At 41.3% G+C, this 182,396-nt stretch carries 184 protein-coding genes, 6 tRNA genes, 5 pseudogenes and 3 riboswitches; of the genes and pseudogenes, 51 read left to right on the plus strand and 144 right to left on the minus strand.

The window, feature by feature from the left end; all coding sequences use genetic code 11:
- Positions 1 to 16: 16 nt before the first annotated feature.
- Positions 17 to 109: an IS3 family transposase gene (locus tag KJS58_RS14230; RefSeq protein ID WP_374705819.1), complete on the plus strand. Its 93-nt coding sequence runs from the start codon at positions 17 to 19 to the stop codon at positions 107 to 109.
- A 1-nt stretch (position 110) separates the two neighbouring features.
- Here the strand turns inward: KJS58_RS14230 and KJS58_RS14235 are convergent, their stop codons facing one another.
- The 17 genes from KJS58_RS14235 to KJS58_RS14315 form a co-directional block, all read right to left on the minus strand.
- Complete coding sequence (locus tag KJS58_RS14235) at positions 111 to 356, minus strand: RidA family protein (protein WP_213533241.1); 246 nt, start codon at positions 354 to 356, stop codon at positions 111 to 113.
- Positions 340 to 1,026, minus strand: coding sequence for a zinc dependent phospholipase C family protein (locus KJS58_RS14240; RefSeq protein WP_213533242.1), 687 nt, complete (start codon positions 1,024 to 1,026; stop codon positions 340 to 342). Before KJS58_RS14240 ends, KJS58_RS14235 begins: the two co-directional genes overlap by 17 nt.
- A gap of 32 nt (positions 1,027 to 1,058) precedes the next feature.
- A complete protein-coding gene (locus KJS58_RS14245; protein ID WP_213533244.1) occupies positions 1,059 to 1,697 on the minus strand; it encodes a hypothetical protein in 639 nt (212 codons plus the stop codon).
- Between the two features lie 173 nt (positions 1,698 to 1,870).
- Positions 1,871 to 2,344: a DUF1572 family protein gene (locus KJS58_RS14250; protein ID WP_213533246.1), complete on the minus strand. Its 474-nt coding sequence runs from the start codon at positions 2,342 to 2,344 to the stop codon at positions 1,871 to 1,873.
- Positions 2,345 to 2,390: 46 nt separating this feature from the next.
- Entirely contained in the window at positions 2,391 to 3,176 is a 786-nt protein-coding gene (locus KJS58_RS14255) for an alpha/beta hydrolase (RefSeq protein WP_213533248.1), read from the minus strand.
- Positions 3,157 to 3,600 (minus strand): hypothetical protein, encoded by a 444-nt coding sequence (locus KJS58_RS14260; protein WP_213533250.1) that lies wholly within the window; start codon positions 3,598 to 3,600, stop codon positions 3,157 to 3,159. Before KJS58_RS14260 ends, KJS58_RS14255 begins: the two co-directional genes overlap by 20 nt.
- A 456-nt stretch (positions 3,601 to 4,056) precedes the next feature.
- Positions 4,057 to 4,416: a DUF3139 domain-containing protein gene (locus KJS58_RS14265; protein ID WP_213533252.1), complete on the minus strand. Its 360-nt coding sequence runs from the start codon at positions 4,414 to 4,416 to the stop codon at positions 4,057 to 4,059.
- A 51-nt stretch (positions 4,417 to 4,467) separates the two neighbouring features.
- A complete protein-coding gene (locus tag KJS58_RS14270; RefSeq protein ID WP_213533254.1) occupies positions 4,468 to 5,082 on the minus strand; it encodes a M24 family metallopeptidase in 615 nt (204 codons plus the stop codon).
- A 24-nt stretch (positions 5,083 to 5,106) separates the two neighbouring features.
- Positions 5,107 to 5,628 carry a hypothetical protein gene (locus KJS58_RS14275; protein WP_306433090.1) on the minus strand — a complete coding sequence of 174 codons (522 nt, stop codon included), beginning with the start codon at positions 5,626 to 5,628 and terminating at the stop codon, positions 5,107 to 5,109.
- A 32-nt stretch (positions 5,629 to 5,660) separates the two neighbouring features.
- Positions 5,661 to 6,692, minus strand: a complete 1,032-nt coding sequence (locus KJS58_RS14280) for a serine hydrolase domain-containing protein (protein WP_213533258.1) — start codon at positions 6,690 to 6,692, stop codon at positions 5,661 to 5,663.
- Positions 6,693 to 6,701: 9 nt separating this feature from the next.
- Complete coding sequence (locus KJS58_RS14285; protein ID WP_213533260.1) at positions 6,702 to 7,220, minus strand: DNA topology modulation protein; 519 nt, start codon at positions 7,218 to 7,220, stop codon at positions 6,702 to 6,704.
- Between the two features lie 35 nt (positions 7,221 to 7,255).
- Positions 7,256 to 7,891 carry a histidine phosphatase family protein gene (locus KJS58_RS14290; RefSeq protein ID WP_213533262.1) on the minus strand — a complete coding sequence of 212 codons (636 nt, stop codon included), beginning with the start codon at positions 7,889 to 7,891 and terminating at the stop codon, positions 7,256 to 7,258.
- A gap of 105 nt (positions 7,892 to 7,996) precedes the next feature.
- A complete protein-coding gene (locus KJS58_RS14295; protein ID WP_213533263.1) occupies positions 7,997 to 8,908 on the minus strand; it encodes a PhzF family phenazine biosynthesis isomerase in 912 nt (303 codons plus the stop codon).
- Between the two features lie 44 nt (positions 8,909 to 8,952).
- Positions 8,953 to 9,441, minus strand: a complete 489-nt coding sequence (locus tag KJS58_RS14300) for an NUDIX domain-containing protein (RefSeq protein WP_213533265.1) — start codon at positions 9,439 to 9,441, stop codon at positions 8,953 to 8,955.
- Positions 9,431 to 10,039, minus strand: a complete 609-nt coding sequence (locus KJS58_RS14305) for an HAD family hydrolase (RefSeq protein ID WP_213533267.1) — start codon at positions 10,037 to 10,039, stop codon at positions 9,431 to 9,433. Before KJS58_RS14305 ends, KJS58_RS14300 begins: the two co-directional genes overlap by 11 nt.
- Before the next feature lie 6 nt (positions 10,040 to 10,045).
- Positions 10,046 to 10,465, minus strand: coding sequence for a cytidine deaminase (locus KJS58_RS14310; RefSeq protein WP_213533269.1), 420 nt, complete (start codon positions 10,463 to 10,465; stop codon positions 10,046 to 10,048).
- Positions 10,466 to 10,657: 192 nt separating this feature from the next.
- Complete coding sequence (locus KJS58_RS14315) at positions 10,658 to 11,071, minus strand: YhfM domain-containing protein (RefSeq protein ID WP_213533271.1); 414 nt, start codon at positions 11,069 to 11,071, stop codon at positions 10,658 to 10,660.
- A 224-nt stretch (positions 11,072 to 11,295) separates the two neighbouring features.
- Here KJS58_RS14315 and KJS58_RS14320 point away from each other — a divergent pair, with 224 nt between their 5' ends.
- A complete protein-coding gene (locus tag KJS58_RS14320; protein ID WP_213533273.1) occupies positions 11,296 to 11,586 on the plus strand; it encodes a hypothetical protein in 291 nt (96 codons plus the stop codon).
- A 16-nt stretch (positions 11,587 to 11,602) separates the two neighbouring features.
- Here the strand turns inward: KJS58_RS14320 and KJS58_RS14325 are convergent, their stop codons facing one another.
- From KJS58_RS14325 to KJS58_RS14335, 3 genes are all read right to left on the minus strand, one after another.
- A complete protein-coding gene (locus KJS58_RS14325; protein ID WP_213533275.1) occupies positions 11,603 to 12,199 on the minus strand; it encodes a DJ-1/PfpI family protein in 597 nt (198 codons plus the stop codon).
- Positions 12,200 to 12,308: 109 nt separating this feature from the next.
- Positions 12,309 to 12,845 (minus strand): shikimate kinase, encoded by a 537-nt coding sequence (locus tag KJS58_RS14330; protein WP_213533277.1) that lies wholly within the window; start codon positions 12,843 to 12,845, stop codon positions 12,309 to 12,311.
- 35 nt (positions 12,846 to 12,880) lie between these two features.
- On the minus strand, positions 12,881 to 13,426 hold the full coding sequence (locus tag KJS58_RS14335) for a GNAT family N-acetyltransferase (protein WP_213533279.1): 546 nt from the start codon (positions 13,424 to 13,426) through the stop codon (positions 12,881 to 12,883).
- A gap of 375 nt (positions 13,427 to 13,801) precedes the next feature.
- Here KJS58_RS14335 and nirB point away from each other — a divergent pair, with 375 nt between their 5' ends.
- The 3 genes from nirB to KJS58_RS14350 all read left to right on the plus strand — a co-directional run bounded on the left by nirB (position 13,802) and on the right by KJS58_RS14350 (position 17,439).
- On the plus strand, positions 13,802 to 16,231 hold the full coding sequence (gene nirB, locus KJS58_RS14340; RefSeq protein ID WP_213533281.1) for a nitrite reductase large subunit NirB: 2,430 nt from the start codon (positions 13,802 to 13,804) through the stop codon (positions 16,229 to 16,231).
- A 29-nt stretch (positions 16,232 to 16,260) separates the two neighbouring features.
- The gene (gene nirD, locus KJS58_RS14345) at positions 16,261 to 16,587 is read left to right on the plus strand and encodes a nitrite reductase small subunit NirD (RefSeq protein ID WP_213533283.1); all 327 of its coding nucleotides are present in this window, start codon (positions 16,261 to 16,263) and stop codon (positions 16,585 to 16,587) included.
- A gap of 66 nt (positions 16,588 to 16,653) precedes the next feature.
- Positions 16,654 to 17,439 (plus strand): formate/nitrite transporter family protein, encoded by a 786-nt coding sequence (locus KJS58_RS14350; protein WP_213533285.1) that lies wholly within the window; start codon positions 16,654 to 16,656, stop codon positions 17,437 to 17,439.
- A 74-nt stretch (positions 17,440 to 17,513) separates the two neighbouring features.
- Here KJS58_RS14350 and KJS58_RS14355 read toward each other — a convergent pair whose 3' ends face one another.
- The 7 genes from KJS58_RS14355 to KJS58_RS14385 all read right to left on the minus strand — a co-directional run bounded on the left by KJS58_RS14355 (position 17,514) and on the right by KJS58_RS14385 (position 21,128).
- Positions 17,514 to 17,819 carry a hypothetical protein gene (locus KJS58_RS14355; RefSeq protein ID WP_213533287.1) on the minus strand — a complete coding sequence of 102 codons (306 nt, stop codon included), beginning with the start codon at positions 17,817 to 17,819 and terminating at the stop codon, positions 17,514 to 17,516.
- Positions 17,820 to 18,000: 181 nt separating this feature from the next.
- Positions 18,001 to 19,089, minus strand: a complete 1,089-nt coding sequence (tnpB, locus tag KJS58_RS14360) for an IS200/IS605 family element RNA-guided endonuclease TnpB (RefSeq protein WP_213533535.1) — start codon at positions 19,087 to 19,089, stop codon at positions 18,001 to 18,003.
- Positions 19,073 to 19,450: an IS200/IS605 family transposase gene (gene tnpA / locus KJS58_RS14365; protein WP_249717327.1), complete on the minus strand. Its 378-nt coding sequence runs from the start codon at positions 19,448 to 19,450 to the stop codon at positions 19,073 to 19,075. Before tnpA ends, tnpB begins: the two co-directional genes overlap by 17 nt.
- A gap of 258 nt (positions 19,451 to 19,708) precedes the next feature.
- Positions 19,709 to 19,966, minus strand: coding sequence for a hypothetical protein (locus KJS58_RS14370; protein WP_213533289.1), 258 nt, complete (start codon positions 19,964 to 19,966; stop codon positions 19,709 to 19,711).
- An 81-nt stretch (positions 19,967 to 20,047) separates the two neighbouring features.
- Positions 20,048 to 20,398: a hypothetical protein gene (locus KJS58_RS14375; protein ID WP_213533291.1), complete on the minus strand. Its 351-nt coding sequence runs from the start codon at positions 20,396 to 20,398 to the stop codon at positions 20,048 to 20,050.
- A 152-nt stretch (positions 20,399 to 20,550) separates the two neighbouring features.
- Complete coding sequence (locus tag KJS58_RS14380; protein WP_213533293.1) at positions 20,551 to 20,877, minus strand: hypothetical protein; 327 nt, start codon at positions 20,875 to 20,877, stop codon at positions 20,551 to 20,553.
- Positions 20,878 to 20,903: 26 nt separating this feature from the next.
- A complete protein-coding gene (locus KJS58_RS14385) occupies positions 20,904 to 21,128 on the minus strand; it encodes a hypothetical protein (protein ID WP_213533295.1) in 225 nt (74 codons plus the stop codon).
- A 411-nt stretch (positions 21,129 to 21,539) separates the two neighbouring features.
- Between KJS58_RS14385 and KJS58_RS14390 the strand changes: the two genes are divergently transcribed.
- Together KJS58_RS14390 and KJS58_RS14395 are read left to right on the plus strand one after the other, a co-directional pair.
- Positions 21,540 to 22,859, plus strand: coding sequence for an effector binding domain-containing protein (locus KJS58_RS14390; RefSeq protein WP_283771288.1), 1,320 nt, complete (start codon positions 21,540 to 21,542; stop codon positions 22,857 to 22,859).
- A gap of 296 nt (positions 22,860 to 23,155) precedes the next feature.
- Positions 23,156 to 23,731 (plus strand): GNAT family N-acetyltransferase, encoded by a 576-nt coding sequence (locus KJS58_RS14395; protein WP_213533299.1) that lies wholly within the window; start codon positions 23,156 to 23,158, stop codon positions 23,729 to 23,731.
- Positions 23,732 to 23,844: 113 nt separating this feature from the next.
- Here KJS58_RS14395 and KJS58_RS14400 read toward each other — a convergent pair whose 3' ends face one another.
- From KJS58_RS14400 to KJS58_RS14410, 3 genes are all read right to left on the minus strand, one after another.
- Positions 23,845 to 25,203 carry a serine hydrolase domain-containing protein gene (locus KJS58_RS14400; protein WP_213533301.1) on the minus strand — a complete coding sequence of 453 codons (1,359 nt, stop codon included), beginning with the start codon at positions 25,201 to 25,203 and terminating at the stop codon, positions 23,845 to 23,847.
- The gene (locus KJS58_RS14405; RefSeq protein WP_213533303.1) at positions 25,196 to 25,681 is read right to left on the minus strand and encodes a MarR family winged helix-turn-helix transcriptional regulator; all 486 of its coding nucleotides are present in this window, start codon (positions 25,679 to 25,681) and stop codon (positions 25,196 to 25,198) included. The genes KJS58_RS14400 and KJS58_RS14405 overlap by 8 nt, the downstream gene beginning before the upstream one ends.
- Positions 25,682 to 27,128: 1,447 nt before the next feature.
- The gene (locus KJS58_RS14410; RefSeq protein WP_213533305.1) at positions 27,129 to 27,500 is read right to left on the minus strand and encodes a DUF3139 domain-containing protein; all 372 of its coding nucleotides are present in this window, start codon (positions 27,498 to 27,500) and stop codon (positions 27,129 to 27,131) included.
- Between the two features lie 404 nt (positions 27,501 to 27,904).
- Between KJS58_RS14410 and KJS58_RS14415 the strand changes: the two genes are divergently transcribed.
- Complete coding sequence (locus KJS58_RS14415; protein ID WP_213533307.1) at positions 27,905 to 28,390, plus strand: hypothetical protein; 486 nt, start codon at positions 27,905 to 27,907, stop codon at positions 28,388 to 28,390.
- 206 nt (positions 28,391 to 28,596) lie between these two features.
- Here the strand turns inward: KJS58_RS14415 and KJS58_RS14420 are convergent, their stop codons facing one another.
- The 22 genes from KJS58_RS14420 to KJS58_RS14525 form a co-directional block, all read right to left on the minus strand.
- Entirely contained in the window at positions 28,597 to 29,325 is a 729-nt protein-coding gene (locus KJS58_RS14420) for a YwiC-like family protein (RefSeq protein ID WP_213533309.1), read from the minus strand.
- Between the two features lie 28 nt (positions 29,326 to 29,353).
- Entirely contained in the window at positions 29,354 to 30,022 is a 669-nt protein-coding gene (gene modB / locus KJS58_RS14425; protein ID WP_213533311.1) for a molybdate ABC transporter permease subunit, read from the minus strand.
- Positions 30,023 to 30,024: 2 nt separating this feature from the next.
- Positions 30,025 to 30,834, minus strand: a complete 810-nt coding sequence (gene modA / locus KJS58_RS14430) for a molybdate ABC transporter substrate-binding protein (protein WP_213533313.1) — start codon at positions 30,832 to 30,834, stop codon at positions 30,025 to 30,027.
- 11 nt (positions 30,835 to 30,845) lie between these two features.
- Positions 30,846 to 31,856 carry a GTP 3',8-cyclase MoaA gene (gene moaA / locus KJS58_RS14435; RefSeq protein ID WP_213533315.1) on the minus strand — a complete coding sequence of 337 codons (1,011 nt, stop codon included), beginning with the start codon at positions 31,854 to 31,856 and terminating at the stop codon, positions 30,846 to 30,848.
- Between the two features lie 51 nt (positions 31,857 to 31,907).
- A complete protein-coding gene (locus KJS58_RS14440) occupies positions 31,908 to 32,399 on the minus strand; it encodes a molybdenum cofactor biosynthesis protein MoaE (protein ID WP_213533317.1) in 492 nt (163 codons plus the stop codon).
- Positions 32,400 to 32,426: 27 nt separating this feature from the next.
- On the minus strand, positions 32,427 to 32,912 hold the full coding sequence (gene moaC / locus KJS58_RS14445; RefSeq protein WP_213533319.1) for a cyclic pyranopterin monophosphate synthase MoaC: 486 nt from the start codon (positions 32,910 to 32,912) through the stop codon (positions 32,427 to 32,429).
- A gap of 11 nt (positions 32,913 to 32,923) precedes the next feature.
- Complete coding sequence (gene moaD / locus KJS58_RS14450; RefSeq protein ID WP_191797455.1) at positions 32,924 to 33,154, minus strand: molybdopterin converting factor subunit 1; 231 nt, start codon at positions 33,152 to 33,154, stop codon at positions 32,924 to 32,926.
- Positions 33,155 to 33,180: 26 nt separating this feature from the next.
- On the minus strand, positions 33,181 to 34,212 hold the full coding sequence (locus tag KJS58_RS14455) for a ThiF family adenylyltransferase (protein ID WP_213533320.1): 1,032 nt from the start codon (positions 34,210 to 34,212) through the stop codon (positions 33,181 to 33,183).
- A 124-nt stretch (positions 34,213 to 34,336) separates the two neighbouring features.
- A complete protein-coding gene (narI, locus tag KJS58_RS14460; protein WP_213533322.1) occupies positions 34,337 to 35,017 on the minus strand; it encodes a respiratory nitrate reductase subunit gamma in 681 nt (226 codons plus the stop codon).
- Positions 35,014 to 35,676: a nitrate reductase molybdenum cofactor assembly chaperone gene (narJ, locus tag KJS58_RS14465; RefSeq protein ID WP_213533324.1), complete on the minus strand. Its 663-nt coding sequence runs from the start codon at positions 35,674 to 35,676 to the stop codon at positions 35,014 to 35,016. The genes narI and narJ overlap by 4 nt, the downstream gene beginning before the upstream one ends.
- 39 nt (positions 35,677 to 35,715) lie before the next feature.
- Positions 35,716 to 37,188 carry a nitrate reductase subunit beta gene (gene narH / locus KJS58_RS14470; protein WP_160032174.1) on the minus strand — a complete coding sequence of 491 codons (1,473 nt, stop codon included), beginning with the start codon at positions 37,186 to 37,188 and terminating at the stop codon, positions 35,716 to 35,718.
- Positions 37,178 to 40,858, minus strand: a complete 3,681-nt coding sequence (locus tag KJS58_RS14475) for a nitrate reductase subunit alpha (RefSeq protein ID WP_213533326.1) — start codon at positions 40,856 to 40,858, stop codon at positions 37,178 to 37,180. The genes narH and KJS58_RS14475 overlap by 11 nt, the downstream gene beginning before the upstream one ends.
- 128 nt (positions 40,859 to 40,986) lie before the next feature.
- Entirely contained in the window at positions 40,987 to 41,571 is a 585-nt protein-coding gene (mobB, locus tag KJS58_RS14480; protein WP_213533328.1) for a molybdopterin-guanine dinucleotide biosynthesis protein B, read from the minus strand.
- 264 nt (positions 41,572 to 41,835) lie between these two features.
- Positions 41,836 to 43,377 (minus strand): nitrate/nitrite transporter, encoded by a 1,542-nt coding sequence (locus KJS58_RS14485; RefSeq protein WP_213533330.1) that lies wholly within the window; start codon positions 43,375 to 43,377, stop codon positions 41,836 to 41,838.
- A gap of 130 nt (positions 43,378 to 43,507) precedes the next feature.
- Positions 43,508 to 44,404 (minus strand): GAF domain-containing protein, encoded by an 897-nt coding sequence (locus KJS58_RS14490; RefSeq protein ID WP_213533332.1) that lies wholly within the window; start codon positions 44,402 to 44,404, stop codon positions 43,508 to 43,510.
- Positions 44,397 to 45,050 carry a response regulator gene (locus tag KJS58_RS14495; RefSeq protein ID WP_160032179.1) on the minus strand — a complete coding sequence of 218 codons (654 nt, stop codon included), beginning with the start codon at positions 45,048 to 45,050 and terminating at the stop codon, positions 44,397 to 44,399. The genes KJS58_RS14490 and KJS58_RS14495 overlap by 8 nt, the downstream gene beginning before the upstream one ends.
- Before the next feature lie 23 nt (positions 45,051 to 45,073).
- The gene (locus KJS58_RS14500) at positions 45,074 to 46,324 is read right to left on the minus strand and encodes a sensor histidine kinase (RefSeq protein WP_249717367.1); all 1,251 of its coding nucleotides are present in this window, start codon (positions 46,322 to 46,324) and stop codon (positions 45,074 to 45,076) included.
- A gap of 213 nt (positions 46,325 to 46,537) precedes the next feature.
- Positions 46,538 to 46,924: a hypothetical protein gene (locus tag KJS58_RS14505; RefSeq protein WP_213533336.1), complete on the minus strand. Its 387-nt coding sequence runs from the start codon at positions 46,922 to 46,924 to the stop codon at positions 46,538 to 46,540.
- Between the two features lie 249 nt (positions 46,925 to 47,173).
- Positions 47,174 to 47,572, minus strand: coding sequence for a YhfM domain-containing protein (locus tag KJS58_RS14510; protein ID WP_213533338.1), 399 nt, complete (start codon positions 47,570 to 47,572; stop codon positions 47,174 to 47,176).
- A gap of 34 nt (positions 47,573 to 47,606) precedes the next feature.
- Positions 47,607 to 47,879 carry a histidine phosphatase family protein gene (locus tag KJS58_RS14515; protein WP_213533537.1) on the minus strand — a complete coding sequence of 91 codons (273 nt, stop codon included), beginning with the start codon at positions 47,877 to 47,879 and terminating at the stop codon, positions 47,607 to 47,609.
- A gap of 6 nt (positions 47,880 to 47,885) precedes the next feature.
- On the minus strand, positions 47,886 to 48,458 hold the full coding sequence (locus KJS58_RS14520; protein WP_160032183.1) for a DUF6241 domain-containing protein: 573 nt from the start codon (positions 48,456 to 48,458) through the stop codon (positions 47,886 to 47,888).
- Positions 48,459 to 49,044: 586 nt separating this feature from the next.
- Entirely contained in the window at positions 49,045 to 49,335 is a 291-nt protein-coding gene (locus KJS58_RS14525) for a hypothetical protein (RefSeq protein ID WP_213533340.1), read from the minus strand.
- Between the two features lie 306 nt (positions 49,336 to 49,641).
- Here KJS58_RS14525 and KJS58_RS14530 point away from each other — a divergent pair, with 306 nt between their 5' ends.
- Together KJS58_RS14530 and KJS58_RS14535 are read left to right on the plus strand one after the other, a co-directional pair.
- On the plus strand, positions 49,642 to 50,256 hold the full coding sequence (locus KJS58_RS14530) for an acetate uptake transporter (RefSeq protein WP_213533342.1): 615 nt from the start codon (positions 49,642 to 49,644) through the stop codon (positions 50,254 to 50,256).
- A 283-nt stretch (positions 50,257 to 50,539) separates the two neighbouring features.
- Positions 50,540 to 50,986, plus strand: a complete 447-nt coding sequence (locus KJS58_RS14535; protein ID WP_213533344.1) for a GNAT family N-acetyltransferase — start codon at positions 50,540 to 50,542, stop codon at positions 50,984 to 50,986.
- Positions 50,987 to 51,114: 128 nt separating this feature from the next.
- On the opposite strand, the gene KJS58_RS25490 is transcribed toward KJS58_RS14535, so the two are convergent.
- From KJS58_RS25490 to KJS58_RS14545, 3 genes are all read right to left on the minus strand, one after another.
- On the minus strand, positions 51,115 to 51,708 hold the full coding sequence (locus KJS58_RS25490; RefSeq protein WP_249717350.1) for a hypothetical protein: 594 nt from the start codon (positions 51,706 to 51,708) through the stop codon (positions 51,115 to 51,117).
- Between the two features lie 89 nt (positions 51,709 to 51,797).
- On the minus strand, positions 51,798 to 51,929 hold the full coding sequence (locus KJS58_RS25660; protein WP_283771284.1) for a hypothetical protein: 132 nt from the start codon (positions 51,927 to 51,929) through the stop codon (positions 51,798 to 51,800).
- Entirely contained in the window at positions 51,929 to 52,303 is a 375-nt protein-coding gene (locus KJS58_RS14545; RefSeq protein WP_213533346.1) for a DUF6508 domain-containing protein, read from the minus strand. The genes KJS58_RS25660 and KJS58_RS14545 overlap by 1 nt, the downstream gene beginning before the upstream one ends.
- A 191-nt stretch (positions 52,304 to 52,494) precedes the next feature.
- Here KJS58_RS14545 and KJS58_RS14550 point away from each other — a divergent pair, with 191 nt between their 5' ends.
- A complete protein-coding gene (locus tag KJS58_RS14550; RefSeq protein ID WP_213533348.1) occupies positions 52,495 to 52,887 on the plus strand; it encodes a hypothetical protein in 393 nt (130 codons plus the stop codon).
- A 545-nt stretch (positions 52,888 to 53,432) separates the two neighbouring features.
- Here the strand turns inward: KJS58_RS14550 and KJS58_RS14555 are convergent.
- Positions 53,433 to 53,669 (minus strand): annotated as a pseudogene (locus KJS58_RS14555) (ATP-binding protein); the annotation flags it as partial.
- Between the two features lie 281 nt (positions 53,670 to 53,950).
- On the opposite strand from KJS58_RS14555, the gene KJS58_RS14560 reads away from it, so the two are divergent.
- A complete protein-coding gene (locus KJS58_RS14560) occupies positions 53,951 to 55,429 on the plus strand; it encodes a methyl-accepting chemotaxis protein (RefSeq protein WP_213533350.1) in 1,479 nt (492 codons plus the stop codon).
- A gap of 132 nt (positions 55,430 to 55,561) precedes the next feature.
- Here the strand turns inward: KJS58_RS14560 and KJS58_RS14565 are convergent.
- The 4 genes and pseudogenes from KJS58_RS14565 to KJS58_RS14580 all read right to left on the minus strand — a co-directional run.
- Positions 55,562 to 55,700, minus strand: a pseudogene (locus KJS58_RS14565) (IS3 family transposase); the annotation flags it as partial.
- Positions 55,701 to 55,716: 16 nt separating this feature from the next.
- Entirely contained in the window at positions 55,717 to 56,448 is a 732-nt protein-coding gene (locus KJS58_RS14570) for a DUF695 domain-containing protein (RefSeq protein WP_213533352.1), read from the minus strand.
- 196 nt (positions 56,449 to 56,644) lie between these two features.
- The gene (locus KJS58_RS14575) at positions 56,645 to 56,974 is read right to left on the minus strand and encodes a DUF3024 domain-containing protein (RefSeq protein ID WP_213533354.1); all 330 of its coding nucleotides are present in this window, start codon (positions 56,972 to 56,974) and stop codon (positions 56,645 to 56,647) included.
- A gap of 238 nt (positions 56,975 to 57,212) precedes the next feature.
- Positions 57,213 to 59,423, minus strand: a complete 2,211-nt coding sequence (locus KJS58_RS14580; protein WP_213533356.1) for an S-layer homology domain-containing protein — start codon at positions 59,421 to 59,423, stop codon at positions 57,213 to 57,215.
- Between the two features lie 314 nt (positions 59,424 to 59,737).
- Here KJS58_RS14580 and KJS58_RS14585 point away from each other — a divergent pair, with 314 nt between their 5' ends.
- Positions 59,738 to 60,349 carry a hypothetical protein gene (locus KJS58_RS14585; RefSeq protein ID WP_213533358.1) on the plus strand — a complete coding sequence of 204 codons (612 nt, stop codon included), beginning with the start codon at positions 59,738 to 59,740 and terminating at the stop codon, positions 60,347 to 60,349.
- A gap of 183 nt (positions 60,350 to 60,532) precedes the next feature.
- On the opposite strand, the gene KJS58_RS14590 is transcribed toward KJS58_RS14585, so the two are convergent.
- From KJS58_RS14590 to KJS58_RS14620, 7 genes are all read right to left on the minus strand, one after another.
- A complete protein-coding gene (locus KJS58_RS14590) occupies positions 60,533 to 61,588 on the minus strand; it encodes a serine/threonine protein kinase (RefSeq protein WP_213533360.1) in 1,056 nt (351 codons plus the stop codon).
- The gene (locus KJS58_RS14595) at positions 61,585 to 62,022 is read right to left on the minus strand and encodes a hypothetical protein (protein ID WP_213533362.1); all 438 of its coding nucleotides are present in this window, start codon (positions 62,020 to 62,022) and stop codon (positions 61,585 to 61,587) included. The genes KJS58_RS14590 and KJS58_RS14595 overlap by 4 nt, the downstream gene beginning before the upstream one ends.
- Positions 62,023 to 62,389: 367 nt before the next feature.
- On the minus strand, positions 62,390 to 63,151 hold the full coding sequence (locus KJS58_RS14600; protein ID WP_213533364.1) for a hypothetical protein: 762 nt from the start codon (positions 63,149 to 63,151) through the stop codon (positions 62,390 to 62,392).
- Between the two features lie 167 nt (positions 63,152 to 63,318).
- Positions 63,319 to 64,029, minus strand: a complete 711-nt coding sequence (locus KJS58_RS14605; RefSeq protein ID WP_213533366.1) for a hypothetical protein — start codon at positions 64,027 to 64,029, stop codon at positions 63,319 to 63,321.
- 223 nt (positions 64,030 to 64,252) lie between these two features.
- A complete protein-coding gene (locus KJS58_RS14610) occupies positions 64,253 to 64,663 on the minus strand; it encodes a hypothetical protein (protein ID WP_213533368.1) in 411 nt (136 codons plus the stop codon).
- Between the two features lie 828 nt (positions 64,664 to 65,491).
- Positions 65,492 to 65,932, minus strand: coding sequence for a hypothetical protein (locus KJS58_RS14615; RefSeq protein ID WP_213533370.1), 441 nt, complete (start codon positions 65,930 to 65,932; stop codon positions 65,492 to 65,494).
- A 258-nt stretch (positions 65,933 to 66,190) separates the two neighbouring features.
- Positions 66,191 to 66,934, minus strand: a complete 744-nt coding sequence (locus KJS58_RS14620) for a tyrosine-type recombinase/integrase (RefSeq protein ID WP_213533372.1) — start codon at positions 66,932 to 66,934, stop codon at positions 66,191 to 66,193.
- Between the two features lie 158 nt (positions 66,935 to 67,092).
- Between KJS58_RS14620 and msrA the strand changes: the two genes are divergently transcribed.
- Positions 67,093 to 67,611, plus strand: coding sequence for a peptide-methionine (S)-S-oxide reductase MsrA (gene msrA / locus KJS58_RS14625; RefSeq protein ID WP_213533374.1), 519 nt, complete (start codon positions 67,093 to 67,095; stop codon positions 67,609 to 67,611).
- Between the two features lie 467 nt (positions 67,612 to 68,078).
- Positions 68,079 to 68,261, plus strand: a complete 183-nt coding sequence (locus KJS58_RS14630) for a hypothetical protein (RefSeq protein WP_213533376.1) — start codon at positions 68,079 to 68,081, stop codon at positions 68,259 to 68,261.
- 183 nt (positions 68,262 to 68,444) lie between these two features.
- Here KJS58_RS14630 and KJS58_RS14635 read toward each other — a convergent pair whose 3' ends face one another.
- Positions 68,445 to 69,014, minus strand: a complete 570-nt coding sequence (locus KJS58_RS14635) for an NUDIX hydrolase (protein WP_213533378.1) — start codon at positions 69,012 to 69,014, stop codon at positions 68,445 to 68,447.
- Positions 69,015 to 69,212: 198 nt separating this feature from the next.
- Here KJS58_RS14635 and KJS58_RS14640 point away from each other — a divergent pair, with 198 nt between their 5' ends.
- Complete coding sequence (locus tag KJS58_RS14640) at positions 69,213 to 70,970, plus strand: SWIM zinc finger family protein (protein WP_213533380.1); 1,758 nt, start codon at positions 69,213 to 69,215, stop codon at positions 70,968 to 70,970.
- Complete coding sequence (locus KJS58_RS14645; protein ID WP_213533382.1) at positions 70,967 to 73,945, plus strand: DEAD/DEAH box helicase; 2,979 nt, start codon at positions 70,967 to 70,969, stop codon at positions 73,943 to 73,945. The genes KJS58_RS14640 and KJS58_RS14645 overlap by 4 nt, the downstream gene beginning before the upstream one ends.
- 401 nt (positions 73,946 to 74,346) lie before the next feature.
- Here KJS58_RS14645 and KJS58_RS14650 read toward each other — a convergent pair whose 3' ends face one another.
- From KJS58_RS14650 to recQ, 3 genes are all read right to left on the minus strand, one after another.
- Positions 74,347 to 74,625, minus strand: coding sequence for a hypothetical protein (locus tag KJS58_RS14650; RefSeq protein WP_213533384.1), 279 nt, complete (start codon positions 74,623 to 74,625; stop codon positions 74,347 to 74,349).
- Between the two features lie 252 nt (positions 74,626 to 74,877).
- Positions 74,878 to 76,647 carry a B12-binding domain-containing radical SAM protein gene (locus KJS58_RS14655; protein WP_213533541.1) on the minus strand — a complete coding sequence of 590 codons (1,770 nt, stop codon included), beginning with the start codon at positions 76,645 to 76,647 and terminating at the stop codon, positions 74,878 to 74,880.
- An 85-nt stretch (positions 76,648 to 76,732) separates the two neighbouring features.
- Entirely contained in the window at positions 76,733 to 78,610 is a 1,878-nt protein-coding gene (recQ, locus tag KJS58_RS14660; protein ID WP_213533386.1) for a DNA helicase RecQ, read from the minus strand.
- A 339-nt stretch (positions 78,611 to 78,949) separates the two neighbouring features.
- Between recQ and KJS58_RS14665 the strand changes: the two genes are divergently transcribed.
- Complete coding sequence (locus tag KJS58_RS14665; RefSeq protein WP_213533388.1) at positions 78,950 to 80,320, plus strand: alkaline phosphatase; 1,371 nt, start codon at positions 78,950 to 78,952, stop codon at positions 80,318 to 80,320.
- 181 nt (positions 80,321 to 80,501) lie between these two features.
- On the opposite strand, the gene KJS58_RS14670 is transcribed toward KJS58_RS14665, so the two are convergent.
- On the minus strand, positions 80,502 to 81,341 hold the full coding sequence (locus tag KJS58_RS14670) for a MetQ/NlpA family ABC transporter substrate-binding protein (RefSeq protein WP_213533390.1): 840 nt from the start codon (positions 81,339 to 81,341) through the stop codon (positions 80,502 to 80,504).
- A 186-nt stretch (positions 81,342 to 81,527) separates the two neighbouring features.
- On the opposite strand from KJS58_RS14670, the gene KJS58_RS14675 reads away from it, so the two are divergent.
- Positions 81,528 to 82,559: an RluA family pseudouridine synthase gene (locus KJS58_RS14675; protein WP_213533392.1), complete on the plus strand. Its 1,032-nt coding sequence runs from the start codon at positions 81,528 to 81,530 to the stop codon at positions 82,557 to 82,559.
- A 136-nt stretch (positions 82,560 to 82,695) separates the two neighbouring features.
- Here KJS58_RS14675 and KJS58_RS14680 read toward each other — a convergent pair whose 3' ends face one another.
- Both KJS58_RS14680 and KJS58_RS14685 read right to left on the minus strand, forming a co-directional pair.
- The gene (locus tag KJS58_RS14680) at positions 82,696 to 83,427 is read right to left on the minus strand and encodes a hypothetical protein (protein ID WP_213533394.1); all 732 of its coding nucleotides are present in this window, start codon (positions 83,425 to 83,427) and stop codon (positions 82,696 to 82,698) included.
- 51 nt (positions 83,428 to 83,478) lie between these two features.
- Positions 83,479 to 84,267: a class I SAM-dependent DNA methyltransferase gene (locus KJS58_RS14685; RefSeq protein WP_213533395.1), complete on the minus strand. Its 789-nt coding sequence runs from the start codon at positions 84,265 to 84,267 to the stop codon at positions 83,479 to 83,481.
- A 223-nt stretch (positions 84,268 to 84,490) separates the two neighbouring features.
- Between KJS58_RS14685 and speD the strand changes: the two genes are divergently transcribed.
- Positions 84,491 to 85,360 (plus strand): adenosylmethionine decarboxylase, encoded by an 870-nt coding sequence (gene speD, locus KJS58_RS14690; RefSeq protein ID WP_213533397.1) that lies wholly within the window; start codon positions 84,491 to 84,493, stop codon positions 85,358 to 85,360.
- 74 nt (positions 85,361 to 85,434) lie between these two features.
- Here the strand turns inward: speD and KJS58_RS14695 are convergent, their stop codons facing one another.
- On the minus strand, positions 85,435 to 85,761 hold the full coding sequence (locus KJS58_RS14695; protein ID WP_213533399.1) for a hypothetical protein: 327 nt from the start codon (positions 85,759 to 85,761) through the stop codon (positions 85,435 to 85,437).
- Between the two features lie 164 nt (positions 85,762 to 85,925).
- Here KJS58_RS14695 and KJS58_RS14700 point away from each other — a divergent pair, with 164 nt between their 5' ends.
- A complete protein-coding gene (locus KJS58_RS14700) occupies positions 85,926 to 86,483 on the plus strand; it encodes a GNAT family N-acetyltransferase (protein ID WP_213533401.1) in 558 nt (185 codons plus the stop codon).
- A 107-nt stretch (positions 86,484 to 86,590) separates the two neighbouring features.
- Here the strand turns inward: KJS58_RS14700 and KJS58_RS14705 are convergent, their stop codons facing one another.
- From KJS58_RS14705 to KJS58_RS14715, 3 genes and pseudogenes are all read right to left on the minus strand, one after another.
- Positions 86,591 to 86,884: a GNAT family N-acetyltransferase gene (locus KJS58_RS14705; protein ID WP_213533403.1), complete on the minus strand. Its 294-nt coding sequence runs from the start codon at positions 86,882 to 86,884 to the stop codon at positions 86,591 to 86,593.
- Positions 86,885 to 87,019: 135 nt separating this feature from the next.
- Positions 87,020 to 87,783 (minus strand): annotated as a pseudogene (locus tag KJS58_RS14710) (class I SAM-dependent methyltransferase).
- Positions 87,784 to 87,951: 168 nt separating this feature from the next.
- Positions 87,952 to 88,992: an NAD(P)-dependent alcohol dehydrogenase gene (locus KJS58_RS14715; RefSeq protein ID WP_213533543.1), complete on the minus strand. Its 1,041-nt coding sequence runs from the start codon at positions 88,990 to 88,992 to the stop codon at positions 87,952 to 87,954.
- 243 nt (positions 88,993 to 89,235) lie between these two features.
- Between KJS58_RS14715 and uxuA the strand changes: the two genes are divergently transcribed.
- Both uxuA and KJS58_RS14725 read left to right on the plus strand, forming a co-directional pair.
- The gene (gene uxuA, locus KJS58_RS14720) at positions 89,236 to 90,333 is read left to right on the plus strand and encodes a mannonate dehydratase (RefSeq protein ID WP_213533405.1); all 1,098 of its coding nucleotides are present in this window, start codon (positions 89,236 to 89,238) and stop codon (positions 90,331 to 90,333) included.
- Positions 90,334 to 90,338: 5 nt separating this feature from the next.
- The gene (locus KJS58_RS14725; RefSeq protein ID WP_213533545.1) at positions 90,339 to 91,193 is read left to right on the plus strand and encodes an SDR family oxidoreductase; all 855 of its coding nucleotides are present in this window, start codon (positions 90,339 to 90,341) and stop codon (positions 91,191 to 91,193) included.
- A gap of 88 nt (positions 91,194 to 91,281) precedes the next feature.
- Here KJS58_RS14725 and KJS58_RS14730 read toward each other — a convergent pair whose 3' ends face one another.
- Together KJS58_RS14730 and KJS58_RS14735 are read right to left on the minus strand one after the other, a co-directional pair.
- Entirely contained in the window at positions 91,282 to 91,671 is a 390-nt protein-coding gene (locus KJS58_RS14730) for a hypothetical protein (RefSeq protein ID WP_213533407.1), read from the minus strand.
- Between the two features lie 29 nt (positions 91,672 to 91,700).
- The gene (locus tag KJS58_RS14735) at positions 91,701 to 92,258 is read right to left on the minus strand and encodes a TetR/AcrR family transcriptional regulator (RefSeq protein WP_306433094.1); all 558 of its coding nucleotides are present in this window, start codon (positions 92,256 to 92,258) and stop codon (positions 91,701 to 91,703) included.
- 215 nt (positions 92,259 to 92,473) lie between these two features.
- On the opposite strand from KJS58_RS14735, the gene qac reads away from it, so the two are divergent.
- Positions 92,474 to 94,024, plus strand: coding sequence for a QacA/B family quaternary ammonium compound efflux MFS transporter (qac, locus tag KJS58_RS14740; protein ID WP_213533411.1), 1,551 nt, complete (start codon positions 92,474 to 92,476; stop codon positions 94,022 to 94,024).
- Positions 94,025 to 94,323: 299 nt separating this feature from the next.
- Positions 94,324 to 95,175, plus strand: a complete 852-nt coding sequence (locus KJS58_RS14745; protein ID WP_213533413.1) for an FG-GAP repeat domain-containing protein — start codon at positions 94,324 to 94,326, stop codon at positions 95,173 to 95,175.
- An 84-nt stretch (positions 95,176 to 95,259) separates the two neighbouring features.
- Here KJS58_RS14745 and KJS58_RS14750 read toward each other — a convergent pair whose 3' ends face one another.
- On the minus strand, positions 95,260 to 96,267 hold the full coding sequence (locus KJS58_RS14750) for a glycoside hydrolase family 43 protein (RefSeq protein WP_213533415.1): 1,008 nt from the start codon (positions 96,265 to 96,267) through the stop codon (positions 95,260 to 95,262).
- Between the two features lie 330 nt (positions 96,268 to 96,597).
- Positions 96,598 to 97,548: an arabinan endo-1,5-alpha-L-arabinosidase AbnA gene (gene abnA / locus KJS58_RS14755; protein ID WP_213533417.1), complete on the minus strand. Its 951-nt coding sequence runs from the start codon at positions 97,546 to 97,548 to the stop codon at positions 96,598 to 96,600.
- Between the two features lie 364 nt (positions 97,549 to 97,912).
- Here abnA and KJS58_RS14760 point away from each other — a divergent pair, with 364 nt between their 5' ends.
- The 3 genes from KJS58_RS14760 (at position 97,913) to KJS58_RS14770 (ending at position 100,313) form a co-directional block, all read left to right on the plus strand.
- Positions 97,913 to 98,830, plus strand: a complete 918-nt coding sequence (locus tag KJS58_RS14760) for an ArsR/SmtB family transcription factor (RefSeq protein ID WP_191797318.1) — start codon at positions 97,913 to 97,915, stop codon at positions 98,828 to 98,830.
- Positions 98,831 to 99,059: 229 nt separating this feature from the next.
- Complete coding sequence (locus KJS58_RS14765; protein ID WP_213533547.1) at positions 99,060 to 99,806, plus strand: threonine/serine exporter family protein; 747 nt, start codon at positions 99,060 to 99,062, stop codon at positions 99,804 to 99,806.
- An 81-nt stretch (positions 99,807 to 99,887) separates the two neighbouring features.
- The gene (locus KJS58_RS14770; RefSeq protein ID WP_213533549.1) at positions 99,888 to 100,313 is read left to right on the plus strand and encodes a threonine/serine exporter family protein; all 426 of its coding nucleotides are present in this window, start codon (positions 99,888 to 99,890) and stop codon (positions 100,311 to 100,313) included.
- A 44-nt stretch (positions 100,314 to 100,357) separates the two neighbouring features.
- Here KJS58_RS14770 and KJS58_RS14775 read toward each other — a convergent pair whose 3' ends face one another.
- Together KJS58_RS14775 and KJS58_RS14780 are read right to left on the minus strand one after the other, a co-directional pair.
- The gene (locus KJS58_RS14775) at positions 100,358 to 100,855 is read right to left on the minus strand and encodes a GNAT family N-acetyltransferase (protein WP_213533551.1); all 498 of its coding nucleotides are present in this window, start codon (positions 100,853 to 100,855) and stop codon (positions 100,358 to 100,360) included.
- A gap of 154 nt (positions 100,856 to 101,009) precedes the next feature.
- Positions 101,010 to 101,870, minus strand: coding sequence for an SDR family oxidoreductase (locus KJS58_RS14780; RefSeq protein WP_213533419.1), 861 nt, complete (start codon positions 101,868 to 101,870; stop codon positions 101,010 to 101,012).
- A 219-nt stretch (positions 101,871 to 102,089) separates the two neighbouring features.
- Between KJS58_RS14780 and KJS58_RS14785 the strand changes: the two genes are divergently transcribed.
- Positions 102,090 to 103,181, plus strand: a complete 1,092-nt coding sequence (locus KJS58_RS14785; protein ID WP_213533421.1) for a M24 family metallopeptidase — start codon at positions 102,090 to 102,092, stop codon at positions 103,179 to 103,181.
- Positions 103,182 to 103,300: 119 nt separating this feature from the next.
- Here the strand turns inward: KJS58_RS14785 and KJS58_RS14790 are convergent, their stop codons facing one another.
- The 12 genes from KJS58_RS14790 to cobD form a co-directional block, all read right to left on the minus strand.
- Positions 103,301 to 104,695, minus strand: coding sequence for an L-cystine transporter (locus tag KJS58_RS14790; RefSeq protein ID WP_213533423.1), 1,395 nt, complete (start codon positions 104,693 to 104,695; stop codon positions 103,301 to 103,303).
- Positions 104,696 to 105,179: 484 nt separating this feature from the next.
- A complete protein-coding gene (locus KJS58_RS14795; RefSeq protein ID WP_213533552.1) occupies positions 105,180 to 106,775 on the minus strand; it encodes a cobyric acid synthase in 1,596 nt (531 codons plus the stop codon).
- 144 nt (positions 106,776 to 106,919) lie between these two features.
- Positions 106,920 to 107,753, minus strand: coding sequence for an adenosylcobinamide-GDP ribazoletransferase (cobS, locus tag KJS58_RS14800; RefSeq protein ID WP_213533425.1), 834 nt, complete (start codon positions 107,751 to 107,753; stop codon positions 106,920 to 106,922).
- A complete protein-coding gene (gene cobU / locus KJS58_RS14805; protein WP_213533427.1) occupies positions 107,750 to 108,304 on the minus strand; it encodes a bifunctional adenosylcobinamide kinase/adenosylcobinamide-phosphate guanylyltransferase in 555 nt (184 codons plus the stop codon). Before cobU ends, cobS begins: the two co-directional genes overlap by 4 nt.
- Complete coding sequence (gene cobT / locus KJS58_RS14810) at positions 108,301 to 109,383, minus strand: nicotinate-nucleotide--dimethylbenzimidazole phosphoribosyltransferase (RefSeq protein ID WP_213533429.1); 1,083 nt, start codon at positions 109,381 to 109,383, stop codon at positions 108,301 to 108,303. Before cobT ends, cobU begins: the two co-directional genes overlap by 4 nt.
- 204 nt (positions 109,384 to 109,587) lie before the next feature.
- Complete coding sequence (locus KJS58_RS14815; protein WP_213533431.1) at positions 109,588 to 110,415, minus strand: ABC transporter ATP-binding protein; 828 nt, start codon at positions 110,413 to 110,415, stop codon at positions 109,588 to 109,590.
- Positions 110,412 to 111,458 carry a FecCD family ABC transporter permease gene (locus tag KJS58_RS14820; protein WP_213533433.1) on the minus strand — a complete coding sequence of 349 codons (1,047 nt, stop codon included), beginning with the start codon at positions 111,456 to 111,458 and terminating at the stop codon, positions 110,412 to 110,414. Before KJS58_RS14820 ends, KJS58_RS14815 begins: the two co-directional genes overlap by 4 nt.
- Positions 111,455 to 112,453 (minus strand): ABC transporter substrate-binding protein, encoded by a 999-nt coding sequence (locus tag KJS58_RS14825; RefSeq protein ID WP_374705816.1) that lies wholly within the window; start codon positions 112,451 to 112,453, stop codon positions 111,455 to 111,457. Before KJS58_RS14825 ends, KJS58_RS14820 begins: the two co-directional genes overlap by 4 nt.
- A gap of 162 nt (positions 112,454 to 112,615) precedes the next feature.
- Positions 112,616 to 112,828: riboswitch (cobalamin riboswitch) on the minus strand.
- Between the two features lie 257 nt (positions 112,829 to 113,085).
- Positions 113,086 to 113,748, minus strand: coding sequence for a histidine phosphatase family protein (locus tag KJS58_RS14830; RefSeq protein WP_213533435.1), 663 nt, complete (start codon positions 113,746 to 113,748; stop codon positions 113,086 to 113,088).
- The gene (gene cbiB / locus KJS58_RS14835) at positions 113,742 to 114,719 is read right to left on the minus strand and encodes an adenosylcobinamide-phosphate synthase CbiB (RefSeq protein WP_213533437.1); all 978 of its coding nucleotides are present in this window, start codon (positions 114,717 to 114,719) and stop codon (positions 113,742 to 113,744) included. Before cbiB ends, KJS58_RS14830 begins: the two co-directional genes overlap by 7 nt.
- Before the next feature lie 2 nt (positions 114,720 to 114,721).
- Positions 114,722 to 115,486, minus strand: coding sequence for an adenosylcobinamide amidohydrolase (locus tag KJS58_RS14840; RefSeq protein WP_213533439.1), 765 nt, complete (start codon positions 115,484 to 115,486; stop codon positions 114,722 to 114,724).
- Positions 115,486 to 116,577, minus strand: coding sequence for a threonine-phosphate decarboxylase CobD (cobD, locus tag KJS58_RS14845; protein ID WP_213533556.1), 1,092 nt, complete (start codon positions 116,575 to 116,577; stop codon positions 115,486 to 115,488). The genes KJS58_RS14840 and cobD overlap by 1 nt, the downstream gene beginning before the upstream one ends.
- 214 nt (positions 116,578 to 116,791) lie before the next feature.
- Between cobD and lplA the strand changes: the two genes are divergently transcribed.
- Together lplA and KJS58_RS14855 are read left to right on the plus strand one after the other, a co-directional pair.
- Positions 116,792 to 117,793: a lipoate--protein ligase gene (gene lplA, locus KJS58_RS14850; RefSeq protein WP_213533441.1), complete on the plus strand. Its 1,002-nt coding sequence runs from the start codon at positions 116,792 to 116,794 to the stop codon at positions 117,791 to 117,793.
- Between the two features lie 59 nt (positions 117,794 to 117,852).
- Entirely contained in the window at positions 117,853 to 118,653 is an 801-nt protein-coding gene (locus KJS58_RS14855) for a Cof-type HAD-IIB family hydrolase (RefSeq protein WP_213533443.1), read from the plus strand.
- 377 nt (positions 118,654 to 119,030) lie between these two features.
- On the opposite strand, the gene KJS58_RS14860 is transcribed toward KJS58_RS14855, so the two are convergent.
- Positions 119,031 to 119,660: a hypothetical protein gene (locus KJS58_RS14860; protein ID WP_213533445.1), complete on the minus strand. Its 630-nt coding sequence runs from the start codon at positions 119,658 to 119,660 to the stop codon at positions 119,031 to 119,033.
- 209 nt (positions 119,661 to 119,869) lie between these two features.
- Between KJS58_RS14860 and KJS58_RS14865 the strand changes: the two genes are divergently transcribed.
- Together KJS58_RS14865 and KJS58_RS25495 are read left to right on the plus strand one after the other, a co-directional pair.
- A complete protein-coding gene (locus KJS58_RS14865; protein WP_213533446.1) occupies positions 119,870 to 120,478 on the plus strand; it encodes a hypothetical protein in 609 nt (202 codons plus the stop codon).
- Between the two features lie 118 nt (positions 120,479 to 120,596).
- Positions 120,597 to 121,100, plus strand: a pseudogene (locus tag KJS58_RS25495) (general stress protein); the annotation flags it as partial.
- A gap of 74 nt (positions 121,101 to 121,174) precedes the next feature.
- On the opposite strand, the gene KJS58_RS14870 reads toward KJS58_RS25495, so the two are convergent.
- From KJS58_RS14870 to KJS58_RS14880, 3 genes are read right to left on the minus strand one after another with little or no spacing between them, the layout of a single operon-like run.
- Positions 121,175 to 121,996, minus strand: coding sequence for an ABC transporter ATP-binding protein (locus KJS58_RS14870; RefSeq protein ID WP_213533448.1), 822 nt, complete (start codon positions 121,994 to 121,996; stop codon positions 121,175 to 121,177).
- A 37-nt stretch (positions 121,997 to 122,033) separates the two neighbouring features.
- Positions 122,034 to 123,077 (minus strand): FecCD family ABC transporter permease, encoded by a 1,044-nt coding sequence (locus KJS58_RS14875; protein ID WP_213533450.1) that lies wholly within the window; start codon positions 123,075 to 123,077, stop codon positions 122,034 to 122,036.
- On the minus strand, positions 123,074 to 124,060 hold the full coding sequence (locus KJS58_RS14880; RefSeq protein WP_213533558.1) for a FecCD family ABC transporter permease: 987 nt from the start codon (positions 124,058 to 124,060) through the stop codon (positions 123,074 to 123,076). The genes KJS58_RS14875 and KJS58_RS14880 overlap by 4 nt, the downstream gene beginning before the upstream one ends.
- 213 nt (positions 124,061 to 124,273) lie before the next feature.
- Between KJS58_RS14880 and KJS58_RS14885 the strand changes: the two genes are divergently transcribed.
- Both KJS58_RS14885 and KJS58_RS14890 read left to right on the plus strand, forming a co-directional pair.
- Positions 124,274 to 125,299, plus strand: coding sequence for an ABC transporter substrate-binding protein (locus tag KJS58_RS14885; RefSeq protein ID WP_213533452.1), 1,026 nt, complete (start codon positions 124,274 to 124,276; stop codon positions 125,297 to 125,299).
- A gap of 190 nt (positions 125,300 to 125,489) precedes the next feature.
- Complete coding sequence (locus KJS58_RS14890; RefSeq protein WP_249717354.1) at positions 125,490 to 125,999, plus strand: hypothetical protein; 510 nt, start codon at positions 125,490 to 125,492, stop codon at positions 125,997 to 125,999.
- A gap of 199 nt (positions 126,000 to 126,198) precedes the next feature.
- Here KJS58_RS14890 and KJS58_RS14895 read toward each other — a convergent pair whose 3' ends face one another.
- The 7 genes from KJS58_RS14895 to KJS58_RS14925 all read right to left on the minus strand — a co-directional run bounded on the left by KJS58_RS14895 (position 126,199) and on the right by KJS58_RS14925 (position 133,446).
- Complete coding sequence (locus KJS58_RS14895) at positions 126,199 to 126,984, minus strand: MBL fold metallo-hydrolase (protein ID WP_213533454.1); 786 nt, start codon at positions 126,982 to 126,984, stop codon at positions 126,199 to 126,201.
- A 32-nt stretch (positions 126,985 to 127,016) separates the two neighbouring features.
- Positions 127,017 to 127,463: a hypothetical protein gene (locus KJS58_RS14900; RefSeq protein ID WP_213533456.1), complete on the minus strand. Its 447-nt coding sequence runs from the start codon at positions 127,461 to 127,463 to the stop codon at positions 127,017 to 127,019.
- A 160-nt stretch (positions 127,464 to 127,623) separates the two neighbouring features.
- Positions 127,624 to 129,231, minus strand: a complete 1,608-nt coding sequence (locus KJS58_RS14905; RefSeq protein ID WP_213533459.1) for an ABC transporter substrate-binding protein — start codon at positions 129,229 to 129,231, stop codon at positions 127,624 to 127,626.
- A 157-nt stretch (positions 129,232 to 129,388) separates the two neighbouring features.
- On the minus strand, positions 129,389 to 130,456 hold the full coding sequence (locus tag KJS58_RS14910; RefSeq protein WP_213533461.1) for a sulfate/molybdate ABC transporter ATP-binding protein: 1,068 nt from the start codon (positions 130,454 to 130,456) through the stop codon (positions 129,389 to 129,391).
- Positions 130,457 to 130,671: 215 nt separating this feature from the next.
- Complete coding sequence (locus KJS58_RS14915; protein ID WP_191797266.1) at positions 130,672 to 131,253, minus strand: TetR/AcrR family transcriptional regulator; 582 nt, start codon at positions 131,251 to 131,253, stop codon at positions 130,672 to 130,674.
- A 3-nt stretch (positions 131,254 to 131,256) separates the two neighbouring features.
- A complete protein-coding gene (locus tag KJS58_RS14920; RefSeq protein ID WP_160032244.1) occupies positions 131,257 to 131,889 on the minus strand; it encodes a YigZ family protein in 633 nt (210 codons plus the stop codon).
- A gap of 201 nt (positions 131,890 to 132,090) precedes the next feature.
- On the minus strand, positions 132,091 to 133,446 hold the full coding sequence (locus KJS58_RS14925; protein WP_160032245.1) for a glucose-6-phosphate isomerase: 1,356 nt from the start codon (positions 133,444 to 133,446) through the stop codon (positions 132,091 to 132,093).
- Positions 133,447 to 133,727: 281 nt separating this feature from the next.
- Between KJS58_RS14925 and KJS58_RS14930 the strand changes: the two genes are divergently transcribed.
- Positions 133,728 to 134,627: an NAD(P)-dependent oxidoreductase gene (locus KJS58_RS14930; RefSeq protein ID WP_213533462.1), complete on the plus strand. Its 900-nt coding sequence runs from the start codon at positions 133,728 to 133,730 to the stop codon at positions 134,625 to 134,627.
- Positions 134,628 to 134,706: 79 nt separating this feature from the next.
- Here KJS58_RS14930 and tkt read toward each other — a convergent pair whose 3' ends face one another.
- The 3 genes from tkt to KJS58_RS14945 all read right to left on the minus strand — a co-directional run bounded on the left by tkt (position 134,707) and on the right by KJS58_RS14945 (position 139,297).
- Positions 134,707 to 136,758, minus strand: coding sequence for a transketolase (gene tkt, locus KJS58_RS14935; RefSeq protein ID WP_213533464.1), 2,052 nt, complete (start codon positions 136,756 to 136,758; stop codon positions 134,707 to 134,709).
- A 481-nt stretch (positions 136,759 to 137,239) separates the two neighbouring features.
- Positions 137,240 to 138,133, minus strand: a complete 894-nt coding sequence (gene purU, locus KJS58_RS14940; RefSeq protein ID WP_213533466.1) for a formyltetrahydrofolate deformylase — start codon at positions 138,131 to 138,133, stop codon at positions 137,240 to 137,242.
- A 36-nt stretch (positions 138,134 to 138,169) separates the two neighbouring features.
- Positions 138,170 to 139,297, minus strand: a complete 1,128-nt coding sequence (locus KJS58_RS14945) for a deoxyribonuclease IV (protein WP_213533468.1) — start codon at positions 139,295 to 139,297, stop codon at positions 138,170 to 138,172.
- Between the two features lie 498 nt (positions 139,298 to 139,795).
- Here KJS58_RS14945 and KJS58_RS14950 point away from each other — a divergent pair, with 498 nt between their 5' ends.
- Entirely contained in the window at positions 139,796 to 140,251 is a 456-nt protein-coding gene (locus KJS58_RS14950) for a DUF2621 domain-containing protein (protein WP_283771287.1), read from the plus strand.
- A gap of 238 nt (positions 140,252 to 140,489) precedes the next feature.
- On the opposite strand, the gene KJS58_RS14955 is transcribed toward KJS58_RS14950, so the two are convergent.
- Both KJS58_RS14955 and KJS58_RS14960 read right to left on the minus strand, forming a co-directional pair.
- Positions 140,490 to 141,728, minus strand: a complete 1,239-nt coding sequence (locus KJS58_RS14955; protein ID WP_213533470.1) for an MFS transporter — start codon at positions 141,726 to 141,728, stop codon at positions 140,490 to 140,492.
- A 21-nt stretch (positions 141,729 to 141,749) separates the two neighbouring features.
- Positions 141,750 to 143,408, minus strand: a complete 1,659-nt coding sequence (locus tag KJS58_RS14960; RefSeq protein WP_213533471.1) for a glycoside hydrolase family 43 protein — start codon at positions 143,406 to 143,408, stop codon at positions 141,750 to 141,752.
- Between the two features lie 313 nt (positions 143,409 to 143,721).
- Here KJS58_RS14960 and KJS58_RS14965 point away from each other — a divergent pair, with 313 nt between their 5' ends.
- Both KJS58_RS14965 and KJS58_RS14970 read left to right on the plus strand, forming a co-directional pair.
- The gene (locus tag KJS58_RS14965) at positions 143,722 to 144,618 is read left to right on the plus strand and encodes an AraC family transcriptional regulator (protein ID WP_213533473.1); all 897 of its coding nucleotides are present in this window, start codon (positions 143,722 to 143,724) and stop codon (positions 144,616 to 144,618) included.
- A 199-nt stretch (positions 144,619 to 144,817) separates the two neighbouring features.
- Complete coding sequence (locus tag KJS58_RS14970; protein ID WP_213533475.1) at positions 144,818 to 145,711, plus strand: TIGR01777 family oxidoreductase; 894 nt, start codon at positions 144,818 to 144,820, stop codon at positions 145,709 to 145,711.
- Here the strand turns inward: KJS58_RS14970 and KJS58_RS14975 are convergent.
- The 10 genes from KJS58_RS14975 to KJS58_RS15020 are packed head-to-tail and all read right to left on the minus strand — an operon-like array spanning position 145,708 to position 156,426.
- Entirely contained in the window at positions 145,708 to 147,588 is a 1,881-nt protein-coding gene (locus tag KJS58_RS14975) for a DUF6382 and FHA domain-containing protein (protein WP_213533477.1), read from the minus strand. The genes KJS58_RS14970 and KJS58_RS14975 overlap by 4 nt on opposite strands.
- Positions 147,589 to 147,646: 58 nt before the next feature.
- On the minus strand, positions 147,647 to 148,189 hold the full coding sequence (locus tag KJS58_RS14980) for an A24 family peptidase (RefSeq protein WP_249717357.1): 543 nt from the start codon (positions 148,187 to 148,189) through the stop codon (positions 147,647 to 147,649).
- The gene (locus KJS58_RS14985; RefSeq protein ID WP_213533479.1) at positions 148,186 to 149,187 is read right to left on the minus strand and encodes a TadE/TadG family type IV pilus assembly protein; all 1,002 of its coding nucleotides are present in this window, start codon (positions 149,185 to 149,187) and stop codon (positions 148,186 to 148,188) included. Before KJS58_RS14985 ends, KJS58_RS14980 begins: the two co-directional genes overlap by 4 nt.
- A 36-nt stretch (positions 149,188 to 149,223) precedes the next feature.
- Positions 149,224 to 151,428, minus strand: coding sequence for a hypothetical protein (locus KJS58_RS14990; protein ID WP_213533481.1), 2,205 nt, complete (start codon positions 151,426 to 151,428; stop codon positions 149,224 to 149,226).
- Between the two features lie 25 nt (positions 151,429 to 151,453).
- Positions 151,454 to 152,128 (minus strand): TadE family protein, encoded by a 675-nt coding sequence (locus KJS58_RS14995; protein WP_213533483.1) that lies wholly within the window; start codon positions 152,126 to 152,128, stop codon positions 151,454 to 151,456.
- Positions 152,109 to 152,297 (minus strand): Flp1 family type IVb pilin, encoded by a 189-nt coding sequence (locus tag KJS58_RS15000; protein WP_213533485.1) that lies wholly within the window; start codon positions 152,295 to 152,297, stop codon positions 152,109 to 152,111. Before KJS58_RS15000 ends, KJS58_RS14995 begins: the two co-directional genes overlap by 20 nt.
- A gap of 12 nt (positions 152,298 to 152,309) precedes the next feature.
- Positions 152,310 to 153,182, minus strand: coding sequence for a type II secretion system F family protein (locus tag KJS58_RS15005; RefSeq protein WP_374705817.1), 873 nt, complete (start codon positions 153,180 to 153,182; stop codon positions 152,310 to 152,312).
- Positions 153,183 to 153,195: 13 nt separating this feature from the next.
- A complete protein-coding gene (locus KJS58_RS15010) occupies positions 153,196 to 154,005 on the minus strand; it encodes a type II secretion system F family protein (protein ID WP_249717359.1) in 810 nt (269 codons plus the stop codon).
- A gap of 7 nt (positions 154,006 to 154,012) precedes the next feature.
- The gene (locus KJS58_RS15015; protein WP_213533487.1) at positions 154,013 to 155,248 is read right to left on the minus strand and encodes a TadA family conjugal transfer-associated ATPase; all 1,236 of its coding nucleotides are present in this window, start codon (positions 155,246 to 155,248) and stop codon (positions 154,013 to 154,015) included.
- On the minus strand, positions 155,245 to 156,426 hold the full coding sequence (locus KJS58_RS15020; RefSeq protein WP_249717370.1) for a nucleotide-binding protein: 1,182 nt from the start codon (positions 156,424 to 156,426) through the stop codon (positions 155,245 to 155,247). Before KJS58_RS15020 ends, KJS58_RS15015 begins: the two co-directional genes overlap by 4 nt.
- A 291-nt stretch (positions 156,427 to 156,717) precedes the next feature.
- Between KJS58_RS15020 and KJS58_RS15025 the strand changes: the two genes are divergently transcribed.
- The gene (locus KJS58_RS15025; protein ID WP_249717362.1) at positions 156,718 to 157,596 is read left to right on the plus strand and encodes a thermonuclease family protein; all 879 of its coding nucleotides are present in this window, start codon (positions 156,718 to 156,720) and stop codon (positions 157,594 to 157,596) included.
- A 103-nt stretch (positions 157,597 to 157,699) separates the two neighbouring features.
- Here KJS58_RS15025 and KJS58_RS15030 read toward each other — a convergent pair whose 3' ends face one another.
- The 3 genes from KJS58_RS15030 to KJS58_RS15040 form a co-directional block, all read right to left on the minus strand.
- Complete coding sequence (locus KJS58_RS15030) at positions 157,700 to 158,113, minus strand: thiol-disulfide oxidoreductase DCC family protein (protein WP_249717365.1); 414 nt, start codon at positions 158,111 to 158,113, stop codon at positions 157,700 to 157,702.
- A gap of 120 nt (positions 158,114 to 158,233) precedes the next feature.
- The gene (locus KJS58_RS15035; RefSeq protein ID WP_201450687.1) at positions 158,234 to 158,509 is read right to left on the minus strand and encodes a hypothetical protein; all 276 of its coding nucleotides are present in this window, start codon (positions 158,507 to 158,509) and stop codon (positions 158,234 to 158,236) included.
- A 227-nt stretch (positions 158,510 to 158,736) separates the two neighbouring features.
- A complete protein-coding gene (locus tag KJS58_RS15040) occupies positions 158,737 to 159,156 on the minus strand; it encodes an organic hydroperoxide resistance protein (protein ID WP_213533492.1) in 420 nt (139 codons plus the stop codon).
- A gap of 457 nt (positions 159,157 to 159,613) precedes the next feature.
- Here KJS58_RS15040 and KJS58_RS15045 point away from each other — a divergent pair, with 457 nt between their 5' ends.
- A complete protein-coding gene (locus KJS58_RS15045; RefSeq protein ID WP_213533494.1) occupies positions 159,614 to 160,528 on the plus strand; it encodes a serine hydrolase domain-containing protein in 915 nt (304 codons plus the stop codon).
- A 368-nt stretch (positions 160,529 to 160,896) separates the two neighbouring features.
- Positions 160,897 to 162,204 (plus strand): Nramp family divalent metal transporter, encoded by a 1,308-nt coding sequence (locus tag KJS58_RS15050; RefSeq protein ID WP_213533578.1) that lies wholly within the window; start codon positions 160,897 to 160,899, stop codon positions 162,202 to 162,204.
- A gap of 72 nt (positions 162,205 to 162,276) precedes the next feature.
- On the opposite strand, the gene KJS58_RS15055 is transcribed toward KJS58_RS15050, so the two are convergent.
- A complete protein-coding gene (locus KJS58_RS15055) occupies positions 162,277 to 162,948 on the minus strand; it encodes an HAD family hydrolase (RefSeq protein ID WP_213533496.1) in 672 nt (223 codons plus the stop codon).
- Between the two features lie 202 nt (positions 162,949 to 163,150).
- On the minus strand, positions 163,151 to 163,564 hold the full coding sequence (locus KJS58_RS15060) for a hypothetical protein (protein ID WP_213533498.1): 414 nt from the start codon (positions 163,562 to 163,564) through the stop codon (positions 163,151 to 163,153).
- Positions 163,565 to 163,709: 145 nt separating this feature from the next.
- Positions 163,710 to 163,880: riboswitch (cyclic di-AMP (ydaO/yuaA leader) on the minus strand.
- Between the two features lie 92 nt (positions 163,881 to 163,972).
- A riboswitch (cyclic di-AMP (ydaO/yuaA leader) is annotated at positions 163,973 to 164,192 on the minus strand.
- Between the two features lie 365 nt (positions 164,193 to 164,557).
- On the opposite strand from KJS58_RS15060, the gene KJS58_RS15065 reads away from it, so the two are divergent.
- Positions 164,558 to 165,040, plus strand: a complete 483-nt coding sequence (locus tag KJS58_RS15065; RefSeq protein WP_213533500.1) for a glutathione peroxidase — start codon at positions 164,558 to 164,560, stop codon at positions 165,038 to 165,040.
- A gap of 62 nt (positions 165,041 to 165,102) precedes the next feature.
- Here KJS58_RS15065 and KJS58_RS15070 read toward each other — a convergent pair.
- Positions 165,103 to 165,185, minus strand: a tRNA-Leu gene (locus tag KJS58_RS15070).
- A gap of 342 nt (positions 165,186 to 165,527) precedes the next feature.
- Here KJS58_RS15070 and KJS58_RS15075 point away from each other — a divergent pair.
- The gene (locus KJS58_RS15075; protein ID WP_213533502.1) at positions 165,528 to 166,247 is read left to right on the plus strand and encodes an urease accessory protein UreF; all 720 of its coding nucleotides are present in this window, start codon (positions 165,528 to 165,530) and stop codon (positions 166,245 to 166,247) included.
- A 226-nt stretch (positions 166,248 to 166,473) separates the two neighbouring features.
- Complete coding sequence (locus KJS58_RS15080) at positions 166,474 to 167,097, plus strand: hypothetical protein (protein WP_213533504.1); 624 nt, start codon at positions 166,474 to 166,476, stop codon at positions 167,095 to 167,097.
- 84 nt (positions 167,098 to 167,181) lie between these two features.
- Here the strand turns inward: KJS58_RS15080 and urtE are convergent, their stop codons facing one another.
- The 5 genes from urtE to urtA are packed head-to-tail and all read right to left on the minus strand — an operon-like array spanning position 167,182 to position 171,953.
- Positions 167,182 to 167,877, minus strand: a complete 696-nt coding sequence (gene urtE, locus KJS58_RS15085) for an urea ABC transporter ATP-binding subunit UrtE (RefSeq protein ID WP_213533506.1) — start codon at positions 167,875 to 167,877, stop codon at positions 167,182 to 167,184.
- The gene (gene urtD, locus KJS58_RS15090; protein ID WP_213533508.1) at positions 167,855 to 168,673 is read right to left on the minus strand and encodes an urea ABC transporter ATP-binding protein UrtD; all 819 of its coding nucleotides are present in this window, start codon (positions 168,671 to 168,673) and stop codon (positions 167,855 to 167,857) included. Before urtD ends, urtE begins: the two co-directional genes overlap by 23 nt.
- Positions 168,627 to 169,727 carry an urea ABC transporter permease subunit UrtC gene (urtC, locus tag KJS58_RS15095; RefSeq protein WP_213533510.1) on the minus strand — a complete coding sequence of 367 codons (1,101 nt, stop codon included), beginning with the start codon at positions 169,725 to 169,727 and terminating at the stop codon, positions 168,627 to 168,629. The genes urtD and urtC overlap by 47 nt, the downstream gene beginning before the upstream one ends.
- Before the next feature lie 13 nt (positions 169,728 to 169,740).
- The gene (urtB, locus tag KJS58_RS15100; RefSeq protein WP_213533512.1) at positions 169,741 to 170,646 is read right to left on the minus strand and encodes an urea ABC transporter permease subunit UrtB; all 906 of its coding nucleotides are present in this window, start codon (positions 170,644 to 170,646) and stop codon (positions 169,741 to 169,743) included.
- A gap of 44 nt (positions 170,647 to 170,690) precedes the next feature.
- Positions 170,691 to 171,953 carry an urea ABC transporter substrate-binding protein gene (gene urtA / locus KJS58_RS15105; protein ID WP_374705818.1) on the minus strand — a complete coding sequence of 421 codons (1,263 nt, stop codon included), beginning with the start codon at positions 171,951 to 171,953 and terminating at the stop codon, positions 170,691 to 170,693.
- A 248-nt stretch (positions 171,954 to 172,201) separates the two neighbouring features.
- Between urtA and KJS58_RS15110 the strand changes: the two genes are divergently transcribed.
- Positions 172,202 to 172,339 (plus strand): hypothetical protein, encoded by a 138-nt coding sequence (locus KJS58_RS15110; RefSeq protein ID WP_213533514.1) that lies wholly within the window; start codon positions 172,202 to 172,204, stop codon positions 172,337 to 172,339.
- A gap of 88 nt (positions 172,340 to 172,427) precedes the next feature.
- On the opposite strand, the gene KJS58_RS15115 is transcribed toward KJS58_RS15110, so the two are convergent.
- Positions 172,428 to 172,817, minus strand: coding sequence for a helix-turn-helix domain-containing protein (locus KJS58_RS15115; protein ID WP_213533515.1), 390 nt, complete (start codon positions 172,815 to 172,817; stop codon positions 172,428 to 172,430).
- 231 nt (positions 172,818 to 173,048) lie between these two features.
- Here KJS58_RS15115 and KJS58_RS15120 point away from each other — a divergent pair, with 231 nt between their 5' ends.
- Positions 173,049 to 173,891, plus strand: coding sequence for a DegV family protein (locus KJS58_RS15120; RefSeq protein ID WP_213533517.1), 843 nt, complete (start codon positions 173,049 to 173,051; stop codon positions 173,889 to 173,891).
- Between the two features lie 236 nt (positions 173,892 to 174,127).
- Here the strand turns inward: KJS58_RS15120 and KJS58_RS15125 are convergent.
- The 3 genes from KJS58_RS15125 to KJS58_RS15135 all read right to left on the minus strand — a co-directional run bounded on the left by KJS58_RS15125 (position 174,128) and on the right by KJS58_RS15135 (position 174,445).
- Positions 174,128 to 174,210, minus strand: a tRNA-Leu gene (locus tag KJS58_RS15125).
- 15 nt (positions 174,211 to 174,225) lie between these two features.
- Positions 174,226 to 174,301: transfer RNA gene (locus KJS58_RS15130), tRNA-Lys, on the minus strand.
- Between the two features lie 72 nt (positions 174,302 to 174,373).
- Positions 174,374 to 174,445 (minus strand) — tRNA-Glu (locus KJS58_RS15135).
- Positions 174,446 to 174,674: 229 nt separating this feature from the next.
- Between KJS58_RS15135 and KJS58_RS15140 the strand changes: the two genes are divergently transcribed.
- A complete protein-coding gene (locus tag KJS58_RS15140) occupies positions 174,675 to 175,457 on the plus strand; it encodes a DeoR/GlpR family DNA-binding transcription regulator (protein WP_213533519.1) in 783 nt (260 codons plus the stop codon).
- Positions 175,457 to 176,329, plus strand: a complete 873-nt coding sequence (locus KJS58_RS15145; RefSeq protein ID WP_213533582.1) for a Cof-type HAD-IIB family hydrolase — start codon at positions 175,457 to 175,459, stop codon at positions 176,327 to 176,329. Before KJS58_RS15140 ends, KJS58_RS15145 begins: the two co-directional genes overlap by 1 nt.
- 236 nt (positions 176,330 to 176,565) lie before the next feature.
- On the opposite strand, the gene KJS58_RS15150 is transcribed toward KJS58_RS15145, so the two are convergent.
- The 5 genes from KJS58_RS15150 to KJS58_RS15170 all read right to left on the minus strand — a co-directional run bounded on the left by KJS58_RS15150 (position 176,566) and on the right by KJS58_RS15170 (position 178,774).
- A tRNA-Ser gene (locus KJS58_RS15150) sits at positions 176,566 to 176,654 on the minus strand.
- A 6-nt stretch (positions 176,655 to 176,660) separates the two neighbouring features.
- Positions 176,661 to 176,736: transfer RNA gene (locus KJS58_RS15155), tRNA-Asn, on the minus strand.
- Positions 176,737 to 176,783: 47 nt separating this feature from the next.
- Positions 176,784 to 177,533, minus strand: a complete 750-nt coding sequence (locus tag KJS58_RS15160; protein ID WP_213533521.1) for an ABC transporter permease — start codon at positions 177,531 to 177,533, stop codon at positions 176,784 to 176,786.
- Positions 177,521 to 178,249 carry an ABC transporter ATP-binding protein gene (locus tag KJS58_RS15165; RefSeq protein WP_213533523.1) on the minus strand — a complete coding sequence of 243 codons (729 nt, stop codon included), beginning with the start codon at positions 178,247 to 178,249 and terminating at the stop codon, positions 177,521 to 177,523. Before KJS58_RS15165 ends, KJS58_RS15160 begins: the two co-directional genes overlap by 13 nt.
- Positions 178,250 to 178,303: 54 nt before the next feature.
- Positions 178,304 to 178,774 carry a SprT family protein gene (locus KJS58_RS15170; RefSeq protein WP_213533525.1) on the minus strand — a complete coding sequence of 157 codons (471 nt, stop codon included), beginning with the start codon at positions 178,772 to 178,774 and terminating at the stop codon, positions 178,304 to 178,306.
- A 114-nt stretch (positions 178,775 to 178,888) separates the two neighbouring features.
- Between KJS58_RS15170 and KJS58_RS15175 the strand changes: the two genes are divergently transcribed.
- Positions 178,889 to 179,257 carry a hydrolase/acyltransferase gene (locus tag KJS58_RS15175; protein ID WP_213533527.1) on the plus strand — a complete coding sequence of 123 codons (369 nt, stop codon included), beginning with the start codon at positions 178,889 to 178,891 and terminating at the stop codon, positions 179,255 to 179,257.
- Positions 179,258 to 179,384: 127 nt separating this feature from the next.
- Positions 179,385 to 179,528 (plus strand): cortex morphogenetic protein CmpA, encoded by a 144-nt coding sequence (gene cmpA / locus KJS58_RS15180; protein ID WP_213533529.1) that lies wholly within the window; start codon positions 179,385 to 179,387, stop codon positions 179,526 to 179,528.
- A gap of 66 nt (positions 179,529 to 179,594) precedes the next feature.
- Here cmpA and KJS58_RS15185 read toward each other — a convergent pair whose 3' ends face one another.
- Both KJS58_RS15185 and KJS58_RS15190 read right to left on the minus strand, forming a co-directional pair.
- Positions 179,595 to 181,808 carry a Tex family protein gene (locus KJS58_RS15185; protein WP_213533531.1) on the minus strand — a complete coding sequence of 738 codons (2,214 nt, stop codon included), beginning with the start codon at positions 181,806 to 181,808 and terminating at the stop codon, positions 179,595 to 179,597.
- 471 nt (positions 181,809 to 182,279) lie between these two features.
- Positions 182,280 to 182,396: pseudogene (locus KJS58_RS15190) on the minus strand (IS30 family transposase); the annotation flags it as partial.

The following is a 182,396-nucleotide window of genomic DNA, read 5'->3' on the forward strand; positions in this document are numbered from 1 at the left end:
GGAACTATATGATTATGTGAATTGGTTCAACAAGCATCGCATTCATGGCACTTTAGGATACATGACCCCAATTCAGTACAAAGCTGCATCCCTTAAAAAAGTTGTCTGATTTAATGTTGACAGTCCACTTTTAGTACAGCTAAAATCTCAATTCCTGTTGTTCTAGCGAACTCATATCCTTCCCCAGTTGTGTATGTAGAGCCGAGTTTACCTCTTGGCTGACCAGATGGTCCTTTACCAGAGACAAACATGATTCCATTAACAATAACATAATTTGTATACTGAGCAGCAGGGTTACTTGAAGATGGCAAAGTTATATTCATTTCTTTTAATTTCGTTTCAATGGATTGTATCATATTCATCTCTCCTCAGATTTGTGCCTATACGCCCTTCTAGGATCTCCATGATCCTCGATACCGTATGTTCCACAAATTGATCAACTTCACTTAACGTCAGATATACAAATTCATGATCGTTTGCTAATGTATTTTCTAAATAAAACGCTGTAATCCTCCTGATCTGCTCACCCACTTGTCCATTAGGGAAAATATCTAAATAATCCGGAAAATCGATAATATTTTGAAATGTAGTCCAAAAGATATGATCTTTGTTGTTTTTCAAATACTGAAAGTCAATGCCATACCAATCCCCTTTAACTAAACTCCAGTATTCAGGTGTTCTCATTATATTTTGATATAAAGGTTCACTCTTTTTAGCCTGATAATGTTTGCTCCACTCCTGATCGGTCACTAAATGAAGATAATAGCCCAGATAAAAAGATAGCTTTTTCGTATGAATATCTTTCTCGTGATGAAGAAGGTACTGGCTATAAAAGAGATCTGCATTTATTTGCCGCCCATCCATCTTATAATGAGTTACTGTCTTCGGTGGAATAAGCCCTTCTCCTTCATGATAAAGGCCACAATCTGGACCAATATTCCCTACTAGAAATTCTTCTTTACTTACAGGTACCCCCAAGTCTATTAATCTCTCAGCAATCCTAAAATGAGTAACCCAAGTCGCCATGTTTATGCCTCCGTCATCTATTTGGTCCCCGCTTATTTCCGAATCGGATAAATAAATTCAATAGGGTCCTTCTTTAATTCTTCTTCAAAAAAGTAGTTATGATCTGCTCCTACCGTACATAAAATTCTTTTGTTCGGATATTTCTCGTAGGTATTTCTCACTCTCTCAACCATAATCTGATTACGAATATTCCACCTGAGTTGATATGATCTTTCATTAAGATCCTCTAGCCATGCATATTTCTGTTTCGTTATCACATCAAATTCTTTGGAGTTAAATGGAATCTCTCCATACTGGGACGTTTGTAACTGCTCTGTAAGCCAATCTTTCTCCATTAATTCATATACATTCTTTTGATCTTCGGGGAAATCTACAAAAGGGCTAAAATTATTCCACACATCTAGTTCAAACCAATCAATCGGAACAAATTCGATTTGTTTTTCTTCACATAAAGGAAAGATCAGATCCCAGTATTCACTTGCCGGCTCTCCCCAATATCCCTTATCCGTGTTATCTTCTAGGTATCTCTTCCAACTAATCGGATGGACTTCTCCGCAGATCAAATCCGGAGCAAATTCTAATATTGCCTCTTTGTAAAGCGGTAATGTAGAATGATATTTCTGTCTCAACTCTTCATCATGAATCATTCCAAGTAATCCTACAATAGCCATCCGTTTTAGTCCCCTCTCCCTTTTAAAATCCCTTATTTTGCATTTTAAACCATATGAAAGAATTTATCTTTACCTAATTTGCTTCCTATTGTAGAAATAAAAAAGCAGCTCCGCGAAAATCAAGTTCTCGCTTCCCTGCTTACGATATTGATATTAAATTGTGCTTTCTCTAGTTATATCGAAGTTGATTTATAGCTTTCATTTAGGCAAAGCTTCGCAATGTAGAAGATCTGTCCCATATGCTCCGAATAATGAGCTGCGCACTGATGCAAAATGTCTATATTTGTTCGTTCCTTATTCCTGACTAATTGCGTTTGCTCTAATTCCCTATCTGTCAGTTTACTCACAATATCAATTAAAAAGTCGAAATTTTCTTTTACTATGGCAGTTAACTCGGCTTTTGAAATAAATACAGCTGAGAATTCAGCTTCCCGATCTCGGACTATATTCTGGTGCAATATTCCCTTGGCAATTCTTTCTTTTATATTCCCTTCGATATGAAGTACTAGATTAGCAATACGATGACTCTGCTCATTCGGCTTCCAATTCAATTGTTCCTCGCTGAGCTGGTCCATGACAAGGAGAATCCTTCTCTGTATCTCCTGAAATTTCTTAACAAGCCATTCTCGATTGAACTGATAGTTCATATAACACCTTCTTTTCTTTATTAGATATTATGTAGAGGGAATGCCTTTAATCTTCCATTATATAATGCATTTCTTTTAGGTAGTTCTCCATATCTTTTGTTGTTTTTTCAAAATACAGATTCTCATGCCTTCCATAATTGAAAAATCCATGCTCCATACCCTCATAGGTCAAAAACCGTATATCATTTCCGGCTTCCTTCATCTGGTGAATGAATTCTTTATTCTCTTCATATAGAACGTCGCCAGTCCCACACATCCACAGGGTCCGCGGTAAACAACGATTGATATGATGCTTAGGCGAGATCGTTTGCGACATAGGCACCAAGTCAGGAAAGAGCCGAGTTGTAATATCAACGGCATCCATACCCGCCGCAAAAATAATAAGCTCGCTCACGTTATAATCGGTTGTATTATTCATTTCATCATCGATCTCTGGGAACATGAAAGCCGAAACAGTAATATATCCGCCCGCCGATGCACCGCACACAATAATGCGATTCGGATCTATTCCTAACTCTAGGTGATGATCCTTGACCCACCGAATGCTGGACTTCACATCACAAATTGCTTGTACAGGGGTGAAATTATCATCTGATCCATTCCGATAATCAACGCAAATACTTACAATCCCTTTACTTGAAAAATGTTTAGCTTGATGCTGAAATTGATCTGGAGTTATTGGATTTTTCTTAAAACTCCCACCATTAAAAAATAATAAAGCCGGTCTATTTTCTCCTTCTGATTCCGGTTTGCTAATGTACAAATGTAGGTCCCGATGTGCCTTTTTATAGACTCTTTTCTCTACAGGAATATCAAAAGTAAAATGTTTCATTAGTCCACTGATATACTTCAAGTTCTTCTCTCATCACTAACGGATCTAGACTTAGTTGATCTGGACTGAATATACTGATTAATGAAGAATGGGGACCTTCAAATTCATTACCGTCATGGAACTTCTTCTCGTTAATAAAATCAGGAACATAGAATCCAACGGGAAGAAAATCATGCTTGATAAACTTGGTCATGTATTTTTCTCCCGATATTTCAATCTCTTTTTCAGCAATACCATCGTATTTGCTTACATCCGCAAACAAATTTATTTTGGCATCATCTAATTCAGTTGTAGGAGGATTAGTTGGGCCCTGATTGTTGGTAGAGGAAGGAATCTCCTCTTCCTTTGAGGGTGGTTCTTGATCCGTACACCCGGATAACACAAATAACAAGACGATGGCTGTAATCGATATGATGGTTTTCATATTCGCACATCCTTTTTAACTTGAAATTCGTACTCCCTTGTTATACGAAGCCCAATGAACATATACCCATTCTAAAAAGGGAGTTTACAACTATTTTATTTGATAAAGATTTATGTTCTGATTGTGTGTTTATTACACGAACTTGTTGTAATTTCCTTCTTTTTGCTTTATTTATTCATCATAGTTATAAAGGTTGAAGTTCTAATATTACTGATATCTGAGATAAAGTTATTAAATTATGTAAAAAAAAAGATAACCCGTCATAATTAAACTGAACCCCGAATGATAGACACTTAAAAAAAGTGACTCCATCGGGGTTCAGTTCAGACAGGCTTGCGGCTTCTCTTTTATTTTCCCGAAATTTATAATGATTCTGAAATAACTTATATAGAGTACAAATCTTCCCCATAAAATCATCTTATGTATCAAACATCGTCGTGTAATTCATTCGTCACTCTAATTGAAGGGTACATAATGTTTCAGCTTCGATTTCGTAACTCCTTTTTCCTCACCCTCTTCAGTCAATCGATAGTCAAATTGCATAATTTCATTATGAGCAAAGTACACATATTCCACATAGGGTTCGTCCTTAAAGATCACGAGAGTATAAAAAGAAGGTAACTTCTTTCCCCAAACCCCTTTTACAGATTCTATTTCTTCTCTGCTGTATTTCTCTTCTTCCAATAGATAATTAGTTACTCTATCCGCATATTTATATTTGTTTACCTGCACGTATATGACAGGCGTTATGACAACTGTAATGATGAAAATCGCCATGAAAATAAGCAACACTCGTCTTTTTATAATCTCAACCATATCCTTTATTTTATATTGTCTAAAGTTTCTAGCTGCTATGATTATGATTAATCAAAGGTTTATTACGTTTTCAAACTTTGCCCCATAGTTTCCTTTGCCTATATGAGGTTCAATGGCCCATCTTTTTCCTTTTAGTAACGTACTGCTGTTGTCAGGACTTATGAAAATCCGGTTTGCCTGGTTGTCCTCGTCTTCAATGGAATGTCCAATATTCCCATTTGGGTCTAGTAATTGGTAACCCATTGACTTTATTAAATTGTCACAGAAGGCAAATAACTCTCCAATGGTTTTACATCTTTTTGCGTAATCAAAGGTCTGTTCAAAAATAACCTTTGCATCTGCTGCAAGACGGGAATATGCTTCATTTTCACCAATCACGATGGTTTCTGAATAATCCCCCCAATAACCATTTACCTTCGGACTAAAATCGATCAATACAATGTCATCCTTCAGTAAATAAACATCATCAGAGGGTAAGTGGTTTGCCCTGGTGCAATATCTTGAATTCGTATTGAAATTGACAAGCATGGGATACCATACATCTTCTGCTCCTAATGAATACATTACTTTTTCGCAAATATTCGCAAATTGCTTCTCAGAAATACCTGGCTTTAGATATTCTTTAGAAATTTTACACGCTTGTATTGCTAATTCTTGTGCATTCATAGGATACTCCTTCGTAATGTAATATTATTGATATCTCTTTATCACATCATCATCCCAGATCTGAACTTCAATATATCTTTCCGGCCCTTTATCTCCTTGTTCATTCCAATCCTGCGGCATTCCATACTTGTCTATTACTCTTATTATCTCCTGCTTTGTATAGACTTGTCTGCGATAAGATTTATCATCTTTAACTCGCATGGTTGGGAAAAGATCACCGTATGTAAAACTAATAGATGACTCTGTGAATTCATCCCAATGTAGTACAATCCAATCCGGATTGGTGTACCATGTTTTAAGCCAATCACACGCTCCTAATGTCATGTAATGAGGGAATGAGTTTTTTGGTTTACCGCCTTTAGCAATAAATTGTTCTCTTGCAAGCATTTCAAGATCTCTTCTAATCTCGATATAATCAAGAGACCTTTGACTCGCATATGTTTTTCCTTCTTTATTAATTTGTTTAGAGATATCTATTGCTTTTTGGAGAGGTAAACTTGAAAGATTTCTAAATGGTCCTATTTTTCTATCAAAATAATGATACAACGAGTAGTTCATATATGTTTTCCTTTGCGTTTTTATTTCACTTTTCCAATTAACTCTCCTGAATTCATATCTAACGCCTCAATCACTTTATTTCCAAACTCTCTTATATCCTCCAAATAGTTATAACCACTCTTGTTGTGTACTTGATTATACATCCGTACTGCTACCGCTTGATATTTAGGAATGACCAGACAAGCACACCCGGTTATGCCAAGAATTTGATATGCCTCATCAGGTACATTACTGCCTATTTGATTTAAGGGTGAATTGCTTCTTTGCAGCCACCAAATGAAGCCTTGTCTTGGTAAATGAGATGGCAATGTCTCTGGTGTTTGAGTATTTGTAATTCTATCAAAAATAGATTCCGGGAAGACCTGTTCACCCTGGATTTTTCCTTTGTTGAGATGCAGATTCCCCCACAATGCTAATTCCCTGGCACTGACAAATAAATTACTCTGCTCCCCTGCAGGACTGTCATTCGGTCCAACACAATTATCCTTGTGATGATAGTAATTATAGATTAATCGTTCTTCATACTCAGTTCGCCAGCCCGTCTCAACTAGTCCCGCTGGTTCTAATAATTCATGTTGAATATAGTCGGCTAGTGATGTACCTGTTACACATTGAACTAACTCGATTAGAAGGTTAATACCAGTATTCGTATAAGCCCAGTCTGTACCAGGAAAAAAAGAGCTCACTACCTTCCCTTCACTACTATCCAGACCATGCGTATGAGTTAAACAATGCCGTATCGTTATTCCCTTTATCAGATCTGGAACTTCATTTATGTAATGTTCAATTGCATCATCTATGCTGTGAATCATTCCAGATTCGATAAGCAAGCTGATCGCAAATCCGAGGTAGGTCTTTCTAACAGAAGCCACATTAAATTGGGACTCTGCATCAACCATTCTAGATGAAGCAAATGAGTCATGCCGTCCTGAATACCACTCATTAACTACTATGTCGTTTTGAATAATATATGTCGCAGCAGCTGTAGCATTAATCTGCCGCTGGATCTCAGATACATATTGATTTAGTGTACTAAATTGTATGGAAATCACCTCTCATCATTAGTCTAATACTCCATCTGTCCTGATCTTATTTAATAACCTTCGGGCTTCGCTAGGGCTATTGATAATAATGATTTTTTTATCTGCATGTTTCTCTAGCTTTTTTAATATATTCGGCCTCTTATCTTTCCTGAAATTCCAACCATACTTAATAAACGGCCAGTCAATCGACTCCGGACAACCTTCATTTAAATCAGGCCTTGTCTTTCCATGATATTGTACTCTGCGTTTGATTACTCGGTATGTCGTGATCACAGGTGATATATCGAAAAATATAATAACGTCCGCTGCTTGTAACCGTATATCCAGTGTTCTTCCATAGTGTCCATCTATAATCCACTGATCTTTCGCAACTAATTGCCGGTTAAAATCATCCCATTCAGCCCTCGGAGTTTCGATCCAACCTGGCTTCCAGTAGTAGAGATCTAAATGATACACAGGCAAAGTCAATATTTCCCCAAGTTCTCGTGAAAATGTTGACTTACCCGAACCGCTTGAACCAATGACCATAATTTTCATTGTTTTATTTTCCTTCTTTATCTATTAGATATTCTTCAAGAGGTTGATTCCTCTGGTTCATTCATTTCATTCATTAAATGTTCTATTGAGGCAAAACGATCAATCGTATAATTCTGACCATCAAAAGTAAGTGTAGTAATCGAACATTCAGATACTAAACTGCTTTGTTCCGCGATGAACTGGGGATGAAAATGATAGAGTACATCCTCAGAAAATGTATTCACAATATAATCAGTAATGAGTCCCCCATGGGTAACAATGATAATATTACTTCCAGAAGGATATTCTTCTACAAGACTCGTTAATAAGGAGGACATTCTTTTACAAGCGGACTTCACAGAATCACCTATAGGAGGAATATAGTCTGGTTCCCGAGTGCATTTATCCCACATCTGAATAAATTCCTCAAATGTCTGTTCCGGTAGATCTCCCCAGTTCGCACGCTCCCGTAAACGATCATCTACGATGATCTCTACGTTTGTTTTAGCAGCAATACACTCCGCCGTTTCTATAGCTCTTCGAAGCGGACTAGAGATGATTGCATGGATCGGTATCCTACTAACATGAGCAGCAGTAGATTGTGCTTGTATGATACCTTGTGGAGTGATTGGAACATCACCTATGGCTTTTTCCTTTATTCCATGCCTTACTAGAAAAAATGTAGTTCCCATCTACCTCACCTCATGTCATTATTAAATGTTTACCTATTAAGCCAAGTTTCTAAGGACGGAATTAGATCTTTGTAGGCTCAAACTGAATATGATAGGATTCATTCACTATACATTCTCCTCTGCTAAGGCATACGACACTTCGAATTCCCTGACATAGACGCCTGTCCCTGACACATATACGTCCATATTCGTCTTATCACGGTTAACGGTTACCCATACACTTCCCTCTCGCCCTACTTCTTGTCCTTGCTCAACAAGAAAATTCACTTCAGAAATATCTTGGTTTAGATAAGTTAGATAATAAGCGCCCATAACTCCAGAAGCTGTTCCCGTTATAGCATCTTCAATCGTTCCTGAATAGGGAGAGGAAAAATGTCTTGCATGCATAAATGCATGCTCATTTACCGTTTCCAAGCTGAACGGATGAATGGATGCTTTTGAATTTTGGGTAAGAATATCAGGGAACATGGAATTATTGGGCTTCATTTTAGAGAAACTATGTACATTTTTGATAGGTAGTAACAGGGTCCATGTTCCCGTACTTCCATACAAAATCGGCATTGTGGCATCAATTTCTTCTTCGGTGATCCCGATACTTTCAGCAAGCTTTGATACAGACCCTTGGAATCCTGTAAACTGAGGTTGATCTTGCTTCATTGTAATAAAGAGCTCACCACTTCTTGTTTCAAAAAAGATAGGCAATACTCCAACATTCGTTTCAATTTCAATCTCATTTAGATCCGCGTGAAGAACCCCTAAAGTCTTTAAACAATACATAGCAGCAATAGTTGCATGTCCACATAAATTGATCTCGTGACCTGGGGTGAAATATCTCAATTTTACATCAGCCTTCTCTGATCTCAGCACAAATACCGTCTCATTAAAACCTACGGATTGTGCTATGAATTGCATTGATTCCTCATCTAAATCATCTGCACTCAGTACAACCCCTGCTGGATTACCTTTATTAGGTTTAGAGGAAAACGCATCATAATGCAGCACTTTTCTGTATCTCATGCAACGTACCTCCTAATTTTGAAAGGATTCACTAAGTTTCCCCCTTACAAAAGGTTTGGTAAGTAATAATTATATGATCTATACATATTGTTAGTTTTAATCTTACTTCCTTCAACTAATCCATTTTTTGTTTGCCAAGCATTTAGTATGATTGCTTTGCTTAGTTCAATAATCTCTTTAGATTTCTCTATTTCACTTATGTCCCAGTATTTAATATCAGCGATTTCATTTTCATCTTTTTTTAGGGTTCCTGATACAAGCATGAGTTCAAATACTACATATACATTTGTTTGCATCCCTTCATTTTGGTGCTGCGTTCCAGAACGAAGACAAACTACTCTTGCAGTTTTCGTATTTAATCCTGTTTCTTCTTTAAACTCTCTAATTGCTGCTTCTTCAATGGATTCACCGGATTCAAGGAAGCCACCTGGTAACATCCACATACCTTGATTAGCACCATATTTGATTTTCACCAATAAGACTGAATCATCTTTAAACAATACGCCTCCACATGAAATACTGCTATTGTTCATACGAATCCTCCCCGAGTCCTAATAGTCCATTTATATGTACAATCCATTTTCCGTTCTGATCTGCAATATAGGTGTTCCATAACCTTTCTTGTGCGGGTTTTAGGTTTTTTTCTTGATCATCTATATACCATACTTGTCCATTCAGATTCAGTTTCTTATGAACAAGCTCGTATATTTTAGGGTCAGGTTTACACAGTCCAACTTCACTTGAGATGGTGAGACTCTTTATATAGGGTAACATGGGTCTAAATAACGGTTCGATCCATTCTGCCCGGTGATTGCTAAGGATATGAATGTCAGTGAGCTTACTCCATGTTGGAATATAATTAAAAGCGGGTAAATACCCGAGATGCTTGAATAGTATCCGTTTTGCTTCTTCGATTTCTATCGAAGGACACTGTATCTTAAGCCATTGCCAAAAATCATCTTCGCTTATCTTCCCAGACCATAAAGATTCACGAATTTCCTGTTTATACTGGGCTCGTAAATGTTCATGCGGGATATCTGCTTTTTCCGCAATCTCATACCAAAATGTCGGAGAAAGATTGGTGATAAGTACTCCGGCTGCATCAAGAATCAGTTGATATGGGTGGCTCATCCTATTCTATTCCCCTCTTTTATATTTCTCCGGAAGCAATTCACTAACTTTTACTTTTATGTACTGATTTTCTTTCTTTAAAATTACATTTATCTCCGGTCCATAATCACTTATTAATTCTCTACAGATCCCGCAAGGAGAAACGACTTCTATTTCTTGTACTTCTTCAGTTAGATCCGGATGCCTTACTGCTACAATCGTATCAAAATCGCATTCCCCCTCTGAAATTGCTTTTCCTAATACAACAGCTTCAGCACATACGGACACTCTTCCGATATAGGCCTCTAAATGAACGGCTGAATAAGTCTTACCGGTTTTCGTTCTTATTGCTGCTCCCACATGGTGTTTTCCCTCTTTATATAATTCTTTTATCGTTTTTTTCGCAGCATCAATCAGCTGTATGTCTTCATTCGTTAATGAACTCATAGATTACACTCCTATTCTAAATACCGCATTCCATTATTTTTCCAGCAAAAAGCAATTCTTATATAATTCAAGTACTCCTCTGGGGTTGAACATCAAATTCGTTTAATATAAACCGCGGAACGTCGAATACAGGGTCACCGCTGACCCCTTTAGTGCCTGTTCATGATAAATCTACCTCCGCTCCATTCGAGTTCATCGCTCTTCTTTCTCGTTTAAAATCTCCATCATCGTCGCTTTGGCTTTCTCATCTAATATATAATGTCCGGTATCCTCATGATCAGTAAGTAGATTTGATCCATCAGATATCCACATAGACAATTCCCTTTTTTCCCCGTTCTTTAATGTTAGTTCTGCCGCATAGTCCGCTGGACGTATATCAAGCTGTCCTTTATCAAATATCCCGCTGCTTATTGCATTCAGATAACGAACCATTTCTTCTTGTGGTAGGGTTATGACAGTGCCGTCTCCCATCTGTAGATCAACTCCGCTAACGTCTTCTATGCTGATCGAGTGTTTATTTCCCCAAGTCATATTTGCAACATCTTGATTCTGACAACCTGTCAGCAATATTGCGAGAAAAATAAAAACCATGAATATTTTTTTCATAGTCAGCTCTACTTTCTAACACTTTCGTGCTTTATAGGATCGAGATAATTGCATCCTTAATTTAATTCACCCACCTCATAAAATAGGTCCTTTTGCTAAATAAGAGAATTTGTGTTCGATGTGTTACTATATTAAAGAAACATTCGATTTCGAATGAACCTCTTAGAACCAATTCAAGTCGCCAGAAAAAATACAAATATATTGATGAAATGAAGGGATCTTATATGCTATTAGCTCTATTGATCTTCTGTATTCTGTTCTCCATCTTATTTATTGTGAAAAGTGAAGATGGACGTTACTTATCAAAACTCTCTTTACTTGTTTTCGCTCTGTCCATAGTAATCAATATCTTACTTATCAATGATGCTGTATTTATTGGAACACAAAATGATACTGAGTTTTTATATCTTTTTGAGATCCACCTGAATGACGTATTTACGTATGTTAGAGCGATTACTTATGTTTCTATTATTTCTTTAGTATGTTACTTTGGATTTCATGCGGCGAATAAGTAAATTCACAATAACTTGACTACAGAATTTCCCGATTCCATCCATACTCTAATCTTGAAGCAGTTTCTACAGCTCGCTCTTCACCTAATAATTTGGAGACAACATGCAAAGAAGCATCCATTCCAGCCGTAACACCTGCAGACATCACGATCTTGCCATTGTCTACGTATCTAACATCTCTCAAGATTTCACAATCCTTAGGTGCCACTTGTGCTAACAAGTCCATAGCCCGCTGATTCGTTGTTACTTTAAGTCCGCTTAATAAATTCGCCTTTGCTAGCAATAGGGCACCTGTACATATGGATAATACAATTTCTGAGTTTTCCGAAGTACGCCTAATCCACGATGTTAGTTCTGAGTTGTTCATTTCCGTCCTTGCCCCAATACCTCCAGGGACTACTAAAATATCAGGCTTCGGACAATCACTAAAGTTATATTTAGGAGCAACGGTAAAAGAACTTATCGTATTTATTAACTCCGACTTCTCGCTGACTGTATACGTATAAAAGTCTTTTCCCCAATCGCTTGCGGTGGCAAATACATCAAATGCTCCGCAAAAATCTAAGCCATCGACATGTTCATACAGCAGTACGGCTACATTCCTTTTTCTTATCACCAAGATCAGCTCCTAAATATATAATTATCAAATCATGAACCAGGCTTGATCGCTCTCCAAATGAATTTATGTTCTCTAACGCCAATTCTTCCGTTAATGATATTTTCATTTAATTTCTTCTCAATGTATAACTCATAATTTCTCTCATCGTTTCTTCAGGAGTATGATTTTTCGTATAAATAATATGTTTCGCTAACTTCTCATTGGAGTAATGCTCAACAAAATGTCGATTAAAATCAAGTTCAGAGCGTTCACATAGAATCTGTGCAGACTCTTCTCTATTTCTCGAAGGGATTAATAGAAAAACAAAAGGTTCGTTATGCAGCGCTCGATCTACTTTCTGAAATAAAGCTTCCTCTTCATAAACAGAATGCCCTGCACCAAAATCAATAATATGATCTGTATATTCTTCAAAAACCCGAACAACCAAGTGAGCTTCAAACGGCTTCCAATATTTATACTTCTCCCAAAAACCATACTTTTCTTGCAATTCTAAAGCATGATTGTGATCATAATTTAATTCTTCGTAATATTTGTATCTTATGTCATCAAGCGAACATCTCGGCATTCCTGTCTTTTGAGATAACAACTCAGCAACCGTTGATTTCCCCGCACAAATTGGTCCAATTAAAATAATATTCGCCATTCGTTTTTCTCCCATGCAAATTACTATTTTCCCTCTTAAAATATATATTCGTCCCTTAACAATCCGTAGCACGCGAGGTCTTCATACTCGCCCCACTTTTTAACATGCTGTCTTAATAATCCTTCATATTTCATACCAATCTTTTGCATAACTTTACCTGATGCAGGATTTCTCGCTAAATGACGAGCATAGATTCGGTTCAGTTTCATTTCTTCAAATGCATAATGCACGATCCCTTTTGCAGCTTCTGTACAATATCCATTACTCTTATACTTTCTTCCAATCCAATAGGCGAGTTCTCCATGATCAAAATTCTTATTGCATCCAATCGTTATCGCGCCAATCAAATAAGATTCCTCTTTATGTACAATAGCTAAAGTAAGTGATCTTTCTTCATTAAAATGTTCAGTATGTGTATCGATCCAAGCCTTTGCCATCCCATCCTCATAAGGATGCGGGATATATAGTGTCGTCTCAGCAATATACTTATCGCCTGCTAATTCTTGGACCTGCTCGGCATCCTCTTGACGAAATGGTCGCAAGGAAAGTCTTTTTAATGGAATCGTCGGTAATTCTTTCATAGAACATCCTCCTTCATACCTGAATGGAAAACACCACTTTGTTATTCCATAAATATACATATATTCACATCACGATTCTACCCTCTACAGTTAAAATATAAAATAAATGGATAAATGGTCTTTATGACTACTTCCACTTTTTTCATTCACAAAAAATACATAATTCATGTGATTTTACTCACTCTATGTAATTTAAAAGTCTATATTATTAAATATATAAAGAAGTCAATTATTAACAAGCTACACGCAATTGGAAATGAAAATGCTCTCTTTTTTTTAATATTTATGTGAAAAAAGTCACATACTTAATTTACCTCGCTTACTATAAAAATAACTTTGCAGGATATCAGTGGAATCGATGAGGAGGAACTAACTATGACACAAAAACAAAAGCTTGTTGTTGTTGGTAACGGAATGGCTGGCATGAACACAATTGAACAGCTTCTTAAACTTACAGATCAATACAGCATTACAGTAATTGGTGCTGAGCCCCACCCTAACTATAATCGTATCATGCTTTCTTATGTATTAGAGGGAAGCAAGACGATTGATGATATTGTAATTAATGATCGTGCATGGTATGAATCGGCCGGGATTCACCTGGTTACAGGTAAACGCGGTACGAAAATTAATACAGAACAAAAAACAGTTCAAATGGATGATGGATCGGCAGTTGACTATGATCGCCTGATTATCGCGACAGGTTCGAATCCATTTATTCTCCCTATTCCGGGTTCTGATCTCGAAGGTGTCATTGGCTTCCGCGATATTGAAGACTGTGAGACGATGATTGCAGCAGCATCGAAGTATAAAAAAGCTGCTGTCATCGGCGGTGGATTGTTAGGCCTGGAAGCAGCGAAAGGACTTGTTCAGCTAGGCATGGATGTAACTGTTGTTCATCTGCCTGATTATCTCATGGAACGTCAACTTGATGTAACTGCAGCTAAAATGCTGGAAAAAGAACTGGAAAGCCAAGGTATTAAATTCGCATTAGGTAAACAGACCTCTGCTTTAAAAGGGGATACTCGCGTTACCGGCCTTACTTTTACAGATGGTACTGAGCTCGAAGCGGAGTTAGTCGTTATGTCTGTTGGTATTCGTCCAAATACGGAACTTGCAAACAATAGTGGAATCGAAGTAAATCGCGGTATTGTTGTTGATGATTACATGCAGACTTCTGTACCTGATGTATTCGCAGTTGGTGAATGTACGGAACACCGCGGCACATGCTACGGTCTCGTAGCACCATTATTTGAGCAAGGTGCGGTACTTGCGAAGTCCCTTGCGGGCGTGGAAACAAAGCCATACGAAGGATCGATCTGCTCCACGAAGCTTAAAATTTCGGGCGTTGATGTATTCTCAACCGGTACTTTTATGGAAGAAAAACAACATACAACCATTACAATGCATGACGGATGGAAAGGTACGTATAAAAAGATTGTAATGCAGGACAACGTAATCGTTGGTGCTGTACTATTTGGGGACATTGATGACTCTTCCCGACTTGAGCGGTTCGTTAAAAAAGGCGAACTTATGACGGAAGAATTGTATGCAGAATTAACAGGAACAGGCGGATGCTGCGGCGGTGGTGCCAAAGCGAACGTAGCAGCTGAACTAACTGATGAAGATATCGTCTGCGGCTGTAATGGTGTAACGAAAAAAATGATTGTCGATGCCGTTACTATTGACGGTCTAACTACTCTTGATCAAGTGAAAATGAAAACAGGCGCATCCCGCTCTTGCGGCGGATGTAAACCGCTGGTAGAACAAGTAATGCAGCTTGTCCTAGGAAATGGATTTGATGCAGAAGTTAAAGAAGGTATTTGCGGTTGCACAACGATGTCGAGAGATGAAATTGTTGAGGCAATTAAACAGCAAAATCTTCATACCGTGGCAGAAGTAACGAAAGCTCTGGAATGGAGTCAACCAGAAGGATGCTCGAAGTGCCGCCCTGCTCTGAACTACTATCTCGGTATGCTGTGGCCAACCACTTATCAAGATGAACCTGCTTCTCGCTTTGTTAATGAGCGTATGAACGCGAATATTCAGAAAGACGGAACTTATACCGTTGTTCCTCGGATGTATGGCGGTATGACAACACCACAGGATTTGAAAAAGATTGCCGATATATCGATTAAATATAATCTGCCTCTTGTGAAAATGACAGGCGGTCAACGGATCGGCATGATGGGTGTGAAAAAAGAAGATCTGCCTAAAGTGTGGGAAGAGCTGAATATGCCATCTGGTTATGCTTATGCGAAATCCCTGCGTACCGTTAAGACTTGTGTCGGCTCTGCTTACTGCCGTTTTGGTACACAGGATTCCCTCCATATCGGTGAACTGATTGAACGTAAATTTGAACGTATCGACTTCCCTGCCAAAGTCAAATTTGCAGTGAACGGTTGTCCACGTAACTGTGCAGAATCTTGTACAAAAGATATTGGTATCGTCGGTAATGACGGCGGCTGGGAAATTTATGTAGGCGGTAACGGCGGTATTAAAGCAAGACTTGCTGATCTGCTATGCAAAGTAAAAACAGATGAAGAACTAATCGAAATCAGTGCTGCTGTACTTCAGTTCTACAGAGAAACAGCTAAATATTTAGAGCGTACTTCGGATTGGGTAGAACGTGTGGGACTTGATCTCATTCAACGTAACACGGTAACAGACGTAGAACAACGGAAACAGCTTGCTGAGCGAATGGATATTGCACTAAGCCGTACGGAAGATCCATGGCAAAAAGTATTGAAAGATCAAAAACTGAAAGAAACCTTATTTGAAAAAGTAGTCGTTGCGAAATCTTAAGTATACAATGCATAAAGGAGTGTTCATAGATGTCTAATACGATCACCGAAAAGTCAGTTTATATCGGGACGACAGATGAATTTTTAGAACGTGTAGGAAGAACGGTTGTGATTGAGGACCTCAAACTCGCTATATTTAAAACTGCTGAACAGATCTATGCACTGGAGGATCGCAATCCTCATCCCAAAGGCGGGCCTTTGAACGAAGGGATTGTCTCTGGACCCTATGTGTATGACCCTTTGTATGATTGGAAAATTGATATGCGGGATGGATGCGTTCAAGCACCGGACGAAGGTCAAGTTCGCACGTTCCCCGTTTTTGTAGAAGAAAATAAAATATATGTTACAATAAGTTAAAATCTGGTGATATAAACACTATTAACTAATCGTTATTCGTAACCATTCATAAGGCAGGGGAAGACGATGTTCCAATCAACGATCGAACTGGTTAATCAGTCAGTAGAAGCGAAAAAGAAGCTTATGCAAACAAGTTTGTTACGTTACTTCATTGCTGCCATGCTTGCAGGGGCTTATATTGGAATTGGTATTATGCTTATTTTCACAGTAGGCGGTTCATTCAAAGCCGCAGGCTCTCCAGCCGTTCAGCTCGTCATGGGGATGTCTTTCGGCATTGCACTCACACTTGTCATCTTTGCAGGTTCTGAATTATTTACCGGTAACAATATGCTCTTCACAGTAAGCAGTTTATCGAAGCAAACCTCTTGGGCTTTTACATTTAAGAATTGGGCAATCGTCTTCTTCGGCAACTTGCTTGGCGCTGTCGTACTTTGCCTTCTGATCTATGGATCTGGTGTGTTCGGAAAAATCCCGCCAGATCACCTGCTCTTTACAGCCGCTGCAGGAAAAATGACCATGCCTATTGACCAATTGTTTTTCCGTGGCATTTTATGTAACTGGCTCGTATGTTTGGCTATATGGACATCGATGAGAACGAAAGAAGACACAGCTAAACTTATTCTCATCTGGTGGATGCTGTACGCATTTATTGCGGCAGGATTCGAGCATAGTGTAGCCAATATGTCACTCATGACCATTGCTCTTATGCTGCCTGGGCATCCAGAAACGATTACATTTGCAGGATGGCTGCATAATATAATTCCTGTTACTCTTGGGAATATCGTTGGCGGCTCCGTTTTTGTAGGTATGGCCTACTGGTTTATGAGTTCGGCAAAATCGAAAAAACAATAAAAAAGATAACCCCTTTGTGATTCACTTCGGCACGGTCCATCCGGCCTGAAGTGCAGCGCACAAAGGGGCTTTTTTTATAACAAAGATTCAGCAATAGATATGACCCAATCCCGGTCACTACCTTCCGTTCCTATCTCATATTGCAGCGCCTTACCACGTGAGTCCATTTCAATCCAGATCAATTGTTGTTTCTCATCATCTCCAATGTACACAGCCTCATTCCCTCGTATCTGTACATTTTCATATGTATAGTCCTCTAGATCGGATAATTGAATTCGGCTTTTTGTAGTTCCAAATATTCGGAACTCAAAATCCCGCCCCCCCTTGTTATAAGTGACACTTAAACCGACTAATGTATGATTTGGCCTCAGATCTCGCAACACTACGTGCTTGCCCGTTCTTCTGCTTTCCTCTTATCAAATCTATTTCTTGGTTCGGTGAACTACCCACCACTTACGCTACGCTTAGAAGTGGGGGCTTCTTGGGAAGTAGAACCTTTTGATAGCATTCTATATGAACCAAGCTAACAAGGTCGTTCCGACCTCTAAAATATAGACCATCTTACATAGCTAATTTGACCAAATTGAGAGAAGCGTTATAATCTCGGTCATGTTGTGTGTGACAAGAAGGACATGTCCATTCGCGCAAGTTGAGATTTTTCACGTCTGCATGTTTGTACCCACAACTTGAACATAATTGGCTGCTTGCATAGTTTTTGGGAGCGATGATGACATCTCGACCTTTCCACATTGCTTTGTACTCAATCATGGTTCTGAATTGCGACCAGGATACTTCACTAATGGCTTTCGCCAATTTGCGATTTTTTTGCATATTCTTCACTTTTAGGTCTTCCATCACAATGACTTGGTTTTCGTTCGTAATGACATGACTAATACAGTGAAGATAATGGGCACGTTGATTGGCGATTTTCTCATGAAGTCTCCCTACTTTCAATCGCATTTTTTGGCGATTGAAAGACCCTTTCTTTTTGCGAGAAAGGGAACGTTGCAAAAAAGCCAATCGTTTTTCCGCTTTACGAAACCATTTTGGATTTTCGTATCGTTGCCCGTTTGATAAGATGGCGAACTCTTTCAACCCCACATCAATGCCCACTTGTGTGTCCAGTTTCGGAAATAATTGCTCGTTTTCTTCCACCAAAACGGATACGAAATACTTATTTGTTGGGGTTTTCGAAACGGTAGCCGATTTAATAGTACCAAAAAATGGACGGTGTTGCTTGATTTTGATAAGTGATTTGAGTCTCGGTAATTTCAACTTCCCATTTTCAATTGAGATGGTACCTTTTTGGTTATTGGTTGTGTAGCTGTGATAGTTTTCTTTTTTACTTTTGAATTTTGGGAATCCGACGGATTTATCCCGAAAGAAATGAGCATATGCCTTGTTTAGATTCATTTGGGCGTTAGCTAAAGCTAAACTATCCACTTCTTTTAACCATTCAAATTCTTTCTTATATTGAGCGGGTGTGGGATATTTAATCGTTTTATCTTCTTTTTCATGCAATTCTTTATATGAAGATATTCTGTCCGCTAACATTTTGTTGTAGACAAAACGAACGCAACCGAATGTTTTCGCAAAGAATAGACGCTGTTCGCTGTTTGGATAGATACGATACTTATACGCTTTTAGCACGCCCTGCACCTCGCTTTTCTCCTTGATTTTCAATATATTTTTTGATGACATCCAGTGTTGCACCGCCCGTGGTCAGCAGACAAAAACTTCTCGACCAGAACATTTCTTTCCATAGCTTCTTTTTTACTTGTGGGAAGTCCCGTTTTATCAGTCGAGAACTTGCACTTTTGTACGCATTAATGAATTTGGTTAATTCTGTATTCGGATGCGCCTTGAATAAAACGTGTACATGGTCACTATCATGATTCCATTCCATCAATGTTACGTTGTAGTTTTCAGAAAGACGTAAAAATATGTCTTTTGCGTATGTTGAAAGTGCATCAGCAAACACCATTTTTCTATATTTAACCACTAAAACCAAATAGCACTACAATAAGAAGACTGAATGGTTATTACTATCTAATTTCATTTATACACCAGCCTTTCACACTTATAAGACTGATTCTATCATTACATCATTACATACCGAAATCAAAAACAAACCCCTTTTGGCTTTGCCAAACCGAATTCCATCTCCCACCTAGACATGGGGCTATTCGCCCTTTCACATGTTTTGAGGAAGGAGAATTCTTTCGAAAAGAATGTTAAATTATCAAATCCATAGTACACCTGAATATTCTCAAGTTCCGCATCCATAGGAAATGAGAGTTCCCACGGAGAGGCTTTTTCTCTTAAAGCAAGTAAGACCTGCATTCCATTCTACTGCTTTATAATTCTTTTGTTGGCTAATCTTTTTTTCACCAGCATCTGCGATATAAATTCCCTTACCCATACCAGGCTTTAGTTCCTTAATAATGGCCTCCATCACGTTGTTCCTGTTAAGCGAGTCGATGTCTAGTATTCCTAGTACATTTCCTTTCTCATCTTTCATTTCCACGGAAGACCCTCCCTCTCCACAGCATATTTGATGTATAAATTTGTTGTTAGATGAAGTTATTTTGAGTATAAGGTAATATTGTTATTTATTCTTGAATTCTGCTTTTGACAAAATCCTTTTGTCGCCTAGGAAAGCAACAATAACATTGAAGATGAAGAGCAAATAAGACATAACTGCGAGATTAATTCCTACGAAATAAAGTACCCCGACGGTAACCATACACAGTAAATAACATACCGTGGGAACGAGCTTTTGCTTAAGAAGTGCCATGCGTTCCATACTTTGATCAGTCGGGTTCTTGTAGGCTTGCTTTATTCTAGCTCTTGCTTGTCCCAATAGATATGCGTAGTATACAACAACTATAGATATTAATGTAACTAAGACTATTCGAACGTAAGTTTCTACCATGATCTCGTTTGAATTATCAATCATACCCTCCCTTCTGCCCCTTAGTACAGCGTATTATTAATAAGAATTAAGTATCTGAACTAAGGAACCCATGTCACATGATATATAAGTAATGATACCTTATTAAGTTATACTAGCAGGATATTTCCAATAAGCTTCATTAACTCCCCATAGGTTTACAATAAGCAATTTATAGCTCTGCTCAAAGCAGTGTTCCAAGGTTTTGATTCAATTAGTTTAATTTCATTTCTCTTACAGGTATCTGCTATCCAGTTTCCATATGAAATACTTACTTCGGCTCTGTCATGTTGTAATTCGCCACCTTCTCTTGCTAAATAGTTCTGCACGATTTGATTTTTATCTGATTCATGTATAAATATTGATTTCACCTGCGAGTTATCGAAAGATAATGTAAATTCGGGAAGGATAAAATCGCCTTCAATAATGATAGGTAATTTATCCTCAATATGCCTGTTTGCAAGCTCTCTTAATACTGGAACCATCTCTTTGCTGACATCAATCAGCCAGTCTACCGTCCCGTCAACTCCAACATATTTCCCATCTTTAACAGAATCCCAATAATAACTACAGGAAAATGCTCCTTTGTTGTAACTGTTTTTACAGATAGATGAACATCATCTACTTCCAAGACATTCACCCCGTAAAATCTAGCAATCTCATAAGCAATACTTGATTTACCACTTCCCGATGCTCCACCAATAAATAAAACTGTCCAATTTCTATCCTTATTCATTTCTAACCTCATTTATATGTTCATCAGTAATGTTAATGGTTATGTAGTTGTTCCATATTATTTTACCTATCTCCTTCTTTTCTCATATCAAATTTCAAAACGGCATACAGAGAGAGCATGAATCAAAGGTGAAGTACTTTATGAGACCAAAGCTGATAAAGCTTAGAAGGTTGATTAAAGCAAACGGGAAACGATAGCACCATGACAACAGGTTGCCGGAGCTTCGGCAGCCTGTTCGACTACCGGGCAGGATTACGTACTAACCGTGTTTCTCCGCCAATATGAGAAAAAACATCGAGAAACCAATTGTTCTCCATGCTACAATGAACGCCATGGAGGTGCACATCCATAGACTATAAGCAAAGAATTCAATCCGCACTTAATTATATCGAATCGCATGTACAGGAAGACATTCCGTGTGAGTCACTTGTAGCGTTAGCCGGCTTCTCTAAGTCACATTTTTTGCGTGTGTTTGAGGCGTACACCGGCTTCACCGTCATGTCATATGTACGCGGTCGCAAATTAGATCTTGCTGCCGAACGATTAAGGAATAGCAATGATAAAATAACGGAGATCGCATATGACTACGGCTTCGAATCCCATGATGTATTCGGAAGAGCTTTCAAACGCGTGTATGGAATAACACCAGAAAACTATCGGAGGGGACGGTTTCTTTTGCCTACATTCCACGCTGTTAATCTCGCACTGCAGCAACAGGGAGCTGAAGCCTTGATAAAAACCAAGCCACATACGATGATCGTAACAAAACCAGCGATGAAACTAATTGGGATAGAATGCCGATTTGAAGATGGTGTATCTTCGCCCGATCTGTGGAAACAATATTTCGAAGAATGGCAACAAACTTTCGGCAATATTGCACATTTGCGGGTTGAGTCAGAAAAAGAAATTGATTATGCACTGACTGTAGATCGAGACGAAAGCGGGTACACCTATTTTATCGGGATCGAAGTGACAAGCGTAGACCATGTACCGTCAGGGACCATAGCACGTCTCATCCCTAAAACGAAATATGCCATATTCACAGCGATTGGACCCGTTGAGGAGTCGATAGGACGAACGTATGACCATATTTTCAAGGAATGGTTTCCAAGCTCGTCCTTTCAAACAGCTCCCGGTCCGATCATGGAACACTATGATATGCGTTGTGCTACCCATCTCGGCATACCACCTGAAAAGCATGAAATGGATATTTACATCCCAATCGAACCCGTCAAAACAGAAACAAAAGAAATTATTGAACTTCAACCTTACCGAGCAGCATATTACAAGGCTGTGGGCACGAAGGGAAGGAAGTGGCACCAAATAAAGAAAGAAGCATTTGACGTCATGATCGCTTGGACATTATCGCAAGGTATTGATCAATCTAATCTGCGAATTCGAGCGCATAACAACGGAGGTGCTCCGGAGGAGGATTTCTATTACGAGGTTTATATGGACGTTACAGGGATAGATATCTCAATAACAGAGGATTCACTTATCAGCCTGATAGATTTTGAAGGCGGATTGTATGTCGTCACTCCCACACTTCATCGTATGTTGGAGCCGACAGGAGAAGCATTTTGCAAATGGTTTGACCAGCAGGAGAAATATAAAATGACGGGTGAATGGTTCGAGGAATTCTTTATTCATGGCGGAAAAGTTACTTTGGACACACTCATCAGAATACATTTTGAAGCGAAGAGATTGTTGGTTACTGAGGGGAAACTGTAGCTCAATAAAAACAAGAAGGAGCCGATCATATTGATCGGCTCGTGAGCAGCAGCTAGTGTCGGGTGACAAAAACATAGTAACAATAGAAGCCGCTGATTAAGCGGCTTTTTAAATTTATGTTATCAAGTTCTTGTTTAAAACCCAATGACAATAACTTGATAACATTCCCGACAGATGACAAGAACATTGTTACATTCCCGATATGTTTCATTGAGGGCGTCTAATAAAGATAATTAGACGCCCTTTCATTACTCTATTCCTGCTTTGTATTCCTTCTATATATTAGGAGGATATCAATGAGTAACTTACAAAATATGAGTAAAAACATCTTTACTATAGAATGCAAAGATATATTTTTGAGGGAGTATATGATTGAAGATCTAAATGAATTACAGAACATTACCTGGCAACCCCATTTCAATGAATTTTTGATTGATTGGAACGTATCCAGAGAACAGCGGGAAGAATGGATAACGAATTATGAAATACCAGATAACAAACGGTTTCTAAATGCTGTATCAAAAGATGGAGATATAGGGCAACTCCGTTTACGAATGGGTATAATATCCAAAGGGACTGGTAAGTTTATCGGCGTGTGCGGTACAGGAATATTGGATAGAGTGCCATCACCCAATAGAGAGATCTTTTTTGGGATTTCAAAAGACCATACAAACAAGGGTTACACGACCCAAGCCGCAAAAGGATTAATTAAGTATTTCTTTGAAAATACCAATGTCCAGGATGTCATTGCTATAGCTCAGATACGTAACGTTCCATCGAATAAAGTGATACAAAAATGTGGTTTTGAATTTCAAAACAATATTGAGATTGAGAATAGGAAGTACAATTATTACCAACTTAGAAAGAGATAGTTGCGCTAACGGTAAAACGTTAGTTCAAGAAAAATAAAGAGGCAGCCGGTCATAAAGACCGACTGTTCTTCATTCAATTAACGGGTTGTATAGAGAGAGTATAAAAGCTGTAGTTAATTGATGCGCTCTGCTGTTTGCACTTCGGTACCATCATAAATTTTTACTAATTCCTTGCCGTCTTCCGTTGTAAAATCAACATTTACTGATAATCCTCTTAAGAAGAAGTTTTCCTCTGTTTTAGCGTGTAATTCGAGTTTCATTGAACCAGGCATCTTGATAAAAAGTCTATTGTTTTCTAATAAAACATGAATGATTAAATCAGGATGTTCTGTTAGTACATAATCGCCGACAAGACGTTTTAAAACATCTTCTGGGAGAAGTTGGGCACGTTCTAAAGGAGGTTTTTCCTCAGCAAGTTTATAAGGCTCATTGAAAGTAGCTTGCTCAATTGCATGTAAGACTTGTTGTTCAAAGTCGAAATCTTGTTCTTTATTTCTTAGTGCGATAATGACAATATCATGATCGATGAAGCGTCTAAGGCTTGTCGCATAACCTGGCCAACCGCCACTATGCCAAATTATTTGACCTTTTTCCTCATCATCCTCCAAAATCCAACCAAAACCATATTTAAATGGTGACTCAGTTTTTGTCATTGCTGGTTTATAAGCTTCTTTTAGTAAATCATCATTGATTAAATTACCTGCGCTTAGAGCACGCTCATAAAGATATAGATCCCTAACAGTTGATTGAATACCACCGTCACCAAGCATTCCATCTAAATAGGTAACCATTTTTGACTCCTCAAAATCATCTGCCAAAATATGCTCACCTGCATATACATCGTAGACATAACCGTATGCATAATCATCAATTTCGATATTCTCTTTTCTAACGCCAATGGCTTGAGTACGAGCCATATTAAGTGGTTTAAAAATGTTCGCTTGTAAAAAATCAGCAAAATCCATGTCAGTTACGCATTCGATGATTAATGCAAGTAAAATATAACCAGTATTGCTATATTCAACACGCTCATTTGGTGCAAATAGACGCTCAGGTTTGTATTTGATTAAATACTTGATTAAGTCATCATTATCAGCGATTTTCTTTTTATCCCAGTTCAACTCAAATAGATCTAAATAATCAGGAAGTCCGCTCGTGTGATTAAGTAAGTGTCTAATTGTAATTCCTTCATAAGGAAGATTAGGTATCCATTTCTCCACAGAATCATCAAGACTTAGCTTACCTTCCTGGATGAGTAGTAAAATTGCGGTTGCTGTAATTGGCTTTGAAACAGATGCAAGGTTGAAAACAGATCGTGATGTTAATGGACGATTTGTTGACAGTTCAGCATCACCGAAAGCTCCTTCATATAAAATCTCGCCTTTTTTAGCGACAAGAACCGTCCCATTTAATAATTCTCTTTCCTTAATATCATTGAATAAACTTTCTAAGTTAGCCTTTGTGTTAGACATGATTAGTTTCCTTCCAATCTTGTTTTTCACATTTATTTTCTACAATCTTACTTAGCTTTGTGAGAATTCTTTTGAGTTCTTCCATTTCACTCAATTCCATTTGCGAGTAAAAACGATTAATAATTTCTCGATTTATTTTTTCTTCCTTTTCAAAATATTTGGTTCCTTTATCTGCTAGTTGCACAAGTATTTCGCGTCTATTTTTTGGATTAATTGTCCGCACTAAATAATTTTCATCTTCGAGCTTATTAACAATCTGTCCAACAGCACTCGATGTTATTTTCATTAGTCGAGCAATTTCTCCAATAGAAATTTTTTCGTGATCTTTAACAATATTCATTAGAATTGTTTGATTATTAGAAAGATCATCATCGAGTAAAGATTGATACTCTTTTATGATTATTTTATTCATTGTATAATGCATCTCGTTTATTTCGGTAACGAGTTCAAATAATTTATCTCCCTTACTTTTTTTCATATATTAAATCCCCTTCACTATCAATATAACTTAAATATAAAGTATACTTTAATATAAATCAATTTTAACTTATATAAGTTAATCCATTTTCCTTGTTCCAGATCTAAAGTCAATGACTATAACAGTTATTTACTGTTTCGGGTTCCCTTTACTACAGGTACATATTTACGTTTGTGTGTTAAACTAACAGAAAAACGTTAGTAGAAAACAGCAGGGAGCAGCTTGCCATTTGGCAACTGCTCCCTTTTATTAGGACAGCCTATGTGTTTCTTGTATTTCAACTAAATTCTAGATGTAAATTTCTGCATTGTGATTGGAGGTTATTATCCTATATAGTTAATGCTTCAAACCTGCCTAACGAAACCAAAAATCACAACATTCAGGATTGTCGGACACATACGAACGTTTAAGTTTCTCAAAATCCTTGGTATATTTCTTATGCCTAATTAGCTATATGAGGAGGTGGAATTTATGAGAGAAAAACTAAATTTTTGGTCTTTCTTCCTTTCAATAATTTGTTTAGTTTCGTATTTGACAATGCCATATTGGATCGAAATCTATAGACTTATCCATAAAATATCCGTCCCAGACGCCTTTAATATTGTTTACATCCTTTCATTAACTACTTTAATCCTTGGAATAATAGGACTAACAGGTGAAAAAAATTTAAAGTCTGTTTCAAGAGGAATAGTAACTATCTTAATCACATTCAGCATAACAGGATTTCTGAGCTTCTTGATGTGGATACAACAATCTTTCTTATTTTAATGAAGTAATTACTTCTTAAAGGCATTATACTGAAAAATCACATAAAATTGGAGGCAACTGTTTGAAGATTAACCTTAGCGTAATTAGTTATGTAGCTTATCTATTAGTTATATCGACCACATCTTTCTTATTTTACTGGGTATTCAAGATATGGATAGAAATGGGAAGATTCACAGCAGCAGATGCCCCACCAGGTGACATTGGTGCAACAGAAAAAGTATTTTATAGTTTCGTTATACCGATTGGGTACTTTGTTATCATGACCTTACTTTCATTTGTTTTTCGTCGCTACTTAATAAAATATTCAGTTAATCTGAAAACAATATTTATACTCGCAATAAATGTACTCATTACTGTCTACTTAATAACACAATTCACAATCTTTTCTTTTAGTTAATTTCTATAGGAGCCGAATGATTGTTTTATTAGGATAACTCATTAAGCTAATGAAAAACGATAGTTGAACACAGCACGGAGCAACTTGCCAGTTAGCAACTGCTCCCTTTTATTATGCAAACCGGCAATTATACATACCCACTTGGAAGCCACATTCATTGTATCTATGATTACGTTATACTCACTTTTATCAAGCATTATCCGTTTTTATAAGTAATAGATAATGATAAATTAATTCAATTCACTAATATTATAAGGATGATGCCATGACTGGTAGCATCTTTTATTTAATAGTCCTATGTTTAATAGCTTTTCCAGTACTGTATCCAAATTGTCTGATTTCATCTTCGTCATTTATCTCATAAAGATAAGTACTATCCGGTTCATTTGAGAATACCACTGAAATTCGATATCCAGTTGCTGCTTTATCTTTATTCTTTGGTTCACGTTTTGAAGTAACATGTAAGATATCACTCTCTGAATATCCTTTTTCTTCAACTAAGTAATCTTTAACCTTTTCCTCAGTATAAGCAACAATCTCTGGATCATTCTTCGGTGGAGTTTGAATATAAATTATGAAACCAATTACAAGAATTACAAGCCCTAGAACAACTCCACCACCAATCAACATTATTTTCTTTAAAATTTTCTTCAAAAAAATTCTCCTCCATCTAAAATCAATTAATATATATTAACAAAGCATTTCTAATAAAAGTAGAATAAAACTAGCAATAAATAGAATATTATTACATAAAAAAGATAGAAAGTTATTTATATCAGAAGGATAGCCCGTTAACTGTGTTTTTTGCGAATTATTACAAAATAATATTGTGCTAATATGAATTTACAGAAGTTGACTATAATGGACTAAACAATAATCTTATCTTCGTTCAACTTACGGAGAAAACGATAGTTTAAGAAGAACAAGTAAGCAACCGATCAACAGCCCAGTTGCTTTTTTTAAGCTATTGTACAGTTTTGCATAATATCATAAACCATTCTCTTGGAACATTCCTCCATTTACAAACGTCAATAACTGTTGAAAAGGGAGGGATTATTATGAAAAAAATTATAATTTCACTGATAGCAATGAGTTTTATTTTAGCAGGATGCTTTTCTATTCAAACGGAAAAACCACCAGTGATTGAGAAAGATAAAGAGAAGTTTGTGACCGAGAACGAAAATAATCTTACTTTGGATAAAGTGACAACCGCTCTAAAATCTGAGGGAATTGAAATGTTTATAAAGGAGCAAAAAGATGATTGGGTTTTGAATAACGTTAAGTCCAATAGGTTTTTTGTGGTTCGACCAAATGTAAAAGAAGTTTATAAAGAATACATTTCAATTTACGTTTATAATTCAGAGACTGCTCGAGAAGAAGGACTAAACGATTTCAATACTCAGAAGGAAAAATATGATATGAAAATACCAAACATTTTCGAATACAAAAATGTTCTTATCCTGTATTGGCATCATGAAAACGTAGACAATGCGAAGGATGCGAAATTTAATAAACATATTGAAATGGCAATTCAAAAGATTTAAATTTAGGATTTCGACTTGAACTAACGTAGAGACGTTACAAAAATAGCATGCGGCAGTTGCTCCATTTTCCAACAATAGAATCCCATGATCCCGTTATTATGGTATAAAAAATAGACCGCCATCACTCGGGGAACGGTCTATTTCTCGTCTAATTCTCGCGATTATTACACTTATACTCTTTTTCTCGATGATAATTAATGTCCTCTTCAATACACTAACCACGAGATGATAATAAATTGTAATGCCCCAATCACCTCCAGAATTCCTGCTTTCATTGGCTTCATTGATTTTCCTGAGAACAGATAAGCACGCACGAGTGGGAAAATAAACGGTAACATCATCCAAGGTTGGCCTAATATAAATGGAATGATGAGAATCAATATATGATAGATTTTCGCTGCTTTTTCCCAAGCTGAATTGCCTCTTTCCCGGAATATCGTTTTCACGAAGAGCGCTGTTCCCATGAAGTAAATTAAGTTATAGATCACAATAGTCAGCATCTCTGCATCCCAAGTGCCGCCGCCATACAAGTAAGATGCAGCTCCTCCTAAGGAAAAGATCACAATGGCACAGAAATCATTCAAAATAGCTCTTTCCGCTTTCTCCTTGACATGCCATATGTTCACACTTAATAAGATCAGGAATGGGATTCCAAAATAAAACAATTGAGGTTTGTCAATAAGAGGATATAGGAGTGCTGCTATAGCAATTACACCATAAATGACGGCGTATTTTAATAAATGCGTCCGCTGTTTTTTTCTTTTTATCGCCTGTAATAAAGGATACGAAGCTAAGTATAAGAACAACCACGCTATAAATAAAAGTATGTGACTAAAGCGGGGTGTCCCTGCCATCACGCCAAATAAGAACGGAACACTAATCATGGCCCATCCCCCATGTTCATGAGGAATGACAATTTTATTTTGCTTCTTCATCGGTATGATTCTCCCCCTCTCTGTTTATTTAATCTGTTTTTTTCATTCTCGTCAGGAGCAGAAGTAAAAACGAAATAAGAATGATAGAGATCGTCCAGAGCCAGGCCATCGTCATATTACCAGATTCCACTGCTACAAAAATGGCCGTTGGAACCGTTTGTGTCTTGCCCGGGATATTTCCCGCAATCATAAGGGTTGCACCGAACTCCCCAAGACTGCGTGCGAAACTAAGAATATAAGCGGTCATTACCGAAGGAAGAGTTATAGGTAAGGTAACATAACGGAATAACTGCCATTCATTCGCACCACTAGACCGCGCTGCATCCATAAGATTCGTATCAATGGCCTGAATCCCGGTCTTCATCGTCTGGTACACCAGCGGAAAAGATACGACTACGGAAGCAATGACTGCAGCTCCCCAGGAAAAAATAATCGAAGTAGAAAATATACTTTCTATAACCTGTCCAATCCAGCTGTTTCTACCGAGAAATACAAGCAGCAAAAAACCGATCACGGTCGGAGGTAATACCAGTGGGAGCATGAATAACGTCTCGACGATCACTTTCCCTGGGAATCTTGAAATAGACATACGCCAAGCAAAAAAAACACCAAAACATGTACTAAGGACACTGGAGATCGCAGCGACCTGCAGGGAGAGGCGTATTGGACTCCATAGCTGCATAAAGTCTATATCCATGTTTACTCACCAGGAGCCGAGAAACCATACTTTTTAAAAATAGACATTGCTTCCTCCGATTGCAAATAGGTGTAGAATTCCATAACCTCTTGTTTATTTGCTGAAGAATGAATTACGCCTACTGGGTATTCAATGGGAGTATAGAATGAGGGATCCACCGTAAAGGCAATTCTTACTTTATCTGAAGAGAGAGCATCTGTCTTGTATACAAAACCTGCCTCTACATTTTTCGTCTCCACATATTGCAGAACCTGACGCACATCTTTCGCTTGAATAATTTTGGACTCTACATCTTCCCATACGTTTCCATGCTGAAGTGCTTCTTTTGCATACTTACCTGCTGGCACGGTTTCAGGAATCCCAATGGCTACATTGCTAACTTCCGTTCTCAGCAAATCGTTCACATCTTGAATCGTTGTCTTGTCATCCGCTGCGGTAATCACAGTAAGTTCATTCGTGAGCAGGGTAGTCTGCTCGTCCTCTGCAATTATTCCTTGCTGAGCAAGAGCTTCTATATAGGATTTGGATGCAGAAATAAACAGATCAACTGGTGCCCCTCGCTCAATCTGCTGCTGCAATGCTCCAGATCCACCAAAGTTAAAATAGATCGTAACATTGGAGTTTTCTGCTCTATAGTTATCTTTAATTTCTTGCAGAGCATCGGTTAGACTCGCTGCGGCAGAAACCGTAATCTCTATTTCTTTACCATCTGTCTGCTTCTCAGCCTGTTGATTCCCACATCCCAATAATAGCAGAAAAATTGTAAAAAAAAGAACAACATATTTCATATTTTTCTTAGAAAAAACCCCCATACTTACCCCTCCTAACCACCAATTTGTGACATTCTACGGTGAGTTGGCGTATGAGTTGTTTCTTGTCCACCCTGTAGGAACTTGTACATTTCATGATGTTCGGGCTTCGTACCAATCGCCTCCAGAAACATTTGCCGCAGTGCTTCGTCATCCCCGATTACATTTCGGACTTGGAATTGTTCAGTCCATGCTAGACAAGGCTTGATATACCCATCAGCGGTAAGACGCAGACGGTTGCAAGACTGACAGAAATGTTCACTAACCGGATGAATCAAACCAAAACTGCCGACGGCATCTTTCAGTCGATAATTCTGTGCGGGTCCATTTCCCTTTACATTGTCTACACTTTCATAATCCCATTCCTGCTGGGTGCATACTTCTTTCACTGTGCTGAGTGGCAAGTAAAGGTTTTTCCACTGTTCATCACTGTGTCCTATTGGCATATATTCGATGAAACGCACATGAATATCCCGATCTTTCGTCAGGGAAATAAAATCAGCGATTTCATCATCATTAATCCCTTTCATGAGTAGTACATTCAGCTTGATCGGAGTCAGTCCCACTTTGAGACAGGTATCAATGCTGTTCAGCACCTTTTGAACGTTGCCTCCGCGTGTAATCATTTTAAACCGATCTGGGCGTAAGGAGTCCAAACTTATATTCACACGTGTCAGGCCTGCTTCTTTTAACTTCGCTGCACGAGGTCCTAGAAAAATCCCATTCGTTGTAAGAGCAATATCTTCAATCCCGGGAATATGGGAGATCATATCCACTAGTTTCTCCAGTTCTTTTCGGACAAGGGGTTCTCCTCCTGTCAGTCTGATTTTGGATATTCCCATTCCTGCAACAACCCGCACGACGTCAGCAATTTCATCATAAGTAAGTATCTTATCGGAAGGTTCAAATTCCATTCCTTCTTCCGGCATACAGTAAACACAGCGCAAATTACAGCGATCTGTCACTGATATTCGTAAGTATTCATGTTTTCGGCCAAACGAATCTACGAGACGAGGTACTGTCATCCGCTCATCAACTCCTTTCTTATAAAATAGGGTGGTTTGTTACCATATTACTTATGCATTGTCCGTTTCTTCTTTGGATAGATCATGAAGTAAAGGACGGCCTTCTGGATAGGCAACTTGGTTTAATTGATCTCCAATCCACTCTGAACCATCTTCGCCGTATTCTTTTTTCCAGATCGGTACAATCTGTTTAATCCGTTCAATGATATATTCATTCGCTTCATAAGCCGCTTTTCGGTGGGGAGAAGAGACCGCAATCGCAACGGCAACATCAGAAATTTCGAGCCTGCCTATACGATGGGTGATAGCTACACATGTATCTGCCCAGCGTTCGCGTACTTCCTCACCAATACGTTCTAATTGTTTAACTGCCATAGAGGGATAAGCTTCATATTCCAGAAATAAGGTACGTTTACCAAAGGTAAGTTCCCGTACTGTACCTAAAAACAGGGTAATTGCTCCTGCTTCCCTGCGTTTTACTTTGCTTATCACTTCATCTGCTTCAATAGGTTGATCGGTGATCACGAATAATGAACTGTCCACTTTCGGCCTCCTTTCTTTCCGTAAATCTCATGGATTTTGACGATGGTAGTCACCGCTTTTTCCGCCTTGCTTGCGCGCTAGATAAGTAGGTCCGAGAATCATCCCTTTATCTATTGCTTTACACATATCATATATCGTTAATCCTACGGTTTGTGCTGCTGTTAAAGCTTCCATCTCCACACCTGTTACGCCGGTTGTCTTCACTGTCACTTCAAAAGATAGGATCTCATCGCTCACGAATTCAAAGGTAATATCAATACCTGTTAGCGGAATCGGATGACACATCGGAATAATATCGGATGTTTTTTTTGCAGCCATGATTCCGGCAATTTGGGCTACAGCAAGGACATCGCCTTTTTCCATAGAACCTTCTTTAATTCTTTTTAATGTTTCGGGCTGCATTTGGATTTGGCTTCTCACCACAGCAATCCGTTTGGTTTCTGTTTTATCCGTAACATCAACCATATGAGCCCGGCCTTGTTCATTAAAATGGGTTAGTTTATCATTACTCATCGTCATACTCCTTAGCCGCCGCTAACGGGTGGAAGCAAAGCTACCGTATCGTTAGGACCAATCTGATCTTGGTCATCTGCGAATTGTTCATTTACTGCGATCATCACGTGATCGAGTAATAGCTCAGGGTAACGTCTTTTCATCTCTAATCGAAAGTCAGCAACTGTGGTCGAACCCAGATCTAAGTCTAATTCATGAGTTCCTAATTGCTCACTTAAATGCGCAAAACATAATATTTTCATAAAGGACCACCTTCTTTAACATAAAGTCACATCACATATCGCTGATACAGTTTCTTAGCTTCTACAGGATCCGAAGTACCATGAATTAGTGCCCGTCCATCTTGAAAAATAACAAGCCTGAAATTCCCTTCTTCGATCTGAATAAGATGAGGAGTCACTCTTACGCCAGTATCTTTCCCCATTGCACGCTTAGCAACACCTTCTAAATCAAGTAATTCTTCTCTCGGATAACGGACCCATACAGAGGTTCGGCCACATAATACCTCCGTTTTTATCTCTGTATCATACCCCAGGTAAGGATAAGTCGGCTCGGCTCCACAGGTTTGACAGGTGTGATGCCCTGCATCATCATGAATCCGGATCGCCTGTGACATATTCGTCCACAGATCAAATACCATAAAACGATCAGACATCAACCTTTTGTTCCCGGTCAGCCATTTGAGCGCTTCGGCAGATTGCGTAGAAACCACCCTTTGTACGGCAGGTGCAATAATCCCCTCGATGTCACAAGAAGCAGAACCAAAAGGCATGCGCTTCAGTAAGCAATGAAGACAAGGTGTTTTTCCAGGGATAAAGTTATACACCGCACCAAAACTACCGGAGCATGCTCCATAAATCCAAGGAATTTGATAGCGATAGGATATATCATTAATCATATAGCGGATAGGAAAATGGTCCGTCGCATCCAGAATTAAATCGATGTTGTGATTCTCCAGAATGTTCTGAAGGTCCCGTGCCGAACAATCCATTACATACGGGTTTACACGAATATCTGAGTTAATCTGCTGTAATCGATTTGCTGCTGCAATCGCTTTAGGAAGCTGCTCGCTTACATCTTGTTCCGCATATAAAGATTGACGCTGCAGATTGCTCCATTCCACCACATCACGATCAATGATCGAAATCATACCTACTCCTGAACGAGCAAGTATTTCCGCATTCCCTGAACCAAGCGCACCTGCACCGATGATGAGTACATGCGCATCAGAGAGAAGCTGCTGCCCCTGTATACCAATCGGCTGAAAATTCTCCTGTCTGCTATAGCGACCCTGATTCACACGATCTCCTCCTTCCTCTATCCCCTGTTTAGAAAAAAGCGGCATGGATTCCGCTAAGCGGACCATGCCCTTTTCAATACATCCGAATCATATGATATCTATATATAATATTTAGAAAACCCTATTAACCCCGTTTGCGATACACTACATAGCTGCGACTCAAATATTTGATAGGCATGCTGAGCATATGCACAAGTCTTGTGAAAGGGAATACCGCAAATAACGATAGTCCCAGAACTACATGAATTTGGAAAATGAGAGGCACCTCGCTCATGAGTGCAGCATCCGGTCTAAAGATGAGCACCCCTCTAAGCCATGGACCAATGGTCTCCCGGTAATCAAACTCCCCGCTGCCCGCCATATTAAAGAGAGTAGCACTCATGCCAACAACGACAATGAGGGTAAGGAGAATGATGGATAACATATCTCCAAAGCTGCTGGTTCTCCGAATACGAACGTCAGATAGACGGCGAACAACAAGAATAATACAACCAATCAGCGTCATGATTCCGGCAATGGTCCCAATCGAAAGTGCCATTAAATGATAAACATGATCTGAAACTCCGAGTGATGAAAGCCAAGATTTAGGGATAAGAATACCACCTACATGACCAAAGAAGACAAGGATAATTCCAATGTGGAACAAATTACTTCCAAGACGCAGCTTCTTCTTCTCTAAGAGTTCACTAGATTTCGCTGTCCAGCCAAACTGATCTGTTTGATAGCGATAATAAAGACCCACCAAAAATAAGATGAGTATGATATAGGGATAAATCACCCAGAAAAATTGACTCCCCCAAGTCATGAGGTTCCCTCCTTAACTTGTCCATATCCGGCAGCAGCCCACATCGGACCGCAGCCTTGTGCAGAAGGCATGCTTCCGCATGCAGCCGGAGCTGATATTTCGATTAACCCTTCCGTGATACCGGAATGATCCAGTATCCACAGTATGGCTTCCATAACATATCGATAAGGACTATTTTGCTTATCTAGTGCTGATTGCAGCTGTTCGAGTGCTTTACGGAAAGAGACTAAAAGCCCTATGCCTCTGTCCATCTCTGCAACAGCCACATATTCAAGCACCAGCGGCAGAAAATCAGGTAATTCATCCGTATCCATGATCATGTCCTCTTCTTCATAAAGCTGCTTCAAACGCAGCAAGGCAGGACCACGTTCCCGATCTTCACCCAGTTGTCCATAAGTTAGATACAAATTTGATTTCTTATTAAAATCAAAAGTCTTAACATAGGCGGATGTAATTGCCTCTGCATCCATACCAGCAAAGGAGGCAATACATTCACCAGCTAAGGTTTGCAGAGTATCTCTCACTTCTTCGTTCTCTTCCTGGATCAAATGGCACCAGTCAACATACATGTCATCTGACGTTTCTTGCCATGTTGCATCCGGGTATTGCAATAGCTGTGAGAAGAGCATCCAGCTTGAACGCAGCGTTATCTCTTTCATATCCGATCACTCCTTTTCGATTTGATGGAAACGTAAGATTCATCCGCCACAAGGCCCAGGTCCGCCTGCCATATTCGTGAACCCGCAGCCTCCTTGTTCGGAGTAGAGATCTGCGAATTCCTCTCGGTGTGCGGAAGGAATGACAAATCGATCTTCGTATTTCGCAATTGCAAGTAAACGGTACATTTCTTCTGTATCTTTTTCCGTCATACCGAATTGTTTCAGTATGTCAAGATCAGGTGTTTTGTTTAAGTTACGAGAACGCATATGTGAACGCATAACAGCCATCTTTTTCAGCACATTCGTAACCACATCGGTATCTCCAGCAGTCAGTAAGTTTGCCAGATACTGAACAGGAATACGCATGTCATCAATTGCCGGGAACATATCTTCCGGTGTTGCGGATGCGCCTTTCCCTTCCACCATGTTCGTAATTGGGCTGAGCGGCGGTACATACCATACCATTGGCAATGTCCGGTATTCCGGATGAAGCGGAAGTGCAATTTTCCAGTCGACTACCATCTTGTAGATCGGTGAACGCTGTGCATGCTCAATCCAGTCTTCTGGAATATTCGCAGCTCTCGCTGCTGCAATCACTTCAGGATCGTTCGGGTCCAGGAATACATTAAGCTGTGATTCATAGAGATCTTTCTCGTTTGTAACGGATGCAGCTGCTTCCACTTTGTCCGCATCGTAGAGCATAACGCCCAGGTAACGAATTCTTCCTACGCAAGTCTCGGAGCAAATCGTAGGCAATCCTTGCTCAAGCCGCGGGAAGCAAAGTGTACATTTCTCTGCTTTGTTTGTTTGCCAGTTGAAGTACACTTTTTTATATGGACAGCTTGATACACAGAATCTCCAAGAACGGCAAGCATTCTGATCAACCAGAACGATTCCGTCTTCATCCCGTTTGTACATTGCTCCAGAAGGACAGCTCGATACACAGGCTGGGTTAATGCAGTGCTCACAAATACGCGGCAAGTACATCATAAATACCTGTTCAAACTCCATACGAACGGATTCTTGGATCCCCTTCATATTCGGATCTTCGTAGCCAGACTCATGTACGCCGGCTAGGTCATCCTCCCAGTTTGGTCCCCACTCAAGGTTCATATATTCACCAGTAATCTGCGATTTCGGACGTGCAACTGGCTGGTGTTTAAGCTCAGGACTCTGCTGAAGTTTCTCATAATCATAGTCCCATGGCTCGTAGTAATCATCGATTGTTGGTTGATCCGGGTTGTGGAAAATATTTTTCAGGCGATTCGCACGGCTGCCTGAACGAAGTTCAAGCTTGCCGTCTTTTTTCAGTTCCCAACCGCCTTTATATTTATCTTGGTTCTCCCATTGTTTTGGATATCCAATACCTGGCTTTGTCTCTACATTGTTGAACCACATGTACTCGGCACCTTTACGGTTTGTCCATGTGTTCTTACAAGTGACCGAGCAGGTATGACATCCAATACATTTATCTAAGTTCATGACCATTCCGATTTGCGCTTTAATCTTCAAGCCAGTTCACCTCCTCAAGTTTGCGGATCACAACATACAGATCCCGTTGGTTTCCTGTAGGGCCATAGTAGTTAAATCCGTAGCTCAGTTGGGCATAGCCGCCAATCATGTGCGTTGGTTTCACGTGAATCCGTGTCGGACTGTTGTGTGTACCACCGCGTGTTGTCGTCACATCGGTTGCAGGCACGTTAATTGTGCGGTCCTGCGCATGGTGCATGTAAGCCATTCCGCGAGGCATACGGTGCGTGACAACGGCACGAGCAACGACCGCACCATTTTGGTTGAAGCACTCAATCCAGTCATTATCTTTAATATCTGCGTCTGCTGCATCGTCCTTATTGACCCAAATCGTTGGTCCTCCGCGGAACAAGGTGAGCATTGGCAGAGAATCAAAATACATACTGTGAATCGACCACTTACTATGCGGTGTCATGAAGTTCAGTACAATTTCTTTCCCTTTCGTCGCTGGACGTTTTTTATTGGTATGGAAAGGTGCATGTTTCATTGTCGGTTTATAAATCGCCATGTTTTCACCGAACTCTGTCAACATTTCATGATCAAGGAAGTAATGCTGACGACCTGTAAGCGTACGATAAGGAATTAGGCGCTCTACATTTGTTGTAAATGGTGAATAACGACGACCATGTTGTTCAGAACCACTGAAAGCAGGTGAAGTGATTACGGTTTTTGGCTGTGTTGTAATCTCGTTGAAAGTAAATCGTTCTTCCATCCGGTCTTCCGCCAGATCTTTCAGTTTAAGTGCTGTTTTTTGCTCTAGGGATTCCCAAGCTCTAACCGCCATCTTACCGTTACTTGTCGTGGACAAGGACAGGATGGCTTCCGCCATATGACGGTCTGTTACGAGTTTCGGACATCCTTCGCTAATACCAGGTTCGTCCACTACGCCATTCACTTTTTTCATCAGTTCATATTCTTCTGCTGCAGACCAGTTAATGCCCTTGATACCATAAGGTTTATCTTTGATGTTAGGTCCAAGTGCTGTCATTTTCTTATACACAGAAGCATAATCACGTTCTACAACTACAAACTTCGGCATGGTTTTGCCTGGAATTGCGTCAATCTCACCTTTGCTCCAATCCAAAATTCGGCCGAAAGGCTGAGACAATTCATCTGGTGTATCATGCTGAAGCGGAACTGCTACAAGATCACGCTGAGGTTCTGTGAACTGGCTTTCTGCCATTTCAGAGAATGTCTTCGCAATCGTCTTAAATGTCTCCCAGTCCGACTTCGATTCCCATAGCGGCGCTACTGCCGGATTAAATGGGTGGATGAACGGATGCATATCTGTAGAAGAAAGGTCGCTCTTCTCATACCAAGTCGCTGCAGGAAGCACGATATCGGAATAAACCGCTGTTCCGGACATGCGGAAATCGATGTCTACCATTAAGTCAAGTTTGCCTTCCGCTGCGTTGTCATGCCATTTGATTTCCTTCGGACGAATCGTTTCGGAATCATCATTCAGCAGTCCGTTGTGTGCTCCAAGTAAATATTTCAGGAAGTACTCATGACCTTTACCAGAACTTGAGATCAAGTTCGCACGCCATACAAACATGACTTTTGGATGGTTTACTTCCGCATCTGGATCTTCAATTGCAAACTGCATTTTACGATCTTTCAGCTGCTCAGCAACATAATTTGCTACACCTTCCGGTGTATTGTGACCTTTCTCGGAAGCTTCTTTCGCAACTTCAATCGAGTTTCTATTAAATTGCGGATACGAAGGCAGCCATCCTAGACGAGCAGCCATGACGTTGTAATCCGCATAGTGAGAATAACGTGCTCCATCTACCAAGGCAGATGTATGTCCATCTACTGGATTCGATTCAAATCTCCACTGATTCGTAGCAAAATAGAAGAAAGATGTACCATTTTGCTGACGTGGCGGCATCGTCCAGTCACGTGCAAACGCAACGTTAGCCCAGCCTTCTGCAGGACGAAGTTTTTCTTGTCCAACATAGTGCGCCCAGCCTCCGCCATTCACACCTTGGCAGCCTGTCATTAATACAAGGTTCAGTACACTGCGGTAGATGGTATCGGAGTTGTACCAGTGGTTAATACCGGCACCCACGATAATCATGGAACGACCTTTACTATCCACTGCATTCTGAGCAAATTCACGCGCAATTTGAATCACAGATTCACGATCTACGCCTGTAATCTGTTCTTGCCATGCAGGTGAATATACCGTGTTCGCATCATCGTAATTACTTCCGTTTACGGCATCAACACCGTAGTGGGCAAGCATCAGATCAAATACGCTAGTTACTCGGTACGTTTCCCCATTTGGAGTCGTAATCGTACGGTATGGAATATTACGAGTAACAACAGTATTTCCTTCGTCGTCAAAATAAGGGAACTTAATAGTTAGTTCACCGTCAGCTGTTGTACCAAGCCCAAGCTGTGGAGAAATTTCTTCCCCAGTAAGGGTATCCACCATTTCGAGGTTCCATTTTCCTTCTTCTCCCCAGCGTGAACCGATGGTTCCGTTCGGGATGCGAAGCTCGCCTGAATTCTCATCGATCAGTACGGTTTTCCACTCTGCATTATTGGTATCCACACCAAGATCTTTTGCAGTCAGGAAGCGATTTGCCGTAAAGGCGCCGTCTTTCTCATCCAACATAACGAGGAATGGGAAATCCGTATATTTTTTAGAATATTCATTGAAATAAGGTGTGCTTTGTTTCACATAGAACTCATTTAAAATAACGTGGCCCATTGCCATCGCCAGTGCTCCGTCCGTTCCTTGTTTTGCTGGGAGCCACTTATCTGCGAATCTTACAAATTCCGCGTAGTCCGGACTAATGGATACCACTTTCGTTCCACGGTACCGTGCTTCTGTCATGAAGTGAGCATCCGGTGTTCTCGTCATCGGTAGGTTTGAACCCCATACTAGCAAGTAGCTGGAATTGTACCAGTCACTACTTTCTGGAACATCGGTTTGATCCCCCCAAATTTGCGGTGATGCCGGAGGCAAATCTGCATACCAGTCATAGAAACTAAGCAGCGGAGATCCCACAAGAGAAAGGAAACGAGATCCTGCTGCATAACTTACCATGGACATCGCAGGGATTGGAGAGAATCCAATGATGCGGTCTGGTCCGTTCTGCTTAATTGTGTGCAGCATGGAAGCAGAGATGATCTCGGATACTTCATCCCAGGATGCGCGGACCATTCCACCTTTACCCCGTGCTGATTTATATGTTAATTTTTTGTTCTTATCTGCAACAATCGAATCCCATGCTTTCACAGGATCCTCATGCTCACGTTTCGCTTCTCTCCATAGTTCAAGCAATTTACCGCGAATGTATGGATATTTCACACGCAGCGGACTATAGAGATACCAAGAAAAACTTGCTCCACGCGGACAACCGCGAGGTTCAAATTCCGGCATATCCGGCCCAGTTGTAGGATAATCAGTTTGCTGTGTTTCCCAAGTAACAATGCCGTCTTTAACAAAAATTTTCCAGCTGCAAGAACCTGTACAGTTGACACCATGTGTTGAACGTACCACTTTGTCATGTTGCCAACGATTCCGATACATTTCTTCAGAAGAACGGTCGGCAAGAGTAACTTCACTCCATCCTTCCGAGTTCTTTTCGCGCTTACGGAAAAATTTTAATCTTTGTAGTAGAGGATTGGTTTTATTCATCTTCCCAGCTCCTTGCGCATTTTGATACTTCTATTGTATACGCAAGGTTAGGGTGATTAAGAGGGGGGAACTCCCCCATTCCAAGGTAGGGATTCCCCGATGTTCATGTACTGAATGCGAGGGTGAACTTATTTCTCGGATAGAAGAGATAATGCGAGGGAAATAGAGTGCTGAAGGACTGTCGTTTCGTTATTCATGAAAATGATCGGAATCTCTGCATAGCCGTTATCTCGCTGCCACTGAATTCCTTCTAAGACGAGAGATTCCTGCCAGCTAAGGAATAGCTTGATATTAGACGCTTGCCTCAGCAAACTTTCCATATCATTGTGATCACGAAGCAGTGCTATTTTGGGATAAGGAGCTTTTTTGAAGCCTTCCGCAAGCAAAAGGTCTACTCTTTCCTTCATGTGCTCCGCAATTTGATCCAGAGAAGTCTCCGATTCTCGCATCATACGAGTCGCTGTCTGCGATGTAAGTACGGTTTCTACTGCGCCGCTGGCCAGATGTTTGGAACTATCTGTACCCGCAGCGTCCAGCTCAAATGTATGTGCATCATGCTTAGCTGAACCAACACGAACTCCTTTTGCTGTTAATACGGAAATTAACTTGCAACATAAGGTAGTTTTGCCGCTATTCTTATAGCCAATCACCTGCAGTACAGGCAGACTGCCTAGGCTTGACGCCCCTTCCTCTTGATTCGTTCCTGATAACATAGCAGCACCCCCTATTCTTTAATTCCATTTTACATCATCATATCATCATGTTCAGGCAGTCGCCCTTTCGGTTAGATCATAAGATCATATTCCGCACAGCCACACAGAACATAGGGAACTCCCCCATACCCGACGGCTATAATGCGGAAATGGCTGTGAAGCGCCTAAGCTCCACAGCCAATGTCCTATAGGATACTTTGCATGAACGTCACCTGTACATCTATAGGTATCCACTCATTCTCCGGTGATTCATGCTTGTATCCTTTATTTTTGTTTTGTATTTCCGTCTAACTTAAGTGAAGCATTCTGAACTTCTTTTGGATCCACTTCACTAAATACACCAACATAATAATTAGTTTCACCAACATCATTTTGAATGGCATTAATCGTCAGATACTGCAGATATAGATTTCCGTTCTTTTTCTTGTTCCAAATGTTGCCTGACCAGGAATGCTTCTCTTTAAGCTGCTTCCACATCACATCATAAAATGGTGTCTCATGTTTACCTGATTTCAAAAACCCAGGTGTTTTTCCGATGGATTCTTCAACAGTGTAACCGGTAATCTCAGTAAAGGCCGGATTAATTGTCTGAATGATTCCTTTAGAGTTCGTCACAAGTACAGCTTGCGACGTCGTGTTTACGATTTGTTCAGCAAGTTTCATACGATCTTGCCAGTACATATAAATTACGAGAAGGATACTGCACAAGGAAACCATCGACAAAGCCATGAATCCGATCGCGTAGTGACCTGTAATTGCAAACAGGGAGGAGAGCATTAGCGGCGGGAAGAAACCACCGAGTCCCCCTAGGGCTGAAATGAGACCATTTGCAATCCCTGATTGTTTTGCAAAATAAAGCGGAACTAGTTTGAAAATCGTACCGTTACCAATCCCTGCACATAGTCCAATGAGCAAGCATCCTACAGTAAAGATGGTAATTCCTGGAGAGAACGCAAGAATAACACCGCCAGTGGTTAAACCAGTGAACACGAACAGCAAGATTTTGAATGGGTTGAATTTATCTCCAAGCCATCCTCCTGTTGTACGCATAAATGTTGCAAGCGTTATGAATCCAGCTGCGCGCAGTCCTGCATCTACTTTACTGATTCCAAAGTTGTTCACGAGATGATTCGGCAAGAACACCGTGAAGGCAACGAAAGCACCAAAGGTAATAAAGTAGAAGAAGCATAATAACCACAGCTTTTCATTTTTATATACACCTTTAATTTGGTCTTTTAATGATGTATCCAGTTTTGATTCTTTACGATCACCAAGGAAGAAGTTAGCAAGGATAAAGACAGCAAGTACAATCATATAAATTTGCACCGTAGTACGCCATCCAAACTGCTCAGCAAGTACCGGTGCGAAGAACGTACTAAGTGCTGACCCTAAGTTACCAAGTCCATAAATACCATTAACGAGACCATGTTTTTCTTTTGGATAGTATTTAGGCAGTGAAGTAACACCGACAGAGAATGTTGCACCTGAGATCCCCAGGAACAAACCTCCAATAATTAAATCAATGAAACTATCTGCTCGGCTGATGTAAAATACCGGGATCAGCAGTACAAGGAAGCTGACCAAAAACATATTGCGAGCTCCATATTTATTGGTCCAAAAACCAAATGGGATTCGCAAGATCGAACCAAGTACGACAGGTACTGCGGTAACAAGAGACAGTTGTCCTGGCGTTAATGGAATTCCGTCCTTAATAAATACGATTAATGATGATAAAATACCCCAAACCGCAAAACCTAAGACCAAACTTAGGGTTTGTAAGGGAAGTATTGCTTTAGGTGGTTTCATGACCTATCCTCCTCATAAGACTCTAACTGCTATGATTTCATTATCCTTATAGGGAGGGCGAAAAAGAATTGGGGAATTCCCTCAATTGTTCTCTAGGAATTCCCCCTTCATACACCTATTTTATATTAGTCTATACTTCCCAGTGAATCTCATCCAAAAGTTGGCGGGTAGGAATGGCAAATCGTACGGACTGACGATTCTGTGCTACGGATACTTCAAGATCTGACTTCAGTGATTTTAAAAGTTCTCGCAGCGTATGGAAAGTCTCATGAGTATGAGAGTACGTTCCCTCTCCTTCATACACGACGAGTGTATACCCTATAGCGTCCTGCTCCATCGTAATCTTGGCACTAGACAGTCCGCTGAAATAATCATGTACCAAAACATCTAAGACAGCTGCAATTTCTTGCTGACGATGACTTGAAAGACGTGTAAGTCTCTGATCCAGCAGTTCACACTGAACCCCTTCATTATGCAAACTCCGTAGTTTCTGTAGCAATGGACCTGTCAGATCTGCTTGTTCTGCTTCTTCTGGCTCTACTAAGGAGACAAACGAAGTGGTATGGTCATAGAGAGCAGCGAGCGCTACAGCACTTTGTTCTACTCGTTCGACTTCTTGCGGGCTGAATATCCGTTCTTCCCGCTGTCCGACAAGTAATACACCATAGGATAACTTTTGTTCGGGTCTTGATGAGTCAACCGATACCCCCATACCCGAACGGATGGACTCAATGAGGAATATCGGATATTCCAGCATTTCATCTTGTACTTCCTCTGGAAAATAGTTGACGATAAAAGGGGCTTTTGTCTTCAGCACTCTTCCAGCCATCCCTTTTCCCATACGAACCATAATTTTTTTATAACGTTCTGTGTTCGCCCCGAGTGCCATTTTCCAATGAATATCTCGATAATTCTCATCAGCAAGTGCTACAGCAATAAAGTCTAGTTTTAATTCCGATTTAAGCTGCTCTAGTTCCGTTTGTATTTGTTTTTGGATCGTTAGATGGTGGGTAGAAGGTTCAGTCAAATTCGAGCAACCCCCTCTTAAAGGCGAATTCCATCAGCTCACGGCGATTACTCAGTTTCAGTTTTTCCATGATATTTCCTTTATGGTTCTCCACCGTTTTCACACTGATTGTAAGGAGTTCCGCGACTTCTTTATTGGTATAACCTTTAGCGACTAGCGTAAATATTTCTTTTTCCCGCTCTGTTAACGTTTCAAATCGGTCTACAGCATCCTCTGCATTTCCATGCAGATAAGCTTGTATCACTTTTTTCGTATCCGCTGGCTGTAAATAGACCATTCCTTGCTGCACCTGCTTGATCGCAGTTACGAGTTCTGTAATGGGAGCTGACTTTAATACATATCCGGATGCTCCTGACTTCAGTGCCCTGAACAAATACTGTTCATCGCTATGCATGGTTAAGATAATTACCTTTACCTCTGGCATGGATTGCAAAAGCTCACTAGTCGTATATAGTCCATCTCGTCCATTCGGCATACTCAGATCCATGAGCACAATATCAGGTTTTAGCTCAAGCGCTTTTTTTATACACGATCTTCCATCTGACGCTTCACCTACCACCGTTATTCCCGGCTTAGTATCCAGCACAGCCCGAATCCCGCTGCGAACCACCGCATGGTCATCCACTATTAGTACTTTTATATCCATATATTTTCTATAATCCTCTCTTCTTAAAAGGTACTTGATTCGTCAATGGGCACTTTCACTTCAATCACAGTTCCTTCATTTGGACTCGATTTGATATCAAATTCACCTTGGAGAATATTCACTCGCTCTTCCATACTGTAAAGACCAACTCCTTGACGAAGTTCAGAGGTCACCGTAAATCCTACGCCGTAATCGCGAATCAGAAGCTCCGCTAGTCTCGGTTCAACTTTCAGTTTTACTTCAACTACTTCTGTACGTGAATATTTAGCCGCATTTGTAAGAGCTTCTTGTATAATCCGGTAAAATGCAATTTCATGAGCGGACGGTAACAACTCACTATCCCCTTCAATGGTGAGCAACACTTGAATACCAAATTTCTGACCATACAGCCGGACATAGTTACGGAGTGCAGCCACAAGTCCCATATCATCAAGTGCAGAAGGTCTAAGCTCGACGGATAAATCGCGGATATCTTCAATCGTGTCTCGAATCGACTCCTGCAGCGCATCTAATGGTTTATCGATCACAGACTCCTTTTCCTCTTCTAATAAAGACTTCATCACTTCTGTCTGAATGAGAATGCTATACAGGGACTGTCCAATCCCATCATGCAGCTCACGAGAGATTCGTTTGCGCTCATTTTCTTGTGCTGACAGGATAGAGTGAGTAATCATCTTCGCAATTTTGTTTTGTTCTTCCTGCCTTGCTTTTTCCACTTCCTGAAACCGAATGATATTCAGTGGTCCATACATCGGATCTTTATAATGCGATACACTCGCATTCATGGATCTTGTTATCCCTTTTGTAGTCGTCAATTGAACTTCTATATATTGTGTTCCCGGTTCAGTGATAAAGCATTTATGATAGGAACACAGCTTATTTAGTCCCGCATAATTGGAACAATGATTACAAAAATTAACCGTAACAGGATCCTGATCCATTTTAAGAAGTTCCTTTGCTGTCGGATTCATGCGGATGATATTCAATTCACTATCCGTTACCAAAATTCCATCAGGACTATGCTGAAATACATTCGTAAACAATTCCTGTTCAGAACGAAGCTTATGGCTTTGCCAATTGATCATGAAGAAGAATAACGTCGTAATAAAAAGTACAAATAAAAAAATAGGCAGATCTTCTATCCACCTTCGATCCACTTCCTGCTCAATGGCACGAATGGCAAGGACTATAATTAACGTCATACTCACCGTGAGAATGCCGTTTTTCACCATGAATTTCATAAAAGCTCTCGTCTTCTGAGCCGGTGTAGACATCAAAGACAATCACCCCTTCTAAGTTCTTTGTTGCTTACTTCAAATTCTAACACTCATAATCCCATCATAATTGTGATTAATATCACAACGCGTAGGGGTATACATGTAACAATCGCGTTCAATTCCATAAGGGTATCCTGATTTAGAATAGAAAAGGAACCTCATCTATAATAGATAAGATTCCTTTTGTGCCCTTATTTTATTTTTAAATAGTTAATGTAAAATGTAACCGTCCAGATAATCTTTCATTAGATGATTCGATATACGGAGTGCCTCCGCTCGATCTGAAGCAGGAACGGAGATCATAAGTCCATCGTCTCCGCTCCAATTCCCCCCTTGGTTACCTTCTGCTGAATATCGATCCATCACCGTAATTGTTACCTCACGAAAGGAACGATTCACAAAGATGGTTCCATACAAAAAATGGCTAATCCCTTCATCTTCATTATATTGATATAGCATAATCCCACTAAGGTCTTTTCCCAAATTAATCTCTAGTTGTCTTTGATTCTCCGGAACAGGTATTTCTTCGCCTTCAATTGTGATCGTTCCAACGAATCTTTTATTTCCTGTAAGGCTTGTATATACGGTGCCTTTCATATCTATGGCTATAGACTTTTCCTCTCCAATATGTTCCTCACCTAGTCTATACTTTATTCCTTGGGCATGTAAGTGGGTGGTCTGAGGGTATATGGATATCAGGGTGAAGGCGAGGAAGGCTATACTAATAATAAGGATCGATAAGCCTATTTTTTTCTTCAATACCATTCTCCTTAATCCTCTTATTCCGGCCGCATCATAAAGCGGAGTCAATATGGTTCCTCATGAACGTGCTGGCAGGATCATTATTTAATGTTTAGACACTAAATCCCTTAATTTGTTGGCATGGTCCACTGATATTTCATATCCCTGACTTGTATTCTCCTGATTCACCAGTAATCCCTTTACCGTTCGACGTGATCCTAAAGATAGATGATAATTTGTAGTTACATCGTTTGAGTAGAAAATGGTCATATTATATTCTGCACTGTAATCCAGTTCTCCCAGATTCTCTACTGCCGTATTTATTGCTTCTTCAAATAGCTTAATTGATTCCTCATCATTAAAGGATTGATTCTCACACTTCACTTCTGATATTGGAGTGTTGCATTCTAGCTCTATAGAGGTAATGGAGGTAATGGAGGTAATGGAGGTAATGGAGGTAATGGCATCCTTCGGCTCGGTCTTCGTACAGCCTGTAATAAACATGAGAACTATTGCGATAGCTACCACGCATCTTATATTAATTAGACTCACACCTTTCCGTATCCAGATGAGTAATACAATTATATAACTTACAATCCCAGCTTAACTCTACTTTATTTAACATCGTTACCGATGTGTTGTGTAAATGTTCTGATGTATCAAAGTGCGGAATTAATTTTTTTAATGATAAACCAATCAGCGCTCCGTGGCTTACAATCAATACTTTTTTGTCAGGATGCCTTTCTGAAAGATCCATAAAACATCCGACACCTCTTGAAATAATGTCATCATTCGATTCAATACCCGCTATACTTTTTTATTTGGTATCCGTTCCCCATATTTTTTCTACAAAAGCAGCTTCCTCTTCTGGCGTCATGATCCCTTTTGCTTTACCAATATTCCCATTCTCTAGTTTCCAGAAATAATTATGATCTTTATCGATCTCCGAAAAATCTCCAGCCTGCCATTTCATCGCGATCTTGAGCATGTTTTCGTATAAATCCCAATCGGTTCCTTTGGTTTCGATGACTTTAATAATCTGTTCGATCCGTTCAGGAGTCATTTGAATCGAGTTCCATTTATCCGAAGCAACCACTTTCTGATGTGTCATATCATGCATCACTCGAACAACACTTGACTTCATAACATATACATCATCTTTTAAGGCAAGAGCCATTGCTAAATCAATTTCTTCATCCGTATCGGTCGTTTTAATTTCTCCGATCACGCTTAATGACTCGCCGGGTTTTAATGTCTTTTTGACCGCTCCGACATCTTCTTTTATGGATTGAGTTGTATTGTAATTAACAATATAATAAACAGCTAGGGTGGCTGTTATGACTATAAATACAGATAATATGGAAATGGTAATCTTTTTCTTAGTAGACATCTATAATTCCCTCCATTGCTCGCTTTTGTCCAAATCAAAGTCTATGTCTCACCTGCAGTAGCTATGGATCGTTAAAATAAATTAATGGCTAAATTCTTATTTTTTAATTCCTCCTATATTTTAAATAATTTTCTAGCTACATTAATACAGACGTTTTCAACTAAGGAATGTTTCATGGGAACAAAAAAAGCCCCAGTTTCCCAGGGAATCTAGAGCCTATGAAGGCGATCAACCATCTATTGAAAAATTATTTTTTAGATCTGATATACGATCTCTTTCGAAAATCAAACTAATTCGCTTTTTGATGGTTCAAACAATCTAAAAACAGCTGAAATTTCGGTTTTAATGATTTTGATGATTTAAGTAGCGCTAACTGCACTATATCTATTGATCAAGAACTTAAGCCCGATGGAGATTATCTTGTTGGCGAGGGTGGCACTGGTGAACTCCTTATTAAAGGAACAAAATCAACCCAACCCTCACTGGCTAAAGTAAAGGACATCGAAAAAGTCATGAAACTCAGCCAGTGTAGGATGATTGCCTGATTCGTCTCCTACAAATCCTTCTTATTCAAAGTTAACCTAACTTACTTTCTTTTTTTACGACGGAAAAGCGAAATTCCTCCGAAACCACTGATAACAGCGATGTAAAAACCAAAATCATACCACCATCCTGTGTTATAGACTTCATATAATCTGATGTTATCGCTGAATAAACCGAGTATTAATGAGATCGGAGCGATCCATCCATGCCATACTCCACTAAAAAATCCCGCAAGATCCTGAGCATTCTTTGCTCCATCCCCAGGCACACACCCCGTCAAAAGAGCTATGATGCTGAATAACATCGCCATAAAGAGAAAATGTCTTGTTTTCATATTCATCACCTTCTTCCTGATTATTATATTCTACCCTCAATCTATGTAAATGTTATATAGTCTATGATGTTTTGGTACTGAATATTATTCCATAATTATACATATTATATCCTTGTGACGATAGCCATTTGAGCAAACAAGACGTTAGATTATAGTAATCTCATACACTACTATTTACTAATGAATTGTATATCAAAAATTTCTACTTACACTTTTTCAATGACTGTGATATGATTTCCAAGGCTAATCAGAATGGTGACCCCACTGATTGGCCTATTTCACATGTATATTTTACTGGAGGCAACTATGACATCACAAGAAAAACAATCAGTACAAATCGTTACAGCAGATCCAAGCGGAATCGGCCTATTTGGCTTAGCAATCGTAACGCTTGTCGCATCTTCGCAGAAGCTTGGTCTCACAACAGGACTTAGTTACGTGATTCCTTGGGCTATTTTCCTTGGTGCAATCGCCCAGATCTTCGCTGCTGTTCAAGACGCAAAGCATAATAATACATTTGGAATGACGGCATTCGGTGCCTATGGCTTCTTCTGGCTCGGAGTAGCGAGCAGCTGGTTAATGAAGATGGGCGCATTTGGTCCGATTTTGGCCGCTGACATAGATGGGAAACAGCTCGGCTTCGCCTTTCTAGGTTATTTGATATTCACACTGTTCATGACGATCGGTGCTATGGAAACCAATAAAGTACTGTTCATTATATTTGTGTTAATTGATTTTCTTTTCTTAGGATTAACACTCGACGCATTTGGAGTTGCACCTCATGTATTCCATACCATGGCAGCCTATGCGGAAATGAGTATTTCTATCGTGTCCCTATATGGTTGCGGCGCATCTGTTCTTAACGCACATTTCGGACGCCGTTTCCTTCCGATTGGCGCGCCATTCGGCATTTTTAAATAAATTGCTGTCTAGGTAACTAGATAATACAAAAAGCTCTGATAGATCAATCTATTGATCATATCAGGGCTTTTTTTCACCGATTCAAAAACTATTTATTGTATAACCGTTTTGTACCAACGAGAGATAATAAGTTACAAGTATAATAATGAATATATTTTCCATTATCGAAAGGAGTGATGTGATATGAAGAAGATTATCCTTACTATGGTGGTTGTTACGGAGAAAACACATTTATAGTCACAGAGGAATTCCTCTGTGATATCAAAACTACGGAGGAATTTATGTGAGTATTGAGCTAAAACCAGTATCAATTGACAACTGGTACGACTGTACCAAGTTACATGTAAAGCAAGAACAAATTAGCATTTTTCCTGCCCCTATTGTTTACTGGATTGCAGAATCTAAATATGTTGATGATTTTGAGCTGCGAGGGGTATATTCCGGGGCATTACTAGTCGGATTTATTGTTTTTTGTAAAAGCCCTGATGAGGATGGTAACCACTGGATACCTGCACTTATGATTGATCAGAATCATCAAGGCAATGGTTATGCCAAAGCAGCAATGAAAAAGTTGATTCATCTTATGAAGCAAAATGGCTGTAAGAAATTAATGATCGGACACAGACCCGATAACTTTATTGCTGGGAACCTTTATGAATCTTTAGGGTTTCATAGGGTTAGCGAAGAAATAAGCGACGGTGAGATCATTCGTTTTCTACAACTTAATTAAACGGTACCTATAGTAAATAATACTGGGTGTCAGTAAAAGAAACCTATTGTTGCGCTAACGAGGAACGATAACAAAAGACAGGAGCCGGATTTCGGCTCCTGTCTTCAACTAATGTGCTCTAAAACTGACTATTCATTTTCGCTAACGATACGCTTGATTTCTTCTTTAAATGAAATTAAATCTTGTCCAGCTACCATTGCGTTGGTCTTCTCTTGTTGATTTACAGAGAATACTTGATCGCCTTGAATTTCATATTTCCCCTGATACTCGCCAGCAACATAATAGAGAGGTCCGACCTCAGCCTTCTGTCCTGCCTTTAAAAATAATATGTATTTTTCATCTGGCTTCATAAGTGGGTTATCTCGCTGAATAGTAAGATCACCCGTTTTTTCCCTTGCCTCTTCCACACCAACTTGTTTTAGAATAATTTCCTTCTCTTCACCGTTGCCTTTTAACAGGTCTATAATTGTAGCATTATACAACGTAGAATCTTTTTCCACATCTTCGCTATGGATATCTTTTATCTTAACTTCAGCAATTACATCTGAGGCTGCTTCGAGTTCTTCTAAGCTTTCATATGAATATGCCAAGCTGCCTGAAGAACCTCCAAAAACAGCCTGAGAATTAGGATCGCTTCTTGTTATGGATATTTGTTCAGTTGCCGAAACATTTTTTTCTCGAGGAGCGAAAGAACATCCTGCAAGAAATACAACCGTTGCCATCGAACCAACTATTACTTTTACGCATTTCAATTTTATCTCCTCACTTTCATAATTCTAATTGATTCATCCTTGTAAAAGGTTGTCATATTTCAATAATCAACAACCTCAAGCCTCTCAGCAAACAGAAACTCGGCAATTACTAAATCTTCTTGAACTTGACCAATTAATCTCACGGATTTAGCCTCCATAAACTTAGATTGTACAGCATTTATTCTCTGCATTACTCACTAATCAGTTCTCGAAGTCTTAATAAGATATTAGTAACATGTCCTTTTAGTATCACATCAATAAAAAGACCCTCATTAAACCGATCTCCTCGAATATAACTAGTCATTAATTTCCTAAGGGTTTCTAAATCTGCATCCCTAATTTTATCTTGTACATTATTATTCACATTTTTAAATTCATCATTTTCAGAAATCCACTGAACCCAATCAAAAACGAGTAGAAATTCGGTATCATATAGTTCTTTTCTAAATTGACTTACTTCTGGGCTTTCTATCCTCCAACCCTTGCTCTCACTAAAAAAGACACTACGGTCATTCTGAAAGAACTCAAGATAGTTTGTTAATCTCTTTATTTGTAATACATCCATTTTCGAACTACCTGCTCCATTCTATAAATAAAATTTGATTTACTAATGAGGGCGTACATCACAGCATTAAACAGCATTAAACAACGAAAACAATGGAGATTTTAAACATGATTGCTTATCTAAGCATTATTGTTTAAACTTAACACCGAATAGATAATTTAACACTATTTGGAAAGGATTAAGAGTGGTTTATGGAAAAATCCAAGAAAGAATTTATCCTTAATACTTTTATCATATCGATGGTTCTGTCTTTGATTTCGGGCTGGATTGGAGCAAAAATAGTTGTAAACCATTCGGAATTAAGCAATAGAGGGGATTGGGCTGTGCCCTTTTTTGTTCTTTTCCTTATCTTATATGCCTTTAATCTTGTGATGAGTATCGTTAACTATGTAATTGCGATAATGGTTAACAACTTCATTTTACGTTTGCTCATATTTAATATTTTAGGTTTAATCATCGCTGTCATCGCATGGGTTTCCAAAGGTGGGAGTGTTTATTTAGCAACTTTCATTTATTCAACTTTTATTGTGTTTTCTATTGTGGCTTTAGTGATCAACCAGTCAAATGGTAACCCGCAAAAGTAACAAGCAGCATATAAAAGGAGTTCTAGAGAATTTCTAGAACTCCTTTTTGTGAATTGCTTATTTACTTATCATGATTTTACGTATCTGTATCTATCCACTTGTTCGAAAAATAATGCTGTACGATCTCATGTAAATACGAGTTAAGTTTGCTCGGCACCTTTATTTTTTGCTCTTCTTTGATGCAATCCAGAAGACGAGTATCACAATGGGGATAAAGATAAACCATGGAATGTTGATTGTGCTTTGTGTGATTAACGCGAGAAGCATCAATCCGATGACACCAATTATAAGCCAGAGACACCCTCTACCCAGCGTTTCCACGCGTGTAATTCCTCCCTTCATTAATGGGATTGCAATTTCTAGATCAACTACAATAACTGTATGTCATTAGTGAGGTTCACATACCAAGAATACAGGGACCTTTATGGACTTGGCCGACTTGGTTATGATCAATATTCTCCACGCTTCACACTTTTAAATCCTTTCTCATGAAAATATTTGAGTAGGTTTGCTCTCCCCGATTTATTCAAATTGGAGTTACTTTAGATGATGTGGAGATCGCTTTGCTCTATAGCATAGTTCACAATGGTATTAGTTACAGAGAATTTCAAAGTGTTTGGACCCTCTGTAGGACGAAGTTTCTTATAATGCGTATTAATAAATTCAGCATGATTATCCTGATCAATGACAATAGATTGTTGTAATACAGATTCCAACTCTTTGGCAAAGGTGGTTTTGCCGCTATGCGTTTTTCCAACCGTCATAACCACCAAGCGATCCATAAGCCTCTCTCCTATTTCTTTTATGGTTTTTTATCGTCTTTGAAGCATAAATAAATCTTCCTCAAAATAGAAAAACGTCATAAATCTCATTAAGAAATTCATGACGTTCAATTATGTAAGTCTCCTAGATTGATGTAACACCGTCAATACCTCTACTCCATCATTGAAACAAAATCTTATTTTACAGGTAACCTTACTGAATCCTTGTTCATTTTTAATGATAAATGACGATATGTATAGTAGAGCTTACTATTAGAATGTTAGAAGGGGTTGTCAACAGCATGGCAGAGTCAGCACAGGATCAATTCATGTATCAAGATTTACGTAGAAGGAACTTATTAATTTGTATTGCGGCTACTGTAATTTTTGTATTGATGATTGCATTGGTCACCACAGCTAATTATTCTGGCTTTGTCCTATGGATCACTGTAATTCCTAGTCTTTTACTCACAGGGGGGTTATGGGTAGCTTACATCAAAAAAATGAATAATTTAATTCCAATCCTTGCAGTGGTGGGAATGTTCATTATTTTACTCATTCAAATTATGCGAGGTAGTGGCAGTATTACTACGGTTGTGTCTGCATTTTTTATCATGAGTATCGGAATACTTTATGCCAACTTCCCCAAAATTGTTGCGCTTGGATTCACAGAAGCGGTCATCCTTATCGTCTACAGCATGGCAACCATGAAAGAAATCACAGCGAATCAAAGGACAATTTACTACATTCTGTTCTACTTTATTTTGTCTGCTATTATTCTTATTATTCAATCGTATTTGACTAGAAAACTTAATGTTCATGTACGTAGCTTAAATGCGCAGTCTTCTGAGATGCTTGAGAAACAGCTGGAAAGAGAGAAGAAGATTGCCGATACCACTCAATCTATCTATGGTAATATTAGTGAGATAAGAGTGAACAGTCAGGAAAATCATAATATTTTTAAAGAAATGAATACTGCATTTCAAGAGTTGGCCTCTGGATCGGCTACACAGAATGAAACGATTGGGGAGATATCGGAGCATATCATCACTTCTAATCAGAAAGTAAATCAAATGATTGATTCAATCACCAGTCTTGTGACTCAGATTGTATCAGCCAAAACAGCCTCTAACGACGGAGGGGAAGTGATCCTCCAGCTGACAACTACGATTGATCATTTCCATCAGAATATGAATGAGATGAAGACGGAGATGGGGTCGCTCATTACTAACATTTATGATATTAAAGAGCTGACGAATACGATAGAGGAAATCGCTAACCAGACAAGTTTGTTATCACTGAACGCGAGCATTGAAGCTGCGCGTGCAGGTGAATTCGGAAGAGGCTTTGAGGTGGTTGCACATGAGATTCGCAAACTAGCTGAATTAACGAATAGCTCAGCAAAGCGCATTACTGAGAATATTGCCGAAGTCACTCGCCAAGCAGATTTATCCAATATCCGTCTGGAAGAGAATACAGATTACATGAATAATAGTTTAGAGCTAGTTAAACAGACGAAGGGGTCGTTTGACACCATTGATCTGAATGTATTGGAATTAGCAAAGAATACTGAAGATTTCTCAAGTTATGCAAGTTCTGTAAAAGAAGCAACTGAAGAAGTAGAGAGTACTGTAAATCATTTTGTAGCAATAATTGAAGAATCCTCGGCAACATTAGAAGAGATGTTAGCGACTGTAGATACTCTGACAGATCAGAATGAAAAAATAGTTCATCGAATCGAAGGGACAGACCAAGCTCTTAAAGATCTAGTTATAATGTAGTTATACATAAAGAGATCTCTGAGTGTTAATTGTGCTGAGTGAGGCTTATAGACCTCATAACATAACCAAAAGTAACCCCCTGACTCCTTATGAGCCTGAAGTGACCCCTAAAAGTTAGACACGGTTATTTCATTAGGCAGCTTGGGTAAAACGAGTTCGGTACTGCACCGGACTCATTTTTAATTTTGCCTTCAATCGTTTTGTGTTGTAATAGTTTATATATTTTTACTAGTTTTAGTTCAAAATGTTGTACACTCTCAAATTCCTTTAAATCCTCTACTTATAATCTACTTAATAACTATGGATTCCCATCCATCGTAATCACCATTACATACTTCTGCTAAATCAATAAGGCTGTCCGTAACTTCATTTATTGAATGGAAGTCGACATCATCATGACGATATATCTGAGAATAAATTTCTTCGTCATTAGAAGGATTGGAACTGATATTGAAACTGAGAAGTTTAACCTTAGCTTCAAAGCGATCTTTATCTTCAGTGGATTGAAAATAGATCCAGTGATCTACCCTTCTCCGTTCTTCTAATTTATCCCCTGACTCTTGCAACTGTTCGATAACATTCCTATTCCCCATATGTTGTATTTGATATTTGTTGGGGTAAAGGAAATCAAAATAAAAATCCCAATGATTCTTTTCTTCAATATTATGAACCTCAATCTCATAACCATGTTCAAGGAAATACTTTTCTGCTACTTTTTCTAGCTCGTACTGTTTAGAAAAATAATAAACTACATCTCGTAAACCATCGGTAGTTATCCTGCCAACATTAAACCCAACATCTATAATCTCATTATTGATTCTTTCTTCTAGATCATTGATTAAAACAGCCTCATCATTAGTAGGAATGCTACTTTCTCCTGGGTTCTTGATTGGTATTCTTAAAACCTTTGGATACGGATACTCAGATTTATCAATCTCCTTCCAGATATCCATATCCAACACAATTGATGAAAATTTATCTTCAATCTCACAAAAATAGATGTCCCAATGATCAGACATATAGAACTATACCTCCTTAGGGAATTCCGCCTAACATTCTTATATTCACATTGCCCCAATCCTAACTTCCGACTAGCGATAGTTAGGATTGGAATGTGCGTGCTAAACCCCTCACTAAATTCATCTAACATACTAAAACTTCGCAAGAAACCGATGTTTGAATATTATATAATGAGAACTCATTAACCTTTTCAAGTTACCCCCAAAACAATCCGTTATGCCCTTCATCCACGATCGCTAACTGTGTTTCAAAATCTTCATTTGGTTCTATGTCATCTATAAAATGCCATTTCCCTTTACTGTCTTGCCAGTATACTTTCCATTCCTTTTCATCTAATCTAAACTGAGATATAGGCATCTGCACCCATTGATCACTTTTGTAGCCTTGTCTTTCTTCAATTAATGTCACATGTTTTCCTCTGATCTTATAACTGATTTTAATCTGGTTTTTCACATGTTCTGGTACTGCATTTTCAGTGTACTTGTCCATGATCTTCTGAATCCGTTTCTTTGTAAAATCATCCATGTATTCTGTCTCTCCTGCCTTAATCCATTTTGTTTGATTATATCACGATGATATCTCCTAACGTTCTAGTTTTTACAAGCTCAAAAGAGTTAAGGCAACAAAGTTCCCGGGTTGACAAACCTAGCAATTGGAATGTGACGCCTCTCCGAAAAATCTTGCCATCATGCATTCTCAAAAAAGAAAAAGCGAGGAAAGCAAATCGCTCCCTCGCCCTTGATAATTTTATTTTAACTATCTATCAGTTTGCTGTGTTACGGCTTAAAATAGCCGCTGTCTGTGCCCGTGTGATATTCGTATCTGGCTTGAAAGTACCGTCCGGATAACCGTTCACAATCCCTTGCTTAACAGCCCAAGCTGTAGCAGCAGCATAGTATTTCGTGCTTGTTACATCTGGGAAGCCAGAATCCGCCGTGATATCCGGTGAACCGGCCATGCGGTAAAGAACAGTAACCATCATTTCGCGGGTCATATTGTCATTAGGTCTGAATGTACCGTCTTTGTATCCTTCCACAATTCCCTGTTTAGCAGCCCAAGCAACAGCTTTAGCATAGTACTTATCACTAGATACGTCGGAGAATGCAGCATCTCCTGTAACATCCGGAGAACCCGCCATACGATACAAGATCGTAGCCATCATTCCGCGAGTCAGGTTCATATTAGGACCAAACGTAGTACTCGACATCCCGTTCATCAAGCCCTTATTTACTACATTAGTGATATCGTCAGCATACCATGCATCCGCAGCCACATCAGTAAACATAGAACTAGCTTTAAAATCAGCAACACCAGAGAAAGCATTCACTTTATCCGTCATGTAAAATACAGTCGATGCCTGACCTGTGGAACTCTCGCCGTTTGCTCCTGGCATTTCGCCATCAGGCGGCAGTGCAGGTCTTTGACTATCATCAGGTAGTTCAGGTCTTTCACCACCTGGCATTTCACCATTACCAGGCGTTACGCCATCAGGTAGTTCAGGTCTTTGACCATCCTCAGGCAGCGCAGGTCTTTGACTATCGTCCGGAATTTCAGGTTGTTCACCACCTGGACCTCCCATACCCACATCAGTACCTGTGTACTGCTGCTTTGTCGCCTCTTTAGAAAAGCCCGTTACCGTGGAAACATCATACAGACCGTCTACTTCTTTACCGTTTACATCGCCGCCAACATAAATGTTATACGACTGACCTACCTGAAACTCAGGACTACTAATAACAGCACCCTGATATCCTCGGTAGTTTTCACCTGAGGACTCGTCCTTTTCCGGATCATAAGCAAATACGACTTTCCCTTCTAAATCAGTAACAATAATCGCTTCCTCAGCATTCTGAGAAGAAGCAAACTGAAGGTTCATTGTCACTTGCTTAGAGTCACTTTCAGCCCAATCCATAGTTGAACCAGTCGCAACTACATAACCGCCATTAATATAGCTACCTTTGTCGGCATCTAGGCCAGAGTCTGATTGAGGTTTAGCTAGAGAAATCACTGTTCCGCCGTTAATGACTAGATATCCATTAGAATCGATACCATCACCTTCAGATCCCAAACCTGCCACTACATGCAGACTACCACCGTTGATCGTAGTAACAGAGACACCATCTTCGTTTGTATTGATACCATCGTCCTGAGACTGAATGTTGATCTTACCTCCATTGATGGTTAGATGCATTTCTGTATCCATACCCTCGTTGTCAGCAGTTAAGTTCAACACGCCTGTGCCCAGCTTCTCACCATTCACATTCATTGACTGGACGGAGTAGAATGCACCGTCATACTTATATTTTTTCTTCTTCTGATCATTGTCTTTGTAAATACGAGCTACATGAGAACCGCTAATGTTGTTAACAGAGCCGTCAGCCAGAATTACATTCGCACCCGCATCCGTTGTATCCTGAGTGGCAGATGCTGTGTATTCTTCAGTTTCTCCGTTATCGTAAGCAACCCATGCCTGATCACTCTCATATACATTGTAGAAAATGACAGCCGGAGCAATCGTACAGTTGATATCTGCACCGTCGAGAATCAAGTTTACAACTGCAGTAGGGTCTGTACGGCGATCTTCACCGAGGTCAACCACAATCTGTCCATATGACAGTTTACCGGAAATTCGGTAAGTACCCTCTTTTGTAAACGTTACAGCTGTGTGTAGTGCAGCTTCCTCTTCGGAATGCTTTTCATCTTCTGTTCCTTCGCCGTAGGGATTTCCACTTTCATACGTATCTTGGTCATGGTAATAAATAATTTCTCCACCGACGTAAACGGGTGATTTCGAATCTTTCGATGCAGCCTCACCGTCTACAGTGATACGATCGTCGCTGAGGACAATATCTACCACATCCGTTTTATCTACCGTTGTTTCTGCAGCCATCGCTGGACTCACCCATAGGACCGCCAGCATAACCATTGCCAGTGTTAGCGACAACATTCGTCGCAGGTGAAAACGATTCCTCATAGCAAAGTCTCCTTTTTCTCCGCAGCCAGTAAAAACCGGCCACCTATTATGTATACTTTTTGGCGAGAATAAAAGTCTGCCGTAAGTAACATAAGTTAGTTTAGTAGATAAACATTAGATAGTTCTTAATAAAAACTTAATAAAAAGTAAGATGTTTTTGTTATTCATAACACTCTATCCGGCTTCGAAAGCTTATGTATTGTACAGAATAAATAGGAGAAACATTTGTCCATTTACCAAAATTAGTATATTTTTAAACTAATTCCTTTTTGCTGAACAAAAGGATGATCTCCTAACTAAAGGCGGGGTTATTTTTGAAGAAAAGATTTAAATATATTGTGATAGCTTTATTATCAGTAACGCTTATTGCAACGACGGCTATTGTCTATTCTAATAATCAAGAAAGTGCTGCTGATCCTTACAAACAGATTACGTACTTATCTGCTAATTCTCTCAAATTGCAAGATGTTGATAAGTTAGACGAGTATGTCGAGCTGATCGTAGTAGGTTATGCGACGGAAGACTTTTCGGATAGAGAACATAACGTAGAGGTTTATGCAGACAATTACCTGCAGGATTTCTCCACGAGAACAACTATTAAAATCGATAAAATAATAAAAAAGCCAACTGACTTTCCAGAAGACCAGAAAGAATTGACTATCATTGAACCTGTTAGTCTTCATGAAGGAGAAAAGTTTACAGTGGGAAATTATATAGAGCTCAAGAAAGATGAGCCAAGTGTGATTTTTTTGATGAAAAATAGTTTCGGTGATTACTCTTTAGTCAATGATAACTTAGGTAAAATCATGTTGACTGATGAGGAACCGAAAGCCCCTTTGCAAGCTTTAACAACATCGGAACTTTCAGAATACAACACATTCCGTAACTCTGTATTAGAGAAATATGGTTTAAATGCACAACAGTAAATAAAAGAATACCTTATTCACTCTCTTATGTTTAAACTTCATAAAAAAACACATACAAATTTCTACTGAAAAATACCCAAAAGGATAATTTAATCTTTCAGATATTTCCTATAACGTTACTGTATCCACAACTTCCCTCCGACTAAAAACCCATCTTACGTAATGTAAAATGGGCTTTCGAAATTATATGTTCTGAAAAAACTTATTAAGTTCTAAAGAAGTATTAACTTGAACAAGCTCTCTTGTTTTAATTAATGCCTGACTGAAAATTCTATATCCCTCTTCATCCTTTACCACCTTATATTTTTTTCTTCTCCATTCTTTACATAAATATTCACTGTCAGATTGGACTATCCAGTCAGGCACTTCACTCTTGGTTTTAGCTAAATCTTTATAAAATGAATCTAAAGTTTTATATCTTAGTTTTATTGCATTATTTATTACTCTATTTATTTTTGTGCAATATATAGGCAATTGAGGAATCACATTTATTAACTGATCTTTTTTAACAAGTTTAATTATTTGATTTTTTCCCTCTTGATAGGTATTATCAGGATCTAACTTTAACTTGCTTAACTTAGCATAAAATTCTACGTCTGTTGGTAGTGTTCCATTAACTAATTGAAATAGAATCAAACCTATTTGATATATATCTGATTGAATTGAATAAATGCCTTTAGAAAATACTTCAGATGATCTATACAGAAAAGGTATAGGATCTTCAATCAATACTTTTGCACCGATAGACTTGACAGAGCCTAAATCAACAATTATAGGCTTTGTACCATCATATATGATGTTCTCGAGTTTCAAGTCACGATGTACTAACCCAAGATTATGTACATCACTGACACCCACTATTAAATTCATGATAATATCAATTGCTTGTTTTAACGATATTTGTGATAGTCCACAAAATTTATCAAGAGTATATCCCTCAAGATATTCCGTTACAATGACCAATTGAGAGCCTGTATGTGAGTCAATAAACGAATCGAATACATTTACAATATTTTGTTTATCTCTAAGATTAATCAGTGTTTCAACTTCATGTTCAATGTTTTGGCCTTCATCCCAAGGAAGTGGAATAAATTTAACGAATACCTTTTTTTTAAAAGTTTCATGATAACCTTGGAAAGCTACACTTGAACCTTCAAAGATCTCTTTTTCTAATTTGATGTTTCTTTCCTTTAAGAAGAAATCTTGATACATTGATAGATTAGAAGTGCCAATGTTCATATTAATTCCTCTAATAACAAATAAGCGATCACTTGCTGAGCTTTGGTTGAATATCTAACTTTGTTAAAAATCACCCATACTGGGTTTGTCGGAAGTTCCTTAAATTTCTTTTTGGTCTTTTGTGTTTTTATCTTAGTTAATTGTTCTGCATATCCAAAATCAGATATTGCCAAATCTATAATTCCTTCAGCCTTTACTCGCTCAATTGAAGGACTTCTTTGTCCATTTGAAGCGACCTCTAAAATTAATCTTTCGATTTCCGTGAATCTCTTCATTATCATTTGAATATAATTGTAAAGTTCTCTAAGGGACTCTCCAGAGTCGTTAGACAATACAAACTTTTCAATTGCCAAAGATCGTTCATTCTTATTGAAAGTAGATACGTATATTTCATTTGAACTAATTGAGAAACCCAAAATATTGATTTTTGACATCCCCTTTAATGATGAAACAATATATATGAAAATTCTACCACAAAATATAGTCTTTAAGTATTTTTGTCTTTATTTCTGAGAGTAATGTTATTTCAATATCAGGGTTATTTACACTTTCATTTTCGAAATAATTCAAAATAAGGTTTTCCATTTATGTTTCTCCTATTTTATAGATTCTTTCAGATAACGTTGCGTAATTCTGACGTCCAAATGGCTTAAGGACCGAAGGTCTGGGTGGCTTAGCCACTTAGCCGATTGGATGTGTCGCCTGATTCCACTTCTCAGAAAGTCCCTCTTGACGACCAAGGAGCGTCAGCGACGATGCTGAAAAACATTGTTATCGGAAGGTTACTCCCCCTGAAAACATTCATTGTTCGTGCTTTTCTAAAAACTCTTTATATTTCGCTTTATTCTCTCTGAAATGGTGTTCATATATTGAGTGAGTATCTTCATTACTTGAAGATAGCATGATTTTCATTTCATTTGGGTTTATGACTTGCGAACTCGTTAGTTTACAAATTTCATTAATTAATTGGGGTTGTCTTTCTCCATTAAATAATAATAAATAAAAATAGAATGAGTTGATTGATACTAACCGATACTGTACATTCTCATGCTTCAAATTCGGTAATTCGAATCGTCCTGATCTAACTCCTGATGGATATAAATTTCTTATAAAGCCCTTCTCAAGCACTTTACTAGGTTTTACTATCTGAACAAGTAATGAGAAATTCTCAGGTCGTATTCTCTCGCTACCAAGTATATATGGGATAAGTGAATTAAAATACTCTATTGGCTGTCTTGAAGCTCTTGCTGTATTAAAAGATAGTTTTAAGAGTACTCTTGCTAACAGATCATAATCATATTCAAAGTTAACAATTTCGTGTTCACGCACAAAATCTTTGAAAAAAGCATCGAATAGTTTACATAAATAATCATCCAAACCTGACAGAATTCCATTATTACATGTCTGACAAACATCCTTAATTACAAGTTCCCCTGCTTGCACTTTATTAGCACGTTCAGAATATCTTCCAATGTAAGTAGGAACTCTATTAATAATTCCCTTAGGCCAAATATGTTCTTTAGTTAGTGGCTTGGACAAGCCACAGTATGCACATAATTTCATGTTTTGTTCTCCCTATTTTTATAATATTAGTAATTTTCTGATAACGTTCCCGTATTCACGACCCAGCGTATGCTGGGTGTCCGGCTCCTGCCGGACCCTGGGCGCATGCCCGCAGCGTGAATATTATGTTAGGTGATATCCTCTTCTTCGAAGTCATACAATCAAAATTATTTATTCATCTTTTCAATTATTTTTTTTGTATCTGAAAAAGCGCGTTCAGGCATCTCATCCCAAAATTTTTGAACTGCAATAATATAATTATATAAATCACTTTCATGAGCTTTTATAGTGTATCCATCTAAAAGTACCGCCCCGTTTAATTTAAGTAAATCAACTGGGTCATCAAAATACTCACTAGTAAAGAAATCTGGTCTAATCTTTCTTAGCTTATCGGCTGACTCTCCATCCCCATGCTTGATAGTGTTAGCAAGAAATTTCAATTCCCTTATTTCACTCCAGGCCTCTGTTTTTGTTATATCCACTTTATGCAATTTAAAAATGGTTTGAACACCTTTAAAATCTAAAACTCTCTTTGTGAAATCAAAATAATTACTCATTTCACTTAATGTAAACTTTATTAATTGTTGTTCCCAAGTATGATACAATAACGAAATTGTCATTAATAAATGATTTGATTGCATCCTTAATAAATTTTCGTACATTTCAGCACTTTCTTCATTTGCCGCCTCTGCTACTGCCGAAAAATCCGTGTCTTCATCTGCAGGGTATTCTCTAAAAAGCTTGTCTCCATATTCAGTTGCCTGTTTATCAATATCATGAAAGAAAGTTTTTGTTTTATTGAAGTAATCTTCAACCATGGCTAATTCTTTCTTGTGTCTTTGCATTAAAGGCTTCCAAAAATATAATTGAGTTTCCATTGATTATACCTTCTTTGGTTTAATTTTTTTGAGGGTTTCACCTAACGTTCCTGTATTCACGACCCAGCGTATGCTGGGTGTCGGGTTGCCTCTGCTTCATTGAGATCCTTCCATGCTGGACCTAGAGCATATGCCCGATGTGTGAATATAATGTTATGTTATATGATGTCAGCGACTTCTTTGAAAGCACATTCAAAATCTTAAGATATATGGATCCTTAAAATCAATCGATTTCACAATCTAACCCCCTAAAGTCATTATTGAATATATATTTAATAATTATCTTTCTTACTGAATGTGCAAAGGGAAAAATTAAGTCATGACTGAAATCATTTTCATTATCTGATCCATGTGCTGCGGTATTATTTCTAATCCTAATAATTCCCCCAATTTCATTAACAATAGGATCAGATTCCAAACTTAAATGTCGGAGAGTAAATAAAATTTTTCTTCTTAATGAAACAAGTTTGTTCAAATCATTAATAATACTTTTATGAATCGTTTGATCTTGTCTGTTTTTTTGAAAATCTTCCTTGAAAATATCTTTAAGAAGATTCGGTACTATATTTTCTATTTGAGTAGTAAAGTTATTTTTACAGTGTTCCTTGTAAATGTGATTTGAAACTATCTCCATTGATTTAAATAAGCTTAAAAAGGCTTCCTCATTTAATTCATTGTCCCATAGAACTAAGTACCTAGAATAATATTTTATTGCAGCCAGTCCAAGTCTTTAAAGATTATAATTTTCATTATATAGTTGTGATAACCTATCCTTAAATTTTAGTATTTCTCTAACATTAACTTTATTCCCAAAAAGTTCAAGATTTTGTTCTGGCATTTTATCAATTTGACCCGTCATCATAGAAGCGCCATCGAAGCAATGTGTTAAATTTAAATCATACATAAAATTCAAAATCTTTAGTGATTGTTCTACCTCTTTAAAAGCAGAATTTAGATGATTCTAATATATTCCTTTAAAATCTAAATTTGTATTCAATCTCAATATAGATATAAAGGTCAATTGTGTTAGAATCATCATCAATCTCATGATTCATAACATATACTGATGTTTCTGGAATTATAAAAGATAAATTTTCTGGTAATTTAAGATTGAAACTCTCATTATGCACTGTTTCTAAAAAAAAGCTTAAAACGATAAGGAATAAACGGCACTATTCTCACCTGTCCTTTCATCTAAAGAATAATATTTTTGACTTTCAAAGATTTCAAATTAATTTTCGCTGATTTCCTATAACGTTTGGCATTCCTGACGTTCAAGCAGCTAAGTGACCGCAGGGGGCGTCAGATTTAGCTGGTTGAATGTATCGCTTTAATACTCTCCTTGGAAATCCTTCTAAGCCATCAAAGGCGAATACCCGCAGTAGGATGTTTTGTTATGTGATGTCATGCCTTCCGCGATTATACTTAAGATTATTTAATCCGTTTTATCATATAATTAATGTCAATGTAAACGCTTGGATTTAATTATATTACCTTTCTTAACCTCAAGAATCCTCAATATATCGTCTATGTTACTTTCATATAACTTATCAGCGAATGAATTCGCATCTCGTTCTGATGGATGATTATAATATTTTTTGATGTTTCCTGATTTTAAATCTATATTTTCTTCAGTAAATAGTTGTTTTGAATGTTGCCATGCATGACGAATTTCATGAAATACATTCCATATAATTTTACACTTAACAATATCATTATCAGAATCGTCTAAATTAAATGGGAATATCTTAATCATTTTAATATCATCAAGGCAAACACCAATTGGAAGACCAACTTCATTTCCTAAAATAATAGTGTACGTGTCATCTGACATAGTAGGGTTTTCATCTCTTTCAATTTCAAGTTCTTGACGATCTTTATATAGGTATATGTAGTATGGCAAACTAATATAATCTTCCTCTAATATGCTATACAGCTACGTGATTGCTTTCGATTAATAATTAAAGGACATCTGCTTGTAATGTTCATATGTCTACATTCCACCCTTGATAGATTTTACTATAACTTCTTTATCTCTGTATGTCGCAAATATCTTCTTTTAACCTATATCTCTGAACTACGTGTATCATCACATTCATCATGTATTCACGAACCTCAATATCTATTAAATTATAACTCATATTCAATATATTGTAATTGATTATTCTCCAAAATCCTCCTTCATTCGATCCAGCGGACTTTGGATCTTCTTTAGATTCTTCCTGCTTACATGCGTATATCTTTCTGTTGTGGAGGAATGGGTATGTCCAAGTAATTCTTGAATGTACCTAAGATCCGTACCTCCCTCTATTAAATGTGTAGCGAAGGAGTGTCTTAGAACATGAATGCCAACTTCCTTACGTATCCCAGATTCTACTAAAGCCTGTGCAAATACTTTCTGCAGGGATCTCTCTGTAAGGTGCCTCCCTTCGATCTGTCCGGGAAACAACCAGTTTCCTGGACTCTCATTCTTTACATAGTTCTGTACAAGTTCCCATGCAGCAGATGAGAGAAGTGTATATCTGTCTTTCTTTCCTTTGCCTTGCCTAATTAAAATCGTTCCTCTGTCTATATCAAAATCAGTCAGTCTTAACCTTACCACCTCACTAACCCGAAGTCCTGAAGCGTACGCTAAATATAACATCGTCCGATGCTTCAAGTTAGGTAAAGCTTTAAGAATCCGAAGAACTTCTTGCTCAGATAATACATAAGGAAGTTTCTTCTCCGGTTTTGGTCTTAGATAACGTGCACTCTCGGGTGACTGATGTAAGACAAATTTCGTCAAAAATCGTATAGAGCTAATTGCTTGGTTTACATAAGCATGTGAATGTCCCTGCTCTAGTAAGAAGACTGTATATGCTTCTACATCGGTTCGTTCTATTCTAAAATATCTTCTCCTAGTCATCGATTATCTTTGTATTCCAAGCGTAAAGCAGAAAATAAGAACTACTCAGGACTTAACTATCGACTGTTTACACTTTGTACCAACTCGCGTTTTTGGTATACTGAACTCTATTATCTTTACTTTAAGCCAACTACGACATATCGAAAGAGGTAGAACCTATGGAAAAAGCTACTTTTGCAGGAGGATGCTTCTGGTGTATGGTCACTCCCTTTGAGGAGCTGCCCGGCATTCATGGCATTGTATCAGGATACATGGGAGGATCGGTAACGAATCCGACCTATGAAGAAGTGAAAAAAGGAAACACCGGACACTACGAGGTTGTACAGATCACGTTTGATCCAGATGTTTTCCCTTATGAAAAACTACTCGAACTCTACTGGCCGCAGATCGATCCAACTGATCCAGACGGTCAATTCCATGACCGGGGCAGTCAGTACAGAACCGCCATTTTCTATCATAACGAGCGGCAGCAGGAGCTTGCCCTGCAATCGAAAAAGGAAGTAGCAGACAGCGGCCGATTTGATAAGCTGATTGTAACGGAGATTTTGCCAGCCGAAACGTTCTATCCTGCTGAGGATTATCATCAAGACTATCATAAGAAGAATCAGAAGCACTATAAGGAAGACCGCGAGAAATCAGGTCGAGACGAATATATCTCAGAGCATTGGGAGAATTAAGATTCATAATAAAATTCTCATATTAGATGGTTAGAGTACACTTGTAATATATAATGCAAAAGAGCCTTTTTCACACTCCATTCGGAGGGAACTGCTTCCTGTTTTTGAAACAGGGAACAGCCCGAGAAATAAGGCTCTTTTGTTATGCGTACTTTCTCTTTAGTTTTGAGTACATTATCTCTATTATGGATGCTTTCTCTTCTTGTAAGATATGTCCTCACAATCCGAATAAATATGATAAATATGAAACGGATCCAGCTGGCTTGCAAGCAGTATTTTGGGGTTTACTTGGAATCAGGTACTTTTCATGTTTCTAAATTCGTTCATATTAGAATCAAGCGATAAATCCTTTGTTTATAAATGAGATTAAATGGTTAATAATCCATCTAATGTATGATACCTTTGGTTCATTACACGGATAAGAAATTTGATGAAACGATACTATATACGAGTAAGGAGTGAGTCTTATGCCTTTTCCTAATCACCATTTAACTCCGAATGACGAAGAGGTAGCCAAGAGAAAAGCAGAAGAAAAAGACCAGGAAATTTCCAAGCATTACTCGGTAGGAAGCAATCTGCTAATGTCATTCATGGTTGCTGGCATTGTTCTTGCCGTGATCGTTGGGATCTACTACTGGCGTATGCATTAACGACAGATACCTGCTTTTGGTCGCTTTCAAATTGATTCCTTCTAATCGGTGATCGCATCTCTCCCTGCCTAATCATTGAACTCCCACGTTCCCTCTAAAAAGCCAGGCAGATGACTCACTCTCTATCTATCTCTATCTCTATCTATCTCTCTCTATGTATCTCTATGCATCCGTTCCATTCACTTATTCCCCCATACTCTCATAGCTCATTCTAACCCGATGTGCCAGCTGGTACATCTCTGCAATATCATATCTACCTATCTCCTCAAACCTGCGTACGGCCTCATTAATATCAACGAGTTCTACCAAAGATACTTGTTCCCCATCTTCTGGATTCAGAGGTTTGCTTACTAACTTCACCTCTCCATATCCGAGCAGTCTTACAAAATGCGGATGCGGAATATGTGCGCGATAAGGGGCCTCCAACGTTGATGTACACTGAAAATGACCAAATGGATGGTAGCTGATGAGTTCCGCTCCAATCTCCTCCATTAATTCTCTTCGCAGTCCATCCATGTATGCCTCTTTCGGTTCGAGTGTTCCGCCAATCAGTTCCCACCTGCCATCTTCCAGCTGCATGACTACATACTGATCTCCCACAACGGGAATGATGCTGATGTTACTGATTAGCTCTTCATTCGGAACTCCACCTAGACAAAATCTCGCCGTAACGGTTCCCCAACATATCAAGCCCGATAGTGTGGCAAGCTGCTGTAGCTCATCTTGGTACTGTGAATGGTTATGTGTGTGCATCCTTTAATGTCCTCCTAGTCCTATGATCTCTTCCCTATTATATGTCATTATCTAACTCCACCTTCTGCTGTCAAAGTTGCCCTTCCGAACTCATACCGTTATCCTAAATATCAGCCCCATTTTTCATTAGAGGAAATTTCTCAAATATACGAATTTGATTATAATAGATAAACACTACACTCCCATAGGAGATTAATAATGAACTTAAAATATATGCTTGATGAAACAGAGTGGCAAATGCTCATTCAAAGGATTCGGGAAAACTTCAATGATATTACGATAAAACGTGGATTTGAACAGTATAAACAAGAGCTTGCCCATCTTATGAAAATATCCAATCCCGAACATATAGAAGGCTTTGTTGAAGGCAAGGATGAGGAGCGGTACCAAGTTACACTCAATCTAGATACTTTATCCGAGAGTCATTGTACCTGTTCCGTTCCATCCTATTGTAAACATATGGTTGCCGTACTTCTTGCTTACGTGAATCAATATGGACGATCTGTTCATGCGATTGTAAATAGCCATTCAGCAGCGACGCTTACCCAGCAAGATAGATCTACTCATCTTACGAGTCCTGCTAAAAAATCTAACCAACAACCTTCAGGTGCAGGACCAACTACAGAACAAAATGCAGAACTAGATGTAGAAGAACTAGATATAGAAATAGGTGTAGAACCAAAGAATAGTGTTCGCAAAATAAACACCCCTGCACAGTTACAATTGCAGGAGCTAGCAAATAAGTTACCGTCCATGCCCATCCAAGATTGGCATGCTTTTTTCAAGCTGTGCACCTCCTCCGTAGGAACTGACAGCCCTAACGTTCAATATGCACAGGAAGCTCTAGCTTCCATCCATAACCAGCAACCTGAGCTTTCGCCTGTCTTGGACCAGCTGTATAAGCTCCATGCGCAAGTGTTTGTGCTTGATAAACTGGTAAGACCCCTGCAGAATTCAAAAATGCATCGAAATGTATTCATGGGCTTTCACACACAGGTTGCCGCGGATGATGTACAAAAAGAAATAACACGGATATTGACTGAGCCGTTTAGGATCGGGGACGAACCGGAGCATTGGTCTCGTGTGTCAGAAACTTCTGACTACTTACGGAGCCGTATGCTGGTGGAATCAAATAACCTCCGTTATTTTTCCGCGACTTATGATCTGCTCTGGTTGCACTGGATTCATCCTAACCTGAAGGACCAGTTAATGTACGAAGAGGAACTAGAACAGTTAAGATTGGCGGAAAATGAGCTTAAAACCTCGCTTGCCAAGCTGCCTTGGTTGTTAGCTCAAAGCCAAATCCACTTCTTTTTAGATCAGGATGAACCTGCTTTGGACATGCTTCGGCAAGCTAATGACAAAGGAGTTATTCCTCCTAAGCGCTTCTTACTCTTTCTGCAGATTCTATCTGAAAAAGAGCAGTGGTCACGGCTGCAAAACTGGCTTCTCGCCATTGGTCCGATGATGCTAAGTAGACCTCGAGAGCAGCATATTCAGGCATATGTGAACCTGTGGGAACAGGTTATTCAGCATTCCTCAAGTCCGGATTCTAAGCAGCATTTGTGGAACAGCCTGATCAGCATGCTTCCTTATTCAAGGAGGATATATGAAGAAACCTTGCTCGCTCATAGTAAATGGCAGCAGTGGATGGATTTTCAGCTAAGCAGCGGCACAGAGCCTCTGGATTTCCGTGTCACCGTCCTAAAACCGATAGAGAAAAATGCACCCGAACTGCTATTGCCCTTCTATCATCAGGCGGTTGAAAGATATATTCTGCTTAAAAATAGAGATGGCTATAAAGCAGCCGTGAAACTATTAAAACGATTATCCAAACTGTATCTAAAAATGAAACAAGAATCGCGCTGGGAAGAGTTCATCACTGCTTTTGCTAACCGTCATAGTCGTCTGCGTGCGCTGCAAGAGGAGCTTCGAAAGGGGAAACTGATACCATGAGTCAATTCACAGAAACGATCACCGTCCATATCAGTCTCAGCACCTATGGAGATGCTCTGATTTACGGTTTGACCGCAGCAAACAGATACGTATCCGGAATGGATTTGAAACATCGTCTATTTGCTTGGCACGAGGCATCAATGTATGGTACGGAACTGGAAATTAAACAGATTGAAGAGGTTGAACTTATTATTCTCCCTGCAGAGCATGTTCTCCCCTTCTTGGCCGAACGCAGGCTTTTACATCATATCGAATGGCTGTGGGATGAAGAAGCTGCGCAGTGGATTGAGTTTGCCTCCATTTTGAATGTATGTATTGAAGAAAGACAATATATTCCTAGCTTTACTGCCTTCCGGCAAGGAAAACTCGCCTGGACCTGGGACACAAAAACATTAACTACAGCAGCCACCGCTGCATTGAAGCAATTAAAAGACGATCATCCAAGCGATTATGCCGGATTAAACGCCGCTTTCTCGTCTGCCGTGTTTTATCGCTATTATGGAACCGAAGTTACTGCTTCCGATCTACGCACGGAGTATCCATTACTCTTCACCAAAGATCGTGCAGCGGCTGGTATAAATGAACAAGCATGGCTCGTTTCGATTGGCTGGAGAGCAGATGCTGCTCCTTTCCGTCTCTTACTACAGTTACTGGAACCAGACGATGATGATCCGTCATGGCGACTTAAGCTTGTATTACAAGATAAAATCGATCCCGTGATTCTTATTCCTGTGCGCCTTGCTGAAGATGGACATGTATCTGGCGGGTGGCCGGATTCTTGGTCAAGTCACATTATTGAACGCTCATCTGGATGGCTGGAGCATTTACGTGCAAGTCTGCCTAAGGAACAATGGGCCGAACATAGCGGAGATGTCCTTAGTAAACCGCTGTCTGATGAGGCTGCTTGGAAATTCCTAACGGTAGACAGCCGTCGTTTACTCGAAGCAGGCTGGCAGGTACTCCTTCCTGCTTGGTGGGAAGCAGCTAGTCGCAGACGTCCTAAGCTTCGGGCCAAGGTTCGAGCAGATGAAGGGGATAGCGAAGGACAAGCAGGCAAAGGGAAGTCATTTTTCGGACTAAATTCCATCATTCAATTTGATTGGCGTATTGCCATTGGAGATGCTCAGTTCACCGAAGCGGAGTTTGCTGAACTTGTGGCTCGCAATGAGCGATTAGTGCAGTTTCGAGGACAATGGATTCCGCTTGACCCGGCTCTCTTAGCACAGATTTCCCAAGCAATGGCAGGAGTTGACAGCTCACAGGGGTTATCTTTTCAAGATATATTGCATCTGCATCTACTCGAGAACAGCCAAGTTTCCTATAGGGGCCGTGCCAAGGAAAAAGCAGATCAAGAGGATGATGAGGACAATGAGCACATTCAGATTGGTGTCGAGCTGAATGAACATCTGACAAGGCTTATTAATCAATTAGGGCGACAATCCGAGTGGCCGAAGCTCAGCGTTCCAAATAATCTTCAAGCAGAACTTCGAACGTATCAATATGATGGTTTTTCGTGGCTTGTCTTCTTGCGTAATTATGGTCTAGGAGCTTGCCTGGCAGATGACATGGGTCTTGGTAAAACGCTGCAGTTTATCACCTATTTATTGCATTTAAAAGAGACCAACGCAGCTGCAGATCCCGTAAATCCTTCCCTTTTAATATGTCCAACATCGGTACTTGGCAACTGGCAGAAAGAAATAAGCCGTTTCGCTCCGTCCCTTCGGGTGAGGCTTCATTATGGAAGCAATCGTGCAAGCGGGGATGATTTTCAAGCGCTTATCGGGCAAGCGGACGTCATTATCACCTCCTTTGCCACAGCAACGCTTGATCAAGAATTACTGAGTACAGTTACGTGGGAATCGCTCTGTTTAGACGAAGCTCAGAATATCAAAAATGCACAAACGAAACAGTCCACTGCTGTCCGCAGCTTCCAAGCGAAACATCGGATCGCGCTTACGGGAACGCCTATAGAAAATCGGCTCTCAGAGCTATGGTCTCTCTATGATTTTATAAACCCAGGTTATTTGGGAACAGCGCGAGCATTTAGTGCTCGGTTCATTCAGCCGATTGAGAAAGACCAAGATGAGCAAAAGACAATCCAACTGCAAAAGCTGGTCAAGCCATTTATGCTCCGCCGGAAGAAGAAGGATCCTGCCATTCAGCTCGATCTACCGGATAAGAATGAGATGAAAACCTATATTAAGCTTACTGCCGAGCAGAGCGCTCTCTATGACCAGGCCGTTAACGACTTAATGAACAAAATGAAAGAGCTGGAGGGGATCGAAAGAAAAGGGGCGATACTTTCAACCCTTACCCATTTGAAGCGGCTCTGCGATCATCCGGTATTGTTAACAAAAGAGTCTATCCCTGATATTCAGGACGATCCTGACAGTCCGTTTAACACGGACATGTTAATCAGCCGTTCGTCCAAACTTGAGCGCTTGCTTGAGATGGTTAGAGAGCTTCGTGAAGAAGGCGAACGTTGCCTTATTTTCACTCAGTATATCGGCATGGGAGAAATTCTGAAGCAGACGCTCCAACAGGAATTGCAGGAGCCTGTACTTTATCTAAATGGAAGTACTTCCAAAATGGCTCGCGATCGGATGATTGAACAGTTTCAATCCCAGTCCCTGCCGCCTGCTGAACAACCAAATGTATTTATTCTTTCCATTAAAGCCGGAGGCGTAGGGCTTAACCTGACAGCAGCCAATCATGTGTTCCACTTTGACCGCTGGTGGAATCCAGCCGTAGAGAATCAAGCAACCGACCGTGCTTACCGTATGGGTCAGACCAAGGACGTACAGGTACACAAGTTCATCGCGTTGGGTACGCTTGAGGAGCACATTGATGAGATGCTGGAGAGCAAACAGCAACTCAGCGACAATGTCATATCCAGTACGGAGAGCTGGATTACCGAGCTGTCGACCGAGGCGCTTAAAGATCTGTTCACGTTAAGGCGTGATATCACCGGTTAACTTCAGCCCTTATTCAGCCCTTATAAAGCAGCTTCAAATAGCTTTCATTGTATACCAAAGTACACCCGTACCTAGTAGAGTCAACCATCACGCATTTGAACATCAAAGAAGAGGTCCCTGTTTAGAAGTACAGGCGGCCTCTTCTTTGTTTGCTCTTGTTTGTTTGCTCTTGTTTGTTTGCTCTTGTTTGTTTGCTCTTTCTTAGCTTTTCTTTTTAACGTTATGCTTGGAGAACGGACAAACTGTACCTCCTTAGGTGGTTAGATCCAGCCCAATAAGAGGTAATACGGCACCGGCTTCTAACAAGAAAACAAGGTCATTAACACGTGCGTAACAACAAAAAACCACTATCCTAATAAAAAAGGTAGTGGTCCCAAGTTTGAAAATTAAAACAGGGCATATTATCGCTCATTCAACTCTTTTACTTCATCGATGCTAGGAAGATCATTTTGATCAAAATTCCGCTCAGCCGCTTCTCTTTGTGCGAGCAAGTTCTTTTGTTCCGGGGTATCTTTCTTCCGATTTAATTTCCGCAGGATTACCTTTTGATTATCGTACATAAGCACAAGAAGGGTCATGATGAAAGCTAAGTCGATCAGTAATAAACCGCCAAAATTTACAAACAGAAATAAAACACCATTAATAATTATAAGTCCAATAAAAACTAGAAACCCTTTCAAAAATACACCTCTCTGACTGAATTGGCGGCAAATAAACAATTAATTGTTTTTTCATTTAAATACTTTATTCATCTAAATGCTTCATATCTTTTTATTTTCTTAAGCAGGACACCACTAAAAAATCCCTAACCATACAAACGACAACAACATTCATTCTATGGTTAGGGATTTTTCACATTTAATCAATTTATCCTTAATGGTATCAAAATTCAATATCGATATTAATATCTATTTCCTACAGCTATGACACCATTACATCATTTTCGCTTCCGCTCCCAGCGGCAAGGTAAAATAAACCGGCTTCTGATCTTCATTCTGCTGATAGATCGTAACGAGAAGCGTCTGCCCTTTTGCATCTTCTGGCGTTACTCCCTCAAGTACACGTTCCAAATGGAACGGCAGCACTTCCAGAACCGCATGTTTCTGAAGATCTCGTTCACTCAGTGAAAGCTTAGCAAATTCAGGCGACACGTCTTCCGGATGCTCCGCGAGATGTTTAATATACGACGCCCAGTCCCTTTTCTCCATCGTGAAATCCCACCAGATTTTACGCGGCTTATACTTGTGACCAAGGAAATAATCAAGCTTCATCAGACCCAGGATGAGATCCATTTGTTTCGTCCCCCGCTGCTCCAGGAACGAACGAAGACGAGTAAATAGATCCTCTAGCTGATGACCGATCTTCTGCCATCCTTGCCCTTCCCAGTAGTCGCCGAAGGCTTGGAAGAAGTCAAACGGAGACGGGAATTCCTGCTCCATTAGGTATTTCAGCGTATGGTCCATGCGGTGTGCATTCCAGTACTTCTCAAGCACATCCTCAAGACGTTTAAGCCTTACAATATCGCTAAAAGGAAGCACATCGCTGCCCAAAATTTCATACGGTGCTTGATCCATGTACGTGTAGTTGTATTTGTCTGCGTCAAGACGAAGACCCGTTCCGCGCAGCATTTTAAGGAAACCAAGCTGAAGCTCTTCTGGTCCGAGTGCAAATACATCGTTAAACGTTTTACGGAATGTATCGTAATCTTCGAGCGGCAGACCGGCAATGAGGTCCAAATGCTGATCAATTTTTCCGCTGGCTTTAATCTTGCTTACCGTCCGGCTAAGCTTCGTAAAGTTCTGACGGCGTTTTACAAGTTCATTCGTTGGGTCATTCGTGGACTGAACCCCGATCTCAAAACGAAACACCCCAGGAGGTGCATTCTCCGCCAGATAGTCGAGCACTTCTGGACGCATGATATCTGCTGTAATTTCGAACTGGAACACGCAGCCCCCGTGATTTTGAATTAGGAACTCGAACATCTCTAGTGCATAATCCCGCTTAATATTAAACGTCCGATCCACGAATTTGATGAGTTTCGCACCATTTTCGATCAGATACAGAATATCTGCTTTTGTTCGTTCAATATCGAAGTACCTTACTCCAACTTCAATACTCGATAGACAGAACTGACAGTTAAACGGACAACCGCGGCTTGTCTCAAAATAAACCACTCGTTTCCCAAGATCCGGAATATCCTCTGGGAAACGATACGGAGAAGGCAGTTCGTTCAGGTCGGCTTTCGGCCGGCCTGGCATCACGATCACCTCTTCCCCTTTACGGTAAGCGATCCCATATACAAAGTGGTATTTCTGCTTCCCTTCGATCTCCTGCAAAAGCTGATGGAATGTCTCTTCTCCTTCACCGACCACGATGAAATCAACGTTTGGAAGACGATTCATCCAGTGCTCTACATCATAAGATACCTCAGGTCCACCAAGGATGATTTTCACCTCAGGCATGACCCTTTTTAGAATATTAATCACTTTGATCGTCTCTTCAATGTTCCAGATATAACAAGAGAATCCAATCACATCGGCTCCGCGCTGATACAGATCTGACACAATGTTCATCACCGGGTCTTTGATCGTATATTCCGCAAGCTCAATATCAAAATCTTTTTCGCTATAAGCCTTCAGGCAGCGAATCGCAAGAGAAGTATGAATATACTTCGCATTCAGCGTCGACAAAATCACTTTCATATGCGCACAACCTTTACCGTAGTGGAACTGCTCATTGCAGTGCCCTGTATTTAATTCTGTATTTATTAACAACTAATCTGCTGCTTTAGAATTCAAAAGGATCATAAGCTGGTGCTTCTACTTCACTACTTCCTTGGTTCAAGAAGAAATCGAGAAAAGGTTGTCCGTATTTCCGGTACTTCACTTCTCCGACCCCTTTAATCTTCAGCATGTCACGTTCGCTCTGCGGACATACCACACTCATCTCTCGAAGCGTTGCATCATTAAAAATAATATAGGACGGTACATGCTCGCGTTCTGCCATTTCACGTCGAATCAGTCTCAGCTGTTCGAATATCGTCTCATTCACCGCAGATGGAGACATATCCCGTTTACTTGTTCTAGAAGATCTGCTGCTTCTTGAAGAAGCCGCACTTACTCTCGCCACTCGCTGCATCACTTCGCGCTGTCCTTTCAGTACTTCGACCGCAAGCGGCTGAAGTCTCAGCACGGGGTACTGTCCTTCCGACAAAGCAAGATATCCTTCGGAGGCGAGAACGTTAATAATTTCGGAGATTTCTTTTTCCGAGCGATTCGACATCACTCCATACGTAGGCAGACTGTCAAAACCATATTCCAGCACTTTTTTGTTTCTCGAACCTTTGAGTACCATCGACACAAGCGACACGCCAAAACGCTCTCTCATCCGGTGAATACAGGAGAAGATTTTCTGGGCATCAACGGTCATATCAATGAGTTCCCGGTCATCCGTACAAGAACTGCAAATCCCGCAGCCCGTATCGTCATGTTCCTCTCCAAAATAGTCCAGCTGCGCACTGCGCAGACACTTCGTCGTATAACAATAGTCAATCATCTGCTGAAGCTTACGATAATCGTTACGCTTGCGCTCAGGATCTGCATCCCCCTGCTCCAGCAGGAACTTCTGAGTCATGATATCTTGCGCGCTGAACAGCAGGATACACTGACTCGGTTCGCCGTCCCGACCTGCACGTCCTGCCTCCTGAACGTAGGCTTCCATATTTTTCGGCATATTATAATGGATTACATATCTCACGTTACTTTTATCGATACCCATCCCAAATGCATTCGTTGCCACAATCACTCTAAGATCATCGAACAAGAAAGCTTCCTGACTTGCTGCGCGCTCTTCATCTGTCATTCCAGCATGATAACGTCCGGCAGCCACTCCGGCCTCTTGCAAACGACTGTACAGATCATCTACATCCTTACGGGTCGCAGCATAGATAATCCCCGCTTCGTCCGCATGTTCACGGGCATAGTCCATTACATATTCTTTTTTGTTCTCCCCGCGCAGTACCTGCATGGCGAGATTATCTCGTCCAAGTCCTGTGACAAACGTCTCCGGATTACGTAAACGCAGCAGTCTTAGAATATCTTCCATTACTGCCGGAGTTGCTGTTGCGGTAAAAGCGGCTACAATTGGGCGCTCTGGCAAGTATTCTACAAAAGGAGCTACTGATAGATAACTCGTCCGAAAATCATGACCCCACTGCGATACACAGTGAGCCTCATCCACTGCTACACAAGAAATCTCAAGCTCTGCCATCTCATCACGGAACCAGTCCAGCTCAAGCCGCTCCGGTGCAACGTAGAGCATTTTCAGTTCCCCGCTGCGGGCAGCTCTGATTCGGTCATTCACTTCACGTCCGCTCAGCGTACTATTGATATAAGCAGCAGGAATGCCCATGGCGAGCAGTGCATCGACCTGATCCTTCATTAGCGAGATCAGCGGTGACACGACCAAAGTCAGACCCGAATACAGCAAGGCCGGGATCTGGTAACAGATCGACTTCCCGCCGCCCGTCGGCATAATGCCAAGCGTGTCATTATGTTGAAGCAGGCTTTCTACAATCTTTTTCTGACCCTCCCGAAAATCAGGATATCCAAAATAAGTTTGCAGCATTTCCTGCGCTTCTGTCATTGTTTTTGTCTGAATACTCATCTTTCAAAAACTCCTCACCTTCTCCTGTATTTTCAGGAAAAGAAAACTTCATCTTATCCATTCGTACTTTTTCCGTTCATTCTATTAAGTGTACCGAATAATACATACTAACATCAAGGGATTGTATAGAGAATAAACAATGGATTTCACAAGATAATGCACTGCAAAAGCACAGATCCTGGAAGTTTCTCAGATTTCATCGCGGTTTTACAAAATTACAAATATTAATATTCCGCTGATCAAGATGAAGTTTTGTTTTTACATTCCAGTGTTATTCTTCAATTAATCAATACATAATTACAATCTTTTCCTAACTGATGAAGAGGAGGAAATATAAACATGCTACATAAGAAAACGAAAAAAATGGTGCCCGCCATTCTCGGGATCACGCTTGCGGCCTCGACGATTCTTTCTGCAGGCCAAGCACATGCTGTAGACACGGTGAATGCGGTCAGTGTAGAGACGAAGAAAATTAAGAACATTATTTTTCTGATTGGTGACGGGATGGGGACTCCTTACACAACAGCTTACCGCTATATGAAAGATAACCCTTCTACTCCCCTCATGGAGAAAACCGAGTTCGATCCATACCTCATTGGCGCACAAATGACGTATCCTGAAGATGAGCACCAGAATGTAACGGACTCTGCATCCGCGGCAACGGCGATGTCAGCTGGAGTCAAAACGTATAACGCAGCCATTGCGGTAGATAACGATCATACCGAAGTAAAAACCGTGCTCGAACAAGCCAAAGAAAACGGAAAAGCAACAGGTCTTGTCGCTACTTCCGAGATTACACATGCGACCCCTGCTGCCTTCGGTGCGCATGATATTAGCCGTAAAAACATGGATGCCATCGCAGATGACTACTTCGATCAGCTTGTGAATGGAAAACATAAAGTGGATGTCTTGCTTGGCGGCGGGAAATCAAATTTCGTGAGAGAAGATCGTGATTTGACTAAAGAATTTCAAAGTGCGGGATTCAGCTATGTTACGGATCGCAGTGCCTTACTGAAAGATAACAACAACCAAATCCTAGGTTTGTTCGCAGATGGTGGCCTCGATAAAACGATCGACCGTACCAGTGCGACTCCTTCTCTGGCAGAGATGACAGATACAGCGATTGATCGCCTGAGCACGAACGAGAACGGATTTTTCCTCATGATCGAGGGCAGCCAGATTGACTGGGCAGGTCATGATAATGATATCGTAGGTTCCATGAGTGAGATGGAAGACTTCGCGAAGGCTTTTAAGGCGGCGATTGATTTTGCAAAAGAAGATGGTGAAACGCTTGTCGTAGCTACAGCAGATCACTCTACTGGTGGACTTACGCTTGGAAAAGACGGCGAATACAATTTTCTCGCAGCCCCGATCAAAGCAGCCAAACGCACGCCTGACTTTATGGCAGCAGAGATCGCAGCAGGAAGTTCTGTGGAAGATACGCTTAAGATATATATTGATCTTGAACTGACTGCAGAAGAGATCAAGTCTGTACAAGACGCAGCGACAGAGAAAAAGGTAACCGATATTGATAATGCCATTGAAGCAATCTTTGATAACCGTTCTTTTACCGGCTGGACAACGGGCGGTCATACAGGAGATGATGTTCCTGTGTACGCATATGGACCAGGCAAAGATCGGTTTGCAGGACTGATCGATAACACAGACAACGCCCGCATTATTTTCGATATCTTAAGTAAGCATAAGTAATAGGAAGAAATGAAATGTAATAAAATTAAAAAAAGACTGCAGATAGACTAGTGTAAGCTAGTTTTCCTGCAGTCTGGGTACTTCTTTTTGCGTTCACGTACGAACGATAAGGGAGTACCTTTTTATTTTAATTGTAATAAGAGATTGATCTAGTTGATTATGGGTTCATTCGAACTGTTGTTTAATCCATCCACTCTGGCTCTTCGTATTCTGGGAAGTTCTGATCAAGCAGCTTCTTGTATTCTGCAGATTGAACGACTTCTTTAAGCGTACGGGCAAAGGTAGCATTCTGATCTGCTGCACGTACAACGAGTCGATTGCTTAGATTCTCAGGAATATCCTCCGTATCGAGCTCATCTTTATCCGTAAATCCAGCTTCTGCTGCCATCATAACAGGCATCAACACGAGTTCTGTACTCTCATCTGTTACTGCTTGTCCCAATTCGCTTACTGGCATGGTTTTTAGTGTAATGTTCTTTGGATTCTCCTCTACCGCCGTATCGATTGACATGTCCGTGTAAGAAGCGCCGGTACGAATCCCAATCACACCTTCATCTTCCAGCATTAATAATGCGCGAGTCAGCAAAATCGGCTCTTCTGGAAGGAAGATTGTACTGTTCTTCGCAATAGCATCTTCGTCAGTAACCGATTTGGAATAAAGCGCAAGCGGCTCTGTCGGCACGGCAATAATGGACGTTACAGCATTATCACTGTTATTGGTAAATGTATTTAGAAAAGCATCAATCGAACCATTCGTCAGTTCCGTTAAGGATTCATCCGGGTCACTGATCTCTACTACTTCCAATTTGGAACCTTGTTTTTCAACGAGATCTTTCATCGTCTTTTCTACCATTTCCTTACTGGAACCGGCAGGTACCCCGACTTTTATTACTTGAGGTTCATCTTGGTCTTTCAAACCTTCTCCATTATTGTCTACCGTTGTTGTACTGCATCCTGCGAGTAATACGCTGACTAAAGTCATTCCTGCCATCCATTTAAACCACATTTTTTTCGTCTTCATGTTGTGTATTCTCCCTCTATAGATGTTTTTCTATTCTATATACAAGTAGCTTACCATGGAAGATCTAACGAATGCGAATTGCTAACGGGCTGTGTTCGTGCATTTCCACCCTCTACGTGGTATATTAACCAAGACAATCGGAATTAAACCGGACAATCTTTTTACCCAATCAGGAGGCCATAAGGCATGCGAAAAAAACAAGCACCGCATCTTAGCACAGAGGATGGTTACAGTACTCGTCCCCAGGCGCAAAGTCATGCGAAATCACATAAAAAATCGAAAGGGAGCACCTTCTCTGCTCCTCGCCCAAATAGCAAAAAAACAGGATCTTCCGTAGATTCACCTAAAGCTTATGTTGTAGAAGAAAGCAGTGAGCTACTTGCTTACTTGCTTACTCATCTCTCTAAGAGTCGTAATGCGATCAAATCCATGCTGGCGAGAGGACAAATTCTCGTAAATGGCAAAGTGGTAACAGCATACAATTACGCGCTTAAACCTGGAATGAGGATTTCCATTATCAGCGAGAAAAAAGAAGAAGCTCCTCCCCTTCTGGGACTTGCTATTCTGTACGAAGATAACGACATTATTGTCGTTCATAAAGATTCCGGACTATTGTCCGTTGCCTCCGATAAGGAGCAAGAAGTAACGGCTTATCGTCAGTTAATGACGCATGTACGCGTAGAACATCCAAGCAATCGTATTTTCATCGTTCACCGTCTCGACCGGGATACATCAGGCGTGATGCTGTTTGCGAAGCGTGAAGAGATTCAAAAAGCACTCCAAGATACTTGGCGTGATACTGTAGAAGAACGTACTTACATTGCCCTTGTTGAAGGAAAAGTAAAGCAAAGCCAAGGTACTATCACATCCTACTTAAAAGAGAGTAAAACGCTCAAAATGTACTCTTCGCCTTACCCTAATAACGGCCAAAAAGCCATCACTCATTTCAAAACGCTGGAAGCGGAAAGTGAGTACTCCTTACTGGAAGTTCAGCTCGAAACCGGACGCAAGAATCAGATTCGTGTTCATATGGAGGAATTGGGACATCCGGTGGCCGGAGATAAGAAATATGGTGCGCGCAGCCGCGGCATCGGCAGACTTGGGCTACATGCGAAAGTGCTCGCTTTCACTCATCCGGGAACAGGCGAACTGATGCGTTTTGAGAGTCCTGTACCAAAAGGATTCCTTAGACCTTTCCAGAAGAATCAGCCAAAATAAACGTTAAAAACTCGGGCTTCGCTTCATGCGAAATCCCGAGTTTTTATTTTTTCTAAGAAACTTCATCTAAATATGAGGCCTATCAAAATTCTTGGTATCCTATTCTTATTTCTGATTTGGGATCTTTCTTTTCATATCATAGCTGCTTCGCAAGCTTCTGAGCGGTTGCAAGCATCTCGGCAATTACCGTTTCGTTTGGGACCCTTTCTGGATCGTTATATCTTGAAGGAGTGAGATAGCCAATCTCGACCATAAACCCATTTTTGTAAAACATAATTTCATCCGCCGCCGTTGTCAATACAATGACGTCACCCATCTCATTCTCTACATAAGAACTGTACGCATACGAGCTGTCTGTCGTCTGAATGAAGTGGTAAAACGTTGTTCCTGCTTCGTCTGTACTCACATCCACCCGGTTCAGCAAATAATCCTGATCTCCGTCATGGTGTGGAATATATGATTGAAAAGGATCTTCCTTTACTTCCATCATGTTAATCTTATAAAACAAATCTCCGTAATGGCCATAGTCATCTGCTTGTCCATAATAGTTCAGTTGAACCTGATAACTAGGGGATTCTTTACTGCCATACTGCACAAGAAATGCTTCTTCTTTCTCCACCTCAAAAGGCATGTCCTTGCTGCTGAACTGAATTTGGCGCCCTGGGCGCAGTATAGCATACTTCTCCAGCAGGAGATCTGGGCTGACAGGTTTATAGAATATCGCATGTTCTGTATCACCTAGCTCATAGTGGTGGAACCTAGTACTGTGATTGATGGTGTCCCTATGTATTTTCGACTTCGTTAGCCCAGGAATTGGTTCCTCACAACCACTTAGAAGCAAACTCATAGACAACAGAAGCAAGAACATCCAATGATGGCTAGGCCGCCTTTTTACCATCGTCTTCGTATATCGCATGCCTTACCTCGATTCAGATGAATTTTTCGTAAGCTCCATAAATAAAAATAAAGGAATCCGAAGTCTGCGTTCATAGGTCTCTTCATGGATAAATCGTTCCCGTACCGGCTTAGACTCTCGAAGATTAGACACCTTAAACCCTGCCCTGCAAGCTGTCTGAAAATAATCTTCTACCGTACGATGATATTTCATTACCGGTCCGCCCATCCATTCCTGCGTACGATAACCAGGCACAAAATATTGATCCACGATCCAGTTTGTGCGAATGCCCGATGGTTGAAGTGTAGAGGTGATAACCGGGTGCTCGATAGAAAAAATAAATCTTCCTCCCGGCTTAAGAATCTCATAGATCTTGGTGAACAGAGGAGCTAGATCCTCAAGATAATGAAGAACTAGACGGGATATGACCAGATCATAGGAACCTGCATCTTTTTCGGCTATAGCTGCGTCCGCTTCTGCCCTGTTTTCTGCTGCAACCCAGTCCTCAATCGTGGTGAATATCGCATTCCCCCGATCCGCTACCTCTTGTAATGATTGAACAGCAAGACCATACATATTCTGCGATCCTTCCATTCCGGTATACTTCCCAGCTCCTGCATCTAGCAGCTTCCGTCCAAACTGGGCATCACCGCATCCAATATCCAGTACCGAGAAGCCTTTCACTTCGCCCGCCATCTCCCAAATGATTGGTTCCTCCAGCGTATCGTTCGCATTCTCCGGCATGCCTCTCCGGGCTGTATAATTTGCAAACTGTTCCTTACGGTCATAAAACTGCGAACCACGATATTCCATCGATACTTCCGCCTCTCTTAATAGATCTTCTTATTCCGCCGGACTCCTTTCAATTCACTTTACTTTCAATAGACTTTACTTCCAATACACTTTACCATATAAACCCAATTCAGATAACTTCAATATAAATCGTCAAAAAACGCTTTAAGCTACCCACGATATGGTTAAAGTACATAAAGGTACCTACAGATACCAAGTCACCCTAGGGACAGGAGGCATCATTATGACACTCACTCCAGAACAAAGAATCGAGCTGCACGGTTTCAACAACTTGACGAAATCACTCAGCTTTAATATGTATGATGTGTGTTATACCCGGACCAAAGAAGAACGCGAAGCCTATATTGAATATATTGATGAACAGTATAACGCGGATCGATTAACTCAAATCTTAACAAATGTAGCTCATATTATTGGAGCCCATGTACTGAATGTGGCCAAGCAGGACTATATTCCCCAAGGAGCCAGCGTAACACTGCTGGTATCGGAAGGACCTGTGGATGGTGCAGGAGAGGAATCTTTTGAGGAATCACCAGGGCCGCTTCCTGATCATGTGGTCATGCATTTAGATAAAAGCCATATCACCGTGCATACGTATCCGGAATTCCATCCTCATGAGGGGATCAGTACGTTCCGGGCCGATATTGACGTATCTACTTGCGGGGAGATTTCACCGCTGAAGGCACTGAACTATTTAATCCATTCTTTTGATACGGATATTATGACGATCGATTACCGGGTCCGAGGCTTTACACGGGATATTAACGGCAAGAAGTTATTTATTGACCATGATATTAGTTCCATTCAGAACTATATTCCTGAGAGTGTGCAGCAACAATTTGATATGATTGATATCAATGTATATCAGCATCATATTTTCCATACCAAATGTAAATTGAAAGAATTTGACCTGAATAACTATCTGTTTGGATATACAAAGGATACACTCAGCGAAGAAGAACAGAAGGACATCTCGGAGCAACTCAAACTTGAGATGGATGAGATCTATTACGGAATGAATATGGATGCAGGATCCATTGACGAAGATGCGGAAGAGGATTTTGTATATCAGCGGGCTCCGGAATCAAACTAACTTATCGATCATCATTAATCATCAAAAAAGGGATTACGTTTATATAAACGCGATCCCTTTCTTTACGTATTCAGCTATTTCTGACGTAGAAACTTCACCGTGAATCGCGCTGCTTCCAGCACTTCACTCACAAAATCCTTATTTTCCTTTTCCCATTCATTCGGGTCATCCAGAGCAATCTCTTCAATAAACTCTTCCATAAGTTCAGAAAGTTCCCTGCGGGAAGGTCCTTTCCCCTGACTTTTACCTCGCAGGCAACTTACGGAAGATCGAATCATTTTACAACTGTCTTTGATGTAGCTGTATTCGTCCTTGTCCCATGCCTTCGGATTATCCATATCGAGAAAAACAATCCATTTCTCAAGTAAACTTGCTGCCTGATTTGTGTTCATGCTTGTCATTTTATATCTCCATTCATTTCTTAATCATCGGTACTTCACTTGAATCTAGTATAACGATAACGGCTTAGACTTAAACTGACAAGCTTTATATGGAAGATATTTATATGAATACCCGCTATAATGTACATAGACGAACTTGATATTAAAGGAGTGTACCATCCCCCTTGGAAAAAACGACTAATCCCAACTGGTTTCATGGCAGCAAGGTTCGCCTCGCAGCCGCGATCCAGCAAGATGCTCAGACCTTAGCCGCTTATACAGAAGATTACGATTATATGCGTAACCTAGATACCGATTATGCCGTACCGCAAACCGTAGCAGAAGCGGGCCCAAAAAGTGCAAAGATGGAGAACGGCGTAGAATTCATGCTGCGTACCATTGATGAAGATCGCCTGATCGGATTCGTGGCCCTGCACAGCATTGAATGGAATAACCAGGCTGCGAAACTTGCCATCGGCATCGGTAAAGCGAAAGATCGGGGAAAAGGTTACGGCAGCGATGCACTGCAGATTATCTTGCGCTACGCTTTCCACGAACTTAACTTAAACCGCGTTGGTCTTGAAGTGATCTCTTATAACGAAGTAGCTTATCATGCATATAAAAAGGCAGGTTTTATAGAGGAAGGCAGAAAGCGCGCTGCCGTGCTACGCGGAGGTAAAGCCTATGACCTTATTCTGATGAGCATGCTGCGTGATGAATGGAAATCTAAGATACAAGCATAAAACTCAAACAAAAAGACCTGGAATCTTCCCTTTGCAAGTATACCTTACACGTATACGTACAATGGAAATCAACCCAGGTCTTTTTCATATCCATCTATAATTAGCGACTATTGTTTCGCTAGAACATCTTGATACTCAGGATGTTTGCTGATTGTACTTTCTGCAAAAGGACAAGTAGGTACGATGCGCAGATTATTTTCTCTTGCATGTTCTACGATTCTCTTCACCAAGGCTGCGCCAACTCCTTTTCCTTGCAGCTCATCAGATACAGAGGTATGATCTACGTCGATCACTTCATAACCTTCCGAATCCTTACCGCGAGGGATAAAGCCAATGCTGGCTGCCTTTTCTCCATTTTGATCCACATAGAATTCGTTTTCTCCAGGTAAAATATCATACATAGTCTAAGCTCCTCTCTATGGGACAATATCCCGTTACTCTTTTATACACTTTCCGCCGCTTCTTGAAGCATGATTCAAAGATTCATCACGGAACTTTGTGTAAAGGTAGCTTGTCATTATTCATCCTGGATTATTTTATATTTTGATTGCTCTTATACGAAGACGTTTGTAATCGATGTTCCAAGTTCCCTCATGATATAGAGCCGCTTTTGTTCGCTCAGCGATCTCATCATAAGCTTTGTTTAAGAACTCAGGTGATACATCAGTGAAGAAGGGGCTTGCAAATCCATTCAGCCAGTGCCTGAGTCTTGCATCGGGGTAGGTCTATCGAAATGCAGTGCATACGTGACCCGAAAGCCGTGTCTTTCAAGAAGAACGCTGTACTCTCCGATACTCGGAAAATACCAAGGGCTCCGTGTTCCCGCATCGATCCCCTGCTCCATTAGCACTTCGCTGATAGCCTGAACCACGGTCCCTACATTATGTTGTCCTCCGAACTCAGCCACAAATCTGCCTCCAGGGCGCAGTGCATCATGAACACACTGGACCACGTCTTCTGCATTCTTCATCCAGTGCAGGGCAGCGTTGGAGAATACCGCATCCAAAGGCTCTTGTACCGTAAAACACTCTGCATTTCCTTCTACAAAATTTAGATTAGGATATTTAATCCGCGCTTTCTCCAGCATTGAAGGGGAGAGATCCATCCCCGTTACCATCGCTTTGCTTGCAGCAATCTCCTGTGTTAGATCCCCCGTTCCACAACCAAGATCGAGAATACGTTCCCCCTCTACGGGTTCAAGCAAGTCGATCAATCCTCTGCCCATCTCTGATACAAAAGAAAGTTTCTCATCGTAATGTTCAGATGCCCATGACTGTCCCTTATTTGTTCGCTGTACCATCCTGACCTCATCTCCTTCATATAGAAGAACCTACAGCCATTATGGCACAGCAGATTACATGAAATTAAATACCTGTTTCCTATGAAATTAATAGTTAACAACTATATCTCCTTCATAAGCGGCAGCGGCACCTTAAAAATCATAACCCTCCATTTACGAATCTACATTCTACATTCCGTTAGGATAGACAACTACTTTCAAACTGCCGCTCTTGTTATGAATGGCCCTTTCCAAGGCTTCTTGGGTCTGCTCAAGTGGATATCGGTCGGTTATGAGCGTACTTGCAGGAATCTCTCCTTTTGCAAGAAAACGAATGCCGTCCGGGTACGTGTTGGCATAACGAAATACCCCGTAAATATCAATCTCGTTATCTGCAATAAACGGTACGTTCAGCGGAATTTCATCTTGTGCAGGCAGTCCTACAATCACGAGCTTTCCGCCGCGCCGTAGAGAAAGAAGTGCTGATTGCAATGCCCGGGGGCTGCCCGCGGTCTCCCAAGCTGCATCTACGCCTATACCCTCTGTAATCTCGCGAATTCTAGCATCCGTATCCTCCTTTGCTGCATGGATCGCTTCCGTTGCTCCCATTCTTATCGCAGCATCCAAACGAATCTGTTCCAGATCAGAGACGATAATTCGGCTTGCTCCATATGATTTGGCAGCAGCCACTGCCATTAGCCCGACCGGGCCCATTCCCATAATGGCAACGGTGGAACCGGGGCTGAGTTTACAGCGTGAGGCAGCATGGATACCGACCGAGAATGGCTCCACAAGTGAAGCTTCTTCATAAGAAAGCTCATCTGGGATTTGGAACACAAAGTCTTCACGAATAGCGAGATATTGTACAAAAGCGCCATCGACCGGAGGCGTCGCTAGAAACTGAACCTCAGGACACAAGTTGTATCTGCCTTCCTTGCAGTAACGGCAGCGGCCACACGTCACACCAGGTTCAATGGCTACACGGTCCCCAGGTTGTACACGGGTCACGTTCTCCCCTGTTCTCGCGATGATTCCCGCACATTCATGACCAAGAATGATTGGTTTTTCTACAACATAACGCCCAATTCTCCCATGTTCATAGTAGTGGAGATCCGAGCCGCATACGCCAACCGCCATGATTTTAACCAACACTTCATCTGGACCAAGCTCAGGAACAGGAAGTTCCCTAATCTCTATATTTCCGGGCGTATTCATAACAGCTGCTTTCATAACTGATCCTATATCCTGCTCTACGCTTCGGTTTATTTCTATTTCCTTACTTATTCGAGATAATTGCATACTTCATCGCTCCTCTGTCTATTTTTTCTGCCTGCAATTAGATAAATGGATATAAATTGGAATTGCTTCTTTCATACTACCATACAAGTATGGTAGTATGATGAAGAAATGAGAAGTTTTTACTTGATACATATGTATTTTATCATGCACTTGAAGAAAGGTGGCTGCTTCGGAATGAAAATGGTATTCCGTTATTTTGGTCTCGGCAATGATACCGTATCGCTTGAGCAAATCAGACAAATCCCTGGTGTAGAAGGTATTGTATGGGCCCTGCATGACATCCCCGTTGGTGAAGAATGGCCTATGGAACGGATCGAGGAAATCAAATCTCAGGCTGATGAGTTCGGTCTTCATTTAGAGGTTGTTGAAAGCGTAAACATCCATGAGGATATTAAACTTGGACTTCCTTCTCGTGACCTTTACATTGAGAATTACAAGAAAACGATCGTACAGCTCGCTCAAGTTGGTGTGAAAGTTATATGTTATAACTTCATGCCCGTTTTTGACTGGTTGCGAACTGATTTGTTCAAAGCAGGACCTGACGGTTCCACTGCTCTATTCTATGAAAAAGCAAGAATTGAAGGACTAGATCCCTTTGATCTTGTAGGACAGATTACGCAAGATACGACGCTCACCATGCCTGGATGGGAACCGGAACGGCTTGCCCATTTAACAGACCTGTTCGAAGCTTACCGGAACGTAACGGAAGAAGATTTATGGAATCACCTTTCCTATTTTCTTGAGGAGATTATACCGGTAGCAGAGGCCCATGGGATTCGAATGGCAATTCATCCAGATGATCCGCCTTGGCCTATCTTTGGTTTGCCGCGCCTCATTACGAGCCAGTCTAATATAAGACGTTTTCTCTCCCTTTATGACAGCCCCGCCAACAGTATTACGCTGTGCAGCGGTTCACTTGGAGCGAATCCCGCGAATGACATTGTGTCTATGATTTACGAGTTTAAAGAGCGCATCGCTTTTGCTCATATTCGGAATATCAGAGTATTTGATAATGGTGACTTTATCGAAACTTCTCACCGTACAATAGACGGTACAGTAGATATTACGGGCATTGTCCAGGCCTATCACGACATCGGTTTTACCGGATACGCTCGTCCAGACCATGGAAGACAAATCTGGAAGGAACAATGCCGGCCCGGATATGGACTTTACGATCGTGCGCTCGGTATTATGTACTTATGGGGTCTATGGGACGCCTACAACCGAGTACAAGAGAACCAATCTTCCAAAAAAGAGGTGAGCAAGGTATGAGTACGATGCATCCGCAACCCCATCACACTGCCCTCCAAGATAAAGTTGTTGTCATTACCGGAGGTTCAGGTGTATTATGCCGTGTCATGGCTGAGGAATTAGCAAGACAAGGAGCAAAAATAGCAATTCTGAACCGGACTGCCGAAAAAGGAGTAGAAGTCGCTCAGTCTATTACGGAATCCGGCGGGACAGCAATCTCCATCGCTTGTGATGTAACGAATGAAGCGAGTGTAGTAGAAGCCGCAGAACAAGTGGCTTCACAGCTCGGTCTTTGCGACATTCTCATTAATGGTGCCGGTGGAAACCGCCCTACAGCCATTACTACGAATGAGATTTTCAAGCAGGAAGACGTAAACCAGCAAGATACGGTTTCTTTTTTTGATATGAAAGTAGAAGGATTTCGAGGTGTGTTTGATCTCAATATCGTTGGTACGCTGATCCCTAGCCAAGTTTTCACCAAACAAATGCTAGGCAAAGAAGGAACAAGTATTATTAATATCTCTTCCATGAGTGCCTACTCCCCTATGACAAAAGTTCCTGCGTACAGTGCTGCCAAAGCGGCAATCAGCAATTTCACGGAATGGCTCGCCGTTCATCTTGCCGAAGCAGGCATTCGTGTGAATGCTATCGCGCCCGGATTCTATCTTACTGAACAGAACGAAAAACTGTTACTTAACGAAGACGGAAGCCTTACTGAACGCTCCAACAAAATCATCTCCCATACGCCGATGCGAAGATTTGGTAAACCCGAAGATTTACTCGGTACTCTGCTCTGGCTTGCCGATCCGAATGCAGCTGGCTTTGTGACAGGAACCGTGATTCCGGTAGACGGTGGTTTTAATGCATATTCAGGTGTGTAATCATTCCTTTAAACTTTCATAAAACAAAAAGAGAGACCCGGGAAAATTTCCAATTCCGAGATCTCTCTTTTTCTATTTTATATGCCGCTTATTTTCCTATTGACTCATTTTCGTAATACGGAACAAGCTCATCCGGATCATTCGTTCTCAGCTTAATTTCATCATTCTCAAAGAGTAAGATTTGGGGATCTGTTTTTAATTCAAATAACGTTTTGTAGTCATATCGCTCATCTTGTTCAACATTTATAAACGAAACATGTAAAATGGGCTCATCCTTTTTAAGATTATTATTGATGTAATCTATATTTTTTTGTAATGATTCTCTATAAGAGTCTTCCCACGGTTTGCTTGTGAAAACGATAACGGAAACACCATTTTCTTGATCTTTTAAAATATGATTTGCTGCCTCTTCTGGATTAACTTTCGTGCATCCTGTCACAAAGATCATCATTATGCATAAAAGCAGAATTTTCTTCATGAGCTTAGCTCCTATAATTTAGATTCGTTTCATTCAACGCCTTTTAAAAATATGTGAGAAAAGCGCTTCATAAGCTCCATCCTCTTGTTCTTATCGATCTTTGGATTATAAGTAATAATTCCACTGACTGTGGCAGCTGCAATCTGAGCAGCATATTCAACATCTTGAATATGCCATTCATTTTCTCTATTTCCAGCACTAAAAATATCTAAGTATATCTCCACATATCGCTGTTCAAATTCTTTTATTTTTTCCTCAATATGTTTTGATTCATGTTCTCTAGATTGAAATTCCGTAATAGCTGTTTGCAAAGGATAGTAGGCATCCGTTGTAATCGATAATTCATTAAATAGATAAAACTTTTCTCTATTGCTCTGACACTTTTTCTCTTCCTCGTGCCATTCTGCAAACCACTTTTCATCTTCCATATTTATAATTTCCAAAAAGAGATTTTCTTTTGTTTTAAAATGATAATATAAATTTCCTTTACTGCTGCCAGCATATTTCACAATATCCCCAGTTGTAGTAGCATTATAACCATTTTTAATAAATAGCTCTTTTGCCACCTGTAGTATCTTTTCTCTCAAATTTTCCACTCCTACTGTGAAGAGATTAACATTGTTATTCATTATAGCACAAACAAAAACAATTCGTTTCTAGGGCTTATCCTACTGTTTATCCGTTTAAATTTAAAATAAACCACGCAAATTTCCACTTGAATAAACTACTTTTATTAGATATACTCCTTTCATAGACCGTACGGTCGGTTTGTAAAAATGATGATGAAAAGGAGAGCAATCAGATGGCTTCATTTTTTTCAAAAACGTCAGATATGATGACAACAAAGCAGAGGTGGACTGCTTTAATCGTTCTTGCAGCTAGCTTATTCGTTGTTATGATGGATATGACGATTCTTATTATGGCTTTACCTGACCTTGTGAGAGATTTAAATCCCACTTCTACTCAGCAGTTATGGATTGTTGATATCTATTCACTCATTTTAGCGGGTTTTATTATTCCTATGACGGCTCTAGCCGATAAATGGGGACGTAAAAAAGCTTTAATAACTGGTTTTGCTCTATTCGGCTTAGTATCTTTACTCATATTTTTTGCCGAAAGTGCATCATATGTAATCGCTATTCGATTTCTTCTCGGAATTGCTGGGGCTCTAATCATGCCAACGACACTTTCTATGATTCGTGTAATCTTTGAAAATCCTAAAGAAAGAGCAACAGCACTGGCTGTATGGTCGATTGTTTCTTCTGTGGGTGCTGTATTTGGCCCAATTATCGGAGGAGCTTTACTTGAAAAGTTTTCATGGCATTCAGCCTTTTTAATTAATGTTCCATTCGCTTTAATGGCTATCGTAGCTGGTCTATTCTTATTACCTGAATCACGCGTATCAAAATCACAAGCTCATCGCTGGGATATACCGTCTACTTTTTTATCCGTCGGAGGTATCATTGCACTTGTTTGGAGTATTAAAGAATTTTCAAAACAAGGGATTTCTGAATTCATACCATGGATTATTATTGTAGTTGCCATCGTTATGCTCATATTGTTTGTGAGACGTAATTTAACAAGTACGGATCCAATGCTTGATGTAAGGCTATTTAATAGTCGTCCTTTCGCAGCTGGAACGATTGCGGCACTAATGACTATGTTTGCAATGGCTTCTGTCCTCTTTTTAGTTGCCCAATGGTTACAAGTGGTTGAAGGACTTTCACCATTTAAAGCAGGATTCTATCTGTTACCAATGGCAGCAGGAGCCATGGTTTTCGCTCCAATCGCTCCGGGATTAGCCGCACGTCTAGGTGCAAAAATTGTACTACCCATTGGAATTGCGATTGCAGCTATTGGTATGTTCATTATGTATTTCTTCGGACATCCGTTAACATATCCAACCTTAGCTGTAGCACTAATATTAGTCGGAGCTGGTACTGCTTCGTTAGCGGTTGCTTCTGCTCTCATCATGTTAGAAACGCCAACAGAAAAAGCAGGAAATGCTGCTGCAATTGAAGAATCCATGTATGATCTTGGCAACGTATTTGGTGTAGCTGTTCTTGGGAGTCTTGCATCACAGTTTTATCGCTCCTATTTAGATATTGAAGCATTTTCATCTCATGGAATTGTTGATGAATTAGCTCATATCGCTAACGAATCCGTAGTAGGTGCTGTTGAAGTCGCTAAGATAACGGGCTTTACTAAGCTTGCTACGGAAGCTACTGCTGCGTTTAACGACTCTTTTGTAATAACAGCCCTATTAGGTGGAATTATAATGATGATCGTAGCAGTCATTCTCTTCATTCTAATTCCCAAATCACTTGATATTACGAAGAAAGATCATCATTAACAGATATCTCTTATGCAAAATTAGATATTTCACTGTCAAATACTTGTCTGCGATATCCAGTCCAAAATGATCATGTATCAAGAACACCCAATGGTTATTACTTGCAACTTGTAAACTATAAAGTTGTTTAATGATGTTATAAAAATATAAGAGCCTTGCTACAATTTTGTGTGTAGTAAGGCTCTTTAAAGTTGTTTAAATTTCTATATATGACGGTAAAAACATTTGAATCACCAGGGCACTCACCCATCATGAAGTTCGAACATAGGCTGTTGTAAAAAAGATGGAGGATCCTCTATATGATGATACATCCTAATCCATACTTCTACGCACCCACACAATGCTATCGCGCAGGTCTTCAGCCCTGCAGTCAAGCCGTATTTTCTCCGTATGCCACCTATACTTACGTTCTTCAAAACGCTCGTAACAAGCGTGCTCCATATGAGCATGAATCTCCGATCGTTACAGGTGACTTTACCGGGGATGGTACCGTAGATACAGCAAAGCTTGCTTGGAATAAAAGTGCACCTGACAGCGAATATGTAACGGATATTACTCTCGTGATTCGTAATGGCAGTACGGGAGCAGAAGCTTCTTTTCCTCTCCCGGAAAAGTCCGGTTACAGCCCTACTCTCTTTGCTGGAGATTTTACAGGGGATGGAATACCGGATCTATTTATCTCCATTCAATCCGGAGGTTCGGGGGCGATGACATATAACTTCCTCTATACTTATAAAGAGGCAGTGCTCCGTACTCTTTTTGATACCAATCCATATAACGAAGAGCAGAAATATACCGTAGAGTATCTTGATTATTACCGGGTGCGAGTAACGAGCTTAAATAACCGGCAATCGTATCTTATTGATATCTCCTCCCGCGGAAGTGACTACTTATCGGATATTTATAACGAGAATGGCAAGCTGAAGCAGCCTCTGCAAGGCGACGTCTTGCCCGTAAGCGGGGTATATCCAGTGGATTTTAATCAGAATGGAGTTTACGAACTTCTTATCTTCCAAGGAATTATGGGGCAGTATAATGCAGATCGGTTCGGATATGTTCAGAATGTTCTTACTTATAAAGATGGCGGGTGGAATGTTATGAACCAGTGGGTGGCTGTATATGGCACAGATCTCGTGGTACCTAAGCTATAAACGTCTCTTTAGAATATAATGAAGAGGACTCTCGTCCGATGTGCTCGGATAAGAGTCCTCTTTTTATCATGTGTATCTTCTGTGTTACCCTTTAACAAGCTCTTTTTGTTGTAGAGAAATAGGACCATCTGCAACAGGTGTACCAAAATTAGGCGTACCGTCTTCGTTCCAAGTGATAATTTGTGCTCTTGCATGACGATTTCCATCATACAGCGGGTCACCAATCGTCTCTTTGTAAGTTCTTGAATGGTAGATCACAATATCCGTCTCTCCATCTGGAGACGTAGTGAAGCTATTGTGGCCAGGGCCATATTGTCCATTCGCCTCACTCGTTTCAAAGACAGGTTCCTTATTCTTGATCCAAGAAGCTGGATCGAGCAGGTCTGCATCTTCAGAAGCAGTGAGAAGACCCATCTTGTAGTTATGATCTGTAGCGCTGGCTGAATAGCTGATAAATATTTTACCATTCTTCTTCAGTACAGCTGCGCCCTCATTCACTAGAAACCCAATGACTTCCCAGTCGTATTCCGGTGTAGTAATCATGGTTTGCTTGCCTTTAAGCGTCCATGGATTTTCCATTTCAGATATGTAGAGGTTAGAATTCCCTTTAATATTAGGATCTTGTTGTGCCCATACGTAGTATAGTTTACCTCGATGTTCGAAAGTCGTAGCATCCAGTGCGAAGCTATCCCACTCGGTCATAACCTGCCCCTTCTCTACCCATGTTCCTTCAAGTGGATTTGGAGATTCGTTCTCAAGAACGTACATCCGGTGACGGAAAGAGTGATCCACTTCTCCTTCTCTCGCTTGACCTGCTGCAAAATAGATATACCATTTTCCATCAATATAATGGATTTCGGGTGCCCAAATATTTTTGCTCATCGGTCCTGCTTCATATTTTCTCCATGCGACAACAGGTTCTGCTCCTGCTAGCTCCGCTAGTGTTCTTGCACGTCGTACTTCAATTCGGTCATAGGAAGGAACGGAACCTGTAAAATAGTAATAACCATCCTCGTGCAAGTATACCCAAGGATCTGCACGCTGGGCCACGACTGGGTTGTTCCACTGCATAGGATTCTGTTGTAAACTCATAGTTTATATCTCTCCTCGTAAATATTGTGTATACCATCTTATAAGGTTATTTCTTGAGATATAAGGAAGCGGACACGAATCACAGAGTTCTCTTCCCCATATCTTAAAAAAGCCTTCTCCCTTAACTGCTGTAAACGTATACATTGGTCTCGTGGAGAAGGCACCTTACAAGCGCTCAGGTAGGCCTAGCACTACTAGTTCCTATAAAAATATAACAATGTATAAATCACTTTGTTTGTTTTTATAATGTAACAAATATTAGAAGACTGTTCAACGTTTTTTTAAATCATTTTAAATAAATATAAACACAAGCATAAAAAACAGTGAATTTTAGTATTTCGGCCATCCATTCGAGTCCCAGTTCAGATCACTAATCAGCAGTTTAGGATTCCCATTGTCTTCTGCATCGTAAGCATGCCTTGCGATGATGTTCGTGCCGTAAATGTCTTGTCCGCCTGGACCTTTCCATTTATCGTTTCCCGTATCAAGGATCGTTCCACCGCCATTCAGCATATCGACACCATTCTTATCAACAAATGGACCGGTAATATTCTTGGAACGACCGTATACAATCTTGTACGTACTATTCACACCCTGGCAACAGCTGTCGATGGAAGCAAAAAGATAATAATATCCGTTTCGGTATACCATACTCGGTCCCTCAATCGCTCCGGAGTTCGAAGGTCTTGCTGCAATGGATGTGATGCTGCCTGTTGGCTTCATCGTATTCTTGTCAATCTTCGTCAGCTTAATTCCACTCCAGTAAGAACCGAACACCAGCCAAGGGTCACCGGAAGCATCGATAACCAAGTTCGGATCAATTGCGTTATAATTGTTAGAGGTTGTTGTTCTAAGGACAAGTCCATCATCTCTCCACTGCCCTGCACCTATGCTTGATGCAGAAGCTAGTCCGATTGCTGACTGATTAGAACCAAAGGAAGAAATGGAATAGTAGAGCCATACTCTGCCGTTGTACTCCTGAATATCTGGAGCCCATACGTCATTCGTAGTCTGTTTCGGGACATAGGTTTTCCACCACGAAGGCGGAGTTAAGAAAATCTGCGGAACCCGGTACCACTGAGTTCCATTATCCGATTTCAACACTTGAATCCCTTGACCTGTAGAAAAAGTATACCAACTGTTTCCTTCCTTGATGATACTAGGATCATGAACACCCGTATCTCCTGTTACATTCCAGAATGCAGCAAAACCCGTTGAGCTCAGACCAAATAGCGAACCTGCGAGTAGACCTGCAACTAACCATTTCTTGCCTTTTTTCATAATTACACCACCTTCATATGATTGGACTAACCTATTTTACTTTCCATTTATATAAAATAGTTTAGGCTTCCCAGATTATAAAAGCGTTTTCATTTTTTGACAAGGGCATTTTTTCCTTATTTTTATTTTTAAAATAATGGTTGTTCCCAGCTTTTTCATCGATTAGAATATGGTGAAGTAAGCCGCTTTGTAACGATCTATCCCTTTGGGGATAACGCTCTTCCGTTATTTCTTTTATGTAGCAAACTATTGTATGATTACTACTATATTGATTTTCGTCTCTTTAAAGTTATTTCAACTAAACTCGCAATGAAATGTGTGACCGCAGATGCCGTCTTTTTCATTGCCGGGAAAGGATTTTATCATGATCTATATAAAAGATTTAATGTCTGGAGTCCCCATCTTCAAAGCGCTTAGTTCGGAAGTTCGAATTCAAATTATAGAAATGTTGTCTCATCATCAAAGCCTCAACCTTAACGATATCGCGAATCGGCTTCAGCTTACGAATGGAGCAGTGACGATGCATATCAAAAAGCTTGAGGAGAGCGGCCTTATTAATATCAACACGGCCGTAGGTAAACACGGAATTCAAAAGATCTGTTATTTGAATGAAGATAAGCTAATGGTGGACCTTCGAAGTCAAGAAGTTCATAACCGCTATGAGGTAGAGGTTAAAGTTGGACATTTCAGCAATTACTATGCTGTTCCTACCTGCGGCCTAGCTACAAAAGACAGCATTGTTGGTGATTTCGATGAACCTCGTTATTTCGCTGATCCGATGCGAATTGATGCTGAACTCATCTGGCTGTCAGAAGGATTTTTGGAATACCGGATTCCCAACTACTTGAAATCAAATGAAACCTTCAGCGAAATTCAATTCTCCATGGAGCTGAGCTCCGAGGCACCGGGTTTTAATAATAACTATCCTTCTGATATTTACTTCTATGTGAATGGTATCGAGATCGGCTGCTGGACAAGTCCTGGCGATTTTGGTGATACAAAGGGTACATTTAACCCAGATTGGTGGCCGCCGCATCTGAACCAATATGGCATGCTGAAGCTGATTCGAATTAATGAAGAAGGAAGTTTTATAGATGGCTGCCGCATATCTGATGTTACACTCAGTCATATTGGTCTTCATTACAAGAGCGATATTCTTCTTCGAATTGCCGTAACAGAAGGAAACACGAACAAACGAGGACTCACTCTCTATGGTAAAAATTTTGGGAACTATAGTCAGGATATTCTCGCTCGTGTACTGTATAATATTGATCATTCATAACTCATAAATTATTGATCATTTATCATTCGTAAATTCCATGAATGCACGTATATAGCGCCTGCTTTCTTCACGATACCCCACCATCGGTATTGCAAAGAATACAGGCGTTTTGGCAGTTTTCGGTTTCTTATGGAAAATGAAAAAATTATGATACAATGTGTAATTAAACCTACATAAAGAAAGCGAGAGAACGATTTTGGACAAAGTGGAACCATCGATAACGACAGACATGAACGATATAACGACTAAAATTATCGAGGTGTGTTTGCTTTCCGGAAAAATTATGCTTCAAAGTGGGGCTGAAACCTACCGAGTCGAGGATACGATGATGCGAATTGCTTCCGCATACGGAATGCCACATTCAAATAGTTATGTAACTCCGACAGGAATTCTTTTCTCTACGGATTCACTCAGTCCTGCCAAAATCATTCGAATTTCAGAACGCACGACCGATCTTCACAAGGTGTCAGCTGTCAACAACGTTTCCAGAATGATTGGAAATCAAGAGCTAAATCCTTCCGAAGCTTATCATAAATTAAAAGATATCGAATGTTCTTCTGTTCAATTTAGTGTCCCGATGCGAACGGCTGCTGCTGCACTAGCAAGTGGCTGCTTCACGATTATGTTTCAAGGACAATGGGTTGATTTTTTACCTGCCATTTTGTGCGGAGGAGCAGGATATGCTGCCGTAAGTTTATTTCAGCGGCTTGTACAAGTTCGCTTTTTTGCAGAGTTCGTTGCCTCCTTTATTATTGGACTGTTATCCCTGTTTCTCGTCTATATCGGAGCGGGTAAAGAGCTAGACAAGATCATTATTGGCTCTGTCATGCCGCTTGTTCCGGGTCTTGCTATTACCAATGCAATTCGGGATCTGATGGCAGGCCATCTCGTATCGGGATTGTCCAAAGGGGCAGATGCCTTTTTAACCGCCTTTGCTATTGGGGCAGGGGTTGCGGTGGTATTTACCTTAATGTAAACCAAGGCGTTATTGTTCATATTATTTTATTAATCTGTGATGAAAAGAAAGCTGAGGTATTCAGGTGTTATGCTAATTCCGATCATCGAACAGGGGCTTACCAGTTTTATTGCCTCTCTCCTATTCGGCCTGATTTTTAACGCGCCCAGAAATATGCTCATTCCATGCGGAACGGTTGGCATGCTGAGCTGGCTTATTTATTTTGTAATCGAGCCGGGATACCAAGCCGTTTCCGCTACACTTGCCGCAACGGTAGTCATTGGTGTTATGAGCCAGTTTTTTGCTCGAAAATACAAACAACCTGTCATTATCTTTAGCGTAGCGGGTATTATTCCTCTCGTCCCCGGCGGTCTTTCTTATAATGCCATGCGTTATTTTGTACAGAATGATTATTCTACAGCAGTAGAACACGCAGCAAAAGCCCTGATTCTTGCAGGAACCATTGCTGTTGGACTGGTTTTGTCTGAAGTGCTTAACCAAGCCTTCCGAAGAAAAGTAAAGTCATAACAAAAAAACTCGCCTTTCTCAATTGAAAGAGCGAGTTTTCTTATTTAAGCATCCAATTTCTTGCCAAGGATGGCAAGATCGCGTTTTTTTCCATCAAGCACAGCGACTTCGGGATAGTATCCCCATTGTTCAAACCCAAACTTTTGCAATAACCGCAGGCTGGGTTCATTATGTCCGAATACAAATCCGAGCAAGGTCGTCACCTGAAGACGTGAACAATCTTGAATGATTTTTTCCATGAGCCTGCTTCCTGCACCGGTTCCCCGGTAAGCTTCACTCACATAAACACTGACTTCCACTGTACCATCATAGGCTGGTCTTCCATAGAAGGAACTCAGACTTACCCAACCTGCAATCTGGCCGTCCACCCTCATGACCCATAGGGGGCGCTTATCGGGCGTATGTTCTTCAAACCACGGAATGCGGCTCTCTACCGTAACGGGTTCCAAATCTGCTGTCACCATACGCCCCGCAATCGTAGAGTTATAAATCGCAACAATATCAGGTAGATCATCCCGCTGTGCATAACTAAATTCAATCATTGGTTCCTTCAAGTGTTGTCTCCCCCAGGTCTAGTATCTTACACCTTATCATCTCATCCTTTGGATAATAATTCCTAGATTATCAGAATCACCTGTGAGTGATCCATACGAAAATCGGCTTGATTCCATTAGGTACCAACCCTAGTTAATCGCTTCACTCTATCTCAATAGGTAGTCCCGTCTGCCTTGCACTCCAGTTCCATAAAAAAGCGGCTGTATCTTTATCCAGAGCATTCGGTTTTAGTTCCTGAATTTCTTGTTCATAAAAATATTCTCCTGTGATCCCTTTTACTTCAGGATGAACCGCCAGATAAATCGCTGTTCTTGCCCCCTCCTCTGGTGTAAGGAATGAAGGGATTTTTCGCACCATCGCCATAATGGCTGTTCCAAATCCAGTTGTACGATTAATTCCTATATTCGTTCCAACCGCTCCAGGATGCAATGCATTTACGGTTATATTCGTCCCTTGAAGGCGCTCAGCAAGCTCTCTCGTAAACAATATGTTTGCGAGCTTCGATTGTGAATAACTTTTAATCACATGATAACGCTTCTTCAAATTGGGGTCCTCCCGGTGAATCTTCCCTGCCTTATAAGCGCCTGAAGAAACGTTAATAATCCGGGCTTCTGCGGCTGCCTTAAGAGAAGGAATCAATAGTCGGGTTAATAAATAATGTCCTAGATGATTCACGCCGAGTGTCATTTCAAATCCATCCGAAGTCTCTTCTCTTCTTAAACAGATAACACCTGCATTATTAATAAGAACATCGAGTTTTGGGTGGGTGGCTGTAAACTCCGAGACAAAACTTCTTATACTATGTAAAGATCCTAGATCCAGCTTCATGAGTTCGATCTGTTTTGACCCTGTGGCCGTGATCGCTTCTTTTAGAGCTATACGTCCTCTTTCCTCATTTCTGCAGGCCATCACAACATGGTATCCCTGTAACGCGAGTTCCATAGAAGTGGCTAGTCCCATTCCTGAATTCGCACCGGTGACTATTGCTATTTTTGTATTCATTCCATTCATCCTTTCGGGTGGAAACAGACATGCCTTACTATTATCATACAAGAAACGAACCACAAAAGAAAACAAGTGATCAAGCAATACAATTCATGTAACAAGAGGTCTATGATAGAATTACAAGGAATCGATTTATTTATTTTTCTCTCTTTTGGGATTTTTGTAGAGAAGCTTTATAATAGATATTGATACTGAAAGAAAAGGCGGTAACGAATAATGACAAAACAACCTATCTCATTACTGAATCAAGCGATAACCACTCATGCACTAGACGGCGTTCTCATTACCGATCCAAAACATGTATACTACCTGACTGGATTTGCAAGCGACCCTCATGAACGTTTCCTTGGTCTTGTTCTGGTACAAGGGGAAGAGCCCACTTTAATTGTACCGAGCCTTGATGAAGAAGCAGCTTCAGCGGCTTCTACTGTAAAGAATATCGTCACTCATCAAGATACAGATAACCCTTATCATATCTTAAAAAAACACCTTCCTCGTACGATGAACAGTTTTGGAATTGAGAAAGATCATCTATCTTTGTCCAGATATGAAGAACTTGTTCAATATGCGGAAGCCAAAAATTTTGTGGATATCGGTCCTCTTCTTCGTGAACTGCGTGTTCGTAAAGCACCTCACGAAGTAGAAAGAATGAAAGTTGCAGCGAATATGATTGAAGAAGTGCTTCGCAGAGGACTCACTCACGTGAAAGAAGGCGTGACCGAGGTTGAACTTGTTGCTGAAATGGAATATCAAATGAAGAAACTCGGCGCTTCCGGTCCTTCTTTTGATACGATGGTTCTCAGCGGACCAAACACTGCACTCCCTCATGGTGTACCCGGCACTCGTAAACTTGCTTACGGTGACCTGCTGATGTTTGATATGGGCGTATATGTCAATGGTTATGCTTCTGATATTACCCGTACCTTTGCTTTTGGAGAATTATCTCCTGAACTTACTAAGGTATATAACACGGTACTAGGAGCTAATCTAAAAGGAATTGAAAGTGTAAAACCAGGTGCAACTTTAGCTTCGGTAGATTTGGCTGCTAGACAAGTAACGATTGATGCCGGTTACGGGGATCGATTCCTCCACCGTCTTGGACATGGTCTTGGTATTGATGTACATGAATATCCTTCTGTCCATGGTGCGAATCAGGAATTGTTAACCGAAGGAATGGCTTTTACGATCGAACCCGGTATTTATATCCCAGGTCTCGGTGGTGTCCGGATTGAGGATGAGGTTATTGTGACTGCAGATGGTGTAGAACTGTTAACGAGCTTCCCGAAAGAACTGCAGATTCTCGGCTAACCTGTAAATATACACTAAGCTAGACTCAGCTGTCATATATAGAAAAAGAAAAAGGTGCCCCTTTTTACGAGTATCATGCTCATAAAAAGAGGCACCTTTTTTATTTTACTAGAAACAGCTTACCCTTCGTGTGCTGAATCCAAATCAAAGTTTGCTTTATCGAAAATTTCTTGATCGTTTTCTTTCAGCATTTTACTGGATATAAGACCCGCTGTCATCGAACCGTTGACATTAAGGGCCGTACGTCCCATATCAATCAGTGGCTCTACCGAAATCAAGAGACCAGCAAGACCGACAGGAAGGTTCATGGTGGAAAGCACGATAAGAGAAGCAAAGGTAGCTCCGCCGCCCACACCGGCAACACCGAAGGAACTAATCATAACGACCAGTACTAGTGTAATGTAGAACTGCCAATCCATTGTTACTCCAACGGTAGGAGCAATCATTACAGCCAGCATGGCGGGATAAATCCCTGCGCATCCATTCTGACCAATGGTTGCACCAAACGAAGCTGACAAGTTAGCGATCCCTTGGGAAACTCCAAGCTTCTTCGTTTGTGTTTCAATATTGAGTGGAATGGATGCTGCACTCGAACGAGAAGTAAAGGCAAAAACTAAAGTCGAAATCACTTTTTTAGCATAAGCAATCGGATTAAAACCGAATACAGTAACGAGAATCAAATGAACAATAAACATTAGAGCAAGTGCTACATAGGATGCGATTACGAATTCCCCGAGCTTTAGAATCTCCTGGGCATCCGTTGTTGCCGTGACCTTGGTTATCAGCGCCAAGATTCCGTATGGTGTCAGTCTTAATACCAACGTAACAATTCGCATAACAACCGCGTATAACGAATTAACAAGTTTACGGAATGTATCTGCTTGTTCTGGTTTCTTACGATCCAGTCCAAGAACTGCTGCACCTACAAAAGCGGAGAAAATAACGACCGCAATGGTTGACGTACGGCGTTCACCCGTCATATCAGCAAAAGGATTAGTCGGAATGAATTCCAGTACCTGCTGAGGAATGGTCAAATCTTGAACATCACCAAGCTGCTGTTCCAGACGATCTGCTCTCGCTTGTTCTGCTTCACCACTTTCGATTTGAATAGCCTCAAGACCAAACATCTGAGTAACTCCAATACCGATCGTTGCTGCGATTGCTGTCGTGATCAGGAGTGTTCCGATGATAGAACCGCTCATTTTCCCGATATTTTGATTGCCCTTTAGATTCATGATCGCCGAAATGATGGATACCATAATCAGCGGAGTAACAATCATCTGCAAGAGCCCTACATAACCAGACCCTATAATACTAAACCAGTCAACACTCGTTTTCACTACACCTGTTGTAGCCCCATATATAACTTGAAGCAGAATTCCGAATACCAGACCTAGTCCGAGACCGGTGAATACTCGCTTCGTAAAAGAAACATGTTTCTTCTGCATGCGATACAGGATGCCGACAAGAACCAACATCACTGCCACGTTGATAATAATCTGCAACGTTTCCATGATAACTATTTCCCTCCACATCATCTAATGAACTCTAACGTTCAGACTCGGTTATTGCTTCTGTCATATATCACCTATATATACCCCATTAATCCAATAGGGAAAACAAATAAAAGAATGGCATCTGCATAATCTAGGTCTTTGCGTCTAGGTTGACTTTTAATAATAATCCATACTATATCATAAAACCAATTAAACAGGTAGACTTTTATTAAAATAGAACATAAACGGCTCAACAACAGCGCAATTTCACGTTTTTTCTCGAATCATTCCTATTAATTCTAGGTTAATCAGGCGGCATAAAATCCAGGATATACCATATTATTAATTTTACAAAACCATCTATTCCTTGACTATTTCACCCGAATCTAGGGCTTAAGGATGGTCAACGATAAAAAAGCCGCGCTTCCCAGAGAGATATACTTCTGGATCATCGCCGCTCTTTTCATCGTTCTCTCCAAACTTTAGTCTTTGCTTCAGAAACTCATGTTATGTCATGTGTTTTTTTGGGCAATCCTGCTATTTCATATATTTGATCCAGATCAAGGTGGTTACGGACAATCTCCGCTACCCGGTCAAACTCTTGTGTCTTGTATACAGCCGCTTGAAAAGTTTCACTAATGGGTGGAAGTCCTTTCTGTAAGCGGAGTCCATCAAGCCATGTACGCCTGAATTCATCATTATCAAAGAGACCATGCAGATAGGTTCCCCACACTTTTCCATCTGCGGCTCCGCACCCTTCCAAGTGTACCTTCTTTATTCCTTCTGCAGAAGGATCTGCCTCTGCTTCTTTTGTTTCTGTATTCAGAACAAATAACGGTCTGTAGTCTTCACTTCGTAACCTAGCTGACTCATCAATTTCTGTGATTCCCATATGGATTTCATATGCGTCTACCGTAAGTCCTGTTTCCTTGTTCTTATCCACTCGGAGTGGACACTCCTTCGCAGCCGTACCTTTCACTCGAACCGTTCTTTTCTCCTTAGCGAAGGTAGTGATAAGCGGCAGTAGTCCGAGTCCTTCTGCATGCTTTGTTTCACTCTCAACAGCATTAGGATCAAACAATCTCTCCCCCAGCATCTGGTATCCGCCGCAAATCCCCACAAGCTGAACCTCTCGTTCGTGCCATTTCCCTTTAATCGCACGGTCTAATCCTCTTTCTCTAAGAAAGGTCAGATCGCTGATGGTATCCTTTGTACCCGGCAGTATAATAACATCAGGCTGACCAAGGTCATCGGCATTACTGACATAGCGCACAACCACATCAGGCTCCCAGCCCAGTGCATCAAAATCAGTAAAATTAGAAATTCGGGGATACCGAATGACGACGATATCCATTTCTTTCTCTTTTTGTCTGCGATACTGCAGTTCATCGAGCACAACCGAATCCTCAGCTTCAATACGCAGTTCTGGAATATACGGCAGCACCCCGAGCACAGGAATTCCGGTCCGCTTCGTAAGCCAATCCAGCCCTGGTTGCAACAGCGCAAGATCTCCGCGGAACTTGTTAACAATAAAGCCTTTTACCCTTGCCCGCTCGTGCGGTTCAAGCAACTCCAGTGTCCCTACTAGCGAAGCAAATACACCGCCGCGGTCAATATCCGATATCAACAGAACAGGTGCATCTGCCCAGCCTGCCAAATTCATATTCACAATATCTCTGTCTTTCAGGTTTATCTCCGCAGGACTTCCTGCCCCCTCCATCAGCACAATATCATATTGTTCCCGCAGACGATCAAGGGCATCAAGCACAATGGTTTTCGCTTGCGGTAAAAAGTGATTTCTATAGTCCATCGCGCTCATCTGCATCTTCGGTACCCCATGGACGACAATCTGAGAATGCATATCTTTAATCGGCTTAATCAAGATCGGATTCATATCGGTTGTCGCTGGCAAACCGCAAGCTTCTGCTTGTACTCCTTGCGCTCTTCCAATTTCTTTCCCATCCAGGGTCACATAAGAATTAAGCGCCATATTTTGCGATTTATAAGGAGCTGGTTGATATCCATCTTGTAAAAAAAGGCGGCATAGCGCCGTTGTCACAATGCTCTTTCCGACATCCGATGCGGTCCCTTGAAGCATTAGAACAGCGGCTCTATTCTGTGTTTTCTTTTTATCCTGTTCCTTATCAGTGTTCCCGGGATATGTACTTTTATTTTCCATGAGCGTGTCCCCTTTCTCTTATCACCAGTCACCAATATTAAGGCTTAGGGCGCCATCCTCACCTTAGTTCACGACTGTGGATAGAATAACCAGGATAAGCAGCCCTACTGCTTCAAGTCCCTCATTAAGCGCTCCATAAATATCTCCTGTTAGTCCCTCGAGGCGATTGCTTATACGATCCGCAGCCCATTTCCCGCAAGCCCATATACATAGAGGAATGACAAAAAAGGCAGACAGCACAACACCCATATTCAGACTCCATGTAAGCTGCGGCCCATCTAGAGCATACGCAGCAAGTAAAAATACACCGCAAGAGATCGTAGAGAGAAGTAAAGTTACCCCTCCCACTTTATAAAGCAGTTCATTCTGAACCCCTGCAAACATTCCTGCCAGACCTTCTCCTGCCCTAGCCCGTTTATATTTCACCATGGCATACACCATAAAGGAACGGCTCCATAGGAAAGGCAAGACCGCTGCCCCTATAAGAAAAGGTTGTCCCATTAAGCTGTATAGAAGCGTTGCTTTCAGCATCAGCAGCAGAACACAGGCAATTACACCCATAGCTCCCACCCTGCTGTCCTTCATAATCTCAAGCATTCGTTCTCTGCTTCGGTAACTGAGAAGGGCATCAGCAGAGTCCATCCAGCCATCTAAGTGAAGCCCGCCTGTGAGCCAAACCCAGATCGTGAGAACAAGCACTGCCGACGGAGCCGGAGGCAATAAGAATCCACTGAGCCAAGCTGCCATAAAGACACAAGCCCCAATACATAAGCCAACAACCGGATAGAACAGAGTGCTTCTTGTCATTAATTCTGGAGTGAATTCAAGCTGAGTTTTCACTGGAAATCGCGATAAAAACTGAAAAGCGGCCGCAGCCGCTTTTGTATTTTCTCTCATACTTTATACTCCTTGCTCTTCAGTTCAATGGCAATACCAGCCGTTACAAGGAATACTTCCTTGCTGATTGCTGCCATACGCTGATTCAGAATTCCGGCATAATCCCGGTAGATCCGGCCCAATCGATATTCAGGAACAATCCCGTCTCCGACTTCATTGGTTACTAGAATCATAAGACCTGGATAAGCAGCAACACTGCGGACAAGACGGTCGATCTCCTCCATTATTGCGTCAGGTCCTTCCTGTTCCTTGGCAATGAGCACGTTAGAGAGCCATAAGGTAAGACAGTCGAGTAATATCGTGGGTACAGGCAGCGTTGCTTCCATTAACCCGTTCAGCGTTTCAGCTACCTCTAGCGGTTCTTCAATCGTATGCCATAGATATGCCCCATCTTCCCGCTGACTGCGATGTGCAGCAATTCGGTCGGTCATCTCTTGATCATAAGCTTGTGCAGTCGCCATGTAGATCGCTTCTGAAGACCGGCTCATGCACAGTTTCTCGGCAAATGTACTTTTGCCGCTGCGTGCACCGCCCGTTACGAGAATGATCATAATTCGGCCTCTGCCTTCTCATTACCTCCAGAAATACCCGCACTGCTAAATGTAGCCATCTCAGCCATAATTCTTCCTGCCGCTTCAATCAGATGAAGGCATAGAACGCCGCCCGTTCCCTCACCGAGTCTCATTCCAACCTGAAGCATCGGAGAGAGGTCTAAAGTTTGCAGGAGTGCTGCATGTCCTCTTTCTTCCGAAGTATGAGAAGCAATCATATAATTTCGGCATGCCGGTGCAATACGGCTCGCTACCAACGCGGCAGCGGTAGAAATATACCCATCAATGACAACCGGACACTTCAAAGCAGCGGAGCCAATAATCACACCTGCGAGGCCCGCAATATCTAGTCCACCCACTTTAGCAAGCACGTCGATTGGATCATTCGGATCCGGCTGGTTAAGCTGTATTGCCCGGGCAATCACATTTGCTTTATGCTGAACACCTGCTTGATCAAGACCCGTCCCTTTGCCTGTCGCCTCCTGCACGCTGACTCCCGTAAGCACACTGGTAACTGCTGCACTTGGTGTTGTATTGCCAATTCCCATCTCTCCGGTAACGAATAACTGCGTTCCTTTTCTTACGGATTCTTGAACAACGTGGATCCCTGTAAGAATCGCTTGAAGTGCCTCTTCTCTGCTCATGGCAGGACCCTTCGCCATATTTGCCGTTCCTTTGCGAACAGAACGAGATACAAGTTCGGGGTGAGCAGGCTCACCATTCACACCAATATCCACACATATCACTTCAGCACCTGCATGACGAGCGAGCACATTTACGGCTGCCCCACCAGCAAGAAAATTGTGAACCATTTGCTGCGTTACCTCAGCTGGGAAACTGCTGACTCCCTCTTCCACGACCCCATGGTCTGATGCCATAACAATAACTGCCTTTTTAGAAAAACTAGGCTGTTTCTTTCCTGTAATCCCTGCTAAACGGATCGTGAGCTCTTCTAACTTACCTAGACTCCCCGGGGGTTTCGTTAAGTCATCCAAATGATTCGCTGCCGCCTTCTGTGCTGCCTCATCTAATGCGGTAATCTGCTGAACCCATGCTTTCAGTTGCTGTTCTCTCTCCATGATATCTCCATCCTTATCCGCTGCTGTTGTACAGCTTGTATATATCGATTATAACGAAAAGTGAGTAAATACTTCAAAAGAAATCATGCAATTTTCATATTGAATTAAAAAATAAGACAAGTTGTTCTCTTTGGCTGAAAAAAAGAGGACCTGATTTATGGATATCAGGTCCTCTTCTATGTTGTTCTGATATTTAAAATCATCTCACTCTTGCTGTTTACGCAGTAAAAACTGAGGAATGTGATGATCTGGATGTTGAACCATCACAGGTTGGATATCAAACAGTCCTCTGATGTTCTCCTCCGTAAGCACTTCAGCCGGAGAGCCCTGAAGGAAAAGCTTCCCCTCTTTTAGTGCACATAAGTAATTACAATAAAGAGAAGCTAAATTCAAATCATGCAATACGGCAATAATCGTAATCCCTGTACTTTGCTGCCATTCTGCCAGCAGATCCATGAACTGCAGCTGATAACGAACATCAAGAAAAGTGGTCGGTTCGTCCAGCAGCAGGATTTCAGGTTCTTGCACCATCACTTTGGCAAGGGCTACCCGCTGTCTTTGTCCTCCGCTAAGTTCATAAAGTCTGCGGTCTGCAAGAGAAGTAAGATCCAGCTTCTTCAGGACTTGCTCTATCTTTTCTTCTCCAGATCCCTGATCTCTTCCCAGCCAGTCTTGATAGGGATATCTCCCCATGGCCACAACGTCCCTGACGGAGTAACCAATCTCAGGTAATCCGTCTTGCTGAAGAACAGCAATAATTCGCGAGAGCTCTTTACGGCTGTAATCTTGAACTGGTTTACCTTTTATATGGATCGTGCCTTGGTTTGGTGACAGGATACCGGATAGTAAATGAAGCAAAGTAGACTTTCCGCTCCCGTTCGGCCCTACAATCCCCCACCAGTCACCTTCCTCAGCGGTGAAATGAATGTGATCCAGTGCAATGAACTGACTGTACTCTTTTCGGAGTGCCCTAGCTTCCACCACAGGAACTGTAGACGAGATTTCAGACTGATGATCGAAATTTTCTGTCATCCGCTGATGCCTCCTCGCCGTTTTTTATTCCGATGTAATAAGTAAGCAAAGAACGGAGCTCCTACAAAAGCAGTCAGTACACCAAGCGGAATCTCCGTAGGAGCGAGTAATGTCCGCGCACCCATATCCGCCCAGGCCAGAAAGATACCTCCGCCTACAGCAGATAGAGGAATAATGAGACGGTAATCCGGTCCGACAAGGAGCCTGATGATATGAGGGACAACAAGCCCCACAAAACCAATCACACCCGCAACAGATACGGCCGCAGCCGTTAACAGCGTAGATACCAAGAGTACAGATACTTTGAGTAAGTCCACTCTGACCCCAAGGTGTGCTGCTTGTCTTTCTCCTAGGGCCAACAAATTAAGTGATCTGCCTCTGCTCCATAGATAGATTAACCCAAGCCCTACATAAGGGAAAAGGATGGCCGTGTAAGACCATCCCCGCAAACTAAGGCTTCCCATCGTCCAGAACAAAATTTGATTCACCGTATCCTTTGACATGGCGGTCAGAAAAGAAACAACGGCTCCTAAAAAAGCATTCATCACAACACCGGACAAAATCAAATTGTTTGTCGGTATTTTTCCGCCTTCTCTAGCCAGCATCAAAACACCCCATAGTGTAATGACACCTGTTGTAAAAGCAACGAGCGGCAGCATCCATTCGCCAAGCCAAGCATACTCTAGACCCAAATAAATGATGAGTGCTGCTCCAACAGAAGCACCCGCCGATACCCCAAGCGTATAAGGATCTGCCAGTGGGTTACGAAGTACACCCTGAAATCCTGCGCCAGCAACAGCCAGCGCTGCACCAACCAGGATACCAAGCAGCACTCGCGGTAAACGTACCTTCATAATGATCTGTTCAGACGATGTATTCCATACGGGTTCAATGAACCCATCCATCCCCGGAATATGATTCATAAGAATCCCTGCGATATGACGAATCGGAAGATGTACTGACCCGATCGCAAGACATAGCAGCAGGGTCAGTACAAGCAGGATGATTCCTATCAATCCATATCCTGCTAGTTTCTTTTTCATTGGAACAGATCCGGGTAGACTGCTTTCGCTACTTCTTTCAATCCTTCCGTTACACGTGGACCTGGGCGGCTAAGCAGATTAGCATTAATCGAGATCACTTGTTCATTCTTAATTGCCGTAATCTCATTCCAGCCATCCCTAGCTTTAATGATCTCATCGAGTGTTTTGTCATTGTCTACCACATCGCTTGCGTACAGAATGACATCTGGGTTTACAGCAATGATATTTTCCTCACTGATTTCATACCAGCCTTCTGCATCTCCAGCCACATTCACTCCGCCTGCAAGGGTAATGACTTCATCCATAAATTCACCTTTACCTACAGTCCAGCCTGGAGAAAATTCGACATATACTTGTTTTTTCTGATCATCCGAAAGGGATGCTACTTTATCTTGTACTTCTTTCACATCTGCTTTCATTTTTGCGATGACCTCTTGCGCTTGTTCTTGATGATTTGTAATTTGTCCGTATACTTCAATATTTTTCATAACATCTTCGATTGTTTTGGGATCTGTTTTGAAAATAACGATACCGAGATCACGCAGTTTCTGCACTGCTGCCTCATCCATCGAAATACCTGTGAAGACAATATCCGGCTCAGCAGCGATGATTGCTTCTGCATTAGGTGTATACAGGCTGCCCATCTTCGGCTTGTCCTTTACCTGCTCTGGATAATCGTCATAGTCGGATACCCCAACGATTTGCTCGTCCAGTCCGATCGCATAAAGCGATTCTGTCTCTGCTGGAGATACAGACACGATCTTTTCAGGTGCCTTTTCAAAAGTAAACGACTCTCCCGTGGCATCCGTGATTGTCAGAGGATATACCGTCTCGAGACTAGCCTCTTCTTGGTTATCTGTTGCTGCGGTACCTTGATCTGTTGTCTGACCTGCTCCTTGTCCTTCTGTTGCTGTCCCGTTACCACATGCCGCCAGCATAATTGCAAGCATGAGTGACATTAAAATTGATAAAAAACGTCCATTCATTTTTTTCATTCTTCTCTCCCTCTCTTTATAAGTGAAGCCAACGATCTTATCAGGTATGAACACCAAACAACCCTGCTCCTATCATAAGAACAAGGTTACGTCTCGCAGCTGCTCCCTCTAATAGAAAGGCACAACAAATATGCAAAACGTATCCTTTCCTCGAAGGATTACACGTTTACCAAAGGCAAGGCAGGTCTCCTGACTATCCAAGTTTAAAGTAACAGCTTGCTCCCTTCCCATTTTCGCTATAGACGAAAACAGTGGATTAATAGCAGCTGTCCCTGGTATACAGTGGCGGGACCGTGCCGGATTTGCACCGGCTTCCCTTTTAACCAAAAGAATGTAGTGCCTTTATTCTTCTGGACCTTGCTCAGTATGATCGACTTTTCATATGTATTCACATGAAGTCTTTATGTACTTAGATGTTCATTTCAATTCGTATCAGGTCTTCACATCTTTTGCCATTATAGGGGAAAGCGGAATTTTCGACAACCAATCTTTCCCTTTATATTCCAAAAAAATCTATTTTAAGTGTAAGAGAATCAATTTCATAATACCTTTAGTAGCTTCAATCAGGACGATAGATAGATCAAAACGCTTCTATTTGTCTATATATCGTTTTAATGAGTTATGAAATTGATTCAAAAATCCAGTTTCTGTGCCGAAAGTTCTCCGCCTGACAAAGTAAATCGAAGCACGAGACATTCCCCTGGGCGAGGCATAAACGTATTAAATTCTGTTTCAGCAAGCCATGTGGCAGCCCATTGCCTGATCACTCCGCCATGAGTTACCACAAGCATCTTAGGTACTTCGTTATGATCTCCCCTATCCTGATGGGTACTCCGTCTAGTCTCATATAAATAAGGTCTGATTCGTTCTTCCACAAACTCCACTATTCTTTCGGAAAAGTGGGAAAACGTCTCTGCTCCCGGCGGAGTCACACCGAGAGGATCATCAATCCACTGACGATAATTCGGATCATACTGCAGCATCTCATACGTCTGTCCTTCATATTCTCCAAAGTGATACTCCCTGAGCCTTGCGTCCAGCACGGCTGTATGAGCCCGTTCGGGGACAATCATATCCAGTGTCTCTATGCATCGGACAAGATCACTTCCATAGATTTGATCAAACTGAATTTGTCCAAGGGATGCGCGGAGTCCCGCAAGATCCTCCTTCGCTTCAGGAAGCAGCGGAATATCGGTGTGTCCCAAATATCTTTTTTGCTGATTCCAAAGTGTTCGTCCATGCCGGACTAAATAAACATCGACAGAAGACATATTTTCATGAGACGTATTCACCACAGCCAACCGACTCCTGTAATCGACATCAGCCATAATAAAACCACCAGGATGACTACGAATAGACTTGATGATATATACATCATCGCAATCGTTGTCCGAATATGGCTCGCTTCCATCTCATGGTATGGAACCCCCATATAAGCACGGAACGAACGAACACCATGGTAGACGTTATATCCTCCAAGCCGGATCCCAAGTGCACCGGCAACTGCGGATTCCGGATACCCGCCGTTTGGACTTGGGTGCTTGCGGGCATCCCGCTTCACTGTGCGCACACTATTTTTCACATGAAGACCTAATACCCCAGCGGAAGCAAATAGCAGAAGAGCTGTGATCCGCGCTGGGATGAAGTTTGCAATATCATCCAGTCTGGCAGAGGCCATACCCAGCGATTTATATTTTTCGTTTTTATAGCCGACCATGGAGTCAAGTGTGTTTACCGCGCGATAAGCCATCGCAAGAGGTGCTCCGCCTAGGAAAGCGAAAAACAGCGGTGATATAATCGCATCTACAATATTTTCGGCTACCGTTTCAACGGTTCCCCTTACTACTTCAGAGGATTCTAACTGTTTTGTGTCTCGGCCTACAATCATACCGAGTGCAACTCTTGCTTCCGGCAATTTGCCGGCCCTAAGATGTTTATATACTTCTATACCTGCATCTCGTAGTCCCTTCGTCGCGATCGTTGTCGCAATCAGCAGAATTTCACCCGCTATAGCAAGCGCAGGATGGATAAAGAATAGGAACTTTAACAGCGCCCAAGTCAGAACAAACGCACCAGTAACAATCAATATGGGAAAAAGAAACCCTGCATAACGCAGTCCTCGCTGCGTTGTCACTTTTTTGCGAATCATTTTCTCAAGGCCGCTAATTGCCTTCCCCATAGCAATAACCGGATGAGGAATCCACCGCGGGTCACCGATGATGAGGTCAAGCGTATAAGCAGCTAGAATAATCCAAGCTCCCATCATGATCATTGCCTCCTCTCTGCTGTATAACCTGAAGCACATAAACTCTCGGTAACGGACTGATAGACGATCCGTCCAATACGATCGCCGAGTCTAGTTGCCGTACCCGCATAAGCATGCGTTAGACTCGCCTCTGTTCCATCCGCAGCAAGTCCGCTGGCTCCAATAACGATGGCGTCGGTTGTGGTTCCCGTAGCAGATCGTCCATTCTCTGCATCTCTTACACCTAAATCCTGGAGAGCGGCAACTTTGGCTTCAACTGCCGTTTGCACTGCGTTCACAAGCGCATATGGTGTTAATTTACCGGCAATGAACAGCATGATATTAATCGTGCCCGGCGTATAGCCAGCATTAAATACCGTCCGCGGAGAACCTGCTCTTGCTCCATTCGATACTCCTGCGGTGGTACAGCATAATAAAACCGCTCCATCGGTCTCGTCTTCCAGAATAGAAGCATGTTCTAATTTCACTGCGGTTAACAAACCTGCCGTCTGATGAGCTGGATGCCCCCATTTTTCAAGCAGTTCTTGAATGTCTCTCACAGGGTCACTTGAATCATAATGACGATCCACGTATATATTTACAGCACGGTCGAGACGAGTCATCCCCCCTCCATGAATGCTGCTGGAGATCGTATCCAGCATATGAGGAGACTCTAGAAGCAGATGCCGTTCATATCGGGAAATGGTTAACCCTGGCCATTGCCTGGATGAATACACGATCGGTAAATCTTTTGATTCAGAATCTGTATGTAAGAATGGCGTCGCCATTACTTTGCTCCCTCCATGACTTGCCCAAATGTTTCTAAAAACTGTGTATTTTGCTCCGTACCCTTAACCGCAATACGAAAAGCGTGCTCAGTTAGCCCTGAGTACATCGCACAGCTGCGAATCAGAATCCCTTGTCGTCCCATTGCTTCCTGCAGGGAACCCGCAGTCCATGGGGCTCTTGCCTCAGCCAGCAGATAATTCGCTTCTCCTGGATACACAGTAAACCCATATTTTCTAAGACCCTCTGCAAGCCTTTTTCTCTCTGCTGTAATCAGCGATATCGTATTCTGTTCGTAGGAAGAGCCTGCCTGAAGACAAGCTTCCCCTGCAAGCAGGGCAAGACCATTCACGCTCCAGGTTACTTGCTTCTGCGTCATAGAACGAATAAGGTCAGGACTTGCGAGCGCATAACCAAGCCGCAGTCCAGGAATAGCATAAAATTTCGTCATTGAACGAATGATGATGACTTCTGGATATTTTTCTAAGGAAGGTGCGATTGAATTACGCTCTTCCTCCGGAATAAAGTCAATAAAGGCTTCATCGATAACCAGCTTTGTTTTGGTTAGTTGCGCCTTATTCGCCAGCGTCACAAGGTCCGACAGCGAATACTGAACCCCATTTGGATTATTTGGCTGACCAATAAATAGAACCTGCACCCTCTCCATCAGTGCTGCAATGTCGTTTACATCTGCTCGGTATCCATTCTCCTGCAGGCCATACACAGAATCGACTTTGGCACCAAACTGCAGAGCAAGTGAGCGATATTCAGAGAAACCCGGCTCAATCGTTCCAACTGTCTTCGGTGACAATGCCATAAGTAAAAGAGCCATACATTCCGCCGCGCCATTTCCAATAAGAATGTACTCTTCTTCAAGCTTTACTTGTGCAGATAATCTCCGTTTCAGCGCCCGGTGTCCCGGATCGGGGTAACGAACTATTGCTTTCCAGCCCTGTTTCAATGCTTCTATTACTTCCTCCGGTGGTCCAAGGGGATTAATATTTGCACTATAATCAAGAAAATCAGCAGCCTTCTTTCCGTACTTAAGCGCTGCCGTTTCTACGTCCCCGCCATGTCCATAGATTTCAATCAAAGGCATGTCCTTCCTTTCTTTGCTGCATCATAGCATCACGTACCCATTATGATGGCAGAATTTAGACAGCGTCAATGGGATTTCCCTTTTGTATCGTTTGCGTTATTGGTTTACAATAAGAGGTGAGTCTCTTTGTTTTCATCAGAATTGTTCGGGGCATGCCCCGCTTATGATTCTTGCTTACATATTTTATAAGGTATCGGAGGAAATCACCATGTTGTTTATTGACAATCAAGGCATTACAGATCCCCGGATTAACCTCGCTATCGAGGAATATGCCCTTAAACACTTGTCTTTGGACGAGAGTTACTTGCTGTTTTATATCAACGCTCCCTCTATTATCATTGGGAAACATCAGAACACTATTGAAGAAATTAACCAGGAGTATGTACAGCAGAATGGAATCACTGTTGTGCGCAGACTTTCTGGCGGCGGTGCCGTATACCATGATTTAGGCAATCTTAACTTCAGCTTTATTACAAAAGATGACGGTAATTCATTCCACAACTTCCGTAAGTTCACCCAGCCTGTTGTTGAAGCACTCCACCAACTGGGAGTAAACGCAGAACTTACGGGACGTAATGATCTTCAAGTCGGTGAACAAAAAATTTCAGGTAATGCCCAGTTTGCAACTCGCGGCCGGATGTTCAGCCATGGTACGCTCATGTTCGATCTGAACCTCGAGGATGTACAAGCTTCATTAAAAGTGAATCCCGAGAAGTTCAAATCGAAGAGCACCAAATCCGTACGCAGCCGTGTAACGAATATTCGCTCTTTAATGGATAAAGACATGACTATTGTGGAATTCCGCGAAGAACTTCTTCGTCATATCTTTGGCATGGAAGCCAGTGAAGTTCCTCAGTATCATCTGACAGAAGAAGATTGGAAGAAGATCCATGAAATTTCCAAAGAACGTTATCAGAACTGGGATTGGAACTATGGACAGTCACCGGAAAGTAACGTAAAACACTCGAAGAAATTCCCGGTCGGTATTATCGATCTTCGTATGAATATCAAAGAAGGCCGAATCGAAGATATTAAAATCTATGGTGATTTCTTTGGTGTAGGAGATGTCGCTGATATTGAGAACTTGCTTCGCGGCAAACGTTATGAGGATGCGGAAGTTAGAGAAGCACTCAAAGACGTTGATGTGAAACATTATTTTGGCAATCTTGAGATCGAAGACTTTATCGGTCTTGTCTTTCTTGAAGAGTAGCATTACCCTTTAAAGTTATAACGCACTAATCATAGAACAAGATATAGAGGAGAGAAACCATGACTTACAAACTAATCGCGATTGATATTGATGACACTTTGATTAACGACGACAAAGAAGTAACCCCTGCAACACAAAGTGCACTCGAAGCAGCTGTAGCCAAAGATGTAGTCGTAACCCTTGCAACCGGACGTGCTTATGCTTCTGCTCAAGCGATTGCTAGACAAACTGGACTCAACGTTCCCATCATTACGTATCAAGGTGCACTCATCAAGAACCTGATGGATGAAGAAGTTCTTTATGAACGTTATGTTCCCCAAGATGCAGCTCGCAAGCTTTACGAGTTCTGCCTTGAACGGAATCTGCACCTCCAGACTTATATTGACGACAAGCTGTACTCCCGTGAAGAGAATGAGAAACTGATCGACTACTGCAAGCTGAACAAGACTCCTTATTATATTGAACCTGATTTCATGAAAATGATTGAGCAGCCTGCACCGAAACTGCTCATTATCGATACACCGGAACTGTTGGACGAAATCGCACCACAGCTTCGTGAGCTGCTCGGCAGTGAGGTCCATATTACCAAATCCAAACCGCATTTCCTTGAAATCATGCATCATGAAGGTACCAAAGGCCATGCGCTGACTTTCCTTTCGAACCATTTCGGAGTGGATCTTAAAGATACCATTGCCGTGGGTGATTCCTGGAATGACCATGAAATGCTCGAAGCTGCCGGTCTAGGTGTAGCTATGGGTAATGCCATTCCTGCACTGAAGGAAATTGCAGACTATGTTACATTCAGTAACAATGAAGACGGAATCAAGCATGTCATTGAGAAATTTGTTCTGAACGCGTAAGATCTCCTAACCTAAATTAACCCTGGAACCGATTTTGGTTCCGGGGTTATTTGTGGTATGAACAGATATAGAGCGCCCCTCCACTTGTAAAAATATACCTTTCAAGTATAGTAAAGGAATACGTTGTTTACCAGTTAATACGCAAAGTCAGGGGGCTATCTACTTGGAATCAGGACTGCTTATTGGACTTGTTATCGTCGTGTCTGCGCTTTTGATGTACTCCTTCTTCTATACGATCAAGAAAGGTTATTCAAAAAAGTGGGATGAAGAAGACTCCTAATTCATACCACCATACATACTTACATACATTCGTTCATACCAAAAAAGGGCATAAGATAAGGATTAAAGTTTCATCCTCCATTCTTAAGCCCTTCCTTTTATTTTTCCGTTAATTTTTCTTTAATCCGATGAAACTCCGACTTAATCCGTTCTTTCATTTCCTCTGCCTTTTCTTGTATGTCTTCAACTCGCTCTTTTCTTTTACGTTCTTCCTCCTCCTGAGCTAATTGCTGCTCCATCTCCCTTGCTTTATTCATTTCATGTTCCATCATCGATACTTCTTTTCGGTACACAAATGTAGGATCATACTGCTGAAGAAAGTAATTAAAAGCGACCTCATTGTTTTCTTTTATATTGGCAACAAAAGCAGTTTCCCCGTTATATAATTCAGCCACTGTTCGCTCAATCAGGCTAAATCCTTCCTTGTGACGGTTTACGACTTTGCTCGCCCCAATCATCGAACCAATACTTCCGCCAAGCAGAATACCGATCGGGCCGCCCAAAATTCCAATCATGGAACCAATCAGGCTGCTTTTTAACGCCGAAGTGTCTGCTTCACTTGGTGAGCTAAACCCATCTTTGAAAACAATTTTCCCATTTTCCTTCTGAATGACGGCTGCATCCAATATTTTATATTGCTCATGACTTTTTGATTTGGATTCAGATAGAACTTGGTAAGCCTTGCTGTCATCATTGAACACGGCAACGACAATATTATTTTCTTCCACTAGATGTAACCCTCTCTTCTATGTATTTCTTCGCTTACTGTAAATTAACTCAAATCCTCTAATTTTATTCGTGATGCAAAAAAACAGCGGATTCGATCAGCTGCCTATTTATGGAGTTGGTTTTATCAGCTTTCTCTATTTAGTAGCTTATTGTTAATCTTTTCTATACTATTTTCATAAAGGTAATTTAGATATTAGGAGAGATTTAAATGGATATCGGTTATGCCGCCAATGAGCATATCAAAATAAATCATATAGTGAATGATTTCGAATTTGGAATAGATGAGGAGATTCAATATGTAATCACTCTTTCCAGTCCTGGAGCAGGAAGATTTAGAATCAAACCATTAGCAGAATGGATCAACAACTTAGAAGAGTTTCCTGTCTATTATTGTTTAATCTCAGATAAGGGATTTCATCATATGTTTTTAGAAATGTGCACACTGCCTTATGAAGTTACAGAAATCGAAAATTCTAGACGCAAACAATTGTACTACGTTGTAAAGGCAAATAATAAGGAAGAATTATGTTCAATTGCAGAATTGATTGAGTTATTTTCTATGTCTGTGGATGATTTAAGTATTTTGAGCACAAAAATAAATCCTTGCCGGGTTGGACAAGTTGGGGATAAGGGCGAGTTTGATATTATTATTCTTGGTGATATACAAGATGCCAGCGTTTTTCACATTGGCCATGATGGAGATTCAATCTATCTCCTATCGAACGATAAAAAATTCTCAACACTTGAAGAAGCTATATCAAAAATGCCTGAAGCTATGCTAAATAAGATTGAAGTAATTGAGTATGGTGGGGATTAAATCTGAAGCATAGGATTTGATAACTTTTTGATTTCCCGATCGTTTCAAGAAGGCTTGAGTGTCCTCTTTTCTGATACCAATTTAATCCATATAATGTATAGCAAGAGGTGTTGTACATTTGAGAAAAACATTAGAAAAAAGGTTGGCTTATTTATATAAAGGGGAATTGTTTTCTATAATCACTTTTGTACCTGTTAGTTATCTAGTAAATTACGCATTCCCCAACCTACAATTGTATTCCCTATATTCATTTTGGATATCTTTTATACTCTTAGAAATTCTTTTATTACAAGGAACATTTTATTGGTATGTAAAATGTAAAAGACTAAGAAATGAGAATAATGCTATAACTCCGACTAAAGTTGTTCGACTGTTACATTATTTAAAAATGCTCAATATAGTTATGATGATGACCGCAATTGTTGTATTTTTCTTTGATTTCATTAAATGGTATCCATCTTTACCTCTAGACGGATTAACAATCGCCTTCTTCATATATATTTTTGCCATTTTAGAGTTTATAAACTACTTTTACATTCAACTCTCCTATGATAATATCTCTGACATTAAAAGTTTGATAAGAGTCAGAAAACTGAAGTATTCCTGTATGAATAAGGAATTCTCACTAAACATACTAACTAAAAATAAGGAACCACGATCCGCGTGGTTCCTTTCCTCTATAGTGAGATCATTTGGTTATTTTATGCTCGCTGTCTCCTTAAGAAGCTTATGAAGTCCGCCTTTACCATGCGGGATGCACATCGGAGTACCAAATAAAGGATCAGGAATAATATGACACTTCAGATCAAAAACCTTTTCCATAAGTTCTGAATCGATCACGGCTGCTGGATGCCCTCCCGCTTCTATGCCTCCGTTCTTGATCGCTACGATATGATCTGCATAACGACAAGCAAGATTAATATCATGAAGCACCATTACGATCGTCCGCTGCTCTGATCGATTCAAATCATACAGCAGATCCAGCACTTCAATCTGGTGGGTCAGATCCAAATAGGTCGTTGGCTCATCTAGCAGAATGACCGGCGTTTCTTGAGCCAGCGTCATTGCAATCCACGCCCGCTGTCTTTGACCACCAGACAGAGAGTCTACGGTGCGATCCTTGAGTTCCTTCATTCTCGTAGAGATCAGAGCTTTATCTACTGCCTGTTCATCTTCCGGTGACCACTGCTTTAGCCAGTTCTGGTAAGGATATCTCCCTTGCTTCACCAGTTGAAGCACCGAAAGACCTTCCGGGGCAACAGGTCCTTGGGGCAATATAGCGAGCTTGCGGGCAATGTCCTTTGTCTTCATCCCTGCGATTTGTTCACCATCAAGAATGACGGCCCCTTGCTGTGGCTTTATCAGTCTAGCAAGAGAACGCAGCAACGTCGATTTCCCGCAACCGTTACTCCCGATGAACACAGTTATTTTTCCTTTTGGAATGGATAAATCCATATTTTCAAAAATGTAAGCATCGCCGTACGAAAGCCCCAGCTTCTCGGCGCGCAAGATATCCATCGGCATTCATTCCTTTTCAGATTACTAGTATATAGAGTCAATGATTGCGACTTTTATATAGCTGATACATAAAGAACGGAGCACCAATGGCTGCTGTAAATACGCCTGCCGGAACATCTGCAGGGAGAAATGCAGTTCGCGCCACTAGATCCGCTATTAATAAAATCAAGGCTCCGAGAAGTGCACTTACTGGCACGACACTTCCAAAGGAAGGTCCCACTAGCTTCCTCGCCATATGCGGTGCCATCAGCCCAATAAATGCAATGGCACCGCCAATTGCTATTGCCGATCCTGCTAGTGCCACACTGAGCACGATGAGCAACAGCCGATGTTTTTGCACATGCGCCCCTGCACTTACCGCTACTTCGTCTCCGAGTGCTTGAATGTTAACCTTTCTCGCTTGAAACCAGGTTAATGGTAGAAGGATAACGACCCAAGGAAGCAGGATAAACACATCCGAATCCCATGAGGCTCCATAAATACTCCCCGTCATGAAAGTTATGGACCGCTCCGCCAGCTGCATCGGACCTGCAATGATAAACATGTAAGAGATTGATTTAAGCGCAGCTGCAAGGCCTGTACCGACAAGTACAAGACGCAAAGGCGTTACTCCGCCTCTCCAAGCCAAAACATATAACAGTCCGGTTACTAGAATAGCGCCCAGGATCGCGGCAAGCGGCATATATTTTATCGAAATCGTACCTGATGTGAAAAATATGAAAAGTACAGCTCCTAATGAGGCGCCGTCCGTGATTCCCGTTACGTCTGGCGATGCGAGCGGATTCCGGATCACTCCTTGCAGTACAGCTCCTGCAACTGCAAGAGAAGATCCAACCAGTACAGCAGTAAGAATACGCGGCAGTCTCAATTTTTCTACAATGATTTCTACGGTTGGATCTGCCTGACCAAATAGAGAACTGATCACTTGCGACGGAGAAATGTACTTGCTTCCAATTCCCGTTGAGATCACCATGAATGCAGCACAGAGGATGAACAGAACGAGCGTAACCCATAAGGCCCTTTTTTCAATTAGAAATGAAAGTTTTCCGTTAGACGTTTGAAATGACTTATATTTGCTCATGCTCCTTGCCGCCCTCCCTTTCTTGCAATATAGACAAAGAACGGCACGCCGATGATCGCCGTCATAACGCCAACCGGCACCTCTTTGGGCATCGCAATGTAGCGGGACAGCACATCTGCGGAAACAAGGAGTACAGCACCCCATACGAAACTATATGGTAAGATCCAGCGATAATCATTTGGAAGAAAAAACTTCATAATATGCGGAATAATTATGCCTATAAATGCGATAGGACCCGCAGCAGCGACCGATGCACCTGCTAGTAAAATAATAGAGGCGGCAGAGAGAATTTTAATCATAGCCGTCTTTTGTCCCAGTCCTGCCGCAATATCATCTCCCATGGACAATACGTTAAGATGCCTTGACAGCAGGAGTGCAATCAATAGTCCAATTCCCATGTAAGGGACGACAGCCGTGAGCTGATCAAGTTCCCTGCCAGCAACGGATCCGACAAGCCATATCAGTACCTGATCAAACATCTTACCGTCTGACAACATCAAACCTTGAGTCAGAGAATGGAAAAATGCAGTCATGGAAGCACCGGCTAATGTGATTTTCACAGGTGTCATTCCGTCCCGGCCCATACTTCCAAGAAAAAACACAACCCCGCCGCTAACTGCTGCTCCCAAAAGAGCAATCCAAGTTGTTTGCTGAAGACCAGATACACCTAACCAGCCTGTAGCCACAACAACGAAAAAAGCGGCACCTGCATTCACACCTAAGGTACTCGGAGAAGCGATTGGATTACGAGTGAGAACCTGCATGACAGCTCCGGCAACAGCTAGACTCCCGCCAACTGCTGCAGCGATCAGCACACGAGGAATCCTTGCTGTCTGGATAATTAAGTGTTCGGTACTTCCATTTGGTTCCGTCACCGCCTGCCAAATAACGGACAGAGGAATGCGGGTAACACCAAAAATAACACTACTCATCATGGCAAGAATAAGTAGTCCAATAGATAAGGCTAGCCCCAAGATGCGCATCATTAATCCCCTACTCATTTTGTATATATCATTTTATTCATAAAATTCCATCTAATAGTTCACTCCGCAATTTTAGTAGAAGAAAGAAAGAACTGTCAATCTTTTTGATTATCATTCTCATTTAATGCTTGACAATGGTAGAAACTGGTTATATATTCATGGTTGTTAACTGATAATCATTATCAATATATTATTTCAGGGGGAACTGGTTACATGGGGGCTTTAAACGTACATACAAAGAAACATCGCTTACGCTTATTCGGGGCGGCAATGCTTATGCTAATTCTCGTTCTAGCTGGTTGTGGAAGCCAGACGACAGAAGGTGGATCAGGTAATGAACCTACACAGCCTGCATCTAGCAATACAACAAGCGAAGGAACAACAAATACGGTTACATACACGGTAAAACATGCAATGGATGAAACAGAAATTAAAGGAACACCGCAAAAAGTCGTTATTCTAACCAACGAAGGAACAGAGGCATTGCTTGCTCTAGGAGTTACACCCGTTGGGGCGGTTAAATCATGGACAGGAGATCCTTGGTACGCACATATTAAAGATCAGATGGAAGGTGTAACGGTAGTCGGAGATGAGAGTCAACCGAACCTTGAACTCATTGCAGGTTTGCAGCCTGACCTGATTATCGGTAATAAAATGCGCCAAGAGAAAGTCTATGATCAGTTAAAAGCGATTGCCCCAACTGTTATGGCTGAGGATCTTCGCGGGGACTGGGAGATCAACTTCAAACTTTATGCAGAGGCACTGAATAAAACCGAAGAAGGCGCAGCAAAAATCACCGAATTCAATGATCGCATTGCGGATTTCAAATCTAAAGCAGGCGATAAAGTAAATGAAACGGTATCTGTGGTTCGTTTTATGGCTGGCAAAACCAGAATTTATCATACCGATACTTTCACAGGTAACATCTTTGCAAAAATAGGACTAGCGCGGACAGAGCTTACCCAAAATGCAACTGAATTCGTAGATGAAATTACGAAGGAACGTTTACCGGAAGCGGATGCAGATCGTCTTTTCTACTTCACCTATGACACAGGCGACGGCAAAGGGAATGATACCGAAACGGAGATGATACAAGACCCGCTTTGGCAGAACCTAAGTGCCGTCAAGAATGGCCGTGCGTATAAAGTAGACGATGCCGTATGGAATACAGCCGGAGGTATTCTAGCCGCAAACTTACTCCTTGATGAACTCTACGGATTTTATGAGATTGCAGAATAACAGAATACGGAGCTCATGGGTACAGTTCGAAGAACTGTGCTCTTTTTTATGAATGAACCATGTCCATTATTTGTAAAAAACTGGACTTTAGTCTAGTGTACTTCACTTTCTCTAGACCGGTTACATCCACTCCTCTTTTTGCTATGATACCTGTAGTTGTAGTTGAAATTTATAGAAAGGAGTGATCCATTTGAGATTAAGGAAACAAAATCTGGTCGCCCCGTTGCTCATTTTGATCGGTATTTTTCTGCTTATGAACTCCGGTAAGGATATCGGAACCGGCTCTATTTTTGCCTACTTCTGGCCGACCTTCTTCCTTATTCCGCTAGGGGTATTTTTCCACTGGATGTACTTCTCATTGATCGGCCGCGGCATCGGGCTTCTCGTTCCAGGAGGTATCCTTCTCACCGCTGGACTGACTTGTCAGATCGCCATTGTTACAGACAGCTGGATTACCATGTGGCCTGGATTTATCCTGGCGCCAGCCGTAGGATTATTCGAACTTTACTGGTTCGGTACCAGAAACAAATACCTACTGATTCCCATCAATATTTTGGCTGTCCTATCCTTTATTTTCTTCATTGCGTTCTCTATTGGTTCCATGCTTAGTCAGTTCTCCATCATCCAACCCATCCTTGCTCTTCTGCTTATCGTTGCTGGAGCTTACGTTCTCTTCCGGCCAAAAAAACATACTTACTAATGAAATAATGTACACATAATGCGATACTACATAATTTAACTACGTAAATTAACTACATAATTTGGATCAATATAAACCTCTCTCCTTTCTTATGAGAAGAGGTTTTGTTGTGTGTATGAAAAAAAGACAGAGGGTTTCCTCTGTCTTACTTGATTTATTTTGCAACCATCTTATCTACAAGCCCATAAAGAGAGAAACCTTATTGTAACGAATGCGTTAGCCCGGTATGAGCAAGCGTAATACCTGGGCTTAACGTATAATCTTTACGAAGATCAACGTCATGAGACATATGAGTAAAAATCGTTTGTTTTGGCCGCACCTTGGCAATGAGTTCTTGTGCCTCCACCATGTCGTATACCGACCGAGTTTCAAAGGCAGCTTCCTCATGATAAAAACTTGTACCCAGCACAAGCAGATCAAGACCATACAGCCGTTTTTGTTCTTCTTCGCTCAGATCAATAGAATCAGAACAATACACCCATATGTATCCATCTTTCTCAAGACGATATGCATAGGAGTAACCGTTTTTCCCATGATTTACTTTCCAGGCCCGAATGTGGAATCCCGCAAGCACAAGACCATTCTCCAGATCAACCGGTTTCATCTCCATGTGGTTTTGAAGCCAAGGAAACTGTGCCTGAATCGCATTCAGCACTTCTTGCGGTGCGTACAGCTCACCCTTCTCTCCAAGCCACCGGCAGGCATCAGCCCACTCAGGAAGTCCGCCAATATGATCAAAATGAGGATGTGTCACTAGCATCGTGTGCAGTTTACGTTTCTTCAGTATTTCCATCTGGTGCCGAAAATCTGGCCCTCCATCGATGAGAAACTCCCCCTGATCACTCTCTACAAACACCGAAGAGCGATACCGGCGATTCACCCCGGTTGTTCTTGCTTCCTCACACACTTTACAATCACAATATACCCTCGGCACACCCATAGCATCACCCGTACCAAGAAAGGTCAGCTTATTATATTGTGTCATGGATCATTCTCCTTTCTTGCGTCCCGCGTTCATTATTGCCCGCGAATGCCCAGCGTAAGCTGTTTGCGCCCGTCTGCTGTTTGCCGAATCTCTTTTATCTCCCAATTAAATGCAAGAGTGTGCTCTAGTTTTTCTACTTGTGGCTCGGACAAGACCAGACCTTCGATCCGTCCTTCTCCTAAGGTGAAATCTTTGTCTGGATCAAGCTGAAATGTCGCCACAATCCAGTTTTTGAGACCATTATTCGTATTAAATGTAATGCGGTACCCTTCCTTTATTGCTTTCTCTATATCTTCGCCATGTTCTTTCGCATAAGAGAAAAAAGACTCATATGTATAATGCGGGCGCTCGGCGGCTTTTAACAGTTCCGTATTCTCCGCTTGTACTGCTTCTACGATCTCCTCATTCGTGAGCCCGCTTCTTCTTGCATTCTCTAGTAATATAGCGGTGTACTGCGACAGTTTCACTTCCTGGTTCATGTGGTAACACTCCTCTTCGCATGGTAATGTAATACTCCTGATTAAAGCATCTAAAGGTATTATGAAATTGTTTCTATTGTAGACCTTTTTTCATACCTTGTTCAAGATCAACAGATGTCTGCAAAAGAAAAAACGACCTCCACCGGTCGTTTTATCTACTTTATTTAATAAAATAAATTTTGGATAAATCACGGAAGAGAACAATCGGCTGGGCGATCGCATCCTCTAATCCACCATAGCCTTTACTTACGGCGATGACACTTTTCGTATAAGCAAGCGGCAAAACCTGAAGTTCTTTTGCAATCTTCTGTTGAATCTGTACATATAACTTCTGGCGAGCAGCTGAATCCACTTCTACTGAAGCGCGTTCCCAAAGTGTATCCAGATCTTCGTTCTCAGCGTGTGATTCATTATATACCCCACTACTCTTATAGAGAGACTCATAACTAACAGGATCTGGACCCAAGATATACCCGGCAAGCGAAAGTTCAAAATCAGTATTGTTTTGATCCAATTTCCGTTTTTCATACACGGATGCTTCCATCGGTTTTAGCTCGACCTTGATTCCAACCTTTTTTAGTTTCTGCTGGATGTAAAGAGCCTGATTCATTTGCGTTTTGCTGGATTTCACATAAGCAAGGCGGATTTCTAAATTTGAAACATCTGCTTGTTCCAGTAATTCCTTAGATTTTTCAGGATCATAATCATAGGTCCTTACTTCAGAAGTATGATACAACGTATCAGGTGTAAATATAGAAGAAGCGGGATCTGCGAACCTGCTCGACAGATGCGAGATTCGAATCATTTCTTCTTTGTCCAAAGCATAGGCGATCGCTTCCCGGACTTCTTTCTTTTTCATCTCCGGTGTATTCATATTAAATACCATGTACTCCAGGCGTCCATCTGCATAAGTTACAAGGTTATATTCCCCTGATTCACTCAGCGCCTCATATTCCTCGTTATTAATCAGCGACATCTGCACAGCACCCTCGCGGAGTGCCTGATCCGCTGTATCCGGGTCCATGATTTGATACGAAATCGTATCCAAGTAGGCTGCTCCGTCATAATAGTCTTCAAAACGCTCCAATGTTAGATGCTCACCTGGTGCATACTCCTTATACTTAAAAGGGCCCGACCCAATAGGGTGATCGTTTTTAGAACTATGGGCGATATCTTTCTCCCCTTGATAGATGTGCTTCGGGATCGGATAAAGATACAGTAATGCGCCTTCGAATGAAGGAGTTGCTTTTGGAAGTACAAATTTGACAGTTAGCTCATCGATCTTTACTACCTTCGCAGGTTGTCCATCATAAACATACTGGCTTCGGAAGGGACTATTCTGAGTTTCATCTATGATTTGATTGACTGTAAACACAATATCATCGGCAGTAATGGCTTTTCCATCATGCCATGTAAGTCCTTCTCTCAGCTTGATAAAATAAGTTTTATAATCTTTTGAAGCATATGCACGCTCTGCTAAGGCGTAAACTTTCTTTCCATTTTCCATATAAAATAGCGGTGCATAGAGCGACTGGTTCACGGTAAGTGTAATCCGATCTGTCGCATATAAGGGATTCATTACCTTCGGATCATCTTGTACGGCGATGTTGATACTACCACCCCGTACAGGTGAGCTTACCTCGCCTGTTATTTCATTGCCAGCATCCCCAACTTTAGTCTGATCTTCTTGCGTGTCACATGCAGTCAGCAGTAACCCTAAGATGAGAAGAAGCGGCAACATATTTCGAAACCAATTTGAATATTTCATTCTCGTTGTTATCCTCCTGATGCATAAATAGCATTTAGGTATCCTCGCTAATAATATGAATGTAGTATAAACAAGGTTCATCTAAAAAGCAAAACTAATAAAACGCATAATAAAAACCCTGCACGTCAGTTAACGTTCAGGGTAAAAGTAAATTTCCCTATATAGATACTGGCATCGGATCACTCTTCAGGTGATTCTCAACCATCCAGTTCTCATGATCATTAAAAAGATAGGCCCTGTGAACAAGGACTCGCACCTCTTGACCTACAGTTAGCGTCTCTTTCTCTAATGAACGATACGTAATTAACTTGTTATTCCCGACCATGACTTCAACAAGCCATTCGCTGCCGCGGAAGTGCAAGGCACGAACCTTCCCCTTCTCGGTAGCCGAGAGCAAAGTAAACTCATGTTCTGAGCCTACCTCAATATATTCAGGGCGAATCAGAGCCTTCGCTTCAACAGCAGAACCTGTTAACTTGTCAAATCCCTTCAGTTCCCGTGCATGCTCAACAATCGTCGATTCACCAATAAAAGAGGCTACAAACGGGGTTTCCGGCTGTTTATATATATCCCATGGGGTGCCTTTTTGTTCGAGCGCTCCCCCATTTATAATCATGATTTCATCAGCGACTTCAATCGCTTCATCCTGATCATGGGTAACGAAGATTGAAGTAATACCTACTCGCTCTATGAGTTCCCGCAGCCATGATCTCAGCTCATGCCGAATCTTGGCATCAATCGCAGCAAAAGGTTCATCTAGCAGCAGAAGCTGAGGTTCAGGAGCCAGTGCCCTTGCAAATGCAACCCGCTGTCTTTGTCCTCCAGATAACTGGTGAGGGTATCTTTTCTCAAAGCCGCTGAGGCCTGTCAGTTCAACAAGTTCCATGGCCCGATTTTGTATCTGCGTTTTGGACTGCTTCTTCACCTTAAGTCCAAACGCGATATTATCAAATACGGTCATATGTTTAAATAACGCATAGTTTTGAAAGACGAATCCGATTCCCCGTTCTTGGGGCGGAAGATGGTTAACTAGCTGTCCATGCAAGCGAATCTCACCCGCATCGGGATTTTCAAGCCCTGCCAAGATACGTAGTATGGAAGTTTTGCCTCCTCCACTTGGACCGAGTAAACCAATGAGGTGACCTTTTTTTATATCAAAAGAAACATCTTTAACTGCATGAAAACTGCCAAAATGTTTGTTTAGACCACGGACTTCCACATGCATGACGCCATCCCCCATCACATATTTCCTATTATTTAGGTAGGAATTACTTTATTTGATACTTTACCAAATATAGGGGGATTTCGTCAATCATTTCTCGTCCGATGATCAGATCACACTTTCGCAGATCACCGTTATGATATTGTAACGTTATGATAGTTTACCGCTTTGAAGTATGTAAGCATGACGTGGTGTTGACGTGTACCAAATGAAGGGGGTTACAGACGACTGCACATGATGTTTACATGCGAAGCTGCTTCAGCCCTGACTTCTTCAAATGGCAAGCGGTCTTGGATGTAATAAGAGATGAATCCGTGAATGGATAAAAATAAACTGTGGGGTAGTTGGATCCGTTCTTCGTTTGTGTAGTTTTTGTGGTTCATATGATGACGGATAATGGTGGCGAATAATTCATAACAACGATTCTGTTCTGCCCGGCAATAAGCAAGCAGCTCTTCGTCTCGAATCATAAACATAATTTCATATTGATAGGGATTTTGCAGACCAAAGCGTATAAATTCCATCATGACATGCTCTGGTTTCGTAAGTCCATCTTTAGAACTTCTAGCCATGGCCTGCAGGAGCAGCTGCCCCAAATGGTTAAAATCTTCGACTACAATGGCATAAAACAATTCTGCTTTTTCCTTGAAATGATAATATAAAGAGCCGTGACTGTATCCTAGATGCTGTCCAATACTACGCATTGAAATAGATCGATATCCTTTTGTAACGAATAAATGCCTGGCCGCTTCCAGAATCCGTTCTCTCGACAATTCCTGCTCCACTGCTCTTCTAGCCATATCTTATTCTCCTTCAATAAAATAAAGCTGCTGTCCCTCCGTGATCACAGATTGACCTTGTGTTAGATCTGTCATAAACTCGATGAATCGCTCTGCTTCTCGATCTACCGGCAGACATGTCAGCTTGACTTTGTCAGTAAATGTAGTCTCTCCCATGCGAACCTGCCTGTTTCTCAGCTCATTTTCCACTTTTCCTAGCCAAGTGTAATCCAGTTCTACGAAAACTTCGCGGTGAAGCACTTTCGTTATCGCTTCTCCGGCCTCAATCGCAGCGACTGCTCCATCCGTATAAGCACGAATCAGTCCTCCGGCACCCAGCATAATACCGCCAAAATATCTCGTTACCACGATAGCGACATTTTTTAGTCCCTGATTTTTGATCACCTCCAAAATAGGTTTCCCTGCGGTCCCGCTTGGCTCTCCATCATCAGATTGCTTCTGAATCTCATCCCGTTCACCAATCATATATGCTGAACAATTATGCGTGGCGTTCCAATGTTTTTTCTTAATATCTTCAATAAATTGGATCGCTTCTTCTTCATTTTGTACAGGCATAACGTAACCAATAAATCGAGATTTCTTAATTACAATTTCCTTGTTCCCCGCTGCTCGAACGGTTCTGTACTGCTCAATCATTGCTCTCTTACCTTTCTATATGTGAAGAAAACACCTGTAGGTGTTCTATTCTTAGATGTAATAGGGTTTATATTTGTAAGAAAGCAGTCCATCCAAATGCGGGTGAACTGCTTCTTATGATCAAACAACCTGTGGCAGCTTGATTGTATTACTATATTTATGAAACAGATAACTTCTGATCTTTAATAGATCATTCCATTATTATTCAGTAAGTCTTGCTTCAAGTTTTGCTTTTTCTTCTTCATAACCTGGTTTGCCAAGAAGAGCAAACATGTTCTTTTTGTAAGCTTCTACACCCGGTTGGTCAAACGGATTTACTCCCATCAGGTATCCGCTGATTCCGCATGCTTTTTCAAAGAAGTATACCAGATATCCGAAAGAATATGGAGACATATCTGGAACATTTACAATAAGATTTGGTACTTGACCGTCTGTATGTGCCAGCAGTGTACCTTGGAATGCTTTTTTGTTAACGAAATCCATTGTTTTTCCTTCAAGGAAGTTCAGACCATCTAGGTCGTCTGGATCTGCTTCAATGGAGATGTGGCTTGGTACTTCTTCCACTTGGATAACCGTTTCGAAAATGTTACGGCTACCTTCTTGAATGAATTGTCCCATGGAGTGAAGGTCTGTGGAGAAATCAACGGAAGCAGGATAGATTCCTTTGAAGTCTTTTCCTTCGCTTTCGCCAAACAATTGTTTCCACCATTCAGATACAAAGTGCAAGGATGGCTCGTAGTTTACAAGGATTTCGGTTCCTTTGCCTTTGCGATACAGCGCGTTACGTACTGCAGCGTACTGATAACTTTGGTTTTCTGCAACGTTCGGGTTAGCAAATTCTTTGGAAGCATCAGCCGCACCTTGCATCATTTCTTCAATGTTAATACCTGCTGTAGCGATTGGCAGAAGTCCTACTGCTGTCAGTACGGAATAACGACCACCTACGTCATCAGGAATAATGAAGGACTCATAACCTTCTTCAGTTGCGAGTTTTTTCAGTGCACCACGTGCTTTGTCTGTTGTTGCGTAAATACGTTTACGTGCTTCTTCTTTACCATATTTTTTCTCCAGTGCAGCACGGAAGATACGGAAAGCAATCGCTGGTTCTGTTGTTGTACCGGATTTGGAGATTACATTGACAGAGAAGTCTTTACCTTCAACCAGCTCAAGCAAATGATTTACATATGTAGAGCTAATGTTATTACCTGCAAAATAGATTTCTGGAGTTTTACGTTTTTCTTTTGGCAGCTCATTGTAGAAAGAATGAGTCAACATTTCAATCGCTGCACGCGCGCCAAGATAAGAACCGCCGATCCCGATTACGATCAATACTTCGGAGTCGCTTTGGATTTTTGCTGCTGCTTTTTGAATGCGGGAGAACTCTTCTTTATCATAGTTCGTTGGAAGGTCGATCCAACCCAGGTAGTCGGAACCTGCGCCTGTACCATTATGAAGCTGCTCGTGAGCAAGACGAATTGGCTCTGCCAAATAGTCCACTTCATGTTGACCTACAAATTCAAGAGCTTTACTGTAATCAAAAGTTACTTTTTTAGCCATGATTATAAAACCTCCACTATTTTTAAATTAGCGAGAATTAGTTCTCACTTGAAAGCTTGTCTTATGGCTGTCCGGTTTATACGTTATTGTTAACTACCGCGCCTTCACTTATGAAATAGAATACTTTAATTTCGATAACGTGACAAGCTTGGTGAATTGCTGACCGAATCATTTTACACTTTATTCTCTTCAAGTTTAAGCCTTTTGGCTTGCCTCTGTCTCCATGATATGATGAAGACCTAATGAACGTTTGATTAAACAATGAAAGGTGAGAATGATTCATGAAAAAGATTGCTGTACTTGGACTTGGCACAATGGGTGGACCCATGGCTTCTAACCTTCTAAAAAAAGGATATGAAGTCACCGTATATAACCGAACTGCTGAAAAATGCAGCCCGTTCGTAGCCGAAGGTGCTGTAGCAGCCAAAACGCCGAAAGAAGCAGCACACGGTCAGTCTCTCGTAATAACTATGGTAAGTAATGATGCATCCATCAATGATATTTATTATGGCGAGAATGGTATTTTTGCAGGTGTCATCGATGGGACTACGATTATGGACTGCAGTACCATTTCCCCTGACCTTGCAAAAAAACTCGCAGCTGATGCTACGGCTCTTGATTGTTCTTTTCTGGATGCACCTGTTACAGGCAGCAAACCAGCAGCCATTGATGGTTCATTAGTATTTATGGTCGGCGGTGATGCCGTAACCATCGAAAGTCAGATGGATGTATTCGAAACGCTCGGAAAAAAAGTAATTCCTATGGGCGAAAACGGAAATGGTGCCGTAGCGAAACTTGCCCATAATACGATCGTTGGAATTAACAATGTAGCACTAGCGGAAGGATTTGCGATTGCCTCAAAATCGGGCATCCCGGCTGATGCATTCCTGGATCTCGTCCAGTTAGGTTCTGCCGGCAGTAAAGCAGCTGAACTGAAAGGCCGCAAAATCATTGACCATGACTTTACGAATCAGTTCTCCCTCGCTCTTATGCTCAAAGATTTAAAACTTGCGTCATCTCTAACAGACAATACTGGCGTGCCTGCCCCTATGCTGAATCTGGCAAAAAGCATGTTCCAGTCTGGTGCCGCTAAAGGATACGGTGAGGAAGACTTATCAGCTGTCGTAAAAATCTACGAAGCCTATATAGAACAGCAAATTAACGGCAAACCGCTTGCATAGATATCAAGATAGGATGAAAAAGGGTAAAGCGCCATTTGGCTGCTTCACCCTTTTTTGTTTTCATATGGATACAATAGAACTACAGAAGCGCTTTAACGCGGCTTACTACGTTTTCTACTGTGAAGCCATATTCTTTAATTACAGTGTCGCCAGGCGCAGATGCACCGAACGTAGAAATGCCGAGAATATCACCAGCATCACCCACATATTTTTCCCAGCCCATTGGATGAGCCATTTCTACTGCAAGACGAGCTTTAACGTCTGGAAGGAGTACGGAATCTTTGTATGCTTTATCTTGTTTTTCGAACAGATCCCAGCTTGGCATACTGATAACACGTACGTGAATACCTTCTTCAGCAAGAGCCTCTTGTGCTTTTACTGCCAGTTGAACTTCAGAACCTGTTGCGATAATTTGAGCGGTTGCTTTACCATTCTTCGCATCAGATACTACATAAGCACCACGTTTGATTCCTTCACGAGCGCCTTCTACTGTACCCGGAAGAATCGGCAAGTTTTGACGAGTAAGCACAAGTGCTACCGGATTCGAAGTGTTCTCTACTGCATAAGCCCATGCTGCAGAAGTTTCATTTGCATCCGCTGGACGAATAACAGTAAGACCTGGAATGATACGCAAGGAAGCGAGTTGTTCAATCGGTTCATGCGTAGGACCATCTTCACCTACTGCAATACTGTCATGAGTCAGTACATAAGTTACTGGCAGTTTCATGATAGCGGACAGACGAACTGCTGGACGCAGGTAATCGGTAAATACGAAGAATGTACCGCCGAATACTTTCACACCGCTGTGCAGCGCCATACCGTTCATTGCAGCAGCCATACCGAATTCACGAACACCAAAGTAGATGTTACGGCCGGAATAATCCGCTGGAGTGAACTGAGCAAGATCGTTCAAGTGAGTCATTGTTGAACTTTCAAGGTCAGCAGATCCACCAGTGAGGTTAGGTACATTGTGAGCAAGACCGTTCAGTGCATTACCAGAAGCTACGCGAGTAGATACTGCTTTGTCTTCCACACTGTACTTCGGCAAGTCGCGATCCCAACCTTCAGGAAGTCCGCCGCTGATTGCTGTTTCGAACTGAGCAGCAAGTTCAGGGTATGCTTTTTTGTATTCTGCAAATTTAGCTTCCCAAGCTTTGTTTGCTTCTACACCACGTTCTTTCACTTTTGCAAAATGAGCACGTACTTCGTCTGGAACGAAGAAATCTTCTTCATATACCCATTTGTAATATTCTTTAGTGAGTTTTGTTTCGTCAGGACCTAGTGGGGAACCGTGAGTACCGCCATGGCCGCCTTTACCTTGTTTGTTCGGGCTGCCGTAACCGATCACTGTTTTCACTTCGATCAGGGTTGGACGATCTGATACTGCTTGTGCTTCTTTGATCGCTTTTTCGATTGCAGGAAGATCATTACCATCTTCTACGCGAAGCACTTGCCATCCGTATCCTTCAAAACGTTTTTGAACACTTTCGGAGAAAGAAAGGTTCAGTTTACCATCAAGGGAAATATCGTTGGAATCATAAAGAACCACGAGTTTACCCAGTTTCAAGTGAGATGCCAGGGATGCTGCTTCGTGAGAAACACCTTCCATAAGGTCACCGTCACCGCAAATTGCGTAAGTATAGTGGTCTACCACATCGAAATTATCTTTATTGTAAGTAGCTCCGAGCTGAGCTTCAGCCATTGCCATACCTACTGCCATTGCAATCCCTTGTCCAAGTGGACCTGTCGTTGCATCCACACCAGCAGTGTGACCGAACTCAGGGTGTCCTGGAGTCAGGCTTCCCCATTGACGGAATTGTTTAATCTCTTCCATTGGAAGATCATATCCACTCAGGTGTAGTAAGCTGTAAAGCAGCATAGATCCATGCCCTGCGGACAATACGAAACGGTCACGGTTAATCCAAGTTGGATTTTCCGGATTATGGTTCATCGTTTTGGCAAACAATTGATAGCCCATTGGTGCAGAGCCCATCGGCATACCCGGGTGTCCGGATTTTGCTTTCTCAATTGCATCGATTGCCAAGGTACGAACAGTAGTAATAGACAAATTATCGATTGTTGAATTTTCATCTTTGTTAATGCTTTGGTCTTTAGTTTGTTGATCAGTCATGTTTCATCCTCCTCATAATCTCTAAAAAAAGATGTCAGGATAAGCAAACGGACTTACGCTCAGGGATTGGTACCCGCTAAAAGAAAAAAACTTTTTTATGCAAGTTAATCCGCTTGAATGTTTCAATTTGACTTATTCAATAGTATTGTAACACCTCATACATCATTTTTCCATAGCCTTCTTGTTCGTTACATAAAAATTCATATAAGGCATCCACCCAAGTATCTCCTTGGCAAGGAAAAGCATACCTAATCAAAAAGCGGAATACTTGTACAAAAAAAGCGATGATTACACGCAAAAAGCCATCCCTATTATATACTCTTAGACTGGTCTGGGCCCTTTAAAACATCAAAAATTTTCCAGTGGGATTGTTTTAGTTTGGTTTATTGTACCGATTTAAATAAAAAAACTGTCCCCTAATAAGTTAGGGAACAGTTTTTTTGCATGTCAAAATATAAGAAATTATCGTTTATTATTCCTATTAGTTAAAGACTACGGTCTTGTTCTCGTGAACAAGAATTCGGTCTTCCACATGCCATTTTACAGCACGTGCAAGTACAACACGTTCGATTGTACGTCCAATTCTCTTCAGCTCAGGAACATCATCCCGATGACTTACACGCTCCACGTCCTGCTCAATAATCGGACCGCCGTCCAGTTCTTCCGTCACATAGTGAGCAGTTGCTCCTATTAGTTTTACGCCGCGGCCATAAGCTTGAGCATAAGGCTTACCGCCCACAAAGGCCGGCAAGAAGGAGTGATGGATATTAATAATACGATTCCGGTAATGTTCGATAAACGTTGGCGATATAATCTGCATATAGCGAGCCAGGATAATCACATCAATGTCTTCACCAATCACTTCAAGCTGGCGCTGCTCAGCCTCTTTCTTCGTATCTGGTGTAACAGGAATATGATGATACGGAATACCAAAGGATTCAACATATTCTCTCATATCCGGATGGTTACTTACGACAAGGCCGATCTCTGCATCGAGGTCTCCCGCTTGCCACTGCCACAAAAGCTCAACAAGACAGTGATCTTCTTTGGATACAAAAATAGCAAGTTTCTTACGTCTTGAGACATCGGAGATATACCACTCCATCTGAAATTGTTCCGCTATAGCACCAAAGTCCGCTTCCAGCTGAGGTAAGCGACTAGACAGCTGTGGAAGATCAAACTCCACCCGCATGAAGAACATGCCTCCATCTGGATTCATGGAGTACTGATCGGATTGAATGATATTTGCCCCGTGCTCGAAAAGAAACTTAGAAACTGCCGCAACAATACCCGGACCGTCTGGACAAGAAATCAGCATGCGGGCACGATCGATATGTGCAGGTCTACCTTGTGTGTGTTTTGTGTGAATATCCATTGGTCAATTTTCTCCCCCTTGATTTAGATCAATAACCTAAGCTTTCACCAATGCTTCTTTGCCAGCAAGCCATCCAATCAAGCGATGATTCAATTGCTCCTCTGTAAGTTCAGGGAACAACGCTGCATTTACAACCATATCATACAAGCGCTCGAGCGGTTCGCGAGGATCCGCCTTTTTTGCTTTTGCATCATTTTTGAGGAGTGTCCATGTGTCCAGCACAAAACGGCGGGATTCAATATCTTCCCCTGTAAAGAAATGATGGAGTCTCTCCACATCTTCAAGGAAACCTTCTCCAAAACGTCCTGCCACATCTCCGCGCAACAAAGCAATCTCTGCCTCGTACATAGGACGTTGTTTTTTGGCATCTTTCCCGATCCATGGGGTCTCAAGTATAAACGGGCGACCTTTGAGCAGTTCATGATGGACAACGCGGTTAATGGTATCAAAACCAATCCAACCTGCACCAATCGGCGTATGTCTATCTTTTTTTGCTCCTGATGGATTTTTACTATCATTAATATGCACGACTCCGATTCGGTCAAGGCCCACCGTGCGATCAAACTGTTCTAGAACACCGTCCAGATCGCCTACGATATCATAACCAGCATCATGAATATGGCAAGTATCCATACAAATGGTCAGACGTTCATTACGTTCAACCTTATCAATAATACGAGCCAGTTCTTCAAAAGAACGACCTACCTCTGTTCCTTTGCCTGCCATTGTTTCCAGTGCGATATTCACATCTGTTTCTTGGACTCCATTTAATACTTCATTAAGTCCCTCTGCAATACGCTGAATACCATAGTCGGCATCTTTATCCGTAAAAGCACCGGGATGAAGCACAATATTCTTCACGCCGATCGCATGCGTACGGCGAATTTCTTCCTGTAGAAAACTTACTGCCAGTTCATAAGTGTGGTCTTTGTAAGAACCTAGATTGATGATATAAGGTGCATGCACCACAATCTCTTCAAATCCACCTTCTTGCATTGCTTTTTTACCTTCTTCAAGGTACATAGATTCCATTGGTTTACGGCGCGTATTTTGCGGAGCACCTGTATATATCATAAACGAAGAAGAACCGTACGATGCCGCTTCTTCTGTTGCTGTCAGTAGACCCTTGCCCGAAAAGGATACGTGGGAACCGATTTTAAGCATCTTTTATCCCCCTAATTTTAAGAATGTAAAGTTTATTGTAACTTGATTATGAAAGCCAAGCAATACGATCCTCGTATGTAACATATATCTCTCATCATACCTTCATCTTTGTCTGTGCATTCCATAGGAAACATCAGAATAGGAGTGAGAATCTTATTCGTTAACTATCGAAATATATTCATATCTGCGTTATAATTCAATAAAAGGACAAATTTAGAAAATTGATTCACTCCTCAGATAAGTACATAACCATTGAATGACATGATACATTGGGTAACGATCCATAGCTAAATTGAACCTTCTTAAATTTATCGTCCTGATGAAAGCAGCGAAAGATATGATGAAAATGATTCTTCTAACAATTCATTTACAGCATCGTTTCATTTTAAACGCGTGATGTCCACATTTGAATTATAAGTTCTTTATAAGTTCTTTTCATGTAGACACATAATTCTATTTAACTCTATCCTTGAGGTGATTGAAATGGATGTAATCCTGATGAATAGTAAGCTTAGTGCGGCTATGCCTAGCAACTGGTTTATGAACTCTATTGCGTTTTGGACCTTTCTTCTATTAGGAAGTATGGTAATCGGCGGTTTTTTTATGTTTCGTAAATTCTTAAAAACACTTCCTAAAGCCGATGGTAAATCCAAACTGGATTGGCAGAATCACTGGGTGGAAGCAAGCCGTCATCTCTGGACAGACGAAGCAAAAAGTTTTTTAGATGAGCTGGTTCAGCCTGTACCTGGCCCTTTTCGAGATATTGCCAAGCATTCCATCGCTGCCGAGATTGGTAAAATCGCTCTTCAGAACCAGGCGAAAGAAGTAACGAGAGATCACTGTATTAAAGGATATATTGTGGCTACACCAAAAAGAGACAACCGCTTCCTCGTTACCTTCCTAGACAAGAAGCAGATTGACTATAAGCCTTATAAACATCTAATGAACAAATAGACAAACTCGCTCTTGAGTCGATAATATCTAAATTCCATTTCATACCCGTTCCTCAGATCAGATTCAAGACGACTATTACATTGCGAGAGATCACCCACGCCCACATAAAAATGATTATGCCGCAAAGTATCGTTTCTTTATCGATACATTAAAACAAAAAAAAGCCGCAAAACGCGGCTTCGAAACTTCAGGCAAACTAGCTTAAACTAGTTTGCCTGCCGTCTTTTTTTTAGAGAATCTATCTTGCTACAGATTTGATAGAGAGAATAGAGATCCCTCCGATGATCGAGAGTGAAAATGACATAATAAAGATGGATGAAAAACCGATTTGGGAAATCATGAATGCAGCAATCACTGGGGCTATCGCTTGTGTCACGGTATTTCCCAAATTGTAAATTCCTAAGAACAGACCTACTCGATCCTTATCCGGAATTACTCTTAAGTTTAGAAGATTGTCCAAAGAGTTCCATATGCCCATTCCCAAACCAGCCATAAAACCATAAATCATAATACCTAGATCATTTTGTAAAAAGAAAATGCTGAGTGCTCCAATTCCCAAGAAAATCGTAGATAAGCCAACTGGTAATTTTAATATTTTTAACTTATCTGAAATTGGTCCAGCAATAAATCCCATAGCGATACCAAATACCAGCATGATAATATTAATTAGTTGGATAGACTGTTGTGTATCAGAGGTACCTTTGTGTAAAAAATCGGTCATTATAAATAACAAGTAACCTGTAATTGCAAAGTTCCCAATCCCTTGACATATTTTACCAATTAAAGCTAGATAGTAATCACGACCAACCGACCACGTTGGAAACACGGACAGGAATTCCTTGATTGAAAACGCTTGCTTGTTTGGTGACTTGGAGACATCTACTGTCTCATCCAAGTTAGACGATTCACGCACAATAAATGCAGCGATTAAAGTACCAATGAACGTAATAATACCAAAAATAACAAAACCTAAACGATATTGCCCTAAAAAGACTGCACCTAAAATGGTAAATCCATTGTTACCTAGTGCCATACCAAGTCCGCCATAAGCAGATGATGCTGTTCCCTTGCCTTCTTCCGGTGCTAAATCTAACCAAGCAACCATGGGTGCTACAATAAAGTTGAGTGCAACTTGTCCCAGCATCCAGCTTAGTAATAATAACGGAATGGTAGTGGTCATTGAGGCGAGAATCATTGCGAGCATAAATACGAATGATCCTCCGATCAGCCAAGGTGTACGTCTTCCAAACCGAGACCTTGTACGGTCAGACAAGTATCCAGCTACCATGTTAGAAATGGCCGCGACAACCATCCCTAATGCTGAGAATAAAGCTACAATGTTAATTTTATTTTCGGGATCTAGTTGCTGAATCATTGCAGGTAAAAATAAACTTGCTGTTACAATATAAGGTCCTAGCCACGTAGCTGGTCCGATAATTAATCCTGGTACTAAACGTTTAAGCGGTATCGTTCTCATGTGAAATTTCCTCTCTGATGTCTAGTAATTCTTGACCATGTAATAATCAAAATCTGCAAATGAATCGTGCTGGTGAGAATCAACTGAACCAATAAAATTAAATAGCCCTGTAAATCCGCCGATCTCTCCTGGTTCCCCGTTCACACCTTCATCAGATAAATAAGAAACATCAATTTGATCTTCAAATACTTGCCATTCCCTATCCTCATTCAAGCGATAGAAGATACCCGCTATTCCTGAATTGTATATAAGCTTCAACTCAGCCGTATTTTGAGGTACTAGGGTTTTATGATGAACAAACTCGATGCGCTTTCCTAACTTTGCTTGAAGTAAACTTAATACTGTCCCGCCTAATGTTTCTGAATACGTTAAGTGAGCATAAATCCAGTTGTTAGAATCATAGTAAAGCCCCATACCCGCAGTTTCTGAATAATGATCCGGCCTAAATTCAAGTTTTGTCTTAAATTCATAATGAAATGATGTGGCACGGGTTGCCATAATGGCTGGATTCATTTGTGAAAATAACGAGTTCTCGCCGTGAATCCGCAAATACCCTGGACGTTCCACCGTATTCACCCAATGCACTTCCTGATTGCGATAAGGAGTCATAAAATGGTTGTTATATTTTTCACTAGTAAAATCATCAAATACATCATGAGTTACCCTGTTTCCTGGACTAACTCCCTTCATCCCCATAACTTCCATCTTGGCTACATTAGTTCCATCACACATTTCCAACCAGCCATCTTCAGTCCAGTTCATTTTTTGTAAAGAAGTTTCACGTCCTAATGGATTTAAAAGCGTTCCTTCAATTGGGCGGGACATGAGATGAGCAATATACCACTCACCCGTATGGGTTTGAACTAAAGAACCATGGCCTGCTTTTTGCATAATGGAATGTGGATTATACATTTCAAAATGTCCGGCATCCGGATCACCGAGTGAAAATAGATGCTGCGGTGAAGATGTGATAATCGGCTCTTTTGATGGATGGGGCTCATACGGACCAAATATATTTTTTGAGCGCCCTATCTCAACACCGTGTGCGTATCCTGTTCCTCCAGCAGCAATTAGAAGATAGTAATATTCCTTATGCTTATATATTTGTGGTGCTTCAGCACAACCTCGGCTAGTAAACCCTTGTGTAACTCGATGCCATTTGCCTTTGATCTGACCTTTATCTAGGTCAAACTCTGCAATCACAATATGCCCGGGTGCTTGGTAACCTTGTCGTGTTTCCCACTCCAAAATGGATACATAATGTTTTCCATCCTCATCATGAAAAAGAGCTGGATCAAAACCTATGGATGTTATGTAGATAGGTTCTGACCAAGGACCATTGATATCTTCTGCCCACATAGCATATGAATCCGCATTAAATTCACGGCCAGCCATGTTTACCATGTGAGAAAATGCTAACCAGAATTTTTTAGTAGACGAATCATAGGATAAGTGCGGCGCCCAAATGCCGGCAGGTGTATTCGTACCGCGTAAATTGACTTCACCATTTCGTAGTACGAAACTTGTGAGTTCCCAATTGGATAAATCTTTTGACTGGAAAATTTGTACCCCTGGGTTCCAGTGAAATGTTGAAGTAGCTATATAATAGACTTCCCCAACCCGAATAATGGAGGGATCTGGTGCCATTCCAGGAATAACGGGATTTTGAATCATTGTCATATATCTTTTGCTCCTTTCGTCACTTAATTATGGTTATGATCGATTGCCTTTCTTATAAAGCACTTACCTTTTGTGACTAATACATTTACCCTTTTTCTAGAAAGTAAAATTATTATGAAACAGCTCATTGATACCGCTTTCTTTTTTGACTATAATAAACTTGCATTTGCTAATTATCGATAATTTAACTGTATACCACGTCAACAACGAAAGCGTTTCCTGTTGCTTGTCTACATTATAATAACAATGAATATATAAATACGATTGCATAATTAAAGAAGAATTTACCCATATCAAAGGCAGGTTTAATACAATGACAAACTGCAATAATTGTTTATTAGGCAGCAAAACACAAATACTTCCCCGTATTGATTGGAATATTCGTTTTTTTGGCGCTCATAAACAGACGGTTTATTCAAACTGGTCAATGACTAAGGAATACCACCATGCTTTTGAAATATTAATTGTTTTAGATGGCACGCAAGAAACGCTTTTTGAGAATGAACAATATTTAATAGAAAAAGAGGATATCCTCCTTATTCCGCCTGGATTTGAACATATTAATAAATGTCATACTTCCGAGTCTATGACCTATTTTTGTGCTCATTTTGATATTGACGAACCTTCTTTACGCATGAAATTGATGAAAAACTGTGATTGGGTTTATAATTCTTCCCATCCCTATCACAGCAGATTAAAAAAATGTCTTCACAAATGGATTGATATTTTAGAAGATCCTAATATTTCTTTTGCTAAAGCAAAATTAAGAGCACAAGTTATTCTTTTTGAATTATTGGAAGTGTTAGTAGATATTCAGCCCTTAAACGACAACCGAACAACCCAGACCATGACTACAGCGAAATATGCCAAAGAAATTGCAGAAGCTATAAAGTGGAATTTTAAGAAAAAAGCCGGGGAGAAAAGCGAACATACCGATTTCAGTATCCACATTCAACCCATTATTGCTTCTTTGGGAATCAGCCCAAACTATGGGTTAGAAGTCTTCCAAAAAGTTTATCGTATGTCTCCAAGAAAGTATTTATCTGATCTGAAATTACAAGAAGCAAAAATCTTATTACAACAACCCGAGTTATCATTGAAGGAGATTGCTCATCGTTTAGGTTATAACAACCTCTCTCACTTTAGCAGGCAATTTAAACGATGGACCGGAATCAACCCTTCAGAATATCGAAAGAAAACGAACATCTAAAGAAATCAAAGTACCTAAGCCGATGCATAAAAACATGAGTCTATTTATTCTAATTGTATGGCAAAGTGGAATTTATACGGACGGAATGTAGTGCAAAGAAGAGTGTGAATGATTTACAATTGTGTAATAAGCAAATAGGAATATGAAATAGGACGATACATTTCATAGGATGGTCAAAAGAGAGGGGCGAGTTTATTACATGAAGCTTGCGATTTGCGGAGGCACGGGATTTATCGGGAGTCATCTTTCTGAGTATTGGATAAAGCAGGGACATGAGATTACCATTATTACAAGAAAAGCAAGAGCCAACCAGCCAGATGGCATGAAACTTGTGACTTGGGATGAACTAAGTAGCAATCCCCATCTGCTTGAATCACTGGATGCTGTCGTTAATCTATCTGGTGAATCGCTCAATCAGCGGTGGACAAAGGATACAAAGTCAAAAATAAAGCAATCTCGCCTGGATTCGGTTCACCGATTAGGAGATATTCTGGATCAGCTCACGAACAAACCGCAAGCAGTCATTCAATCCTCAGCTGTAGGAATCTATGGTACCTCTCGAAAGAATACCTTCAATGAATATTCTGAGGTAGAAAGCATCGATTTTCTATCTGACGTCTGCGTACAGTGGGAAGATGCAGCCCGGCAAAGGTTTAATAATACCAGGCTAGTCCTTGTGAGAACAGGCGTAGTTCTGGGCAGTAAAGGAGCCTACCCTCTCATGCAGTTACCTTATAAATTTGGGGTAGGCGGGCCTATTGGGGATGGAGAACAGTGGGTTTCATGGATACATATAAATGACATGGTGAAGCTGATCGATTACGCTGTGCGAAATCCTGATATGAGCGGCCCTGTGAATGCGACTTCTCCATACCCTGTTACAAATAGAGATTTTGGAAAGACCATTGGAAAAGTTCTGCATCGTCCTCACTGGTTTCCAGCGCCTTCTTTTATGCTCAAAGCACTGCTTGGCGAAATGTCCATTCTCGTTCTTGAAGGTCAGAAAGCAGTGCCTGACAAAGCTCAGGAATGCGGCTTCCAATTTGATTACCCCCGTCTGGATGAAGCCATCCGTCAGTTAACAAACAACTAGACATAACGAAAAGTATATTTTGATTCTGCAATGATAAAATAATCCCCTTCTTCCAGGGGATATTCTTTATAAGGAATCATCGGCTGATCAAGAAATAGTGTACCGTTCATGGAATTTAAATCTTTAATATAATATCGATCTTTAGACTTACTGATTTCTACATGTGCCCGGGATGTCCCCTTCCCTTCCTCTACGTATTGAGACACTTCCTGTGAGCGGCCAATAATAAAACTTGCTGTACCTAACTCCATTTGTTCAGGTGCAGCTTGGGGAGCTTGCCTTTCTAATATTCCTTTTTTTATAGTCACCACAGCTGACTGACTAGCGAAACTTGAAACTGGCTCTAAATCAGTAAGAAGTACTGTAGCCTGGACATGAGATGAATTTAGCATTTGCGTGCTATGACGCAAAGAATCATAGTAACGATCCGTCGTCTCATGCTCCTCATTGTCTAGTGTCTTAGGTACAGTAAAAGAGAAGTTAGAATCTGACGTTGAGGTTATTTGTTTAAAAGGATTGTTAATTTCACTATCAGATTCCTCTAGCTTAGATGGTGAGTTCCAACGCCACGGTTCCGCATCTTCTTTGTTTTTATTTCCACCACCGAAAATCCCCCTCTTCCCAGGAAAATCAGTCTCATCTTTCTGCTGAAATAAGGAGAAGGAAGAAGGTTTCTCATCATTTGAGAATTCGTTGTTGGAGTAATCATTTTCTTGTTTTTTCGCACTGTTTAAAGAGATTTTACCTAGCCCAACGGACTTTCCTGTAGATAGAACATAAGCAGCTGCAGCTAGTATTATGGTAATAACCAAACACATCAAAAGCCGAATAGTCGTTGGTTCATCCATATAAAGAAATCTCCATAACACAGAGGCGAGAAGCGTCCCACCCAGCCAGTAATAAATAGGCTTTTCAGGTTTTTTAGTCTCTTTCTCTTCTCCTTCTTCAGAGTAATGTCCACTCGATTCAAAGGTATCTTTCAAAGAAAAAATAGGGTGCGGAATAGAACCCAGAGTAAGTTCGGGTCTATTCTCACTCGCCAATTCAGATGAGGAACGGCGGAGTGGGTTAAGTGGAACAGACGAACTTAAGCTCTCGCTTGAGTGATTGGACAACACTGGTATCTGTTTGGGTATGGGTGGAGGTGTAGGTCTAGAAAGTCTCTGTAAATCAGATATAACACCACCTGGTTCGTTTATGAGGGACCGTGATTCCCCTTGAAAATGATCGTCCCTAGGAAACGAAGAAGATACACCAGGTGCACTATTTGTCGTTGCTGAAGACTTACTTCCTACACCTGTCTCAGACATAAGTAGTTCATTCAACAATCCCTGCAAACCGTCAAGCTGAAAATCTCCGTCATTACATAACTGCAAAACTCTTTGAATCCCCGTTCCTTCGAGCGCTTTGACATAAGGCATCATTCTGCTCACCATCTGACTTATTTGAAAAGGTATGGATTCTACTTCCTTTTCTAGTGAAGAAGGTATATAACATAAATACACTTTTGCTTCCTCAAGAGTGTCGGTTGTAAATATATAATCCTCATGTAATACATACCTTTGTTCATCAAGCATATACTGCGGACAAGTAAGTAATGTCTGAGTGATCTGCAGCAGTAATTGAAATAGACCTGTTAAAGACAATTTCTCATGTCGTGCTGTCTGGGAAAGCATTTTTTTGCCTGTTATATCATAGTGAAACGTAATTTCTTGATTGATCTCTTTCATAGACATTGGTAGATGACCCGAAATAACATTGGACATCACCATTTGCAGCTGCACCTCACTCAGTTCACTGCGAACAAATCCGCCGGTTTTATCAATCGTCATCATTGCTTTACCGTTATGTATAAAATCTCGTTTCAAGCTAATCATAACGTCTCTCCTTTAGACACATCACTGTTTTATTCTCCATGTATAATAAGACCATATTTTATAATAAATAAATCCCGCATGCGCTTATAAACCCCGGCAACACAGCAATCATAAACGGAAACCGAAGTCCTTCCTTCAGAGGGCTGTAACTATGCACTGAACTGATTAATCCGATACCTGGAATTACCCGGCCAAAAATATATAGAATGAGCTTACCCAATCGTTGAACCAGTTGTTTTTTCCATAATAAAATAATCAAACCAATAACGCCTGCAATGAGAATGGAGTACACCATTGCTTGAACCGTAAACAAGACCCCGGTCCAAGCCCCAATTCCGCCAAAGATTTTCACATCACCCGCCCCTACAGCTCCAGCAAGATAAAGCACAAACATAATTCCAAATCCAGTACCAAATCCGCTGATACTCGCAAGCAAACCTTGAAAACCACCTATACATAAATGCACGATCAGCCCGCTAATGATAGCGGACAAAGATAACAGGTTAGGAATTCGCATGGATCTAACATCTGTAATAAATGCGGCTACCACAAAAATTCCACATCCGTAATAAACAAGTTCCATCACATTCACTTCCTTCACGTCTTTGAAGCAACCTCAAACATCACTTCTAACCTAGCTCCATCACTTGTTTCAATGACAAAAGGCCACGTTCCCGGTGTCGTTCTTGTGCCGACAAACCACGTCCACTCCACATCACCATTCTCATCGGCCGTAGCCCATCCTACATGTTTGGCCGTGCTTTCTCCTGTTTTATAAAATACCGACAAATTTGCCGAAGCACCCGGAGTAATCTTCGCCCTGATGGTAGCCTGTCTCGCAATATAGGCAGGTTCCGGTTTGGATAACAGAGCTACATTTCCCTTCGCAGCGGTGGTTCCGTCTCCTTCTGAGGCTCCCTCGTTTGTAGCTCCAATCCAGATCCGCTCTTTGCTGCTGGCCTGAATTCGAATGCTTTTCTTTGTAAAAGGAACTTTGAGCGGCATCTCATAAGTTAGCTCGATCCCGAAGTAAGGGTTTGTTTTTTCTTTCAGGTTCGGTAAGTCGATGCCGTTAACGTGAATCCGGTCATATTCAAGTACAGTATTCTCGATTACCGGAGAGAGTAGCGGCTTAATTACCGGGTCTAGTACGGCTTCCGAAACTGAACTTTGCAGATGCTGCAGTGGTGCTTCTCCGCTAGCTGCTGCCATAGAAGCCCACTCACCAATCGGTTCGGGCAGAGCAGAAGCATATTTGGCAACTAAATCAGTCAAAGACAGTTCAGGGATCGGAAAAACCCCTCCCTCCCCCGTTCCAGGAATCTCGATACCATTTAATCCTGAATCTATTGAGCCTGCCGCATCAACTGCAAGCACTACAGGATACATATGTGCAGAGATTTTTTTCGCTGTTTCTGAGGCAGCGGTTTGCAGGGCCGTTACAAATAACGTCATCTGGACAAAATAAATAAGAAAGACGATAAAAAAGAGAAAGATCGGCATGACAAGAGAAGCATCGAGTACTATACTCCCTTTGTCTGACCTCAGACTGCCGCTTATCTTTCTACTTCTTCTATTCCGTTTCTTCTGGATTTTCATAGTTTTATTAGCCCCTATTAATATGAACTGGATAATCTAGTAGGAGTAATCCGACTGAATCGTGATATAAACACTACCATTCTCTACACGATCAGCACTTCCTGATATAGTCCCTAACATTTTGGTTATTCCAGGTAAAAACCATAATTTCATCTTCATTCCTGTCTGTCCTGATGCATAGGTATATGACTTCAACAGATCTATATCCGTGTTCAAACGAATCAACGCCATCATTCGGGACATCTTTTTCTCGTTATTACTGTGCGCAAGCAAGAAAAAGCGTAAATGATCACGGTAGGTTACCGATATCTGCTTGGCATATTTGGACAATTCTACTTTTCCGTCATCAGCAAGAGAATTCATATCAGCAAGTGCATGCTCGAGTCCATACAGAATCGCTTTTGAAAGAATAAGCAGTGGATTACCAAGCTTACTGCTCTCAACAAGCCCCTCCATCGTCCTAATCGCAAGCCTTATTGTAAACACTTCGCCATAGGCGGCTGTAATATTCCCATAAGGATTATGAAACCCATAAATGATATACTCCAGTTCCTGACTTTCTGGGAGAAAAAACGATTCCGGTTCAAGCGTACTCGTGTTCGTCTTGCTGCCTGATAACATCGAAAGATCAACGGATGAAAAATAATGCATTGCATATTCATTCTGAAACAGCTCATCACCCAAAACATCAATAAACCCGGACATACCTCCAAACATTTGATCCATGTTCGTCATTGCATCTCCACCCGCATCATAGGGGTCGTCAGACATTTCTGAGCTAACCGATTCTTCACTACTCGTCTTGTTAAAGGATATACTTTCATTAAAATAGGTTTTCAGTTCATTAAACTGTTTTGAACTTTCTTCTAGACCCGCCGTAGCCACTAATAACTTGATTTTATTTTGAGCTTCATTCAGTTTTTGCTGTGACTGCTTGTCCACCTTTGCTCTTTCTTTATCAGCTGCTCTATAATCGTCAATCTGCTGGGCAGACTGATCTATTACATTACTGCTGCTAGATTTTACGTAGCGGTCCATGTATTGCTGAATTTCCTTATTCGCGGAAAGAACTGCATTTCTTTTTTGATAGGAATCACCGTCTGTTAGGTTGCGAAGTGAACTTTCAGCAGCCATTACTTTTTGCTGTGCATATGTATAGTCTGTTAATTGTTGATTCTGGCTATTAGTAAAAGCGGCAAACTCCGTATCTTTCCGCACTAGTTCTTCTGTCTTCTTACGTAATTCGGCCCCATTTACATTTCCAGATGATGATACTCCCTTGCCTGGTGTGTTTGCTTGACCCACTTTGTCATATGCCTGATTAGCGGCTCTCGCCTCACCATCTTTAATGACCTGTTTCATTTGCTCATTCAGTTGTTTCGCTTCTTCAATCAGATCATTTGCCTCTTCAATCTTCTGCTTGTGTGTGCTTGCTGCTTCTGTTCTCGCTTTTCCGAGGCGAAACAATACTCCTGTGAGGTCCATTCGATACTCGCTTAGCTCCGTACCATATATTCTAAGGAGAGGCTCTCTTGCTTCATCTTCCGTATATTTAGAGTAATAATCAGAGTACCTTGATGCTCCATCCGCTAACGAGCGAATGTTTCCACCCATTGGGCTATCACTGAAGTAGCTGCTTGGAGGATCCATAACCAGCTTTGCAACCATCTCTGCCGTTTTCGCAGCTTCTCTTCTCTTTTTAATCGCCTGCTCAAGCGATTTTTCACGCTTGTCATATAGTTTCTGTAACTTCCGCAGAACGTCTACACTATGAGCCGCTTGCTTTAGATCCTCTGAGAGCGGTTTAAATCTAGTTACCGCATCATATAAAAAATCAATCGGTGCTTTATATTTCATCTCTTCCTGAATCTGTTGATTAAAGTGATCATACCTGCCCAGTTCACGTTCAAATACAAGACCTGAACTATCCAGTTGCATAGGAATAATGGCGAGTCCATCTCGATGAGGAATGGGCTTTGTACTATCATTGAGCACTTTAGACATGATGAAATCTCCTTGTTCACCGCTGTGAGCAAACAACCCATATCTTTGCTGGAGTTCCGGCATGTAGGAGGACATTACAGAACGAACAGCAGCATGAGATAACCTCTCTGTCTGAACTTTCATAGCTCCAATTCTTGCATAATCTATAAATACAGCAACAAACATGAAGATGACCGCAAGCACCATGGCCAGAAAAATAGTTACTGCTCCAGACTCCGATTCCCCTTTCTTAAACAATTCGTTCCTCCCCCACATCCTACAGTTATTTCCCCGTCAGCTTTCCGAGAATTTGTGCAATTTCTGATGGATCACCGGGTGTTCCCATCCCCGAAAATCGTGCTCCATAATATCGAATCAGCTCTATATTGCGAATGAACTCATCGGGCTCAACCACTGTTGCTTTCCCTGAATGATGAATTTTACGATCTCGATGAAGTAAGAAACCCACCATGGGTAAAGATACAATTTGATCTATTTTCGTTGTTATCTGCCGATTCATGAATTTATTCTCATACTCCATCGTACCGCTGTACATTGATGGAAGCGATGCAGCTGTCTGACTCATTTTCTGCAATGTAAGCGTGCCTTCTAATACCTCACTTGGAACAGATATAGAGGAAGCTGATTCTGCTCCAAACGTACCAAAAAGCGAACCAAGCATATGATCATCAGCCAATCTCCAGTACAACCTGTCATATTCATCCTCTGGAAATGCTCCTGTCTTCGGTTCCTTATGGCTGTTCTCCCAGCTATAAGCTGAGCGCTCCGAAGATGCGGAAGCATACTGTGATAACATCGATTTCTGGTACAGCAACACGCAAAAGAACATTAATAAACATAGCGTAAACAAAATGACAGGAAACACGAGAGAAGCTTCTAGGGTGAAGCTCCCATCGTCGTTTTTTAATTTATAATATCTATTTGAAAAATTGGTCACTTTTCGTGTTCACCTGATCTAGTAATTTGTTGACGATCGCAGTAATTTGATTTTTAAAAATAAGACCAATTACAATAATGACCCCAATAATTAAAATCATCTCCAGCGTACCGAGACCATCCTCTTCCTTCCAAAAACGAATCATTTTGTTTTTAACTGTTGTTATCATTTATATTTCCTCCTATAAATTCATCGTCATAAACGAGGGTGCACCTACCATGATTACAATAACTAAAAAAATAACTACCATTGGGAACACGAGCTTAGATGAAGCCTGCTCTCCTTTGGTACGGCTGAGTGATTTCCTCTTCTCCCACAATACTCGCGACAACTCCCTTAAAGAGAGTACAAAATCATTGCCTCCCCGCCGAAAGTTAAGCAACACGGTCGTTGTAAAAATAGATACTTCCTGAACGCCGCAACGTTTACTAAACTGCTCAAAGGCTTGTTGAAATGAAAACCCACTGTTCCATTCTGCAATCATTTGTCTGAGTTCTATGTACAAAGGATGGTCAGAACTCTGTTTACGCTCCGTACAATGAATAATTGCTTTCTGGACGGTCTCCCCTGCGCTAACAAGCAAGACCACTTTGTTAAGGAATTCTGGCAGTTCCATTAAAATATCCTGTTCACGCAGCTTCACCTTTTCATGAAGATCCTTCAGCTGTGCAAAGGGGATGATAATGGCAAGCATGAATCCTATGGCAATTCCCATTAGTTGTCCTTCTAACCCTAGTGTCAATACGGACCCACCAATTAGAGCCAACCAGCTGTATACAAACATCTCCGCAAGAAACAACATCATTTTCTCATGACCATATTTAGGACCATTGGCTCTCTGAATCGAATGCTGCACACGGTAAACAAACATCGGAAACTTCCTTGTGAAATCCAATCGTTCAATCAGGCCAATAAATGGAGCATGCAGTTTACGAAATCGCAGTCCGGTCATCTCCACCTGATCCAGCTTCTGATACCTTGTTTTAGCTGTACGATTGGCAAGAATCCACCACAAGGCAAGCAAAGCAACCATCAAACTACAAAGGATCATCATTATTCCTCACCCCTTACACCCGAATATTCATAATACGATTCACCCACAAGAAACAAGCAAACAAAACGACAATGGATACACTTGAAATGAGATATCCGGCTGGGCTATATAAAGGTGTAAGGAAGTCTGGAGACGTGACACTCAGTACTAACAGAAACACAAAGGGAGAAGCAAACATCGCCTTGGACTCAAACTTTTTCTGAGAGATGGTTACTGCAATTTCTTGCTGAATATCTAATTTTTCTCCTATGACCGAAGAAGTTCTTCTTACGACTTCAACCAGATCACCGCCTGTGCGTTTACAAGTAACAAATACATCGGCGAAGTTCGTAATATCCTCCATATGAGCACGATTTGCAAAATCTAATAAAGCTTCCTCAATCGGCTGACCATATTCCATTCGTGTACAGATGATCGTAAACTCTCGAATCAGATCATGATCCGCCTGCGGATCAAGCATTCGAAGATCCAGTACAGCTTCCCTAAATGCATTTTCCACGGACTTTCCGGCGGCAAGAGAGGAAGATAGGGAATATAGTGCTTGCTTAAAGTGAAGACTGAGAGCCGATCGTCTCTTCTCAAGCAGGTATTGATTATAGTATTTAGGGATAAAGAATGCTGCTAAGGCTAATATGCTGCTCATAATTAAGTGATGATAGAACAAGTAGCCGATACTAAAAAAAAGAATGGCGCTGACAATCATACATACTATTTTTTGCCGAGAACTTAAATAATGTACGGAATAGTCAGATAGTTTACCGCTAGACTCTGCCGGTGCGTGGTTCGTGTTCTGAATAATCCTCCTGCTCAAATCCACTTTCATCCCCCTCTTACCTATCTTCATTAAATGGATAACGGATACCGGCAGCCCGCAATTTGTCCACATGTACAAGCGAAGAGGAGTTCGGAACAAGTTCACCTACAATGCGCCCTTCTGCTTCCCCACGTTCCTGAAACTGATATAGACGATTCAGCCTCACCTCCCCATCTTCCATTCCAACCACTTCACTGATCTCGGTAACCCGTCGCGAACGATCTCTGAGTCTTGATAAATGAACAAATATATCGATAGCTGAACTGATCTGCTGTCTAACGACAACAATGGGCAGGTCAGCCCCGCTCAGCACCATCGTTTCTAAACGACTCACCATATCGACAATGCTGTTCGCATGTCCCGTTGATAATGATCCATCATGCCCGGTGTTCATCGCCTGCAGCATGTCCAGCGCTTCACTCCCCCGTACCTCGCCTACAATAATTCGATTGGGCCTCATCCGAAGAGAAGATCGAATGAGATCACGGATTGATATTTCCCCTCTGCCTTCCGTATTGGCATTACGCGTCTCGAGCGATACAAGATTCGGTACAGTAACAATCTGCAGCTCTGCTGAATCCTCGATCGTAATGATCCGCTCACTGCTAGGAACATATTGAGACAAAGCATTCAGGAAAGTGGTTTTCCCCGATCCAGTTCCACCGCTAATAAAAATGTTGTATTTGCTCTTTACGAGCTTTTGCAACAGCTGTGCTGCCTCTTCGGTTAGAGCACCCATACGAACTAGATCTTCCATACTCATCGGTTTCTCTGGGAACTTACGGATCGTCATTGTGGGACCCTTCAGAGCAATAGGCGGTAAAACAATATTCACCCGTGACCCATCTTTCAATCTCGCATCCACGATCGGAGAAGACTCATTAACGATGCGGTTTACCCCCGAGACAATCGACTGAATAATATCTTCGAGCCGGTCCGCAGATTCAAATGCGATGGGCAGCTTTTTAACTTCACCATGTTCTTCAATAAAAATCTCGTGATGACTATTAATCATAATCTCCGTAATATTCGGGTTATCTACAAGCGGCTGAAGAACATCAAGCCCTCGAAAGGAATCGTATAATCGTCTAATTAAGGTCTGCTTTTCTCCGGAAGTCAGATGTACCAGATCGGGATGATAAAGCACCCTGCGCTCGATGTGCTCCATGAGTTCCGAATCCCCCGCAGATGAAGTCACATCAAGACCCGAACGCACCGTCTTTCTTAATTCCTTGAACCATGCTTCATTCATGCTGTATTCTCCCTGTACAGAGCCCCAATCGTTTCACATAGCTTATTCATTTCCTTCTGATATATCGGTGAGCTCAGCAGTAAATCAGGTTCCCGCATCTGTTTCCAGGAGGGGATATAAGGCAGATAATGTTCTGCAATCATCCCTTCGTCCGGAAGCTCGTTTACCATATTCCCCATATAACGATTAATCACGTACCATGTTTTTCGCATCCTATTCTCGTACTGTTCTGGATCGAGCTGCCTATGAAACTTCATCCATTCCTTGCATTTATTCATCGTATGAATATCATCAGACAGCAGCCATACCAGCAACTGAGAATCCTCCATCACCGCTTCCGAACGCAAGTCCCACACTGAATCATGATCTGCAATAACAAAATGGTATTGACCTGACTCCGTAATTAGACGAATCAATTCACTCGTATCCGATTTACTCATCTGAAGCAGTTCTTTGCGATTCTTTGCCGGAATAAAACAATCTGCTTGAATACGTTCATTCCGAACTGTATATGGCTTTAGATCGATCCTATCGTTCTTCTCTCCATGAAAACTGTTATTTGATATCTTATTAGCTCTTAGCTGATACAATAATTGACTAAATAAATCCCCGCCTGATTCGAATTGCCTTTCTATTGATGATGTTGATGATGTATGTAAAAATGGCTCTGTACTATCAATCGTTTCTAGATTCAGATAAAATACCGAATAACCCGACCGGCCGAGCTGTTTAGCTAGATTGAGAGCAACGGTTGTCTTTCCGCAGCCCCCGGAAGCCGAGGTGACCCCAATCACCCATGTTTGTTCACCGGTGAATCTACCTCTTTCTCGCCTGCTCGAACTTAGCAACACTTCTTCCCATTTCGCTAAGATGGCGGGCAAAGGCTGATACTTCCTAATTTTCGTTTGATTTTCTTCAGAAACAAGTTGCTCTGTAAATAGAAGAACAGGTACTTTATCCGCAAAAGGACTGGAGTTCCATTTTTCAATAAATGGTTCTTCCGCTACTACTAAGTCCGGCGCAGAGGTTGAACTTAGTTCCTCTATGTATCTAGACATTGCCTCCGGCTGTGAAAAAGCAGTCACCTGAAATACGGCTGAATACGAACTCCCCTGAATAAAATCTAGCAGCGCCTCAACATATTCCAAACTGCTGCTTGCTAGCAGCACTCTATTCATCAATCATCATACCTTTCCCCTTCCACAGCAAAAAAGCACCGCCCATTACCGTAAGGTTTCCCTCGCGATATATGGACGGTGCTTCCGTCACGTGCTGATTAAGTTAACGCTAGATTAGCATAATTTTCCACAAGCATCAAGAGCAAATTTCCATTTCTTTGTATCTCTTTTATAAAAAGCAAAGAATGCAATTCAAGTTTAGCAAACGTCCGTTCCCTTTCTTTTACGAATATAGTACACTTAGAATGGTCCACGCATACATACTATACATCTTAGAATGGAGTGTTTTTCATGTCTTTTTTGAGACGGTGGATGATTCCACTAGTCCTGAGTATTACTGTTCTTACAGCGGGCTGCGGTGAGATTCAGTTAGGAGATTCGATCACTGATACGAATACAGGCAGTACATCAAATACAGGTACTTCTACCGGTACATCAAGTAAAAATAATTCGCCAGATCAATCAAGCACGGATTATAAATATCCAAGAGTTCCCGTTACCCTCGATCGTGCTGTGGACGGAGATACCCTGAAAGTGATGTACGAAGGCAAGAGCCAATCTGTCCGCCTGCTGCTCGTAGACACACCAGAAACATCCCATCCAAAGCTCGGTGTACAACCACTTGGTCAAGAAGCAAAGCAATATACAAAGCAAGTGCTAGAAAAGGCCAAGAAAATCGAACTTGAATTTGATATCGGTCCCAATCGTGATAAATACTCTCGTCTGCTCGCTTACGTGTATGTGGATGGAGTAATGCTCCAGGAATCGCTGCTTAAGAAAGGTTATGCAAGGGTTGCTTATATCTATCCGCCGAACGTTCGTTATGTGGATGAGTTTGAAGCCATTCAGAACAAAAGCAAAAAGCAATCGCTAGGTATATGGAAATATGAGAACTATGCACAAGAGGATGGATTTCATCCTACTGAATATCAGGAAGACAGCAGTACTACTTCAAACAGCACGACTAGCGGAACTGCATCTTCTAATGGAAATAGTACTTCTTCTACTCCGCCTAACAATAGCTGTACCATTAAAGGGAATATCAATGCTAAGGGAGAGAAAATTTACCACACCACTGCATCTCGTAACTACAAATCAACCCAACCAGAGGCTTGGTTTTGTACAGAAGCAGAAGCGGTAGCTGCTGGTTATAGAGCTCCTAAAAATTAAAATAAGGCAGCCAAATCGTGAACTGCCTTCACTTGTTAGATCTCACTAACAGATGGAGGTACAGTTACGACTACTGGCTGCCTTATTTTATTTATCATCCTATTTATAAAAATCGTTTGCGGATCTCGGGAGTAGGTAACATACAAGCATTATCTTCATCTTTGCCAAACCAGCGGTAACGATTACGGGCCACCACATTATATACCCGGTCTCGAACCGCAGCCGGAATCATCAAGAATACGGAAGCAAGCTTATAAGGGAACCCCAGCTTTTTCGCAATATGCAGTGCGCCCGTGGAACGAGTGTAATACTCCCCTTGTTCTATAAAAACAAACGTATCCATAGAATGAAGAGATAATCCACCATGTTCAAGCAGTTTCTGACCGATCTCAGATTGAAGTGAAGCAAAGTGAAAGTCCCCCTTGTCATCCCGCTTAATAATCCATTTCGTGAGTCCTTGACATAAATGACAAACCCCGTCAATAAGCACTATATTAAGATTCATGTATGGTTTCATATCACAATGAGATTCATTCTTCATGGTTCCACCCCTTAGTTCAACTTAACCACTCTGGACTATAAGAATATAGAAAAAAAGCGCCGTGATCTCACGGACGCTCATCATAACAAGCTATTCCTACTTGATAGCTTGTTCGATCAATTGGTCATTCATGATTTGCTCATGAATATCACCTGCAAATTTTTCCATACATTTACAGATGAAATCTTTACGGCAAATCGGGCATGGAGTCTTCTGAAGACGGCTAATGCTAGTCATGTGCCATTCTGGTTTGTTAGAATAAAATGCACGACAAAGCGTTCCATCCTTAAGCTTCATTGTAAATTCGTAAAGTCCCGCTTCTTCATTGCGGCTAGCAGTTGTTAAGTCAACAATCTGGGGTCTATAAGACATGTAATCACCTGTGATTTCAAATTTATTCATGCCACGTACATATTAGTACTTAGTCATATTAAAGAATTTTAACCCTGATGTCAAATCAATATACCCCTGTATGGAAACAATATTTGATTGGATCGTAAAGTCACTTACAAAAGAGGAGACCTTGGCGTACCCACCAAGGTCTCTTTTATATCTCTCGCAAGAGATCGTCTATTCAAACATGATTTTTATTAGTTCACTTAAATGACGTTAAGTTCAACTGGGATGTTACCACGTGTAGCTTTGGAATAAGGACAGAAATCGTGTGCTTTCTTAGCCAAATCTTCTGCCTGCGCACGGTCTATACCTGGGATCTTCACATCGAGACGAACGGCAAGTTGGAATCCGTCATCTTTCGGATCCTTCCCAATCATTACATTGCTTGTGATTTCTACATCACTAATTTTCACGCCTTCTTTACGAGCAATATTGCTCAGTGCGCTTTCGTAACATGCACCATAACCTGCTGCAAATAGTTGTTCTGGGTTCGTAGCGTTCCCGCCTGCACCGCCCAATTCTTTTGGAGTAGATAAGTCGTGGCGAAGTACACCATCTGATGTTTCAAAAGATCCATCTCTTCCTCCGCGTACGGTTGCGCTTGCTGTATACAATGCTTCCATCTTAATCGCTCCTTATCCTAGTAAATTTAGTGTTATTAACATCTTGTTTCCTATCTTGTTATGTTAGGATGTGATGTTCGTGCATATTTATTTTTAAACTTCTCACAGAAAATAAAACAAATTGAATAAAGTTAACTACTTTCTGAGAGTCGAGGACAACTAGTTGTATTCCTTCTATATATAGAGATCTTCTATAGATGTTCGCCGTATAGATAGATCTACTATAGATGTTCGTCGTAAGAAGAACTATGGGTGCTATTCATCTTTATCTGTACATCTAAGGAAGTTAAACTCTCTAATTGTTTGTTGTTTTTGGTTTAATATCCTAATATTGACTTAATTACACGCCTGTAATACCATATTTTCGGAAAAATAACCCTGTAATCTGAAATGTTCCGTCCATGTAATAAGTTACTGATGCTCCCTTGACCTAAATAGGCAGGAAAGGAAGGTTGTCATGACGATTGATCTAACGGGATTTGTCCAACAAGTGAAGAAAAACAAGCTACATGTCTGCTCTGTTCGAATTCTACAAGGCGGGAAGCCCGCTGGCGCCTGGGATTTAACAAAAGATGAGCGTCGCTTGCAGCATTCGGTTAGTAAATCTTTTACCAGTATGGCGGTGGGTCTTGCACTAGAAGAAGGAAAGCTGTCACTCCATACAAAACTCAGTGAATTCTTCTCTTACTCTACGACTCATAAATCTATGCACCCTAGAATCCCTTCCCCTGGAGAAATCACATTATATGAACTGCTGACGATGTCAACAGGACATGATAACCCTCCATTGTGGGCCCAAGAGCGTAATTCTCTCATAGAAAAAGACTGGGCGAAGCATTATCTCTCCTTACCTTTAGACCGTGCACCGGGAGAACAATTTACATACAGCAGCGGAGATACTTTTATGATATCTGCTCTTGTGCAAGCGGCAGTGGGTGAAACGGTTCGGGATTATTTGGTTCCTCGGCTATTTACTCCGCTCGGGATTTACGACGTGAAGTGGGATAGTTCACGGCTTGGCGTTACACTTGGTTGTACTGGACTTAGAATCAGCACTGAAGAATTGGTACGGTTCGGTCAGCTGCTATTGAACAAAGGAAAATGGAATGATGAACAATTAATCCCAGAGTCTTGGATCACTTATGCTACCCGCAAACATATAAACACCCCTGCTGAAGGAGACTGGGGAGTCGGATACGGCTGTCAGTTCTGGATGTGTACTCACGAGGCATATCGTGCAGATGGAGCTTTCGGTCAGCTGCTTGTCATCATACCTGATAAAGAAGCGGTGATCGCGATCAATAGCGAGGAAAATAATATTCAAGGAATTATGGATGTCATGTGGTCTGAAGTTTATCCACAATTAGGATGAAGATTCACCCTAATTCCATATCTATAGAAGATACTTTAGCAAGCAAAGTTAGCATTCCTATCCTTTGCTTGTTTTTTTTGTGGATCAAAACGCTTCTATTTGTCTATGTATCGTTACAAATTTATCGTTTTAATGAGTTATTCAATTGATTTTAGTTTATATGTATAAATGAACACATCCCGCATTTTTCATTTATTTCACCCGCGCATAAATGTTGCACTAGACAAATAAAATTGAAGTAGTACAATATATTTTGTAAACACAAGATATATTTTCTGAAAAAAATCAGATTTTCATTTGTAATTTTCATTTCCAATAGAAACAGGTGACATCTTATGAGTTTTTCTAAAAAACAAAAACAAAATTCAATGTATTCTTTATCGGGAGGAGAAACTGGAGGTGGAAGTTATACGGGTTCTCTTACGGTGCCTACAGACGCATCCTGGTTTCGTAAGCTACTCGCTTTTACCGGACCCGGCTTCCTTGTTGCGGTTGGTTACATGGACCCAGGGAACTGGGCAACAGATATCGCCGGTGGATCCCAGTTCGGGTATCGCCTGCTGTTTGTCATCGTCCTGTCTAATCTCATGGCCGTTGTACTCCAGACGCTTTCAGGCAAGCTGGGACTTGTTACAGGTAAAGACCTTGCTGAGGCATGTCGTGACCGTTTTAATCCCGCCGTTGTTGTTGTGCTTTGGGTTCTCGCAGAACTAGCCATTGCAGCTACGGATCTTGCAGAAGTCATTGGTTCAGCCATTGCACTTAATTTGTTGTTTGGCATCCCCATTCTGTATGGGGTTATTATTACAGCAGTCGATGTTCTGCTGATTCTACTCCTTCAGAATAAAGGAGTTCGGACTTTAGAAAGTATCGTCATCGTCTTAATGGGTACCATCGCGATTTGTTTTGGGATTGATTTGTTTATGGCGCATCCCAGCAGTTCCGGTATCATGCAAGGTCTCGTTCCCGATGCCGAAGTGCTGCGTAATCCTGAAATGCTCTATATAGCAATCGGTATCCTCGGCGCAACAGTAATGCCGCATAATCTATATCTTCATTCTTCTATCGTGAAGTCACGCAAGATTGAAAATACAGTTAAAGCCAAAAAAGAAGCGATCCATTATACGACGATTGACTCGACGATCGCCCTGACCATTGCCATGTTTATCAATGGCGCGATCCTCGTGGTCTCCGCAGCAGCGTTTCACCAAGCAGGCATGTTTAATGTAGCAGATATAACAGATGCATATCATCTGCTTACCCCGCTTCTCGGAACAACGGTAGCCAGTATTTTATTCGGGATTGCACTGCTCGCTTCAGGGCAAAACTCAACCCTTACCGGTACACTGTCCGGTCAGATTGTAATGGAGGGTTTCCTTAATATCAGATTGCCTGCATGGCTAAGACGACTTGCGACCCGGCTGATTGCCATTATCCCTGCTGTCATTGTTACGGCGATTGCAGGTGAGAAAGGTACCACCGATCTGCTGATTCTGAGCCAAGTCATTTTATCACTGCAGCTTCCTTTTGCCGTCATTCCGCTTGTCATGTTTACAAGCAGTAAAAAAATGATGGGTGAATTCGTCAACAAAAAATGGCTAAGCATCTTATCTTGGACCATTGCAGGAATCATTGTCATCTTAAATATATGTCTGCTCGCATTAACCCTTTTCTGAGTATAAAAAAAAGTCTGCATCGTAGTAATTCTACTGTGCAGACTATTTTTTTCGCTCTTTTTCAAGCCAAGATTATAAGAGCAGTGCTATTAATTCATCCAAACTGGATATGGTACAATCCGGCGTATCACCTGCACCTGTAGAGGGTTGATATCTTCCATACCCTTGTAAAATGCGGATTGTTTTCATTCCAAGTAATTTAGCAGGAACAATATCATTGTCAATACGATCCCCAATCATAACTGCTTCCGAAGGAGCGCATCCTGCTTTTTGCAAAGCATATTCATACAGTCTTACATCCGGTTTAGCTAGTCCTTGTTCTGCGGAACAAGCGATAACATCAACATAAGAACTAAAGCCATATTGATGAAGCCGTTCAGCCGTACCTGGACTCTGGTTCGCAATAATGCCAATCCGGTAATGTTCTCCAAGCTGAGCAAGAATTTTTTTAGCTTCTGGGTATGGAGTCTCCAGTTCTTTACGGAATTTCAGCCTAGGCCGAATATAAGCCCTGTCCTCTTCCTTCTCAATCAACTGAGAGATTGCATACTGCATGGGAGAATCAATAAAATTAGAGTAGCTTTCAATAAACTTCTCCCTCACATCCTGAATCGTAATGGAATAACCTCGATCTGCAGCACGCTCAACAAACTGATTCATAATATGGTCCACCGGTATCCATTCATCGACAAGCGTGTCCCCTACATCAAAAAAAAGCCACTTCACGTCAGACCACATTCCCATCTATTGTCTCAACCTTTCAAGTTACAATGATCTTCCATATAAAAAAGACCCATGATAATCATGAGTCTCACACTACGTGTATCTTATTTGACCATTATAGCAATGCAAGATTTGTTCCGCAATCATAGTAAGGATACCTGCCCTGCTACATCAATAGATGTAAAGCCACTTCTACATTTATCATTTCAGGGCGAAAAACATTCTAATTAACGGCAGCTCGTTCTTCGTTCAACAAGAATCCGACTTCACCCTTAATGGTGAAAACGATATGATTCGCTCCCATCCCCCGGTATACACCCCGAGGATGATTCTGTTGAGTAATGATCGTTATCGGTTTTTGTGTCCATGGTCTGCATATTTGCAGAAAGCGACAGGTTAAATTCATGCTGTTCTCAAACAAAAATATCCGTCCTACTGTTGCATCGGGCAACGCCCATTTATGAGCAAACGCAGTATCCATACGGATAATATGCTGCACTCCAAGCCTTCTAACCTTTTTTTCTTCCTGTGCGCTATTCGTGAGAACGGCAAAGGACAGCTTTTTGTACATTAGTAACCGAATAAAATTTCGAGCTGCTTCATTAGGTGCAGTAACCAAAATGATTTCATTATTCATTGTGTAAGCCTCCCTATGATTGAAAAGACAACAAAAAAAGAACACCATTTACATCATGAAGGCATGCCGGCGCTCTCCCACCCGAATAGGAATATAAGGAATTACGAAAATTCCCGATTACCCTCTCGGGTGCTCACGGTTCTGCTGCCTCTCCCTATATACGCTTACGAGGTTAGCTGCCGGATTCGGACAAGAGAGAGTTGCCCTATTCCCGGCCTGACGACCCGGAAATTCACCCCTTGGAATAAACAATCTTCCGAATGTTCATTCCCGTTTGGTTCCCCCGTTTTTATAAAAGACCCACCTGAAAATAAATAGATGAATCTAAAAATTCAGCGTAGAAAACAATAAAAAACCACAGAGGGTTAGCGCCCCTGCGGTCGATAAACGATCACAAGATTCATCATTCCTCTCTCAAGTTATTAGCTTACGAGGTTAGCTGTCGGATTCGGACGATGAGAGTCGCCCTTCCTTACACATCGAATGGCACTGTCATTCGACGAATAAAGATTCACCCCAACAAAGTTCCTAGAACCAGCTTTTACACCGATCTAAGCAGCCCTGCTATCATTGGTTCCCCCGTTTTTCGTTTGAATACATCAAGACGAAAATTCAGCAAGCATAGTAATGAGAATTTCTATTGTTTTATAAAATGTAACTCGTCTTTCTTTGTGCTCAAGATTTACGATATGAATCATACACCCGAAGCAGAACGGTGTAAAGGTATTCTAGAGCTCACTTCAGTCAGTATTACGCCATATCCCCCTAAATTCACCCAAAAAACGAAACAATAAGGCTTCCATATCCTCTAACCTCTTTGTATCTCAGTATTACATATATTTTGTTTAAACCTTAAGAAGACAAGATATATACTTGCCTCACATTGTTCAACTCCCTTTATTAATTGTTTAAAATTTAATTGCAGAAAATATTGTAAACCCCTTATCTATTCTCTTATAATGAGAAGAAAAAGACGAGGCGGTGGGTCAGTCTATGACCATTTATGATTTCAATGTTAATACCCTAAAAGGGCAGGAACTTCAGATGTCAGCTTATAAAGGTAAAATTCTGCTTATCGTTAATACCGCCAGCAAATGCGGATTATCACCGCAGTTCAAAGGATTACAAGAACTCTATGATAAATTTAATCAGCAGTCTTTTGAAGTACTCGGTTTTCCAAGTAATCAATTCGCGAGTCAAGAACCAGGGACAAGTGATGATATCGCTGAATTTTGCCAGATGAATTACGGTGTCAGTTTCCCTATGTTTGAGAAAGTAAATGTGAACGGAGAAGATGCTCATCCCCTCTTCAAATATCTAACGACCACGGCACCTGGTATTCTAGGATCGAAAGCGATCAAATGGAACTTCACTAAATTTCTTGTGGATCAAGAAGGACACATTGTAAAAAGATACAGTCCGCAGACGACCCCGGACAAAATTGAAGCTGATATCACAAAGCTCTTATCACGTTAAGGGATAAGAGCACAAAAAAAAGAGACCTTGAAGTTATAACTTCAAGGTCTCTTTCTGTCTGATGCGGTCGAGAGGACTCGAACCTCCACGGGTATACACCCACTACCCCCTCAAGGTAGCGTGTCTGCCATTCCACCACGACCGCGTATCTTGTTCATCAGCAACGTTTTCGTGCCAACAAAATATATTATACACATAAACCTATATCATGTAAAGACAAAAACCAAAAAAAATTTTATTTTCTTTTTTCACATGCCAAAAACATAAAACAAGGAATCAAACACTCATTTTACGTTAAGTTGACGTTAATTTACATAACGTATAATTATAAATATAGAGATTTATGTTGACTTTACCAGTTTTTATATGTAAGAATAGGTATCAAACAGAACGGAAATTCCATAAACATAACATTGATATAACATAATAATCAATCTCCGCTTTTTATCAAATTCCATCATCACCATAACTCAGGGAGGCGAACGGAATGAACCGAGGAAATAAGCTGCTCGATTATGTAAAATTGCTTGATTCCTCACTTCAGGTAGGAGGGTTTTCTCACTCCTTCGGACTTAAGTCAAAGATTGAGAGAGGAATGGTCTGTACTACGCAGGATCTGGATACGTTTATGCGTCACGAACTTTACCCTAATCTCATCAGAATCGAAGGTCTGGCCATCAAAGGAACATACAGCGCTGCTGCTAAGCAAGATTACCGGAGAATAGCACTTATCGATAAGACGCTTCATGTTCAACACTCTCCTGCAGAACAGCGGAATTCACCAAGAGCAACGGGAAAACGACTCATCAAGTTATCCAAAGCATTGCATCCATGGATGGACTTTTCTCCACTTGAAAAAGCCGCCGAACAGTACGGCGCTGTCATCTCTTTGCCTGTCGTTCATGCTTGGATTAATTACGAGATTGGCGTCCCCCTATTAAATGCCGTATCCAGCTATCTCCACGCTGCCAAGAACGTGTGCTTCCTTCACGCAAGACAACTCCTTTCTTTGAAACCAAACGAACTTGAACAACTATATAGAACATTAGGAGAACATTTAGATCAGGAATGGAACAAAATAGATCTGTCTGACACCTCTGTATTTCACCCTTCCCGTTTCACCATCCAACCTTTTCTTCCTAACTTTCCTTTTCCTGAAGAAGGCACTAAGGCATTCAGAACTCCATCAAAACTCTCCTCGTATTAAGCACCCTCTTCCTCCCCTTAAAACACGCCGATTATCCATTTCGGCGTGTTTTTCATCATCTATCGACGATATTGTCGGAAAAGAAAGACGTATGTAAGTTATTCATCATTGTTAGATGACGTAACAACGTATATAATATAACTATACTTTTATAGAAATACAAAGAAGACAACTCCTTCTTTATTCATTTTTTAAGAACGAAATATTTAATAGGGAGAGACGGCCATTGTCTGAAGCAAACCCGCTTACACTCGAAGATTCCTACGATCAATTTCGTTCTGCGACTGTAATAATTAATGAAGAAGGACTCATTTCTTCATACAATCAAACATGGCTCACCAAAATTTCTGAGCTTCTTCCCTATCCTGCAGAGAGCTATTTAAAGATGAATTATTACAGGGTCCTTAGTGAAATTCCAGGAACCTGCATACACAATATACAGCTCATTATTCTTCATCTGCAAAAAGTATTGGAACGACATACAACCGGTTACGCCTGCGAAATAAGTACCCTTACAGATCAAGGGTATACATGGTTTCAGTTAGAAGCTTCCCCATACAAAACTTCTCTTCAGCCCGATTTTGTCGGTCTCGTCATTTCGTATTATGACATCACTCCTTTTAAAACACTGGAAACCCATCTCAGCCACGCTTCCTCCCAGATCAAAACCCTTCGGGGTATGCTGCCCATTTGCGCTGTATGTAAACGAATTCGAGACGAAGAGGATGAATGGAATCCTGTCGAGAGTTTTGTAGAAAAAAATACACACGCCGAGTTTACACATGATATTTGTCCTGATTGTATAAGAAGAGTGTACCCTCAGTATTCTCATTTTCTAGACGAAGCCTAAATAAGCAACTCTTCTCTGTTCATCCGAACACAGAAGAGTTGCTTAGAGAAGCGCAGGATAGAGTACCTAATTAACGTTTTTTCATTAAACCGTCAGATAATGTTCGAAGCTGGCAAGCTCAAGCTCTTCCGGTTTCCCATGCATGGCAATAGCGCCTTTATCCATCACATAGATATAATCCGCCACACTTCGAACGAATTCTTCGCTTTGTTCCACAAGTAAAATTGCTGTATTCCCCTGATTCTTAATCTGAATGATAACATCACGGATGTCATCTACAATAGACGGCTGAATCCCTTCTGTCGGTTCATCAAGCAATAATAATCGCGGCCTTGTAGCAAGCGCCCTGGCGAAGGCAAGTTGCTGCTGTTGACCACCGCTCAGATCGCCGCCCTGTCTATTCATCATCGTCTTCAGCACAGGAAACATTTCGAGCACATCTGCTGGAATTACTTTCGTTCCCTTAGGAGCCGTTTCAAGTCCAAGCAACAGATTTTCTCTGACACTCATCTGCGGAAAGACATCTCTTCCCTGAGGGACATAGCCAATTCCAACCCGAGCACGTTTGGCCGAATCCCACTTTGTCACTTCTTTTCCATCCCAATGAATACTGCCTTTACGAACCTTTAATATACCCATTAGTGTTCGCAGCAGTGTTGATTTTCCTACCCCGTTGCGACCCATTAAACACACAACCTGGCCTGGTTTTATATCGAGGTGCACCTGACGAAGCACCACACTTTCCCCGTACCCGGATTCAACCCCCTTCAACAACAGCATCATTCTTCCTCCTTTTGCCCAAATACACTTCGGCAACTACTGGATTCTGCTGAACCTCTTCCATCGTCCCTTCGGTGAGCAGTGTTCCTTCATGCATTACAGTGACCTTCTGCGCATACTGTCTAACAAATTCCATATCATGTTCCACCACCACTACAGATCGCTCTTTTGCAATTTCTGTCAACAGCACCCCCGTCTTATTCGTCTCTTCATCCGTCATTCCTGCAACAGGTTCATCAAGCAGCAGCACCTCAGGCTTTTGAAGTAAAAGCATTCCAATCTCAAGCCACTGCTTTTCTCCATGGGATAAAGAGCCCGCCCTAAGATTCAAGCGATGTCCTAGACCAATCTGTTCCACCACTTCTTTCATTTCTCTTGTGAGACAACCCCCTCGCCGTTTACGCAGCGTGGAAAATACTTTTTTGTTAGGATTCTGTGCGATCTCTAAATTCTCACGCACAGTCAGCCCTCCAAATACAGAAGGCGCTTGAAACTTACGGCCAATACCGAGTCTTGCGACCTGATGTTCTTTCTTAGAAATAAGATCCGTACCATCCGGAAGAAGAACCTGGCCTGATACAGGTTTGGTTTTTCCGCAGATCACATCAAGCATGGTTGTTTTTCCCGCTCCATTTGGACCGATTAAGAAATGAAGTTCTCGCTGTTTTAAGGATAAATTCATATTACGTACTGCTACAAATCCAAAGAAAGAAACCGTGATATCTTGAACCGTGAGCACGATCTTTTCGTTAGGAAGTTGCTTGCTTATGCTTACGTTTACGGACGGACTGACCATCTAGCGCACCTCCTTTTCGGACCCACATGCCAGTTACACTGTGATATACACCAACAAGGCCTTTAGGCATGAATAATACGATAGCTACAAATAGACCACCCATAACGAAAAGCCATCCTTCTGGATACGCTTCACTAATTCCTGTTTTTGCAGCGTTCAGCACTACAGCCCCGATCATAGCTCCAACCAGCGTTCCCCGGCCGCCAAGCGCAACCCATAACACCATTTCAATGGAGGGAACAATCCCCATCATCGAAGGAGAGATGATGCCAACCTGAAGAACAAACAGCATCCCCGCAAGTCCAGCAAGCGCACCGGACAAGGTAAACGCCATTGTTTTGTACCATGCAGGATCATATCCGAGAAATCGAACTCGATTCTCACCATCTCTGGCGGCTTCGAGCACTTGACCAAACCTGCTGCGCACCACTCTTTTGCAGAGCACATAAGACAAGACTAGAATCAGAAGCGTTACATAATAAAGGATAATGGTCGTTGATGGACGATGAAGCTCCATCCCAAAAATGTGATGGTATCCGGTTAACCCATTGGTTCCTCCTGTCCATTCCTGCTTCCCTACAAACAGCGTTACCATGATCATGACTAGCGCCTGCGTTAATATGGTGAAATATACACCGGTAATCCGGTTTCGAAAGGTGAACAACCCAAGCAAGAAAGCAAGTAATCCGGGCAATATGATTCCAAGTAAAAACGCAGAAGGGAAAGACCGAAAGATCGCCCAAAACCAGGGAAGTTCCGTCACACTATTCCATACCATGAAATCGGGCAGTGCCGACCCGCTGGCTTGTAATTTTAGATACATCGCCATGGCGTAAGCACCAAGTCCAAAAAATACTCCGTGTCCTAGACTTAGCACCCCTCCATAACCCCAGATCAGATCAAGGCCAATGGCAAGAATCGCTAAAGCAAGAAATTTCGCAAGTAAGCTTAACCGAAATTCCGTGGAGACGAGCGGCGCCAGACTCATCAGAATCAGCACTACTCCCCAGGCAATTCGCTGCCCCCGTGTTCCCAGTCTATTTATAAACGGCATCCTAAGTCCCCCTCTAGTCTAAACTCCGTGAACGTAGTGCCACGAGCCCTCTCGGTTTCCATTGAAGGAAAGCAACGATGCATGCAAATACAAGCACTTTACCGATGGATGCACCTGTGTACGTCTCGAATAAGGTATTGAAGACCCCTATTCCAAGGGCCCCCGTCACGGTACCAATCAATTTCCCTACACCGCCTAGAACAACAACCATGAATGCATCTACGATGTAATAGGTTCCAATCGATGGTCCGATGGGGCCAAGCAAAGTAAGTGCGCATCCTGCCACTCCCGCAATACCGGAACCAATAGCAAAGGTAAGTCCATCAACGCGCCGAGTAGAGATTCCAAGACAGCCTGCCATATTTCGATTCTGCATAACAGCACGCATCCGGCGTCCTGCTGCTGTTTTATAAATATAGATATACATGCTGAAGAGCACGACAGCGACCAGCAGAATAATGAACAAACGTGTGTAAGGAAGCGTGATCCCTTCCGTAACCGCCACTCCTCCTTTAAGCCAGGAAGGACTGGTCACCCCGACATTCGGGGCACCAAAAATCGTCCTTGCCAGTTGTTGCAGAATCATTCCTACTCCCCAGGTTGCAAGCAAACTATCCAAGGGTCTTCCGTATAAGTGGCGGATAAGAAGCACTTCAAGCATCCAGCCGACCCCCGCCGCAAGAAGGAATGCAGCAGGAAGCGCGACAAGATAGTACGTATTAAACCAAGAAGAGGGCATGTAGGAGACAAATAAATTTTGTGTTACATAAGTGGCATAAGCACCGACCATAATCATCTCGCCATGCGCCATATTGATAATGTTCATCAGTCCAAAGGTTACGGCGAGGCCGAGTGCAATCAGAAGCAGAATGGAACTTACACTCAAGCCATTAAAAGCTTGCAGCAAAAACATATCCATCGATTATGCCGCCTCCCTTCTAATCTATCTATAGTAGAAACAAGTTATTTAGCGCCAAGTGATTTTCCCCATTCATAGGTTTCCAGATACGGATCAGGCTTCACAGGCTCACCCGAGTTCCAGAGTTCTTTGAACTGTCCATTGGACTGAACTTCGCCTATACGTACCGTTTTGTATATATGCTGGTTCTCTCCATCAATGGTCACTTTGCCGCTTGGCGCATTAAACTCAATGCCTTTAGCTGCTTCTTTCACTTTAGCCACATCAACAGATCCTGCTTTTTCAACTGCTGCTTTCCATAAATAAACGGCAGTATATCCGGCTTCAATAGGATCAGCAGTCACCCGGTCAGCTCCATATTTCGCTTTATAAGCAGCCGTAAATTTAGTGTTCTCCGGTGTGTCCGTTGTTTGGTAATAGTTCCAAGCTGCTAAATGACCTGCGAGTACATCCGCACCAATACCGCGAATCTCTTCTTCCGCTACACTGACAGACAAGGTCGTTAGATCCTCTGATGTGATCCCTGCGTCTTTTAGTTGTTTGAAGAAGGCAACGTTGCTATCTCCATTCAGCGTGTTATAAACAACATCTGGTTTTGCGGCTTTGATCTTGTTGATAATTGTGCTGTAATCCGTATGACCAAGGGGAGTATATTCTTCTCCGGCCACTTCTCCCCCTTCTGCCTCAAGCTGTGCCTGAATGACTTTGTTCGCTGTTTTAGGGAAGACGTAATCCGAACCCAGCAGGAAGAATTTCTTGCCACGATTCTCAAGCAGCCAGCTTACAGATGGAACAATCTGTTGATTGGTTGTAGCTCCGGTATAGAAAATGTTCGGGGAGGATTCAAGTCCTTCGTATTGTACGGGATAGAATAACAGTCCATTATTTTGTTCAAAAACAGGCAGCATGGCTTTTCGACTTGCCGATGTCCAGCCACCAAACACCGCAGCCACTTGATCTTGCTGCAGAAGTTTCCCAGCTTTTTCTGCAAAAGTTGGCCAATCCGAAGCACCATCTTCCATAACGGGTTCGATTTGTTTTCCGAGCACCCCGCCCGCCCTATTTATTTCTTCAATCGCCAACATTTCGGAATCTTTAACCGATACTTCACTAATAGACATCGTTCCGCTGAGAGAATGCAGAATGCCCACTTTAATCGTGTCACCATCTGAAGCACTTACCGTACCACTGCCTTCCGCAGCAGACGATTGCCTAGCTGGACCTTCTCCTCCAGATACACAACCAGATAACATAATCACACCTGTTAACACCACAGGAAACCATTTACCGAACTTTCGCATCAACATGAACCCCATCCCCTTTAATCAGTTAGCCCAAACCGAACATTTATTTCCTGTTTTTCCATCAATGTTTGGTATCTCACATTATAGAGGGATGAAATCTTTAGTGTCAATATACCTTACATATTTTTATTCTATGCCTAGTTATATGGTGCATAACAACAAAAATAAAGAACTGAATTGACAATTTGTCTAATATTATGTGAGTATAATTTACATGAAAAACAGAATACACGGTGAAAGGTTGAGTTCACGTGCACTGGTCAGAAGAAGAAAAGGATACATCACTCGTCGTTTGCGAAAAAGAAGCTACATTCCCTAATGGAACGAAACCCGTTCCATTCCCAGACCTATTCGCTAAGCAAGCTAACTACGAAATCACTGCCGCTTAAAAAATATAAAAACAAATCAGACAGACCATGATCTATAAGATCATGGTCTGTTATGTGATAGCTATTTTAAATACCCTTATGTAATCCGTTATTTTCTGTTACCCTTCTCAGGAGCTTTGCTGGCGTAGAGACTCATCTGTTTTCTTTTGCGATATTGCGTGAATTCAATATACTCTCTGATGAATGTCTGCTCTTCCGCAGTTAACCCCTCTACGTTTACATTCAAATCAAGTGTATCCATATGATAGACAGCTTTCTGCTCTCTAATCTCTTCATTAAACTTGCCAAGCATGATCCAATCCAAACTCACCCCAAAAAAAGCAGAAATCTCAATTAGTTTCGCTGTACTCGGAGTTGATTTCCCCCGCTTCCAATCCCCTAAATTACCTGTGCTAATTTTTAATTCCTCACAAAACGCTTTTTTGGTCATGCCTCTATTCATAATTAGATGCTCAATTCGTTCGTAAATCGAATGCATATAAGACCGCCTTCCATGAAGTCATACTAATCTGAAAGTCCAGCAATCTGTAGACTAGCAACTCATATAACCCAGGTTTTAATTCCATATTATAACACACAACATGTGCGTTCTCCGTCCGATATTTGTACTTACTGTGGGCGTTCTATATAGTTATATCTGTCACTGGTGATTACGATAAAAATACGTTATTCTTGATATGATGGCCTCTATTTATGAAGGAGTGAACAAATGAGTAAAATTAAAATTGTGACGGACTCTACACTGGATCTCGACCTTTCCGTCATTCAAAGATACGGTATTGAAGTGGTACCTCTTTCTTTTACCATTAAAGACGAAACCTATCTTGACCAAATAGATATTACACCTGAAGAATTCATTCAAAAAATGATCCAAAGCGATGAGCTGCCTAAGAGTTCTCAGCCGGCTGCCGGCGAATTTTTAGAAAGATATAACCGGTTTCATGAAGAAGGGTACGAGATCATATCCATTCATATGACCGGAGGCATGAGCGGCACTGTACGTTCAGCGCAAATGGCTGCCGACATGTCAGATGCCAAAGTAACTGTCATCGATTCCGAATTTACATCCAAAGCACTCGCTTATCAAGTAATCGAAGCTGCTATAATGGCGGAGCAAGGCAAAACAGCTGAAGAAATCATAAGTAAAGTAGAAGAGGTCAGGAAAAATACGAAACTGTTTGTCGCGGTAGATACACTTGATAACTTGGTAAAAGGCGGACGCATCGGAAAAGGAAAAGCACTGATCGGCTCTCTCCTGCATATCAAGCCTGTTGCTTCTCTTATTGATGGTAACTATACTCCCGTCGTAAATCTTAGAAGCCAAGCCCAGATCGCAAGATATCTGGCCAAGCAGTTTGCTGAAGATGTGAAAGGAAAAACAATTCACAAAGTGGGAATCGCACATGCCGAAAACCTTAAACTCGCTTCTCAGCTGAAAGATTTAATTCATGAGCTTACTGGTTATGAAGATGTAGAGATCAGTTATACCTCACCTATCATCAGTACACATACAGGTGTCGGTGCAATTGGGTTTATGTATTATTTTGAATAAACTTTATTCCATTGAATCAATTTCATAATACCTTTCGTCGCTTTAATCAGTTATGAAATTGATTCCATTATAATTTAATACTCTCCTTTCTAATCTCAAAAGGACTTTTCTTGGCCCGTATTCTCAATCGGTTCCGGAAACAGTCCTTTTACTATTTTTACGCCCAGATCACTCTTTCTATGAAAAGAAAAAAATAAGAGCCTTATGCTAATGCACAAGACTCTTCTTCGATATGATGCGGTCGAGAGGACTCGAACCTCCACGGGTATACACCCACTACCCCCTCAAGGTAGCGTGTCTGCCATTCCACCACGACCGCATATAAGATTATAACTGGTGAGCCATGAAGGGCTCGAACCTTCGACACCCTGATTAAAAGTCAGGTGCTCTACCAACTGAGCTAATGGCTCTTGATGAGAAGTTCCATGATGTTATATGCCATAACACGTATTGGTTTCTTCATAAATCATTAAGAGAAAAAGTGACCCGTAGGGGATTCGAACCCCTGTTACCTCCGTGAAAGGGAGGTGTCTTAACCCCTTGACCAACGGGCCTTAGTAACATTCTGTGCTCTTCAGCGACAAGATAGAGTATAACATAATATAAATAGCCATGACAACCCCTTTTTAAAATTTTTTTATCAGAAAAATAAAAACTTATGTTTCCTTATTAAAATGGCATAACAGCCTTTTATATTAAGGTGTTTTGTTTTAAATATTGCAATTTGACTTACAAAACATTAAAATTACTTATAATGATGCATATTGTTAGGAGGTTTCCAAATTGTATCAGGAAGAACGGATGAAACTTATTATGGATCACCTTGCTAACGCGGGACGAATTTCTATTGAAGAGATTTGTCATCAGTTCGATGTATCTAGAGATACAGCGAGACGTGATCTCATTAAGCTCGAAGAACAAGACCTTATTGTCCGTACTCGCGGAGGCGCGCTTCTCCCCTCCCCGATTCAGGAGTTCAAAAATTATAAAGACCGACTTGTCACTGTCTCAGACGAAAAGAAAAAGATCGGGAAACTTGCTGCCGCTCTGGTTCGCAAAGGTGACCGTATCATTCTTGACTCTTCTACCACGGTTCAAGCCTGTGCTGAATTTTTACATGCCGAACATTGCACCGTGATTACGAACTCCATCAACTCAGCTGATTTGCTGTCCGAAAAGGACTCGGTCCATATCCGACTTCTGGGTGGCATTCTGCATAAAGAACACCGTTATGTATACGGAGCTTCTGTAATCGAAGCCTTATCTAATTATTATGTTGAGAAATCATTTATTGGAGTCGGCGGAATTACTACGGACGGACTTAGTGCAGATGATGAGGAAGGAAAAGTAAAACGTAAGATGATGGAACAAGCCGAAATGGTCATCGTCCTTGCGGATCATTCCAAATTTGGCCGGAATTATTTCTACCGATTTGCAGACTGGTCCCTAGTTGATGTCATTATCACAGACCAACTTCCGAGCTCAACCATGATGGATTTCTTTGAACAACATCAGGTGGAAGTTTTGGTGCCGGATTCTAGTGAAGAACAGGAGGAATTATCATGATTAAACTTATTGCGATTGATTTAGATGGAACACTGCTGAATACCGAAAGTCAGATTAGTTCGGAGAATGCGGATGCGATCCGTTTTGCCCAAAATAATGGGGTCCATGTAGTTATCGCTACAGGAAGGGCCCATGCTGATGTAAGAGCCATCTGTAAAAAGGCTGGACTTGTTACACCCGTTATTGCGGCTAATGGAGCTACCATCCATGATGAAAATGAAAATAAAATCGAATCCATTCCTATGGATCGAAAAATCGCATTTAGCATACTTGAATGGCTGGAAGCGAACGAATTTTATTATGAAGTACTCACCGATCAAGCAATCTATTCTCCCAATCAAGGACATCAACTCATGTCTATCGAAATTGACCGGGCCCTTAGTGCGAACCCGGAGGAAAGTATGGATCGTTTGCTAAGGCTCGCAGAGAAACAATATGAACAAACGGGAATCGTGCGTATTCCGAGTTACCGTAACATTCCGGAGAGTGCCGAAATTTACAATATCCTTTCTCTTTCATTTGACCCCGAGAAACTGGAGCAAGGCCGAGCTCAGTTCCGAAACGACGAAAATGTAGCCATGGTCATTTCTGCAGACCATAATTTTGAGGTAGAACATCCGGAAGCATCCAAAGGAAATGCGCTAAGTAAACTGGCATCCCGTCTTGGAGTATCTATGGAAGATACAATGGCGATCGGGGACAGCTTTAACGATGTGTCGATGTTATCCATGGCCCATCATTCTGTTGCTATGGGTAATGCCAATCCGAAGATCAAGGAACTTGCTAAAGAAGTTACCTTGAAAAATACAGAACATGGCGTCGCCTACGCCATTGAACGGAAATTAAAAAACCTACCGGTGAACAATCGGTAGATGTAACAAAAAGAGCGCATGGAATCCGAATTCCATGCGCTCTTTTTTATAATTCATTTTTTTATAATTCACGTCTATTTTATAAAGTTCCTTTCGTATCGCCTCATTCTTATAACAATAAGAAATTATCCATTCTAGAATATAGACCTTCAATCAATTATAAAATACAAATATTCAATTCCAGAATGTAGACAACAAAAAAAAAGCCCTCACGGGCTTTCCTATTGTTCTTCGAACGGAGAGAGAGGGATTCGAACCCTCGCACCGCTTACGCAGTCTAACCCCTTAGCAGAGGGTCCCCTTATAGCCACTTGGGTATCTCTCCAAAGAATGGCTCCCCGAACAGGGCTCGAACCTGTGACAACTCGATTAACAGTCGAGTGCTCTACCAACTGAGCTATCAGGGATCATTAACTATATATAATTTATCAAAACTTTAAAGAAGAGTCAAGCTTCAAATTTCCTTGACTCTTAAATCCGCTGTAAACCACGATTTATAGCTCAGCAGCGACAACGTAATCGCCGTAATTGCCGCAGAACTTGTAAAAGCAAACACAATAAGTATTTGATACTTTACCGCTTCTACTGGGTCTGCACCAGCTATAATCATCCCGGTCATCATACCGGGAAGCTGAACAATCCCTACCGTTTTCATACTATCTATGGTAGGAATCATACTTGATTTTACCGCTTTTTTCAATTGAGATTGTAATGCCTGCTTGGCTGTTGCCCCCAGCGCGAGCAAAGTTTCAATCTCTGGTCTTGACGAATGCACTTCTTCCTTCATTCGGTTTAAGAATAGTCCAGCTACCACCATCGCATTCCCGATGGTCATCCCGCTGATGGGAATAATGTAACGCGGAGACACTTCAACAATCCCTAGACCAAGTACGAGTGCCATCATCAGCAGCTCCGTGAGTGCAATCGATACAAAGATCCGCCAGACTATCCCTGTTATCCCCTTCGCTCGTTTCGATGCATTATAAGATGCCACGAGGATCATAATTAGAATAATGAGTAGCAGGAGCAAAGGATTTTTAGTGTTAAAAATATACTGCAAAACATACCCGACAAGCAAAAGCTGTATAGCAGAGCGAATGGTTCCGATGGCAATTTCTTTTTCTAGACCGACCTTTTGCCATACCGAAGCAAGCATAGTAATCATGACAAAGATCAGAGTGAAACTAAGTGCTACAATCGACATTTATGTGTTCCTGCCTTCCCCGCTGCATTCAAAAACCGGACAACCTCATCATCTGCCGGATATTCAAAAAATTCAGTAGAACCTTGGTCATGAAGTAATGTTCCTTGGGCCATAAACCATATCCGGTTTGAAACCTGCCTAGCTTGCTCCAGATCGTGAGTAACCCAGATCATCGCAGTTTGGTGAGTGTGCGCCCAATCATGAAGAAGTTCTTCTACTCTTTTCTTACTTCCTTGATCCAGCGAGGCCGTAATCTCATCAAGAAGGAGAACCTCAGGCTGCATCAGTAAAGATCGCACAAGCGCAATACGCTGTTTCTCCCCACCAGACAAACTTTTTGCATGTTGAGTAAGATCCAGGGTAGACAGACCCACCTTCTCTAGCAAAAGATGAGCCAGTTCCTCATCATATGTTTTCTGATGCAGGGAGCTATACAGCCGAAGGTTATCATCTACTGTTCCTTCAATCATCACAGCCTGCTGCGCTACATAACCAATATGAGTCCTCCACTCTCTCGGGTCCACTTGTTCATATGAAACGCCGCTGTACTCCAAGACACCATCGTCATGCTTGTCTAGTCTCGACAGAATGCGGAGCAAAGTGCTCTTCCCTTGACCAGATACACCAATCAGTGCAATTCGATCATTTGGGTAAACGTCTGTTGTCACCTGCTCAAATAACCAAGGTCGATCTAGACCTGCGTACTTTTTCCTCATATTTTCTACACGTAAAATAGGTTGCAATGAAATACTCTCCTTCATCTATGAAACTTAGGGAGTGGCTATCTCCGACATGACAAGCGGACCGCTGCATCTGCCGCACCGATACTTTCTAACATCTACCTTGCGCTTACGCTGATACGTTTGCCCGCACTTCTGGCAGACGAGTTTATATTTATAGGGCAGGGTTCTCCGGCCTTTTCCGTCCGGCAAGGACTGACAAAAACGACTTCCCCCTACTTTTGCTAAAAGCTGTTTAAATTCAGGGTCGCGATGACGATAGCCCCTCCCTCGTATATGTAGATGATAATGGCATAGTTCATGCTTAATAATCTTCTCGACCTCTTCTTTGCCATAAGCCTTAAGCTGATGCGGATTAATCTCTATTCGGTGACTACGGAGCATGTATCTGCCTCCCGTCGTGGTTAGCCTGCTGTTAAACGATGCTTCATGCTGAAATGGAACGCCAAAACTTTCAAGTGAGATGCGCTCAATCCATGTCTGAAGTTCTTCGTTCGTCATGGAATTCATATATGCTCAGCTCTCTTTCTTTCGTTGTTTCTACTTGATTGTAAGTATACCTTGGGATACACTGTCAAGGAACCACTGACCGAACTAAAGGGGAGAAATGCACGTATGTCTAAAATGCGATACGTTATTCTGCAACACGCCGATCAGTTAGAATTTGTGGAAATGCCTTCCGATTATGCTTATCAGCTCAGCGCACTGAATCTTCGGCTGAATAAAGAAATCGATAAGCTGACCGCCGATATTGTTCCTACCCTTCCTAGAGCCATCGCTGAATGTGATCAGCTGGACCTGCTGGAAGAACGCTATGTGATTACACAAGGTCTTGCCTATATTAACGATCTAGAGAAATCCTTTGCAGCTGTAAAAGAAGAACACTATCCACTGATCGCCCTGCTAACCGAGATTCGTGCCCTTCAGGCACAGCTCGAACAATGGTATGAAGAAGAAGAACTTACTCTACATCATCCACTATAAAAAAAACACACAAATAACCGTTCTACATCCCTTGTAGAACGGTTATTTTCATGTGAACTGGCACAATTCGGGCTCTCTCCCCATATGCTAACGTACAGAAATGAACCTATGGAGGAGGGACTTCCCTGTGCCCCAATGGCTTAGTAACCAACTCATGCGTGCTTTCCATAAGAAAGATCGAAGGCAGATTCGCCTGCTGAACGAATGCTGGTTCTTCTATCGTAATCGCCCAGGCGCTCATCATGGTATGTCTAATGAGCCTGATCTATAAACAGCTGCCAGCCGGTGAATCAGAAAGGGCATTCTCATCATCGGCTTTTACTGTCCTTACGAATGATTACTGATTGTTTTGATTTGGGTCCTTCATCGTGAGAGCGACGCGGCCCTTTTTCAAATCTACGCTAAGCACCCATACCGTTACATTATCTCCTACGGATACCACATCCATTGGATGCTTTACAAATCCGTTGCTAAGCTGCGAGATATGAACGAGTCCATCACTTTTCACGCCAATGTCTACAAAAGCACCGAAGTCAATTACATTACGAACCGTACCTTGCAGCTCCATTCCCGGTTCCAGATCTTCAATCTTCAGTACATCGGTCCGGAAAATAGGAAGCGGCAACTCTTCACGCGGGTCACGACCCGGACGCTGTAAGTTCTCAAGAATATCGCGCAGTGTCGGCAGACCGACTTCTACTCTGTCAGCAAGTTCTTGTGCGCTTTGTTCTTCCAAGATCCGTGTCAGTTCTTCGGTTCCCAGTTTATCCAGGTCCACTTTGAGTTCTGCAAAGACCCGGTCAACTACAGAATAAGATTCCGGGTGAATCGCTGTTTTATCCAGCGGGTTATCCCCTTCCGAAATACGCATAAAACCAGCACATTGTTCAAACGTCTTCGCGCCTAGACGCGGTACTTTTTGCAGTTCTTTACGAGAAGAAAACTTACCATGCTCTTCACGGTATTTCACAATGTTTTTAGCAATCGTGGAGTTTATTCCCGCTACATAAGACAACAGCGAAGGAGAAGCTGTATTCACATCAACGCCAACATGGTTAACGGCAGATTCTACAACGGCTTTCAGACTTTCCTCCAGATGTTTTTGAGATACATCATGTTGGTATTGACCTACACCAATGGCTTTTGGATCAATCTTCACAAGTTCAGCCAGCGGATCTTGAACCCGGCGGGCAATGGAGGCAGCACTACGCTCTGCTACATCCAGATCAGGGAATTCTTCCTGCGCAATCTTGGAAGCAGAGTATACACTTGCTCCTGCCTCATTCACGATCAAATAAGCAAGATTTGGATCTCCGATCTCCTGCATGACTTCCGCTACAAATTGCTCGGTTTCACGAGAAGCTGTCCCGTTTCCAATAACAATCAATTCGATATCATATTTGCTGATCAGCTCTTTAAACTTAGCTAATGCTTCCTGCTTCTTATTATTCGGCGGTGTCGGATACGTTACAGCTACCTCAAGCAGTTTTCCTGTTTCGTCTACAACCGCAAGTTTACAGCCAGTTCGGTAAGCAGGATCGACGCCAAGTACACGTTTATTCGGAATCGGCGGCTGCAAAAGCAAGCTGCGCAGATTACCAGAAAAAATAGAGATGGCCTGTGCTTCGCCTTTTTCTGTTAGCTCAGCACGTACTTCTCTTTCAATCGAAGGAGCGATCAGGCGCTTATAAGCATCCATAATTACATTTTCGAGAATGTCCGTCACGACCGATGATGATTTCAGCAACTGACGGCCAATATAGTTATGAACCGGTTCTGCATTAACATCGAGTCCCACTTTCAGTATGCCTTCACGTTCTCCACGGTTAATCGCAAGAATTCGATGCGGCGGCATTTTTTTAGCGAGTTCACGGTAGTCATAGTAATTCTCATATACGGATTCCACATCGATATCCTTCGCTTCTGAAGTCAGCATACCGTGATCCAGTGTATATCTTCTTACCCATGAACGAATGGATGCATCATCAGCGATATTCTCAGCTAAAATATCCTTCGCTCCTTGCAGCGCCGTATCTGCACTATCTACTCCAAGCTCTTCGTTCACATAACGAGCGGCTTCTTCCATTACATTTCCTTGTTTCGGCTGATTCCAGATCCACTCGGATAATGGCTCAAGCCCTTTTTCTTTCGCTACACTCGCACGGGTTTTACGTTTTTGACGATAAGGACGGTACAAATCTTCTACTTCTTGTAGTTTGACCGCTTGTTTGATTGACTTAGCTAGTTCCTCCGTCAGTTTGCCCTGCTCTTCAATAATGCGAATGACTTCCACTTTACGATCTTCCAGATTACGAAGGTAGACCGTTCTTTCTTCAATCAGACGCAGCTCATTCTCGTCCAGCTCGCCTGTCATTTCTTTACGGTACCTTGCGATAAAAGGAATGGTATTCCCTTCGTTTAACAAGGATACAGTTGTTCTTACCTGCTTTAATGAGAGCGAAAGTTCTTTAGCGACTTGATTAACAATACGCTCTTCCTGTTCTTTCTTCAGTTTCTCATCGTTTACTTCAACTGCCGATAGCTCTGACAAAAAAATCCCTCTTTCTTCTATGGATTACCCGCTCATTATTCCGCTGCATGATGAACGCATCTCGCATATTTAGCCGCTACGTACACAAATGAATTCCATGACCGCTGTTGTAATTGGAGTTTTTAATCCTATTAACTCAGTGGTACAACTCCAATCACAAAGGCGGACGCTTCGCTTCTTAGAACTCATTTGTTACTCCGCTGCTTTCTGCCTTTATGCAAAGTGCACTCTGCAGTGACAAACTGCTCTAACGAAAATAGCCGCTACGTACACAAATGATTCCATGACCGCTGTTGTGATTGGAGTTTTTAATCCTATCAACTCAGTGGTACAACTCCAATCACAAAGGCGGACGCTTCGCTTCTCGGAATTCATTTGTTACTCCGCTACTGCTAGCTCTGTAGCACTGCATTTATAACATCACGCAAAAGAATAAGAGACGTCCAATTTTCTTTTTTTAATGACGGATTGTCAATCCAAGTGCGACACTTCTTCTTCAAATGATTCGTGAGCAGTTTTCCATCCTAAACATTTCCTTGGTCTGTTGTTAATAAGTTGGAGGGCATGTTCTAATTCTTCCTCAGTCAC

The sequence above is a fragment of the Paenibacillus sp. J45TS6 genome (genome assembly GCF_018403285.1).
In the GTDB taxonomy this organism is placed as follows: domain Bacteria; phylum Bacillota; class Bacilli; order Paenibacillales; family Paenibacillaceae; genus Paenibacillus.

Coding starts and splice junctions, on each gene's coding strand:
- KJS58_RS14885 (WP_213533452.1), top strand. CDS start 124,274: ATGGGGGCTTTAAACGTACATACAAAGAAACATCGCTTACGCTTATTC.
- urtB (WP_213533512.1), bottom strand. CDS start 170,646: ATGGATATGTTTTTGCTGCAAGCTTTTAATGGCTTGAGTGTAAGTTCC.
- KJS58_RS14875 (WP_213533450.1), bottom strand. CDS start 123,077: ATGAGCAAATATAAGTCATTTCAAACGTCTAACGGAAAACTTTCATTT.
- KJS58_RS14420 (WP_213533309.1), bottom strand. CDS start 29,325: ATGAAGAAGCAAAATAAAATTGTCATTCCTCATGAACATGGGGGATGG.
- KJS58_RS14645 (WP_213533382.1), top strand. CDS start 70,967: ATGAGTCAATTCACAGAAACGATCACCGTCCATATCAGTCTCAGCACC.
- KJS58_RS14300 (WP_213533265.1), bottom strand. CDS start 9,441: ATGAACAATAGCAGTATTTCATGTGGAGGCGTATTGTTTAAAGATGAT.
- KJS58_RS14570 (WP_213533352.1), bottom strand. CDS start 56,448: ATGTCTGATCATTGGGACATCTATTTTTGTGAGATTGAAGATAAATTT.
- cobU (WP_213533427.1), bottom strand. CDS start 108,304: ATGATCATTCTCGTAACGGGCGGTGCACGCAGCGGCAAAAGTACATTT.
- narI (WP_213533322.1), bottom strand. CDS start 35,017: ATGACTTGGGGGAGTCAATTTTTCTGGGTGATTTATCCCTATATCATA.
- KJS58_RS14825 (WP_374705816.1), bottom strand. CDS start 112,453: ATGAAAAAAATGAATGGACGTTTTTTATCAATTTTAATGTCACTCATG.
- KJS58_RS15120 (WP_213533517.1), top strand. CDS start 173,049: ATGAGTAAAATTAAAATTGTGACGGACTCTACACTGGATCTCGACCTT.
- KJS58_RS14925 (WP_160032245.1), bottom strand. CDS start 133,446: ATGGCTAAAAAAGTAACTTTTGATTACAGTAAAGCTCTTGAATTTGTA.
- KJS58_RS14485 (WP_213533330.1), bottom strand. CDS start 43,377: ATGAAACCACCTAAAGCAATACTTCCCTTACAAACCCTAAGTTTGGTC.
- KJS58_RS14510 (WP_213533338.1), bottom strand. CDS start 47,572: ATGTTTATTACAGGCTGTACGAAGACCGAGCCGAAGGATGCCATTACC.
- KJS58_RS14380 (WP_213533293.1), bottom strand. CDS start 20,877: ATGGTTCCAGTATTAAGAGAGCTTGCAAACAGGCATATTGAGGATAAA.
- KJS58_RS15010 (WP_249717359.1), bottom strand. CDS start 154,005: ATGAAAGTGGATTTGAGCAGGAGGATTATTCAGAACACGAACCACGCA.
- mobB (WP_213533328.1), bottom strand. CDS start 41,571: ATGTTATCAGGAACGAATCAAGAGGAAGGGGCGTCAAGCCTAGGCAGT.
- KJS58_RS14865 (WP_213533446.1), top strand. CDS start 119,870: ATGGATATCGGTTATGCCGCCAATGAGCATATCAAAATAAATCATATA.
- KJS58_RS14915 (WP_191797266.1), bottom strand. CDS start 131,253: ATGGCTAGAAGAGCAGTGGAGCAGGAATTGTCGAGAGAACGGATTCTG.
- KJS58_RS14765 (WP_213533547.1), top strand. CDS start 99,060: ATGAACGATATAACGACTAAAATTATCGAGGTGTGTTTGCTTTCCGGA.
- KJS58_RS15000 (WP_213533485.1), bottom strand. CDS start 152,297: ATGATAACAACAGTTAAAAACAAAATGATTCGTTTTTGGAAGGAAGAG.
- uxuA (WP_213533405.1), top strand. CDS start 89,236: ATGAAAATGGTATTCCGTTATTTTGGTCTCGGCAATGATACCGTATCG.
- KJS58_RS14760 (WP_191797318.1), top strand. CDS start 97,913: ATGATCTATATAAAAGATTTAATGTCTGGAGTCCCCATCTTCAAAGCG.
- KJS58_RS14550 (WP_213533348.1), top strand. CDS start 52,495: ATGGAAAAATCCAAGAAAGAATTTATCCTTAATACTTTTATCATATCG.
- modB (WP_213533311.1), bottom strand. CDS start 30,022: ATGGATATAGACTTTATGCAGCTATGGAGTCCAATACGCCTCTCCCTG.
- KJS58_RS14265 (WP_213533252.1), bottom strand. CDS start 4,416: ATGGTTGAGATTATAAAAAGACGAGTGTTGCTTATTTTCATGGCGATT.
- KJS58_RS15175 (WP_213533527.1), top strand. CDS start 178,889: ATGTCTAAAATGCGATACGTTATTCTGCAACACGCCGATCAGTTAGAA.
- urtC (WP_213533510.1), bottom strand. CDS start 169,727: ATGCCGTTTATAAATAGACTGGGAACACGGGGGCAGCGAATTGCCTGG.
- KJS58_RS14235 (WP_213533241.1), bottom strand. CDS start 356: ATGATACAATCCATTGAAACGAAATTAAAAGAAATGAATATAACTTTG.
- KJS58_RS14945 (WP_213533468.1), bottom strand. CDS start 139,297: ATGCTTAAAATCGGTTCCCACGTATCCTTTTCGGGCAAGGGTCTACTG.
- KJS58_RS14590 (WP_213533360.1), bottom strand. CDS start 61,588: ATGAACATTGGCACTTCTAATCTATCAATGTATCAAGATTTCTTCTTA.
- KJS58_RS14395 (WP_213533299.1), top strand. CDS start 23,156: ATGAGTAACTTACAAAATATGAGTAAAAACATCTTTACTATAGAATGC.
- KJS58_RS25660 (WP_283771284.1), bottom strand. CDS start 51,929: ATGCAGAGAATAAATGCTGTACAATCTAAGTTTATGGAGGCTAAATCC.
- moaD (WP_191797455.1), bottom strand. CDS start 33,154: ATGAAAATATTATGTTTTGCGCATTTAAGTGAGCAATTAGGAACTCAT.
- KJS58_RS14630 (WP_213533376.1), top strand. CDS start 68,079: ATGCCTTTTCCTAATCACCATTTAACTCCGAATGACGAAGAGGTAGCC.
- nirD (WP_213533283.1), top strand. CDS start 16,261: ATGTCTAATACGATCACCGAAAAGTCAGTTTATATCGGGACGACAGAT.
- KJS58_RS14975 (WP_213533477.1), bottom strand. CDS start 147,588: ATGATTAGCTTGAAACGAGATTTTATACATAACGGTAAAGCAATGATG.
- KJS58_RS14675 (WP_213533392.1), top strand. CDS start 81,528: ATGCGAAAAAAACAAGCACCGCATCTTAGCACAGAGGATGGTTACAGT.
- KJS58_RS14725 (WP_213533545.1), top strand. CDS start 90,339: ATGCATCCGCAACCCCATCACACTGCCCTCCAAGATAAAGTTGTTGTC.
- KJS58_RS14560 (WP_213533350.1), top strand. CDS start 53,951: ATGGCAGAGTCAGCACAGGATCAATTCATGTATCAAGATTTACGTAGA.
- KJS58_RS14270 (WP_213533254.1), bottom strand. CDS start 5,082: ATGAATGCACAAGAATTAGCAATACAAGCGTGTAAAATTTCTAAAGAA.
- KJS58_RS14505 (WP_213533336.1), bottom strand. CDS start 46,924: ATGAAAGGCACCGTATATACAAGCCTTACAGGAAATAAAAGATTCGTT.
- KJS58_RS15060 (WP_213533498.1), bottom strand. CDS start 163,564: ATGAATAATGAAATCATTTTGGTTACTGCACCTAATGAAGCAGCTCGA.
- KJS58_RS25490 (WP_249717350.1), bottom strand. CDS start 51,708: ATGGCAACGGTTGTATTTCTTGCAGGATGTTCTTTCGCTCCTCGAGAA.
- KJS58_RS14840 (WP_213533439.1), bottom strand. CDS start 115,486: ATGGCGACGCCATTCTTACATACAGATTCTGAATCAAAAGATTTACCG.
- KJS58_RS14305 (WP_213533267.1), bottom strand. CDS start 10,039: ATGAGCCACCCATATCAACTGATTCTTGATGCAGCCGGAGTACTTATC.
- qac (WP_213533411.1), top strand. CDS start 92,474: ATGGCTTCATTTTTTTCAAAAACGTCAGATATGATGACAACAAAGCAG.
- KJS58_RS14500 (WP_249717367.1), bottom strand. CDS start 46,324: ATGTCTACACCGGCTCAGAAGACGAGAGCTTTTATGAAATTCATGGTG.
- KJS58_RS14600 (WP_213533364.1), bottom strand. CDS start 63,151: ATGAAATTATGTGCATACTGTGGCTTGTCCAAGCCACTAACTAAAGAA.
- KJS58_RS14580 (WP_213533356.1), bottom strand. CDS start 59,423: ATGAGGAATCGTTTTCACCTGCGACGAATGTTGTCGCTAACACTGGCA.
- KJS58_RS15005 (WP_374705817.1), bottom strand. CDS start 153,182: ATGATGATCCTTTGTAGTTTGATGGTTGCTTTGCTTGCCTTGTGGTGG.
- KJS58_RS14495 (WP_160032179.1), bottom strand. CDS start 45,050: ATGGATATAAAAGTACTAATAGTGGATGACCATGCGGTGGTTCGCAGC.
- KJS58_RS14795 (WP_213533552.1), bottom strand. CDS start 106,775: ATGCTTCAAGGGACCGCATCGGATGTCGGAAAGAGCATTGTGACAACG.
- KJS58_RS14245 (WP_213533244.1), bottom strand. CDS start 1,697: ATGGCTATTGTAGGATTACTTGGAATGATTCATGATGAAGAGTTGAGA.
- KJS58_RS14785 (WP_213533421.1), top strand. CDS start 102,090: ATGACAAAACAACCTATCTCATTACTGAATCAAGCGATAACCACTCAT.
- KJS58_RS14635 (WP_213533378.1), bottom strand. CDS start 69,014: ATGCACACACATAACCATTCACAGTACCAAGATGAGCTACAGCAGCTT.
- KJS58_RS14375 (WP_213533291.1), bottom strand. CDS start 20,398: ATGATTGATAATTCAAACGAGATCATGGTAGAAACTTACGTTCGAATA.
- KJS58_RS14655 (WP_213533541.1), bottom strand. CDS start 76,647: ATGAAAGTGATTTTGTCGACGCTGAATGCGAAGTATATTCATACTTCT.
- KJS58_RS14575 (WP_213533354.1), bottom strand. CDS start 56,974: ATGGATGATTTTACAAAGAAACGGATTCAGAAGATCATGGACAAGTAC.
- abnA (WP_213533417.1), bottom strand. CDS start 97,548: ATGAAAAAAGGCAAGAAATGGTTAGTTGCAGGTCTACTCGCAGGTTCG.
- purU (WP_213533466.1), bottom strand. CDS start 138,133: ATGGATATTCACACAAAACACACACAAGGTAGACCTGCACATATCGAT.
- KJS58_RS14405 (WP_213533303.1), bottom strand. CDS start 25,681: ATGAAAAAAAGTAAGGGAGATAAATTATTTGAACTCGTTACCGAAATA.
- KJS58_RS14815 (WP_213533431.1), bottom strand. CDS start 110,415: ATGACAGAAAATTTCGATCATCAGTCTGAAATCTCGTCTACAGTTCCT.
- KJS58_RS14730 (WP_213533407.1), bottom strand. CDS start 91,671: ATGAAGAAAATTCTGCTTTTATGCATAATGATGATCTTTGTGACAGGA.
- KJS58_RS14520 (WP_160032183.1), bottom strand. CDS start 48,458: ATGTCTACTAAGAAAAAGATTACCATTTCCATATTATCTGTATTTATA.
- KJS58_RS14310 (WP_213533269.1), bottom strand. CDS start 10,465: ATGAGTTCATTAACGAATGAAGACATACAGCTGATTGATGCTGCGAAA.
- KJS58_RS14715 (WP_213533543.1), bottom strand. CDS start 88,992: ATGAAAGCAGCTGTTATGAATACGCCCGGAAATATAGAGATTAGGGAA.
- modA (WP_213533313.1), bottom strand. CDS start 30,834: ATGGGGGTTTTTTCTAAGAAAAATATGAAATATGTTGTTCTTTTTTTT.
- KJS58_RS14955 (WP_213533470.1), bottom strand. CDS start 141,728: ATGAGAACGATACCGCTTAAACGTTTAGTACCAGGATTAATTATCGGA.
- KJS58_RS14665 (WP_213533388.1), top strand. CDS start 78,950: ATGCTACATAAGAAAACGAAAAAAATGGTGCCCGCCATTCTCGGGATC.
- KJS58_RS15015 (WP_213533487.1), bottom strand. CDS start 155,248: ATGAATGAAGCATGGTTCAAGGAATTAAGAAAGACGGTGCGTTCGGGT.
- KJS58_RS15055 (WP_213533496.1), bottom strand. CDS start 162,948: ATGGGAATGTGGTCTGACGTGAAGTGGCTTTTTTTTGATGTAGGGGAC.
- lplA (WP_213533441.1), top strand. CDS start 116,792: ATGTTGTTTATTGACAATCAAGGCATTACAGATCCCCGGATTAACCTC.
- KJS58_RS14525 (WP_213533340.1), bottom strand. CDS start 49,335: ATGAAAACAAGACATTTTCTCTTTATGGCGATGTTATTCAGCATCATA.
- moaA (WP_213533315.1), bottom strand. CDS start 31,856: ATGACAGTACCTCGTCTCGTAGATTCGTTTGGCCGAAAACATGAATAC.
- KJS58_RS14855 (WP_213533443.1), top strand. CDS start 117,853: ATGACTTACAAACTAATCGCGATTGATATTGATGACACTTTGATTAAC.
- KJS58_RS14790 (WP_213533423.1), bottom strand. CDS start 104,695: ATGGAAACGTTGCAGATTATTATCAACGTGGCAGTGATGTTGGTTCTT.
- KJS58_RS14240 (WP_213533242.1), bottom strand. CDS start 1,026: ATGGCGACTTGGGTTACTCATTTTAGGATTGCTGAGAGATTAATAGAC.
- KJS58_RS14745 (WP_213533413.1), top strand. CDS start 94,324: ATGATGATACATCCTAATCCATACTTCTACGCACCCACACAATGCTAT.
- KJS58_RS14960 (WP_213533471.1), bottom strand. CDS start 143,408: ATGACAATGATTCAAAATCCCGTTATTCCTGGAATGGCACCAGATCCC.
- KJS58_RS14920 (WP_160032244.1), bottom strand. CDS start 131,889: ATGATTGAGCAGTACAGAACCGTTCGAGCAGCGGGGAACAAGGAAATT.
- speD (WP_213533397.1), top strand. CDS start 84,491: ATGACACTCACTCCAGAACAAAGAATCGAGCTGCACGGTTTCAACAAC.
- KJS58_RS15165 (WP_213533523.1), bottom strand. CDS start 178,249: ATGAGGAAAAAGTACGCAGGTCTAGATCGACCTTGGTTATTTGAGCAG.
- KJS58_RS15065 (WP_213533500.1), top strand. CDS start 164,558: ATGACCATTTATGATTTCAATGTTAATACCCTAAAAGGGCAGGAACTT.
- KJS58_RS14905 (WP_213533459.1), bottom strand. CDS start 129,231: ATGAAATATTCAAATTGGTTTCGAAATATGTTGCCGCTTCTTCTCATC.
- KJS58_RS14295 (WP_213533263.1), bottom strand. CDS start 8,908: ATGAGATACAGAAAAGTGCTGCATTATGATGCGTTTTCCTCTAAACCT.
- KJS58_RS15075 (WP_213533502.1), top strand. CDS start 165,528: ATGAACCGAGGAAATAAGCTGCTCGATTATGTAAAATTGCTTGATTCC.
- KJS58_RS14335 (WP_213533279.1), bottom strand. CDS start 13,426: ATGAAAGAATTACCGACGATTCCATTAAAAAGACTTTCCTTGCGACCA.
- KJS58_RS15035 (WP_201450687.1), bottom strand. CDS start 158,509: ATGTCTTATAGACCCCAGATTGTTGACTTAACAACTGCTAGCCGCAAT.
- KJS58_RS14290 (WP_213533262.1), bottom strand. CDS start 7,891: ATGGGAACTACATTTTTTCTAGTAAGGCATGGAATAAAGGAAAAAGCC.
- urtA (WP_374705818.1), bottom strand. CDS start 171,953: ATGTTGATGCGAAAGTTCGGTAAATGGTTTCCTGTGGTGTTAACAGGT.
- narJ (WP_213533324.1), bottom strand. CDS start 35,676: ATGAAAGAGATAACGCTGCGTTCAAGCTGGATGCTCTTCTCACAGCTA.
- KJS58_RS14530 (WP_213533342.1), top strand. CDS start 49,642: ATGACATCACAAGAAAAACAATCAGTACAAATCGTTACAGCAGATCCA.
- KJS58_RS14320 (WP_213533273.1), top strand. CDS start 11,296: ATGCTATTAGCTCTATTGATCTTCTGTATTCTGTTCTCCATCTTATTT.
- KJS58_RS14930 (WP_213533462.1), top strand. CDS start 133,728: ATGAAAAAGATTGCTGTACTTGGACTTGGCACAATGGGTGGACCCATG.
- urtD (WP_213533508.1), bottom strand. CDS start 168,673: ATGGTCAGTCCGTCCGTAAACGTAAGCATAAGCAAGCAACTTCCTAAC.
- KJS58_RS14680 (WP_213533394.1), bottom strand. CDS start 83,427: ATGTTCTTGCTTCTGTTGTCTATGAGTTTGCTTCTAAGTGGTTGTGAG.
- KJS58_RS14895 (WP_213533454.1), bottom strand. CDS start 126,984: ATGACACAATATAATAAGCTGACCTTTCTTGGTACGGGTGATGCTATG.
- KJS58_RS14870 (WP_213533448.1), bottom strand. CDS start 121,996: ATGGATATCTTGCGCGCCGAGAAGCTGGGGCTTTCGTACGGCGATGCT.
- cbiB (WP_213533437.1), bottom strand. CDS start 114,719: ATGATGGGAGCTTGGATTATTCTAGCTGCTTATACGCTTGACCTCATC.
- KJS58_RS14970 (WP_213533475.1), top strand. CDS start 144,818: ATGAAGCTTGCGATTTGCGGAGGCACGGGATTTATCGGGAGTCATCTT.
- KJS58_RS14780 (WP_213533419.1), bottom strand. CDS start 101,870: ATGAATACAAAAATAGCAATAGTCACCGGTGCGAATTCAGGAATGGGA.
- KJS58_RS14475 (WP_213533326.1), bottom strand. CDS start 40,858: ATGAATAAAACCAATCCTCTACTACAAAGATTAAAATTTTTCCGTAAG.
- KJS58_RS14595 (WP_213533362.1), bottom strand. CDS start 62,022: ATGTCAAAAATCAATATTTTGGGTTTCTCAATTAGTTCAAATGAAATA.
- KJS58_RS15160 (WP_213533521.1), bottom strand. CDS start 177,533: ATGTCGATTGTAGCACTTAGTTTCACTCTGATCTTTGTCATGATTACT.
- KJS58_RS14415 (WP_213533307.1), top strand. CDS start 27,905: ATGAAAAAAATTATAATTTCACTGATAGCAATGAGTTTTATTTTAGCA.
- KJS58_RS14775 (WP_213533551.1), bottom strand. CDS start 100,855: ATGATTGAATTTAGTTATGCACAGCGGGATGATCTACCTGATATTGTT.
- KJS58_RS14620 (WP_213533372.1), bottom strand. CDS start 66,934: ATGACTAGGAGAAGATATTTTAGAATAGAACGAACCGATGTAGAAGCA.
- tkt (WP_213533464.1), bottom strand. CDS start 136,758: ATGACTGATCAACAAACTAAAGACCAAAGCATTAACAAAGATGAAAAT.
- KJS58_RS14350 (WP_213533285.1), top strand. CDS start 16,654: ATGTTCCAATCAACGATCGAACTGGTTAATCAGTCAGTAGAAGCGAAA.
- KJS58_RS14315 (WP_213533271.1), bottom strand. CDS start 11,071: ATGAAAAAAATATTCATGGTTTTTATTTTTCTCGCAATATTGCTGACA.
- KJS58_RS15115 (WP_213533515.1), bottom strand. CDS start 172,817: ATGCATTCGATTTACGAACGAATTGAGCATCTAATTATGAATAGAGGC.
- msrA (WP_213533374.1), top strand. CDS start 67,093: ATGGAAAAAGCTACTTTTGCAGGAGGATGCTTCTGGTGTATGGTCACT.
- KJS58_RS14910 (WP_213533461.1), bottom strand. CDS start 130,456: ATGCATGTGGAAGTCCGTGGTCTAAACAAACATTTTGGCAGTTTTCAT.
- cobS (WP_213533425.1), bottom strand. CDS start 107,753: ATGAGAGAAAATACAAAAGCGGCTGCGGCCGCTTTTCAGTTTTTATCG.
- nirB (WP_213533281.1), top strand. CDS start 13,802: ATGACACAAAAACAAAAGCTTGTTGTTGTTGGTAACGGAATGGCTGGC.
- recQ (WP_213533386.1), bottom strand. CDS start 78,610: ATGAGTATTCAGACAAAAACAATGACAGAAGCGCAGGAAATGCTGCAA.
- KJS58_RS14950 (WP_283771287.1), top strand. CDS start 139,796: ATGAATAGTAAGCTTAGTGCGGCTATGCCTAGCAACTGGTTTATGAAC.
- KJS58_RS15025 (WP_249717362.1), top strand. CDS start 156,718: ATGTCTTTTTTGAGACGGTGGATGATTCCACTAGTCCTGAGTATTACT.
- KJS58_RS15045 (WP_213533494.1), top strand. CDS start 159,614: ATGACGATTGATCTAACGGGATTTGTCCAACAAGTGAAGAAAAACAAG.
- KJS58_RS15050 (WP_213533578.1), top strand. CDS start 160,897: ATGTATTCTTTATCGGGAGGAGAAACTGGAGGTGGAAGTTATACGGGT.
- KJS58_RS14670 (WP_213533390.1), bottom strand. CDS start 81,341: ATGAAGACGAAAAAAATGTGGTTTAAATGGATGGCAGGAATGACTTTA.
- KJS58_RS14685 (WP_213533395.1), bottom strand. CDS start 84,267: ATGGAATATCGTGGTTCGCAGTTTTATGACCGTAAGGAACAGTTTGCA.
- KJS58_RS14250 (WP_213533246.1), bottom strand. CDS start 2,344: ATGAACTATCAGTTCAATCGAGAATGGCTTGTTAAGAAATTTCAGGAG.
- KJS58_RS14750 (WP_213533415.1), bottom strand. CDS start 96,267: ATGAGTTTACAACAGAATCCTATGCAGTGGAACAACCCAGTCGTGGCC.
- KJS58_RS15170 (WP_213533525.1), bottom strand. CDS start 178,774: ATGACGAACGAAGAACTTCAGACATGGATTGAGCGCATCTCACTTGAA.
- urtE (WP_213533506.1), bottom strand. CDS start 167,877: ATGCTGTTGTTGAAGGGGGTTGAATCCGGGTACGGGGAAAGTGTGGTG.
- KJS58_RS14965 (WP_213533473.1), top strand. CDS start 143,722: ATGACAAACTGCAATAATTGTTTATTAGGCAGCAAAACACAAATACTT.
- moaC (WP_213533319.1), bottom strand. CDS start 32,912: ATGAGTAATGATAAACTAACCCATTTTAATGAACAAGGCCGGGCTCAT.
- KJS58_RS14900 (WP_213533456.1), bottom strand. CDS start 127,463: ATGAACCAGGAAGTGAAACTGTCGCAGTACACCGCTATATTACTAGAG.
- KJS58_RS15040 (WP_213533492.1), bottom strand. CDS start 159,156: ATGGAAGCATTGTATACAGCAAGCGCAACCGTACGCGGAGGAAGAGAT.
- KJS58_RS14985 (WP_213533479.1), bottom strand. CDS start 149,187: ATGAAAATCCAGAAGAAACGGAATAGAAGAAGTAGAAAGATAAGCGGC.
- KJS58_RS14610 (WP_213533368.1), bottom strand. CDS start 64,663: ATGGAGATAGTTTCAAATCACATTTACAAGGAACACTGTAAAAATAAC.
- KJS58_RS14400 (WP_213533301.1), bottom strand. CDS start 25,203: ATGTCTAACACAAAGGCTAACTTAGAAAGTTTATTCAATGATATTAAG.
- KJS58_RS14260 (WP_213533250.1), bottom strand. CDS start 3,600: ATGAAAACCATCATATCGATTACAGCCATCGTCTTGTTATTTGTGTTA.
- KJS58_RS14640 (WP_213533380.1), top strand. CDS start 69,213: ATGAACTTAAAATATATGCTTGATGAAACAGAGTGGCAAATGCTCATT.
- KJS58_RS14385 (WP_213533295.1), bottom strand. CDS start 21,128: ATGAATAAGGATAGAAATTGGACAGTTTTATTTATTGGTGGAGCATCG.
- KJS58_RS14705 (WP_213533403.1), bottom strand. CDS start 86,884: ATGTATGATATTTTACCTGGAGAAAACGAATTCTATGTGGATCAAAAT.
- KJS58_RS14880 (WP_213533558.1), bottom strand. CDS start 124,060: ATGCGCATCTTGGGGCTAGCCTTATCTATTGGACTACTTATTCTTGCC.
- KJS58_RS14605 (WP_213533366.1), bottom strand. CDS start 64,029: ATGGAAACTCAATTATATTTTTGGAAGCCTTTAATGCAAAGACACAAG.
- KJS58_RS15020 (WP_249717370.1), bottom strand. CDS start 156,426: ATGAATAGAGTGCTGCTAGCAAGCAGCAGTTTGGAATATGTTGAGGCG.
- KJS58_RS14330 (WP_213533277.1), bottom strand. CDS start 12,845: ATGGCGAATATTATTTTAATTGGACCAATTTGTGCGGGGAAATCAACG.
- KJS58_RS14545 (WP_213533346.1), bottom strand. CDS start 52,303: ATGGATGTATTACAAATAAAGAGATTAACAAACTATCTTGAGTTCTTT.
- cobT (WP_213533429.1), bottom strand. CDS start 109,383: ATGGAGAGAGAACAGCAACTGAAAGCATGGGTTCAGCAGATTACCGCA.
- KJS58_RS14285 (WP_213533260.1), bottom strand. CDS start 7,220: ATGAAAATTATGGTCATTGGTTCAAGCGGTTCGGGTAAGTCAACATTT.
- KJS58_RS14695 (WP_213533399.1), bottom strand. CDS start 85,761: ATGACAAGCATGAACACAAATCAGGCAGCAAGTTTACTTGAGAAATGG.
- KJS58_RS14820 (WP_213533433.1), bottom strand. CDS start 111,458: ATGAAAAAGAAACTAGCAGGATATGGATTGATAGGAATCATCCTGCTT.
- KJS58_RS14255 (WP_213533248.1), bottom strand. CDS start 3,176: ATGAAACATTTTACTTTTGATATTCCTGTAGAGAAAAGAGTCTATAAA.
- KJS58_RS15030 (WP_249717365.1), bottom strand. CDS start 158,113: ATGAAACCATACATGAATCTTAATATAGTGCTTATTGACGGGGTTTGT.